Below are 230,686 nucleotides of genomic sequence, written 5' to 3'. Positions count from 1 at the left end.
CTTTCAGATTGAAAAAAAAGAACATTTTGTGAATTTCCGCAACAGAAAAAATCAAAAAGGGCTGTTTCATTTTAAGTAATGTGTAATTTAGTTCTATCTAACTAGCTTTTCTTTTGAGGCAAGGAACTTCTGAAATGGAATGGAAGTTATTACTAGATTTCTGGTGATGAATGGCTGAGTAACGGGAGTTTGCGGAAGAGAACGCCGGGCAGGCCGGATGGGACATTCTGCTTACGCCTGTTCCGAAAGCCCTGAGTCCGCCTTTCGACAGGGAAAAATAGGCATTATTCAGGAGTTCACATAGGATAAATTAACTTGACATGGTATTTTTGTGAAGTTACTATCAACTTGAACATGCTTCTTATCTGAATCCGAGAAAGGATGGCTGAGAAAATGATCACATACTTATTCCCCGGACAAGGTTCTCAAAAGCAGGGAATGGGGAGCTCATTGTTTGATGAATTTAAAGACTTAACGGAGCAGGCTGATGAAACACTCGGATATTCCATGAAACGGCTTTGTCTTGAGAATCCGTATTCCAACCTTCACAAGACGCAGTTCACCCAGCCTGCTTTATATGTTGTAAACGCGTTAAGCTATTTGAAAAAAATCCAAGACAATGACATAAAGCCGGATTATGTGGCCGGCCACAGTTTGGGAGAATATAATGCGCTGTTTGCAGCAGGTGCTTTTGATTTTATTACCGGCCTGCAGCTTGTCCGTAAAAGAGGCGAATTAATGAGTATGGCCACTGACGGAAAAATGGCCGCTGTTATGGGGTTAACTGCAGCTCAAGTGTCAGACGCCCTTCAAACGCACGGATTACATACGATTGATATTGCTAATATGAATTCTCCTCACCAAGTTGTCATATCCGGACGCAAAGAAGACATTGAAAGAGCCAAAACCGTATTCGAAGGATTAAAAGACGTTACGATGTTTCATCCGTTAAACGTAAGCGGCGCTTTTCACTCGAGGTATATGAGTGAAGCAAAACAAGAGTTCGAAAAATTTTTACAGTCATTTCATTTTTCTGCTATATCAATTCCCGTCATTTCTAATGTGCATGCCAGACCTTATGAGCAAGACGGAATCCACTCCGTTCTGGCCGATCAGATCGACCATTCAGTGCGATGGAACGACAGCATCCGCTATCTGCTGGACAAAGGGCGGATGGAATTTGAAGAAGTCGGACCGGGCCATGTGCTGACAGGACTTATTCACCGCATCAAAAAAGAAACTGAAGCTTCACCCGCCATGTAGCGGAACGCAAGTCAAAATTCTTATCTCACACAATAGTGCCAGCCATACAACATCACGACCACTTCACCTGCACACGACATCACGAAAAACTCACAAATCAATATTTTGAAAAAATAAAGAGCAAAAAGGAGAACAAATGAACCAGCCAATTGTTTTCATGTTTTCTGGACAGGGTTCCCAATACTATCAAATGGGGAAAGAGCTGTTTGCACATAACGCCGCTTTTCGGCAGAAAATGCTTGACTTGGACGATTTTGCAGTCAGCCGTTTCGGTTACTCTGTCCTTAAAGAGATGTATCATACAGGCAATCGTCTGTCTGATCCATTTGACCGCCTTCTTTTCAGCCATCCTGCCATTTTTATGGCTGAGTACGCACTTGCATATGCTTTGGAGCAAAGAGGCATACGTCCCGATTATGTGATCGGAGCAAGCCTCGGAGAGTATGCAGCGGCCGCTGTGTCGGGCGTGCTGAGCGCCGAGGATGCTTTAGATTGCGTGCTGGAACAGGCCCGAATCGTTACGGAAACTTGCCGTAACGGCAGCATGCTTGCGATACTGGGTGATCCGGCTTTATATCAAGATGATCCGCTGCTCGGCGAACATAGTGAATTGGCATCTGTAAACTATCATTCTCACTTTGTCATCTCGGGAGAGCGGGAACATATCAAAAAGATCATGGACGATCTGAGAGAAAAGCAGATTCCTCATCAGCTATTGCCGGTATCTTACGGGTTTCACTCAGCGCTGGTTGATCAGGCGGAACAGCCGTACAAGCGCTTTTTAGCTCAGAAATCAATCCGGACTCCGTTTATACCGTACATCTCCAGTGCGACCGGAGAGGCTGAGACCGATATACAAGCGGACTTTTTCTGGGATATCGTAAGAAAGCCGATTCGATTCCGCGAAGCGCTTCAATTCGCAGACAGCCGCCAAAAAGGATTCTATATTGATGCCGGGCCTTCCGGAACATTGGCCGCATTTGCCAAACAGATTCTTCCTGCAGGATCGGCTGAACGCATCCGTGCCATTATGACGCCGTTTCATAAAGAACAAACACATTTGCAGCAAATAGAAGACAGCATTTTATCACCGCCCGGAAGGAGACTGTAAGATGATCAGCTTTGTTTTTCCAGGCCAAGGCTCGCAAAGAATAGGGATGGGGGAGGACCTGTTCGGCCGCTATCCTGAATTAACCGCAAAGGCCGATCACATTCTCGGATATTCCATTCAGGAGCTGTGCCGGGACGGAGAACGTCTCAATCAGACTCAATTCACTCAGCCGGCGCTCTATGTCGTCAATGCCCTCAGTTATTTGAAAAAAACAGAAGAAACCGGCTTGAAACCGGATTTTACCGCCGGACACAGTTTGGGCGAATATAACGCGTTATACGCTTCGGGCGCCTTTGATTTTGAAGAAGGCTTACAGTTGGTCAAAAAAAGGGGCGAACTGATGAGCCGCGCAAAAGGAGGCGGCATGGCAGCGGTGATCGGCCTGACTCATGAGCAGGTGACGGATGTTTTAAGAGAAAATCACTTGGATATGATTGATATCGCCAACATGAACACACCGCAGCAAATTGTCATTTCCGGATATAAAGAAGATATTGAAAAAGCAGCATCCGTTTTTGAAGCCGTAAACGGCGTAAAAATGGTTCACCGCTTAAATGTCAGCGGCGCCTTTCACTCCAGATACATGCTGGAAGCGAAGGAAGAGTTTTCACGGTTTATTGAATCTTTCCATTTTAAGCCGCTGTCCATCCCGGTCATTTCAAATGTGACGGCAAGACCCTATGAGCAAAGAGAGCTGAAAGAGACACTCACCGGACAAATAACGGGATCGGTGAACTGGACAGACAGCATCCGTTTCTTAATGGGAAGAAAGAACATGAGCTTTGAGGAAATCGGTCCCGGAAAAGTGCTGACGGGGCTGATACAAAGAATTACGGCTGAAGCGGAGCCGATAACAGATGAAATCAAAGTCCCGGCTGAGGCTGGAAAAAGCTCAATTACGGCGGCGTCTTTAGGAAATGAAGAGTTTAAGCGCGATTATCAATTGAAATACGCCTACTTGGCCGGCGGCATGTACCGCGGAATTTCTTCGAAAGAAATGGTTGTCAAACTGGCTGAAAAAGGAATGATGGGCTTTTTCGGAACGGGCGGTTTGAACATCGCGCACGTTGAGGACGTCATTTTGTCAATTCAGCATGAGCTTCGTGACGGCGGTTCCTTCGGCATAAATGTTGTACATAACATGAAGCATACAGATTCAGAAGAAAAAATGATTGATCTTTTACTGAAGCATGGGGTTCAGAACTTGGAAGCATCAGCGTTTTTAACGGTTACTCCCGCTTTAGTAAGGTTTCGCGCTAAGGGGTTAAAACGCGGTGCCGGCGGACAAATAATAGCGCGTCAGCGGATTATCGCCAAGCTGTCCCGTCCGGAAGTAGCGGAAGCGTTTCTCAGCCCGGCGCCTGATCACATTCTGCAGAAACTTGCAGCCGAAAACAAAATTACCGCTGAAGAAGCAAGTCTGATGAGAGAAATACCCGTTGCGCATGACATCTGCGTAGAGGCTGATTCAGGCGGCCACACTGACGGCGGAGTTGCTTACAGTCTCATGCCGGCGATCATCCGTTTACGAGATGACATGATGAAAAAATACCGATACGGCAAAACTGTCCGCATCGGAGCCGCAGGGGGAATCGGAACGCCCGAGGCTGCCATGGCCGCATTTATGCTCGGCGCTGATTTTATTGTGACCGGATCTATTAACCAATGCACCGTTGAGGCAGCGACGAGCGGCCTCGTAAAGGACCTCCTGCAGCAGATGAATGTACAGGACACGGCCTACGCGCCGGCCGGCGATATGTTTGAATCAGGCAGCAAGGTGCAGGTATTAAAGAAAGGGCTGTTCTTTCCGACCCGCGCCTCTAAGCTGCATGAACTGTATCAGCGTCACCGCTCAATTGAAGAAATTGATGAAAAGACACTCAGACAAATAGAAGAGAAGTATTTTAAGGCAAGTGTAAGCAGTATTTATGACAAAGTGAAGGCTCATTATTCGAATGAAGACATTTCAAAAGCCGAACGGAATCCGAAACAGAAAATGGCGCTCATATTCAAATGGTATTTCAGGCAAAGTTCTGCTTCGGCGATTAAAGGAGACCCGGATGCCAAGGTAGACTTCCAGATTCATTGCGGCCCGGCATTAGGCGCCTTTAATCAATGGGTGAAAGGTACGGAGCTGGAGTCCTGGGAAAACCGCCATGCCGATGGTATCGGCCTGCGGCTTATGGAAGAGACGGCCACGCTTTTGAATCAGAAGTTAGGTTCATTTTTGCAAACGTGTTGACAAGACGAAATGATAGATTGAAAACATGGAATATTCATAAAAGATGAAACAGGGAGGAACTGACAATGAGTAAAGAAAGAATCTTTGAATTGCTGCAGAACACAATCTACGAGGTTTTGCCTGATTTAGAAGGCGAACAGCTTTCACAGGAAGACCGGTTAGTTGATCTGGGGGCGGATTCAGTGGACCGCGCCGAAATTATCACGATGATGCTTGAAGAATTATCACTGCAGATCCCGCGTGTTGAGCTGACGGGAGTGTCAAACATCGGCGAATTGGCGGAAAAGCTTTATGAAAAGGTACAGGCTGTCTGATAAAACGGTGGAAAAATCGGAAACTCAAAATTCATATTGGAGGCGAAGTTCATGGCGGCTGCCGGAATAGAAGCGATAAATGTGTTTGGCGGGACAGCATACCTTGATGTCATGCAGCTGGCGGAGTACAGAAACTTAGACCCTGCCAGATTTGAGAATTTACTGATGAAAGAAAAAGCGGTGGCGCTTCCGTACGAAGACCCCGTTACATTCGGCGTTAACGCGGCAAAGCCGATTATCGACCGATTGACAGAGGCTGAAAAAGACAGAATCGAGCTGCTGATTACCTGCTCGGAGTCCGGCATCGACTTCGGAAAATCACTCAGTACATATATTCATGATCACTTAGGCCTCAACCGGAACTGCCGTTTATTTGAACTGAAACAAGCCTGTTATTCAGGAACGGCGGGCTTGCAGATGGCGCTTAACTTTATTTTGTCGCAGACATCCCCCGGAGCGAAGGCGCTTGTCGTCGCGACGGATATTTCCCGGTTTTTAATTGCCGAAGGCGGCGATGCGTTAAGCGAGGATTGGTCTTACGCAGAACCGAGCGCCGGAGCGGGTGCCGTCGCCTTATTGATTGGTGAAAATCCCATCGTATTTCAGGCGGATGCGGGCGCCAACGGCTATTACGGCTATGAGGTGATGGATACATGCCGTCCGATCCCGGACAGTGAAGCCGGTGACGCCGATTTGTCATTGATGTCTTACCTCGATTGCTGTGAACAGACATTTCGCGAGTACAAAAACCGTGTGCCGGGCGCTGACTACAAAGAGACGTTTCACTATCTTGCCTTCCATACACCGTTTGGCGGCATGGTCAAAGGGGCCCACCGGACGATGATGCGCAAGCTTGCAAAAGCGAAAAACGCTGAGATCGAACAAGATTTTCAAACCAGAGTAGAGCCGGGGCTCCGCTACTGCCAAAGAGTCGGAAACATTATGGGGGCAGCCTCTTTACTGGCTCTTGCAAGCACGATTGACCAAGGGGCATTCGGCACTTCTAAGCGGATCGGCTGTTTCTCCTACGGCTCCGGATGCTGTTCGGAATTTTACAGCGGCGTTGTGACGCCTGAAGGGCAAGCGCGGCAGCATTCTTTCAAAATAGAAGAGCATCTGAACAACAGGTACAGGCTGTCCATGGAAGAATATGAAGAACTGTTTAAAGGCAGCGGTCTGGTGAAGTTCGGTACCCGGAATGTCAAATTGGATATGAATATGATTCCGAACATTTTAGACCATCATGCCGGGAGCCCTCGTTTATATTTGGAAGAAATCACGGAATTTCATCGGAAATACAGGTGGATATCGTGACCTATGAAACGATAAACGTCCGTTTTCAGCAAAATGTCTGCTTCATCACCTTTGATCGGCCTGAAGCCAACAATACGATTAATGAGCGTTTAGTGGAGGAATGCCTGCACGTTCTTTCTGAATGTGAAGACTCCGTGACCTCCGTAGTGCTTGAAGGGCAGCCGGAGGTATTTTGTTTCGGGGCGGATTTTGATGAGATGTACCGGAGAATGAGGCAGGGAATGCAGCATGCGGAATCGCAGGAGCCGCTTTACCGTTTGTGGCTGGCATTAAAATCCGGGCCGTACATCACAATCGCCCGCGTCCGCGGACAAGTAAATGCGGGAGGTGTCGGTTTTGCCGCCGCGTGCGATATCGTCATAGCAGAGGAGAATGCTTCGTTCAGTTTATCTGAACTGTTATTCGGACTTTATCCGGCCTGCGTTCTGCCGTTTTTAATTCAAAGAATCGGATGTCAAAAGGCGCATTATATGACGATCATGACAAAGCCCGTGCCGGCACGCCAGGCGCTTGAATGGGGACTTTGTGACGTATGCGTCCCGGACTCAGCAACAGAGCTGAGAAAGCATTTGCTGCGCCTCCGCCCGCTGTCGAAAAAAGCAGTCATCCGCTATAAAAAATACATGGATTCCTTAAACGACCTTGTTCATCGTTCGAAATCCATTGCTCTAGCCGAAAATCAAGCGATGTTTTCAGATCCGGATAACCAATCAGCCATCTTCCGTTATGCAGAAACGGGGCGGCTTCCTTGGGAAACGGAGAACAGTTAGGAGGATATCATGCCGAACGCCGCAGTTGAACTGCTCGAAATTGAACCGGATATTATCCAAGTGACAATGCAGGATAAAGCCCATAAAAACGCCTTCTCCAAAGAACTGACGGATGGATTGATGGAAGCATTCACCCGTATAAAAAAATCGTCAGTCTATAAAGCTGTGATTTTAACAGGATACGGCCATTACTTTGCTTCCGGAGGCACACAGGAAGGCCTGCTCAGGATTCAGCAGGGCATCACGAAGTTTACGGAAGACCGCATGTACTCTTTGGCGCTGGAATGTGATATTCCCGTCATTTCCGCCATGCAGGGCCACGGAATCGGAGGCGGGTTTGTCATGGGGCTTTTCAGTGATTTTGTCATTTTAAGCAAAGAAAGCGTGTATACCGCAAACTTTATGAAATACGGTTTCACCCCCGGAATGGGTGCTACCTTTATCGTTCCGGAGAAGCTTGGGGCAAGCCTCGGCCATGAAATGCTGTTAAACGGCGGCCACTACCGCGGCGGTGACCTGGAGAAAAGAGGGGTGCCTTTTCCGGTGCTTCCTCGGCAGGAAGTACTAGACTATGCGCAGGAATTGGCCCGTGAGCTTGCAGAAAAACCGAGAAACTCTTTAATTACATTGAAAAGGCACTTGGTGACGCCGTTTCGCGAGCAGCTTCCGGCTGTCATTGAGAAGGAGTTAATCATGCACGATGAGACGTTTCATGATGATGAAGTGAAAAAACGAATCACGACGATGTACGGAGTATAAGACATACATCTTACATACAGATGAAATGGAGGCAGCTCTATGAAAAGTGATATGAAGGCAAGCGGGTTACTCAAGCCATCTGTCAGCTATGGAAAATCATTGCGGCTTTCAGCGGATCAGCCGATGACGATTCCTGAAGTCCTGCACAAAACCGCCGCGGCAGCGGGAGATCAAAAGGGTATCACATATATACAGCCTGACGGCACCAAAGTGTACCAGACTTACAGCGGCCTGAAAAAGATCGCTCTTTCGATTGTGAAAGGGCTCCGCCAATCAGGAGTGAAGGCTCAGGATGAAGTCATATTACAGCTCAGTGACAATTCCCAGCTCATTCCTGCTTTTTGGGGCTGTGTTTTTTTAGGAGCGATCCCGGTTCCGCTTGCGGCCGCTCCGGCTTATACAGAAATGAACAGCGGGACGCAAAAACTGAAAGACGCTTGGACGCTTTTGAATCAGCCGTATGTCATCACAAGCCGTGACGTGCTGCCGGAGATGACTGAATGGGCGGAGGAGCAGGAGCTTTCCGGGTTTTGCGCTTTGGCGGCAGAAGATCTCAGTGCGCACGAAATGGATACGGACTGTCATCATCCCCGTCCGGAAGATTTGGCGATGCTGCTTTTGACCTCGGGAAGCACGGGCACGCCGAAAGCCGTGATGCTCAGCCATGAAAACATCGTCTGCATGGTCAAAGGAAATATTCAGATGCAGGGCTATACAAGTGAGGATGTCACGTTTAACTGGATGCCTTTTGACCATGTCGGCGGCATCGGAATGCTTCATCTGCGTGATGTTTATCTCGGATGTGAGGAAATCAACATACCGAGCGAATCCATTTTGATGGACCCTTTAAAATGGCTCGACCTGATTGATCATTACCGCGCTTCGGTCACGTGGGCCCCAAATTTTGCCTTTGGGCTGCTTGCTGATTTTGCAGAAGAGATTCAAACGCGGAAATGGGACTTATCTTCCATGCGTTACATGCTGAACGGCGGGGAGGCCGCGGTTGCGAAAGTCGGACGCAGAATTATGGAGCTTTTAGAGCCGCACGGTCTGCCGGCTAATGCCATCCGTCCCGCATGGGGAATGTCCGAAACGTCTTCGGGCGTTATTTTCTCAGATGAGTTTACACTGGAAAACACGAATGACGACGATCGTTTCGTCGAGATCGGTCTGCCGATCCCGGGATTTAATATGAGAATTACGGATGACCGCAATCAAGTGGTGGAAGAAGGAGAAATCGGCCGCTTCCAAGTGTCGGGTCTGACTGTAACGAGCGGATATTATGAGCGCCCGGACTTAAATGAGAGTGTCTTTACAGAAGACGGCTGGTTTGAAACGGGAGATCTCGGATTTCTGCGTGAAGGCCGCCTGACGATAACGGGGCGCACGAAAGATGCCATCATTATCAACGGTGTGAATTATTACAGCCATGCCATTGAATCAGCCGTTGAGGAATTGCCGGAAATTGAAACGTCATATACAGCGGCATGCGCCGTCCGGCCGAATCAAAGCACGACAGATGAGCTGGCGATTTTCTTTGTGACATCTGTTCCGTTGGATGAGAACCGCATGACGAAGCTTCTTCATCACATTCACCAGCACGTGACACAGAGAATCGGCGTTACCCCTGATTATCTGCTTCCGGTCGCAAAAGAAGACATTCCTAAGACGGCGATCGGGAAAATCCAGCGCACTCAGCTGAAACATTCATTTGAACAAGGGCAATTTGATTCATTACATAATAACAGACAAGAAGGCAGCAATTCAGACACGGCTTCTGCAGAGAAAGAAATTGAACGGGATTTTATCCGTTTTCTGAAAGAGGAACTTTCCATCGCGGATGAGCTCGTTGATCCAAATACGCCGTTTCAAAGTCTTGGCGTCAATTCCATCAAGATGATGAAACTCGCCAGATCAATTGAAAAAACGTATCACATCCGGCTGACGGCAAGAGAGCTGCACAAAAACCCGACGATTGGCGCTTTAGCGGCTTATACTGCTGAAAAAGCGGCAAACATGTCAGCGGACCATCATCCCCAAAAAGCCGAACCGCCGGCAGAACGGGAGAGACGGCAAACGGCGCCAGCGCTTTCAGAAGTCCAAAAAGGGCTGTGGACATTGCAGAAAATGTCGCCTGAAACGACTGCATACCATGTCCCGCTCTGTTTCCGATTCACATCCGGAATCGACAAAGAGAAACTGAAACAGGCGTTTCAGCTCGTATTAAAGCAGCATCCGATGCTCAAAAGCGCCGTGAATGAAACAGACGGCGGGTTTTATTTCATAGAAGCGGCAGATCCTTTTGTATTCTCGGAAGAAGATATTTCTGACGTCAATGAATCACAAATATCCGCTCTGATACGGAAAAAAGTGAAAGAGCCGTTTGTCAAAGAAAGCGGACCTTTACTGCGCGTGCAGCTGCTTTCAAAATCCGCCGAGGAACATTATCTTTTGACGGTCATTCACCACATCGTGTTTGACGGCATTTCATCCATTACATTTATTCACAGTCTGCTGGATCATTATCAGGCGCTGCTGGAGGGAAAAGAAGAGTTTACGGCTGCCGCTCCCGGTATTCATCCCGATTTCGCGGCTTGGGAAAAGCGGTATTTAGCGGGTGAAGAAAGCAAAGCTGCCCGCGCTTACTGGATGAAACAGCTCGAGGGCGATCTGCCTGACCTTCAGCTTCCGCCGATGCGCACGGACAGCAGTGTTCGGGAGTTTACAGAAGATACACTGACACGCCGTCTTCCCGAACGGCTGCTGAATAATATAACGGCGTTTGCCGCATCCCGTTCGATTCATTTGTCTACCGTCATGCTGAGCTGTTACATGGTGCTTTTAAGCAAATATACGGATAAGGAAGATATTGTGACAGGCATGCCTGCAATGGTCAGACCCGAAGAACGTTTTGACCGAGTGGTCGGCCATTTCCTCAACATGCTTCCCATACGGAGCAGAGCCGGACGAAAAGAAACATTTGCTGACTTTGTTCAAAAGGTGCAGGATGCCGTTCTGGACGGACTGGATCACTCCTTTTATCCGTTTCCGAAAATGGTGCGTGATGTGCATGCGAAACCCCGGCAGAACGGTTCGCCTGTTTTCAGCAATGCCTTTTTCTATCAGAACTTTCTGCAGCATTCCAGCTATCAATCGATGCTTGATGAATACAAGGAATTCTCCTGTGAGTTTGTAAAAGACATTCATCAAGAGGGGGAATATGATCTTGTATTTGAAATGTGGGAAGAAGCATCAGGCATGGATCTTACGATTAAATACAGCACCGAATTATTCGACGAAGCAGGGGCGGCCAGACTTTTCAGCCAATTTGTACAGGCTGCTGAAGCTTTGACGGCGAATCCGGATGCGCCGCTTGAGAACGTTTCTCTCATGACAAAAAGAGAGGAGCACATGATTCTTAAGTCTTGGAATGAGACAAGCCGTGAATATCCGGATGCCTGCTTCCATGAATTATTCGAACGTCAGGCGGCAGAAACGCCGGACGCTTGTGCGGTCGTGTATGAACAGCAAAAGCTGACGTACCGTGAGCTTGATGAAAAAAGCACGAAGCTGGCGCTCTATTTGCAGGCGCACGGTGCAGGCCCTGATGATCTCATCGGCATTTATACAAACCGTTCATTGCATATGGCTGTCGGCCTTCTCGGCATTTTAAAAGCCGGGGGAGCGTATGTGCCGCTTGATCCTTCTTATCCCGCTGACAGATTGGAATATATGATCGCCGACAGCAGGATTTCAATGTGCCTGACGACAGCTGATTTAGAGCACTCTTTGAACTGGGGAGGCGTGCAGACCACTGCCATTGACCGCGATTGGTCTCATATTGAAAGTACAGCCGCGGAAAGAACGTCGCTGAAGCGGTTAGTGACACCTGACGATCTGGCGTATGTCATTTACACGTCGGGCAGCACGGGCAAACCGAAAGGCGTGATGATTCCGCACCGGGCGCTGACCAATTTCTTACTCTCGATGGCGAATGAACCGGGGCTTTCGTCCGAAGACAAACTGCTTGCCGTCACGACATATTGCTTTGACATCGCGGCACTAGAGCTTTACCTTCCTTTAATCAAAGGAGCGGAGTGCAACATCTGTAAGACAGAAGTCACAAAAGACGCACGGAAGCTGAAAGAGCTGATTCAAGAGTACAAACCGACGATCATGCAGGCGACCCCGTTTACATGGAAAATGCTCTTTCATTCCGGATGGTCAAATGAAGAAAATGTGAAAATCCTTTGCGGCGGTGAGGCCCTTAGCGAACAATTGAAGCAGCAGTTTCTCGATACGAAAAGTGAGGCTTGGAATATGTTCGGGCCGACAGAGACGACAATCTGGTCCGCGGTGCAGCGGATAACGGAGAATGAGAGCGCGCTTACGATCGGACGCCCGATCGCCAATACCCGCGTGTATATTATGGATTCCGGTCTCAACCCTGTTTTAGAAGGGGTGCCGGGAGAACTTTGTATTGCGGGAGACGGATTGGCAAGAGGGTATTTCAACAAGCCTGAGCTGACAGATAAAGCTTTCGTCAGCCACCGGCTCGAACTGGGATCAAAGCTTTATAAAACAGGCGATATGGGGCGCTTTCTTCCCGGCGGCCGCATTGAATACATGGGACGGATGGACACCCAAGTCAAAATCCGCGGCTACCGTATTGAACCCGGAGATATTGAGAGTCGGCTGAATGCCCATCCGGCCGTACAGGAAAGCGTAGTGGTTGTGAACAATCACTCAGGAAATGAGAAGCTTTGCGCGTTTTATATCCTGAAAAACGGAGAGCCGCTTCCATCTGCAAAGGAATTGCGCAATCATTTGAAACAAACGCTGCCGGCCTATATGGCGCCAGCTTCGTTTATCCGTCTTGAAGAGCTGCCGCTCACACCGAACGGAAAAGTGGACCGCAAGCTTCTTGCTGCCCGCGATCTGACGGAAAAGCAGCCGGACACAAAAACATTTTCATCATCTCATATCCAGCAGGCGGTGCTGGCGATTTGGCAGGATGTATTGAAAAGCAAAGATATAGAGCTTGATGACCGCTTTTTTGATGCGGGGGGAGATTCGCTTCTTGCCGTGACTGTCACTGACCGGATGACGCAGGAATTGGATTGTGAATTCAGTGTAACGGAGCTGTTTGAATACGCGACGGTAAAAGACATCAGCCGGTATATCGCTGAACAAAAACCGAAAGAAGCCGTTTTGGCTCCTGTACCGCAAAAGAAAGTGAATACAGAAGATCGGGAACACCCGGCGGGAGAATTTCCCGATTATTACGAGGACAGCCTTGCGGTTATCGGTATATCCTGTGAGTTTCCGGGAGCGAAAGATCATTATGAATTTTGGAATAACATCAAAGAAGGCAAAGAAAGCATCACCTTCTTTTCAAAAGAAGAGCTCCGCCGATTCGGTATTTCTGAAGAACTGGCTGATCATCCCGGCTTCGTTCCGGCTAAATCAGTTTTAGAGGGGAAAGAAATGTTTGATCCCGGTTTCTTCGGCTTTTCACCGAAAGATGCGGAATATATGGACCCTCAGCTGAGAATGCTTTTGCTCCATTCATGGAAGGCAATCGAGGATGCGGGGTATATCTCCAAAGAAATTCCGGAAACAAGCGTGTATATGTCTGCCAGCACGAACTCGTACCGCAGCCTGCTGCCGGGGGAGACGACAGCACAGCTGGAAACGCCGGATGGCTACGTGTCATGGGTGCTTGCCCAAAGCGGTACGATTCCGACGATGATTTCTCATAAACTCGGGTTGAAAGGGCCGAGCTATTTTGTTCATGCCAACTGCTCATCTTCGTTAATCGGCCTGCATTCGGCTTTTCAAAGCCTGCAGTCCGGCGAAGCCAAGTACGCCCTTGTCGGCGGTGCGACCCTTCATACGGAATCAAGCGCCGGGTATGTTCATCAGCCGGGGCTGAATTTTTCGAGCGACGGGCATATTAAAGCGTTTGACGCGGATGCTGACGGAATGATCGGCGGTGAAGGGGCCGGCGCCGTGCTCTTGAAAAAAGCGTCTGATGCGGTTAAGGACGGCGACCATATTTATGCGCTGCTGCGCGGAATCGGCGTCAATAACGACGGAGCGGATAAGGTCGGATTTTATGCGCCGAGCGTCAAAGGACAAGCTGAGGTCATTCAGAAGGTCATTGATCAGACGGGCATCCATCCCGAAACGATCGCGTACGTCGAAGCTCACGGCACAGGAACAAAACTCGGCGATCCGATCGAACTGTCCGCACTTCAATCGGTGTACGGCCGATATACAGATAAAAAACAATACTGCGGCATCGGTTCAGTCAAAACAAATCTCGGGCATTTGGATACAGCGGCCGGAATGGCGGGCTGCATCAAGGTTGTCATGAGCTTATATCATCAGGAAATCGCGCCGAGCATCAATTACAAAGAGCCGAATCCGAATCTTCATTTAGAAGACTCTCCGTTTTACGTAGCGGAAGAAAAGAAAGAGTTAACCCGTGAGAACAGAGCGCACCGCATGGCTTTAAGCTCTTTCGGTCTTGGCGGGACAAACACACACGCGATTTTTGAACAATATCCGGATGCATCTGAAGCAGCAGACGCTGCCGGTCCGTTCATCATTCCGTTGTCTGCCAGAAAAAAAGATCGTCTGAAGGAGTACGCAAAACAGCTGCTGGCTTTTCTGGAAAGAAAAACGGACACAGACCTCGCTGATCTTGCCTACACGTTCCAAGTCGGAAGGGAAGCGATGGAAGAGCGCGCGGCCTTTATCACAAGCGGCACTGCGGAGCTGAAGCGGCAGCTTGCCGATTTTATCAATGATAAGCCGGCAGTAACAGGCTGCTTCAGAGGAGAAAAACAGCAGGCGAAAGATATTGCCTGGCTTTCTGATGATGATGACAGCGCTGAACTCATTGAGAAATGGCTTGCGAAAGGAAAAGGACCGAAGCTCTGTGAAATGTGGAGTAAAGGCGTCGCCATCAATTGGCACAAGCTTTACAAAGACAAGCATCCGAAACGAATCAGCGTGCCGGTCTACCCGTTTGCAAAGGAGCCGTACTGGCCGAAAAAAGCAGAAAAGAACACATCTGCCGCACACACCGGAGTCTCAGTTTTACACCCGCTCGTGCAGCAAAACACGTCAGATTTGGCCGTTCAGCGGTTCAGCTCACGGTTTACAGGCTCAGAATTTTTCCTGAAGGATCATGTGGTCAGGGAAAAAGCGGTGCTGCCGGGAGCGGCATATTTGGAAATGTCTTATGAAGCGGTAAAACGTGCGCTTGGCGGCTTATTAAAAGACCAAGACAGAATAACGCTCCATCATACGGTCTGGATGAAACCGATCGTCGTTCACGAACAAGAGCGCCAAGTCCATATTGCGCTGTTCCCTGAAGAGGACGGCATCATCTCATATGACATTTACAGCGTAAACGCTGACGGCGAAGAAGTGCTGCACAGCCAAGGACGGGCCGAAATCATTAAGGCTGAACAAGAGCCTGAGGCCGACCTTTCTGCCATACAAAACAGATGCAACGCGGATATTCTTGATCCGGCGGCCTTTTATCGGGAAGGCAGGAGCAGGGGGATGTTCCATGGAAGAGATTTCCAAGGCATTAAGTCCGCCTTTATCGGTGATAAAGAAGTGCTCTCGGACATACAGCTTCCGGATTCTGTTTCTCACACGAATGGACAATTTACACTTCATCCGAGCATCATTGATTCGGCTATTCAGACGGCGACGATCTGCATTATGCAGGAGTTTTCCGGACAAAAGCTGATTCTGCCGTTTGCGTTGGAATATCTTGAAGTCATCAAAGCATGCACGCCGGCTATACGGGCGCATGCACGTTTCAGCGATGGATATCAAACCGGTGATTCCGTGCAGAAAGCCGACATTGACCTGTTCGACGAAACAGGAGCGCTTTGCGTGAAGGTGAGAGGATTCTCTACGAGAGTGCTTGAAGGCGATGCAGAATCGGCTCAGCGGCTATCAGGCTCGGAAAAGGTCTTGTTTGCACCGGTCTGGAAAGAAGCCGCCGCATCCGAGAAAGCTTCTGTCCATGCTGATGAGCATTTGATCATACTTTGTGAAGATGCCTGCCGTATAAAAGATGAAGCGGCATCCGGCCTGAAAGACGCCGAACTGTTGATTGCAGAAGGTGAGGGTGAAACAGCCGCTGAACGCTTCCAAAGCTTTGCGCAGACAATCGCCGAACACATCCGGCGGATCATCAGCGAAAAAAGGCAGGGCCGCATTCTGATTCAGACCGTTATCTCAGCAGACGGCAGCCAGCAATTGTTTGCGGGGTTAACAGGTTTGTTAAAAACAGCCGAGCTGGAATACGGAAAACTTGACTGTCAGCTCATCGAAATGGAATCAATCGGCGAAATGCCGGCTGTCGCTCAAAAACTGAAAAACGACAGTCATCGGCCGCATGATAAACATATCCGTTATAAAGGAGAAAAACGGTATGTGAAGGCTTGGGAAGAAATGCATCCCGCAGGGGGCGGCATCGTCTGGAAGGACGAAGGTGTATATCTGATTACCGGAGGCGCGGGAAGCCTGGGCTTGATGTTCGCAAAAGAAATCGCAGGTCGCGTAAAACACCCGAAAATCATTCTGACCGGCCGCTCAAATCTGGCAGAAGCCAAACAGCGTGAGCTTGCTATGCTTCAGCACTCCGGCGCAAATGTCGTCTACAAAAAGCTGAATGCGGCAGACCGGCGGGAAAATGAAGCGCTGATCAAAGAGATTACGTCGGAATTCGGAAAGCTTAACGGAATTATTCACGCTGCGGGAGTGATACAAGACCGCTTCCTGCTGCAAAAAACGAAGGAAGAGTTCAGAGAAGTACTTGACCCGAAAGTCATCGGAACCGCTTATTTAGATGAAGCCAGCAAAGACTGCAATCTTGACTTTTTCGTATTGTTCTCCAGTGTTTCCGGCGTTCTCGGCAATGTCGGGCAGGCTGATTATGCCGCCGGCAACGCGTTTATGGATGCATACGCCGCTTACAGGCAATCCCTTACGGAGAATGGCCTTCGGCACGGAAAAACGGTCGCCTTTAACTGGACGCTGTGGAAAGATGGCGGTATGCAGGCGGGAGACGAGACGGAGAAAATGATGAAAAAAGCTTTCGGCATGGTTCCGCTTCAAAAGGCGTCAGGCCTGGCTGCATTTTATGAAGGAATGGCTCAGGAAAAGCCGCAACTTTTAGCAGCCGAAGGACACGCAGCAAAATTAAAACAGTCGTTCCTATCTGTTTCTGAAACTGAAAAGCCGCAGGTGCAGAGTATAGAGCCTGTATCCGCCGTTTCGGGAGACAAATGGCACGGTGCGCTTATCCGATTGGTCAGTTCAATTTTAAAAGTCGGCCAAGACGAGATTGATATTGATACGGAACTGAGTGAATACGGTTTTGATTCCGTATCGTTTACCGTCTTTACGAATCAATTAAATGAAGCGTATCAGCTGGAGCTGGCGCCGACGATCTTCTTCGAACACGGGACGATCCGCAGTTTAGCAGAGTATTTGACGGATGAGGCAGAAGCCGGCCTTCCTTCTCAGCCGGAAGAAAAACACGATGCAGAAGAATCTCTTCAAACGCTTCACACCGCTTTGACAGCCATGGTAAGCGGCATTTTAAAAGTTGACCGTGAGGACATTGAGACAGATACGGAATTGAGTGAATACGGTTTTGATTCCGTATCCTTTACCGTCTTTACGAATCAATTAAATGAAGCGTATCAGCTGGAGCTGGCGCCGACGATTTTCTTTGAGTACGGAACGATCAGCGGTCTCGCCGGATATTTGGCAAAAGAGCATCCGGGCCGTTTCGGCGAAAAGAAGAAAGAGTCTCCGAAAAAAGAGCAGCCAAAAGCCCAAAAACCGAAAATGCAGCGGAAAAAGCGCTTCGCAACGGTAATGAACGCTGCGGCAGCGACACAAGAGCCGCGACGCTTGGACCCGGTTGCCATTGTCGGAATCAGCGGCCGATTCCCGGGTGCAAAGGATATAGAGGAATTTTGGCGCAATTTGAAAGAAGGAAAGGATTCGATCACAACCATTCCGAAAGAACGCTGGGATTGGCAAGCGTTTGATGGCGACCCGAATCTTGAAGGGAACAAAACGAATATCAAGTGGGGCGGCTTTATCGACGGAATAGCTGAATTTGATCCGCTGTTCTTTGGGATTTCACCGCGGGAAGCCCAATATTTAGATCCGCAGCAGCGGCTGTTATTGACTTATGCATGGCGGGCGATAGAAGATGCGGGCTGTAAGCCGGAAAGCCTTTCCGGCACAAATACGGGCGTCTTTATCGGCACCGGAAATACTGGTTATAAAGATTTGTTCACAAGGGCAGGTCTTGCGCCGGAAGGACATGCGGCGACAGGCAGCATGATTCCTTCCATCGGTCCGAACCGTTTGAGCTATTTGTTAAATCTTCACGGGCCGAGCGAGCCGATTGAAACGGCATGCTCAAGCTCGCTTGTGGCGATTCACCGGGCGGTATCCGCTATAGAAAACGGAGAATGCGACATGGCGATTGCCGGGGGAATCAACACGATTCTGACGGAAGAAGCGCATATCAGCTACAGCAAAGCAGGCATGCTCAGCAAAGACGGAAAATGCAAAACCTTCTCCAAAGATGCCAACGGGTATGTCAGAGGAGAAGGCGCGGGAATTCTGATGCTCAAGAAGCTGACAGATGCAGAACGTGACGGCAATCCGATTTACGGCGTGATCCGCGGTACGGCTGAAAACCACGGCGGCCGGGCGAATACGTTAACCTCGCCGAATCCGAAACTGCAGGCTGATTTATTGGTGAAAGCATATCGGAAAGCGGGAGTGGACCCGAGCACCGTCACGTATATTGAAGCGCACGGTACAGGAACGGAATTGGGCGATCCGATTGAAATAAATGGTCTGAAAGCGGCGTTTCACGAGCTGGCGAAAACAAATCAAGAGCCTGAAGTCTCCGGTCACCGCTGCGGCATCGGTTCGGTCAAAAGCAATATCGGCCATTTAGAGCTTGCCGCGGGAGTATCAGGCGTCATGAAAGTGCTTTTGCAAATGAAGCACAAAACGCTGGTGAAAAGCCTGCATTGCGAGACGATCAATCCGTACATTCAGCTTGATGACAGTCCTTTCTACATCGTGCGGGAAAATCAGGAATGGACGGCAGCAAAAGATAGAAACGGAAACGCCATTCCGCGCCGGGCCGGGGTCAGCTCATTTGGCATCGGCGGGGTCAACGCCCATATCATCATTGAAGAGTATGTCCCGAAAGCAGCCGCTCAGCCTGAGCACAGCCCGGAAAATCCGGCAATCATCCTTTTGTCCGCCAAATCAAAAGAAAAACTGTTTGAACAGGCGCAGCAGCTGCAAAAAGCAATCCGTCAAACGCCGTATACAGATCAAGACTTGGCGGGCGTCGCTTATACGCTGCAAACCGGAAGGGACGAAATGGAAGAGCGCTTGGCCATTCTTGCAGCGACGATGGCGGAATTGGAAACAAAGCTGGAAGCATTTACGAAAAATGAGAAAAACATCGCCGGGCTGTATACCGGCCAGTCTCACCGCAATAAAGATACGTTTGCCTTGTTCACGGCAGATGAAGATATGGACATCGTCATTGACGCCTGGATTAAAAAAGGCAAATTCGCCAAGCTGGCAGAGGTATGGGTGAAAGGCGGCGTATTGAATTGGAACCGGCTGTATGAAAAGGGTACGCCGCGTTTACTCAGTCTTCCGTCTTATCCGTTCGCAAAAGACACGTATTGGGTGCCTGAGAATCCTGACAAAAAGAAGGTCCATACAGAGGAACGGATGAAACGTATTTTGACGAAACAATGGGAACTGAGCCCGCTCGAACTGGGTGAACCGTGCGCACGTTCCGTTGCGATTTTGACAGGCGGGGACACGATCATTCTCGCAGAAGAGATTGCAGCGCATATGCCGAATCACCGTATTATCACAACATCAGACCTTACCGGTGTATATGACTGGCAGGCGTTTGGCGGAGTCATCGACCTTCTCGGCGCAGCGAAAGAAGAAGCTTCTGGAGATATGACCGGTATCAAATGGCTTCAGCAATTGATTGAGCATGGGCATAAAGAAGGGATAACACTGCTTTGTGTCACGAAAGACCTTGAGTCATTAAATAAAGAGGCCAATCAAACAACAGGAGCAAAACGGGCCGGTCTGTACAGAATGCTGGCATACGAGTACGGTCACCTGTCTTCAAGGCATCTCGACCTTGAAGGAGCGCTTTCGGATGACAAACTGGCGAAGCAGATTGCCGATGAGTTTCATGCCCGTACTGATGACGCGGAAGTTTGCCGGAGGGACGGCTTGCGCTACCGCGCCGTATTAAGCGGCTCAGAAAATATGAATATGCAAGGCGAGAGAATTGATTTTCCGGACAACCATGTGCTTCTGATCACCGGAGGGACGAGGGGGATCGGTCTTTTATGCGCACGCCATTTTGCCGAACATTACGGAGTGAAAAACCTGGTGCTTACAGGCCGCGAGACCCTTCCGCCGCGAAGTGAGTGGACGGGCGGACTGAATGGGGTGACGGCTTCTGTAAAAGCGAAAATTGAAGCTGTTCTCGACTTGGAATCCAAAGGTGTACAAGTGAAGGTTTTGTCAGTCCCGTTAGCTGATGAAGCCGGGCTGAGACAGGAACTGAGTCAGATAAAACAGACGCTCGGACCTATCGGCGGCGTGATTCACTGCGCGGGTGTGACCGATAAAGAGACGCTCGCATTCATCAGAAAAACCGATGAAGACATACAGCGCGTGCTCGAGCCGAAAGTAGACGGGCTTCAGGCGTTATACAGTGTGCTCAGCGAAGAGCCGCTGAAGTTTTTCGTCTTGTTCTCTTCCGTGTCAGCTGCGATACCGGCGCTTTCGGCAGGACAGGCCGACTATGCCATGGCCAATGCGTATATGGACTATTTTGCAAACTCATACAAAGAGCAGCTGCCGATCGTAAGCATTCAGTGGCCGAACTGGAAAGAAACCGGAATGGGCGAAGTAACGAACAAAGCTTATAAAGAGAGCGGGCTATACAGCATCACGAATGCAGAGGGATTACAGCTCCTTGACGGCATACTTCTTGAATCAGCAAGGGGCCCGGTGCTGCCGGCCGTTCTGAATCCTAAGCTGTGGAAGCCGGAGCGATTCCTGCGGCGGAGCAGGCAGGATCAGCCAATGAGTCCGGCTATGGTAAAACCGGCGGAAAAAACCGCTTATACTGCCGCAGACAACGCTCAATTAACAAGGAAAACAGAAGAATGGCTGAAAGAATTATTTTCTGAAGAGCTGCGGATTGACCAGGATCAGCTTGAGACAGACGTATTATTCCAAGATTACGGAGTGGATTCCATTATTCTTGCTCAGCTTCTGCAGCGGATCAATCGGAATCTCTCGGCATCGCTTGACCCGTCCATTCTGTATGAATATCCGACGATTCAATCTTTCGCAAATTGGCTTCTCGAAGGGTATACAGAAGTTTTGTCAGAACGATTTGATTTGGCGGCGGCGGAGCCTGTTCTGAAGAAGCCGGCTGAGCCGGTGATTGAAACACAAGCCGTTAAGATGCAAGAAGAGCCGGACGGAAAACAGATTCACCGGGAAGATATCGCGGTCATCGGCATGTCCTGCCGGTTTCCGGGGGCGGCTTCCTTAGAGGCGTACTGGTCGCTTTTGGCTGAAGGCCGTTCGGCTATCCGTCCTGTTCCGGCTGAACGATGGGGGTGGAAGACGCCTTATTACGCGGGAATGCTTGACGGAATTCATCAATTTGATCCGGACTTCTTTTTACTGGCAGAAGAAGATGTAAAGGCAATGGACCCTCAAGCTTTGGCCGCTCTGGAAGAATGCCTTAACCTGTGGTATCACGCGGGCTATACGCCGGATGAGATAAAGGGAGAAGCAATAGGTGTGTATCTCGGCGGACGCAGCCGTCACAGACCGGGTGAAGAGAAACTGCTGGACGCGAAAAACCCGATCGTCGCGCTTGGCCAGAATTATTTGGCCGCCAATCTCTCTCAATACTTTGATATGCGCGGCCCGAGCGTTGTCCTCGATACGGCTTGTTCTTCTGCTTTAGTCGGAATGAATATGGCCGTGCAGGCTCTTGTAACAGGAGAAATAAAAGCGGCCGTCGTCGGCGGCGTGAGCCTGTTTGAATCAGAAGAAACCCATAAATTATTTGAACAGCGCGGCATATTAAGTAAAGCGCAGTCGTTCCATGTATTTGACGAACGCGCCGATGGAGTCGTGCTGGGCGAGGGTGTCGGAATGGTTCTATTAAAAACCGTGTCTCAGGCGATTGAAGACGGAGATTCTATTTATGCCGTAGTGAAGGCGGCATCCGTCAATAATGACGGAAGAACGGCAGGCCCGGCTACGCCGAGTCTGGAAGCGCAAAAATCCGTCATGAAGACGGCTCTTGAAAAAAGCGGAAAACAGCCGGAAGACATTACTCATATTGAAGCGAACGGTTCAGGCACGGTCGTGACGGATCTGTTAGAACTGAAGGCCATTCAATCCGTCTACCGTTCAAAAGACGCCGGCCCGCTCGGAATCGGATCTGTGAAACCGAACATCGGGCACCCGCTTTGCGCGGAAGGAATTGCAAGTTTCATAAAAGTTGTTCTCATGCTGAAAGAAAAGAGCTTTATCCCGTTTTTATCAGGCGAGCATGAAAATACACATTTTGATAGAGAAAAGGCCAATATTCAGTTCAGCCGCACTCTGGCAGACTGGCCGTCACCAATACCGGCGGCAGGAATTAACTGCTTTGCCGACGGCGGAACAAACGCCCACGTCATTGTGGAAGCGTGGCAGGAAGACGAAGGGCGCCGAATCAAGCGCCATCCTTTAACACCGCCTGCATTAAATAAGCGGCTGATTTCGCCCGACAGCAAAGAAGAAACGAACGAAAAAGCTGCGGCAAACATCTGGGATACCTATGAAGTGGAGGTTTAACGTGAAGAACTTCAATAAGCAAATCACTTTATCGCTGAAAAATCCGTTTATTTTACATCATGACGTTTACGGACAAAAAGTCCTTCCGGGATTGGCTTATATTGATATGTTTTATCAGATTTTCAAAGAGCGCGGCTATTCATACGACGGGCTTCAGCTGCGCCATTTATCCATATATCAGCCGCTTATTGCGAAAGAAGACAGCGCCGTCAAGCTTACGGTTGAATGTACAAAGGTAAAAGAAGGGCGCTGGAAACTTACCGCAAAAGGGGCTGAGGTCAGCGGCGGACGAGTACAGCCGGAAGAACGTATTTACGTCAAAGCGGAAATGCACGAGACGGCACCCGCAATTTTCAGTGACACGCTTGATCTTGACTCTGTCAAACGCGAGGCGGAACGCACCATCGATTTAAATGAGCTGTATGCACAATGCAGAAGCCAGGAATTGGTTCACAGCGGATATATGAAAGCAGAAGGAGAAGTGTTTGAGGAGCGGGACGGCGTCATCTTTGATGTATCGCTCGGAAAAGACGCGATGGGACAGGCCGGGGGGTTTTTGTTCCATCCGACTCTCCTTGACGGAAGCGGCGTCGGCGCAAACCTATTGATCTCATCGCTGTTAAATGGGGAAAAGAGGCTGTTTCTGCCTCTTTTCTACGAATCTTTTACAGCTTCCGAACCTTTGCAGAGCGGCTGCATCACGAGAATCAAACGTTCGTCGCTTCGGCAGGAAAAGGAGCTCATTTACATTACACTGGAGTTTTTTAACACATCCGGCCGAAAAGTAGCCGAGCTGAAAGATTTCACAAGCAAGCTCGTGCGGGATGCCGAGCTGATCAATACAGAACGAAAGCCAGCTGAGAAGTCTCCTGAAAAAGCCGGTTTACCGGAAGTTGCGGCATCGCTTGAAGGCGGACACCCGCATGAGGAAGCAGAGCGGTATGTCATGAATCTGATGGCGGAAAAAATCGGCAAGCCGCTTGAACAGATTGATTCTCAAGTCGGCTACTATGAAATGGGGCTGACATCGTCCGGACTGCTTGACGTCGTCGAAACGATCAGCGAAAAAATCGGCGAAACCCTTTCTCCGACTTTGCTGTTTGAATATACGACGGCAGCAGAGCTGGCAGCTTTCCTGACTGAGCAGTACGGGAGCCATTTCAGCGCGTCTCCGGCAAAAATGGAGAAGCCGGTTGAGCCGCAAACAGAGAGAAGACGGAAAAGCAGTGTTCCGCAAGATGAAGATATCGCGATTATCGGCATGGCCGGCCGCTACCCGCAGGCCGAAAATATTCATGAATTCTGGGAAAACCTGAAAGAAGGAAAAAACTGTGTCACCGAAATTCCGGAGTCTCGCTGGGACTGGCGCCGGTTTGAAAATGTAAAGTCGCCTTCCGGAAAGAGCATTTCAAAATGGGGCGGATTTATTGATGATCCGGATTGCTTTGATCCCCAATTTTTCCGGATTACGCCGCGGGAAGCTGAAACAATGGACCCTCAGGAACGGCTGTTTTTACAAACATGCTGGGAAACGATTGAGGATGCCGGATATACGCCGAAGTCGCTCGCAGAGGCGCGCGGACGGAATAAGAGACAGCGCGTCGGCGTCTTCGCAGGGGTGATGCATAAGGATTATACGTTGGTCGGGGCTGAAGCTTCTTCTGAAGATCATGTATTCCCGCTTTCTCTTAATTATGCGCAAATCGCAAACAGAGTTTCATATTTTTGCAATTTTCACGGGCCGAGCATGGCGGTCGATACGGTCTGTTCATCTTCGCTGACTGCGGTTCACCTTGCTGCGGAAAGCATTCGGCGCGGGGAATGTGAATCGGCGGTTGCCGGAGGGGTCAATTTGTCGCTGCATCCGAATAAATATCTGACATACGGTTTATGGGACATGTTTTCAACAGACGGGGTTTGTCATACATTCGGGAAAGACGGAGACGGCTATGTACCGGCTGAAGGAATCGGTGCCGTTTTATTAAAACCGCTGCGAGAGGCGGTAAAAGACGGCGACCGGATTTATGCGGTGATAAAGGGCAGTGCCGTCAATCACGTGGGGACAGTGAGCGGAATTTCCGTGCCGAGTCCTGTCGCGCAGGCTGATTTGATTGAAGAATGCCTGGACAAAGCGGGCATCGATCCGCGCACGGTCAGTTATATTGAGGCGCACGGGACGGGAACTTCTCTCGGCGATCCGATCGAGGTTCAAGGCCTTGTCAAGGCGTTCCGCCAGTACACACAGGACAAACAGTTCTGTTCGATCGGATCAGTGAAGTCCAATATCGGCCATGCGGAATCGGCTGCGGGCATCAGCGGCTTAAGCAAGGTTGCCCTGCAGCTTCACCATAAAACTTTGGTGCCGTCTCTTCATTCGGAGGAGCTGAATCCGTATTTAGATTTTGAACAATCACCGTTTTACGTCCAGCATCATACCGAAGCATGGCAGCAGCCATCAGTGACGGAAAACGGAAACGAAACCGTATATCCTCGGCGTGCGGGCATCAGCTCTTTCGGGGCGACAGGTTCAAACGTGCATCTCATTCTGGAGGAATTTATCCCTGAAGAATCACACGGAACAAATGCTGAACCGGCAGAAGAACAGACATTCATTTTCCCGGTTTCAGCCCGGAATGAAGAACGGCTAAAAGAGTATGTTGCGAAGCTGTCTGCATTTATTCATCCCGGCCTGCCGCTTGAGGATGCGGCGTATACACTTCAGATCGGCCGTGAACAGATGGAGGAGCGGGTTGCGTTCACCGCTCAGAATATGACACAGCTCAAAGAGCGGCTGGAAGGCTTTCTGGCAGGTAAAACGGTCAGCGGGTGCTGGCGGAACCGAGCTGATAAAAGCAAACAGGCAGAGCTTGCTCCGGACTTGATACATAAATGGCGTTCTTCCGGAAGTCTGGAGATGATTGCCGAAAAGTGGGCCGGCGGAGGAACGATGGATTGGAATCTCTTGTACGGTGAAAACAAACCGAATCGGATCAGCCTGCCGACATATCCGTTTGAAAAAATCCGGTATTGGGTGCCGAAGGCGGAGAAAAGAGAATCGCTGCCGCAAAAAAATGCAGGCATGCTGCATCCGCTCCTGCATGAAAATGTATCAAACATGTCAGGCGTCCGTTTTCGGTCCTCGTTTAGCGGCGGAGAGTTTTTCCTGAAAGATCACGTCGTCAAAAACGAGCGGACGTTACCGGGCGCGGCTTATCTGGAAATGGTCCGGGCGGCCGTTGAACATGCGGCAGAAACGAAGGAAGAAGGAACAGTCCGTCTGAAACATGTCGTATGGATACGTCCGTTTACAGCGGCGGATGAGTCCGCAGATCTGTATCTCCGTCTTTATGACGAAGAAAATGGGGAGATGGGATTTACGGTTTACAGTGAATCGGCTTCCTCGGAACAAGAGCCCGTTCTCTATGCGCAAGGAAGCGCAGCGTTTGTCCGAGCGGGCGAACCGGCCAAAATCGAGATTGACAAATTGAGAGAGTCACGCCGTCTGATCACACCTGACGCTTGCTATCAGGCATACAAACAAATGGGGATTGAATACGGGGATGCTCACAAAGCGGTCACGGAAATCTATGCAAAAGACAGCAAAGTGCTCGCGAAGCTCTCACTCCCGTCATCTATTTCTCATACAAAAGATCAGTTTGTCCTCCATCCGAGCCTTTTGGATGCGGCCTTCCACGCGACAATCGGGTTAATGCTGGACAGAGACGGGACTGACATACGGCCGATGCTGCCGTTTGCTCTCGAACAGATTGATGTGTTGAAAAGCTGTAAAAGCGATATGTGGGTTTCCATTGCGTACAGCGGCGAAAGCAAGCCTGAAGATGCCGTGCAGAAGCTGGATATTGATGTATGTGACGAACAAGGCAATGTATGTGTGAAAATGACTGGCTATTCCGCACGGGAAATTGAAACGGATAAAACAGATACACTATTTTTTGAACACGTATGGGAAGAGAAGGCCGCTGTACATGAAAAAGCGCCGATCCATTTCAAAGCCCGTCACGTGATGATATCTGACCGGTTTACGGATCAAATGAACAGCATACAGACGGACTTCAGCTGTCATGTGCTCCGTGATCAGCATAAGAGTGAAGACGAACGGTTTGAAGCTTGTGCGCTTCAGGCGTTCGAAGAAGTGAAGAAAATCCTTTCTTCAAATTCCGGCGGGCGCGAGCTCATACAGATTGTCGTGCCTCAAGAAGCGGATACGCAGCTCCTTTGCGGCTTAACGGGGCTTTTGAAAACAGCGGCGCTTGAAAACCCGAACCTGACCGGCCAGCTGATTGAATTGGAGCCGGACGTCAAGGCAGAAATTCTGTCCCGATATGTAAAAGAATGCAGCGCTCATCCTGATGACAAGCATATTCGCTATGAAAACGGCAGGCGCTATACGGCACAATGGCAGGAAACAGGGCTTGAACAGTTCGGCGCCGAAAAGCCGTGGAAGGATAAAGGTGTTTATCTGATCACAGGCGGTGCGGGCGGACTCGGATTTTTATTCGCCAAAGAAATCGCCCGGCATGCAAAAGACGCCGTTCTTATTTTAACGGGGCGTTCTCTGTTGGATAACCGTAAAAAAGCCCAGCTTCAAGAACTGTCCGATCTCGGCGCGCAAGCTGTGTACAAACAAACGGACATGACGGAAAAACAAGAAGTTCAATCGCTCATAGCGGACATCTGTCGGCAGTACGGCGGATTAAACGGTATCATACACAGCGCCGGAACGATAAAAGACAACTATATTCTCAAAAAACACAAAGATGAAATCCGTGATGTACTGGCGCCAAAAGTCTCCGGGCTGGTTCATCTTGATGAAGCGGCAAAGGACATTGAGCTTGATTTTCTGATTCTTTTCTCTTCCGGAGCCGGAAGCGCCGGAAGCGCGGGCCAGGCTGATTATGCGATGGCCAATGCGTTTATGAACGCCTTCAGTGAAAAAAGAAACCGTAAAAAAGCCCGAAATGAACGCTATGGACATACCCTTTCAATCTGCTGGCCGCTTTGGAAAGACGGCGGCATGACGGTTGATGCTGAAACGGAAGCCATGCTGACAAAAGAAAGCGGCATGGTCCCTATGCAAACAGAAAACGGCATTCAGGCTTTATACCGCGGGTGGGCGGCAAACACATCCCAAGTCATGGTGACGGAAGGCTACGCCGCAAAAATCCGGACGTTTCTGAAAAAATCAGCGGATGATCAGCCGGATAAGGGCAGCGAAACGGAAGAAACGGCAGGTCTTACAGCAGGCGGAGAGAACATGCTTGCAGAAAAAACGGAGCATTTCTTGAAACAAGTGCTTTCGGAAGTGACCAAACTTCCTGTCGGCAAAATTGACGCCAAGGCGCCTATGGAAGATTACGGTATTGATTCGATTATGATTATGCATTTGACGGGCCGGCTGGAAAAGAGCTTCGGCTCATTGTCAAAAACATTGTTTTTCGAGTACCAGAATATCGAATCGCTGGCGCAGTATCTTATGAAAGCACACCGGGACACGCTGCTGGAAGTGACCGGGATGAAAATAGAAGAAACCCCTGCAGCCAAACCTGCGCTGTCTGAGAAAGCGAAAGTAAAGCCCGTTTTCAAACGGAATGAAGGCAAAAAAGGCTTTGCGCAAGTCCGTCCAGACACGCTGGAAAATCAGCAGCTGACGGAGCGTGAAGATATCGCAATTATCGGTATATCAGGACGATATCCGCAGGCCGAAAATCTTCAGGAATTTTGGAAGAATTTGAGTGAAGGCACTGACTGCATAACCGAAATTCCAAACGATCGCTGGGATCACAGTCTTTATTACGACGCTGATAAAGATAAAGAAGGCAAGACGTACGGAAAATGGGGAGGATTTTTGAAAGACGTGGACAAATTTGATCCGCAATTCTTCTCTATTTCGCCCCGGGATGCAAAATTGATGGACCCACAGGAGCGGTTATTCCTGCAATGTGTCTACGAAACGATGGAAGATGCCGGTTACACGCGCAAAAAGCTCACGGAAAAATCGGGTGATTTGCTTGGCGCCAATGTCGGTGTTTACGTCGGCGTCATGTACGAGGAATATCAGCTTTACGGAGCCGAAGAACAGGCGCGCGGAAAATCGCTTGCGCTGACCGGAAATCCGTCATCAATTGCGAACAGGGCTTCCTATGTATTCGGTTTTAACGGCCCGAGCATGGCTCTGGATACGATGTGCTCTTCTTCTTTAACAGCCATTCATCTGGCATGCCAGAGCTTGCGGAACGGGGAATGCGAGGCAGCATTTGCCGGTGGTGTCAATGTATCCGTTCATCCGAATAAATATTTGATGCTCGGCCAGAACAGATTTTTATCAAGCAAAGGCAGATGTGAAAGTTTCGGAGAAGGCGGAGACGGTTATGTGCCCGGTGAAGGAGTGGGCGCCGTACTCCTTAAGCCGCTTTCTAAAGCGAAAGCGGACGGTGATCATATTTACGGCCTGATCAAAGGAACGGCCGTGAACCATGATGGAAAAACAAACGGGTATTCCGTACCGAATCCGAACGCCCAAGCCGCGGTGATCAAACAGGCGTTAAAAGACGCGGGAACCGATCCGAGGGCGGTCAGCTACATCGAAGCCCACGGCACCGGGACTTCACTCGGCGATCCGATTGAAATCACGGGTCTGACAAAAGCCTTTTCAGAACAAACACAAGATAAACAGTTTTGTGCCATCGGCTCAGCGAAATCCAATATCGGCCACTGTGAAAGCGCGGCGGGCATCGCCGGGCTGACGAAGGTGCTCCTGCAAATGAAGCATAAGCAGCTCGCACCGTCATTGCATTCCCGGACGCTTAACCCGAATATTGATTTTCCGAGTACGCCGTTCAAAGTGCAGCAGACGCTTGAAGAGTGGAAAAGACCGGTCATAAATGAAAACGGAGTAAATAAAGAATTGCCGAGAACCGCGGGGCTTTCCTCATTCGGAGCCGGCGGCGTCAACGCTCATATTGTCATCGAAGAATATTCCGCTGATGAGGATAAGGAGACGGCTTATGCTGCGCCTCATCCGTCGATGATCGTCCTTTCTGCGAAAAATGAGCAACGGCTTCAAAAACAGGCGAAACGTCTTCTTGATGCACTGCGGAGCGGGCGTTACCGGGAAGCAGATCTGAGCCGGATCGCATATACGCTTCAAATCGGCCGTGAACCGATGGAAGAGCGTCTCGGAATGATTGTCAGCAATTTGCGCGAGCTTGAAGAGAAGCTTGACGAATTTACGGGCGGCAAGGAGTCAATTGACCAGCTCTACCGCGGACAAGTCAAACAGAATAAAGACACGATGGCGCTGTTTGCGGCTGATGAGGACATGGAAAAAACCATTGAGACGTGGCTTGAAAAAGGCAAAGCCGCAAAGGTATTAGAGCTTTGGGTGAAGGGCCTTCCGCTGAATTGGGATAAGCTGTATCAAATGGGCAGACCGCAAAAAATCAGTCTTCCGGCCTACCCGTTTGCAAAAGACAGTTATTGGATCGACATATCAGCAGATGCAGCTGTCAAAAGACCGGCCGAAACACAGTCTGCGCCGCTCGCACCGGCGGCCGCCCCGGAACCGGTCATTGAAGTAACAACTCTTCACGACGAGACTGCCAAAGAAAAACCGTCAAATATTACACTGCAGTCTTTGAGCGGCGCGAAACCGAAAAGAACCGTACAGCCCGCTTCCCGTCCGGCGGTTTCCGCTGAAAAAGTAAGTGCCGTATTGACCGAAAGTTTGGCAGACGTTTTATATATGGATGCCGACGATATCGACGCAGACGACACATTTATTGATATCGGCATGGATTCAATTACCGGTCTTGAATGGATAAAGTCTGTTAATAAAGCATACGGCACGTCCCTTACGGTGACGAAAGTATATGATTATCCGACAATCCGCCAGTTTGCGGCTTTCTTGCAAAAAGAGCTCGGGACAGAACCGATCCTTGAGGAAGCAACCGAACCGCAGAAAACAGAGGCCGTGAAAAAACCGTCAAACATCATGCTGCAGCCTTTAAACGCTCATAAGCAGCATGTGATACAAGCAGAAGCGGATATTCTGGAGGCGATGTCAGAAACGGCAGCTTCCGCCGAACCGGAAGAACCGATTGAAGCGGTGCATGATGAGTTATCAAAAGCACTGGCTGATGTATTGTACATGGAGCGGCATGAAGTAGATATTGATGAGGCCTTTATTGACTTGGGTATGGATTCGATTACCGGTCTTGAATGGATAAAGGCCGTCAATAAACGGTACGGCACGGACTGTAACGTAACGAAAGTGTATGATTATCCGACAATCCGTCAATTTGCCGATTTTCTGCGTACGCAGCCGTCTGTCCGCGGAAGAAAAAAACAGGCGGTTCCCGTACGTCCAAAGCCGCTTACGCAGCAACATGCCCCGCAGGAGAAAACACCTGCCGAGCCGGAGAGATTAACGATTCAAAAGGAACCTGAACCGGTGCAGGCCAAACGGGAGCCTAAAGACGAGATAGCGGACGCGATAGCCATCGTCGGCATGTCGGGCAAGTACCCGGATGCGCCGGACCTAAAGACGTATTGGGACAACTTAGCCCGTGCGAAAAACGCCATTCGCGACATCCCGCTTTCCCGCTGGGATGTAAACAAATACTATGATCCGGCCTTAAACAAGAAGGGCAAAGTATACTGCAGATCAATCGGTATGCTTGACGGCATTGAAGAGTTTGATCCGCTGTTCTTTAATATATCTCCGTCTGAAGCGGAACTTATGGACCCGCAGCACCGGATATTTTTACAGGAAGGTTTTAAAGCCTTTGAAGATGCGGGTTACAGCTCAAAAGAATTAAACGGGAAAAATTGCGGCGTTTATTTGGGGATTATGAACAATGAATACGGCATGATGTTAAACAAACATCAGACAGGAGGAAGCGCGACGGGCAACAGTTTCAGCATCGCGGCGGCCCGCCTGCCTTATTATCTCAATTTGAAAGGGCCGGCCATTCCGATCGATACGGCATGCTCTTCATCTCTCGTCGGGGCTCATTTGGCGCGTCAGGCGCTGTTGAATCATGAAATTGACATGGCGCTTGTCGGCGGTGTGACCTTGTATTTAACGCCTGAATCATACATCAGCATGTGTGAAGCAGGAATGCTGTCTCCTGACGGCCAATGTAAAGCATTTGATAACAGTGCGAACGGATTTGTGCCTGGCGAAGGCGCGGGGGCGCTCGTTTTGAAGAGGCTGAAAGATGCGGAAGCCGATCAAGACCATATTTACGGAGTCATTATCGGATCTGGAATTAACCAGGACGGAAAAACCAACGGCATTACCGCACCAAGCGCGAAAAGCCAAATGGATTTAGAGCGCCAAGTGTATGAAGCGCACAACATCCACCCTGAGAGCATCACCTATGCGGAAATGCACGGCACCGGCACAAAGCAGGGGGATCCGATTGAATTAGAAGCCCTGTCTTCTGTATTTAAGGAAAAAACGGACCGCAAACAATTTTGCGCCATCGGTTCGGTTAAATCGAATATTGGGCATACGTCGGCGGCGGCAGGCGTAGCAAGCGTCCAGAAGGTTCTGCTGTCGATGAAGCATCAGCAGCTTGTGCCGACCCTTCATTTCAGCACGCCGAATGAACATTTTGATTTCGATGACTCGCCTTTATTTGTCAATACCGAACTCAAACCTTGGGAAACAGGCGGAGCACTGCGGCGGGCCTGTGTCAGCTCATTCGGCTACAGCGGCACAAACGCTCATCTCGTTATCGAAGAGTATCAGCCGAAAGACCGGGGAAGCCGTAAGCCTGATGAGACAAACATTTTTGTGCTGTCGGCGAAAAAAGCGCCTCAGGTAAAAACCTATGCCGAGTCTGTGATCGAATTTGCAAAAGCCAATCAGAATATCAATCTTTCAGATATGGCGTACACGCTTCAAACCGGGCGTGATGCGATGGATTACCGTCTTGCGGTTACAGCCGGTTCGAGAGAAGAACTGGTCAGCCGTTTAACCGATTTTGTAAACGGAAATACGGGTGAAGGGATATATCAAGCCCATATCAAAACGGCTAAAAAAGAAATCAAAGCATTTGAAACGGACGATGACCTGAAGCAGCTTGTGAGGTCATGGTTCGATAAGAAAAAATACGCCAAAATAGCAGAATTGTGGGCCAAAGGGCTCCAGATGGACTGGGACAGACTCTATCAAGGCGAAAAACCCCGCAGAATCAGTCTGCCGGCTTATCCGTTTGCGAAGGAGCCGTACTGGCTGCCTGAGCCGAAAGTCATACCGCAGGAAACAGAAGACCGGCGCGAGGCTGTGCTTTTAGAAAAGCAATGGGTTCCGTGTGAGATCGATTCGGCCGGTGAGAAAAGCGGCAGGACGGTCATGATTCTGGCTGATGGAAGAACAGCGGAGCTAGCCGAAGAGACTGCAAAGCATTTCGCTGACTCATTCATTCTCCCGGTCGATTCGGCTGACACTGCAGCTAGCGATTGGAATCACATAGATGGCGCAATCGATCTGACGGGATGCGGAGACGAAGACCCTTCACTGGAAGGGATCAGCCGGCTCCAGACTCTGATTGATACAAGCCGCCGGCAGGCGCGGCCGCTGACGCTGCTATATGTAACAAAAGGCTTGGAGCCATTTCAGCAGAAAACGATTCATCTTGCAGGAGCGGCAAAAAGCGGCCTGTACAGAATGCTTCAAAATGAGTATCAAAACGTGACGTCCAGACACATGGATGCCGATACAGATACGGATCAGCAGACGCTTGCCAAACAGATTGCAGATGAATTTGCGGCGGACAGCACAGAACCGGAAATCTGCCGCCGAAACGGACAGAGATACCGTGCTTTATTCAGGGAGATTCCAAGCGGGAAGCGAGCAGAACATAAGCCCGCACCGTTTCCTGAAGACCATGTGCTTTTCATTACCGGAGGCACGAGGGGACTGGGTCTCTTATGCGCCCGCCATTTCACAGAAAAACACGGCGTGAAAAAAGTAGTGCTGACAGGCAGGGAGCCGATTCCTCCCCGCGATGAACGGTCAGCCGTTAATACGAGGCTGAAAGAGAAGATACGGGCGATTGAAGAGCTTGAAGCAAAAGGAGTGCAGGTGGCGGTGATCAGTCTGAAATTGTCTGATCATGATGCGGCGGCAGCGGAAATTGAAACGATCCGGCGCACGATGGGACCGATAGGCGGCGTCATTCACTGTGCGGGATCGGTTAATTCAGTAAATCCGGCGTTTATCAGAAAGACTGCCGACGATATACAAGAAGTGCTGGAACCGAAAGTCGCCGGGCTTCAAACATTAAGCAGCCTTTTCACAAATGATCCTTTGAAATTTTTTGTCTTATTTTCTTCAGTATCTGCAGTCGTTCCGGCGCTCGCGGCGGGACAGTCGGATTATGCGATGGCAAATGCGTACATGGATTATTTCGCGGCGGCTCATCAGCATCAATATCCGTTAGTCAGCATTCAATGGCCGAACTGGAAGGAAACCGGATTGGGTGAAGTCCGCACAGAAAGCCTGAAGCAGACCGGGCTGCTGGGACTGTCCAACGCGGAAGGACTTGACTTGCTGGACCGCATTTTATCTGAAAACATCCGCCCGTCCGTTCTGCCGGCTATCATTGATCGGAGCGAATGGCATCCTGACAGGCTGCTCTGTCAAGAGAAAAAACAAAAAGAGACTGAAGCCGTAATAAACGGCAAAGCCGCTGAAAAACATTCAGACAGAGAACTGCTTATTGATACGAAGGCGTGGCTTGTGAAACTGTTTTCCGATGAGCTGAAAATCGCTCCGGAAGAACTGGAAACAGACGAACCGTTTCAGGATTACGGGGTTGATTCGATCATTTTAGCGCAGCTTTTACAGCAAATGAATCAAGCGCTCAAAGAGGACTTAGATCCGTCTGTTTTATATGAACATCCGACGATTGACGCGTTTGCCGAATGGCTTGTATCCAATGGGCAGCCGCTGCTTGCAGAAAGGGAGGAACCTGATACAGCATTGTTGGTTCCGGCTGCCGTACAAACGGTTCACACTGACCAAAAGCTTGATACCGTAACTGAAGACATTGCCGTCGTCGGAATGAGCTGCCGTTTTCCGGGAGCGGAATCGTTAGAACAATATTGGGACTTGCTGAGAAGCGGCAGGTCCGCAATCGGCTCCGTCCCGGCGGAACGTTTCGGATATCCAAATCAATACGTTGCGGGATTGATTGACAATATGGATCACTTTGATTCCGAATTCTTTTTCATTCCGGAAAACGACGCGAAAGCGATGGACCCTCAGGCATTGGCGGTGTTGGAAGAGAGCTTGAAACTTTGGTGCCATGCCGGCTATTCCCGTGAAGAAATCAAGGGTATAGAGGCCGGTGTGTATATCGGAGGCCGCAGCCAGCATCAGCCTGATCCTGAAATTCTTGCGAATACCCGCAACCCGATCGTTGCGGGCGGGCAGAATTATTTAGCGGCAAACGTTTCGCAATTTTTTGATCTGCGCGGGCCGAGCATCGTGCTTGATACGGCTTGTTCATCGGCTTTGACAGGAATGAACATGGCCGTTCAGGCACTGAGGAGCGGCGATATCAAAGCGGCGGTAGTTGGCGGTGTCAGCCTGCTGAACACGGATGCGGCGCACCGGATGTTCCAAGAGCGCGGGCTGTTAAACGAAAAGCCGGCATTTCACGTATTTGACAAGCGTTCAGGCGGAGTTGTCCTCGGTGAAGGCGTCGGCATGGTGCTGTTAAAAACAGTAAGCCAGGCGCAAAAAGACGGCGACACGATACACGCGGTCATTAAGGCCGCCGCCATGAACAATGACGGCAGAACGGCAGGCCCGTCAGCTCCTAATATGCAGGCGCAAAAAGATGTCATGCAAAGCGCGCTTTTCAAAAGCGGCAAAAAGCCGGAAGACATCAGTTATATCGAAGCAAACGGATCGGGTTCCGCTGTAACTGATTTGCTTGAGCTGAAGGCGATTCAATCCGTATACCGCTCTGGCCAGCATGTTCCGCTCGGCATCGGGTCAATTAAGCCGAACATCGGGCATCCGCTTTGCGCAGAAGGCATCGCAAGCTTCATTAAAGTCGTATTAATGCTGAAGCATAAACAAACGGTTCCGTTTCTCTCAGGAGATGAACCGATGCCGCATTTTGATATAACAAAGACAGATTTTCATTTTCATAAAACAGCCGGCGAATGGGATGCAGCCAGACCGTCAGCAGCCATCAACTGCTTTGCCGACGGCGGAACGAACGCCCACGTCATTCTGGAAGCTTGGGAAGAAAAAGACACCCGAATGAAAAGAAAGCCGCTGCCGGTACCGTCATTAAGACGTAAGGCTCTGGTAAAAGAGCCTGACGCACCGGCGGAGAAACAAGAGCTTCCTGCGAAAAAAATGTTTTGGAAAGCATTTAAATGAGAGAGGAGTGGGAAGGAATGATATCGGAAAAAATCAATATCTCACTGGATCATCCCATCATGAAGGGCCATAAGGTCTTTGGTGAAGCGGTATTGCCCGGTCTTGCTTATATCGATTTGATTTATCAGGTTTTTCAGGAACACGGTTATGTATACAATGAGCTCGAATTGAAGCACGTTACGATTTATCAGCCTTTAACCGTCAGTGAAACGGCTGCAATCATTCTGACCATTCAATGTTCTGATAGCGGAGATGGAAAGTGGCTCATCTCCCTTTCAGGGCAGAAACAGCAAGGTGACGAGCTGTCAGACAATATACAATATGCGACGGCTGAAATGGTGAAAAGAGACGCTGTGACATTTGACGAAACCATTGATTTCGGCGATGTGAAGCAGTCAGGCAGATCTCTGAATCTTGATGACATGTATAACCGCTGCCTGGATCATGACTTGGTTCATTCCGGCATGATGAAATCGAACGGACGATTGTACGAAACAGAAGACGGCATGCTGGCTGAGCTTTCTTGCGAAGAAGGAAAAGATTTCTTTTTATTCCATCCGGCCCTTTTGGATGCGAGCGGAATCGGGGGGAGCGGTTTGCTTTCTGAAACAAACCGGCTTCACCTGCCTTTATATTATGAATCGTTCACGGCCGCCGACAGACTGCAATCTGAGTGCACGGCGCGTATCGCCGCTTCCGGCGTCCGTCAGGAAAAAGAACTCACAACGATGACGATCGAGTACTTCAGCCGATCCGGACAGAAGGTGGCGGAGCTTAAAAACATTACGGGAAAAGCGGTTCGGCTTGAAGAAGACGAGAATACAGCCGAACAGAATCAACAGGCTGTAACTGAGCCGGAAAGCACAGATGAAAAAGACATCATTCTGTTTTTAAAGAAGCTTTTGGCTGATAAGCTTAGGCAGCCTTGGGAGACGCTGGACGTTCTTGCAGGCTACTACGAGCTTGGGCTGGATTCATCTTCTTTGCTTGAGATTGTACAGGATATCAATAAAAAGACGGGTGCGGACCTCGCGCCCACTCTTCTCTTTGAATATACAAATATAAAAGAACTCGCAGCCTATCTGAAAAAGACCGTTTCATTTGAATGTGCGGAACGTGCAGCCGAACCACAACGGTCTGAAGCTGAAGCGCCGGACGCGCCAGAACATCATAAAAACACCGGAGACATCGCGATTATCGGAATGGCCGGCCGCTATCCGAAAGCGAAAAGTGTGGCGGAGTTTTGGGAAAACCTGAAGGCAGGCACGGATTGCATTACTGAAGTTCCGAAGTCCCGCTGGGATTGGAAAACATATAAAAACGTAACGTCCCCGTCAGGAAAAACAGTATCAAAATGGGGCGGTTTCATTGACGATGCCGACTGCTTCGATCCGCAGTTTTTCAGAATCTCACCGCGTGAGGCGGAAACGATGGACCCGCAGGAGCGCCTGTTTTTAGAAACATGCTGGGAAACGATTGAAGATGCGGGGTATACGCCTGAAACGCTGGGGAATAAAGGGGAGAAACAGCATCCGATCGGCGTATTTGCAGGGGTGATGCATAAAGATTATTCCTTAATCGGCGCAGAACAATTATCTGAAACTGATCCTTTTCCGGTTTCACTGAATTATGCGCAGATCGCCAACAGAGTGTCCTATTATTGTGACTTCCACGGGCCGAGCATCGCGGTGGATACCGTTTGTTCCTCATCATTGACCGCCGTTCATCTGGCCATTGAAAGCATCCGCCGCGGCGAATGTGAGGCCGCGCTTGCGGGAGGGGTGAACTTGTCGCTGCACCCGGCGAAATATCTCAGCTACGGAAGCGTGGGCATGCACTCAAGTGACGGCCGCTGCCGTACATTCGGCGAGGGCGGGGACGGCTACGTTTCCGGAGAAGGAGTCGGTGCGGTATTGCTGAAGCCGCTGGAAAAAGCCGAACAAGACGGCGACCGCATTTACGCGGTCATTAAAGGAAGCGCCGTTAACCACGTCGGGAAAGTAAGCGGAATTACCGTCCCGAATCCTGCTGCACAGGCAGAAGTCATTAAGGCCTGTCTGAAAAAAGCAGGTATCAGCCCGCGGACCGTCAGTTATGTGGAAGCCCATGGCACAGGTACTTCGTTAGGAGACCCGATTGAAATTGAAGGTCTGTCAAAAGCGTTCAGCCAAGGGACGCAGGATCAGCAATTTTGTTCCATCGGTTCGGTCAAATCAAATATCGGTCACGCAGAATCAGCGGCGGGGATCAGCGGGTTAACAAAAGCGGCGCTGCAGCTTCATCACAAAACGCTTGTCAAATCACTGCATTCTGCGGAATTAAATCCTTACCTGAAATTTGAGGAATCTCCTTTTTACGTACAGCAGCAGACTGCTCCGTGGAAGCAGCCGTCAGCTGAAGAAAACGGTAAAGTCACACATTATCCGCGCAGGGCCGGGCTCAGTTCCTTCGGTGCATCAGGTTCGAATGCCCATATCATTTTAGAAGAATACATTCAGCCTGAACAAAAAGCGCCTGCACCTGAGAACGATGCAGCAAAACTCATCCCGCTGTCAGCAAGAAATAAAGACAGGCTTCTGGCCTATGCGGAAAAACTAGCCCGATCGCTTTCAGAAAAGACGGTGCTGTCTGAACTGGCTTATACAATTCAGACAGGACGTCAAGCAATGGAGGAGAGAGCTGTCTTCCTTGTAAATGACATCCGCGACTTGAAGCAAAAGCTGAATGATTTCGTAAAAGGAAACGAAAACATCCCCGGTTTATGGCGCGGACAAGCTGAGCTGCCGGAGATGAGCGAAGCCGCTCCTGAGACGGATGATCCGATACGGCTTGCCGAGGTATGGGCAGAAGGGAAAACAGTAGATTGGAATAAGCTGTACGGTTCGGATAAACCGCGTAAAACAAGCGTTCCGACTTATCCGTTTGCAAAAGAACGCTATTGGATTCCGCAGCAGAAAAAACAGGAGAAAAGCCCGTCAGGCACAGTACTGCATCCGCTTTTACAAGAAAATACGTCAGATTTTTCGCAGCAGCGCTTCACGTCTCTTTTTACGGGAGATGAATTTTTCCTATCTGACCATGTCGTCAACGGACAAAAAATACTGCCGGGCGTCGCCTATTTGGAAATGGCCGCAGAGGCGGTCAAAAAGGCCGCTGCCGTGACGGAAAAAGGCCATAGCGTCACACTCAGACAGGTTGTTTGGGTCCGGCCGGTCATGATTGAAGACAAACCGAAAGAAATACATATTGCCCTTTACCCAGAAGATAATGGTGAGATTACCTATGAAATATACAGTGAGGCAGAAAACGGCGAAGATCCGGTTATTCACAGCCAGGGTGAAGCGGTCATTACCGAACCGGGAAGCGCCCAGATTGATATCGAGTCTGTCAAAACTTCCTGCAATTTAGGAATTGTGACTGCGGAAGAATGTTACGGTGCTTTTGAGAAGATCGGTCTGGATTACGGAGAGGCATACAGGGGCGTACAGCAATTGCTGATCGGAGAAGACCGATTATTGGCCCGTATTTCACTCCCAGCAGCCGTACATGACAAAAAAGAACAGTATACGCTTCACCCGAGTATGATGGACGCCGCTTTTCACGCTTCCGTCGGTCTGCTTGTCCGCTCAATACATGATGATGCAGACAGCCACGAGCTTTCTTTGCCGTTTGCGATGCAGGAAGTGGAAGTGTTCGGGCCGTGCCCTGAACATATCTGGTCATATATCCGGTACACAGAAGGCAGCAAAGCAGATGACAACGTAAGAAAATTTGACATTGATATGTGCGATGATGCCGGTACGGTTTATGTCCGGATGAAAGGCGCGTCCGTCCGGGCGCTTGACACAAGCCAAACAGCGGGCGGAGAAACCTCGGAGGCGCCTGTCGGCCATACGATGCTGATTCCGGCTTGGGAGCCTGTTGCGCTTGAAAAAGCCGGGGAAGCAGCGGCGGATAAGCAGACGGCAGTATTCGGCGGAACGGATTCGAGACATACGCGCATAAAAGAACATCTGCCGAACGCTTCCTATTATCCGATCAGAGGTACGGATGATATCACATCTCTTACGCACATGCTTGAAGGACAAAAAGAACTGGAGCAAATCATTTGGCTTGCTCCGCAGGCTGAGAGTGCGGACAGCCTCAAGGAACAGGAAAGAAACGTTCTTCATGTGTTCAAGCTGATGAAAGCATTACTTGCCTTAGGGTACGGAGAAAAACGTTTGGACTGGTGCATCGTCACAGCAAATGCCCAGCCGTTTTCGGATCAAGACAGCGCCGACCCGTCACAAGCCGCAGTCAGCGGACTTGCCGGAACAATGGCGAAAGAATATCCGCACTGGCATATCCGCATGATTGACACAGAAACGGACGGCAGCTGGCCGATCGAAGAGGCGCTCAGTCTTTCTGCCGGGAAAAACGGTCAAATTTGGGCGTACCGCAATCAGCAGCTGTTTGAGCGGCAGCTGATACCGCTTGACAATATGCCGAAAAACGGCACGCTGTACCAAACAGGCGGGGTTTATGCCGTGATCGGAGGCGCGGGGTATCTTGGCGAGGCATGGAGTGAATACATGATCCGCCGCTACAAAGCACGCATCATTTGGATCGGAAGAAGCACACTGAATGATTCCATACAGGCGAAACTCGACCGGCTCAGCGCATTCGGCCCGGCGCCTGAATATGTTTCCGCCGATGCCGCCGACAGTGCTTCCTTAGAGCGGGCTTATCAGTTCATAAAAGAGCGCCACACAAAAATGAACGGAATCATCCACTCGGCAATGGATCTGTCTGAGCAAAGCTTAAATAATATGAAGACAGAAGAGTTCAAATCGGTGCTGCGGGCAAAAGCCGATGTAAGTGTGTCCATGGCGGAGGTATTTGGACGGGAGCCGCTTGACTTTGCGCTCTTCTTCTCCTCGCTTGTGGCATTTATCCATAACGTGAAACAAAGCCATTATGCCGCGGGATGCGCTTTCAGTGACGCATTTGCGAAAGAACTTGATCAGACATGGAATTGTCCGGTCAAAGTGATGAATTGGGGCTATTGGGGCAACAGCGAAGCGGCTGAAGACGGCGACTTTATTCAGCTGATGGATCAGATCGGATTGGGATTAATCGAACCGGACGCTGCAATGGAGGCGCTTGAAACCCTTATGACGCTGCCGGTTGATCAGGCGGCTTTCATTCATACGACAAAACCGGTCGCAGTCGAAGGGATGAATGAAAGAGAAAAGATTTCTGTTTATCCGCCTCAGCCGCTTGTCTTTTCACAACAGCCGAAGGTCGCTCCGCCCGGCGCACGTCTTGTTAGAGAGGCTGAACATCAGGAGCTTGATGATTTTCTGTATCAGCTGTTGATCGCCCAGCTTAAAGAAGCAGACTTGCTGACGCCGCAAAGCCTTAAAGCGTATGAGCCCGAACATGAATACTTTAAAAAATGGCTCAATCAAACGATCGCTTTCCTTCTGGAACATGGCTATCTGGAAGGGAATGCGGATTCATATAAACTGTCGGCGCGAGCCGAAAACACAACCGCCTCCCTATGGAAAAAATGGGAGCAGGAAAAAGAGGAATGGCTCAATAACGCCGATACAAAAGCGATGACTGTTTTAGCCGAGACGATGCTTAAAGCACTGCCGGACATTCTGCGCGAAGACGTGCCGGCGACAGACATCATGTTCCCGCACTCTTCAATGGAACTTGTTGAAGGAATTTATAAGCACAATCAAGTCGCGGATTACTTTAACAGCGCCCTGTCAGATACATTAATGGCTTATGTGAAAGAAAACATCAGCAAACATTCAAAAGCCGAGATCCGCATACTGGAAATCGGAGCGGGCACAGGCGGCACAAGCGCAGGCATATTTGAAAAGCTTAGGCCGTATCAAAACCATATAAAAGAATACTGTTACACCGATGTATCGAAAGCTTTTCTCGTGCATGCGGAGACGGAATACGGCAAACGGAATCCTTATCTGACGTATAAGCTTTTTAACGCAGAAGCGCCGCTTGCCGGCCAGGACATAGAGCCGGGCGCATACGACATCGTCGTTGCGGCCAATGTGCTCCACGCGACGAAAGACATCCGCCAGACGCTGAGAAACGCCAAAGCCGTTTTAAAAGACAACGGTTTGCTGCTCTTAAATGAAATGGCGGGAAACAGCCTGTTCCCGCATATTACTTTCGGACTGCTTGAAGGCTGGTGGCTGCATGAAGATTCTGCCCTTCGTATTCCGGGGTGCCCGGGCTTGTATCCGGAAAGCTGGAAGCGCGTGTTAGAAAGTGAAGGCTGGCATTCTGTCTTCTTCCCGGCAGAAGCGGCACATGAATTAAGCCATCAGATTATAGCGGCAAAAAGCAACGGCATTGTTCGCCAAAAAACGCTTAAATCAGGGGCCGGAAAACGGACCGCTCCGCCAAAAGCAGTACATGCGCCGGAACTTCAGGCGCAAACAACGGTGCAAAAAGGCGACACGTCTTTAACAGAAAAAAGCACCGAGTACTTGAAAACGTTAATCGGAGAAACATTAAAAATTCCGCCGGCTCAAATTGATCCGAAAGCGCCGCTTGAAAAATACGGAATTGATTCTATCGTCGTCGTACAGCTGACAAACGCGTTACGAAATGTATTGGACCAAGTCAGCAGCACTTTATTTTTTGAATATCAGACGATTGAGGCGCTCGTCGCTCACTTAATCAAAACGAAAAAAGACGCGATGATCAAACTGACGGGACAAACGCCTGTTCAGGAAGAACGGAAGGCATCACCAGAACCGCAGGCTGTACAGCCGGCTAAGCCGCTTCGCACTGACTGGCGGCGGAGGGAAAAACGGGCAGCCAAAGAGACCGTCCGGCAAAGTTCGGTTCGCGACGTGGCCATCATCGGTGTTTCAGGACGCTACCCGCAGGCAAAAACAGCGGCTGAGCTTTGGGCTAATATTAAAAAAGGAAAAAACTGCATAGAAGAAATCCCGCGGGAACGCTGGAACTGGCAGGATTACTACGATGAAGAGAAAGGTAAAGAAGGCTCTATTTATACGAAATGGGGCGGCTTCATTGAGGATATGGACAAGTTTGATCCGCTGTTCTTTCAGATTTCTCCTTTGGAAGCGGAGCGAATGGACCCGCAGGAGCGATTATTTTTAGAAACGGCGTATGCGAGTATCGAGGATGCCGGCTATACGCCTGACAACCTGTGCCAAAGCAGAAAAATCGGTGTTTTTGCCGGCGCGATGAACAAAAACTACCCGACAGGCTACGGCTATTGGTCCATTGCCAACAGGGTATCTTACCTTTTTGATTTCCAAGGGCCGAGCATTGCCGTTGATACAGCCTGCTCTTCTTCTTTGACGGCCATTCATCTGGCGCTTGAGAGCATATACAGCGGTTCAAGCGAATGTGCGATTGCCGGGGGCGTAAACATAGTGACCGACCCGATCCATTATATGAATCTGTCAGTCATGAACATGCTTTCCGCAGGCGACACGTGCAAATCGTTCGGAGACCGCGCGGATGGTTTTGTCGACGGAGAAGGGGTAGGAGCGGTCGTATTAAAGCCGTTGGACCGAGCGATTGCCGACAACGATCACATTTACGGTGTGATTAAAGGAAGCACCATTAACAGCGGAGGCAAAACGAACGGATACACCGTTCCGAATCCGAATGCGCAGGCCGCCTTAATAAAAGAAGCTTTCGAAAGGGCAAACGTCCCGGCGCGCACCGTCAGTTATATTGAAGCCCACGGTACGGGGACCGCATTAGGAGATCCGATTGAAATCGCCGGATTAACGAAAGCATTTGAAGAGGATACAACAGACAAACAGTTTTGCGCCATCGGCTCCGCAAAATCAAATATCGGTCATTGTGAAAGCGCCGCGGGCATTGCGGGTCTGACAAAAATACTATTCCAGCTCAAAGACCGCCAAATTGCGCCGTCCCTGCACGCGGAACAGCTGAATCCGAATATTGATTTCGCGTATACGCCGTTTGCCGTTCAGCAGGAGCTCGGTGAGTGGAAACGTCCCGTCATCGGCGGCAAAGAGCTTCCGAGAAGGGCGGGGTTAAGCAGCTTCGGCGCGGGAGGAGCAAACGCCCACCTCGTCATAGAAGAATATACGGCAGACAAAGAGCCTGATGAGATGCCGGCAGATCAGCCCGCCATCATCGTCCTGTCCGCGAAAAACAGCGAACGGCTCACTGAAAAAGCAAAACAGCTCAGAGACGCCATCCGTGAAAAAAGATACAGCGGCAGCGACCTTATGAGCATAGCCTTTACTCTTCAGACGGGCCGGGTGCCGATGGAAGAGCGTCTCGGTTTTATCGTCCATTCACTTCATGAACTTGAAGAAAAACTGAATGGATTTACCTCCGGACAAAACAGCGCCGGACTGCACCGTGACGGCACGGAAGAAAACAAACGGATGCTTGCCGTATTTTCGGCGGATGATGATATGGAAACAATCATAGACGCTTGGATCAGCAAACGGAAATATTCTAAGCTGCTTGAGCTTTGGGTAAAAGGATTGGACATCGATTGGGCGAAATTATACGGAGACCGTCCTCCGGCCCGCATCAGCCTGCCTGCTTATCCGTTTGCGAAAGAACGCTTCTGGCATCAGCAGCCTGTACAAAGCAAGGCCGCGCCCGTTAACGCGCCGGCTGATGAAAGTGATCCGGCGGAACAATTTGAAGTAATGGCTTTTAGAGAAGTTCTTAAAGAACAGGCTCTGCCGGCAGCCGGAGAAAAGCAAGTCAAAACGGTGATTTCTTTCTTATCTGATCAGAAGAAGCAGCAGGAAGCCGTCTCTGTGATCAAATCGTATGACAGTGGCATTGACGTTATTTTTATCGCTCAGGGAGACCGGTATGAGGCTCTGTCCGCCGGCCGCTGCCAAGTGGTGCGGGAAGATCCGCAATCATATGTGAACGCTTTTGCGGATATTCAAAAAGAGTACGGTGAAGCTTCTGCCATTTTGTATTTATGGGCGCTTGAAGATAAAAGCTGCATCGAAGATTATTCATGTATCGTCCATATTCTCAAAGCAATGGCTGAGACCGGTCTGCAGCCGGAAAGGCTGTTATTGGCGGGGGAATATGCATCCGGTCTGGAAAGGTGCTACTTGGAATCATGGATCGGCTTTGAGCGTTCGCTCGGCATTGTTCTCCCGAAAACAAGTGTTACCGGCCACTTCAGAAAAGCCGGAGCGGCCATAACGGACTGGATGAGAACCATTTGGGACGAGCTGAAAGCTGAAACAGACCATACCGTTTTCTTGGAAGAGGGAAAACGATATGTCTATCACACCGAACCAACCGGACTAACGAAAGAAAACGGCAGGATCAGAACCGGCGGAACATATCTCATTACAGGCGGATTAGGAGGGCTCGGCTACTTATTTGCCCGCCATCTCGCCCGGAACTACCAGGCAAATGTCATTCTCACGGGGCGGTCGCCGATCAATGAAGAAAAGAAAGAAAAAATGAAAGACCTGGAAAATCTCGGCGCAGGTGTTCTTTACGCCGAAGCCGATGTTTGTGATCCGATCGGAATGGGCGACTGCATCAAGCGCGCGAAAGAACGATTCGGAGCCATTCACGGCGTCATTCATGCGGCCGGCATCGAAAGCAGAACATCCGTCTTTGAAAATGAAATCGGGAATTTCCGCAGTACGCTTGAACCGAAAATAAACGGAAGCCTGCTTCTTGACGAGTGGCTGAAAAACGAAACGCCTGATTTCATCTGCTACTTTTCATCCACATCGGCTGTTTTAGGAGATTTCGGCTGCTGTGATTATGCGGTCGCGAACAGGTTCCAAATGGCGTATGCCAACTATAAAAACGAACAATCAGAAAGCGGAAACGCTTTTGTCATCAACTGGCCGGTCTGGAAAAACGGCGGAATGGCCGTCGGCGGTGAAGAGACGACGGGCATGTACCTGAAATCAAGCGGCCAGCGCCTGTTAGAAACAGATGAAGGCATTGAGCTATTTGAGCGCGTCATTTCTCAAGACAACACCCAGTGCCTTGTCATTGCCGGCAAAAGAAGCCGTGCCGAACGATTTTTAGGCATACGGCGGGACGATTCATCAAAACCGGATGCGCTTTTGGAAACCGTGAGCCGCCGCATCCCGGAAGAAAGCGCAGAAAAACGGCTCGAAGCGGATTTGAAAGAGCTGATACACAGTCTGCTGAAAATATCCAAAGATAAACTCGTCCTGCATAAAAACTGGGCGGAATTCGGATTTGATTCCATCTATTTAGCCAAATTTGCCGCTCTTTTGACGAGTCATTACGGCATTGAAGTCACTCCGGCGTTATTTTACAGCTATGCCACGCTCGGAGACGTCACCAGCTATTACCTGACAGAACATAAAGAAACGATCGAAACGTTTTACCGAACGGAAGAAACCGAAACAGAAGCCGCCCCTCCGGATAACAAGGAGTATACGGATCAGGAGATCATCGCCATGATGAAACAGGTCTCTGAGGGGACATTAGATTTTAAAAGAGTGCAAGACATCATAGAAGGGAGTAAGACCTATGAATCATAAAGAACTTCTCGATGCCTACAGATCAGGAACGCTCACCATCGCTGAAGTAGAACAAAAGCTTCAGGCTTTCAAGCGGACAACTGCAAAACGTCCGCTTTCTGAAGGCCAGAAAGGTTTGTGGATGCTTCAGAAAATGTTTCCGGAGATGAGCGCATATAACATTCCGTTATGCTTTCGTTTTCAAAAGCTGGATATCGAGACATTCAAAAACGCCCTTTTGTCCGTGCAGCGCCAGCACCCTATTTTGACCAGTGTGATAAAAGAGGAAAACGGCCTTCCGTATCAGATAGAAGATACGGATCGGCATTTTCCGATTGAAGAAATGGATCTTTCTGAATTAAGCGGGCGTGACGCTCTTTCGTTTATTAAAGAAAAAGCAAAAGAACCGTTCGCGCTTGAAACCGGGCCGCTCCTGCGTGTTCAAGTATTCCGGCGGGCGAAGCGGGAGCCGATTGTGTTAATCACCATTCACCATATCATTTTTGACGGCGTCTCTCTTATGACGTTTATGTCGGCGCTGCTGGACGCTTATGTAAAAGCAAGTGAAGGCAAAGAACCTGTCATGCTTCAGCAGGCCGCAGATTATCATGACTTTGTGAAATGGGAAAAAGAGCTGCTGGAAAGCGAAGCGGGAAAAACGCATCTCTCTTATTGGAAAAAGCAGCTGGAAGGACCGCTGCCGGTGCTTGAGCTTCCGTCGGATTATCCGAGATCATCGGTTCAAACGTGCAAAGGGCAGGCGTATCAGCGCTTGCTTCCTGATGAACTGAACCGGCAGATTAAAGTGTGCGCCCAAAAACATAATGTCAATGAATCCGTTGTGTATCTCGCTATTTTCAAAGGGCTGCTTTATCAATATACGAATCAGGAAGATGTCATCGTCGGCATGCCGACGATGGGGCGTTCTGAGGCTCAATTTGAGTCTGTCATCGGATACTTTATTAATATGATCGCGGTCAGGAGCAGGGAGACGGGCGCCAAATCTTTTACGGCATTTTTGAAGGAGCTGCAGCTGACACTGGCAGAAGGGCTGGACCATGCCGCGTATCCGTTTCCCGCGCTTGTCAAAGAATTGAAGACGGAACGCTCGCCTGCGGTGTCGCCTGTTTTTCAAACCGCGTTTTTCTATCAAAACTTCTTCCGGACAGAAGGAGCGGAAAAGCTGGCGGAACTATATCAATCACTCGGCATTGAAATGATAGAAGACATTCATCAGGAAGGCGAATTTGAGCTTGCGCTTGAAGTCTATAAAAAAGAAACGGGAACCGTCCTGCAATTTCTGTACAACCCGGATGTCTACAGCCCTTCTTTCATCGAACGAATGGCGGAGCATTATATGAAACTGGCAGAAAAGGTGCTTTCTGATCCGGAGATCGCTTTTGAAGCCTGTTCCGGTCTGCTCAATCAAAAACGGGATGAAAGCCGTTCATCCCATCAGCCGAATGAGCGCTGCATTCATGAAGTGTTTGCGGAAAAAGCCGGACGCCACCCTGACAGAGAAGCCGTCACATTCGGTGAAAACAGTCTTACATATCGCGAATTAGATGAACGAAGCACGGCGCTCGCTGTGTACCTGCAAGAAAAGGGCGTCACACCGGAATGCCCGGTCGGCATTTGTACGGAGCGTTCTTTTGAGATGGTCATCGGCATCCTCGCCATTTTAAAAGCGGGAGGCGCGTATGTACCGCTGGACCCGGCTTTTCCAAACGAACGGATGGCGCACGTGTTGACTGACAGCGGCGTGTCAATCGTATTAACGCAGGAAAAGACGCGCGGCATGATTGAACAGTTGGCCATCGGCGGTGTAAGCACGGTGGAAATTGAAAACAGCGGACGTTCTGTCAGCGGGGCAAAACTGACGCCGCGTTCAAAACCGCATCATCTCGCTTATATTCTATATACGTCCGGAAGCACGGGAAAACCGAAAGGCGTCATGGTTGAGCACAGAGCCATCATGAATACGCTGCAGTTTTTGGAAGCTGAGTATCCGGTCGCACAAGAGGATGCCTATCTGTTAAAAACGAATTACGTATTTGACGTTTCGATTTCTGAATTATTCGGCTGGTTTATCGGAAACGGACGGCTTGTCATTTTGCCGCCTGGTGCAGAAAAAAATCCGCAGCTTTGCATGGAATATATCCAAACCCACCAGGTCACGCATCTGAATTTTGCGCCCGCCGTGTTTAATGTATTTCTGGAAACGGTAAAGCGGCATACGGCATTTACAGAAGACGGCCCTGTGAAATATGTGATGGTGGCCGGAGAGGCGTTTCCGAAAGATTTAGTTAAAAAGTCAGTTTCCATCTTCAAACATGCCAGAATTGAAAATATATACGGCCCGACGGAAACATCCATTTATGCCGCTTACTACAGCTGCGGCCAAAAGGAAATCACAAGCAGGAATACGCCGATCGGGAAACCGATTCACAATACGCGGCTTTATATCGTCGATGAAAAGCTCAGCCCCGTCCCTGCCGGTGTGGCCGGGGAGCTTTGCGTGGCCGGCGCCGGTCTGGCCAGAGGCTATTACAATCAGCCTGAGCTGACGGCGGCATCATTTATTGATAATCCGTTTAGTGAAGGAGAAAAACTTTACAAGACAGGTGATTTGGCCAGATGGCTGCCTGACGGAAATATAGAATATGCCGGCCGGATTGACAGTCAGGTGAAAATCCGCGGCTTCCGCATCGAATTGGGAGCGATTGAAACGAAATTGAGCGAACATCCGGATATCCTTGACCAGGCGGTTGTGGTTCAGGAAAAGAACGGACATAAAAAGCTGATTGCTTATTATACGGCCCGCTCCGGTCATACGGCAGACGAAAAAGCGCTCCGCAACCATCTTTTATCGAGTCTGCCGGATTATATGGCGCCTGCCCATTTTATCCGTCTGGATGCGCTGCCGTTAACACCGAGCGGAAAAGTGAACCGCAAAGACCTAAAACAGCGCAAGGTAATCGTTCACCGGTCTGAAAAGACGGGCAGACTGCCGTTATCAGAAGCGGAAGCGAAAGTGACCGCAATATGGGAAGACCTGCTGAATACGGCGGGCATCAAAATCGAAGACGGCTTTTTCGATGTGGGAGGCGACTCGCTTCTGGCTGTTGCGGCGGCAGAACGCATTAAACAGGAGCTTGAATGCGATTTTACCGTCACGGATTTATTCGAACACTCTACCATTCAGGCGATCAGCCGATTTATTGTTGAAACAAAACAGGCGGCTGAATCAGAGGCGTCCTGCCAAGATGAGAGAGAAAGAGAACAAACACCGCAAAACGGGGTGCCGTCTTACTTTGATGACAGTGTGGCGATAGTGGGGATCTCCTGCCAGTTCCCCGGCGCGAAAAATCATCATGAGTTTTGGAAGCAGTTAAGAGAAGGAAAGGAAAGCGTCCGGTTCTACTCGGAAGAAGAACTTCGGGAAGCCGGCGTGCCTGAAGATTTGATCGAAAATCCCGACTATGTGCCGGCATTATCGACGATAGAAGGAAAAGATCTCTTTGACCCTGAGTTCTTTCACATTTCTCCGAAAGACGCAGAATTTATGGATCCTCAGCTTCGGCTTCTGCTGCTTCATTCTTGGAAAGCCGTCGAGGACGCGGGATATGTATCGAAAGAGATTCCGAAGACAAGCGTTTATATGTCGGCAAGCAATAATTCGTATCGGTCGCTTTTGCCGGAAAAAACGACAGAAGGCCATGAATCTCCCGACGGCTATGTGTCATGGGTGTTAGCGCAGAGCGGCACGATTCCGACGATGGTTTCCCATAAGCTCGGATTAAAAGGGCCAAGCTATTTCGTTCATTCCAATTGCTCATCATCATTAGTCGGTCTTTATTCAGCCTACAAAAGCATAACGAGCGGAGAATCGGAATACGCGCTCGTCGGCGGAGCAACTCTGCATGCAGCGAGCAGCATCGGCTATGTGCACCAAAACGGATTGAATTTTTCAAGCGACGGGCATGTCAAAGCATTTGACGCTTCAGCCGACGGTATGGCGGGCGGAGAAGGAGCGGCCGTCATTCTGCTGAAAAAGGCGTCACAAGCCGTTCAGGACGGAGATCACATATACGCCATGCTCAGAGGCATCGGTCTGAACAATGACGGAGCGGATAAAGTCGGTTTTTACGCACCAAGTGTAAAAGGTCAGACTGACGTCATCCAGCATGTTTTAGACAGCACGAATATTCACCCGGAGACGATTTCCTATATCGAAGCGCACGGCACAGGAACGACATTGGGTGATCCGATTGAAATGTCCGCGCTGCAGCAAGTGTATAAACGTTACACGGACCGGGAGCAGTATTGCGGGATCGGCTCCGTAAAAACGAATATCGGACATTTGGATACAGCAGCAGGTCTGGCCGGGTGCGTCAAAGTCGCCATGAGTTTATATCATCGGGAGCTGGCGCCTACCATTAATTACACGTCACCGAATCCGAATATCAAATTCAGCGGTTCGCCGTTTTATGTGGCGGATAAGAGAAAACCGCTGCCGGAGAGAGAGACGCCGCACCGCGCAGCGTTAAGCTCATTCGGACTCGGAGGAACAAACGCACACGCCATTTTTGAACAGTATGAAAACAAAACGATCAGCGGATCAAATGACGGACAGCCGCCTTATATCGTTCCGCTGTCAGCGAGAAATAAGCAGCGTCTTACTGCCTATGCATCTTGTTTATCCGGCTTTCTGGATGAAGCCGAAAACGATGTTTCCTTGCATGATCTGGCATTTACGTATCAGACCGGACGTGAAGCGATGGAAGAGAGAGCCGTTTTTATCAGTCATGATCGTCACGATTTGAATCGTCAGCTGCAGGATTTCATCAACGGCAATGACCAAAACATCTTACGGGGCGAAAAAGTGAGAAGCAGAGAAGTGTCAGCTCAGGAGATGGAAGAGCTTGCGGCATGTCAGACACGGGATGAAAAGCTGAAAGCACTCGCGGCGCTCTGGGTTGAAGGAGCGCGTGTCGATTGGGGCTTATTGTATCCGGATTCCGCGCCGCAAAGAATCAGTGCGCCGACCTACCCGTTCGCAGAGGAGCGCTTCTGGCCGGAGGAAACGGTGAAGCAAACGGATACCAAACTTTTGCATCCGCTGGTACATCAGAATACATCCGTCTTGCAGGAGCAGCGGTTCAGTTCGGAATTCACGGGAAAAGAGTATTTTATTGCTGAGCATATCATTAAAGGAATGGCGATCGTGCCGGCTGCCGTTACCCTTGAGATGGCACGGGCCGCGGCGGAGAAAAGCATCGGCGGGGCAACAGAGGAATCTCTGGGCCTGCGCTTAAAGAATATTGTATGGGTCCGTCCGGTGATAGCCGATCAGGAGGCTGTCCGTGTCCATATCGGACTTTATGAAGAAGAGGACGGACAGATTCATTACAGAATGTACGGGGGTAACGATTCTATCGGTGAAGAAGCTCCTCTTTATAATCAGGGCATCGCTGAAATCATCCGGAAGGAACCGGAGGAAGCGGCGGATATTGAGCAGCTGAAGCGCCGGTGCACGCAGGGAACAATCGAATCTCAAGCGTTTTACAAAGGAATGATCGGCGCTGATTACGGGCCCGGATACAAAGGGGTGCAGCTTGTATACAAAGGCGAAGGCCGGCTGCTTGCTAAATTGAAGCTTCCTGAATCCGTCTCTCATACAAAAGCTGATTATATCCTTCATCCGAGTATGATGGACGGTGCGCTTCAGGCCGCCGAATATTTGCAAAACGTGACGAGAGCGCTGCTTGCAGAAAGCGGGGAACCATTCAAAGCCGCATTGCCGTTTGCTTTAGAGGAGCTGGACGTTCTGAATCCGTGCGCTGATGATATGTGGGTGCACGTCACATTCAGTGCGAACAATAAAGCCGGCGATCCTATCCAAAAAGCCGATATTGATTTATATGACAATAACGGCGGGCTTTGTGTGCGGATGAGAGGTTTCTCAACGCGGATCATGGAAGAAAACGCGGGTGCCGGCGTTTCGGTCAGCCGTACGGACACATTGCTCGCTGAACCGATCTGGAAAGAGCAGACGGAACCGGCGGACCACGAGCCAACGTATGAAGAGCATATTATTTTCCTTTGTGAGTACGATGAAGCCGTAAAACAAGCTGTCGAAGCAAAGCTTGAACATGCAAGCGTCATTATCTTGGACGAGCGTCCCGCATCTATTGCAGAGCGGTATCATTCTTATGCGGGCCAGCTGTTTGACCATATCAAAACCATAATGAAAAGCAAGCCGAAGGGCCGCGTTCTTTTTCAGGCTGTTACGCGGTCAGCAGGCTTACAGCGGGTGTTCTCAGGCATTACCGGCCTCTTCAAAACCGCATGCCTTGAACATTCCAAGCTGATCTGTCAAATGATCGAAGCCGAGGAGAAAGAAAGTGCTGAAGGCATAGCGGAAAAAGCGTCCGAAAACCGTATGCATGCCGAAAGCGTCCATGTGAAATATGAAAACGGCAAGCGCTTTGCCGCTGATTGGGAAGAGATGGATATTTCTCAAGCGGAGCCGGACATTCCGTGGAAAGACGAAGGCGTTTATCTCATTACAGGAGGTGCGGGAGGTTTAGGTCTGATCTTTGCAAAAGAGATCGCAAACCGTACAAAAGACGCCGTCATCATACTAACCGGCCGATCCGTTCTCAGAGAAAAGCAGAAAGACATGCTGGAAACAGTACGTGCTGCCGGCGCTTCTGTTTTCTATGAGCAGACCGATGTCACGGACGAAGCAGAAGTATACCGATTGATCCGCAATATCCGCAAACGGCATGGCAAGCTGGACGGGATTGTTCACAGTGCCGGCATTATAAAAGACAACTACATGGTGAAGAAGACGGCAGAGGAATACCAACACGTTCTCGCTCCGAAAGTGAAGGGCCTTGTGTATCTTGATGAAGCGTCACAACATGAGAAATTAGATGTCTTTATTGTCTTTTCATCCTTATCAGGTGTGCTTGGAAGCGTCGGCCAGGCTGATTATGCGTCTGCAAATGTCTTTATGGAGATGTATGCCGAGTACCGCCGTTCTTTACAAGCCGCAGGACAAAGATACGGAAAGACGCTTTCTGTCAGCTGGCCGTTATGGAAAGAAGGCGGAATGCAGGCAGGAAAGCAGACGGAAGATATGCTGATGCAGGAGGCGGGAATCGCACCGCTCGGCACAGATGCCGGCATCAAGGCTTTATATCAAGGCTTGATGAGCGGGACAGCCCGGATGACGGTTGTTGAAGGAGATGTGAAACACATGAAAGCAAAACTGTTCCGCAAAGAGAATGATCATCCGGAAGCAGAGACCGGCGTACGTCATGACATTGATGCTGACAGCCTGCTTGAAAAAGTGAAGCATCTGTTAAAACAGCAGACGGCCTCACTGTTAAAAGTAAACATTGACAAAATTGATCCTCATGAAGAAATGACAAAATACGGGCTGGATTCTATCTCGATGACTGAGTTTACGAACCAGTTAAACAAAACGTACCGGCTTACGTTAACGCCGACGATTTTCTTTGATCATCCGACAATCCATGAATTTGCCGTTCATTTAATCAGTGAATACGAAGAGGAATTTGCCGGACGGTTTGCGGTAAATACAAAAACGGTTCAATCGGCAAGACCGGTAAAAGAGACTCAAATCACGCGCCCTGCCGTTAAGCGACGCCGCACTCTGCCTGAGACACTTCCGCAGACAGTGCAGCGGGGCCAAGGGCCGGAACCGATCGCAATCGTAGGCATCAGCGGGATTTTCCCGATGGCAGAAGACATTGAAGCTTTCTGGCAGAACCTGAAAGAAGGCAAAGACTGCATGACCGAGATTCCGAAAGACCGCTGGGACTGGCGGGACTATTACGGGGATCCCGCAAAAGAAGCCAATAAAACAAACGTCAACCAAGGCGGGTTTATTGACGGGATTGCTGAATTTGATCCATTATTTTTCGGGATTTCACCCCGGGAAGCGGAGCAAATGGACCCTCAGCAGCGCCTCTTGCTGACGTATGCGTGGAAAGCGATCGAAGATGCCGGGTATGCGTCAAAGAGTCTCTCAGGCACAAAGACAGGTGTGTTTATCGGGACCGGAAATACCGGCTACGGTTCGCTTTTAGCCAAGACCGATGCGGCGATTGAAGGGTCATCCGCGGCGAATACAAGTCCGTCTGTCGGACCGAACCGTGTCAGCTATACGCTCAATCTGCACGGGCCGAGCGAACCGATTGATACCGCCTGCTCAAGCTCGCTCGTTGCCATACACCATGCCGTTTCTTCAATTGAAGAAGGAACGTGCGACATGGCTTTGGCGGGAGGAATCAATACGATTGTTCTTCCGGATGTGTATATCAGTTTTGACAAAGCGGGCGCGCTGAGTAAAGAAGGAAGATGCAAAACGTTCTCTGATCAGGCTGACGGTTTTGCCCATGGTGAAGGAGCCGGTCTCTTTTTCCTCAAAAAGCTGAAAGCCGCTGAGGCGGATGGGGACCATATTTACGGCGTCATTAAAGGAAGCGCGGTGAATCACGGCGGCCGCGCGGCATCTTTAACAACGCCTAACCCGAAACAACAGGCGGAAGTCATTAAAGCCGCATACAAAAAAGCGGGCATTGATCCGAAAACAGTCTCTTATATCGAAGCGCACGGCACCGGAACAGAACTGGGAGATCCCGTTGAAATTAACGGCCTGAAACAAGCGTTCAGCTCGTTTGCAGACGGAAAAGAGAAAGCGGCCGGCTATTGCGGCTTAGGGTCGGTCAAAACGAATATCGGCCATTTATCCCTTGCCGCGGGAGCAGCGGGCATTATTAAAATTTTGCTGCAGATGAAGCATCGGACACTAGTAAAAAGTCTCCACTGTGAGACGGTAAATCCGTACATTCAGCTTGAAGACAGCCCGTTTTATCTGGTGCGGGAGACAATGGAATGGAAGACGCAGACGGACGAACGCGGAAACGAACAGCCTCGCCGCGCGGGCATCAGCTCATTCGGCATCGGAGGCGTAAATGCCCACGTCGTCATCGAAGAATACATTCCAGAAGACAGAGAGGAAGCAGATGATTTTCATATCGACCCATGTCTTTTCGTTCTGTCCGCCAAAAATGAAAAACGCCTGAAAGAGCAGGCAAAACAGCTGAAACGTGCGCTTACTGAAAAACGGTACGATCAATCCTCCCTCGTTTCTATGGCATATACCCTCCAAATCGGAAGGGACGCCATGGAAGAACGTCTGGCGATTATTGCCGGATCTGCAGAAGAACTGCAGGGAAAACTGTCACAGTTTATCACTGGAGATAAGCACGCGGACTTGTACAGAGGAAGAATAGACAAAGGCACGCTGCAAATGCTGACGGAAGATGAAGAAATTCAAGAAGCCGTTGAAAAATGGATGGCACGCGGCAAATACGCGAAGCTGCTTGAATTATGGGTCAAAGGGCTGAACGTCGATTGGGCGAAGCTGTATGGAGACCGTCCGCCTAAACGCATGAGCCTGCCGTCGTATCCTTTTGCAAAAGACCGCTATTGGGCGGCAAAAAGCACCGGAAAACACGAAAAAACAAGCACTGTATCTGCGGGAAAACAAGACACGCTTCATCCGCTTCTGCACAGAAATACTTCAAACCTTGCAGAACAGCGGTTCAGTTCAATCTATACAGGAAAAGAATTTTACCTTGCGGACCATGTTGTAAAAGGCGTACCGATTTTACCGGGAGTGGCACATCTTGAAATGGCGCGCGCAGCAATGGAACAGGCATCTGAAGTTCCGGCCGGACAAGGAAGCGTCAAGCTTAAGAATACGGTTTGGGTGCGGCCGATCACCATTGAAGACGAGCCGGTTCATGTCAACATCCGTCTCATTCCTGAAACGGCAAATGACGTTCAATTCGACATTTACTGCGGCCGGAAAACAGATCAGCCGTCCGTTTACAGCCAAGGGGCAGTATCAGTCCGCCCTGACGCCGAGGCACCGGTCATTGATCTCCAAAAGCTGAGATCACAATCCGCCGAGACACCGTTTTCTGCAGATGAAGTGTACGATATGTACCGCAAAATCGGTTTTGATTACGGCCTGGCTTTCCGGGGTGTCAAAGCGATTTATACAGGTGATGATTTCGTATTGGGCAGACTGTCACTTGATGCGGCTTGTGCGGACACGGTACAGGAGTATGTCATGCATCCGGGCTTAATGGACTCTGCATTGCAGGCATCAAGCATATTAACCGGAACAAATGATGAAAAACTGATGCTTCCGTTTGCGGTTCAGGAGCTTGAAGTATTCAGCGCATGCGCTGCCGAGATGTGGGTTTACGCCAGACTTTCTGAAGACCACAAAGCCGGCCAGGTTGAAAAACGCGATCTTGATATTTGTGATGAAAACGGCAAGGTTTGCGTAAGGCTGAAAGGTTTGTCATTCAGAATGGCTGAAAAAGAACCTGAGAAAAAAGAAAAAGCTCCGGGAACGCTCATGCTTGAGCCGGTATGGACCCGAAGCGATGAAACTGCTACTCAAACGGAACCGGTTTTTGCCCGGCATATCGTGTTGCTTTGTGACACAGACGCCGGATTGAAACAAGCCGTTGAAGCCGCGGGAGCTGAATGTATTGAAATGACCTCCCAGCACGGGAAAGCGGCGGCGCGCTTCCGTGATTATACAGGACGGATATTGGAGACGCTGCAAAAACTGCTGAAGGAAGAGACGGATGGAGATGTCCTCATCCAGACGGTTCTCTCTAAAACAGATAAGCATCAGCTGCTCTCAGGCATTTCAGCTCTGTTAAAAACAGCCGGCCTGGAACATAAAAAACTGAAAACCCAGCTGATTGAAATAGAACCGGCGGAAAACGGCAGAATCACAGACATCATCAGAGAAAATAAAACACGGGCTGATGACAGCCATATCAAATATGAAAACGGCATCCGATACAGCGCAGATGTCAAAGAAACGGCCGTGTCCGGCGGCAAAATACGCATTCCGTGGAACGACGGAGGCATTTATCTCATTACCGGAGGAGCCGGGGGCTTAGGCTTTATTTTCGCGAAAGAAATCGCCCGCAAAGTCAAAGAGCCGACACTGGTTTTGACAGGCCGTTCCGCATTAAGCGAGAATCAGCGGATGCAGCTGCAATCGCTTGAATCACTCGGAGCAAAAGCGGAATACAAGCAGGCTGACGTAACAAACGCTCAAACTGCGGCAGACCTGGTCAAAACAATTGAGACGGAATATGGCGGCCTTCACGGCATCATTCATAGCGCGGGTGTGATGAAAGATCAGTATATCGCAAAGAAAACAACCGAAGAGTTTTACAGTGTATTGGCTCCTAAAACGGACGGATTTGTCAACCTTGATGAAGCAACCGAGCATTTAGCGCTGGACTTTTTCATCGTTTTCTCATCCATTTCCGGCGTCACCGGGAATGCGGGACAGGCGGATTATGCGGCGGCAAACGCATTTATGGACAGCTATGCGGCATACCGCAACGCACTGGTTACCGCAATGTACCGGCATGGTCACACATTGTCAATCAATTGGCCGCTTTGGAAAAACGGCGGAATGCAAGTCAATGAAGAAATGGCGAAGCTCACCGAAAAAAGAACCGGCGTAACGCCGATGCGCACTGAGACCGGAATAGAAGCTCTTTACAAAGCATGGAGCACGGGGAAAACAAGCGTGCTCGTCATGGAAGGAAACCGCGCCGTAATGCGGGAAAAGCTGCTTCAAAAGACTCCTGCAGCCGCTTTTGCACCGGTTAAGAAAACGGAGGAAACGCCTGTGCCGAAAGACCTGACGCCAAAACTTCAGGAATTGCTGGCAAAAGAGGTTTCCGGGCTTCTGAAAATAAACATTGAAGAAATCGATATCGAATTGGAGTTTAATCAATACGGATTTGATTCCATTACGCTGACGGAATTCGCCAACAAGCTGAATGACACTTATCAGCTTGATCTGACACCGACCGTATTTTTTGAATATGCGACGATTCAAGCCTTGGCGCATCATTTAGCAGAAGACTATCAAACACAATTTGCCGGCAGCACACAGCCGAAAGAAGAAAAACAAAGCAGCGTAACTGATGATGGCGGCATCAGACTGGCGGGGAACAAACGATTTGCAAAAACTGCCGTACAGCCTGTTCAGACGGCGGCTGAACATAAACCGGAACCGATCGCCATTGTCGGCATGAGCGGAGTGTTTCCGAAGGCCGCAAATATTGATGAGTATTGGCGCAACTTAGAAGAAGGAAAAGACTGTATAACAGAGGTGCCGGCGGATCGCTGGGACTGGCGTGAGTATTACGGTGACCCGCTTAATGAAGCCAACAAAACAAATGTAAAGTGGGGTGGATTTATTGACGGAGTTGCGGATTTTGATCCGCTGTTCTTCGGAATTTCACCGCTGGAAGCCGAACAGATGGATCCCCAGCAGCGCTTGTTAATGATGTATGCGTGGAAGGCGATAGAAGATGCGGGATATTCCGCTAAAAGCCTTTCCGGCACGAAAACAGGCCTGTATATCGGCACGGGGAATACCGGATACGGCTCACTGTTTTCCGACCTGGATATCGGCGGTGCGTCAGCCGCGAATATGAGTCCGTCAGCGGGGCCGAACCGCGTCAGCTATATGCTTAATCTGCACGGGCCGAGTGAACCGATCGACACGGCTTGTTCCAGCTCGCTGGTCGCGATTCATCACGCCGTATGCGCCATTGAAAACGGGAACTGCGATATGGCGATCGCCGGCGGCGTGAATACCGTCGTCACTCCGCAAGGCCACATCGCTTATGACAAAGCCGGCGCTCTGAGCAAAGAAGGGAAATGTAAAACATTCTCCGACAGGGCGGACGGATTTGCCGTCAGTGAAGGTGCCGGAATTCTGTTTTTGAAAAAGCTGTCAGAAGCGGAAAAAGCGGGCGATCATATCTACGGCGTCATTAAAGGCAGCGCGGTCAACCACGGCGGACGCGCGAACTCCTTGACGACACCGAACCCGAAAGCCCAGTCGGAAGTCGTCCGAACGGCTTATGACAAAGCAGGCATTGATCCGAGAACAGTCACTTATATTGAAGCACACGGAACCGGAACGGAGCTTGGCGATCCGGTCGAAATCAACGGCCTGAAATCCGCCTTTCAAAAGCTGTACGAAAAAACAGGCGATTCCGCCGTTTACGCGAGTCACTGCGGTCTGGGTTCGACCAAAACCAATATCGGCCACCTGTCACTGGCAGCCGGTGTCGCGGGTGTGATCAAAGTGCTGATGCAGATGAAGCATAAAACACTTGCAAAAAGCCTCCACAGCGAGGTCATCAACCCGTATATCAAGCTGAAAGACAGTCCGTTTTACATCGTACAGGAAAAAAGAGAATGGACGGCATTGAAAGACGAAAACGGCAATCATCTGCCGCGCCGTGCGGGAATCAGTTCTTTCGGCATCGGCGGCGTAAACGCCCATGTCGTCATTGAAGAATATATCCCGAAGGAAGAAAGAAAAACAGCTGTTTTCACACACCCTCAAATCTTTGTGCTGTCGGCCAAAGAAGAAGAGCGTCTGCAGGAACAGGCGCAGCAGCTGGCGCAAGCTTCTTTTACGGATGCGGATCTTGCCGATGTTGCTTACACGCTTCAGCAGGGGCGTGATGCCATGGAAGAAAGAGCGGCCATTATCGCTTCCTCGGCTGAAGAACTGCGGGACAAGCTAAAGAGCTGTGCGAAAGGACGTTATGATATAGCGGGTATTTATAAAGGAAAAGCGGGTAAAACCTCCCTGAAATCCATTCTGGCAGGCGCAAACGGCGAAGCGGATATCGAAGAGCTGATAAGCCGCCGAGAGAATGACAAGCTTGCGGAATTATGGGTGCAGGGCGCGGATATCAAATGGGACGGCCTATATTCTGATATCAAGCCTCAACGGATGAGTCTTCCTGCTTACCCGTTTGCGAAAGAGCGGTACTGGATCACGGACAATCGGCCGAAAGCAGAGAAACCGCAAGCTGTGCCGACGTCGCGGGTGCTGCACCCGCTGCTTCACGAAAATGTATCAGATTTAACAGAGCAGCGGTACCGATCCGAATTTACGGGACAAGAGACGATTTTCACCGATCATCTTATTAAGGGCAAGCCGGTTATGCCGGGCGTTGCCTACTTGGAAATGGCTAGGGCGGCGGTTGCTCAGGCAGTCAAAGGGCAAAAGGAACGTCCATCTGTCACCCGCCTGAAAAACATCGTTTGGGTTCGGCCGATCGAAGCGGGAAACCGCCCGATTGAAGCGCAGATCAGCCTGAACCCGAGGGAAAACGGTGAAATCGTGTATGACATTTACACGGATTCACAAACAGAAGCAAGCGGCAGGCAGATACACTGTCAGGGCGCTGCCGGCATTCTCAGCGCCGGGGAGGCTCCGCACCGTGATATAGGCGCACTGAAAGCTCAATGCGGCCTCAGTATACTGACTTCTGAACAGTGTTACGGCTTATTCAGCAAAATCGGCATTGACTACGGTCCCGGACAACAAGGAATTCAGCAGATTCATATCGGAAGCAATCAAGCGTTGGCTGAGCTCCGGCTGCCTTCCTTCCTCGAAGAAACGGCAGATCAATACGTTCTTCACCCGTGTATGCTTGATTCAGCTTTGCAAGCGACAATCGGTCTGAAGCTGCACGCCGATGATAACCAGCTGTCACTGCCGTTCGCCCTTGAAGAACTGGACATTTTCAGCCCGTGCACGACAAGCATGTGGGCGTATGTCAGCTCCCGGGGAACGGATGAAAAAATACAGCGTATGGACATTGACTTATGTGATGAGACAGGCCGGGTCTGTGTCAGAATTAAAGGGATTTCTTCCAGAATGATGGAAGGCCCCGCGCCGGAAACATCATTAAATGGAGCAAACCTTCTGGCTCCGGTGTGGGATCTCGCGGAATTCCGTGATCAAAGCCCGGCATATAAGACGGAAGAGGTTGTCTTTATCGCGGGGGATGAGGAAAGCGCGGCTTTTCAATTGCATCATCCTTCTGCGAAACGGCTTCATATCAACCCGGAGGATGAAATAGAGGCTGTTGCGGCTGAACTGAAAGCAACAGGGTCTTTCGGGCATATCGTATGGATCGCTCCTTTTCACAGCGCTGATGACATGGTAAAAGCTCAGGATGCGGGCGTCATCCAGATGTACAGAGTGATTAAGGCCATGCTTGCTTTAGGATATGGAGGCAAGCGAATCAGCTTGACTACAGTCACAATAAAAACACAGTCCGTACAGCCGGCGGACATTATTGATCCGGCTCATGCAGGCATTCACGGTTTGGTCGGCTCGCTCGCAAAAGAGTATCCGAACTGGCAAACAAGGCTGATTGATGCCGGATGTCCGGAAGATGTTTCAAAGGCGGAGCTGTTCTCAGCGCCGTTTGATGAGCAAGGCAATACATGGGCGTACCGGAACAATCACTGGTACAAACAGCGCCTTATTCCTGTACAGCAGCCGGTGTCAAGCCGGCCCGCCTACCAAAAAGGCGGCGTTTATGTCGTCATCGGCGGCGCGGGGGGCATCGGCGAGGCATGGAGCGAATATGCCGTGAAAACATATCAGGCGCGAGTCGTTTGGATCGGCAGACGAAAACATAACAGCGCCATTCAGGAAAAAATCGACAGACTCAGCCAATTCGGCCCGGCGCCGATTTATATTGAAGCTGACGCGGCAAATCCGAATGAGCTCACACGGGCGTATGAAACGATCAAACGCACGCACCCGCAAATTAACGGAATCATCCATTCCGCAATTGTTTTAGAGGATCAGAGCCTGGCAAATATGCCGGAAAGCCGTTTGAAAAGCGTGCTCGCTGCGAAAGTCAATGTCAGCGTGAATATGGCCCGCGTGTTCCAAAATGAGCCGCTGGACTTTGCTTTGTTCTTCTCATCTGTTCAATCATTTGCACGAGCGGCCGGACAAAGCAATTATGCTGCCGGATGCAGTTTCAAAGATGCCTTTGCCGCTCATTTGGCTCAAGTTCGGCCGTATTCGGCGGCAGTGATGAATTGGAGCTACTGGGGCAGTGTCGGAATCGTATCATCTGCCGACTATCAAGAACGGATGAAACAGGCGGGAGTCGGATCAATTGAAGCACCGGAAGCAATGGCGGCGCTTGAACGATTGCTCGGCGGCCCGTTGAATCAGTTCGTCATGATGAAACAGGCGGAAGAGCCGGAGGAAAAACCGGAAGAAATGATAGAAGTATACCCTGAACATCACGGCTCGGCGATGCAAAAACTGCGAAGCTATCAGCCTAAAGTAACAAGACATGTACAACAATTGAGTTAAGGAGGAGACGGCTTTGCAAAACACTGAAGATCTTCTTTACAAACTATTGGCAGGCCAGCTGAAATCTGTCGGATTTTTTACGGAAAACGAAACGCAGCCTGTCATGCAGGGGTTTTACGGCAGGTGGCTGGAAGAAAGCATCTCCATCTTGGTGCAAAAAGGCTTTTTGAAACAGTCAGGCAGTACGTATGTGTTAACGGGTCCGATAGAGCGTGCGGACGTTCTGTGGCAAGAATGGGATGAAAAGAAAGCTCCTTTACTCAAGGACAGCAGCAAACAGGCGATGATCACCTTAGTGGAGACCGCTCTCAGAGCTTTGCCGGATATTTTATCCGGCAGAGTTTCTGCCACTGATGTTCTGTTTCCTGATTCCTCAATGGAATTGGTGGAAGGAATCTATAAAAACAATGAAACGGCAGACTACTTTAATGAGGTGCTCGCTGACACATTGACGGCTTTCATTGAAGAACGCCTGAAAGAAGACCCGAACGCGGAAATCCGGATATTAGAGATCGGAGCGGGGACGGGCGGGACGAGCGCGGCCGTTTTCAAAAGATTAAAAGAGTACAAACATCATGTGAAAGAATATTGCTACACCGATCTGTCAAAGGCCTTTTTCATGCATGCTGAAAAAGAATACGGTCCCGACAATCCGTATTTGACTTATAAGCGGTTTAATGTGGAAGAGCCCCCGGCTTTGCAGGGTATAGAGGCGGGCGCATATGACGCGGTAATTGCGGCAAATGTGCTTCACGCGACAAAAAATATTCGGCGGACACTTCGCAATGCCAAAGCGGTGCTGAAAAAGAATGGGATTTTGCTATTAAATGAGATTAGCAGCCATTCGGTTTATTCTCATCTGACATTCGGTCTTTTGGAAGGCTGGTGGCTGTATGAAGACGCCAAACTGCGCATTCCCGGATGCCCGGGGCTGTATCCTGAAGCGTGGCAGTCTGCGCTGGAAAGCGAGGGATATCGGTACGTTACATTTATGGCGGAATCGTCACATCACCTCGGCCAGCAGATCGTGGCGGCAGAAAGCGACGGCGTCATCAGGCAAAAGCAGCCGGACGCGCAGGCGGTTGAAGAAACTGCGGCTTCCAAAGAGCAGGCTGATTTCACAGAACCGTCTTTCTCAGTCACAGACCGGACTGTGCAATTCATAAAAGAAACGTTAGCCAAGTCCATAAAGCTTGCTCCCGAGCGCATTCAGCCTGAGACGAGCTTTGAAAAATACGGCATCGACTCCATTTTGCAGGTGAATTTTATCCGTGAACTGGAAACATTGACGGGCGAGCTGCCGAAAACGGTCTTATTTGAACACACGAATACGAAAGAACTTGCCGAGTATTTGCTGGAAACTTACCCGGATAAGCTGCAACAGGCATTCGGAGCCGAACAAGCGCCTCCTGAAACAAAGCATCCGGAACCTGCAATGAATGAACCGGTGCCGCTTGTCACGGAAACGCGGCGGTTTATCACTGAACCAAAAGAGCCAAAAGCGCCAAAGCCGGAAACAGAAACCGTCACCGTTAATCGTTCTGATCGTGACGACATTGCCATTATCGGCATCAGCGGCCGCTATCCCGAGTCTGAAACCCTCGATGAGCTGTGGGAGCATTTAAAAGCCGGAGACAGCTGTATTACGGAAGCTCCGGAAAACAGATGGAAATCCGGTCTTCTGAAAACAATGGCAAAAGAAACACGAAAAGAAGAACGCAAAACACGGTACGGCGGATTTCTGCAGCATATTGACGTTTTTGACCATCACTTGTTTGACATCCGGGAAGATCATGTGATGGAGATGACGCCTGAGCTCCGTCTAAGCTTAGAAACCGTATGGGAAACATTTGAAAATGGCGGTTACTCGTTAGAAAGAGTAAACGAATGGCAGGAATCAGACAGCGGCATCGGTGTATTTATGGGCAGTATGTACAATCAATATTTCTGGAATATCCCGTCATTGGAAAAAGCTGCGCTCAGCTCTAACGGAGGGGATTGGCATATCGCCAACCGCATTTCCCACTTTTTCAATTTAACGGGCCCGAGCATGGGCGTTACGACCGCATGCTCCAGCTCACTGAGCGCCATTCATCTCGCCTGTGAAAGCCTGAAGCTTAACAGCTGTTCCATGGCGATTGCCGGAGGGGTCAATCTCACGCTTGAACCGTCTAAATATGATGCGCTCGAACGGGCGAATTTGCTTGAACAGGGAAGTGAAAGCAAAAGCTTCGGAACCGGCACGGGCCTGATGCCGGGAGAAGGGGTCGGGGCGGTGCTCTTGAAGCCGCTCTCCAAAGCGCTTGCCGACAAAGACCATATTTACGGGGTCATTAAAAGCAGCGCGTTGTGCCATAGCGGCGGAAGGCAGATGTACACGGCTCCGGATCCGAAACAGCAGGCGAAGCTCATGGCGGCTTCCATCGACAAGGCCGGAATCAATCCGGAAACAATCAGTTATGTTGAATCAGCGGCAAACGGCTCTGTATTGGGAGATCCGATTGAGGTCATTGCCCTGACAAATGCGTTCGCGCAATATACTGATAAAAAACGTTTTTGCGCGCTTGGATCCGTCAAGTCAAATCTCGGCCATTTAGAGGCGGCTTCCGGCATGTCCCAGCTCGCGAAAGTGCTGCTGCAAATGGAGCGGGAAACATTAGTCCCGACGATTAACGCAATACCGCAAAATCCGAATATCAACCTTGAACAAACGGCTTTTTACCTGCAGGAAAAAACCGACTATTGGGAGCGTATGAGGGATGCCGAAACGGGGGACATCATCCCGCGGAGAAGCATGATTAATTCCTTCGGGGCGGGCGGGGCATATGCAAATCTCATCGTAGAAGAATATATCAGCCCGAATTCCGATCAGGCCCGTCACGGCGATGAGGAATATATTTTCCCTGTGTCAGCGAAAACAAAATGGAGTTTTGAAGCCTATCTTGACAGACTGGCGGCCTTTTTAGAAAAGACGCCATCTCTTCATCCGGCCGCCATCGCATCCGCGCTGCAAAAAAGAACGCATCATTCGGAGTATCGGGCGGCATTTACGGCTGCTTCCGTTCAGGAACTGCTGGAAAAGCTGGCCGCTTACCGCATGGATCAGCGGAATCTCAATTTCTCTGAATCTGATATTGGCCGGCGTGCGCGGCAATGGGAAAAAGGAGAGAATATCGCGTTTGATCAGTTGCAGCAAGAGCACGCCGTTCATCTGCCGGCCTACGCTTTTGACCACGGGACTTCTTTTCAATTCGGTGAATCAGAAAACGCTGCCGGCGTTCAGGCGGTATACAGTGATGACGATCCATACGTGAAAGGGCATCAATTCAGCGGAGAACCGGTACTCGTCGGCGCTACATATAACAGTCTGGCAGTCGATCATTTTTGTGATCTTTTTCCTGAAGCGGAAGGAGGACAAATTAAAAAAATGAATTACGTCAGCCCCATTACCGTAAAAAAAGGCGATCGCATCGAGCTGAAAACAGAATCGAAACAAAACGGGGATGGATTTGAACTGAGCATAATGCACCGCAGCCTCACGTCTCCTGATTGGAGCATAGCGGCGTATGCCGAGTGCAGCCCCTATCCGTTTCAAAAGCAGCACGCGGATCTGGCGGCCATTCAGCGCTCTTACCGGGAAGTGGGCCGGATAGATGAGTTATACGGAGACGGAACGGGAACCGTCGTGTGGGGAGAAGAATTTAAAACGATCACCCGCCTGTACAAAGGCTCTGATGCCGTTTTAGCGAAAGTGAACCTGAACAATAGCGACTCACAACAAGCGCATCATTATGCCGTAAATCCGTTCATCGCCAACAGTGCTTACTTGGCCTCACTTTCTTTATTGGATCAAACGGAGGCGGAAAGCTATCTGCCGTTCGGCATTAATTCCGTCACCTTCAGCAGCCCTGAAGATCTTACCGATTGCTGGCTGCACATCAAGCTGACCAAACAAACGGGGGAAATGATTCTGATTAACGCAGATGTCATCAGCAGCCGATCGGAAGTGGTGATGCGTTTTGAAGGCTATGCCCTGAAACGGTTCCGCCCGAAAACCGAACAGATGAATCAGCCGGCCCGAACGGCTGTTAAGAATGCGGGAGCACCGATTTCTGCCGGCAGTCTGACAGATGATATCCGCAGCTACGTCCTTGGCAAGCTCGCCAAGATGATGGATGAACCCGGGCCATCTCTTCGTTCTGACGCGAATATCATGGAATTGGGACTTGATTCAGCAAGCCTGATCGGGCTGACAAAAGAGATCGGCCAAGAGGCGGACATCGATGTGAATCCAACATTGTTTTTCGAGTATCCGACCGCGGAGGAGCTGACCCTGCACTTCGCGTCAGCATATGAGAGCAAGTTTTCTCAATTGCTTGCCGATCATAAGCATTCAGAAGAGGCCAGGGTCACGGAAACAGAAGAGCGCACTTTACCGAGGAAACAGCATCCGCCTTGTGATAACGCCGATGTCAAGCAAGGAATCGCGATTATCGGTATGTCAGCTCAGTTTCCGCAATCCCCGAATATCCAGTCTTTTTGGGAGCACATCGTAAACGGGGATCACTGTATTACCGAAATTCCGGCGGACCGCTGGGACTGGCGCCGTTACGCCGGTGATGAGAATGACACGAGTCTCAGATGGGGCGGTTTTATTGACGGTGTCGGCGAATTTGACCCGCTCTTTTTCGGAATTTCCCCTAAAGAGGCATCACAAATGGGGCCGGAACAGTTTCTGCTTTTGATGCATACATGGAAAGCAATGGAGGATGCGGGCCTGACAAATAAGGCGTTATCAAGCAGACCGACAGGCGTTTTCGTTGCCGCGGGCAACAGCGATCCGAACAATGGAACAGCCATCCCGTCCATCATTCCGAACAGAATATCATATGCCTTGAATTTACAAGGACCGAGTGAATATTACGAGGCTGCCTGCACGTCAACCCTGGTGGCATTGCACAGGGCGGTTCAATCAATCCGTCATAACGAATGTGAGCAGGCTGTCGTGGGCGCCGCCAATATTCTGCAGTCGCCGAAGGGCTTTATCGGTTTTGACTCAATGGGATATTTAAGCAAAAACGGCCGGGCGAAATCGTTCCAAAAAGATGCCGATGGCTTTGTCAGAAGCGAAGGGGCGGGCGTTATCATCATCAAACCGCTTGAGGCGGCAATTGAAGACGGCGATCATATTCACATGGTCATTAAAGGAACAGGAGTGTCTCACGGCGGTAAAGGCATGTCGCTTCACGCACCGAATCCGGCGGGAATGAAGGCCGCGATGAAAAAAGCGTACGAAGACACCGATGTTGATCCGCAAACTGTCACTTATATTGAAGCGCACGGCATTGCCTCCGAAATGGCAGATGCGCTGGAGTTTAATGCAATCAAAGCGGGTTACGGCGAGTCTGCAAATCAAGAGGAAAGCGCGCCTTGTTATATCAGTACCGTGAAACCTTGCATCGGGCACGGCGAACTCGCTTCCGGACTGGCCGCCCTTATAAAAGTGGCGATGGCCATGAAGCATCATACCATCCCGGGTATTCCCGGATTTACAGCTGCAAATGAGCAAATGGCCATTCAGAAAAGCCGCTTCCGTTTCACCGAAGACAATCAGGAATGGACACAGCTCACCGACCATACGGGCAGACCGATCCCGCGCCGGGCCGCAATTAACAGCTATGGCTTCGGCGGCATGAATGCGCATGTCGTCTTGGAACAGTACAGCCCGAGCCATAAAGACAAAGAATCTGTGCATGAACCGCAGCTTATCGTGCTTTCTGCTAAGAGCGAAGGGCGTCTTAAGGCGGCCGCAAGTCAGCTGGCTGATTTTGTGCAAACTGGAGATACTCTGTCATTGCGGGATATTGCTTATACGCTTCAGACCGGCCGTGAGGCGATGAACTGCCGCCTGGCACTCGTTGCCCGCAATCAAGATGAATTGCTGGAAAAACTGAAAGAGTACAGAGCATTTTCCGAAGAAAGCAATGGAATGAAAAGCTTCTTTACAGGCAGTCAGCAGACTGGATCAGGAGATATCGGCGTTTTACTGGAAGGGACTCTCGGTACAGTCGTCACGGAGACGCTGTTGGCTGAAAACAATCTCGAAAAACTTGCATTTTGCTGGGGGAAAGGTGCGGATATACCGTGGGACAGACTCCACCAAGGCAAATCTGTTCAAAGAGTGCCGCTTCCGACATATCCTTTTGAAAACCATAAGTATTGGAACGGCGGTCAGCCAGAAGCCATCAGCCTTGCACCGGTTTCACAGAATCCTCAGATCCGCTGCGAGAGCGCGGCTGACATTGTGGCAGACATTTTGGGGATGAAGGCAGCGGAAATTGATCAAAATAAGCCGCTGACTGAATACGGCTTCGATTCAATCTCCTCTATTCAGCTGTTGAAGAAACTTGAGGACGGAGACAGCCGCATCAGTCTGGAGGCTCTTCAGAAATGCAGCACTCTTCAGGAGATCTGCATGCTGTTAAAAACGAACCAACCGCAGGAGACGGGCCGGAATTTTCCCGAACTCGTCAAGCTGAATGAAAGAGAAAAAGGCCGTCCTGTTTTTTGGTTTCACGGCGGAACGGGAGGCGTGGAAGCATACCAGCCATTCGCCAAAAAGAGTCAGCGACCTTTTTACGGCATCCAGGCAAGAGGTTTGACAGGGAAAGAGCCGCTGCAAGGAATCGAAGAGACGGCCGCTTCTTATATGAGAATCATCCAAGCGGTACAGCCGAAAGGCCCTTATGACCTCGGCGGATATTCCTTGGGCGGCATGCTTGCATATGAAACCGCGCGCCTCTTGCAGGAGGAAGGTCATACGGTAAAAAGCGCCGTCATGATCGACACCCCGTACAGTGAAAAATGGAAAGAAAGAAAACCATCTGTTAAGTCAGTCATGCTGCAAACGATCAATACGATGCTTACAGCATATCTTAAGCCTGAAAACCTTGAAGAGGCATTAATCAGCAGAGAAGACATTACCGTCCAGGCTGAGGAAGAAGAAGTATTGAAAGAATTGATCGGCCTTGCCAAAAAGCGCGGTCTGCCAAAATCCGAAGAAGCGATCCGGATGCAGCTGGAGCAAATGATGAAGACGCAGCTCGCTTACGGAATGGAAGAGTATGACATGAAGCCGCTGCCTCATCCGGAAGCGCTGCAATGCTACTACTTCCGTAATAAAAGCGGTTTGTTCCTCGGACATCTTGAACGTTATCTGACAGCAGAGGAAGAACAAATTCCGTTAGACCATGATGCGTATTGGAAAGAATGGGAACGCCAGATGAAACAGTTTCACCTGCTGGACGTTCACTCTTCCAATCATGTCACAATGCTGTCGGAACCAAAGCCGCAAAACGCCATTAAAGCATTCTGCGAAAAACTGTACGCAAACAAAGGAACGATAAGCGCAAATTTCCTTAAATCTTTCAGAAAAAAGCTGGACGAAACAAATGAGTTGGTAAAACGGTAATAGAGAACGGCCGGAGCAATCCGGCCGCTTTTTTTATCCATATAGAACTAAATTTACTATGTACTAAATTTTCATTGTCGTATTGATTTCTGTTTATAAGACATTAAAAAAACCCCCGATAAACAGGGGGGGCGATGTTAAAATCTGACAGGAAATGTTTCAAGCCCTCTCAAAAACACATTTTTTCTCCATGTTACATCCTCGGGCGCGCCTTTCAGCTCTATATTCGGAAACCGTTTTAAAAGCGCAGTAAAGGCAATGGATGCTTCCATCCGGGCGAGCGGAGCCCCGAGACAAAAATGAATGCCGAATCCAAAAGAGATATGACGGTTCGGTGTTCTCGCTATATTTAATGTATCAGGATCATCGAAATATTCCGGGTCCCGATTGGCTGAACCGATGCCGATAAATATCATATCGCCTTTTTTAATGGAAACATCTTTATAGGTGAAATCTTCAATCGCCCATCGATTTGCCATCATGATGACGGGAGAGGTATAACGCAAAAGCTCTTCGACCGCCGTCTGGATATTTTCCGGCTGCCGCTTTATCTTCTCCATCTGGTCTTTGTGCAGAAGAAGCGCCAGGGTGCCGGAGCCGAGAAGGTTAACCGTTGTTTCAAGCCCGGCAACGACTAACAAAAACAGCATGGAATACAGCTCTGATTCACTCAGCTTTTGGCCGTCCTCTTCAGCGTAAATAAGCTTGCTTGTCAGGTCTTCACCCGGATGTTTTCTTTTTTCTTCGATCAGTGTTTTCATATATTGTTTAAATTCTTTGAGAGCCTGGTTGGTCGCATCTTGTCCGCTTTCTGACGTGTCGACCATTGCGTTTGTCCACACTTGAAATTTGGCGCGGTCCTCTTTCGGAATCCCGAGCAGTTCGGAAATGACGATAAACGGAAGCGGTGCGGCGAAATCTCTCATGATATCAGGGTCTGCTTTTGTTTCCATTTCATCCAGCAGCTCTTCTGTGATCTGCTCTATCCCGGTGCGAAGCTGCTCAATCATCCGGGGAGTGAACCCCTGATGCACCAAAGATCGAAGTCGTGAATGATCCGGAGGGTCTTTTGCCAGCATATGCTCTGAGACAAAATCGATATCTTCACTGACATTCAGCTTCGCGATCAGCTCCTTCGGCATGACTCGTTTTACATCTCTCGTAATTCTGCCGTCTTTCAAAAACGCCATACAATCATCATAACGCGTGATGAGCCAAGCCGGAAAGGTGCCTCCGAAACGCTGCAGTTCGAATTTATGTATGGGGTCCTGCTCTCTGAATCTGCTTAAAACCGCAAAAGGGTTTTCGTGAAACTCGGGTGAGTGTGGGTGAAACATTGTTTTTTCCATCTGGATTTCCCCGCCTTCATGTTTTTGAAAAGACATAACAAACAGCCGGTGCCTGCCGACCGGACGGCATTCCTCCTTTTATCTGCCGAAGACACTGATCACAACGGCTCATAAGTATGTCTAAAATATATAAGGAAACAGAAGCCGGTTCAATAGACAAATCGTAAAGCCGCCATTTTCGTTGATTATCAACAAAACAGCAAACTTTTTTTGCCATTTCATCATGTGTGTTAAATCCGGCTAATATACATATTTACGCTTCATATCAACTTCTTAAGGAGGATGTGAATGAATGCGTTTATGAAATGGGCGGCAAGTCTGCTTTTGGTGATCTCTCTTCAGTTCGGCCTTACGGGCGCCGGCATCCATTCGGACAGTGCTGCTCGTGCCGCATCCCGATACGATCAGGTGCTGTATTTCCCGCTGTCAAAATATCCGGAGACGGGAAATCATATAAAAGACGCCATTTCGGCAGGTCATTCTGAGATTTGTACAATTGATCGGGGCGGAGCGGAGAATAGAAGGAAAGAATCATTGAAAGGAATTCCGACAAAGCCCGGGTTTGACCGTGATGAATGGCCCATGGCAGTCTGCACAGAAGGCGGGGCGGGGGCTGATATCAGATATGTAACCCCGTCGGATAACCGCGGAGCCGGTTCATGGGTTGGAAATCAAATGAGCGGATATTCCGACGGCACGAGAGTATTATTTATCGTTCAGTAGCTTCTCCGGTTCGCCGGAGTTTTTTTATGCTCTGAAAAAGCGGCACGCCGGCTGGACATATGAAATGGCAAAGAGTAAACTTATATGTTGGAATCAGCATGAGAAAGGATTGGATCACATTGACAGTGACTACATACCGAAATATTGCACTTTTACTTCTTTGTTTAACAGCGGGAATTGTGGATGTGATCGGTTATTTAAGCCTGGGACATATCTTTACCGCCAATATGACGGGGAACATCGTTCTGTTCGGCCTGGCGATCGGCAACTCGTGGCACCTTGCCGTACTCAAATCGTTAACCTCGTTAATCGGATTTATTGCCGGCGTTATTGCCGCGGCCCTGCTTGTGGGCAATAAAAAGAAATCATTCTGGCCCCCTGCGGTAACTGCCGCTTTAGCTATTGAAGGAGCTGTTTTGCTGCTGTTTGCTTTGTTCTCCTGCTTTTTTGCAGATGCCATTTCTGTTTATGTGCTGATTATGCTGCTCAGCTTCGCAATGGGAATGCAGACGACAGCCGCGAGAAAACTTGGTGTAGCGGGGATTTCCACGACCGTATTAACGGGAACGCTCGCTAATTTTTTTGAAGATCTCACCGCAAGGTTTTACAAAGCGGACAAGCGGAAGCAGTTTACGAGAGATGCTGTATTGCGCGCGCTTGCCTTGGTGCTGTATTGCTTTGGAGCGGTCATCGGCGCTTTTGCCGAACCGGATTATAAGTTTGCCGTGATCTGGCTTCCGATTATCATTATTTTAGGCATTATGCTTTGCGCATTCACGATGTTCCACGGATATTCAGAAGAAAAAAACCAATAAAAAAACGCCGCTGATTCAGGGCGTTTTTTCTTTTTATTGCTCTTTCCGGGTCCCGATTGTATAAACGGCCCGATCTGTATGTACCTTTAATCCGTCTTGCTCCTTTTGGATGGTGATGTCGCCGAGCAGAGGGATTTCATACGCATCTTGGGGAAGCGGGACATTTCCTTCCTCCGTATAGGTTGTGCCGTGCCCTTTTAAGACGAGTTCTTCGTCCGCTACATAGTCATCGGGATGGTTTGTCCGGCGGACGAGAACATCATCAAGGTGAAGCATGATCTGATCCATATCAGAAATCTCGTTTCGGCTGTCTGTCAGCTCTCCTTTCCTGATATCAAGCGTTTGTCCGATCTGTTTTTGCAGCCATTCAGACAATTCGGTGTTTGTAAGTGCCATTGTGATTCCTCCTTTTATCTACACCATACTTATTCCCTATTTTTTTAGAAATACACTGCCTTGCATTGATCTTTTTTTCTGACAGCCGGTTCTGGAGCATTCCGAGTTCCTTCATTATAAATGTTTCATCTGTTCACCTGGAAAACGGGGTCATCTGCAGGTTTAGACGACCCCGTTCTCATGATAAAAAGGTTACTCTTTCGGCACGGCGTTTTCAGCGTTTACTGCGCCCGCTCCGTAAATGTTCGGATCTTCATTTGTCCACTTATCCGGACTTTGTTTGATCAGTGTTTTCACTTCGTCAGGCGAAAGCTGCGGGTTCTGCTGAAGGATTAAGGCGGCAATGCCCGCACAGATCGGAGTGGCCATGGACGTGCCCGACAGACTGAAATACAAGGAGCCTACACGGTTTGATTTCTGTAATTTGTCAAGGTATGAACGCGGAGAACGGAGAGATACGATATCGACCCCGGGCGCAAGAATGTCAGGCTTCTCTTTTCCGTACACCGTCGGGCCGCGGCTTGAGAAAGAAGCGACCGTATCGTCCTCATTGCCGGCCGTATCATTGTCATCATAGGCGCCTACCGTGATGACCTTCTCGCTGACACCGGGGCTTGAAATCGTTTGAGCTTCCGGACCGGAGTTGCCCGCGGCGACGCAGACGACGATTCCTTCATTCCATGCCTCTTCAACGGCCTTGACGAGCGGGTCGTCCGTTTCTTTATCATATCTGAGCGCATCTCCGCCCAGTGACATGCTGATGATTCTGATCGGATTCTTTGTGTGTTCTTTATTATATTGTATGCACCATTCCACACCTTCAATGATATCAGCCAAGGTTCCTGATCCTGATTTGTTTAATACCTTGACTCCGATCAGATCGGCTTCCGGCGCCGGCCCCTGATATTTACCGGAAGATGAAGCGCCGCTGCTTGCGATATCACCGGCGCAATGGGTGCCGTGTCCGTTGTCATCATACGGTTCTGTCTTTTGGTTGACAAAGTCCGCAAATCCGATAACTCTGCCTTCTAAATCGGGATGCTGATAGATTCCGGTATCAATAACGGCGACGGTTACGCCTTTTCCTGTTAATACGGTGCCGTTACGGGTCACTTCTTTTGCATGAGACGATTCAGCTGCCGTATCAAGGAGCGCTTTTACTTCACGGTTTAAATAGATTTTACGGATATCCCGGCATTGCGAAAGAAGCATGTGAAGGGCGGACGGAGTGACTTCGGCGCTGCAGCAATTGATTGTTTGAAACTGCTTTTTTATGGTGCAGCGTTTTTCTTTTGATAAGACCTGTCCTGTGCTGTGAAAACCGGATTCATGGCAGCCCTCTTCAAATTCAATGATGACTGACATTTTCTTTCTGTTTTTCACCTTTTTTTCGAAAAACTTGTGCAAAAAGCAAGGTGTCCATTTGAAAGGTTTATATAACTGTAATACGTTTTCTCTGAGCGGCCAGTCCAGCTTATGAGCATTTGACCGCACCATTTGTACCATTGAGTAACCAAACATATATACTTTTCCTCCCATTCTGGCGATTCTCTCTATACCATATGAACAGGCCTTATGTTCGGTCAGTTCGTTTGTCCTTCAGGAGCGCTGGTTACTTGCGGCTTTTTCAGGAGAAGAACTCGAGTTGAAACGGAACGTTTGTTCGTTTATAATGAAGCCGGCGGAAGGAGGTATATACATGAACATAATATTGAGACATTCCTTGGAAAAACAGCTTCCGATTGATATTATATATATGAAAAAAGACAGCTCCATTTCAAAACGGACCATTATGATAAAAAAAGGGGATGAGCGGGCTGTAACGGCATTTTGCTGTACAAAAAGGCAGATGAGAACTTTTTTGACGGGCTCCATTCTGTCCTGTGCATTTGCTTCGGGAGGCGGATATTCATTTTTAAAAGCGTATTCTTGATGCCGTCCGTTTCCGGCCGTGAATCTCCCGCCCCTGAAAATTCGGGCGTTCCTCCCTTTTTTTTTGCCCTCTCTCAACCTTTTTTCACTGATGCCCGGCATTTGAGCGCTTGAACCGTGACAATCCATTGATTTTTCGAAACCGGGAAGTTTTTCACTGATGATAATGTTAATAGAATGTTAAGATAAGACCTATTGACAAAAATCCATATAATGAACATGTCATTTTTCAGAAAGGAGCAAAGAAGGAGAGCTGATGAAAAGAATTTTACTTAATGTCATCATTATCGTAGCAATGGTCTTACTAATAAGATGTGCTCATTATGCGTCAGACCCTGATCCCTCGAATTCTTCTGATACATACACAGATTTTAAAGATTTGGCTGAACATGAAGACCCCGATGATTATCATATATCGTACAATAAGCGAAAGGGGAGCCCCGTATTGATCATGTCGCCGCACGGAGGGAGAATTGAGGGCGGGGTGAGCGAGATCGTCCGCTCTTTCAGAGATGATTATTCAACCTATCTGTTTGAGGGATTAAAAACGCATGATAACCAGACTCTTCATATTACGAGCACCAGGTTCGATGAGCCTTCAGCAGTCGAAAGCATTAAGCAGCACCATTATGTTATCGCAGTTCACGGTTATAAAGGCGACGAGAAAAATACTCTTGTCGGAGGAAGCGACCGGAAGCGGGCGAAAAAATTGGTGAGAGCTCTCGAACGAAACGGATTTTCTGCAGAATTGGCAACCTCAAAAACCGGTCTGGCCGGGGTTGACACCGAAAATATCAATAACCAGGCGCAAACCGGGCTGAGCATACAGCTTGAGATCAGCAGAGAACAGCGGGAAGCGTTTTTTGATAATTTTGATTACCGCGAAAGGGAATTCACAAAAACGGAGGAATTTTACCGGTTTGTCCGTACGATAAAAAGAGTGATCAATCAAGAGTATTCGTAAGCTTAAAAAAAGACAAACGAGTGAAAGATGAGTAAACTGAAAAAAGGAGGTTTGTCCCTTGGCAAAACATCACTTTTATTTAAAAGCAAATTGGCCCGGAAATCGCAATGACGTCGGCGATATTAAAAGCGGCCGGCTGGAAACGGCTGTGTCCATTCCTAAGGAAATGGACGGACCCGGAGAAGGCACAAATCCTGATGAAATGCTGCTTGGAGCGGCCGCGACCTGTTATATTATAACGCTTGCGGCGATGATGGAAAGAAGCGGCTTGGATAAAGAAGATCTACATATGGAATCTGAAGGAATTGTAGACGTCACAAACGGTGTGTTCACGTACCAGAAAATCATTCACCGCCCGTTTATATTATTAAAGCCGGATGCAGCCGAAACGGACTTTATGCTCGCCAGGAAGTTAGCGCAAAAAGCAGAGTCCTCATGTATGATTTCACGAGCGGTCCAAGGAAACGTGGAGATGGAGCTTGAGGTTGAAGTAAAAGCTGCCCGCGCTTGACGAGTTCAAACGGTCAGCTCCGGGCCGTTTGATTTTTTTTAGCTTTTTGAGACTTGGAACGGTTCAGCAGGATGACGCCCGTGATGACCAAAACAAGCCCGATCATCATTTTGACTGTCATGGCCTCCTTAAAAACAAAAAAGCCGACAATTGCCGTTAAAGCGGTGCCGACACCTGACCATGTCGCGTATGCGGCGGATAAATCAAGGCTTTTCAAAGAGAAGCTCAAAAACATAAAAGAGGCTCCGATTCCGGCGATGACGCCGAGAGCGGGCCACAGGTGCGTAAAACCGTCCGACAGCTTCAGCATCGTGCTCCCGAACACTTCTGATACAATGGCTAATGCCAAGCAAAGTAATCCTTTCATCAGCATGCCTCTCCTTTCTACCAATTCATCAAAATGACACCGGCCAATAAGAAAAAGAGTCCGATGACGGCCTGCTTGTCCAGTTTTTCATGAAACCATTTCGCTCCGATAATGGATGCGAGCACCGTTCCGGCTCCGCTCCATGTTGCATAGGATAAGCTGAGCGGAATGAGATTCAGTGTCAGTGAAAGCATATAAAAGGCCAATGAATAGCCTGCCACTACAAGCGCGCTCGGCAAAAACCGCGTAAATCCGCGGGAGACCTTCAGCATGGCCGCGCCGATTGACTCTGATAAAATAGCAATTGTGAGGAAGATATAACCCAGAATCATATCAAATCCCCCTCTCATCATAATCCTTATGCCTTTTGTTTAAGGCAGTAAAATAAAATAATATCCGAACTTTGCCCGCCAAGTCAAGACATTAGGCCTATACAAAAAGGCCCCTGAAAGGAGCCCTTTTTGATTGTCTTAGTAGTAATACGGATAGTAAGGGTAGCCGTAACCTCCGTACAAATACGGATTGAACAAAGCGCTTCCGACAAGCCCCCCGACAAGCCCTCCGACAAACGGTCCGCCGTAAAAACCAAACGGCCGTCCGAACCCGCCAAACCAAGGCCGGCCAAACCAAGGCCGGCCAAAACCAAAACCCGGCCGTCCGAAGCCGAATCCGAATCCGGGACGCCCGAACCCGAATCCCGGCCGTCCGAACCCAAATCCGGGCCGTCCAAACTGTCTCATATCACTATCTGCTTCGTATGTGTATTCTTCATTCATAATTTAGGTACCTCCAAGAATAAATTTGAGATGATAACAGAGTATTCAGCCCACCAATTTTTGATTGGGCGTTTATCAAAAAAATGAAGGAGTGAGCTTTTGTGGGCCTGTATCAGTCCGATTGGTCAAAAAAACCTCCGCACACACACGCATACCGGGCGGTTACGGATGTAGTGCAGGGACATTACCATGTGATCGAAGGCTTTTCGCAACCGGAGAACGGCAGCAATACAGATGAGCATACACATTTCTATACGGGCATCACCTCGTTTGAAAACGGCCATTTTCATAGGTATTACGGCATTTCCGGCCCTGCCATCCCGAGGGTTGACGGAACACATTACCATGAGCTTTCAGAGACCACCTTTGCCGCCTACAATGAGCCGATTCAGATCCAGCACGGCGGCGTCGTTTACGATCCGCGGGAGGAAGGACGGAAAACGCACCGCCATACACTCAAAGGAAAAACGAGAGAGGTTGTCGGAAACGAGCCGTTCGGGTGGTAGCGGACGTTTAGCGCTCAGGAAAAAGGGCAAAATGGATAGGTGCCTGAAGAAATGAATGCTATAATTAGGGGGAGATTTATAAAAGAGAGTGATACATATTGAAAAATAAAAAACAGCCTGTCGTCATACTTGTCGGACCGACGGCAGTCGGAAAAACAAAACTAAGCATCGGACTCGCGAAAATGCTGAATGCGGAAATCATCAGCGGAGATTCCATGCAGGTATATAAAGGGATGGACATCGGAACGGCCAAAGTCACCGAAGAAGAGACAGAAGGCGTGCCGCATCACCTGATTGATATTTTGGAGCCGTCCGACACTTTTTCAACGGCGGATTATCAGAAAATGGTAAGGGGAAAAATCACCGAGATTGCCGATAGAGGAAAGCTGCCGATGATTGTCGGGGGGACGGGTCTGTACATTCAGTCCGTGCTGTATGACTATACGTTCACGGAAAACTCCGGCGACCCTGTATTCCGGGAGCGCATGGAGAAACTGGCGGCTGAAGAAGGGGCGGAAGCGCTTCATGCCAAGCTTGCGGCAGCCGACCCGGAAGCGGCGGCAGCCATTCATCAAAACAACACGCGAAGAGTCATCCGCGCGCTCGAAATTCTGCATGTATCGGGAAAAACAATGTCAGAGCATCTCAAAAACCAAAAACGGGATCTGCTTTACAATGCGGTTCTTATCGGTCTTACAATGGACAGAGAAGTGCTGTACGGCCGGATTAACGAGCGCGTTGACCTGATGCTGGAAACCGGCCTTCTTGACGAAGTAAAGCGGCTGTATGATATGAATATCCGGGACAGCCAATCGATTCAGGCGATCGGCTATAAAGAGCTGTATGAATATCTTGATGGAAAAGTGCCGCTCCCTCAGGCTGTGGAGCAATTAAAACAAAATTCAAGGCGATATGCGAAACGCCAGCTGACCTGGTTTCGCAATAAAATGCCCGTTTCATGGACAGATATGACGCCGCCTGTTGATATTGAGCAGAAAAAAAAGGAAATTTTCGAGTGCATAGCAGGAAAACTGGAAATTTAATCGAAACAGTATTGTATTGAGAACCAAGGAGGACGAAACATGAAACCGATTAATATTCAAGATCAGTTTTTGAATCAAATCCGAAAAGACAATACGTTCGTCACGGTGTTTTTACTCAACGGCTTCCAGCTTCGCGGCCAGGTAAAAGGCTTTGACAACTTTACCGTTTTGCTCGAAACGGAGGGGAAGCAGCAACTTATTTATAAACATGCCATCTCCACGTTCGCCCCGCAAAAAAACGTCCAGCTTGAGCTTGAATAGACTTTTTGAAAAAGACCATGAACAATGGTCTTTTTCTATGCGCATCTGTATATTGCAGGCTGTATATCGGAAACATAAAAGGGGGTTCGGAAAATCGTGTTCGAAAGTGAAAATGAACTGAGAAGAATCAGGATTACGCTCGTTTGGATCGCTGTTTTTTTGCTGTTTGGAGCTTGCAGCAATCATGAGACGGTGGTGACGGATGATGACGGCGGCTCATCGGATGCCGAACCGCAGACAGAAGGCATGGTGCAGCTGGAACATAATCGTTTCGGCATCGTTGAGGACGGTTACTTAAAAATATACCGCTATGATGAAAAAACGAATAAAATCGAACTGAAAAAAGAAACGGCGCTGGATGAGCTTGAATAAATTTCACAAGCGTTCGAATTTACAAAGCAGGCCGCACAAGCTACACTAAGTACTGACATTGATCATGCAGAGGGTGAGACGATTGAAACACAAGGTGATAATCAACCATTGGGAAGAAACTTGTGAAGATGATTCCTGCTATGAATATGGAACCAGCATCATCGTTGACGGTAAAGAACTGATCAGAGAGGCTTCCATCAAAAGCGCTCTGAAAGCCGTACTGAAAGAAATCGGTGCTGATGTGGAGATTGAAGAAACCGTTGAAAGCGAAAAAAAATGTGATTCTTACAAAAAATAAGAATAAAAGTCTAGACTACTAAGCAGTTTTTTTTCATGTTATGATAGACATCGGCTTACACATGACACCTTGAGTAGGATGAGAGATGATTCTCGTTCTGCTCTCTTTTTTGGGCGTTAATCGGGCCAGAGCCAAAGTCGGCTCTTTCAAAAATATGAATTTTTTATAAATTGATCTCAATATGTTGTGTTTTTCTGAGAGGTTAGTATACTATATATAGTGTTAAGAGATTCATTATTTTTGATAGGTCGTGATATGGATGGTTCAAATCATATTTGATTCAAAGACAGGGAATGTTCAGCGTTTTGTGAATAAAACAGACTTTCAGCTGATCCGCAAGGTGGACGAAACGGACCACGTGGACACTCCGTTTGTTTTGGTCACCTACACGACAAACTTCGGCCAGGTACCGGCGTCAACACAATCATTTCTCGAAAAATACGCCCATCTCTTATTAGGAGTCGCTGCGAGCGGCAACAAAGTATGGGGCGATAACTTTGCAAAAAGCGCCGATACCATTTCAAGACAATATCAGGTGCCGATCTTGCACAAATTTGAACTCAGCGGCACATCTAAAGACGTTGAATTGTTTACTCAGGAGGTAGAAAGAGTTGTCACAAAATCAAGTGCCAAAATGGATCCAGTTAAATAACGAAATCATGATCCAACAAGATGGAAAATTTCAGTTTGATAAAGATAAAGAGGCTGTACATAGCTATTTTGTTGACTATATCAATCAAAACACAGTTTACTTTCACGATTTAAAAGAGAAGCTGGATTATTTGATTGAAAACCAATACTACGAAGAGGAATTCTTAAGCCTTTACTCTTTTGAAGACATTAAAGAAGTGTTTAAGACAGCTTACGCAAAGAAGTTTCGTTTTCCTTCCTTCATGAGTGCGTTTAAATTTTATAATGACTATGCTTTGAAAACGAATGACAAGAAAAGAATCCTCGAGCGCTATGAGGACCGAATCTCAATCGTCGCGCTGTTCTTCGCAAACGGCGACACTGAGAAAGCAAAAGAATATGTAAACCTGATGATCAACCAGGAATATCAGCCGAGTACACCGACATTTTTGAATGCCGGCAGAAAACGCCGCGGAGAACTGGTGAGCTGCTTCTTGCTCGAAGTCAATGATTCCTTAAACGATATTTCACGGGCGATCGATATTTCCATGCAGCTGTCTAAATTGGGCGGCGGGGTTTCTCTTAATCTGTCCAAGCTTCGCGCGAAAGGTGAAGCGATTAAAGATGTTGAAAACGCCACAAAAGGTGTTGTAGGCGTCATGAAGCTTCTTGATAATGCGTTCCGTTACGCTGACCAAATGGGCCAAAGACAAGGCTCAGGCGCGGCGTATTTAAATATTTTCCACCGCGATATCAATGATTTTCTTGATACGAAAAAGATTTCTGCGGATGAAGATGTGCGCGTCAAAACGCTTTCTATCGGTGTCGTCATTCCGGATAAGTTCGTTGAGCTTGCGCGTGAGGATAAAGCGGCTTATGTATTCTATCCGCATACGATTTATAAAGAATACGGCCAGCATATGGACGAAATGGACATGACGGCGATGTATGAGGAGCTTGTCGACAACCCGCGTGTCAAAAAAGAAAAAGTGAATGCGCGCAAATTGCTTGAAAAGCTTGCCGTTCTCCGTTCTGAGTCAGGTTATCCGTACATTATGTTCCAGGACAACGTAAACAAAGAGCACGCGAATAACCACGTATCAAAAGTGAAATTCTCGAACCTTTGCTCTGAGGTGCTTCAAGCGTCACAAGTTTCGGCTTACACAGATTATGATGAAGAAGACGAAATCGGCTTGGACATTTCCTGCAACCTTGGTTCATTAAATATTTTGAATGTCATGAAACATAAATCGATTGAGCGCACGGTGAAACTCGCGACGGATTCCCTGACTCATGTATCTGAGACGACGGATATCCGCAACGCGCCGGCAGTCAGACGCGCGAACAAAGCGATGAAGTCGATCGGTTTAGGCGCCATGAACCTCCACGGCTACCTTGCCCAAAACGGCATCGCTTATGAAAGCCCGGAAGCAAGAGATTTCGCGAATACGTTCTTTATGATGGTGAACTTTTATTCCATCCAGCGTTCAGCTGAGCTTGCGAAAGAAAAAGGCGAAACGTTTGAGCATTATGAAGGCTCCACTTATGCAACGGGAGAATATTTCAATAAATACATCGAAAAAGAGTTCTCACCGGCATACGAAAAAATCGCTGCGCTCTTTGAAGGCATGCACATTCCGACAATCGAAGACTGGAAAGAGCTGAAGGCGTTTGTCGCTGAACACGGCATGTATCACAGCTACAGACTGTGCATCGCGCCGACAGGCTCCATTTCCTACGTCCAATCCAGCACGGCGTCCGTTATGCCGATCATGGAACGGATCGAAGAAAGAACATACGGAAATTCAAAAACGTATTACCCGATGCCGGGATTAGCGTCTAATAACTGGTTCTTCTACAAAGAAGCTTATGATATGGACATGTTCAAAGTGGTGGATATGATCGCGACAATCCAGCAGCATATCGATCAGGGAATCAGCTTTACCCTGTTTTTGAAAGATACGATGACAACTCGTGATCTGAACCGTATTGATCTGTATGCCCACCATAGAGGCATCAAAACCATTTACTATGCAAGAACGAAAGATACCGGGCAAGACAGCTGCCTTTCTTGTGTTGTTTGATTAAAGGAGAGTTTATAGTGACGAAAATTTATGACGCAGCAAACTGGTCAAAGCATGAAGACGACTTTACCCAAATGTTCTATAACCAAAATGTGAAACAGTTCTGGCTTCCGGAAGAGATTGCTTTAAACGGCGATATCCTCACATGGAAGTACCTCGGGAAAAACGAGCAAGACACGTATATGAAGGTACTGGCCGGATTGACTCTTCTTGATACAGAGCAGGGGAATACAGGAATGCCGATCGTGGCTGAACACGTAGACGGCCACCAGCGGAAAGCCGTGCTGAATTTTATGGCGATGATGGAGAACGCCGTTCACGCAAAATCGTACTCTAATATTTTCATGACACTGGCACCGACTGAAACGATTAATGAAGTATTCGAATGGGTCAAACAAAACAAATTTTTGCAGAAAAAAGCGCAAATCATCGTCGGACTCTACAAAGCGATTAAAAAAGATGACGAGATTTCACTGTTCAAAGCCATGGTTGCATCTGTGTATTTAGAAAGCTTCCTATTCTACAGCGGTTTCTATTATCCGTTATATTTCTACGGACAAGGAAAACTGATGCATAGCGGTGAAATTATCAACCTGATCCTTCGTGATGAAGCGATCCACGGTGTATATGTCGGACTGCTTGCCCAAGAAATATACAATAAACAAACAGAAGCGAAAAAAGCGGAACTTCGCGAATTTGCGGTTGAGCTTTTAGAAGAGCTTTATCACAATGAGCTTGAATATACAGAGGACTTGTACGATCAAGTCGGACTCTCACACGATGTAAAGAAATTCATCCGCTATAACGCCAATAAAGCTTTGATGAACTTAGGGTTCGATCCTTACTTTGAAGAAGAGGATATTAATCCGATCGTATTAAACGGATTAAACACCAAAACAAAATCACATGATTTCTTCTCCATGAAAGGGAACGGCTACAAAAAGGCGACGGTAGAACCGATTAAGGACGAAGATTTTTATTTTGGCCAAGATGAAGAGCAGATATAATATCTGCTCTTTTGGCTTGAATGGAGAGGTAAGACAGGAGGAACGGGCATGAATAAAATGGATGAAATCATTTTGGCTGCACCGCGGAGTGACGTTTTTCAAAACGAAATGCTGACATTTCAGGGAGTCAACAGCGAGGATGAACGTATCGTAAACATTATGGCTCAAATTGAGGCGCATTTTTTTGAAATCAGAAGAGGCGACGCGGAAGAGGATCCGCGATTTAAACAGCCGATTCCGTATGTCGTCATCCGCCGTGACGATGAGATATTTGTGTATGAACGGCTCGCCGGCGGAGGGGAATCGCGCCTCCATAATAAGCTTTCTCTCGGCTTCGGCGGACACATGAACCCTATGGAAGGGGCGGCTTCATTTTCGGAAGTGCTGAAACAGAATACCGACCGGGAGCTGGCGGAAGAACTGTACATTCGCGAGGAGGACAAACAAAACATTGTCACACTCGGCCTGATCAATGATGATGAAAACGATGTAGGGAAGGTGCATATCGGCATCCTTTCTGCGCTCCAGTTAGCGTCTGCGGCACAAGTCGAAGTGAAAGAAAAAGATCAAATCGCCGGGCGCTGGATGAAGCTGAGCGAACTGAAAGAGGAAAATGTGTATCAGCGTCTTGAAGCTTGGTCTCAGTTTGTCGCCGATATACTTCAATAACAAAAAACCCCGTTCGTCCCAAAAAAGGGAGAGCGGGGTTTTTTCATTTAGTCTTGCACAATGAAGGCATCAAATCCGGCTTTTTCGGCCCGCGCGGCCAACGCTTCAGCGTAATCTTTGGAAGAGAATGCGCCGATCTGCACTTTAAATAAGCCGCCTTTTGGAAGCACAATCGCGTCAAAACCTTTAGACACCGCATCGGCGGCAAGCGCATCAGCATTTGCTTTCACTTTGAATGCACCGATTTGCACTTTATATAAGTCAGCCTTTTTTTTTAGACCGAAAGCTTGCTCCAAGCCCTTGGCATGTCCTCTTGCAAGGCTTTCAATAAAACTGGCTGTTTTCAGTTTGTTTGCATCAGCTGACGTATCAACAAAACCATTCTCCGTCAAAATCGCCGGCATACTTGTCTCCCGCAGCACATGGAAGTTGGCTGTTTTTTTTCCTCGGTCATTAAAACCCGATGCTTGAATCACTTGCGTGTGGACGGCTGATTGGTAAGTCGAGGTCGGCGCTCCGACACCGGGGTAAATATAGCTTTCGAATCCGGTTCCGCCTCCTGAGTTAATATGAATGGATAAAAAATAATCTGCGCCCCAGCTGTTGGCGGCATCCGTTCTTTCCGTCAGGCTGACCGTCTTATCGCTTGTCCTGCTCATCGTGACAGAAACTCCTTCATACTCATTCGTCAGAATCGTGCGCAAAGCCAGCGCGATCTCCAGCGTGACCGCTTTTTCCTGAAGTCCGTTTCCGGTTGCACCTGAATCAGTTCCGCCATGACCGGGGTCTATAAAAATTTTAACCATTCTCCATCACCTCATTACAGCATATGATGATATTCAAATGGTGCTTGTACGGCTGTCATTCATGAAAAAAATGAGAAATATACCCAACATTTCCCGGAAAATAAAAATAAATGGTTTGTCCTCCCGTTTCTGCTGAATACAATAAGAAATGAAAAATATTTCTCGGGAAAGCGCAGGATTCAACATCATTCCCGAAGAGAACGGAAAAAGTGACAGATAAAGAGGAAAACGGGTCTCATGATGATAGGCGGATGTCACGGAACCGCTTCATCATGAGTAAGATAAAGAGAGAACAGAGAGGTGAGCATGTTGGAGCGCGCTGTAACCTATAAAAATAACGGACAAATTAACATCATTCTTAATGGCCAAAAGCAAGTGCTGACAAATGCGGAAGCTGAGGCGGAATATCAGGCCGCCCTGCAAAAAAATGAAGCCAAGCACAGCATTCTGAAAGAAATTGAAAAAGAAATGAACACATTAGTGGGTATGGAAGAAATGAAACGCAACATTAAAGAAATTTACGCGTGGATATTCGTCAACCAAAAACGGGCCGAACAAGGGCTGAAAGTCGGAAAACAAGCTCTTCATATGATGTTCAAAGGGAACCCCGGCACCGGGAAAACCACCGTCGCGAGACTGATCGGCAAGCTTTTCTTCGAAATGAACGTGCTTTCCAAAGGACATCTGATCGAAGCGGAACGTGCCGATCTGGTCGGTGAATACATCGGACACACGGCGCAAAAAACGAGAGATCTGATTAAAAAATCGCTCGGGGGCATTTTATTCATTGATGAAGCATACTCACTTGCAAGGGGCGGAGAAAAGGATTTCGGTAAAGAGGCGATTGACACGCTTGTCAAGCATATGGAAGACAAACAGCATGAATTTATTCTGATCCTGGCAGGGTACTCGAGAGAAATGACACATTTCCTGTCATTAAATCCCGGCCTGCAATCGCGTTTCCCTATCAGCATCGATTTTCCGGATTACTCTGTCACTCAGCTGATGGACATCGCAAAGCGCATGATAGCAGAGCGGGAGTATCAATTAAGCCAGGAAGCCGAGTGGAAGTTAAAAGATTACTTAATGACAGTGAAAAGCACGACAAGCCCCATTAAATTCAGCAACGGGCGCTTTGTCAGAAACGTGATTGAAAAATCAATCCGCGCTCAGGCCATGAGACTTTTAATGGGAGACCAATACTTAAAAAACGATTTAATGACGATCAAGAGCCAGGATTTACTTATAAAAGATGAGGCGGCAGCTCACGAATAGACCTCTCAGCCGGTCTGAGGGGTCTCTTTTTTATTTCTCTCTTTAAAACCCGCCGGATGTGTGGTATACGCCCTGCGGGTTTGGTATGATAGTACTACTGCCCAATACGACACAGAAAGGAACATCCATTTGAACGAACAGGAAGGAAAAAAAGAAACGGTCATTTTGGTCGGCTGCCAGCTTCCGCACATGACAGATGAGCACTTTGAACATTCCATGGAAGAGCTTGCTTCATTGACAAAAACGGCTGACGGAACGGTGCTGACCCGGATTACGCAAAAACGGAACAGAGCGGATGCTGCTACATATATAGGCAAGGGGAAAGTAGACGAGCTGAAGGCGCTGTGTGAAGAGCTTGAAGCGGATCTGGTCATTTTTAATGATGAACTGTCACCGAGCCAGCTTAAATCACTCGCCACTGCAATTGAAGCGAAGATCATCGACCGCACGCAGCTTATTTTGGATATTTTCGCAAAAAGGGCGAAGACGAGAGAAGGAAAGCTTCAGATCGAATTGGCCCAGCTTCAATACGCGCTGCCGCGTCTGAGCGGACAAGGAATCAATCTCTCAAGACAAGGCGGCGGAATCGGGACGAGAGGGCCCGGTGAGACAAAGCTTGAAACAGACCGGCGCCACATTAGAAACCGCATACACGAAATTAACGTGCAGCTTTCAACGGTTATCCGCCACAGAAGCCGTTATCGGGAGAGACGTAAAAAGAACGGCGTGCTTCAGGCTGCACTCGTCGGTTATACCAACGCCGGAAAATCAACATGGTTCAATCAATTAACAAGCTCAGACAGCTATGAAGAAGATCTGCTGTTTGCAACACTTGATCCGATGACGAGAAAGATGGCGCTCCCAAGCGGCTACAGCGTCCTTTTGTCTGATACGGTCGGCTTCATTCAGGACCTGCCGACGACGCTGATTGCGGCTTTCCGCTCAACGCTTGAGGAAGTGAAGGAAGCAGACTTGATCATTCATGTCATTGATTCATCCAATGAAGATTATGCCGGACATGAACAGACTGTCCTCGGTCTGTTAAAAGAGCTTGAGGCAGATGATATTCCGGTGCTGACCGCTTATAACAAACGTGATGATACACTTCCTGACTTCATCCCGACAGCGGGAGAAGGCCACATCATGATCAGCGCCAGAATCGCCGGGGATGAAGCAAAACTAAAAGCGGAAATCGAAGCTTATTTGCGCCGGGAGCTGATGACGCCGTATGAAGTTCATGTGCCTGCCGCCGAAGGCAAATTGATGTCACGCATCAAATCAGAGACCATGATCGACAGCCTTTATTTTAATGAAGAAAATGAACGCTACGAAGTCTCAGGTTATGTACAGGAAGAACAAAGCATACTCGGAGAACTGAAGAAATTCATGTAAGGAAGGTATACACAACATGTTTGACACACTGACCCATGGCGCTCTTTTACAAAAAACCGCCGAAGAAACAGAAGCGGAAATCTCCGCCGTTCATAAAAGAATAGAAGAAATCAGTGAACGGAATGAATGGAGAGTCCTGCAAAGCTACAGAAAACATAAAGTAAGCGATACGCATTTTACGCCTTCAACCGGATACGGTTATGATGATATCGGACGAGATACACTGGAGAAGATCTATGCTGATGTGTTCGGAGGAGAGGCGGGACTCGTGCGGCCGCAAATCATTTCCGGAACGCATGCGATTTCAATCGCGCTCTTCGGTGTGCTGAGACCCGGGGACGAATTGCTTTATATAACAGGCAAGCCTTACGATACACTCGAGGAAATCGTCGGAGTAAGAGGCGGGGAGTATTCAGGCTCGCTTAAGGAATTTCAAATCGGATACAATGCAGTCGATTTAACATCAGAAGGCAGAGTGGACTTTGAAGCGGTCCGGGCTGCAATCCGGCCGAATACAAAAGTGATCGGCATCCAGCGTTCAAAAGGATATGCGAATCGTCCGTCTTTCAGAATAAATGAAATTAAAGAGATGATTCGTTTCGTAAAGGAAATCAAAGAAGATGTCATTGTTTTTGTGGACAATTGCTACGGAGAATTTGCAGAAGAGCGGGAACCCTGCCACGTCGGAGCGGATCTTATGGCCGGCTCCCTGATCAAAAACCCGGGCGGCGGCCTTGCTAAAACGGGCGGCTATCTTGTAGGGAAAGCCAAGTGGATTGAGGCCTGCTCTTACCGGATGACCTCCCCGGGAATCGGAAGTGAAGCCGGCGCTTCGCTTTATTCACTGCAGGAAATGTATCAAGGTTTCTTTCTCGCTCCGCATGTAGTGGCGCAAAGCTTGAAGGGAGCGGTATTTACCGCCCGTTTTCTTGAAAAGCTCGGCTTTACGTCAAACCCTGCATGGAATGCGCCGAGAACGGATCTGATTCAATCAGTTGAGTTTCAGGACCCTGATAAGATGATCGCTTTTTGCCAGGCGATACAATATGCTTCACCGATTAATGCGCATGTGACGCCTTATCCGAGCTATATGCCGGGATATGAAGACGATGTCATTATGGCAGCGGGCACATTCGTACAGGGAGCAAGCATTGAATTATCAGCAGATGGACCCATCAGACCGCCTTATGTCGCGTATGTCCAAGGAGGATTAACCTACGCGCACGTGAAAAATGCGATTTGCAGCGCCGTAAATGCTTTAATGGAAAAAGAGCTGATTTAGGCCGTTTGCAATTTTCAAAGAATTTGATGTTAAGATTCCTTACATTGTGTTGACACAAAATATAACATCACCTATAATGAGACTAAGATAAGAAAAGGAGGAAATTGAGATGAGTGATAACATTCGCCGCTCAATGCCTTTATTTCCAATTGGGATTGTCATGCAGTTAACAGAACTTTCTGCCCGGCAAATTCGATATTATGAGGAAAATGGATTGATATTTCCAGCGAGAAGCGAAGGAAATAGACGATTATTTTCATTCCATGATGTAGATAAACTGTTAGAAATCAAAAATCTGATTGAACAAGGCGTCAATATGGCGGGAATCAAACAAATTCTGGATAAGGCATCTGCCGAACCGGAAGAAAAATCCGAAAAAACCGCCAAACCGATGAAGCACAATCTGTCTGATGACGAACTCAGAAAGCTTCTGAAAAACGAACTGATGCAGGCAGGCCGTTTCCAGCGGGGAAATACTTTCCGCCAAGGTGACATGTCCCGATTCTTTCATTAATCCGTTAGCAACTGTTTTGCTATATACATTTACCTTTTAGAGGAGGAGTTTTACGAAATGGCAAAGTACACAAGAGAAGACATCGTAAAATTAGTAAATGAGGAAAACGTAAAGTATATCCGCCTTCAATTCACAGACATTCTCGGAACGATTAAAAACGTGGAAATTCCTGTGAGCCAGCTTGAAAAAGCACTTGATAATAAATGCATGTTCGACGGTTCTTCCATCGAAGGTTTCGTCCGTATCGAAGAGTCTGATATGTACTTATATCCTGATCTGAACACATTTGTAATCTTCCCATGGACGGCTGAAAAAGGTAAAGTAGCACGCTTCATCTGTGACATTTACAATCCGGACGGCACGCCGTTCGAAGGTGACCCGCGTAACAACCTCAAACGGATTCTGAAAGAAATGAAAGAACTCGGTTTCAGCGATTTCAATCTTGGACCCGAGCCTGAATTCTTCCTGTTTAAATTAGATGAAAAAGGCGAACCGACGCTTGAATTGAACGATAAAGGCGGATACTTCGACCTGGCTCCGACTGACTTGGGAGAAAACTGCCGCCGCGATATCGTGCTTGAGCTTGAAGAAATGGGCTTTGAAATCGAAGCATCCCACCATGAAGTTGCTCCGGGTCAGCACGAAATCGATTTTAAATATGCCGGTGCCATCCGTTCTTGTGACGACATCCAAACTTTCAAACTGGTTGTCAAAACGATCGCCCGCAAACACGGTCTGCATGCGACATTCATGCCAAAACCGCTGTTCGGCGTAAACGGTTCCGGTATGCACTGCAACCTATCACTCTTTAAAGATAGCGTTAACGCGTTCTTTGATAAAGACGCTGATCTTCAGCTGAGTGAAACAGCAAAACATTTCATTGCCGGTATCGTAAAACACGCGACAAGCTTTACGGCTGTCACAAACCCGACAGTGAACTCTTACAAACGCCTTGTTCCGGGCTATGAAGCACCTTGCTACGTGGCATGGAGCGCGCAAAACAGAAGCCCGCTGATCCGTATCCCGGCTTCCCGCGGCATCAGCACGCGTGTTGAAGTCCGCAGCGTAGACCCGGCGGCAAACCCGTACCTGGCGTTAAGCGTATTGCTTGCAGCAGGCCTTGATGGAATCAAAAACAAACTTGAAGCACCGGCTCCGATTGACCGCAACATCTACGTCATGAGCAAAGAAGAGCGCATGGAAAACGGCATCGTAGATCTTCCGGCGACACTGGCGGAAGCTCTCGACGAATTCAAATCAAACGAAGTCATGGTTGCGGCGCTCGGCGAGCACCTGTTCGAACACTTCATCGAAGCAAAAGAAATCGAATGGGATATGTTCCGCACACAGGTTCATCCGTGGGAGCGCGAACAATACATGTCTCAGTATTAATCTCTCAATCCCTTGGCACTATTGGTGCCAGGGGATTTTTTGGTTTTGGTCATAAGATTAAAAGAACAACATTTTTGGTCCTTGACCAGAATATGACCAAAAAAAATTGAAGTTATAATTGAGGACACGTATTTATTGTAATCCCTTATTCGGTTTAGGATGAAGGCTAAATGAAGCTAATTATGTTCTAAAATTGAACCGGCCATTTTTATTTTCAAAAAGCAGGAGCAGGAAATTCATCAATTTTGATACGAAGTAAACTATAAGGTTTCTGTCGTAAGTCTTTTCCATAATGAAATCTAGCCTGCCGATGTAATTGGTTCACGATGACATATAAGTATTCATCCGGACCAATCGAAAAAGTATCCGGCCATAAAATTCTCGGATCATGTGCGATGGTTTCCATTGTGCCATTCGGCAGCATCTTTCGAATACTATTGTTCTCATAATCTCCGGCATAAATGGCTCCTTTCGCATCTGTAATCATTCCATCAGACGCGCCTTTTTCTCCCCAATACGCCACATGATAAAGTAAATCCATGTCCGGTATATTTCTATCTCTCAGGGCTTCTGTTGAGATCGAGAACAGATGACGGCTGGTCAGTGGACAAAAAAATAATACCTTTCCGTCAGGAGAAATCGCAATACCGTCGGATGCCAGCCTAAATGGGGAAGTTGAACCATCCCTGTTACGATTCATCAAAATTTTGCCTTCTACTTTCGGTATAAAATAGGAATCCGGTGAAGTTGGATTTGCTCCGTTTAACCGTCTAAATGCGTTTCCGGTTTCTAAATCCACGACGATAATAGCTCCTGGTCCTTTGGAAGAAGAATCCGTTATATAGGCATAACCTGCAGTTCCAACACGAAAATCAAATCGGACATCATTCAGGTAAGTTGTTGGAAGGACAACATCTTCTGTAAAGGTATAAACTCTTCTGATTGTATTGGTTTTTAAATCAACAGCGACTAATTTTGCCCCGCCTTTAATTGGTTCAGAAAAATTGGGTGCCGCCGTATCTAGTACCCAAAGCGTTCCTCTTCCATCAGTAACTACACTTTGGACACTGATGAAAGTCATTTTGATATTCTCAGGGTTAACCAAATTGGTTTGTAAATCAGGATAAGGCTGCAATTTATCCCCAATTATTTCCGCCACCGTAAATTTAACATTGTCTCCCCATTTCGGAAAACAAATGAAAATACGACCAGTTTCTGAAACAGTAACACCGGTAGGCATAGCTCCATAAAATGCATAAACCAGTTCTAAATCCCCAAAATATTTTTCAAAAGGCAGCATAGGTTTCATAATATCCTCCTCAACCAATTAAACGGGATATCACTTATATATGATTCGCATTTTTTCTAGTGCATGTTTCTTAATAAGTTTTTCTAAACAAAAGATGATGGAAGTTCTTATCATTTAATAAGTCAGTCAGGTGACACAGGGGGGTTTACTTAACGTCTGTCGAAGCAGTCGGCAATTACAACATGGTATGTCCTTTGGTCGGTTTTAAATTCTCTGAAAAAAGAGTTGAAAAAGCAGAAAAGATTTTATAATATGAAATCAAGTTAGTTTGTTCGATCAACAAACTAATAAAACCACTTTAATTGTCCATCATGTAAAGGTCTTAAATGGGAGGGGGATAAGAGGCTCGATTTAATTGGAGGTATATAAAAAGCGAAAGCCAAGCTTTTATCCTGTTCACTGCTATCTGATCACCATTTGGATGTTGAAAATGCTCTGTGAAAGTAAACCGCTATCATTTTTTTGAAAGCGCTTTTATATGCCGCTCACTGGCTGATAATTTTAAAGAAATGTTATACCATTTCATCATGTTCCTTATGTAAAGGATCGAAAAGGGGAGGAAATCATGCTCAGTGAAAATGTAAAGAAGATCAGCATGGTTGAAAAAGTTGGATATGCGTCTGGAGATTTTGCATGTAATTTAATTTATGCAACAGTGTCTACGTATCTTTTGTTCTTCTATACAGATGTTTTTGGTTTATCGGCAGCAACAGCCGGTACGATGTTTTTAGTGGTTAGAATCATCGACGCTCTCGCTGATCCTTTTATTGGAACAATAGTTGACAGAACAAATAGCAGGTTTGGCCGCTTCAGACCGTATCTTTTATTCGGAGCTTTTCCCTTTGTCATATTGGCAATACTCTGTTTTACAACCCCGGATTTTTCGGATATGGGGAAATTAATATATGCCTATATCACCTATGTCGGCTTATCGCTTACATACACCATGATAAACGTGCCATATGGCGCGTTAACATCTGCAATGACCAGAAATAATCAAGAAGTTGTTAGTATAACGTCTGTCCGTATGTTATTTGCAAATCTTGGAGGACTTGTCGTTGCATTTTTTGTTCCCTTACTGGCTGCTTATTTAAGCGATAATTCCGGCAGCGAATCTCTTGGCTGGCAGCTAACCATGGGTATTATGGGAGTTATAGGCGGGTGCCTTTTAATCTTTTGTTTTAAAAGCACAAAAGAGCGTGTCACGCTTCAAAAATCGGAAGAAAAAATTAAATTTTCGGATATATTTGAGCAATTTCGTGTTAATCGGCCTCTAGTTGTATTAAGTATTTTCTTTATTATTATTTTTGGAGTGAATTCAATCAGTAATTCGGTTGGCATCTATTACGTAACGTATAATTTAGAAAGAGCGGATTTAGTGAAGTGGTACGGTTTGTTGGGAAGTTTGCCTGCTTTGGTCATTTTACCGTTTATTCCAAAGCTTCATCAATTATTAGGGAAGAAGAAATTACTAAACTATGCATTATTACTGAATATGATCGGCCTCTTAGCTTTACTTTTCGTTCCGTCAAGTAATGTATTCCTGATACTTTCCTTTCGATTGCTGGCTGCTGCAGGAAGTCTCACTGCCGGGGGATATATGTGGGCGCTTATTCCTGAAACAATAGAATATGGAGAGTATAAGACCGGGAAAAGAATGGGCGGTCTTATATACGCTATTATCGGATTTTTCTTTAAATTCGGCATGGCCTTGGGAGGGGTTGTACCGGGTTTGGTTCTAGATCAGTTTGGATATGTGGCAAATCAGGTGCAAACGCCGGAGGCATTGACGGGAATTTTAATTACAACAACCATTATTCCCGTGTTCTTACTGGTTCTGGCCATGATTGATATTAATTTCTATAACTTAGATGAGAAAAAATATAAAAGCATGGTTCGAGAATTAGAGAATAGAGACAAAGTTTATTTGGATCATATTGACGATTTCAAAGCTTAAAACATGATGAGTCAACAGAAAATAGCTGAGGAGGAGTTCAAAATGAAGATTACCAATCCAGTACTTAAAGGATTCAACCCCGATCCGAGTATTTGCAGGGTTGGAGAGGATTATTATATCGCTGTATCTACATTTGAGTGGTTTCCGGGAGTCCAGATACACCACTCAAAAGATTTAGTCAATTGGCGCTTAGTTGCACATCCATTAAAGAGAGTTTCGCAATTAGACATGAAAGGAAATCCTAATTCAGGCGGGGTCTGGGCGCCATGTTTAAGTTACAGCGACGGAAAGTTTTGGCTGATCTATACGGATGTTAAGGTAGTAGATGGCGCCTGGAAAGATTGCCACAATTATTTAGTGACTTGTGACACGATTGATGGTGATTGGGGGGAGCCGATCACATTAAACAGCTCGGGATTTGATGCTTCTTTGTTCCATGATACGGATGGGAAAAAATATTTATTAAATATGTTATGGGATCAGCGTATTGATCGGCACTCCTTTGGAGGCATTGTCATGCAGGAATATTCTGATAAGGAGCAAAAACTAATCGGTAAACCGAAAGTGATTTTTAAAGGAACTGAAAGAAAGCTGACAGAAGCGCCGCACCTTTACCGTATCGGGAACTATTATTATTTATTAACCGCAGAAGGAGGAACACGGTTCGAACATGCTGCTACAATTGCCCGTTCTGCAAATATTGAGGGTCCATATGAAGTACATCCTGATAATCCTATCTTAACGTCATGGCATGCGCCGGAAAATCCGCTGCAAAAATGCGGACATGCATCCATTGTACAAACACATACAGGCGAGTGGTATTTAGCTCATTTAACGGGACGTCCCATTCACCCGGACGATGATTCAATTTTTCAGCAGAGAGGATATTGTCCTCTGGGCAGAGAAACAGCTATTCAAAAGCTCTATTGGAAAGATGGCTGGCCTTATGTAGAAGGCGGAAAAGAAGGGAGCTTGGAAGTGGAAGCGCCTTCTATACCTGAAACAATGTTTGAAGAAACCTATCCGGAAGTTGATGAATTTGAGGATGCAATATTAAATATTAATTTTCAAACGTTAAGAATCCCGTTTACGGAGAAATTAGGTTCATTAACTCAAGCGCCAAATCATTTACGATTATACGGCCATGAATCCTTAACTTCGACATTTACTCAGGCATTTGTAGCCAGACGCTGGCAAAGCCTCCATTTTGAAGCGGAAACGGCTGTTGCGTTTTATCCGGAAAATTTTCAGCAAGCCGCTGGTTTGGTGAACTATTACAATACAGAGAATTGGACGGCTCTTCAAGTCACGTATGATGAAGAACTTGGCCGTATTCTTGAATTAACGATATGTGATAACTTTTCTTTTTCACAACCGTTAAAAAATAAAATTGTGATTCCTCGTGAAGTCAAGTATGTCTATTTAAAAGTGAATATTGAAAACGAAAAATATTATTATTTGTATTCATTTAACAAAGAAGATTGGCACAAAATCGACATTGCATTAGAATCGAAAAAATTATCAGATGATTACATCCGCGGCGGGGGATTCTTTACAGGAGCTTTTGTAGGGATGCAATGCCAAGATACGAGCGGTCATCATATTCCGGCCGACTTCAGATATTTCCGTTATAAAGAAAAATAATTAGCACATGAAAAAGGAGATTTCTATTTTAGAACTCCTTTTTCATATTAGAAGGTGCCTTTGTCAGTATTGATTCAGAAATACTCCTAGAATAAAAAAACCCATCTTTAAAGATGAGCGTAAAACATAGAAGTATGTACATTTCAGTTATGAACCATGTCGAGAAAATGATCAATAACAATAGAGGACATTCCTAGAGCAGGGGCATTTTTTCCTAAGATAGATGGTAATAATTCATAGCTATTGTCTAGTTGGGAATAAACCCTCGATGACACTTCGCTTTTAATTGAATGTAAAACCATAGGATGCGATTCAATGATGCTGTTTCTTAAAATGATGGCTTGCGGATTAAATGTATTTAAAATATTGGTCAGGCCTATTCCTAAATAGAAACCAAAATTCTGTAATGCCTGTAAAGTTCCAACATCATTCAGATGGGCGAGGTCTATGATATCTTGGCTGGACACTTTTTTCTCTTTCGTCTGAAGAGATGTTAATAAAGCCTTCTCTGAAGCATACAATTCCCAGCAGCCTCGGTTTCCGCAGCTGCATTTAGGACCCTTAAAGTCTATTGTCATATGTCCCATTTCTCCAGAGAATCCGCCAACCCCTCTATATAAATGATTGTTGATCATAACGCCGATCCCTATTCCTGTACCGATACTTGCATAAATAATGTTATCGTGATTTTTTGCAGCACCAAATACTTTTTCTCCATATGCGCCGGCATTTGCCTCATTTTCAATAAAAACGGGCACATTGAACTTCTTTTGGATGAAAGATTTTAAGTCAATATCTCTCCAGTTGGCGTTCGGAGCGAAAACGATTTTTTGATTTTTGTCAATCAGCCCGGGCGCGCATATCCCTATACCAATAAGGCCGTATGGAGATTGCGGCATATTTGCAATAAAGTGATGAATCATCTCAATTAAAATATCTTTAGTGATTTCTGGAGAATTGCATTCCAAATGGTGGTGTTGATCAAGGACGATCGTCCCTTCAAGATCTGTTAAAATGCCATTAACATAATCCACGCCAACATCTATTCCTACGGAGTATCCTGCTTTTTTATTAAAAACAAGCATAACAGGTCTTCTGCCGCCGCTTGATTGTCCCTGACCGATTTCAAATACGAGGTTTTCTTTCATTAATGTGTTTACCTGTGACGAAACAGTTGATTTATTTAATCCGGTCATTTCAGATAATTTTGCTCTTGAAATAGGTGAATTTTTAAGTATTTCGTTTAGCAATAACTTTTGGTTAACTTTTTTGACAAAGGCTTGATCAGCGATATCCACTTCATCCACTCCATTTGTATAATCTTTAAATTAAGTTGAACGTTCTGTGTTATCGTGCGAAACGCAGTACATAGCGAATCCAACCTTTATTATATCTAATGTGTTCGTAAAAAACTAAAAAAAATATTGAAAATACTGATGAGGTTATATAAGATGAAAATAAGTTAGTTTGTTTGGGCAACAAACTAATGTGCAACATGACATAAAAGCATCTGTATTTGAATGATCATGTTTAGAATTTATTTTTAAGGGGGAAATCACACATGGCTCACTCTCATTCCGGTTCGGTCAACTATTTTGAAAGCGCAAACAAAGTGATTTACGAAGGGAAAGAATCCACGAATCCTTTAGCATTTAAATACTATAATTCTCAAGAAGTAATTGGCGGAAAAACGATGAAAGAGCATTTGCGATTTTCTATTGCCTATTGGCATACATTTACCGCTGACGGCACAGACATTTTTGGCGCAGCTACGATGCAAAGACCGTGGGATCACTATAAAGGCATGGATCTGGCGAGAGCGAGGGTAGATGCAGCGTTTGAGCTGTTTGAAAAACTGGATGCGCCATTTTTTGCTTTTCATGACCGGGATATCGCACCGGAAGGAAGTACGTTAAAAGAGACAAATCAAAATCTGGATTTAATCGTGGATATGATAAAAGACTACATGAGAACCAGCGGCGTTAAGTTATTATGGAATACTGCAAACATGTTTACGAATCCCCGTTTCGTCCATGGTGCGGCGACTTCTTGTAATGCAGATGTATTTGCGTATGCCGCAGCCCAAGTAAAAAAAGGATTAGAAACAGCAAAAGAGCTTGGCGCCGAGAACTATGTATTTTGGGGCGGACGTGAAGGGTACGAAACTTTGTTAAATACCGATTTGAAATTTGAGCTTGATAATATGGCCAGATTTATGCATATGGCAGTGGATTATGCGAAGGAAATCGGGTATACAGGGCAGTTTTTGATTGAACCAAAACCAAAAGAGCCGACCACCCATCAATATGATACGGACGCAGCAACAACCATTGCCTTTTTAAAGCAATATGGCTTAGACAATCATTTTAAATTAAATCTCGAAGCCAATCATGCCACATTAGCCGGGCATACATTCGAACATGAATTACGCATGGCGAGAGTGCATGGCCTTCTTGGCTCTGTTGACGCGAATCAGGGTGATCCGCTTTTAGGCTGGGACACAGATGAATTTCCGACAGATTTATATTCTGCGACATTAGCAATGTACGAAATTCTGCAAAATGGCGGTCTTGGAAGCGGAGGATTAAACTTTGACGCAAAGGTCAGGAGATCTTCTTTTGAGCCTGATGATTTACTATATGCCCATGTTGCAGGGATGGATACATTTGCAAGAGGGTTGAAAGCCGCCCACAAATTAATCGAAGATCGTGTGTTTGAAGATGTGATTCAACACCGTTACCGCAGCTTTACTGAAGGGATTGGTCTTGAAATTGCAGAAGGAAGAGCTGATTTTAAAACACTTGAGCAATATGCGCTGAACAATCAGCCAATTAAAAACGAATCAGGGAGACAGGAGCGGTTAAAAGCGATATTAAATCAATACATTTTACAGGTATAACAAATGAAAAAAGAAGCTCCAGATCCCGCTGTAAAAAGATGCAGGCAGCCAAGTTCCCGGAATTGCCCGTCATGAAGTTACTGTTATGGCGGGTCAATTCAATGGGGATCTATTTAGAGAGGAAGGAGTGAAAAAATGAAGTATGTCATTGGAATAGATCTTGGTACGAGTGCCGTTAAAACCATTTTAGTCAATCAAAACGGCAAGGTTTGTGCAGAAACGTCCAAAAGTTACCCGCTCATCCAAGAGAAGGCGGGATATAGTGAGCAAAATCCTGAAGACTGGGTGCAGCAAACAATTGCAGCATTGGCTGAATTGATTTCGATATCCAACGTTCAACCCGGGGATATTGACGGGATTAGCTATTCAGGACAAATGCATGGGTTAGTACTGCTTGACCAAGATCGGCAGGTGTTGCGTCATGCGATTCTTTGGAATGATACCAGAACGACGCCTCAATGTAGCAGGATGACCGAGACATTTGGCGATCATCTGCTTGATATCACAAAAAACCGTGTCCTTGAAGGGTTTACATTACCTAAAATGTTATGGGTGAAGGAACATGAGCCTGAACTTTTTAACAAAACCGCTGTTTTTTTGCTTCCGAAAGACTATGTGAGATTCCGCATGACTGGCGCCATTCACACTGAATACTCCGATGCGGCGGGAACGTTACTTTTACATATGACCCGCAAAGAGTGGAGCGATGAGATTTGCAATCAATATGGTATTTCAGCGGAAATTTGTCCTCCGCTTGTTGAATCCCATGACTGTGTAGGATCGCTGCTTCCGAGCGTTGCGGCGGAGACTGGGCTGTTGGAAAAAACAAAAGTGTACGCCGGGGGAGCAGACAATGCTTGCGGTGCTGTCGGAGCCGGTATTCTTTCTTCCGGAAAAACATTATGCAGTATCGGGACGTCAGGAGTCATACTTTCCTGTGAAGAAGACAAAGAAAGGGACTTTAAAGGGAAAGTGCACTTTTTTAATCATGGAAAGAAGGATTCTTTTTATACGATGGGAGTCACGCTCGCTGCTGGATACAGCTTAGACTGGTTCAAAAGAACGTTTGCGCCGAACGAATCGTTTGAACAATTATTGGATGGGGTGGAAGCTATTCCGATAGGAGCAAATGGACTGCTGTACACTCCTTACTTAGTCGGTGAAAGAACGCCGCATGCTGATTCATCTATTCGGGGAAGCTTGATCGGAATGGACGGAGCCCATAAAAGAGAGCACTTTTTGAGGGCGATAATGGAAGGCATCACATTCTCTTTATATGAATCAATTGAGCTATTCCGCGAAGCGGGAAAATCAGTTGATACGGTTGTCTCTATTGGCGGGGGAGCTAAAAATGAAACGTGGCTTCAAATGCAGGCTGATATTTTCAATACGAGGGTGGTTAAGTTAGAGAATGAACAAGGTCCCGCCATGGGGGCTGCGATGTTAGCTGCCTTCGGAAGCGGGTGGTTTGACTCTCTTGAAGAATGTGCAGAGCAGTTCATTCATGAAGCAGCTGCATTTTATCCAAAAGAACAAAATGTTCAAAAATATAAAACACTATTCGAGTTGTATAAGAACATTTACGTTCACACAAAAGATCTCAATACAGCTTTAAAGAGCTTTAGACAAAAATGAAGAAAGAACCTCGCCAAATTGGCCAGGTTCTTTTTATATTGCACAAAAACAGACACGGTGATATAATCAGAACACGCGCGCTTTCTTTATGAAAAGTCATAGATATCCATCTTATATTATGATTATATCATGCTGAAAAGCTCTTGTCAAATTTTTTTGAAGGGGAGATATAGAATGAGTTCTTTGGTTCTCGGCATTCACGAAATTGAAAAAACACAGCCTTTGCTCGTTGGAGGAAAAGGGTTACATTTAGGGGAATTATCAAAAATTCAAGGAATACAAGTACCGGAAGGATTTTGTGTCACAACCGCAGGATATCAAAAAGCCATTGAACAAAACGAAACGTTACAAGCGCTGTTGGTTCAACTGACCATGCTGAAAGCGGAGAATCGGGATCAAATTGGCGAAGTCAGCAAAAAAATCCGGCAAACCATTATGGAAGCCGAAATTCCTTCAGATGTAGTCAAAGCAGTTGCTTGCCATCTCTCCCGGTTTGGCGAAGAACATGCCTATGCCGTACGTTCCAGTGCGACAGCTGAGGATTTACCACATGCCTCTTTTGCCGGTCAACAAGACACCTATTTAAATATTACCGGCCTCGATACGATCTTGCAGCATATCAGTAAATGTTGGGCGTCCCTATTTACGGATCGCGCGGTCATTTACCGTATGCAAAATGGATTTGATCACAGACAAGTTTATTTATCCGTTATCATCCAAAGGATGGTGTTCCCTCAGGCTTCGGGAATTTTATTTACCGCTGATCCGATGACCGGAAACCGAAAGCTGCTGTCCATCGATGCCGGTTTTGGACTTGGTGAAGCACTGGTCTCCGGCTTAGTCTCTGCCGATTGTTATAAAGTACAGGACGGGCAAATCGTCGATAAGAGAACAGAAACTAAAAAATTGGCTATCTATGGACGAAAAGAAGGCGGAACAGAAACACAGGAAATCGCTCTTGATCAGCAAAAGATTCAAACACTGACTGATGAACAAATTTTACAGCTGGCACGTATCGGGAGACAGATCGAAGCTCATTTCGGCCAGCCGCAAGATATCGAATGGTGTTTGGACCGCGATACTTTTTATATTGTTCAAAGTCGTCCGATCACAACGTTATACCCCGTTCCTGAAGCGAACGATCAAGAAAATCACGTCTATATCTCTGTTGGTCATCAGCAAATGATGACGGATCCCATAAAACCCCTTGGATTGTCTTTTTTTCTGTTGACGACTGCTGCACCCATGCGTAAAGCCGGCGGAAGGCTATTCGTTGATGTCACACATCAACTGGCATCTCCTAATGTCAGAGAAGTTTTCTTAAAAGGCATGGGGCAGCACGATCCGCTCTTAAAAGACGCACTTATGACCATAATAGAGCGAGATGATTTCATTAAGCCGATACCGGATAAAACGGCGCCGATTCCCGGCAAAGGCAATGCAGATATGCCGGATCAAGCTGAAAACGATCCGGCAATTGTTTCTGATTTGATTAAGAGCAGTCAGGCATCGATAGAAGAGTTAAAACAAAACATCCAGACGAAATCAGGATATGATTTATTTCGTTTTATTTTGGAAGATATCCAGGAATTAAAGAAGATTCTATTTAACCCAAAAAGTTCAGTGTTGATTCGAACTGCAATGGATGCTTCATTATGGATTAACGAAAAAATGAACGAGTGGTTAGGTGAAAAAAACGCAGCAAATACGCTTTCTCAATCTGTACCCCATAATATTACTTCAGAAATGGGGCTTGCGCTATTGGACGTCGCCGATGTGATCCGCCCTTACCCAGAAGTCATTGCCTATTTAGAGAATGTAAAAGATGATCACTTTTTGGATGGGCTGGTGACGTTTGAAGGCGGGCAGGAAACCCATGACGCTATCTATGCTTATCTCAACAAGTACGGAATGCGATGTGCCGGAGAAATTGATATCACAAGAACTCGATGGAGCGAAAAACCAATTGCACTTGTCCCTATGATTCTTAATAATCTCAAAAACTTTGAGCCAAATGCCAGCCAGCGGAAATTTGAGCAAGGGCGGCAGGAGGCGTTGAAGAAAGAACAAGAGTTATTAGACCGATTGAAGCAATTACCGGATGGTGAACAAAAAGCCAAAGAAACCAAACGAATGATCCGCATCATCCGGAACTTCAGCGGGTTCAGGGAATATCCAAAATACGGCATGATCAGCCGCTACTTCGTTTATAAGCAGGCTTTACTGAAAGAAGCCGAACAACTCGCAAAAGCGGGCGTTATTCATGAAAAAGAGGACATATACTATCTCACTTTTGAAGAACTTCAGGAAGTCGTACGCACACATAAATTGGATTACCAAATCATCAGCACACGAAAAGGCGAGTACCAAGTATATGAAAAACTATCTCCGCCGCGTGTTATCACATCTGACGGTGAAATCGTTACAGGCGAGTACAAACGAGAAAATCTCCCGGCCGGAGCGATTGCAGGGCTGCCCGTTTCCTCGGGAGTCATAGAGGGGCGGGCACGGGTTATTTTAAACATGGAAGATGCCGATTTGGAAGATGGGGATATATTAGTTACCTCCTATACTGATCCCAGCTGGACACCATTGTTTGTATCCATAAAAGGCCTGGTCACTGAAGTTGGCGGACTGATGACCCACGGAGCAGTTATCGCGCGTGAATACGGCTTACCTGCAGTTGTCGGAGTTGAAAATGCAACCCAATTGATAAAAGATGGGCAGCGAATACGCGTTCATGGAACAGAAGGCTCTATTGAAATATTATAATAGCGGGGGTGTGCAGCACGTCACCAGATATTTCCCGCATTTTACTAAGAAAAGCCGGAACCTCTTAGAGGAGGAATCCGGTTTTTTTTATGTGAAAATGACTTAATGTGTGAACACCGCATTTTGTGGGCGGACTCTTTTTAAATGAGTGTGGAAGGCCGCTAAGATACCAAACAAAAAAGATTCAGTGACTAAATCTAACAAATGACAATTTTATAAAGGTGAGTAATATCCTTTTTAAGTTCACAACATCTGTAATCCTGATGAATTAAAAACGCCTTAGTAACAACTATTTAGGGGCTATGTTCATGAACAAGTCTTTATTCAAAACAAAATGACATTTTGGGTTAATGGCGTTATGAAGATAAGTCTGGTGTCTTTGAAAGAGAAAAGTCTGCAGAAGATACAACGGGCCCATCATCAAACATGATGAGTGGTTGGACTGGATATGTATCAGGTTGTTTAGGCGATAAGAATATAAGCCAATGGGCAATCACAGGTTTAGCTATTTTATATGGAACTGCTTGCGAATTGTTGATTTTCGGAATCGTTTTTAAAGAATGGATCACAACACCTTTTGGATTGTTCGCCTCATTCTTCATAGCGGCAATATTGGCGCAGGCAGGGGAGGAAACTCTCCCGCTTACCAGAGTAAAAATAAAAAATGTTTATCTCAGATTGGTTTTTTTAAAAAGTAAAAACGCCATAAAACTTCTTATGGCGTCTGTCCGAACTAAGGGATGCAATGTTTGGGAGACGAATATAAATCGTCAATGTGCTAGAAAAGGAATGCAGCACCTACAATGATTAACAAAATGAACAGCACAACGATCAATACGAAAGAGTTTCCGCCATAATTTCCACCGTAGTTCCCCATATTATTGCCACCTCCTGTTGTTAGGATAGTACATAATATGCCGGACGATAAAATTCGACATAGATTTAAGTCTAAATAAGAAAAAATGGATGTTATGTCTAAAATGAAGAGCTTCTAAAACAATAAAATAATGGGAGGTTAACTGAAAGAGAGAAATGGATGGGACGGTTTGCTGTTTAAAGAGGAGGGATATGGCTAAACATGCAATAAAACTGTGTATGAAAGTGGTGAGCCATGAAGTTACTTCATCATGCAGAACCACATACGAAGAGGTACAGGGAAATTATAGTTAACGAAAATATTCATCATTTCCCGGGCAAGCGCAGTATACGACAAATCAAAACAAATCACAAAGGGACGGAAGGTACGATACAAGGAGGCTGCTTGCGGGTTTGTGGTGCAGAATAAAGTTTCCGTTTCAAAAAGGTCGTATGTTTATTCGAAACTTTACGTTTATTCCTGCAGAATGCTTGTAAAAGAAAGTCGGCAAAACTGCCGACTTTCCTAACGGAATTTAGATCTCAACAGATCTAAAGAAACCATTGACACTATCACCGGTGCCGCTATCATATTTCAGGATGTATTCTCCTTTTTGGTTAACGCTGAATTCCTGAATGAACGTTTTCCCCGCATTTAATGTCGTAGAGGATATAAGGAAGAAGTTTCCTGATTGAGTGAGGTATAACGATGACCGGGACGGCTGCGGATCAACTGAAACGAAGTATATTCCCGGGCAAGGAATATTTCTTTAACCTGAAACTTTTATAAAGCATTAACGTATTACTTTATAAAGGTAAGTAAGGAGGCTTCTGAATGGGATTAAAAAATTTCTTTAATACTGAGTTAAAATGCTCTATCTGCGGAAAAACATTAAAATCAGGGGATGAGATAACAGCTTATCTTACACTTCCGAGTGAGAAGAAGATGCCTGTGGGGAGAATGGATAAAGTGTTAAGCAAACACTCTGATAAGGTCTGCTGTAAAAAGTGCAGTGAGTAGGTTTTTAGTGTTATGAGGAACCTCTGGCGGGTTTCCTCATAACAAATATCAACCAATTAAATTAGAAAAAAGCGAAATTGTGATGATTAAAGTAGATAAAGAACTGAGGGATACCAAAGGGATCATTTTTCGTTTACTTTGCTTTTTTGAAGGTTTGTTTAGCTCGTGGATCACTGCACCCCATAAAAGCATGGATGCTAAAATGATAAGACTCATATGTAACAACACTCCTTTGTTTCTATAAATTTTACCATATATATCACAAGGATGTCGATTGAACGAACATCTCTATAAAAAGAAGATGTTTATCTAAAATTGTTGAGAGATTCAGTGAACTATTATGTAGATTAAATTGGGCCTGTGAAGATGAAGCTGTAGACATAAGCAAAGGTTCAACAGCCGTTTTATTGAATATCAGATGAAGCAATAGAAGGGTTTATCGGGGTCGCAAAGTATAAAGCATATGGTAATTCGACGGTTAGGTGGACGTGGTATCTTGAAGTGACAGGAGGTGAGCGGCATAAATGTGTCAGAGCAAAAAGAGCTTCCAACCCTAATAAGGAAAGGAATTGAGAATTGAAATTAGAACGTTTGTTATCAATCATATTCAAGCTCTTACATAATGAAATTTTATCTGCTTCCAGTTTAGCTGATGAATTTCAAGTATCAACGCGGACAATTTATAGAGAAATCGAAGCGATTTGTGCAGCTGGAATACCAGTCGTTTCATACCAAGGGGCTAACGGCGGTTTTGGGATAATGAGAGGATACAAATTTGATAAAAGTTTAATCGGTTCTCATGAAGTATTGAATTTAATTACAGTATTAAGCAGTTTGTCGAGTGTTTTGAAGATAAGGAAGTTGAACACACGATAGATAGATTAAAATCTCTGGATACAAGCGAAAACAGCAGGACTTTGTATGTTAACTTGGAAAGCCTTAGAACAGAACCGAATTCATTAATCCGGCTGCGAAAAGCTATACAGGAAAAAAAGGCAGTACGCTTTGATTATGTCAGTAATAAAAATGAATTTACATCACGTGAAGCAGAACCTATCCACCTTCATTATAAGTTTCGTAATTGGTATGTATATGGCTTCTGCAGAGAACGTCAAGATGATAGAGAATTTAGAGTATCACGTATGATGAATATAACGCTTACTCAAGAAGAGTTTTTGCGCAGTCACAAAGTGAAAGATGAACCATCTTATTCAGAATCCGACCTGGGAGGATTTGCGGATGTAGTCATTTGGGTTAATCCTAATTCCATAGCTAAAGTATTAGATCAATTTCAGAACGCTTCAAAAGTCATGAACAGAGATGGAAGTATGACGTTTACAATCTCTGTGTATCGGCCTCAGCATGCCGGATGGCTTAAATCAATTCTTTTGAGCTTTGGCAGTGGCGCTAAAATTATAAAACCGGTGGAACTGCAATCAATTTTAATGGATGAAGCCGAAAAAATAATGAAAATTTATAAAGATGTATGACAATGTGCTGTCATATATCTTTTTTTATAATCACAAGTATCAACTTTAAAGGAGAGATGTTAAATGAACCATGCGAAAAACATGTATCAGTACCATGTTTGGGCGAATAAAGCGTTAGTAGAAAGAATAAAGGAATTACCAAGTAATGTCCTTTATGAAGAGGTTCACAGTTTTATCCTACAATTGCTCAAACGTTCAGTCACATCTGCGCGGTGGATGTTATGTGGCTGCAAATACTTAAAGGAATAGACATGCAGGAAGCATTGGAAGGTTCTATGGCTTATGCGGAAAGGGCTCATTTATATTCTGCAGATGAATTTGCGGCGTCTTATGAAGAACTGGCTTCACAGTTTGAAGAATGGATGAATAGCCAAACAGATGTAGAACAAAAAATGAACTTAAATAACCCTTGGTTAGGTTACAGAGAAACTGCTTACTCAGAAATTTTATTCCATGTTGCCAATCACGGAACTTATCATCAGGGCAGCATAACAACTATGTTAAGACAGCAGGGCTACGCTTCGGCAATGAATGACCTTGCATTATATTGGTATCAGGATTAGTTCAGAGAGTACTTGCAAAATGCATAACCGCCGAATGATCTGTAGAGCTTCTTTTCTGAACTAAATGACAAAGTCTCATTCAGTCTGGGTGGGGCGCCGAGCAAGAATCGAGATCAAAGGCTGCCGTATCATTCCCGGCAGCCTTAATGATTAGGAAGTAAAATCGATAACCATGCGGCCGGTCACTTTACCTTGCTCCATTTCTTCAAAAATATCATTCACATCTTCAATCGGGCGTTTTGTCACTTTAGGTACAACTTTACCGTCTGCAGCAAATTGAAAAGCTTCCTTCAGGTCTTCTCTGGTACCTACTAATGAACCTACAACCTGAATTCCATCTAACACGAGACGGGGAATATCTAAATCCATTTTGTCCACCGGTAAACCGACAGCGACTACGCGGGCTCCTGCTTTTACAACATCAATCGCTTGATTGAAAGGGGTTTTAGAGACAGCCGTGATGACCACAGCATCAAGCCCTAAATCGTTAGTCACTTCTTTTGCTTTAGCGACGGGGTCTTCGTTTAAACTGTTTACAACCGCGTCAGCGCCTAAGCTCTTAGCAAAATTCAATTTTTCGTCGCTAATGTCGAACGCAATCACTTTAGCGTTAAAGACATTTTTTGCATATTGAACAGCCAAGTTGCCTAAACCGCCGACTCCAAATACACCGATCCATTGACCTGGCTTAATTTCACTGACTTTAACGGCTTTATAAGTTGTTACACCTGCACAAGTAATGCTGCTTGCTGCTGCAGGATCTAAATTTTCCGGCACCTTTATTGCATAATCAACCGCTACGATTGCTTCTTCAGCCATTGCGCCGTCAACTGTATAGCCGGCATTTTTTACATCGCGGCACAAGGTTTCACGGCCAGTTAGGCAATATTCACAGCAGCCGCAGCTTTCAAACATCCAGGCAATAGAGACGCGGTCGCCCTTTTTCAAACTTGTTACACCTTCACCGATCTCAGTTACAATGCCTATTCCCTCATGACCTAGAGTGACGCCAGTAACATCCCCGAAATCAGCATTTTTAACATGCAAGTCAGTATGACATACACCACAGTATTCCATCTTAACTTTGGCTTCACCATGTCGTAAAGGACGTAATTCTTTTTGTACGATCGCTATACTTTTGTCTTTTGTTGCTACTACTGCTTTCAAATCATGCACCCCTTTCGAACATTAGCAGAAAATTTTTACTTATCTTACAATTTAGCACACTGCTCTCCTTTTGAAAACCCTTACATTTTTTTGCGGACAAGTGTCTCTACAAAAGTTGAGGGAGCTATGCAGGGGGATTCTATGGATCATGTGTCATCTCCAAATGCACAGAATTTATATATATACATAAATAGATACGTTTTCAAAGGAGGCTTTTTTTGAGCGATAAAAAGCTGACGGAAGATAAATTTGACAATCACCGGCTCACTAAGTTTTTGCCCTTTATCAGCCCTAACCCTGTTACATCATGTAATCCGGTTCAAAGATACCTTAAAATCGATAAAACCTCGTTCATAAGTCCGTTTTCCAGCGTGAAAGGAGACGTGAGAATAAAGGACAATGTTAAGTAGCGCCACATGCTGCTATTCGTGCAGATGAAGGAACACACATACAAATCTTCAAGACGGAGTCATTTTACATGGTTTGTTAAAACAATTTGTTTCAGTCAAAGATAAGGCATATTCCATTTATATCGGAAACAATGTAAGTGTCGGGCATGACGCTCTCATTCATGGCCCTTGTTATCTTGGAAATCACACGTTCATCGGTTTTAAGGCAATCGTGTACAATGCAATTATAGGAAAAGGATCATTTGTTTCATACAATGCTGTTATCACAAATGGTGTACGGATTGCACCGAATCGGTTCGTTCCTCCCGGTGCCGACATAGATACACAAGAAAAAGCTGACAGACTCAGAAGAGTGACAGAAGAGGAACGTGAATTTGCACGGGAAGTGCAGCGCGTAAATCAAGAATTTCCCGCTTCTTATAAAGCGTTATTAAGCTAACGAAAAGCAAAATGCGAATATCCTGAATTAAATTGATGCATGAGAATTGGCGCTCCACGATGCAAGGTCAGATAAGTTTTGAGAGTCAGATTTCGGTCAGGGATTCGCAAAGGGAAGAGTTAAAAGCTGTTCATCGGATATTTGTGGGGAAGCTGCAAGAAGGGTCGAAGGTGAGCAGGGCGGCGGATTAAAACTGACCTTCCCTCAAATTTTATCCTAATAGGTTTGATAGGAGGATACAATCATAAAAATAAAATGATGCTTCGCGAATGAGCCTAAAAGCGGCTCTTTTATAATCCGTCTTTAACGCTTTAACGTAGAAGTTCAGCACTCATGGTTCTGCTGGATAAGACAACTTTTCTTATACAATTAGCATAGTGAAGTTACTTATTTTTACATAACTGTTGGAAATGGTCTTTCCATCTGAGATAATAAAATTCATCTTGATTGATACATGGGGGAGTAAGGATGGGCTGTTTTTATCAAGCGGCACGCAAACCATTTTACAAACAAATTCCTCAAGCGGTTTTTATAACCGAAGAAATTAGTGCTTTGGATAAACGCTGTAAGAAGGACTCTCTGTTTAAATAAACGAGGTGAAAATCAATGGATGGAATAGAATTTTTAGAATCTGTGTCACGACTCGGACAACTCATTTTGGTGTTTTCCAGCTACGCCGTTTATTGGAAATTAGGGAAAACAAAAAGGGAACGAAGACTTACAAAATTCGAAGCTTTGCTTAGGTTCTTTGTAATGTTTGGTCTATGTGCATGGGGGCTGTCGTTTCTTGCTTTGAATTTGTGGTCGTAATCTTTCTGCCGATATTTGAGCTTAAACTGCAGAGAATTACACTGGCAGGAGATGATTTTACCCTTAGTGAAAAGAATTTCACGGGTAATCATTTGAACTTGAGCGCGGCTGATAAGGTGAATGGTGATGCAAACAGAAATCATTACTTATTGATCACAAAAGGAGCCGGCTGCGGAGACGTGTGGATTAAAGGCTTTTACGGATTCGAACACGATGAGCCGGATGCAGATTGGTGAGCGATACACAGTCAAGGTATTTCCTTGACCTTTTTTATGGGTATACTGATAATTAAAAGTAATCATAGTAAACTAAAGTTACAATAAAAGTAACGAAATACAAATTTTAAGGAGTTGCATAAAATCATTCTTTTAAAGAGAAGGGGATTAGGTTGGATCAGTTAATAAATCCTACGAAACATTCTTTTTATTTTAGGCTAAGTAAATATGACTGTTATAAAGTTAGAACAGGAAAGTGCTCCTTAGATTTAACTGATAAGGAATTTAATGCTTTAGAAGGCGAAGATCATGAATATGCACTAAAATGCAGAGATTGGCTGCGCACTACATAAAACCAGACTGCATAAAAAACATTCAGGAATATATGCAAGCGTAAATGCTTGCGGTCATATTTCGTTTAGTAATGGTCAGCACAGGATGTGTATTTGTAAAAGGTCAGGTGTCGATAAATTACTTATTCATTTATCAAACAACGGAGATTATATATGTCATATATGTCAGGACAAAAACAAAAAATTAACAGTTAAAGAAAAACTGAAGCAAAGGTTTTTTAAAAAGGATTCGAATAAACTTGCAAGAGAAAATGATTTTATTGATGATGAGTTTTTTGATTAAACCAATCTTTTATTTCAAATGGAGGGGTACATTTGGGTATACTCAACTTTTTCAAGAACAAAGTTAAAAATGAACAAAATGAGAATAAAAATAATAATATTAACACTGTTGGCGTTAATAACGAAACAGAGATGGTATCGAAAAAAGAAAATTTCCCAATCTTGATTCAAGAGACAGGCTTCTCAAGGAAATATGAAGAAAAGTCTGCATTTTTCGAGTATATAGACTTTAAGGTTGCAGGAACATCACACTATCAAAAAGATATTAAGAAAGCCATCAAGACTGAGGATGAAGATAGCTTTTTCTTCGATGAAAAATATGATGGTATGACAAATAAAGAGATTCTAGAATCAACTTTTGATGAGCCGATATTTATTTATCATAATTCCCTTTTCTCAAATTGTGAATTGCGGTTAGAAGAGAACAACAAGTACGATCCGGAAGCTATAGCTGTCTATGTAAATGATTGCAAAGTAGGACATGTTCCTCGAAAGAATTTTCAAGAAGGCAAGAAATACATTTACGATCACTTAAAGAGTGGTATAAGGCACCCGATATCAGCAAGTTTGTATGGAGGGAAATATAAAGTTAACCGCGATGATACAAAGATTGAAACAGGAGAAACAGATTATAAAATTGAATGTCAAATAGTGATTAAAACAGACAAATAGACAATAAAACTACGATATTGTAAGTGCGAAGTAAATGAACGGGGCGGTGACTTGAAGCTGAATTCAACAAGATTAAAGAGCTATACCTACACATTGGTTTTTTCAAGTTTGTCGTATGGTTTGATCTTCGGGCTATATATGTTTGTATACTCGGGTTTTGTGCCATTTGCATTGGTTACTGTGGTTATCATTGCTTTTTACGCATTTATTACTTACTTTTTGTTTGCTGTTCCTGTGCAACTATGGCTAAGAAAGAAGCCTAAAAAGTTTAGCTTGGTTCATCTTTTCATTTATACAGCAGTCGCTTTTTTAGCTGTGTTCTTGTTCTGGCACATAGATAATCCGTCAATTGATTTCACAGTTTTCAGAATGCCCATTTATTACATAATGAGCATTGTTGCTGCGTTCATATATTGGTTCTGGGACTCTATATTTCTGAGAAATTACAATACTCCCCAGAAGTAAAGCTGATGTTCTAAAAAAGACCGACTAGCGCCATGCCCAGTCTGCATTGTTCAAATTGAAATTCATGTGATGAATCCAGAAAGCGGGTGAGGAAAAATGGAATACATTGAGTTGACTAGGGACAATATTGATGACAATCATATTTGCTGAGCGTGTTTTATAATGGGACATTTCTCACTCATGAGATGATGAGCGTGAATAAGTTTGAAAAAATACTCAATAAGCTTTTAATGGCTTAACTTTGTTTTAATTACTATTCCTCGTTTCTATATTCGATACTGAGGGTTTTTCACGAAAATTGTTCAGTACTTTACATCGCGGGCGGCAAATGAATGATTATTGTTTTTGACAAAGATGATAACGTCCATCATTATAGTAAAAATAGATTGAGATAAGTTCTTCAACAAACGAATAAGATCTGTTGAAGAAGTTCTTTTCAAAGATCGATAACAATGAAACAGGAGACTGCAAATGCAAAAAATTGAAACCCTTCGCTTAATTTTAAGAAATTTTACCGAGAGAGATGCGCAAGGTCTGTTGGAATATTCTGCACATCCGAGAGTGAATTGCTTTCTTGATGACAGAATGTCTACGTTAGAAGAAGCTGCCGTAAACGTTCAAAAAAGAAGCCGAGATGACTCTTATATTGCAGTTTGTTTAAAAGACAGTAATGATCTAGTCGGAGAACTATTTTATTTAAAAGAAGAGCCAGATACCTATTCTGTTTGTTGGAATTTCAATGCCCGTTTTGAAGGGAAGGGATACGCAAGTGAAAGTGCGAAGGCTTTCTTTGAGTATCTCTTTATGCATATGTTGAAGATGATAACTGCAGGTCACAAAAATTATGTGAAAGATTAGGAATGCGTAAAGAAGGTTATTTTCTTGAATTTATTTCATTTACTGCACACGAGGATGGAACACCTAAATATGAAAACACTTACCAATACGCATTGCTAAAGAAAGAATGGTTAAAACAAAAACATAGTTAATAGAATTTGTGGGGAAATAATCTCCCCTTTGTCGAAAAAACCTTGCTGAAAGCAGGTTTTTTTGTATTTAAGTTAAATACTTCATTAGGTTACCGATCATACCAATGGATTATGGAATTGAAAAAAGTACTTAGATTAGTAACGATCAAAAAGATTAAGCTTGAAGGTTGGGAAAATCATGAAATTCATTATAGCAACGTTGTAAAATTGGAGAGAGGATGAATGTGATGGACATTTTGCAGTTTAGCGACAGAAGGAGCGGGAAGTAATCGAATCAGCAATGTTCAATTCATTTTGATGAATTTAAAGATGCGCTCGAGAATGGAAAAATGGTTGCGAAAGATAATATGCTTTTGAGAAATCAAGCAATTAACGCTTATAAAACATCTATTTAATTTTAAATCGGCGTTTCAGGTGAACTTTATATGATTTCTGTTTTCGTAAACATATTTAAAAACGAAATAAGAATTAAAATATGCAGACAAAGCAGCGAAGCATAACGCATAAAAGGTGTTATCAGATGTATGACCGTGCCTAAAAATAAAACTTATGAAGAAAGGAACTCTAACGTGAAATCAAATTTAGTTTCGTTTCTATTAGCATTGTCAGGATTTATATTCAGTATTTATATGCAGTCAATGGCTTACTGGAGCAATGACTCTATGCTGTGGTATTGGGTCGGTGCGGTTTTGTCGTATCTATTTGCTGCAGGATCAATGGGTACTCTGATTCTTAACAAAAACAAAGACTCAATTCTAACAATAAGTTGTCTCATTTTAATGATTGTAACCGTTATGCTTATTTTCGTCACAACTTTTTGGACGACTTTTATCATTATTGCATGGCAGTCTGGGATGTGAAGCTAAGGGGAATATGATCTTCTTAGTATTTTTTTTATTCCTGGGATTAGAATCCCTTTTTATTATTCTTTCAAATTAAATGTAACAATTCTAATATTCATACGTTCTAAATGATAAAGGCGGGATGTCATGAAAAAACGTAAAGTCATTAAAACATTGCTGGTTATTATCACTGTTCTCATAATAGCAGCCGGATTTGCACTGTTTTCTTTAATTTCAGGAGAAAAAGTTAAATATATCGGCTATAGCCAAAGCAAGACGTGGGAAGCGTCAATCGAAAAATCAGGCAAGACCTCTATCGGCCCTAACTATTTCTTGAATTTGTATTACAGAGGTAATAAAGTGAATGAAAAGAACACGGTGATTAAGAGATTAACATTATTTGTTGACGGCCGGAAATATGGTGAAGATAAAGACTATCATCTTTCAGAATACACCGGAGAGAAATTAGAAGGCGGCGGAACGGGAGAAGACCATATTCAGACGTTTGAATATATGCCGGAACATGAAGTAATCGGTCATGAAATCACTGTTGAAGCAGCATGGAAAACCGATCATGAGTCCTATTCAGAAAAATTCAATCTGAAAAGAACGCATTGGTATGACTGAAAGAATAAAAAGAGGGCGGTATAACCCTCTTTTTGACGCAGAGCCTTTATTTTTGTCTGTTTTTTCCTCGATGTGCTGAAGTCGATAAAAGAGGGATTGGAGCCGATAAAATTACTTACTAAGACATACATAAAGAAACCATTAACAGCTCCCTGCCGGCATCCGTAAAAAAGAATGGATAATGAGATAAGCAATACAGCCGTAAGCAAGTCTGCAGCCAGACCTATTTTACGGTGAGACTGAAAATATGCTCTTAATCTTCTGATGTTGTTCAAAGCTGACACCTCTTGATGCTTATGATAAGAAAATAAACCCATTGAAATATATGTAACATCAATGAATAAGGTTGGAAACGGAGGGGTTCAAAGTTGGGGCGATCTTATGTAAAAGAAAGGATCAGGATGAATGTGACCAGCATCCACCCTGATCAATGGGGTTCACAGTGTTCTATTTCATTGTATTCCAATCGGAATAATATTACAAGGGTGAAAAAGAAATAAGCGGAATGTTTTCGGCTTCTTCTGCTTCTGGAGCGGGAAAAGGAAAGTGAGATGTTTGAATGAAAATAAATGATTATCTGAAGGAAAGGTTTCCGACTTTAAAATTAGTGCCCGGCATTTATCATCAATGGGACGTGGGAATTCATTTTTCTCTCGGCGGCAATATGTATCAATTTAATGAAAGCGGTGCTTTGAATCTTGAGTATTTTCAGCTGGTTCATCATCAAACCGCCGCACTTTTCAATGAGCTGTTTGAACATAGCGATGACTTGTTTCTTGTTGCCAACGTGTATAAGCACAAATCTCAAGGTAATCATGCGAGAAAATTAAAGGTTTATCAGCCGTTTCTGAAGTGTAAGGATGACTTATATCGGATTCAAGTGAAGACCTGTCCATGCCCGGTCGAAGAAGAATATGAAATGCAGCAGTTTTCTTTATTATGTAAACGGAAAGATCTGCGTATCCCCCAATTACTTAAGGCAGCCGTCCACGAAGATTTTCCGCTGAAGCCAAGGTTCGGGGGCTGTTCCGTTGGGTATCCCGATGTTTTCTTTGTGAATATGACAAAAGATATTATTTTCTTTCTGTATGATGACAGAGGGTGTGAAGTCATTGCTCTTGATGCCGGAAGAATACGAAAGCTTTATGATCAATATCACGATTGGATTGAATTGGACTGAAAATGAACACATGAATTCGAATCCGCTTGTGCCGGCTTTGTTCTTGCCTAGTCCGGCTGCATGAGTATAATGGGCAGAATTGAAGGACGCCTGAAACTTTTTTTTCTCTCATACCGACCTTCTGCATGTTAAGCTTCTGTATTTATTTTGAACGAATTCCTATTTGTAAAACGGCTGAATAGAATAACATAAAAGCTTTTTTACACAGTGCAGGAGGAGAGAAATGTGAGGGCTGAACACCGTGATTGTATGGAAATTGGAATTTATTCATTTGCAGAATTATATCCCGATCCTCTGACAGGGAAAACAGTCAGCGCAAAGCAGCGGATAGATGAATTGATGAAGCTGGCGAAACTGGCTGACGACGCAGGGCTTGATGTATTCGGTGTAGGCGAGCATCATCGTCTTGATTATGCGGTATCTTCGCCGCCGGCCATCTTATCAGCGATTTCACAGATCACTGAAAATATTAAGCTGACCAGTGCCACGACTGTATTATCCACCGCAGATCCCGTCCGTTTATTTGAGGATTTTGCAACGCTTGATCTGATTTCAGACGGCCGGGCGGAAATCATTGCGGGACGGGGCGCATTTTTAGACTCGTTTCCTCTTTTCGGTTATGACGTAGGCCATTATAAAGAACTGTTTGAAGAACACATTGACCTTTTTTTAAAATTAAATTCAGGGGAAGAATCGGTTACCTGGAAAGGACGTTACCGGCCGCCGCTGCGCGAGGCAGAAATTTCTCCTCGGCCTTTTCGCGGAAGCATTCCGCTATGGTTAGGTGTTTCGGGGACTCCGGAAAGCGCAGAACGGGCCGGGCGTGCAGGTGCGGGGTTGGCATTAGCTGTACTGAGCGGTGATCCGATGTCATCTAAGCCGCTTGTTGACAAATACCGGAAAGCGGCTTCTAAAGCCGGTCATCCTCCGGAAAATGTGAAGGTTGCCGTAACCGGACATATGTTCATTTCAAAAACGAATGAACAGGCAATACAAGAATTTTATCCGTATCATTCAAATTACTGGTCTCACGTTCATTCATATCACGGGATCGATGAGCCTTTAACGAAGGAAGATTTTGAGCGGGCGTCCGGAAAAGAAACAGCTTTATTTGTGGGAAGCTCACAGCAGATCATTGAAAAAATCATGCATCAATACGAGTTATTCGGACATCAGCGATTTCTCGCGCAAATCGATATAGGAGGTATGCCGTTTAAAAAAGCCGCGGAAAACATCGAACGATTAGCAGCGGAAGTAGCACCGGTTATCCGAAAAGAAACCGGCAAATCCAGCGAATGAAGTTCTGAGCAAAAGGGGCGGCCGGTCAATCGCGGATTCGACAACAGAATCGGCCCGGCTTTTTCTTTATGATTATAAAAAACAAAGGGAAAAGCGCCAACCTCATTGCTTTTTCCTATCAAGAAAAGGAAGGTCATTTCATCCTCCATCGTGAAGTGTATATACCGAAAGGTTTTTATTAACAAAAGAGGGAGGATGATGCAGTAATGAAGGGTTTAGTCAAAGCTGCAGTTTTAACTGTTACTCTTGGTATTGGAGGCGCTTTTTATTCAAGTGATGCATCTGCGCACGGGTATATAAAAGAGCCCGTCAGCAGAGCGTACATGGGAGCATTAGAGAAACAAACATTGGGCTGGACGGCCGCTGCGCAGAAATATGGCTCCGTCATTGATAATCCTCAGTCTGTAGAAGGGCCGAAAGGATTTCCGGCTGCAGGTCCGCCGGATGGAAGAATCGCGTCTGCAAATGGGGGATCGGGACAAATTGACTTCGGTTTAGACAAGCAGACTGCAGATTATTGGGTAAAACAAAACATCCGCGGCGGTTTTAACACCTTTACTTGGTACTACACGGCCCCTCATGCGACATCAAAGTGGCACTATTATATCACCAAGAAAAACTGGAATCCGAATAAACCTTTGTCAAGAGATGAATTCGAATTAATCGGAACGGTAAACCACGACGGTTCCAAGGCAGATACGAATCTGACTCATAAGATTTTTGTGCCGACTGATCGAAGCGGGTATCATGTCATTTTAGGGGTATGGGACGTTGCGGATACTTCCAATGCCTTCTATAACGTCATCGATGTAAATCTTACACAATAATCTATGAATTATTGATCGGCTGCATGTTGATACATCGGCCGATCTTTTTAGTTTTAATGTGTGAATGAAAAGGGGAAAAACAGCAGAGCGCCATAAACATTTCATTTATGGCGCCGTACGATCATGGAGGTGCTGCTGACATGGATGCGGAGGTAAGAGGATTCTTAATAACCGCCGAGGAAAGAAGCCCCAACGATGATTAATAAAATGAATAGCACCACGATTAACGCAAAGGAGCTACCATAACCACCTGAGAATCCCATATAATCTCACCTCCTAAAGAGGATTAATACATATTATGCCGAAATGATAAGTTTGATAGGGATGCTAGTTTACTTTTTGAAAAAAAGTTTTTTTAGTCTGCATATATTTTCTTCTCACATTTCTTTTAAAGGGGGACCGTAAATGCTTCCTGTAATAGAAACGGACAGACTTATTCTTAGAGAAGTTGAAAAGAAAGATGCAAAGCAAATATTTGCTTGTTTTTCAAATGCAAATGTAACACGCTATTATGGTTTGGAACCTTTTGATTCAATGGAACAGGCTGAAAAAATGATTGGCTGGTTTAAAGATCAATATCATGATAAAAAGGGAATGCGATGGGGAATCGAGAGAAAAGATGCGAAGGGAATAATCGGAACTATTGGTTTTAACTCTTGGGTGCCCAAGCATAAGCGGGCGGAGGTCGGTTATGAGATTCATCCGAATTATTGGAGGAATGGCTATGCTTTTGAAGCGTTGGAGAATGTTCTTTCTTTTGGGTTTGAAAAGCTTGGGCTGCATCGTATAGGCGCTGTTGTTTTCATTGAGAATGCAGCGTCTCATCAATTACTGATAAAGGCGGGGTTTCAATCTGAAGGAATTTTGAGAAGATATATGTATCAAAACGGACTGCCCCATGATACACGTGTATATTCTATACTGAATGAGATCGTTAACGAATAAATTGAAAATTCGTCGTTTTGTCAGGTGTTCTGTGGTATAAAAAGCCGGTGAAGACTTATTGCAGAACCTTAAAATTGATTCGAAGCCATAAAGCATTTTTTTGCTGTGCTTTCTGCAGACGGAGTTTGATTGTAAGAAACGATTCCGATAATCACTAACAAGATGATGAACACCAATATGCTCCACAACACTATTTTTAAAGACTTTGACATAGTATACCCTCACTTTGAAAGACTTTACCGGGGCTGCGATCGGAGCCCGCGCTTCAAGTATAGTCGTTATAACGGTGAAAAATGTGCAGTCCAGTTAAAAAAACTTGCGGGCGCTGCCGCAAGTTTTCTCCGTATTAAGGTCTGTGGAATTCAATATGCTGATTATCACGATCGAACCACCCTCTGAATGCCCAATTGATCCAGCCCCCGTCTCCTTTGTTATCGAAGGACCCGTCTTCGAAGACCCAGATTCCGTAAGTAATACCGTCATAAACGGCTGATCCGTAAAACTGAACGCCGTTAAAGCGGTCTTCATATTCTTGATTTAAATTGAACACCATGACGTTGTACTTCTGTCCTGATGCGTAAAATGTTGTTTCCATGACATTTTTTACCCAGCCGGTTCGGTTTTGATCTGACTTAACCGCTTCAGCAATGCGATCTGAAATTCCGAGAACATCTACGTTTACGTTTAGCCCGGTATCAACACCTGCTGCTTTTACGTTTTGGTCTGCTGTTTTGGATAATTTACTTTCTAACGGATTTGCAACGGGTGAAACGTGAGGCGCGTTTGCGTGTTCAGATTGACTGGCTGCTGAGGCACTGGCTGTGAAAGGAATTGTTAGAGATAAAGCTAAGCATGATCCGACTATCGTTCTGGCGATTTTCATGGCTATGACCTCCTGAGGAAATTTTTAAAAATTGTTGCAAATTCATGGTATCGCAGAAAAATTGACCAAGCAAAGAGTAGATTTTCTCAAAAGTCATGTCATTCTATTTGTGTTGTTTTCTGTAAATGAAATACTTTTAATTAGGCGAAAAGGGAAGAAAATAATAGAGTCTTTTTATGTATTGTGATAGGATGACCGGATTTTGGGTGAAAATAGCCCGGAGAAACGCCATAATAAGAAAAACACCCGGAGTTTACCGGGTGTAAAAAGTGTTGATATGTCAAGTTAGCAGCATTTTTTACATTTTTTGCATTTTCTTTTATAAACAACGATGTAATCATAATCAAGATGCTTTTTATCTTGTTTCTTCTTTTTTTGTTTAGGCTGCTTTGGGTGGTGATCATAATGTCCGTTCATATCCATGTCCATATCCATGTCCATATCCATGTCCATATCCATGTCCATATCCATACCCATATCCATACTCATATTCCTCCTTTTTTCATCTGACGGTAGTATTCTATGACAGAAAGCATGGATGGCTTGGACAAATGAAACGGTATGCTGAAAAAGAGGCATCTCATTCGGTATAAAAAACAGGATCATACCCGCCCGATAGAAAAGAGAGGAGATGATCCTGATATTGAGACCCTATTTGATAACCGCAATTGCAATGCCGTACCCTTTTTCAGAACTGTATAAGGCCGTCAGTTTCAATACCTTCCAGCCTTCCGCGGCTTTAGTCCCGATTCCGTTATGGGCCGTGATATAATCTCCCGGGCTGACCGTACCGTCGACCCGTACGTAATGCCGGCCGTTGAGTCCGACAATGTGCCATTCGTCTCTGGCCGCTCGTGCTTCATAGTCAGCTTCAAGAGCCGGACTGCAGTCTGGGTTTTGTTTCGGCACGCGTACCGTTTCTCCTGTTTCCTCGTCAGTCACATTTTCGTATATGAAACCGCCGAACTCGTTTGTCAAAAAGCGGCTTTGCCATCCGAAGCTTGCGGCTCCTGAGATAAAAGCGGCTGTTTCTGAAATGACGCCGAGCATGTAATCTCCGACGTGAGCCGATTCAATTTTTTCGCCTTTCACTGTGACGATTGTCCCGGCGGGAATTGTCTGGCCGGTTACACTTTCAAAGTATTCTCCGTACCCTGACAGGGAAGAGGTGACAGCTCCGGCGAACGTACCGTGGCCGCCCGCTGAATCCAATTTCCATTTGATGGACTGATGCCCTCCGGCAACCGTGTATGGTTCTTCCAATGTAATGCTTTCTGATGACAGAATCGTTCTGGAGACTTTGCTGCCCGTAATATGGGCATTGTTTGAAGCGGCGATAAATGCCCTTGAACCTTCAGAACTTGAACCTCCGGAAGAGCTGATGATCGCATTTCTGTCACCTCTGGCCGTAATATCGCCTGTTCCCGCAATAACGGCGCTTGTCGGGTTGAATGCAAAACCGGAGCTGGTCGCGAGCTGTGCGCCTCCCTTTAAATTGACGGGGATCTGCTCATAAGTCTGTCCTTTTATAGATGCGGCCGCGCTGTAACCTTCCGCTTGCACCCCGAGAATGACGGCCTGACTGTTAGGGGACGTAATTCCGACGGAACCGCCGTCTCCGATCATCGTACCGTTCATAATATTTACGTTATATTGGCCTCCGCCGATTGAGATGCCTTTAGGAGATGACTTGTATATATCAAAATTTAAAATTTTAACATAATCGGTTTTATTTGATCCGCCGGATATATTGATGTCAACACCTGCTTGTGTAAAGCCGCGTATTTTAATGCCGTTGATCGTGATATTTTGACTGCGGTATTGAAGAGCCACTACTGGATTCCCGCCATAGTCGTATGAGGGATCACCAATAGCTGTGAATCCGTTTACATTAACGTTTTTATAGGCAGAGATGACCAGCGCCCTCGGGGTCACACCGTCATAGAGAGCATTGAATACCGGTTCAATCGCGGTGCAATCGGTTAAAGTAACATCATAAGCCGTCGTGCTTTCGGGGTCTGAGGCCTGATGATGGCCGATATGACGAATATCAAATGAACGTACATCACGATACGAAACATGACCGATAATATGAACATTTTGAGAAGCCGGCCACAGGCTGTGCGCCTTTACCTCAATCCCGCGGATATTTCCGCTCGTATAGTTATTTAAAAGCCATACATGTTTAGAGCCGTCGTCAATTTCAATGCCGTTCGAGTTTGCGCTGCCCTCAGCATGCTCTGTGCCGCGGGGGTTTCCGGAATGGCAGTTGGAAATGAAAATATACTCGCTGTAATGGGTGGTAATGCCGTCGTCTCCGGCGCCGTATGCCACACAGTTATCAATCCATATATATCGGCAGCCGTCTTTCGTCCATTCTGTTTCAGGCAAATGATCGTAAGTCGGAGATGTAATATCAATACCATGGAGACCCGCGTTAACCGTTTCAACATTCTTAATCCAGCCGTATTGCACATTAGCAAACGTTAAACAGCTGGAAAACTGTCCTCCGGGGTTCCTGACGCCGCATTGACGATCAGGATTCCAGTCTAAAGTCATGTTCTGGACAAAAATATTACGGTTTCCATTTTCGTAATCATCGTTAGTAATGACCCATTCGTATGCGGGAGTGTCCTCATGAAGCTTAAGCACGGTAATCCCTTGTCCCTCACCGGAAATGGTAGTCCATGAGGGGAGTTTTATCCCTTGAACCAAAAATTCTCCTGCGGGAACATTTACTTTGACCCGGCCGTTCCCGATCGCTCTCCGAAAAGCTTCTGTATTGTCCCGGCCGTCAGGGACCGCTCCGTAGTCCTCCACATTCACTTCCCGGGTGATTTTATTCATAAGCATTTCGTATTCGGTATCAAGCCGTTCTTTTAAAAGTGAGGTGACCATTCCTTCCGCCGTCACCCGGGCATCTGCGATCTCAAGATTATCATCCGTTGCGGAATGCTTAATAAAATTCTGCATCCTTGCTTTGAGATGCTCCAATTCAGAGGGCTGTGCAGGGCGAGACTGCAATGGGGCGTTTAAAGACGGATCAGGAAAGTTTTTAAATTGAACCATTCTAAAGACACCTCTTTCTTTTGATATAAGCGCCTGAGGCAGGGGACAGAAAAGAGTCGTGCGCCCTTTAAGCGCTTATTCTTCAAATTCTTTATTCAGAACGAAATTCCTTTTGAAACCAAGGTGAAATTTTAAAAAAGCTCTGTTGAAAGAACGGATATAAAGCTTTGTATTATTGTAATTGAAGCTGTCATGTGAAAATGGAGGAAAAACTGATAGGAGGGGCCCTCATTTTAGGTTTATTCTCATTGGCTTCGCAGTGCTTCCTCTTCGGCTGCATATACACCAAAATCAACATTTTTATCAGTTAAATGGTATAATGGGGCACGGATTGGTCATCAATACGACTGAAATAGGGAAGCAAAAGGAGCAGCGAAAATGACTTTACAAATCAAAATTAAATATTCAGATGATACGCAAACGAGAATCAGTAAAATTGAACAGGGCGATTGGATTGATTTGCGGGCAGCTGAAGATATAACAATCAAAAAAGGTGAATTCAAACTTATCCCGCTTGGAGTTGCGATGGAACTGCCGGAAGGATATGAGGCCCATGTCGTTCCGCGTTCAAGTACATATAAGCATTTCGGTATCATTCAGACAAATTCAATGGGAGTCATTGATGAATCTTATAAAGGCGACAATGACTTCTGGTTTTTTCCTGCATTCGCGCTTCGGGATACCGACATTTCCAAGGGGGAGCGGATCTGCCAATTCAGAATCATGAAGAAAATGCCTGAAGTGGAGCTGATCGAAGTAGACAAGCTCGGGAACAATGACCGCGGCGGACTGGGATCAACAGGTACGAAATAAAACGAAAAAAGACTGCTTAACAGCAGTCTTTTTTTTATGGAAACAGCAGTTACATTCAATTTGTTTCGGGGATTCTTGAATTGGGAAATCATACGTCACGTTCGAATTTGACTTCGAAATAACCGGCCGCTCCGTAACCGTCTATGCCGGAGCAAATATTTGAGCCGGACGCCAGCCCAGCTCAGCATATTGATAAAATGATTTCCCTGCAGTCCTCACTCTCCTCCAAAACTGGAGAAGGGTTTCATTTTTATCATTTAAGCCTTCCGTCTCTTTGAACAGAAAGACTTTTTTAGGTTAAAGGATAGAAGTTGTTTTGATGTTTTTATTCTTCAAGATGAACGGAGGTTTTGTCCAACGTATATAATATTGTGACAAAAGTGTAAACAAAAGAAAGGATGATGTTATGGCAAAAAGGGTTAGAAGAATAGACCGTAAAGCAGCTGGCAAAGAGGCAGAGCAGAAGAAACCGTCCAAAGTCACCCTGTTCTGCCGTTCGCTTCAAAGGCTGAAGCATTTGTATTGTAACATAAACATACAAATGCCATCAATAACCAAAAAAGGAATTTTAGTTTTAATTTTACCGTTTTTGCTTCTGCCGTTCTTTCGGGCTGATGCCGCTTCAGATATTTACGGCAGTTTCGAGGAATTAAAGCTGAATGAAGATCCTTCCGATTTTTCCATTTCAACGCGAGAGCATGACCCTTCTGTCCTCATATTAGCTATACACGGCGGAGGCATAGAGCCGGGGACCAGTGAGTTAGCCAGAGAAATTGCCGAAAACCGGAGTTTATATTTATTTGAAGGGTTAAAATCAGCCGGTAATGCGGCTCTGCATTTGACAAGTTCGCATTTCGATGAACCTAAGGCCGTGCAAATGGTGAAAGAGCACTCTCATGTCATTTCATTGCACGGTTACGGCAGTGACGATAAAAAGATAAAAATCGGCGGTACAGACAGAGAACGGGCCGAACTTTTGACCGATGTGCTGAAACGGCACGGGTATCCTGCCGTTCTTCTTGGCATAAATGATAAATATGCAGGCGTCAGTCCGAACAACCTTGCCAATCAATCTTCATCCGGATTGAGTATTCAAATCGAAATGAGCACCGGCTTCAGAAAATCACTATTTGACACTTTTACGCTGAAAAGCAGAGCATCCACACAAAACGGGACCTTTTACCAATTCACAAAAACGATTTCTGATTTTATCAGTGACAAATATTAATAAGCACGCCTATTTTGTCGGCGGGGCTTTTTCTTTTGAAATTTATGAAACTTTAAGTTCTTAAGATCGTATACATAATTGACAGGATGAAAGAAAAGAGGTGGGCAAATGAAAGTGATGATCGGGTCTATCATTCTTCTTGTCATCATCGGATTCGGTTTATGGCTGATGCTTAGTCCAATCTTTAAACAAGTGGGAAGCGGAGCCAAAAAATTCAAAAAGTCATGGGAGGAAGAAGATCAGCATGAGCGAAAATAAGCGCGGAAACACAAAAAAAATTATCGGCGGTGTGATTATAGGTGCAGCCCTTTTAATTGCGGGCGTTACAGCGTCACTATTCATTGAAAAAATACCGAACGGTTATGTCGGGGTTGTATACTCACCGAATGGCGGGGTAAAATCCGACACATTGGACCAAGGCTGGCACTTAGTCGGATTATTTAATAAAGTAACGGAATATCCGGTGCGTATGCAGACAGTGAATAATGAAAATATAAAAGTGGCAACCTCAGACGGTAAAAATATAGAAATGGATATCGCTTACAACTATGTCGTGCAGCCTGATAAAGTAGTCGATCTGTTTAACAAATTCGGAGCGGTAGACGTTGAAACGATTGAAAATACATATTTAAAAACAAGGCTGTGGGATGCGGCGCGAAAATCAATCAGCAAATACTCGGTTATTGACACATACGGGCAAAAATCTGCAGAGGCCGCTGCCGATGTTCAAAAGAGATTTGCTGATGATATGAAGAGTCTTGGATTTTTAATTGATGATCTGACGCTTGGCGTACCGAAGCCGGATAAAGCCACACAGGAAGCTATCGATGCAAGGGTGAAGTCTTCACAGGAACTTGAACGGACACAAACTGAAATTAAAATAGCCGAAGCCGAAGCGAAAAAGAAAAAAATTGAAGCGGAAGGGATCGCTGATTATAACGAAATCATAAAGAAATCAATGTCCGATGAGATGATCAAATATAAATGGATTGAAAAATGGGACGGAAAAACGCCGAAAGCGACAGGCACAGACTCACTGCTGCAGCTGCCGCTGGACGATCAGAAGCAAAAATAAAATGAGAAGGAGGCGATTGCCTCCTTTTTATGTTTTTTCCTGAGGGTCTTTTTCCGGCACTAATTCTTCAGACGCCTCGGTTTGATAGCTCCATAGCGTGCTATCCGTCTCTGTTGTGTCCTGATAATCTTCGGGAAGTACATATTGCTGCAAATACCGGTGAAAAAATGCCTCAAAAACAGAAATGCAAAGTGCAGAGATAACCGATGCCGCGGCAGGAGAGACATTAAATCCGCCAATGTTCATAAGGAATATCCATAATATAATGAATGAAATCCCGAAATCAGCTGCAACGGCTGTGAAATTGCTTGTTCTCGGCAGAATCATGCAATCACCCGCAAAATAAGTGATTAAACTTAAGATCACTGTAATAAACAGAACGTTTAAAAAGGTTACTTGGTACATAAGATCCAGAACAATGTACAGTAAAGCAAGTGTGAGCGCCGTTTTAGAAGCGAAAGCAATTACGTGTTTCATTTGAACCACCTTCGTTATTTCGTTTAGTCTTCATTGTAAGCAATCCGCAAATTTTTAAACTGGTATATAGTGGTTATAAAGCATACGTTTTAATAAAATGTGAATAGACATCACAGGATTCACAAGTTAAAATATGTAAAAAGGGGGATGCAAATGAAAAAATACTGGATATGTATTGCTGTTTTTTTATTATGTTTTAGCGGCATACACTCAGCTAAAGCGGCTACCACTGAATTCGGATCAAAAACAAGCTTCACTTTGGAGGGAAATGCAAAAGAGTTTCATATTGAAAATCCGGGGGCTGTAGCTGCCGACGATTACTTTTTAGGATATAAGTTCACCATAATGAACAACTCTTCATGCGGTTTAAGCATGAAACTCCAGCGGATGGCGCTGAACGGGAATTTTTATACATTAAGTTCTAAAAACTACAGCGGCAGCTGGTTAAACCTCAGTGCCCAGGATAAAAAATCAATTGATCCGTATCACAAATACAGAATTCTGGTTGAAAGTTCTTCAAACGTCTGTGGCCCCGTCTATATTAAAGGGTTTTACGGTGTAGAGTATTATCATTTTGATTGAAAATAGATACTCGCTAAAGGCAGCGGGTTTTTTTATATTTAAATATAACTTATTGTACTATGTACTAAATATTCATATATAAATTTTAATGCACCCGCCCAAAGAAAACATAAACAAAAGTAAATTCATCACGCACAAATATACAAAGTTGAAAAATGAATGAAAAGTTTCTCGAGGGAAACATTATTAGTTGACTTCAAAAGTGTGATGTCGGATAATAAGAATGTAAGTTTTTCCTCCTTAGCAGATTCGTTTCTTAAGCCAGGGCGAATCTGCTTTTTTTTATGCAAAAAAACCCCTTACAGAGGGGTTTTTACAATAAATGAAGTTTAATAGAATTAATGTACGGCCCTGAATACGCCGATAACTTTCCCCAAAATGCTTACGTTTTGCAGGATAATCGGCTCCATCGTCGGATTTTCCGGCTGCAGCCGCACATAATTGTCTTCTTTATAGAAGCGCTTGACCGTCGCTTCATCATCTTCGGTCATAGCTACGACGATTTCTCCGTTATTGGCCGTGTTCTGCTGTTTGACAATGACGTAATCTTTGTCAAAAATGCCGGCGTCGATCATACTTTCTCCCATGATTTCTAACATAAAGACATGTTCGCCCGGAGGAACCATCCGGTCAGGAAGCGGAAAATACTCGTCAATATTTTCAACAGCCGTAATCGGAATACCCGCCGTCACTTTCCCGATGACCGGAACGTTTACGACCTGGCTTTTCGGAATGTGGACTTCTTCTTCATCCAATACCTCAATCGCCCTCGGTTTAGTAGGGTCCCGTCTGATCAGGCCTTTTGTCTCCAGCCGCGCCAAATGGCCGTGCACGGTTGAACTGGAAGCCAGTCCTACTGCTTCTCCTATCTCTCTTACAGAAGGCGGATATCCTTTCGTTTTTACCTCTTCTTTAATAAAACGCAGGATATCAAGCTGCCTTTTTGATAGCTTCGTCATATTTCGCACCTCAAAACGTCGATTTTAAGTAGATTATAGCATGATTTTCCTGACAGTACAAACATAGGTTCGAAAAAAACGATTGACAGAAACGTTTGTTCGTATATACTGAAAGGTATAAAAAGCGAACAAACATTCTTATCGGAGGTTGTTTACATGGCGAAAGAATCTATTATATTTGTCGGACTGTTTACTGCGATTTTAAGTGCCGCTATTTTACTTGTCTCATGTGCGGGAAATGATCAGTCCCTCAGCCAATATGTTAAAATAAAGGTTCAGGACGGCGATACACTCTGGTCACTTGCGGATCATGTAGCAGAAAAGAAACACATTAATAAAGAAGATTTCATTGAGTGGGTGACGGAGAATAATCATCTCCAAACTGCTGATATAAAGCCCGGAGACGAACTTATTCTTCCGGTTAAGAAAAAGCATCCGGCCGTATATCAGCTGGCCATTGTCAATTAGAGAGGAAAGAGAGAAATGAAGGCACTCATTTATGCCCGCGTAAGCACAAACAAAGAACAGCAGCAAACGTCATTAAAAAGACAGGAAGAGGAGCTCAGTGAGATCGCTGCTGCAAACGGCATGGAAGTCGTGAAAGTCATTTCTGAGAAAGCCAGCGGTTACGAAATGGACCGCGACGGAGTATTTGAAATGCTTGATGAAATTAAAAAATCACATATTGACGCGATATTGGTGCAGGACGAAACGAGATTAGGAAGAGGAAACGCCAAGATTGCGCTTTTGCATTGCATTTACAGGGAGAACGTAAAAATATATACGACGGCTCATAAAGGTGAACTGGCGCTTTCCGAAGCTGATTCGATGGTACTCGAAATCGTCAGTATTGTTGAGGAATATCAAAGGAAAATTCACAATATGAAAATCCGGCGGGGAATGAAAAGAGCCGTGAAAAACGGCTACAAACCTGAACGGAATCTGAAAAACAGACATGAAAACAGCGGAAAAGAAAAAAAAGAGGTTCCGGTTTCGGAAATTATCAGGCTGAGAGCCAACAAGCTTACCTTTGCAGAAATCGCAGCGACCTTAAGGGGATTCGGCTACGATGTGTCCAAAGCCACGGTTCACCGGCGGTTTCAGGAATATACCGCAGACACAGAAGGCAGCTGACGCGCATCAGTTGTAAAAAAGACTGCGTTTTAGTAGTATATAATCAACACGCACCAAAGGAGCTTATTATGATTTCTAAAGAAAAAATCGCAAGAATTAACGAATTGGCTCAAAAAGCTAAATCAAACACGATAACGGATGAGGAAAAAGCTGAACAGCAAAAGCTTCGCCAGGAGTATTTGAAAGGATTCCGCTCCTCAATGAAAAATACGTTAAAGAGCGTAAAAGTGATTGATCCGGAAGGCAACGATGTCACCCCTGAAAAATTAAAAAGAGAACAACAGAAAAATAATCTTCATTAAACAGAAAGAATACGGCAATACGTATTCTTTTTTCGTATATACTAATATCAGGATGTGATTTACGACAATTTTCAACAAGTTTATCTCAAATTTAAGCTGAAAGAGTTGAGAAAAAGTCAGCATCGCTTTATGATGAAAAGGTACAACAATAAGGAAGGGGATTATAATGGATACAATTGAAAAGAAATCAGTTGCCACCATTCGTACACTATCTATAGACGCAATTGAAAAAGCGAATTCCGGACATCCGGGCATGCCGATGGGAGCCGCTCCGATGGCATATACGCTGTGGACGAAATTTATGAATGTAAACCCGCAGAATCCGGGCTGGTTTAACCGCGACCGCTTTGTTTTATCAGCAGGCCACGGTTCAATGCTTTTATACAGCATGCTGCATTTAAGCGGATATGACCTCAGCATTGAAGACTTGAAACAGTTCCGTCAATGGGGAAGCAAAACACCGGGACATCCGGAGTTCGGGCACACAGCCGGAGTAGACGCTACGACCGGGCCGCTTGGACAGGGTATTGCAATGGCAGTGGGAATGGCAATTGCAGAACGCCATCTGGCTGAGACATATAACCGTGATTCTTTCAACGTAGTTGATCATTATACATACAGTATTTGCGGAGACGGTGATTTAATGGAAGGCATTTCTTCCGAAGCCGCTTCTCTTGCAGGCCATCTTGAATTAGGCCGCCTGATCGTATTATACGATTCTAATGACATTTCCTTAGACGGCGATTTAGACCGTTCTTTCTCTGAAAATGTAAAGCAGCGTTTTGAAGCAATGAACTGGGAAGTTCTTTATGTTGAGGACGGAAACAACATCGCTGAATTGACGGCTGCAATTGAAAAAGCGCGCCAGAATGATAAAAAACCGACTTTGATTGAAGTGAAAACCACGATCGGTTTCGGCTCTCCAAACCGTGCGGGCACATCCGGCGTTCACGGCGCTCCGTTAGGACTAGAAGAGAGCAAGCTGACAAAAGAAGCGTATGCTTGGACGTTTGAAGAAGATTTTTATGTTCCGGAAGAAGTATACGGGCATTTCAATAAAGCGGTAAAAGAAGCCGGCTCGAAAAAAGAACAGGAATGGAATGAACTGTTCGCGGCTTATAAAGAAAAATATCCTGAGCTTGCTGAACAGCTGTCACTCGGCATGAAAGGCGAGCTTCCTAAAGACTGGGATCAGGAAGTTCCCGTTTATGAAAAAGGCAGCAGCCTTGCTTCCCGCGCATCTTCAGGTGAGGTGCTGAACGGGATCGCCAAGAAAATTCCTTTCTTTGTCGGGGGATCTGCTGACCTTGCGGGTTCAAATAAAACGACAATCAAAAATGGAGGAGACTTCACGGCCAAAGACTACGCCGGGAAAAACTTCTGGTTCGGTGTCCGTGAATTTGCGATGGGCGCTGCATTAAACGGAATGGCGCTTCACGGCGGCCTCCGCGTATTCGGCGGCACATTCTTTGTGTTCTCTGATTATTTAAGACCTGCCATTCGTCTGGCGTCATTGATGGGTCTTCCCGTCACTTATGTATTCACGCATGACAGTATTGCCGTAGGAGAGGACGGGCCGACCCACGAACCGATTGAGCAGCTTGCTTCTTTACGCGCACTTCCTAACCTTTCTGTGATCAGACCTGCTGACGGAAATGAAACCGCAGCTGCATGGAAGGTTGCCGTTCAAAGCCAAGATCATCCGACAGCTCTTGTATTGACACGCCAAAACCTGCCGACGATTGATCAGCAGGCTGAAGAAGCGTATGCGGGCGTGGAAAAAGGGGCTTATATCGTTTCCAAAGCCCAAACGGAATCACCGGCCGCTCTTCTTTTAGCGACAGGTTCTGAAGTCGGACTTGCGATCGAAGCTCAAGCGAAACTGGCTGAAGAAAACATTCACGTATCTGTAGTCAGCATGCCGAGCTGGGACCGCTTTGAAAAACAATCGGCCGAGTACAAAAACAGCGTGCTTCCTCCGAATGTGACGAAACGTCTTGCGATCGAAATGGGTTCAAGCTTCGGATGGGGCAAATTTACCGGTCTTGAAGGAGACGTTCTCGCAATTGACCGTTTCGGTGCTTCAGCTCCGGGAGAAACAATTATGAAAGAATACGGGTTTACTGCAGAAAACGTGGTTGACCGCGTGAAAAAACTTTTAAACAAATAACGAGACAAAAGAGGATGAGTCAAATCATCCTCTTTTTCCTGTTTATGCGACAAAAATAGAAGGGGCGGCGTAACAGTAATAGACAATTCTTTCTTTTCTCCTTTTGTATAATAGAAAGCAATAACGAAGCGCTGTAAAAGGGGATGAGGAAATGGAACGTCATTACTATACACACCTGATAAAGGATGAGTTTGCGAACCACTACTTCGGGCGGGAAACGGCTATGTTTGAGTTGTTTCGAGACTATCATTGGACAGATCTGACACCCCAGGAATATCAAATGACAGAAAAGCAAGTTCAATATATAACGGAACCGATTCCGGTGATACATATGCATCAGCGTCTCCAGCTGCATTTAAACCGAATGAGTTACAGCCGTTTGGATTCCATTTACCGGCTTACACTGCCCGGAGAAAAGGGCCGCGCCACCTTCATGATGAAAGACAGTTTAATTGAGATTGCGGCTTCGGGAGATTATGAGGCGGAAACGATTTTCTTTGAGATTCTGCGTAAAATCAGCCCCTGTTTTCTTGCAATGGATTTCAAGACACGGCGCTACGGGTGGTTAAATCCGGTCAGAGAAAGAAATTTTGTCTAAAAACGAGGAAAAAGAGATGTAAATGTTGTATAATAGCCTTTGGTTTAGTACACTTTAAACTAGACAACATGAAGGAGGAAATAAAATGACTTTATGGGTTGGCATCCTAGTGGGCGTTGTCGCATTGCTCATAGGTGTTGCACTCGGGTTTTTTATTGCTCGTAAATATATGATGAGCTATTTGAAAAAGAATCCGCCTATTAATGAACAAATGTTACGCATGATGATGATGCAAATGGGAATGAAACCTTCTCAAAAGAAAATTAATCAAATGATGAAAGCCATGAATAATCAAGCGAAATAATACGTACAGATTATGATATAGATATACATGGTTATAAAAATAAAAAACCCGGAGAGGGTTTTTTATTTTGGCGTCATGTTTCACCCCAACTGCCGGTGTGCAGTTCTTTTTGATATTGTATGAGAAGGTGGTCAAGCTCCTGGCTGAGTTCTATCGTAATGTTTGATGTCATTCCGTTTGTCATGACGATTTTAAGCAGCTCTGCCCGTTTTTTTTCAATTTCATTTAATAGATGCTCTCTAATCACAGGGATATATCCTTTCATACATAAATCTTTCACCTGAGTCGCTATTATTATATCCACATTTATACTGTTTTTCAAATAAGAAGGAGTATAATATCTCGATGTCAAATTAAATTATATAAGCTTTTTCTATAAAAAGTAATCCTTCTCGGGAAAGTGTTAAAAAAATGAAATGATTTTGTCATAACTCGAAGGGAGTGTGTCATCGTGAGTTTTAATTACTTTCTGACGTTTGGGGCCGGATTTCTGTCTTTCATTTCTCCATGCTGTCTGCCGTTGTACCCCGCCTTTTTATCTTACATAACTGGTGTCAGTATGGACGAGGTGAAAACAGAAAAGGTGATGCTGCAAAAGCGCGGCCTCGTGCATACACTTTGTTTTTTGCTTGGTTTCTCCGTGATTTTTATCGCATTGGGATATGGAACTTCGTTTATCGGCAGTTTTTTTACCCAATATCATGAAGCGATCCGCCAGTTTGGCGCTATCATGCTGATCCTTTTCGGGCTGATTACTGCCGGTGTGTTTCAGCCGAAATTCATGATGAAAGAGCGGCGCATTCACTTTAAGCGCCGTCCGGAGGGGTTTATCGGTTCGGTTCTGATCGGTCTTGCGTTTGCAGCCGGCTGGTCGCCGTGCAGCGGGCCTATTTTAGGAGCCGTGTTTTCGCTGGCCAATACAAATCCTTCTTCAGCAGTGCCGTATATGTTTTTATATGTTCTCGGATTTGCGATTCCTTTTCTTGTTCTTTCATTTTTTATTACCAGAATGAATTGGATTCGCAAGCATCAGCTGCTTATCATGAAAATCGGCGGCATTCTTATGATTCTGATCGGAGTTATGCTGTTTTTTAACTGGATGAGCTACATTCTGATCGTTCTGTCAAATCTTTTCGGAGGATTTACGGGTCTGTAACGGATTAATAACTTTTGAACTATTATATACCCTTTTGTTTTTGGTACAATAAGACTAGTTAATGTTAAATATGTGGAGGGGAATATGACACGAGTTTTAGTTGTAGATGACGCCAAGTTCATGAGGGTGAAAATCAGAGAGATTCTGGAATCGGCGAATTACACAGTTGCCGGGGAAGCGGCTGACGGTGAGGAAGCCCTGGCAGTATATCAAAAAATCCGTCCCGACCTGGTGACAATGGATATTACCATGCCGGTCAAAAACGGTATACAGGCGCTGCAGGATATTTTAGCTTTTGACCCGAAAGCCCGGATCATCATGTGCACCGCCATGCGGCAGCAGCGGATCGTTCTGGAAGCGATTGAATTAGGCGCTAAAGACTTTATCGTTAAACCGTTTGAAGCATCTAAAGTGCTGGAGGCCGTAGGCCGGGTAACGGGAACGTAAACGTGTTCTCTTTTCAAATTGGTTTTTTTTATGTTTTTGGAGTATAGTATATAGTATCAAACTCCGTGCAAGCAAAGGAATGATAAAGATGATGATTATAATTTCATCCGTTATTGCAGCGGCCATGGCAATTTCCGTGATGATCGTCAGGATTAAATCCTCCGACAAGCCCGCTTCACCTAAAAAAATAATTCTCCCGCCGATTTTCATGAGTACGGGAGCGCTTATGTTCCTTTTTCCGATTTTCAGAGTGACGGGCGAAGAATTTTTGGAGGCCATTACGCTGGGCGTGATCTTCTCTATTTTTCTGATTAAAACATCTAAATTTGAGATTAAAAATAATGAAATCTATTTAAAACGGTCAAAAGCGTTTGTGTTTATCCTGATTGGTCTCTTGGTTATCAGAATCGCTATGAAATCCATTTTGAGCACGACGATTGATTACGGAGCTTTAAGCGGAATGTTTTGGATTCTGGCTTTCGGAATGATTGTCCCGTGGCGCATCGCGATGTTTTTGTCTTACCGCAAACTTTCGAATGAACTGAAGACCGCTGATATTCAGATGAATTAAAACCTTTCCGTCCGCCGGAAAGGTTTTTTATTTGAGCAGAGCTTGATAAGGAGTAAGATCAATCTGTTTTTCACGGAGATGCTTTTTTAAAAATTGATGATCACGCTTAGGAGTGGCCAGTATGTAACCCCTGATGATTAAATCACGGTTTATTTGTTCAGCTTCCTCCGCTAAGGAAAGTTCACCGATTTTTCCGGCGATTTTCGCTTTGGCTACATCCCGAAAGAGCTCCGGCACGGGGGCGACCAATTCATCCAAAAACGCCTTGTCACCCTCATTCCATAAGTGCCTGCTTTTTTCAATATAATAGTCCTGCCAATCCAGTTCTGACCGGCCGTCTTCTTTCGGTAAGCGTTTTAAAAATTTTCGAAACATAAAAAACCCGCCGATAGACAGCAATCCGATCATCACGATGACCCAAAATAAAATAAACCACATAAACCAGCCTTCCAGCATTGTTCTATCTCCTCCTTACTTTAACCATATTGTAAACGAAGACAGAATAGAAGAACACATGAAAAAAAGAATAGAAAAAATGATAGATGTCCAGTCATTCCGGTTGGTAGAACATATTCTATCGTATAGTGATTCTGCTATTTGGCCATGGGAGTTTCACTTTGAGGGTATATGACTGATATGACCGGACAAAAAAGCCGCTTCCATTGAGGGATGAAAGCGGCTTTTTTATGTTATAGAGGAAATTGAAAGGAAAAAGAGGCAGGAGTCTCATTTGGCTCCTTGTTCATGGAGACGGTCAGAATATGGTTGGTGAAATCAGTGAAAATATGTTTGTCATTCAGATAAAAAGGAAGCATCATTTGTTTGTTTAACGTCCGTTCAAGCGTTTTAACAGAGAGCATAAACTCATTCCCCGAAAGAGTGACGGTTATCGCTTGCACCTGCTTCAGCGCCGTCAGGTCGGCTTCAATGATATATTGACGGCTTGTTTCATATAGATCGATCGGCAGCGTCTCGTCATACCAAGCATACGGGTCCTCGTAAAACTGCCGCAGCCATTCTTCCGTATCATCAAATTCTTCAGCGTTTTTTGAGTGATTCATGGAAGCATTCCTCCATATTAAAAAGCCTTGCTATAACGTATGCAGAAGCTTTGAATGGGTGAATGGCACAAAAAAACAGACACGGGGTCTGTTTTACATATCGTGGCTTGTATTATGTTTTTGTCTTGTATGGTTGCGGTTTTTCACTTTTTTGCTTCCGCTCAGCGGTTCCGGCTGGCCGGGGTTATGGCCCTTCGGAGCATTTTTATGCATATCTTTACTCGTATTTTTATTTGTCATGTTAAAGCCTCCTTTTTAAGGTGTTCCGGCTATTGGTTTGTTTTTCTTTTTTTATTGTTCTGCCGTTCTTCTTCCGTCAGGACGAGCTGGTCATTTTCTATATAACCCGCGCCTTTGCCTTGGCTTTTCGCATCATTCATGCCGTTAATGACATGATTGGCTTTCCGTTTTACCATGATCATCACCTCAACATTAATATGGCTCTTTACAGCCCGTTGTATGAGGCGGAAAATCGGACAAAATTTACCGAAAATCATGCTGATAAGACGATCTTATTGTATTTAATAAAAACATTGATATTTACTTATGTATGATTTTATACTAAGATGAAATTGTGAGAAAATTGTGATGGAATGTGAACATTCATCTAAAGAACGATCTTGATCATTGAAGGGGGATTTTGGGAAATGACAAATCAGCAAAAAGTCGCAACACAAGACGTTTTCCAAGCAAGAAAAACATTTTCTTCAAATGGGAAAACATACAACTACTATTCATTAAAAGCATTGGAAGACGCAGGGGTCGGCAATGTTTCAAAACTTCCTTATTCTATTAAGGTTCTTTTGGAATCCGTTTTGCGTCAGGTAGACGGACGCGTCATTACAAAAGAACATGTTGAAAATTTAGCAAGATGGGGTACTGCTGAATTAAAAGATATCGATGTGCCGTTTAAACCTTCACGGGTTATTCTACAGGACTTTACCGGCGTTCCGGCCGTAGTTGACCTGGCATCTTTAAGAAAAGCCATGGCTTCTGTCGGCGGAGACCCTGATAAAATCAATCCTGAAATTCCGGTTGACCTGGTCATTGACCACTCCGTACAAGTCGACAAAGCCGGTACGGAAGACGCGTTAGCCATTAATATGGACTTAGAATTCGAAAGAAATGCAGAACGTTATAAATTTTTAAGCTGGGCAAAGAAAGCGTTTAACAATTATCAGGCCGTTCCGCCTGCAACAGGTATCGTTCACCAGGTAAACCTTGAGTTTTTGGCAAGTGTCGTTCATACGAAAGAGGAAGACGGAGAACTTGTGACATATCCTGATACATTGGTGGGAACAGATTCCCATACAACAATGATTAACGGAATCGGCGTCCTCGGCTGGGGTGTCGGCGGTATTGAGGCGGAAGCGGGAATGCTCGGCCAGCCTTCATATTTCCCTGTTCCTGAGGTCATCGGCGCGAAACTTGTCGGAAAATTGCCTAACGGAACGACGGCGACTGACTTGGCGCTGAAAGTCACTCAAGTGCTGCGCGAAAAAGGCGTAGTCAATAAATTTGTTGAATTCTTCGGTCCTGGTGTTGCTGAGCTTCCGCTTGCGGATCGGGCGACTATTGCCAATATGGCGCCGGAATACGGAGCGACTTGCGGATTCTTCCCGGTTGACGAGGAAGCACTTTCTTACCTGCGTCTGACCGGCCGTGAAGAAGAGCAGATCGATATTGTGGAAGCATACTGCCGCAACAACGGTTTATTCTATACGCCTGACGCGGAAGAGCCGATTTTTACAGACGTTGTGGAAATTGATCTGTCAAAAATTGAAGCGAACCTATCAGGACCGAAACGTCCGCAGGATTTAATCCCGCTTTCCGTTATGCAGGAAACGTTTAAAAAACATCTTGTCAGCCCGGCCGGCAACCAAGGATTCGGAGCGGATGCTGCTGAAGAGAACAAAGAAATTTCATTTAAACTTAACAGCGGCGAAGATGCGGTTATGAAAACAGGGGCGATTGCAATCGCCGCTATTACAAGCTGTACGAATACATCAAACCCTTATGTATTAATCGGTGCCGGATTGGTAGCCAAAAAAGCGGTAGAATTAGGCTTGAAAGTGCCGAATTATGTTAAAACATCACTTGCACCGGGGTCTAAGGTTGTTACTGGATACTTAGTCAACTCAGGCCTGCTTCCTTACATGAAGGAGCTCGGCTTTAACCTCGTAGGGTATGGCTGTACGACATGTATCGGGAACTCCGGCCCGCTTTCTCCAGAGATTGAAGAAGCGGTTGCTAAAAATGATCTCTTGATCACTTCTGTCTTGTCAGGTAACAGAAACTTTGAAGGCCGGATCCATCCGCTTGTCAAAGGAAACTACCTTGCGTCACCTCCGCTTGTTGTCGCATACGCATTAGCAGGCACTGTGAATATCAACCTGAAAACGGATCCGATCGGTGTCGGAAATGACGGACAAAATGTTTATTTCGATGACATCTGGCCGTCCATGGATGAAATCAATTCTCTCGTCAAACAGACTGTTACGCCGGAATTATTCCGCAAAGAGTATGAAACGGTATTTGACGACAACCAGCGCTGGAACGAAATCGAAACGACGGATGAAGCGCTGTACAAGTGGGATCAGGATTCCACTTACATTCAAAACCCGCCGTTCTTTGAGGAAATGTCTGTAGAGCCGGGAAAAGTTGAGCCTTTAAGAGGACTTCGCGTTGTCGGCAAATTCGGCGATTCTGTGACGACTGACCACATTTCTCCGGCCGGAGCGATCGGAAAAGACACACCGGCGGGCAAATACCTGCAGGAAAAAGGCGTTTCTCCTCGTGACTTTAACTCTTACGGCTCACGCCGCGGAAACCATGAAGTCATGATGAGAGGAACATTCGCCAATATCCGCATTAAAAACCAAATCGCACCGGGTACAGAAGGCGGATACACAACACATTGGCCTACCGGGAAAGTGACATCTATTTATGATGCCTGCATGCGGTATAAAGAAGATAAAACGGGTCTTGTCGTCCTGGCCGGAAAAGATTACGGAATGGGCTCTTCACGTGACTGGGCTGCAAAAGGAACAAACCTGCTCGGCATCAGAACAGTCATTGCCGAAAGCTTTGAAAGAATTCACAGAAGCAACCTCGTCTTCATGGGTGTGCTGCCGCTTCAGTTCAAACAGGGTGAAAACGCGGATACACTCGGCTTAACCGGTAAGGAAGTCATCGAGGTGGATGTTGATGAATCTGTACGTCCGCGCGACTTGCTGACTGTCAGAGCAATCAGTGAAGACGGTACGGTAAAAACATTTGAAGTTGTTGTCCGTTTTGACAGTGAAGTGGAAATTGATTACTATCGCCACGGCGGCATTTTACAAATGGTGCTTCGCGATAAAATGAAACAGTAGCAGAATGAACAAAGGAGAGAAAGCAGTCTGCTTTCTCTCTTTTTATGCGGGAGGCCTTGAGATGCTTGCGAAATGGCTGGGCGGAATGTTACTTATCGGGTTGTTAGTGTATGCGGGCTGGAACATTTATTCTGTACAAAAAAGTCCGAAAGAAGGGACAGAAGAAGGGATGAAAGCCCCTGACTTTACACTTGATACATTGTCAGGAAAAAGCATCTCCCTTTCTGATTATAAAGGAAAAAAAGTGCTCCTCAATTTCTGGGCGACGTGGTGCAAGCCGTGCCGAATGGAAATGCCCGATATGCAGGAGCTGCAGAAAGAATATCCTGATATTGCGGTAGCAGCCGTTAATTTTACGTCCTCTGAAAAAAATATACAGGCTGTGAAATCATTTGCTGATCATTATCAGCTGACCTTTCCTATTCTGATTGACAAAAGCGGAATTAACGGAGATTTCAACGTGCTTTCTTATCCGACAACATACATATTAGACGAAGAAGGAACCATTCAGCATATTCGCGTAGGCACGATGACAAAAAAAGAAATGAAAGAAAAACTGGATCTCAAATAGAGGTTCAGTTTTTTTATTTGTGGAGGGCTTAGGTTTTGAAAAATTGGAAAAAATGAATGAAAACACGGAGGTGAGAAGATTGAAAAAAATGCGAAAACGTTCTTTTCATGAATTGGTTATGGAAAATAAACGTGAGCTGATGACCAATACGGAATATTTGAATCAGCTTGAAGAAAAGCTGGAGCAGCGGTTCAAACAAAAATAACCTTTAATTTGCAGTCATGTTTGCACCTCCTTTTGCAAAATATACTCTTAAGGAGGGATGAACATGGGCATAAACAAGAAAGACGGCCAGCCGCAATACGCTCCGAGCCACTTAGGGACAAAACCCGTTAAATATAAACGCAACAAAGGGGAAAAGTTTCATGACAAGTCAAACGGACATCCGATTGTCATGCAGACGAAAGGCGAATAACATCATCAAAGGAGAGCAGACATTATGACAAACAATTATCAAAAACCGAATCCGGATGACCGTTCCGATAACGTTGAAAAGCTGCAGGATATGGTGCAGAATACAATTGAAAATATAGAAGAAGCCAAAGAATCAATGGAATTTGCGACAGATGAGGAAAAACAGCGCATTCAAGAGAAGAATGCCAGACGCAATGAAAGCATTGAATCGTTCCGCAGTGAAATCCAGGATGAATCGGCTGCAAGAGAAAACGGCTATCAATCATAATAAAAACCAGGGAAACCTGGTTTTTTTCTCTTTCCGGCTCGTTGTGATAAAATGGGGCTAATCTGATAATAAGGGAGCAGAGAACGTTGCATGTGTCAAAAAAAGAAATAGAAGTGCGTTATGCGGAAACAGATCAAATGGGCATCGTCTATCATGCCAATTACTTAGTCTGGATGGAGGTCGGCAGAACGGCGCTGATTAAGGAACTCGGATTCCTTTACAAGGATATGGAAGACAGAGGAGTGCTGTCCCCTGTATTGGATATCAGCATTTCTTATAAAAAGCCGCTCCGCTACGGAGAAACGGCTGTCGTACATACTTGGATTGAAGAATATAACGGATTTAAAACCGTTTACGGCTACCACATCTATAATCCGGATCAAGAACTTGCCATCAAAGCGACATCCTCTCATATATGCGTTGATAAAGAGAGTTTCAAACCGATTCAGTTTCGCAAGGCTTTTCCTGATTGGCATGCCGCTTACGAAAAGGCAAAAAAATAAGGAGCGGCTGCAGTTATGGCATTTGGAATTACGCGTAAGGAACTGGAAAGATGGAAGCGGGATGTATCGGAAGGGAAAATCGCTTTTTTAACGCATTACTGGCTGGACGACCGCTTTCCGGAGGCTAAGACCGTGACGAAGGCCGGTTCAAGCGATCTCAATAAACTGATCAGATGGGGAGCTGAGTATGGGCTGAAGCCGGAGTGGATTCACCATAAAAATGAATTTCCCCACTTTGACCTGCTCGGTGATACGCAAAGAAGCATATTAGAAAAAGAACATCTGACTGATCATCTCAAAAGGTTCAGGCTGTAAAAAAAGAACGCATCCGCTGCGTTCTTTTTTTCTTACACGTAATCAAATACCGGCTCTTCTGCCTGATCTGAATATGTGACTGACAAATCGTGATTATCAAAGTACCATAAGTCGCTTTCTTCAATAAAAAAGGTAATGCCTTCAACTTCCGTGCTGGTGCCGATGTTCATCGGCCGGTCTTTTAAAATGCCGAGAGAAAAGCCTTTCTGAACGTTGCTGCATCCCCCGTAACGGACAAAGAAACGGACATGGTCGCCTGTTTCCAGATCGAGCTCTTCTTTGTACCAATCCAGCGCGCCTTTCGTTACTTTCATGTTCATCCGGAACACTCCCTTTTTGTTTCTCATATAAAGAAATTATCTCTATTATAAACGCATATGGCATTTTGATGTCAAAATTGAAGTTTCATCAAAACCATTTGATCTTCGGTTCTGTTTTGTTTATAATCCGTTTGATGTTTGCCCTGTGTCTGTAGATAACAAACGCGGTCAAGAGCGTCACTACGACTAATAAATAAGGGTCTTTTACAAACAGACAGTAAATAATCGTATAAATCCCTGTTAACATTGAAGACAGAGAAACAAATTTCGTAAGGAATAAAAATACGAAAAATACTGCAACCATCGTAACGAATAACAGCGGAGCATAAAACAGCAGGACGCCCCCTGATGTGGCTACGGCTTTGCCTCCCTTAAACTTTGCGAACACGGGGAATACATGGCCGATTACTGCTGCCACCCCTGCGAGAAGAGGATGAATGGGGACGTGCAGTAAATATGGGAGCGCCGCGGCCAAGGTGCCTTTTAAAATATCGGCTGCGATGACAACAGATCCCGCTTTAACGCCAAGCGTGCGAAAAGCATTTGTAGCGCCCAAATTGCCGCTTCCGTGTTCTCTAATATCGATCCCTTTCGCAAGTTTGCCTACGATTAAACCTGACGGGATGCTGCCTATTACATAGGCCAAAATAATCAATAAAGCAATCAACATCTACATTTCTCCTTTTCAATGTCCCTTCACTCTATTTTAACACGAGTTGTTACCGTCTGATGACAAGTTTTTTGAGAATTAAGCTGACAAAGCGCTTTTTTTGATTCCGGCGAAGCGGTCATGTACAATATATCAAAAGGAGATGGTAAAGATGCAAAATCCTTCAAAATCAGAGATTAAAGAAATTCTGGATCGGAGCAAACGGATCGCAGTCGTCGGGCTGTCAGACCGTCCCGACCGGACTTCTTACATGGTTTCCAAAGCGATGCAGGATGAAGGGTATGAAATTATTCCCGTCAATCCAACGATTGATGAGGCGCTTGGCGTTAAAGCCGTCGCTTCATTAAAAGACGTGGAGGGACCGATTGATATCGTGAATGTGTTCAGACGCTCTGAGCAGCTTCCCGGCGTCGCTGAAGAATTTTTACAGACGGACGCTCCCGTTTTTTGGGCGCAGCAGGGCCTTGCAAATGAAGAAGCGTATCGCATGATTACAGACAAAGGACGGACGGCTGTTATGGATTTATGTATAAAAGTCGCCCGCGCTGTTATAAAATAGGAACAAAAAAAGCAAAAATCCTTGGCAAATCAGGGGTTTTTGCTTTTTTATTGAAAGAATACTCTTTGCGTATGATGATGAAACAGATACAATAAAGCATGAACAGCTTTTTTAGAAACCCCTTTATACAGGGGTTTACAGTCTGTTTGCGATGGCCGGCATAAAGCTATATAATAGAAAGCGAACTCATGTTCTTATTCGCTGAAAAGGGCACCAGAAAGATGAAAAGCCGTTCGAATGTATGTCTTGCGGCCTAAAAAACGAGCCATTCGCTTAAATATGTTGCGAAATCAAGCATATTGGTTATAATTGTGAGTCCGAGGAGAATTGGACCGAAGCTTGCGCATACTGAAAAACAAAGACATGAAAACATTTAAAAAAGAAAATGATTAAGAGCAGGTTTTTTGAAAGGGGTTTGTACGTTTGGCTAGAAAACAGCAATTTGATTACAACGAAGATGCCATACAGGTGCTTGAAGGCCTGGAAGCCGTCAGAAAACGACCGGGAATGTACATCGGTTCGACGGACACACGCGGCCTGCACCATCTGGTATATGAGATCGTCGACAATTCCGTCGATGAAGTTCTTGCCGGCTACGGAGATCATATTATCGTAACGATACATAAGGACAACAGCATCTCCGTACAGGACAGAGGACGCGGAATGCCGACCGGGATGCATAAGCTCGGAAAGCCGACGCCGGAAGTTATTTTCACCGTGCTGCATGCCGGGGGGAAATTCGGACAGGGCGGCTATAAAACAAGCGGCGGTCTGCATGGTGTCGGCGCATCTGTCGTAAACGCATTATCGGAGTGGCTGACGGTTACTATTGAGCGTGATGGATATGTGTATAAACAGCGGTTTGAAAACGGCGGCAAGCCCGTGACTTCACTTGAAAAAATCGGAACGACCAAAAAAACGGGAACGCTTACCCATTTTAAACCTGATCCGTCAATGTTCAGCGCAACGGTTTATAATTTTGACACACTGTCAGAACGTCTGCGCGAATCGGCTTTCTTGTTAAAAGGTTTGAAAATAGAATTAATTGATGAACGGAACGGAGTAAAAGAAGTATTTTATTATGAGAACGGAATTGAAGCATTTGTCGCTTATCTAAACGAGGAAAAAGACGCTTTATGCGAAGTGGTTTCCTTTGAAGGCGAGCATCATGACATTGAAGTCGATTTCGCGTTTCAGTTTAATGACGGGTATTCAGAAAATATGCTGTCATTCGTTAATAACGTCAGAACAAAGGACGGCGGCACCCACGAATCAGGAGCCAAAACGGCAATGACAAGAGCGTTTAACGAGTACGCGCGAAAGGTCGCCCTTTTAAAAGAGAAAGACAAGAACCTTGAAGGCGCCGATATCAGGGAAGGTTTGTCCGCAATCATTTCCGTGCGTATCCCGGAGGAACTGCTGCAATTTGAAGGCCAGACGAAAGGGAAGCTTGGCACAAGTGAGGCGAGATCCGCCGCGGATGCCGTCATTTCCGAGAATCTTGCTTATTTCCTGGAAGAAAACCGCGATACAGCAACCCTGCTTGTCAAAAAAGCGATTAAAGCAAGCCAGGCCCGTGAAGCGGCCCGTAAAGCGAGAGAAGAAGCGAGAAGCGGCAAAAAGCGCAAAAAATCAGAAGCGACGCTGAGCGGAAAACTCACACCGGCCGGTTCCAGAAATCCGGCGAAGAATGAATTGTATCTGGTGGAGGGAGACTCTGCGGGAGGTTCTGCAAAACAGGGAAGAGACCGGAAATTCCAAGCCGTGCTGCCCCTTCGCGGAAAGGTCATCAACACAGAGAAAGCAAAGCTTGCAGACATCTTCAAAAATGAAGAAATCAATACGATTATTCATGCGATCGGAGGCGGTGTCGGCGCAGATTTTGAGATAGACGACATCAATTATGACAAGATCATCATCATGACGGACGCGGATACCGACGGCGCGCACATTCAAGTCTTGCTGTTAACGTTTTTCTACCGCTATATGAAACCTTTAATCGAGCACGGAAAAGTCTTCATCGCCCTTCCGCCTCTTTACAAAGTGAGCAAAGGAAGCGGTAAGAAAGAGATTATTGAATATGCTTGGTCCGACGAAGAAATGGACGGCGTTTTAAAGAAAGTCGGCAAAGGGTATACCATCCAGCGCTATAAAGGGTTGGGAGAAATGAACGCAGACCAGCTCTGGGAAACGACGATGAATCCCGAATCGCGAACGCTCGTCAGAGTCAAGATCGACGATGCGGCACGGGTAGAACGCCGTGTAACGACATTAATGGGAGACAAAGTAGAACCGAGAAGAAAATGGATTGAAAAAAATGTTGCCTTCGGATTAGATGAGGAAAGCAATATTTTAGAAAATGAAAACTTGTCGGTCGCTGAGGAGGTTTAATAGTGGCACAGCCAGAATTATTTCATGATTTACCGTTAGAAGAAGTAATCGGCGACCGTTTCGGACGCTACAGTAAATACATTATTCAAGACAGGGCGCTGCCCGACGCTCGTGACGGTTTAAAGCCGGTGCAGCGGAGAATTTTATACGCCATGCACGCGGACGGAAATACATTCGATAAAAATTTCCGTAAAGCGGCGAAAACGGTCGGAAACGTTATCGGTAATTATCATCCGCACGGTGACAGCTCTGTTTATGAAGCGATGGTGCGGATGAGCCAGGATTGGAAAGTGCGGAATGTGCTGATTGAGATGCACGGCAACAATGGAAGCATTGACGGTGATCCGCCGGCTGCCATGCGTTATACGGAAGCGAGATTGTCTTCTATCGCGTCAGAGCTTTTGCGTGACATCGATAAAAATACGGTTGAATTCGTTCCGAACTTTGATGACACTAGTAAAGAACCGGTTGTTTTGCCCGCCATGTTCCCTAACTTGCTTGTCAACGGATCAACCGGAATTTCAGCGGGCTATGCGACTGATATTCCCCCTCATCATCTGGGTGAGGTCATTGATGCCGTCATTAAACGGATTGAATCTCCGGATTGCACCGTCGATGACTTGATGCAGGTGATTAAAGGGCCTGACTTTCCGACAGGAGGCATTATTCAAGGAGTCGACGGCATTCGGAAGGCTTATGAAACCGGGAAAGGCAAAATTATTATCCGCGGCAAGGCTGAAGTGGAATCCGTAAGAGGCGGACGGGAGCAGATCGTCATTACAGAAATTCCGTTTGAAGTAAACAAAGCCAATCTCGTAAAGAAAATGGACGAATACCGCATAGACAAAAAAGTCGAAGGCATTTCTGAAGTCCGGGATGAAACTGACCGCACGGGGCTTCGGGTGGTCGTTGAGTTAAAGAAAGAAGCCGATGCAAAAGGCATTTTGAATTTCTTATATAAAAACACTGATCTGCAGACAACATATAACTTTAATATGGTCGCCATACATAACCGCCGGCCGATGCTGATGAGTCTTACGGCCATCCTGGATGCGTATATTTCCCACCAGAAGGAAGTGGTGACAAACCGCTCCGTCTTTGAATTGCAAAAAGCAAAAGAGCGGCACCACATCGTTGAAGGACTGATGAAGGCACTGTCTGTGTTAGATGAGGTCATAGCCGTCATCCGGGCAAGCAGCGACAAGAAAGATGCGAAACAAAACGTAATGTCTAAATTCACATTTACGGAGCCGCAGGCCGAAGCGATCGTATCCTTGCAGCTGTATCGTCTGACAAACACGGATATTACGGCGCTAAAAGAGGAAGCGGAAGAGCTCAGCAAGAAAATTCAGGAGCTCGAAGCCATTTTAAGTCATGATAAAAAGCTGTTAAAAGTCATTACAAGCAACCTGAAAAAATTGAAAAAGACCTATGCTGACAGCAGACGGTCTGTCATTGAAGAAAAGATTGAGGAAATTAAAATCAATCTTGAAGTCATGGTAGCCTCTGAGGACGTATATGTGACAGTCACAAAAGACGGCTATGTAAAACGAACAAGTCAGCGGTCATTTGCCGCTTCTAACGGCCAGGATTTCGGTATGAAGGATACTGACAGGCTGATTCACCAATTTGAAATGAATACAACGGATGTTCTCCTGCTCTTTACCAATAAGGGAAGCTATGTTTATTGTCCGGTTCACCAGCTTCCCGATATCAGGTGGAAAGACATGGGGCAGCACGTAACGAACATCATCACGATTGACCGTGATGAAACCATCGTGAAAGCTATACCGGTAAAAGAATTTGATCCATCTTCATATTTATTGTTTATGACGAAAAACGGCATGGTGAAGAGAACTGAAATGACGCATTACAAAGCGCAGCGTTACTCGAAAGCGCTTGTTGCCCTTAACCTTAAAGGGGACGACGAGCTGATTGATGTTCATGTCACAGACGGCGGCAGCCAGCTGTTTATCGCCACCCGCCTCGGGTACGGTTTATGGTTCGGTGAAGATGAAGTAAATGTAGTCGGTGCCCGTGCGGCCGGCGTAAAGGGCATAAATGTAAAAGACGGTGATACCGTCGTATCAGGACAAATCCTGCATGAGACAGATTCGCTTGTCCTTGTCACACAGCGGGGAGCAATCAAGCGGATGAACCTATCTGAATTCGAAAAAACATCCAGGGCGAAGCGCGGTGTCATCATGCTGCGTGAGCTTAAAAAGAACCCGCATCGTGCAGTCGGCGTATTCGCGTGCGCTTTAGCCGACATGATCGCTGCGGAAACAGAAAAAGGCGAGAGAATCGAAATCGCCGTGAAGTCCTTGCGGGCGAATGACCGATACAGCAACGGTTCCTTCTTTACCGATGAAGATGAGACAGGGCCGGTAACAGATGTATGGCGTATCCCCGCGTCTGATGTTTAAGAGTAAAAATAAAATAAAAAAACCTCCGCTCATTGAGCGGAGGTTTTACTATTTAGCTTTCATGGCTGCCGAATAAGTCAGTGATAGCGTGAATGACTTCGATTCCCTGCCATACAAATAAATTCAATGCAGTGAATGAAAATAACCCTAAAATCACCATTCGTAAGATAAACAACATGTTTAACAACCTCCTCATTTTATGTTACATAGATAGGCGATGTTGAACATGAAGCTCATCGAAATACGAGGACTGATAAAATTTAGCGATTAAAAAGCTTTTCTTTCGCTGTCTTCTCCGTGAAGCGGGGCGTCTCCTGTCTGATATCACGATCAGTGAGACAGAAGCGGCAAAAAGCGCCGTCAAGATATATGAGCCCGTCAGCGATTTTTTCTCATCATCAGCATTTTGGCCGGCCTTCATTTCGTGCATTTCCTGCTGGTCGGCTACCGCTTTAAAATGATGAGCAGTATCAAACGCATGGGGAATGGAGAGCAAATGAAAGCTTGCAATCGCTAAAAATAAAATAGAAGCTTTTAAAAACAAGATTTTTTTCAAATGTTCTCCCCCCTTCATAAGTCTGAATATTTTTATTATAATACCCTAATTTAAATGTAAAGTAAACATATTTATTAAATTTAAAAAATTATTATCCTGGTTAAGTATATACCATTCCATCCATCTTTTCATCTCTTTTTTCTTAAAGACCTATTTGTTATGATATGCACGCATTCCTTATGACGTGACAACATCTTTCGGGCTGTAAGATAAAAAACGGGGCATGACAGCAAAAGACGTGATGTAGAAACCGAAACATTTTCTTAAAAAAACTTCTCAACCACTGTTGTTGTGATATAATAATACTCGTTGTGTTAAAAGATCTAACATATGCAGCAAAAATGACAGTAAAAGATATGTAAAAGGGAGGTTAAACATGGAGGCTTTCATCAGTGAAATCATAAATGTTCCAAATGATTTTATTTGGAAGTATCTTGTTTATATTTTAGTCGGGATCGGATTGTACTTTACGTTCCGTTTTCGCTTTATTCAATTCCAATACTTTATTGAAATGTTCAGAATCGTCGGGGAGAAGCCGCAAGGGAATAAAGGAGTGTCTTCAATGCAGGCATTCTTTATCTCAGCCGCTTCTCGTGTCGGAACCGGAAACTTGACCGGCGTCGCGCTGGCGATTGCAACAGGCGGTCCCGGCGCAGTATTTTGGATGTGGATCGTAGCGATTGTCGGTATGGCTTCCAGCTTTGTGGAAAGCACCTTGGCGCAGCTGTATAAAGTGCGTTCCGGTGACGAATTCCGCGGCGGTCCGGCATATTACATGGCAAAGGGACTGGGCGCCCGCTGGCTCGGTATTTTATTCGCGGTATTGATTACCGTTTCTTTCGGACTTATCTTTAACGCCGTGCAGTCAAATACGATTTCTGTGGCGTTTGACGAAGCATTCCATGTGAATAAAACAGTTATCGCAATCATTTTAGCTGTATTAACGGCTTTCATTATATTCGGCGGTCTGAAACGTGTTGTTTCCGTTTCGCAATTAATCGTTCCGGTCATGGCGGGTATGTATATTCTGATCGCGCTGTATGTCGTGATTGTAAATATTACAGCGGTACCTGAGCTGTTTGTTACGATTGTGAAAAATGCGTTCGGTCTTGAACAGATCGTCGGCGGAAGCTTAGGAAGCATCATTATTATCGGTGCGCAGCGCGGCCTGTTTTCAAACGAAGCGGGTATGGGAAGCGCGCCGAATGCCGCAGCGGCTGCACATGTGTCGCATCCGGCTAAGCAGGGATTAATTCAGACGCTCGGCGTGTTTTTTGATACATTTATTGTTTGTACATCGACTGCCTTTATCATTTTATTGTACAGCTTTACGCCTAAAGGCGACGGCATCCAAGTGACACAAGCCGCACTGCAGCACCACCTCGGCGGCTGGGCCCCGACATTTATTGCGATTGCGATGTTTTTATTCGCATTCAGCTCTGTGGTCGGCAACTATTACTATGGTGAAACGAATATTGAATTTATTAAAACAAGCAAAACATGGCTTAATATTTACCGCGTATTCGTTGTAGTGATGGTGGTATACGGATGTTTGGCTGACTTCCAGATCGTCTGGGACATGGCAAACTTGTTTATGGGACTCTTGGCTCTCATTAACTTAGTGGCAATTTTACTGCTGAGTAATGTAGCCTACAAGATCTATAAGGATTATGCCGCTCAGCGCAAAAAAGGTCTTGATCCCGTATTCAAAGCCGAGAATACCCCGGAGCTCAAGCATATTGAAACATGGGCGGAAGAAGAAGGTACAAGCCCCGAACGTAAGACTGCTAACTGAGGAAACATGCATACAATTTTCAAAAAACCTCTTACATTTTGTTGTGAGGGGTTTTTTTATTTTATGTGAAAAACCGGGTTATTTTTACTGAAAACAGATTTTTTTGAATTTATTGTATTTTTATCTTGCGTGTGTAAGGGTTTTCATATAAAGTTTTACTAAACCGGTTTACCAAACCGATTTAGTCTTCAAAGAAAGGAGTATTGATGTGGCTTCTGATTATGGCATTTTTACGATCGGTGATGCGATGATCACCTTAAATCCCGCAAGCACAGGACCTTTGCGTTTTGTTACCCATTTTGAACGAAAAGCAGGAGGAGCTGAACTGAATTTTGCGATTGCATGCGCCAGATTGAATCTGCACTCAAAGTGGGTCAGCAGACTGGGGAAGGATGAGTTCGGCAGAGTGATTTATCAGTTTGCCAAAGGAGAAGGAATTGATGTGACTGACGTCTCCTATGTTGAAGGCTTTCCTACATCTTTAAATGTCAAAGAGATCAGAAATGACGGTTCAGGCAAGACGTTTTATTATCGTTTCAATTCACCAATTCTGACTCTTGCACCGGAAGATATAACAGAGAATATGTTTGCCGGCATTCACATCGTTCATCTTACCGGTGTGTTCCTCGCACTTGATAAGAAAAATCTTGAAATTGCTGAAAGGGTGCTTTCCATCGCCAAAGCAAGAGGGATTCCCGTATCTTTTGATCCGAATATCAGGCTGAAGCTGTGGACGATTGAGGAGGCGCGTGCGGCATTTCATCAAATCTTTCCGCATACTGATATTCTTCTGGCGGGCCGGGACGAAATGAAACAGCTGACAGGTATAGGGGAAAATGAAGCATTAGCCCGGTTTGCAGAAACCTATTCAATCAGCCAGCTCGTCATAAAAGACGGTGAAGCAGGTTCTATGCTGTATCATGATCATAAGTGGGTTCATAAAGAGGCTTTCCCGGTTGCGCCTGTTGACACGGTAGGAGCGGGTGACGGCTTTAATGCCGGCTACCTGTACAGTTATCTGCATGGTTTTGAACCGGAAAAACGTCTGGAGTTTGCCAATGCGGTCGGTGCGCTCGTCACCACAGTTTCCGGTGACAATGAAGGGCTTCCCTATCTAGAAGAGGTTCTGTCATTTGTAAACAAAGAGACTGTGATTGAACGGTAGCAAGCACAACTTAAAAAGCGGGTGAGAAAATGAAAGCGGTTCTAGTACGGAAAGCATTTGATCTGGTGGTGACGGAATGTGAGAAACCGTCTGTTGTCCACGCGGATGATGTTCTTGTCAAGGTGAAGCGGGTCGGAATTTGCGGATCAGATTTGCATATTTATCATGGGACAAATCCGTTAGCGTCCCTGCCGAGAGTAATCGGACATGAAGTTACAGGGGAAGTCGCAAATACCGGTTCTCATGTCCGGCGTTTCAAGCCGGGTGACCGCGTAGTGGTTGAACCGATATCTTATTGCGGAACATGCTATGCCTGCCGGAAAGGACGTCCGAACGTCTGCAAAGCGCTTTCGGTGTTCGGCGTTCATGAAGATGGCGGGATGCGGGAATATATCGTGGTTCCGGAAAAGCAGCTGCATGCCGTTTCCCCCGATCTGCCCTGGGAGGAAGCGGTCATGGCAGAACCATATACGATCGGCGCCCAGGCCGTTTGGAGAGGCCGTGTCGAGAAGGAAGATACCGTTTTGATTCAGGGAGCGGGACCGATCGGAATCTGCATATTAAAAATGGCAAAGTTCAAAGGCGCTTCCGTCATGATAACCGACTTGAATGATGAACGCTTGGCATTCGCTGAAAAAAACGGTGCGGACGTTACCGTCAACGCGCAAAAAGAAGATCCCGTTTTGCGGGTGAACGAATGGACAGAAAATGAAGGCGCCAATGTCGTCATTGATGCCGTCTGTCTCCCCTCAACGTTTGAAACGTCCATTGACGCGGTGTCTCCGGCCGGTCATGTGGTTGTGCTTGGTTTTGATGAGAGGACTGCCGGCATTTCTCAGCTTCCGATCACAAAAAAGGAAGTCACGATAACCGGTTCAAGATTGCAGACGAATCAGTTTCCGTACATTACAGACTTACTGAATAAAGGCCTGTTAACGCACGGCGGTCTTATTACACATACATTTTCAGCAGATGACGTCCATCAAGCATTTCAGTTGATCGAACAGCACCCGGACAAGGTGGGAAAAGCAATCATTACGTTTGATTAAAGGAGGAGCGAGAATGCTGCCTAAGTACGCCATTTACGAAAAACTTCTGCATGCACAAGTGGTGGCTGTCATAAGGGGACAAAACAGCCAAGAGGCGCTTGAAGTTTCAAAAGCGGCCATTTCAGGAGGTATCAGCGCCATTGAGCTTACATACACAACTCCTGAAGTGGAAGATGTCTTTAAGGAACTCCGGCATCAAGATATTCTTCTTGGAGCCGGTTCTGTAATGGATACAGAAACGGCGAGACACGCCATTTTATCAGGCGCCTCATTTATCGTCAGCTCTCATTTTGTAAAAGAGATAGCATCTCTATGCAACCAGTACAGCGTACCGTATCTTCCGGGATGCATGAGTGTGTCTGATATGGCTTTGGCCCTTGAAGCCGGATGTGATGTGGTAAAGCTGTTCCCCGCTAATTCGTTTGACCCTTCATTTATCAAGTCGGTCAACGGTCCTCTGCCGAATGTCCGCATTATGCCGACCGGGGGTATCTCATTAAACAGCATGAATGACTGGCTCTCTGCCGGAGCGGTCGCGGTCGGTGTGGGAGGCGACTTGACAAAAGCATATCAAAAGGGCGGCTATGAAGCTGCCGTATCCCTCAGCAAAGAATACGTCTGCCGAAAAAACGAATATACGGGGGTATAACATGAATATCACGTTTCGCTGGTACGGCCAAGGTAATGATACGGTGACTCTTGAACATGTCAGACAAATTCCCGGGGTCAAAGGCATCGTCTGGGCTCTTCACCAGAAGCCCGCGGGCGATGTATGGGAAAAGGAGGACATTGAAGCGGAAGTCAGATACATTCAATCCTATGGGTTTCATGCAGAGGTCGTGGAAAGCGTGAATGTTCATGAAGCCATTAAACTCGGTCATGAAGAACGCGGACAATATATTGAGCACTATAAACAGACCATTCGCAATCTGTCCGAATTCGGCGTGAAAGTCATCTGTTACAATTTCATGCCGATATTTGACTGGACGCGTACCGATATGTTCCGCGCGCTGGAGGATGGGTCAACCGCTTTGTTTTTTGAAAAAGCGAAAGTGGAAAGTCTCCCTCCGGAGGAACTGATCCGCACGGTTGAAGAATCTTCTGATTTGACGCTTCCCGGGTGGGAGCCGGAGAAAATGGCCCGGATCAAGGAACTGTTTGAGGCCTATCAAACGGTTGATGAAAAACAGCTTTGGGCCAATCTTGAGTTCTTTTTACATGGAATCCTTCCTGTAGCGGAGGAACACGGCATTCAAATGGCCATTCATCCGGATGATCCGCCCTGGTCAATTTTTGGCCTGCCCCGTATTATCACCGGTGAGAAAAGTTATGAAAAGCTGCGAGAGATTTCAGATTCACCCGCCAATTGTATTACGTTATGCACGGGTTCGATGGGAGCGGATCCCGCCAATGATATGGTGAACATCGCCAAACACTATGCGGGAGCTGCGCCGTTTGCCCATATACGAAATGTGAAAATCAGCGATAACGGTGATTTTACGGAAACTTCGCATCTTACCAGTGATGGGTCCATTGATATTACCGGTGTGGTAAAAGAATTGCACGGCCAAGGCTATAAAGGATATGTACGGCCTGATCACGGCCGTCATATCTGGGGCGAACAATGCCGGCCGGGTTATGGTTTATATGATCGTGCCTTAGGAATTATGTACTTGAACGGACTGTGGGATGCGTTCTCGTCTCATGAGAAAGAGGTGAAGGGATGAGACCGATTCATGAACGTTTATCAGGAAGAACCGCTGTCATAACAGGCGGGAGCGGTGTTCTCTGTTCAGCAATGGCAAAGGAGCTTTCACGGCAGGGGATGAAAATTGCGATCGTCAGCCGGAATGCTGATAAAGCAGAGCGTGCGGCGGACGAGATTGCTGATGCTGGAGGAACCGCGGTTTCTGTACCGGCTGATGTTTCAGCCCGTGATTCGCTCGAAAAGGCAAAAGACGAGATTATCAGCCGGTTCGGTTCTGTCAATCTTTTAATTAACGGAGCCGGGGGAAACCACCCTGATGCGATCACTGCCAGTGAGACGTATGAAGAGGATGAGCAGGGCACATCATTTTTTGATATGGACGAAACGGGGTTTTCCAGCGTATTTTCAACCAACTTTACCGGTGCATTTCTGGCATCGCAAGTGTTTGGAAAAGACCTTTTGAAGGCGGAATGTCCCGCGATTATTAATATTTCTTCTATGAGTGCGTATACACCGATGACAAAGGTGCCCGCCTACAGCGCGGCCAAGGCGGCGATTCAGAATTTTACGATGTGGATGGCTGTTCATTTCGCAAAAAAAGGGCTGCGGGTGAATGCCATCGCTCCGGGTTTCTTTTTGACAGCGCAAAACCGTGGGTTGTTATTACAGGAAGATGGAAGTCTGACAGACCGATCCAATAAGATTATGGCACATACACCGATGAAACGTTTCGGGAAACCGGAAGACCTTCTGGGAACGCTCCTGTGGTTTTCGGATGATTCATGCTCAGGCTTCGTCACCGGGGTCACCGTTCCCGTCGACGGAGGTTTTATGGCTTATTCCGGAGTGTGACAGAATCCATGTCCCTGTCAGATTGTAAACCATTTACTTCTGACTTATACTAGTGAAAAATGAAGACAGACGGGGATGAGTCTATGAAAACCATTACAATTTCTGATGTGGCGAAATATGCAAACGTATCTAAAAGCACCGTATCTCAATTTTTAAATCAGCGCTATGACTATATGAGCGAGAAAACGAAACAAAAAATAGAAGCGGCCATTCAAGAGCTGAACTATCAGCCGAATTTCGTCGCCCGCAGCTTAAAACAGAAATCAACATTTACGGTAGGTGTGGTGGTGGCTAATATTCTTCACACTTTTTCCACTCAGGTCATCAGGGCGGTTGAAGACTATTTTCATGAACAAGGATTTCATATTATTGTCTGCAATGCGGATGATGAACCGGAAAAAGAAAAGAAATATATTGAAATGCTGCGGGCTAAGCAGGTGGACGGAATTATTATTTTTCCGACGGGCGAAAATCTCTCTTTATATGAAAAGATGAAACGCGATACGTTTCCGGTCGTGTTTATGGACAGAACCATTGAAGAACTCGGGATTCCGACAGTGATGCTTGATAACCATCATGCAGCCGGTCTTGCCGTTGACCGGTTTATTGAGAGCGGCATTAAGAGAATTGCGATTATTACGACGTCCATTATTCGGGAAATCAGTCCGAGGGTAGAAAGGATTGAAGGGTATAAGAAGGCGCTTGACCGCCACGGAATGATGGTGCGGGACGAATATATCAAAACAGCCGATGCGGCTGATATTTCCAATGTTTTGTCAGAGTTGTTCTCACTTGAGGAGCCTCCGAAAGCGATATTGGCGGCAAACGATATCGTTCTTGTTGAGGTGCTGAAGTATATGAAGGAGCATGATATGACAATTCCGGATAAGGCAGCCGTCATCGGAATTGATGAAGTTCCTTTTGCGGGTTTTTTTACTCCTCCGATTACGACGATCGTCCAGCCTGCGGCAGAAATGGCGCGAAAAGCGGGAAGCCTTCTTCTTCGCCAGATACAAGAAAAAGATGGCGGTGAAAAACGGATTTACCGCTATAAACCGGCGTTGCTCGCAAGGCAATCCGGATAACCGGTTTCATTGCATAAACCGGTTTACTCCGGCAATTTAAATGTCTGAATATTGCGAAATGTCTGAATATCGCGAAATGAGAGGGGGATTTTTTTATGTTCTCAAAAGATAGATTCCCTATTCTTCTTCTTTTATTTTCAGCCGGGGTGATTAACTATTTAGACCGCTCAGCGCTGTCTATTGCAGCGCCGTTCATACAGCAGGATCTCACATTGTCGGCAACCCAAATGGGGCTGATTTTCAGCAGTTTTTCTGTCGGATACGCTGTGTTTAACTTTCTCGGCGGTGTTGCATCTGACCGGTACGGGGCTAAATTGACATTGTGTACGGCGATGATCGTTTGGTCTCTTTTCAGCGGAGCGGTTGCGCTTGCTTTCGGATTTGTAAGTCTTTTGATTATCCGTGTTTTATTCGGTATGGGAGAGGGGCCGCTGTCGGCTGCCATAAGCAAAATGGTCAACAATTGGTTTCCTCCGTCTCAGCGCGCCACGGTCATCGGCCTGACAAACAGCGGAACGCCGCTCGGCGGGGCGATTTCCGGCCCGATTGTCGGGATGATTGCTGTGGCGTTCAGCTGGAAAGTTTCCTTTGTCCTGATCATGATCATCGGTTTAGTCTGGGCGGTCATCTGGTTTAAATTTGTCAAAGAACGGCCGGCGCCGACGGAAGACGCCCCGGCAATGAAAGCGGAGATTCAACCGCATGAGCAGCATATCCCGATGACCTTTTATTTGAAACAAAAAACGGTTCTCTTCACAGCTTTTGCCTTTTTCGCCTACAATTACATCTTATTTTTCTTCTTAACATGGTTTCCGAGCTATCTGGTGAAAGAACGCGGTTTAAGTGTTGAATTTATGAGCGTGGTGACTGTTATTCCCTGGATTCTTGGATTTATCGGTTTGGCGGCAGGCGGAATGATTTCTGATTATGTATTCAAAAAAACCGCCGGAAAAGGGGTTTTGTTCTCACGGAAAGTCATTCTTGTCACTTGTTTGTTCGCTTCCGCTGTACTGATCGGATTTGCCGGACTTGTTACCACTACCGTAAGTGCCGTTATTCTCGTTGCTTTATCAGTCTTCTTTTTATATATAACGGGCTCTATCTATTGGGCGGTGATTCATGATGTGGTTGATCAAAGGAATGTCGGATCAGTCGGCGGCTTTATGCATTTTCTTGCAAACACGGCCGGTATTATCGGGCCTGCTTTAACCGGCTTTATCGCGGACAAAAGCGGATCATTCTCCGGGGCGTTTTTGCTTGCAGGCGGATTAGCCGTTTTGGCCTCGGCTGCGGTAATCCGTTTTGTGCGCCCGATTATCATTCAAACCGCTTCTGAAGATAAAAAAGACACGATACCTTATTCATAAGTCATCAAAGCCACTGAGGCTGTCCTGCCGATAACGGGATGGCCTTTTCGTTCTGCCGCTTGATCTGTTCCTATGATAATATAGGAATTGTTTACAAAAGAAGGGAAGAGGAGGGGGCATGAAACAGAAGCCGATATATGTCGAAATCAATATTGCATCTGATATAGAAACGCTTTGGGAATATACGCAAAACCCGCATCTTCATAAAGAATGGGATCTGCGTTTTTCTGACATTACATATCTTCATAGGCTGCCAGATGAACCGCAGAGATTTCTATATGAAACACGAATCGGTTTTGGGCTGAAGGTATCCGGCACGGGCGAATCAATAGGTGACATAAGGTCTCGCTCGTCAGAAAGAGTGTCTTCGCTCGCTTTTGCCTCTGATCATCCGCTGTCACTTATAAAAGAAGGCAGGGGCTACTGGAAGTATATAGAGCGGGATAACGGACAAACCGCATTTTTGACTCAATATCAATATGAAACGGCCCGCGGTCTGCCGGGAAGTTGGATAGACCGGTTTTTATTTCGTCCTCTGCTAAGCTGGGCTACCGCATGGAGCTTTGATGCGTTGCGGCTTTGGATAGAACAAAACAGACATCCGAAGATATCAGTCCGTTTCGGGTTTGTCTATGTCTTTATGTGTCTCGTATTCAGTCTGTATTGGTTTTTTCAAGGCTTTCATGATGGCTGTGCCGATGCAGAGATCGTGAGGGGAGCGCTGGAGACAGGGTTAGGGGTATTATGGCTGCTTCCCATGCGGAGAAAGTGGCTGATTCACACCGGGCAGTCAGTCTTCTTTTGTGTAACGGCACTGCTATATTCGGGCGGCGGATTCGTGATCTCATTAGGAGTGCTTACGATAGCCGCAATGATTCTTAAGCTCAAGCTGCCGAGCGCCTGGCATACAAAACGAAAGAGAGAAGTGAAATGACGGATTCAATGTATGAAAAAGCGATTACTCATTATCAATCACTGCACCCGATGCTGCAGAAACGGTACAGATTTGACGGATCACGCACGTTTTGCGGAGAAGGCGTTATGTCAGAAATAAAGGGAGGTTCTTTTCTTGTCAGAATGCTTTTAAAGACAGGTGTTTTTTTCAGATGTTTTTTCTCAGAGAGGGGAAACGATATCCCTTTCACTATCGAAAACAAAAACAGGCAAAATGGCGTGGAATGGAATCGTACCTTTTTCTTTAAAAGCAAACCGCGTTTTTTTGATGCGGTCATGGAGTATGATGAGCGGGAAAACAGAATTCTTGATTACTTCGGCAAACCCCGCATCCTACTGTCTGAACTGCATTTAGAAGCGTCTTCAGACGGAGGGCTTGTTATTACATCCGGAAGGCAGTGGCTCCTGATAGTCGGAAAGAAAATCCCGCTTCCGGCATGGCTGTGCGGCAGTTCAACCGTTTATGAGGCTTATGATGAGGAAATGAATTGCTTCAGCATAAAGGTTCATGTGAAAAACCGGATACTCGGCACGCTTTTCTCTTACCGGGGGACTTTCCGGGAAACAGAGGGAGAAACATGCTGAAGCGTCATCTCATGGTAAGCGTGATTTGCTTTTTGGGATTTGCGGCGGCTGAAGCTCCGTATATATCAGCTGCTGAGATGTTTGTTTTATTTTCCGTACTTTTTTTCGTTCCCGCTGTATTCGATTTTGCTTTTCGACCGTCAAAGACCTTAGAGAATGTGTTATTACGGAGTTATCCTGTTGCCGCTTTATGTGCGGTGCTTGCGCTTGTCACAGACTTCAGTTTTTTTGCCGTTGTGTGGCTCATTTATACGGTTGGGCTGGCACTGTATGCTGTCCGGCGGCTGATGAAAACAAATATTCACAGAACAGAAGAGATGTCTGTTATGGCGGGTTTCATTTATTTGGCCGGGGGCGGATTCTGGTTCTTCGCATATGTCCTTGAGATTCCCGTCATGAATTTCGGCCCGCTTATCGTTCTGCTGACGGCGGTGCACTTTCACTATTCCGCTTTCCTCATTCCGATCTTTAACGGATTGCTCGGCAGGATCATACGGGAGAAACAGGTTCTTTACAGATGGAGCACGGTCATTATTTTGATTTCGCCGATCCTTATTGCCCTGGGGATTACATTTTCAAAGACACTTGATGTGATTGCTGTCGCTCTGTATCTGGCGGGTCTGTATGCAAATGCTTATCTCGTCTTTACGGCGCCGTTTGTTACGAAAACAGGCAGGATCTTGATCAGGAGTTCTTCGGCTGTGTTAATGATCACAATTGCTTTTTCTTTGATATATTCGTATGGTGTCTACCGCGAGGAGGCAACGCTCACGATCAGCCAGATGATTTGGATTCACGGGGCCGTCAATGCATTCGGCGTTATCCTGCCGGCTTTGACGGGGTGGAGGTTGGAAAATCCGAGACCGTTTGATGAGGGCAGTGAAAGAACGTTCAGCCGTATTTACGGGAAGAGAACGATAGGCAAAGAATTTTTGACTGATATTCATGCAGCAAATGACATCCATTATACCGGCCTTCTGGATCAGCTGAGAGAACTGCATTCTGAAGACTTTTCAACTGAAAAACTGGCGCCGGCCGTTATTTCCTTTTATGAAGAGACAATTGATTATGACATCATGGCAAAAGTGACGTGGAGCAGATGGTTTCGTCCGTTCGCGCGCGTGTACGAGCCGTTCAGCAGAAGAGCGGGGCAGATTCACCTGTCCATGAATCCGGATTGGTATATCATGCACAGTGATATTATAGGAGTTGACTCTGATAAAGACGGCAGAAAAAATGTCCGTGCGTGGATCAGAACAAATGAAAAGCAGGAAACCGTTTTTACTGCGCTGTATTCAGCGTACAGGGCAAAAGGGGAAGGATACATGAATATCTCTCTTCCGCTGCCGTACGGCCAAATGACGGGCATTTTAAAGCCTTATGCGCGTAAGCAGAATCTTGTTTTGACAAGCAGACGGCGAAAAAGCGGAGCGGGTGATGAAGGGATTTATCTGCAGACGAAATGGGGGACGTGTCATCTTCCGCTGGCAGAGACATTTCTTATTTCAGCCCAGAGCGAAACAAGCCTGAAGGCCGTTCATCATATGTGGCTGTTCGGACTGAAATTTTTAACTGTGCATTATCGGATCACTCATGCTTCCGCAGGTAACCGAAGCAAATAACTAGCTGCAGCGCTGCCTGTTCATCAGGCGGCTTTTTCTCATCTACATGGGTTATATTCACCATTTTATTTGCGACCTATTTTGCGGCGGATGATACGAAAGGAGTCATGCACTGGATCTCATTTATTCACGTGTTAGCTCAGCTGTCAGGGATGAGCATGAGCGGTTATGTTGTCAGTGAATGGGGTGGCACGCGGCACTTTGGATTGGGAGCGGCCTCGGTCTTTGCCTGTCTTTCATGATTCGCGAAATGAAAACGACCGCTATGATTCCGCACGCACTGGCTCCGCTGGTGATGGAAACGTTTTTTAATAGGTTTTCACTCGGCATTATCTTTCCTGTGCTGCTTGGAATGTCGATTGAGTCTGTTCCGGCGGGCATGAGAGCAACATCGATGGGGCATATCAGGCGCTTTATGCACTCGGTATTTTCGGAGGACCTTGGTTGCGGGATTTTTTAATGATTGGCTGGGCTCAGAGCCGGATTTTATTTCGCGGCAGTGCTCTGGCTGGCGGCTGTCATACTTGCTCATATGTGGGGAGCCGATGCAAAAACTCGTCGGAAAAAAGCAGGGAAGATGCGGCAAAGTATTACCAGACATGGTTTTTTTATTTCTGTCCCTAAAAATGATCTCATTCCGGGTAAAGGCCAAAGCTGAATCAAACCTAACGCTGCAAACATTTTTATACGTGTAACGAAATGACTGCAATAACACAATGTACGGTTAGTTCGTTATAAATTTCTCTTCCGTCTCAATAACTAAAGTATACTTAATTTATGAGACGGATAATTCATTTCTTCGTTTAACTTCCTAGAATATATATTATGTAAACTAGAAATTATGTAGAGAATATAAAAGTGGATCCATATTCTAAGAACATCCCCTTTTTGTAAGGTAATATTAAAAAACCTCTACGTCCTTAATAAATTAAATTGGTCATAAAGGTTTTTCAGTTTGAGTATTTTAATCGGTTATGTCACTTGTTGCTGGTCTTCTTGATCAAGTCCACGCCATCGTATGCCAGACTTTCCACACTTGTAGCCTTCTGCAGTATGTAATGATCAAAAAAGTTCTTCGTATAGTCTGTAACAAGATTTCGCATCTCCATGGCATCCCGTTCGCCTCTAAGTTCCTCATTCACACTGGTAAACACGATGTCGCAGTAATCTAAATGCGCAGCACGATCAACAGAGAAATAATAGGTATCCATGCTATTGTTAGCGCCAATGATCGCATTCATGTTATAGTTCGGTTCAGAAAACAGCAGCAAAAAGGGTTTCTTAAGGTCGCTGCCCTGAAGGCCGAACGCTCCGCTATCCAAGCCAATCCCGCAGATGAACCGTTCGTCGTCCCGGCAAACAATCGCCGTCGTAGGCCCTCCATAAGAATGTCCGACTATGCCCATGCCGATATCAAGCAACAATCTGCCCTTAAAGATGGAATTCAGCTCTCCAGAATCCAATTTGACAAGATAATCGGCTACATACCTTACATCTTCTGCCTGTAATTCACTATACTCTGTTAACTTGTCAAGTATCGGCAGTGTAAGCACGTTTTGGCACATCTCAATGGCAGTTTCATCGTCGGGCCGTATCTCCATCTTACCAGCCAAAGCCAGCATCTCCGGATCTTCAGAAAACGCCATAATGACATCCGAAAAATCCTTTGATACATTAAACAGGCGCCCATCTTTACGCTTATACATCGTGCTATTCTGATGGCCGATGCTTACTACAACATATCCCATGCTTGCCAAGTCTGTACAGATCACTGTACCCCATTCTGGAGAACCGCCCCCGCCGCAAACATAGAATAACACCGGATAGCGTTTTTCCTTCCCGGAGAGAGCAAGGTCGTCGTAACATTGGGTCTTGATATCTATAGAGTAAGCATCCTTCAACGCAGTGAGAAGCGGCTGCTCATCAAGCATTTCGCAGACTTCAGGAAACATGTACGCTGATGTAGTCTTCCCTTCGCTGCTGTCGGACGGATAGTACACAAACGCCGTCAGTTCTCTTTTTGTATGATCTGATGCCGTGTACTCAAAATCCATCTGGGTTCGGCCGACAGTATAGCCGCCAATTGGCTCTGGAAATGCGTCATACTTTTTCATTCTCTTGTTCCCCCTTACGTAATAAAAGTGGCGGATGTGAAATACACACATTGCGCTATAAACGCTTTTCAAAACTGTGAAACAATTACATCATATGTTCAGTGAATCATATCTACTCCTTGGCTTTCTTGAGATTGCTAACAACATTTGTACAGGCCCATATACTGTTTCAGAGTTTCATCCGCCACGTAAACCTCCTTGTATTGCTGTTTAAGATGATAAAAGCGGACATCGTTGCTGATGTCCGCCTAAAGCTTAACTAATTGGGTTCTGTTCCCCAAATCAGTTTTCCTTGATGATATAATGTGATTTTTTTCGTTGTTTTAAACGTATTTGATTGGAAAAAGGAATAATCGCCGCTTTGTGCATAATTGCTCCAGTCATCATTGTGAAGACGAAGCTGAATATTCCCTGTGCTTGCTCCCGGTGACAGCGTTCCTGTTTTAAACCCCAGTTCCAGATAGGTATCTGCACCTTGCTTAGGTTTATGCAGCGTCACAAACTTGTGGGTCAGATTGCCGCATCCCATCTGCGCGTAGTCACAGTCAAAGTTTTGGCCTTTGTTTTTCACGTTATACCAGTAACGGGCAGTGACATCTTTTAAATCAACCGTCGCATTGCCGTTATTTTTTATGTGAAGCTGCGGGCGGATTTGATTGCTGTTCACACGCCCATCCCCTGCTTTGTATTGTACAGAAACGCCTTTTTCCTGTGTGGGGTTATCTTGTGCTGGCGTTTCAGGGACGTCCTTCGTCGAATCTTTAGTGCCGCGAATGTTTTCTCTTACGAATGTTCCTGAAGCAGTTAAATCTGTAAGCGGCCAGCCGCCTGTTTTAGATGCTCCCGGCTTTAAAGCCGAAGATGATTCCTGCTTATCAGAAAGATTCCAGTTCACCCAGCTGATGTTCTTACTGTCGAGATAATTCAGCCATTCCCGCGACTGGTCAAGGAATACACCGCCATTTCCAGACGCGTCGCTTGTTCCCCATTCCGTCACGAAAATAGGCGCTCCTTTACTGAGTGCATAGTTTGCTTTATCCCGTAAAGATTGGCCATGTGTGCCGGCATAAAAATGAAGCGCGTACATGACGTTTGCATCTTTTAGCTGATCATCGGCTGCATCATTCACATCTTGGCTCCATGTACCGGTGCCGACAATGATGATGTTGTCTGGATCATTTTTGCGGATAACGGAAATCACTTCTTCCGCATACGGTTTAATATCACGCTTCCAGTTCACGTCACCGTTTGGTTCGTTTGCAATTTCATAAATGACGTTTGGCGTGTTTCCGTAAAGACTTGACATCTCCTTGAAAAATTCTTTTGCCTTCTCTTTATTTTGGTTTGGGTTGCCGTCATTTAAAATATGCCAGTCAATGATGACATATATCCCAAGTTCTTTTGCCGCTTCAACCGCTTCTTTTACTTTATTTTTCACGGACGGGTTGTCAATATAACCGCCATCTGCCGTATACATCGCCGCGCGGAAAACGGTTATGCCCCAATCGTCTCTCAGCCATTTTAAGCTGTCTTTATTGACGAAATCGCCATACCATTGCAATCCATGTGAACTGATCCCTTTCAGTTGTACCGCTTTGCCGTCTCGGTTTACGAGCTGTGTACCTTTTATGCTAAGCTGACCATTCTTGGCTACTGGCGTTTTTGTCCCTGCTGCTGATGCCGGCGAAGGCAGCAAGCCGCCCATTGTCAATACCGCAATCAATAAACACGTAATAAAAATAGAAATTGACCGTTTCATATCTGATCTTTTCCTCCTTCGCATCATTTTGGCTCTTTCTTATGAGCTCGAACTCATTGTAAAAATCTTTCTCATGATTGTCTATCAACCTAATTTCTTGTTTTTGGGAGGTGTAAAAGCCTGTCAATTTGCTCTATCTCTATTGAATAAGACACACCTGACACATATAGAACAAAGAAAACCGGGCTGAATCGGGACTTTACACGTCATTTTTCAATCGAATCGAAAAATTAAATGTATTTCCAACGTAGACACGCTGAATGTGATGAGTCTCAATATGGCATTGAATCTTATGATTGCTGTAAGAAGACGAGTCCTTGTTAATTTAAGGTTGATGTAAGGTTCGGATTAATACGGGTTAAGGTTGGAGTTGTACAATAAGATTGTACTTCAGTGAGGGATTCAGCCAGAAGAATTCCCCCTTCAATAAATCATAGAGGTGAAAAGGTTTGAGAGAAAATAAAATGTTGTCTTCATTATGTTACTTCAGTATATTTTTTGCGCCGTTTCTGTTTCCGATTATCGTCTATTTCTTAGGCCAGGACGATGTGAAATATCATGCGAAAAAATCTTTGTGGACGCATCTGATTCCTTATTTGATTTTTGGAATTGGCATCATCGCTTCAGGTTTACTTGGTATGAATGACATCAGACACGCCGGGCCTTTCCTGCTTGCGACGTATGCTGTTACATTCCTTGTGGCGATCTATTTTTTCATTTGGAACATTGTCAAAGGAATCAAAGTGTTTTCGGAACAATAGGAAAAAACGGTTCTGTTATTAATCAACAGAACCGTTTTTTTGTATAGCCATTATCATAATTGTATATCTATCGTTGTCCCTTCTTCCACGGTGCTGTGAATGGTGATGTCCCCTCCGTGCTTTTGGATAATATCCTTTGCTATGGCCATTCCAAGACCAGAGCCTGCATGCGTCGTTCCTGTATTTGTGCCCCTGTAATAGCGATCAAACACTTTTTCCAGCTCCTCTTCTTCTATCCCTTTGCCGTTGTCCTTAATTGTCACATGAGTTCGTTCTTTTTGTTCAAGCTGTACAACGATCTTCACATCAGGATCATTGTGAACGAGGGCATTTAAAATGAGATTCGTGACCGCTCTCCGAATCAATATCGCATCAAGGTTCAGCATCAGCTTTTCCACGTTCGTTTGAAGCTCAATGGACTTATCCGCATATCTAGAATCGTTTAACATATCAATTAACGTTTCCCGCAGCAGCGATACAAGGTTTACCCGCTCTGTATGTAACATCACATCGTTGTTTTTCAGCCTTGTCGTTAAATTTAAATCTTCCATCACATCTTTCATATAGAGGGATTTACTCTCAATGATCTGGGCGTACTCTCTGATCTGTTCGGCTGTGAGATGGTAATTTGGATCTTGGATGATTTCTGCATAGCCTTGAATAGATGCTAATGGTGTTTTAATGTCATGAGAAATATGACTGATCCACTCTTCACGCATTTGCTCTAATTTATCTTTTTCTTTTTTGCTTGAAGATAGTTGTTCCGATAAATGATTGACATTATAGAAGACATCTTTATAAATGCCTTTGGATTTCATGTTGATCGTATAATCTCCATTAGCTAACCGCTGAATTCCTTGAATGACACGGCCGAGCGGTTTTGTGAGCTGCCGGCTGAATAGATAGCCAATGAGTAACGCGATCAATGCATCTATTGATAATAATATGATGGTTCCTGCATTGAACTTCGTCACAAATTCCTTGGTATCATATGAGAGGACATATTTTCCGAGAGAGGGATTTTTAAACCCTATAAAGTAACTGTACTCCTTGCCGTTTACTTTTTTCCCGCCGGCGTAAATGGTTGATAATAATCGTTCATCCTTATATTTATGTAAATTTACAATTTCAATAGGCGTATATTTTTTCTTCAGTCCTTTAGGTTCTCTATCATGATAAACATCCTGTCCGTTTTCATCTAATATTTGAATCCATGCATTCTGTTCTTTTAAAGCTTTTTGGCCCTCTTTGTTTACTGTGATACCATTGTTCGATAACGTGACATATTGTCGGAATGATCTTGTGAAAGTTTCCGGTGTATTTTCTTCGTCATGTTGGCTGTTCGCCTGGAAAACGAGCCAAAACATAAAAATAAATAAATTAATGAAGACTGTAATGATGGTCACGATAATGACAGAGACCATATATCTGCCTGTTAATCGCCAATTCATCCTTACGCATCCTTTACAACAAATTTGTAGCCTAACCCTTTCACAGTGACGAGAAAGTCTGGTTTTGATGGGGTGTTTTCTATTTTCTCACGGAGCCTGCGTATATGAACCATCACTGTGTTGTCAGAACCGAAGAAATCTTCTCCCCATACAGCTTGATAGAGTGTTTCTTTACTGATCACCCGATTGGGATGCTGCAGAAAATAGGTCATAAGCATAAGTTCTTTAGGTGTTAACTCAATAGCCGCTCCATTTTTGGTGAGCTCGGCTTGTTGTTGGTTTAATTCAAATGGCCCTTTTTTTATTACGGTTCCGGTTTGAGAAGGCTGTAAGTAAGAGACCCGTCTCAGCTGTGCTTTGACCCGGTATGCAACTTCCTTAGGGCTGAAGGGTTTTGTAATGTAGTCGTCCCCGCCGATGGCAAGTCCTACAATTTTATCCGTTTCCTCCCCCTTTGCAGACAAAAAGATAATAGGAACGTGTGAAATGTCTCTTATTTGCTTGCAGATATCATAGCCTTCACCGTCTGGCAGCATGATATCCAATATCACCAGATCGGGATTTTCTTGATGAAATTGAGCCAATCCGTCACGGGCAGTCGAAGCGGTGATCACGCGATCAATGCCTTCTCTTATTAATACGGTTTTAATCAGTTCCAAAATTTCTTTTTCGTCGTCTATGATTAATACTTTGCTGTGAAGCCGTGACATATAATGATCACTCCTTGAAGTCATTGTCATTATTATACCCAATGTCCATGTATCGTTAAAAATCAACACTTCTCTCCCACAGAAAATAAGCCAATTTTCTTTTTTGAGTAAGAAAATTGGCTTATTGCGATGCTGACGCCTTTAACGCTTTACAACAAATGTTGTCACGCTTTGAGCCGGAAGATGGGCCCAAAAATGATTGTCCGTTACTTTGAGATCCGTTCCAGGTTGAAGATTGCTGTTGCTGCTCGTGATCCATCTGGATACTTGCGAAGCAGTTCCATTCTGCAACACGAAGTTTTGGTTGACCCCTGTGTTATTTTTATTAATGGCAACAATCACGACTTTATTGTCTCCTTTATAGGCTGACACGTAAACATTCGGTTCAGGATTTTTCGTTGCATCAATCCTTACATAGCCTGGGCGCACAAATTTTGAGAAATGAGCCATATTGTATCCGCGTTTGCTGATCATCCCATCTTCTTTCATAGGGCCGTATGATCTGCGGATGTACCACCACACATAAGCTTGAAAATCTCCCTCTACCATTGAATGATGAATATGCTCTGAAACACCTAAAGCCTCAGGCCAGCGATCCGCTGAATTGTTGTCACTATTCGGATAGTATACCTCCGTCATCCATAGCTCTTTCCCTCCTCCTTTTTGTTTGAAAAGAGGATAAGGAAACTGACTGACCTGAGTGCCGTACAGGTGGGTTCCGAGGATATCCATATTCCTAAGCGCCTGCGGATCGTTTAAAATGGGGTCCGATATATTTTTCAGGTATTGAAATGATTCCGGCGCAATCACGCGGGCATTAATGGAACCGGCATTCTCTCTCATGAAACGCAGGATTTCTTGGGGCGTCCACCATGTCCATTCGTGAGCGTAATCAGGCTCGTTTTGCATAGAAATCGCATACAGATCCACACCATTACTCTTCATGAAATTAACGAAATCGTTAAGATGCTGCGCGTATGCGGCGTACTTATCGTATCTCAGCCGCTTAGCTGCTGTGTCACCATTATGATTGAAAGTCTCAACCATATCGTTTGGCGGATTCCAAGGGGAAGCAAAAACGATTGCTCCATGTTTGATCGCACTCTTTGCAGTCTCCACTTCCTTGTACCAATTATTTCTATTTTCATCTACATGAATTCTTAAGACCGAAAAACCTAACTGATTCTGTCCATTGCCAAAAGCGGTCTCCCGTTGAGCCGCAGTCAAGTCTCCAATCCAAGCCGGGTGGTTCATTCCTCCAAAACCGCGAATCACTTGTCTTTCTGCAGATATATTAACTGTTGCATCACTTGCTGCTGAAACTTCAGTAACTCCCGGTCCTAAGAGCATGACGGACAGCATTGTGAAACATACCAATAATACACAAATTGTTTTTTTTACGCTCGATATCATTTTTTCCTCTCCTTCATATGTCGTTTATGGACTTAGAAAACGTACCTTTGTCTCCCTTTGCTTATCTTTGTGTAAACTGCCAGTAATCGAAATTAAACAAGTTTCCTGTACCAGTTCCGGTAAATACAAAGAATACGTTGTGAACACCGGATGCGCCGCTTACCGCAGTTTCTATTTCTCTCCAAGATTGCGTTCCGCCTGTGGAAGGGACATTCAAGGTTCCGACAAGCTTACCGTTTGCAGTATCTAGCCGCACTTCTATTTTCCCGCCAAGAGCGGACGCTACATTTGCTTTAAACGTCCTGGCACCGCCTGACCCGAAATCTGCATTTCCAACAGCAATCCAGTCTCCGTTATGAATGTTTGTGACATGTTGATTATTGACCGGGCCGCCGGGTGCTGAGGATGCCTCTGTCAAAATCCGTCCGTTCCAGGCAAACGTTTCCGCTTCTACCCGGTGATATGGATTCAAATTGGATAGCTGTTTGACACCTGCAAAATTTGCCGCTACCTCTTGCAGGGAGCCATCTGGATTGTGCACAAGCTTATTAATATGGGGAGAACGGTATCCTTTGCCGGCCCCGTAAAGAGCGGAGCTGACAGTTTGAGTATGATACACCACATACCACTCGTTTTTAAAATTGAAAACAGCATGGTGATTGTTCCCGCCGCCTCCGAAAAATGCTCCCGGATTTTTCAGAAAGTGCCCTCTATACGAAAAAGAATCCATAGGACTTGAGCTGGTCATATAACCGATCTCACCTGGAGGTTTATCGGCCGGGTGCGCGCCCCCGAAATTGATACAATAGGAATAGTAATATTTTCCGTTATACTTATGCATTCCCGAATCTTCAAACATAAAAGGCGCATCAATCGTAGACGCACTTCCGGCAACACTGGTCATATCAGGACCTAATTTCATGACTCTTGCTGTTTTAGGATTGGCCCATTGCCCCTGTGCGGGATTTGAACCGCCCGGAACGCCTCCGCCGGCATATAGGTAACCGGTACCGTCATCATCTACGAATACTGCAGGATCAAAAAGCCATACAACACCGGACATTCCTGGCGTATTTGGCGTTACCAGCGCTTTTCCGATCGGATCTGTCCATGGGCCGGTCGGGCTGTCTGCGGTGAGAACCCCGATACCTCCGCCGCCGTTTGCGAAATAAAGGAAAAATTTATCCTTACCATTGATCTTTTTCACCGCGGCTGACGGGGCCCATGATGCTCCTGCCCATTTGGCAATCCCCCGGCCGCCATTCGCCCCATTGGCACCCGCTGCGGGAATCGTTCCGTGATCTGTCCAGTTCACCATATCCGCTGAAGATATGACGGATATTTTATTCAAATTGGCAAATGAATTATCCTTAATCGTGCCGTCGCTATTATATTCATAGTCATCGCTTGACATATAGATGTAGACTCTTCCGTTATAGGTCAGCGCAAACGGATCTGCGCCCAGATGATGGTCGATAAGCGGATTTGAATTCCCAACATGTTTTGCAATTGGAGTGCTTACCGCATTCGCATATTCCCCAGGTAAACAGCTCAATAATAAAGCAAGAATCAATAAACATACGCTGCACTTTTTCATCTGCTTAACATCCTCCTGTTTCCGCATATTAGGTTTTTAAAAAATATGATAACAACAGGTCATGAAGAATGCGTAAAATGAATGATTTTTAGAGTGAAAACGTTGCAAATATCTGACCCTCTTTTATGAAAAATGCCGCCGGTTGCAGTCAGCGGCATTTTGCCCTGAATCACTTACATTTTGTCAAACTTCGTGTCCCCCGCAAACGATCCCATTGACAGTTGTTCTTCAAGAACAAGTCCGTGATGATGCCGTTCTTCAATCCTTTTGATAATAGATCGAATTGTATCCGTATTTTCTTCAATATTGTGAGGGTCAAAGATCGTCACATGGTCTCCTTTTAATTTGTACTCAAGGTAATGCTGTGCGGTTGATTGCTTCCATCCTCTATCGGTCAACTCGCCGCATAGAAAATGATGAATGTTGGCGTTCACCGCGCCGGAATTGATCAGTTTATTGTGATATGTGAGATAGCTTCTGATTTTATCCTTAATCGAAGGAATGGTTAATAATTCTCTATAATAATCCGGAATGATATCCAGATTCCGATGAATGATCTCTTCGGTTTCCTCTTCCGAAAAATAATTCACCGAAACGGCTCTTTTAGAATCAAGCATCATAATGTCCGATACGATGCGTCCGCGCTTCTCTAAGGCTTTGGTAACCTCAAAAGCCAAATTCGACCCCGAGGAGTAACCAAGTAAAACAAAGGGCCCTTGTTCCTGAATGCCTATCATGCTTTCTGCATATCGGTCAACGATCTCTTGCTCGTAAGACGGCTCTTCTAGGAAATCAGCGGCATAGACGGTGCAGCGGCCGTCAAGTCTTTTCGCCATTTCATTATAGACCAGCCCGTATCCGATTAAAGGCGGGAAACAGAACACAGGGATTAAACCGTTCTGATTCATCTTGACGAATACGTTATCCGTCTTGGACTCGAAAACTGCCGCTTGAATGGCGCGTGCCATTGTTTCGATGGTAGGAAAATCGTATACGGCTTGATAATGCATTTTGATTCCCATACGGTCGTTGATTTGATGAATTACTTGCAATACTTTGAGCGAATGGCCGCCAACGTCAAAGAAGTTATCTTTAATTCCCGGGTCGCTGAGAGCTAAAATGTTCTTCCATATCTCGGCCAGCTGCTTTTCAATTAACGTTCCGGGCGCTTCGTATTCGGTTCCGGTGAGCCTATTTCCCTCAGGAGCCGGCAAAGCTTTTCGATCGATTTTTCCATTTGCGGTTATCGGCATCTTCTCCATTTGGACAAAGTAAGCCGGTATCATATAAGCGGGCAGTTTATTCAGCAAATGGCTCTTCAGCTGCGCCGTATTTAATGAATCGTCTCCTGACAAGTAGGCGCACAGCTGCTTTGAGCCCTCTTCTTCAATTGCGATGACGACCGCTTCTTTGACAGATTCCGATTGCAATAAAGCCGCTTCGACCTCGCCAATTTCAATCCGGTAGCCTCGGATTTTCACCTGATGATCAATTCTTCCCAAATACTCGATATTGCCGTCAGGCAGCCACCGGGCGACATCTCCCGTTTTGTACATTTTTTCGCCTGCGGCAAACGGGTGTTCAACAAATTTCTCAGCCGTTAATTCCGGGCGGTTCAAATATCCTCTGGCCAGTCCCTCTCCTGCCACATAGAGTTCGCCCGGTATGCCCATTACCTGAATGCGCTGATATTCGTCCAAAATATACGCTTGCAGAGTAGGAATAGGTTGTCCGATGTTGCTTCTGCCCTCGTCGATTTCCCGTTCCGTGATTTCTTTATATGTGACATGAACGGTAGTTTCGGTGATGCCGTACATATTGATTAATTGTGTTAAAGGATATTTAAGCTTCCAGTCTTTCAAGAAGGATGGATTTAACGCCTCTCCGCCAAATATGATTTTTCGGATGTTTAAATTGGATTCGGGATCTGCTCTCTCTTCCTGCATCAGTTGATAGAAATAACTTGGCGTTTGATTTAAAATGGTCACAGCTTCCGATTTTAACAATTGCAAATACCTTTCCGGGTTTTTTGCTATTTGTTTCGGAACAATCACTAATTTGCCCCCATACAGCAGCGCTCCGTACATTTCCCATACTGAAAAGTCAAAGCAGAAGGAATGAAACAAAGTCCATGTGTCCGATGCATTAAAATCAAAAACATTTTTATTATTAAATAACAGACGAACCACGTTTTTATGTTCAATGAGCGTGCCTTTCGGATTCCCCGTTGTTCCTGATGTATAAATAATGTAGGCTAATTGATTTGGCATCACGTTCAGATTGAGATTAGATGCTTCGGCGCCGTATGATGACGGATCGTCAAGGAAGATAGTATGACTTTGATAATCGGTACCTTCCAGAAGATGATGTTGCAATAATAAGATAGAGACGTTAGAATCCTCAAGCATATAATGGATGCGTTCTTTCGGATAATCCGGATCGATCGGTACGTAAACGCCCCCGGCTTTCAAAATAGCAAGGATGCCTATCACCATCTCCGGTGAACGTTCTGCCATAATGCCGACAAGCTCCTCGGCCTGAAGTCCTTTGGCAACCAAGGTTCGGGCCAGCTGATTGGCGCGTTCATTTAATAACCGATACGTCAGCTTCTTATCTTCAAAAACAATCGCCGCTTGCTCCGGCGTTCGCTCCGCTTGTTCTTCAAACAATTGATGAATCGTCTTTCCCTTTGGATACTCCGCCGCCGTATCGTTGAACTTATCTATCAGGAGCGATCGCTCATCCGCTGTTACGATATCAAGGTCTTGAACGCGAATTTCCTGATCGTCCGCCATTTGCTTCATGATTTGTATGAAATGCGTCTGCATCCGTTCGACACTTGCTTGGTCATAAACATCGCGATTGTATACAAAACGAATGTCAATTTCTCCATCCGGCATCACTATAAAAGTAAAATCGTAATGAGTATGTTCTTCCATATGAAAATCGAGAATGTCTAATGCGTTGTCATCCTGCTTCATATGTTCTATTTGTTTTTCAACCGGGTAATTTTCAAATACCATAATATGATTGATCAACTGCTGCTTTTGCTCAGTTTGAGCCTGAATGTCATACAACGGGAATGTATCATATTTTTGAGAAGCCAGTGCCCGCTCCTGGTTCATTTTCAATACTTGTGCAGCTGTCATTTCAGGCTGCGTATGAATACGTACGGGAATGGTATTGATAAATAAACCGACCATGGTTTCAATTCCCGGAATTTCTGCTGGTCTGCCGGATACGACCGTGCCGAAGACGACATCCTGACTCCCGTTGTATCTTTGCAGCAATAAGCCCCATGCGGTTTGTATCCATGTATTGACGGTGACTTGCTGACGGCTTGCGGCCCGTTTGATTTCATCTGTGAGCCGCTTTCCTAAACGAAACTCATGCTCACCTTTTTCGTATCCTTTCGCCTGGCCGGAAGATTGTTCTTGTAACAAAACAGTCTGCCCTTCATAACCTTCTAAATAGTTACGCCAATAGGCTGACGCCTGCTTGTGATCTTGTTGATCCAGCCATTCGATATATCGGCTGTATGGAGTGACGGCTCCCCGCTTCGGCTGCCTTTGCTCGAGTATCGCATAATAGGTTTCAAACACTTCTTTCGTAACAAGAGGCAAACACCAGCCATCCATTAAAATATGATGAAAGCTCCATATCAATCGCGCTTGGTCTTCCTCTGTCCGCAGGATTGATATGCGCATTAAAGCATCCCGGGTGAGATTGAATCCCCGCGCCTTATCTCTTCTTGCAAAATCGGCAATAAACTCGCTGCGCTGATGACTGTTCATGCTGCGAATATCTTCAACGGCCATTTCAATCGGCTTTTGCCGGAATACAATCTGCAAAGGCTGATCTTTCCATTCTGTATAAAAAAGAGTCCGAAGAATGTCATATTTTTCGGCCAGATGCGCCAAACTCATCCTGAATGCATCGATATCCAAGAAACCTTTCAGATCAAAAGCGGCTTGTTCAAAGTAAGCTTCGGAAGCCGAATCGATCAAGCTGTGGAACAACATTCCTTTCTGCATCGGGGTTAATGGGTATATATTTTCAATGTCACCGAGATGACTCGTTTGCTGTACAAATTGATCCAGTTCACCGATCGTTATACCTTTTAACGAAATATCGCTTGGCGTCAGGTGAATTTGATCTTGAGCATCACAATGTGCGATGACTTGCTGCAGGCTGCTTTTTAAGAGATCGGCACAGGCTTCCATTGTTTCTCTTTGATATTGTTTACCGCAATAGCTGATGGCCAGCGACAATCGGCCGTCTGAAATCATGCCGTTGATATCAAGTGTATAGGTCAAGGGACGATTGTCACTGGCTGTTTTCCCGCTTGAGTAAGGGGATACCTCCATCTTGCCGTTCCGGACATCTTGATCAAATTGACCCAAATAATTGAAACGTATTTCCGGATGTCCGGTCCATTCATGTGCCTTCGGGTGATCGGACAAATATTTGATCAGGCCGTAACCTATTCCTTTTTGGGGGATCTGACGCAAATTTTCCTTCACTGTTTTAATCCGCTGCGGGATATCCTGATCAGCCTTGATTTGAAGCGAAACCGGATATAGGCTTGTGAACCATCCCACCGTACGCGAAATATCGAGATCCGGAATGATAGACTCTCTGCCGTGTCCTTCAAGATCAATGAGAATGTCTTCATATCCGGTCCAACGGTGAATTGCAGTTCCCAGACCGGTCAGTAATAAATCGTTCATATCGGTCGAATAAGCCCGATGAGCGTTTTTTAATAAACGTTCGGTTTCCTCAACGGTCCATTGAACGATGACCGTTTCCTTGTCTTTGGCCAGACCGGTCTCCTGTTCATTGTCCTTTGGCAATGTATGCTGCGGATTCTGTTTCTGTCTGAACCAGTATTGATTTTCCGCTTCGAATTCCTGACTTTCTGCATAACGATTCAACTGTTCAGCCCATAACAGGTAAGAGTCCGTTTTCTTCGGAAGCCGGATCGCTTCGCCGTTTTGAAGCTGCTCATAAGCTGCCGCTATATCCTCAAGTAAAATCCTCCACGATACGCCGTCGATGACCAGATGATGAACCGTAATCAGCAAATGATCTCCCTCTTGACACCGGAACAATCCCAGTTTCATGAGCGGTCCTTCAGCTAAATGAATGGATTGCTGCATCTCATTGGAAATGGTTTCTATCGTCTGGGACACATTTTTTTCTTCGCGTAATGAGATCACTTCAAGGCTGAACAGATCACCTTCATCGATCCCGCGATTTCGGGCTTCATATCCATCTTCTGTCGGAACATAGACCATGCGCAAAGCATCGTGATGCTCTGTGATCTTCTTCATGACGTCCCGAAGCTTTGATTCATCCAGTCCCTCTTTCCAATAAAGCATAACCGCTTGATTGTAATGGTGTAATTCCGGGTATTTCTGGTCAAAAAACCAATGCTGAATCGGTGTCAGCAGCGCCCGGCCTTTAATTTCCCCTTGTTCTGCGATTCGGGTTACCGGCTCTACGTATGGAACAAGCTCGGAGATCGTTGGGTATTTAAACAAGTGTTTGATTTCAAACTTATACCCGGCTTGGTATAATCTTGAGGTCACTTGAATCGACTTAATGGAATCGCCCCCCAATTCGAAAAAATGATCTGAGATTCCGACCCGTTCTAAGCCTAAGACCGACTCCCACACCGCGGCCAGTATTTTTTCCAGTTCTGTTCGAGGAGCTTCATAGTTCATGCCTGTAAGATTCTCTCTTGGAGAAGGAAGGGATTTACGGTCTATTTTCCCGTTGAAAGTAAGCGGCATCTCTTCCAGCTGAACGAAATACGCAGGTATCATATAGGATGGAAGCTGGCGGGACAGCTCTTCACGGAGCTCGCCTGCAGTTAAAGCATGTTGTGCGGTATAATAGGCGCACAAGGATGTTTCCCCCTCGATTTCCCGGGCGATAACGATGGCTTCTTTGATCGCCGGCAGCTGAAAAAAAGCGCCTTCGACTTCGCCGATTTCAATGCGGTAACCGCGGATTTTCACCTGGTGATCAATCCGGCCCAAATACTCGATATTGCCGTCAGGCAGCCATCTTGCCAAGTCTCCCGTCCGGTATATCCGTTCTCCTGATGCAATCGGATGGTTTACAAACTTCTCGGCCGTCAGTTCGGGACGATTCAAGTAGCCCCTTGCAAGCCCATCGCCCGCTATGCACAGTTCTCCCGCCACACCGATCGGCTGCATATGTTCCAAATCAGCATGTAATATATACAATTGAATGTTGGAAATCGGTTTGCCTATCGGAATCGATGCATACATTTCTTCCGTCTGGCAATCAAAGTATGATACATCAATTGTTGCCTCAGTCGGTCCGTACAAGTTGATGATTTGAGCCTGGCTCACCGACGTTATGATGCGTTTGAAGCCTGAGACATGTACAGGCTTCAAAGCCTCACCGCTTGCAAACACATGTCTTAATGACGCTAATTTTTGTTTCAACATCCCGCTTGGCTTCTGATCCATGGATTCCAGGAAGGCATGCAGCATCGCCGGTACAAAATGCATTGTGCTGACACCTTTTTGTGCAATTGTATCTAAAATCAGCTCGGGATTCTTTTCTCCTCCGTTTGGCAACAGAACCAATCTGGAACCTGATATCGTCCACCAGAACAGTTCCCACACTGATACATCAAAGGTGATCGCAGTTTTTTGCAGAATCGCATCCCGCTCATCGAGAGGGTATTTTTCCTGCATCCACACCAGCCGATTGATGACCGACCGGTGCTCAACCATAACCCCTTTCGGCTTACCCGTTGAACCCGATGTATAAATAACATAGGCCAGATGATCCGGACCAGCAGCCGGCTCTACATTCGACCCGTCTTCACAAAAGTTTTGCGGATCTTTCATATCCAGCACTTTTCCCGTAAAAGATACTCTCTCTCGCGATTGATTCTGCACGAGTAACAACTTCGTATCCGAATCCTCCAATATGTATCGAACCCGTTCCTCCGGATAGCCCGGGTCAATCGGTACATACGCTCCGCCGGCTTTCAAGATCCCGAAGATCCCTACAATCATATCCAGGGAGCGTTCGGCCATAATCCCGACCGGCTGATCCGGCTGCACGCCCTCAGATTGCAGTGTCCGAGCGAGTTGATTCGCCCTTTCATTCAATTCCCGGTACGTCAGACGGCTATCCTCGTAGACAACAGCCGTTTGATCAGGGGTACGTTCCGCTTGTTCCTCCAAAAATTGATGAATCATTTTTTCTCTTGGATACTCTGCAGCTGTTTGATTATAGGCGATGAGTTGATTTGTCTCTGAGTCTGACAGAATATTAAGCTGGCGGATCATAAGGTCGGGTTGGAATAACAAAATCGAAAAAATCCGGTTTACATGTTCGATCACTTGCATCATATACTGGCGATCATAAGCTTGTTCATTATAAGTTAACTTTAAATGAATCGAATCATGTTCTATGGAAAACTGAAATAACGTATCAGAAGCAGCCGTTTCTATAAAACGAATGGGGTGAAGCTGATCTAGTGATACAATCGTGTGGATCATTGGCAAATGATTTGAATCGTAGTTCAGATTTAATGGACCGGCCATTTTATCGAAAGGAACGTGCTGATGTAAGATGGCTCCGTTCAGCGTATGCTTGAATTCATTAAAAATGGATTTAAATGTGCCGTCCGCATTTATGTTTTGTTTGATTAACATGACTTGATCTAAACGAAGGTCTTCATCGGTTTCGTCTTCAAAGGTCGGTACACCTACAATAACGCCCTCTTCCCCCGTATATTTGTACAAAAGACACTCGATTCCGACCAGGAGAACCATATAAACGGCCATTGGCGATTTATTCGTCATCTTCATGATGCGCAGGGTTACATCGGAGCTCAATGAACTGTGAATACGGTTGGGTGCACTCGGCGCCTCGTGCTCTATTGCTGAGTCCGACATTTGAAACGAAGGGATTGCACTGGGACGATCTTCCGCATCGAACATGCTGCTCCAGAACAACTCCTGTTGCTTAAATTCTGACATTAATATCCCTCCAGTAAGTTTTAGCCGGCTGACCGCTGTCCCCGTAAAAACATCATGCCGGGGACAGCCGGTACCGGCCGTTTTTAGAAATTCAATTCGATTTCGCTTGCAAAGTGTTCACTTTTGTTTACTTTCTCACTTAATTGAATTTCTTTTAAAGGAATCGATGGGTCTTTTATGATCGCCGACAGAATCATGGCGTAATCCTTGCTCAGCGTAGCGATGGTTTTCTGTTTAAACAGCTTCGTGCAATACTCAAAGCTTCCTTGAATCTCGTGCGGATTCATCACGAAGGTCAGCTGCAAATCAAATTTGGCCGCCGTATTTGTTTGTTCATATGGTCTGACCGCGAGAGAGTCCAATTCGATATCCGTTTGTTCCGTATTTTGCAGAACAAACATCGTATCGAATAACGGATTACGGCTTAAGTCCCGTTTCACTCCCAGTTTCTCAACTAATTCTTCAAAAGGATACTCTTGATTTTCATAAGCTTTCAGCATCGTTTCTTTTGTTTCCGTTACATAGTCCATAAAAGTCTTTTCTCGAGCCGGGGCCGTACGGATGGCCAGCGTATTCACAAACATCCCGATAATATGCTGTAAATCTCCATGCATTCTTCCCGCAATAGGCGTACCGACGACGATATCTTCCTGACCGCTGTATTTGGCCAGCAGTATGTTATAGGCTGACAGCAAGATCATGTAAGCGGTCGATCCGGTCAATTCTTCCATCTGTTTTATACCCTGGACCACGGTCTCATCGAGAGCGAAATTGTATCGCTTTCCTTCAAAGCTTCGAATTCGCGGTCTGGCAAAATCTTTCGGCAGCTCAAATGGCGGGAGTTCCTCATGAAATACGTTCAGCCAATAGTTCTCCTGCCTCTTGATGCGTTCCCTCTGCTCCGCCTGCTGCTGCCATACAGTGTAATCTTTGTATTGAATCCGGAGCGGGGTTAATTCTTTGCCGTCATACAATTGAATCAGTTCTTCAACAAAAATATTCATAGAAGCGCCGTCTGAAACGATATGATGCATGTCAAACATGAAAACATGTCTGTCCTGTTCTAATTCGATGAGTCCGGCCCGAAGCAATGGAGCCTGACTGAGATTGAAAGGCCGCACGAAATTGCGGAACAGCTCCTCGACCTCTTCATCAGCTGCTTTGTACCTTTCTATAGAGAAATCCGCCTGCGGCTTGATCACCTGCACCAGCTCTCCGCGGATCATTTCAAATCCGGTTTGTAGCGATTCATGGCGCTGGATCAGACTTTGGAACGCAGATTGTAAACGATTCATGTCGATCCTGCCTTCCAATGTCAAAATCCCCGGCATGTTGTAACTTAGTTCTCCGCCTTCAATTTGTGTAGACAGGTAAACCATCTTTTGCACAGAAGAAACAGGATAAACATCTTTGGCTTCTGCAATAGGGATTTCATCCGGTCCGCTGGTTTCCGCGCCTGCAATGACCCTCGCCATTTCTTCAATCGTCGGGTATTGAAACACTTCTCTCAATGAAATGCTTTTGTCGAATTGCTTATGGATCTTGGTAACGAGCGTCATCCCCCGTAACGAATGCCCGCCTAGATCGAAAAAGTTATCTTTGACGCCGACTTGTTCTACCTTCAATACTTCTTTCCAGATGTGAACCAGCTGCTCTTCCGGTCTTGTCCTTGGAGCAACATAGTCAATCCCGGTCTGCAAGCCTGCTTCAGGCAGCGGTAACGCGCTGCGATTCACTTTTCCATTGGAGGTTAACGGCATTTGCTCCAGTTGCATCAAGTATGAAGGAACCATGTAGCCTGGTATTTGATCGGAGAGTTTTTCTTTAAGCTGATTGATCGGCAGTGACTTCTCCCCTGTAAAATAGGCATTCAAATCGCTTTGCCCCTCTGCATTTTCTCTGGCCACGATCACCGCTTCTTGTACATGCTCGATGTTGAGAAGAGCGGCTTCCACCTCGCCAAGTTCGATCCGGTAACCGCGAATTTTGACCTGGTGATCCTTTCTTCCGGCATATTCAATGTTTCCATCCGGCAGGTAACGGGCAAGGTCGCCTGTTTTATACATCCGCTCTCCGATTACAAACGGATCGGCCACAAACTTTTCGCCCGTTAATTCAGGCAAGTTCAGATACCCACGTCCTACTCCGTCTCCGGCGATGCACAGCTCACCTTTTACACCTATAGGCAGCATCCGATCATGGGAATCAACAATATACACACGGTTGTTGCCCAGCGGCTTGCCGATCGGCACGTAACCGCCGTCGTCAGCGGATGCCAATGTCTCCGGTACGATGTGAAAGACTGATGCATCCACGCAGGTTTCCGTCGGACCGTATACATTGGTTATGAGCGGCATTGATGACCCGTTCGAAGCGAACAATTCAAGCAATTGCGCCACCGTCGCCTGCGGGAGCGCCTCTCCTCCAATAAGCATGTGCCGGATCGTTACCCCATGAAGGCTGTCTGCAGCGATAAGCAATTGCAAATGTGACGGTGTTCCGTCTGTTACGTCAATACGGTGGGTGCGATAATAGTTTGACAAGGCATAACCGTCTGATACTGATGCTTTAGGGACGATATACAGTGCATGTCCCCCTAACAGTGCCGCGAAAATTTGCTTGACCGATGCATCGAAATAGTACGGTGCCAACAAAGACACACGCAATCCCGAATCATAAGCACCGTACACTTGTCCGCGGAGCCCCTCCATCAAATGAAGGACCTGGCGATGCTCAATCAGCGTGCCTTTTGGCTTGCCGGTTGTGCCTGATGTGTAAATCACATACGCCAAGTGATCCGGTCCGGCTGCCGTCACCAGATTCGAGCCATCCCCGCTGTTCATTCGTTCGTCATTCAGCAGTAAAATCTCTCCGGCAAAGGATACACGATCTTGTAAATGGGGCTGTGCCAGCAGAACCTTTGCTCCTGAATCCTCCAGAATATAGCAGAGGCGTTCCTGCGGGCTGTCCGGATCCATCGGCACATACGCGCCCCCGGCTTTCAGGATCGCCATAATCCCCACGATCATTTCCAGAGAACGTTCTGCCAGAATACCCACAGGCTGGTCAGGCTGCACGCCTTCGCTTCTTAAAATCCGCGCCAGGCGGTTGGCCCGCTCATTCAGCTCACGGTATGTGAATCGGCTTTTCTCGTAAACTGCGGCCGTATGTTCCGGCGTGCGCTCCGCCTGCTCCTCGAACAATTGGTGAATTGTTTTGTCCCTTGGGCAGTCTATCGCCGGTTGGCCCCATCTCTCCACAATCTGCTCTTTCTCCTTCGCGGTGATCATCTCCAGCGATGAAAGCGGCGCCTGCGGATTATTCGCAATCGCCTCGATCAATTGGATAAAGTGCTTTGCCATGCGTTCCGCAGTTTCCTGCTTGTACAGCGCTGCCGCGTAACTGATCATACCTGTAATTCCGTCTTCATTCTCTGCGGCTTGGAACGTCAGGTCGAACTTCGCCATCGCATGGTTGTCCGGATAAGGGGTAAAACGCACATCATCGAGGCTCAATTCTCCCTGTTCTGTGTTTTGCCATATGAACATCGTGTCAAACAGCGGATGGCGGCTGAAATCCCGGGACACATTCAGCTTGTCCACCAGTTCGTCGAATGGATACTCTTGGTTTTCATACGCTTTTAATGTATGCTCTTTGACTTCCTGCACGTATTCCCGGAATGTTTTTTCCCCGACCGGATTCGTTCGTATCGCCAGTGTGCCCACGAACATGCCGATTAAGCTTTCCAAATCCGAATGGGTTCTTCCGGCAATCGGGCTGCCTACTACGATGTCTTCTTGCCCGCTGTATTTGGCAAGCATGGTCGTATAAGCAGCCAGCAGGACCATGTACAGCGTGCTTTCGCTCTTCAGTGCCAAGCCTTTCAGCTGTTCCGTCAACTCCGGTCCGATGACAAACTCGATTTGTCCTCCTTCAAAGCTCCGCGCAGCCGGTCTTCCGTAGTCGGTTGGCATATCCAGCACCGGAACCTCTCCGCTGAACACATCCAGCCAGTACGCTTCCTGTTTCTTCACCCGTTCGCTTTGCATATCCGACAGCTGCCACGCCGCATAATCTTTATACTGAACCCGCAATGGCGGCAATTCTTTTCCTTCATATAATGAAACGAACTCTTCAATCAAATTCTTGATAGATACGCCATCGGAAATGATATGATGCATGTCAAACAGCAGCAAATGGCGGTCTTTTGCAAGCTCGATCAGTCCTACCCGCAGCAGCGGCGCTTTCTCCAAGTCAAATGCCCGCACAAACCCATGAACGAGGGCTTCCGCCTGTTCTTCTTTCGCTTGAGTGAATTCCACTGCAAATTGGACGTCGTCATAGATCCGCTGCACCGGTTCTCCATCTATCAGTTCAAAGCCGGTACGCAGCGTTTCATGGCGCTGAATCAGCTTGCGGATCGCTTTCTCGACAAGTTCCCGATCCAGAGCTCCATCGGCTCTCATGACACTCGGCATGTTGTAGCTCAGCTCTCCGCCTTTCAGCTGATTCAAAATGTACAGCCGTTTCTGCGCCGAGGAGACGGCATAGTATTCTTTTGCTTCAACGGTCGGGATAGATGTATATGCTGTGTGTTTCATTCCGGTAATCGTTTCTGCCATTTCTTCAATTGTTGGCGATCGGAACACTTCCCGCAGCGGCAGGCTGACCCCCATCTCTTTGTGCAGCTTCGCCGTCAGCGTCGTTGCCCGCAGCGAGTGACCGCCGATGTCGAAGAAATTGTCTTTCACGCCGATACGCGGAAGTCCAAGCACCTCTTGCCAGATATGCGCCAGCTGCGCTTCCGCCGCTGTACGGGGAGCAACGTATTCGATCCCTGTTTGCACGCCTCCTTCTGGTGCTGGCAATGCTTTGCGGTCGATTTTTCCGTTTGCCGTTAACGGCAAACGCTCCAGTTGGATAAAGTACGACGGGATCATATACCCCGGCAGTTCCTGCGACAGCGCTATTCGCAGCTCGCTCACCATCAGCTCGGTGTTCGCTGAAAAGTATGCGCATAGCTGCTTTTCTCCGTCTCCGTCTTCAAGAGCGGTGACTACTGCTTCCTGTACCGCCTCTATCTTTAAGAGCTGAGCTTCCACCTCGCCGAGTTCGATCCTGTATCCTCGAATTTTCACTTGATGATCGATCCGGCCCAAATATTCGATGTTACCGTCCGGCAGCCATCTCGCCAGATCGCCCGTCCGGTACATCCGTTTGCCGGGTTCGAACGGATGATCCGCGAACTTCTCCGCAGTCAGCTCAGGACGGTTCAGGTACCCCCTCGCCAGTCCGTCGCCTGCGATACAAAGCTCTCCCGGTACTCCGACTGGCTGTAGACGCATTGATCCCGGTGCCATCATATACAGCTGTATATTCGAGATCGGCTTGCCGATCGGTACCGATGCATACGCTTGGTTCGCTTCGCAGTTGAAGTACGACACATCGACTGTTGCTTCCGTCGGGCCGTACAGGTTGATCAGTTGGGCGCCGTTCACAGGCGTAATAAGGCGATGAAATCTTGCCGTATGTGCCGGCATTAATGCCTCGCCGCTTGCAAACACTTGCCGCAACGTACGCAGCTTGCTTGTCTGTCCGCTCGCCGTCTGTGTTTCCGCAAACTTCAGGAAGGCGTGCAGCATCGCCGGGACGAAATGCATTGTCGTGATACTTTGCTCTTCTATTGTGTTCCAAATCACTTCAGGGTCTTTCTCTCCGCCGAGCGGAAGCAGGCACACCTTCGCACCGGTCAAAGCCCACCAGAACAGCTCCCATACCGAGACGTCGAAGGTGATCGCTGTCTTTTGTAAAATCGTATCGCCGCTGCCGATCGGATAAGCCTTTTGCATCCACATCAGCCGGTTTATAACCGGACGATGTTCAACCATAACCCCCTTGGGCTTGCCGGTCGATCCGGACGTGTAGATTACATATGCCCTATCGCCCGCACCGGACAGCGGATCCAAGTTAGAAACGTCATCATCGTAAACGGAAGTATCATCGAGATCGATGACCGTTCCTGCAAAAGCAACCCGTTCTTTCACGTGACGCTGTGACAGCAGCAGGGTCGCTCCTGAATCTTCAAGGATGTAGCGGATGCGTTCCTCCGGGTAATCCGGGTCGATTGGCACATAAGCGCCTCCCGCTTTCAGGATTGCATAAATCCCGACCATCATTTCTAGAGAACGCTCAGCCATGATCGCAACAAGCTGGTCGGCCTGTAGGCCTTCAGCTCGTAAAGTGCGTGCTAGTTGATTGGCCCGTTCATTTAACTCAAGGTATGTCATACGCTGCTCCTCGAATATAACCGCCTCATGGTCCGGCGTCCGGAGTGCTTGTTCCTCGAACAGCTGATGAATCGTTTGTTCACGTGGGTAATGCATTTCGTTAGACTGAAAACGGCTGTGCAGCTGTTCTTTTTCTTGCTGCGTCAGAAGTTCCATTTCTTCTACTTTGACAGACGGCAGCTGCAATACTTGCTGCATAAGCTGTTCAAAATGTCCGCGAATCCGCTCTGCCTCTGATTGTTCATATTCATTTCGGTTAAAACTAAAATGAACAGTGAGTTGTTCGCCAGGGATGACAACTACATTAAAATCGTAATGGGTGTGTTCTTCTATATGGAAATTCACGATATTTAAATCCGCAGCATCATGGCCCTCTTCAACTTGCTGCCCTATCGGATAATTTTCAAAGATCATGATATGATCAATTAAGTTTTGCTTTTGTTCCGTTTGGGCCTGAATTTCGTATAAAGGATAGGTATCGTACGATTGGGAAGCCAGCGCGTTTTGTTGAACCATTTGCATCGTATCAGCAAAAGTGCTGTCCTCATCGCAGCGGATGCGAACCGGAATCGTATTGATGAACAGACCGATCATCTGTTCCACATCAGGAATTTCCGCCGGCCTTCCCGACACGACACTGCCGAAGACAACGTCTGCGGACCCGCTGTATTTCTGTAACAAAATCCCCCATAACGTTTGGATCAACGTATTTAACGTAACCTGATGCTGATTTGCGATCTGCTGTAATTGTTTTGTCTGTTCGTGATCAAATCGGCAGATCACATTGGCATAAGCGTATTCTTTTTGTTCATGCTGCGCTATTTTATGAAGAAGCGTGGTTTCACCTTTATATCCTTCAAGATACCCGCTCCAGTACCGCTTTGCCGCTCCCTGATCTTGGCGGTCAAGCCACTCGATATAGTCGCTGTAAGGAGCTGCCGATGGCGGTTCTGGTTCCCTGCCTTCCTGTAAGGCGCTATAATGATCAAACACTTCCTTCGTGATAAGAGACAGGCACCAGCCATCCATCACAATATGATGGAAGCTCCAAATCAAATGATATTTGCGGTCTTCCATACGGAAAATCGCTATGCGCATCAGCGGATCCCGAGCCAAGTCAAATCCTTTTGCCTTGTCTTCTCTTTGATAGGCTGCGATTGCATCCTCTCTCAGGTGCTCCTCTATATCACGCAAATCTGCAAAATGAATTTGCGGTGTTTGCGTTTTATAGACAATTTGTAAAGGAGTATCGTTCCAGCCGCTGTAAAAACGGGTTCTGAGCACGGCGTATGTTTCAAATAATCGTTCAAGGCTTGCTTTAAACCAATCAATCTTTAACTCTCCCTGCAAATCGAACGATGCTTGTTCAAAATAAGAACTTGAGGCCTCGTCCAGCAGGCTGTGGAAGAGCATTCCTTTCTGCATCGGAGTGAGCGGATACACGTTTTCAACCTCACCTGCATGCGGCAGTTGAATGAGGAGCTGATCCAATTCGTCAATGGATATGCCTTTTAACAAAATATCGCTTGGCGTCAGTTCCGATTGTTCTTTATGAACGCAATGCGTAATGATTGTCCGCAGGCGGCTTTGAATCGTTTCCGATAACCGCATGATCGTTTCTTTTGCGTACTGTTTGCTGCTGTAGCTGATCGTAAGCTTCAGCCGGCCCTCGGTGATCATTCCGTTTATATTCAATACATACGGTCTTTCTTGATTTCCGCTTGAGTCTGAACCGCAAGAATAAGAAGATAACTGAACCCCATGCTGCTGTAAATCTTGGTCAAACTGTCCCAGGTAGTTAAAGCTGATCTCAGGATTGAGTTTCGATGGCATTCCGCCGCTTAAGTACCTTGCTATTCCATATCCGATCCCTTTATACGGAATTTGGCGCAATCCTTCTTTGGTCGTCTTGATATAATCAGAGATTTCTTTGCCCGGCTGCGCGTGCAGCACAACCGGATACAGACTTGTAAACCACCCGACCGTGCGGGAGATATCTATATCTTGTATAATCTGTTCTCGGCCGTGTCCCTCTAAATGAATCGGAATTTGTTCCAGTCCTGACCAATGCGATATGGAAAGACCCAGAGAAGTTAAAAGCAAATCGTTTATTTCCGTGTGATAAGCGCGATTCGCTTGTTTTAATAAGAGCTCCGTTTCCTCTTTCGTCCATTCCACAGTTGCTGTTTCGCTGTCTTTTGCAGTTGTATGGGTTTCATGAAAATCTTTAGGCAGCGGTTTGACTTCGGTTTGTTCGATTTTTGTCCAATATTCCTGTTCTTGTTTTATGGTTTCACTTTGCGCATATTCTGACAGTCTCTTAGCCCATAATTGGAAAGAGTCTGTTTTTTGCGGCAGTTGAATCACTCGCCCGTTCTCGGCTTGCTTGTAGCCGCTAACGATATCTTCCAGTAGTATGCGCCATGAAATCCCGTCTATAATCAAATGATGGATGGCAATGAGCAAATGATCTCCATCTGCGCATTGAAACAACCCGGCTTTCATTAACGGCCCATCACTTAAATGCATACTGCTTTGTATCTCATCAGCTTTGGCTTCAATTGTACGTCCCGGATCGGGATCTTCTTTCAGATTCATGACTTCTAAGCGGTACAGTCCGCTTTGGGCGATTTCTTCATTCTGTGCCTCACAGCCATTTTCCGTAGTCCGGAACGTCATGCGGAGCGCATCGTGATGTTCAGCAAGCTTTTGCAGGGTTTGACGAAGCTGCGTTTCCTGAAAACCTTCCGGCGCATGCAGCATGACGGCTTGATTGTAATAATGCTGATCTGTTGTTGTTTGTTCGAAAAACCAATGCTGAATAGGAGTCAGGCTGACTTTTCCTTTGACCTCACCTTGATCGGCTATACGCAGATTCTGCTTGATATGCGGACTCAATTCTGCAATTGTTGCATATTGAAACAAGTCTTTGATTTCCATTTTGTATCCTTGCTGATTTAATCTGGAGGATACTTGAATGGATTTAATGGAATCTCCGCCAAGATCGAAGAAATTATCAAGAATACTGACGTTTTCAGCGCCTAATACCGATTCCCAGGCAGAAACTAATATTTCTTCAGCTTTTGTTCGGGGAGCTTTATACTCTGCTCTGTCCTGCAGTTCGAAATCCGGAGCCGGCAGCCCTTTTTTGTTTATTTTTCCGTTAGAAGTTAAAGGCATTTCATCAAGCTCGATAAAATAAGCCGGAACCATATAACTTGCAAGGGTTTGAGACAATTGTTTCCGGAGCCGGGCTGCCGTTGTTTGCCCGCCGCTCACGTAATATGCACACAATTGTTTAAACCCGTGGACGTCCTCTCTGGCTGTAACGACAGCTTCCTTAATCACTTCTTCTTGAAGCAGTGCCGCCTCGATCTCGCCTAATTCGATACGATAGCCTCTGATTTTCACTTGTTCATCTATTCTGCCCGCATATTCAATGTTTCCGTCCGCCAGCCACTTCGCCAAATCTCCGGTCTTATACATCTTCGCTCCGGGTTCAAACGGGTCATCGACAAATTTCTCTGCCGTTAATTCGGGACGGTTCAAATATCCTCTTGCCACACCGGCGCCGCTGATATAGATCTCTCCCGGGACACCGATCGGCGCGGGTTTCATATTCTCATCAAGAACGTAAATGCTCGTATTTGCCGCAGCGGTTCCGATCGGTACTGATTCCCGCCTGTCCTTTGCGGCATCATAACGGTAAATCATGCAGCCGACAACGGTTTCCGTCGGTCCGTACTCATTGCATATTTCAATCCGGCCTTCGAACTGTTCATGAATGCTGCGGGCTAACCGGGTGCTTAAGTTTTCCCCGCCCACAATCATTCTTCGGACAGCCGTTTGATCGGCAATGTTCATTTCTTTCAAGACCTGCAAATGGGCCGGGGTCAATTTAATGATATCCACCCTCGGGTCCCGCACAATTGATTCAAGCAGAGCTGTTTTATCCTCTCCGTCATAGACGATGATTGCATTGCCTGTGACAAGCGGCGTGAAAATAGAAGTCACCGTCAGATCAAAAGAAATTGACGAATACAATGGGAAGTTGGCTTTCTCGCCTTTTACATAAACTTCTTTCGCCCACCAAATATAATTGGTCAAGCCTCCGTGCTCGATTAGTACGCCTTTTGGCCGGCCTGTGGAACCTGACGTATAAATGACATATGCCAAATGGCTCACATCACTTATCGGAGCAAGGTCAGAGCCATCTTGGTGATAAGAACTTTCATCATCAAGTAAAACCGTGGCGCCTTCATAGGCAAGCTGTTTCCTGACGTCCCGCTGCATTAAAACGATTCCGGCTTGGGAGTCATCCAGCATATACCGGATGCGGTCTTGCGGATATTCCGGATCTATAGGTACATAGGCTCCGCCTGATTTTAAAACGGCAAGGATTCCGACCACCGATTCGATGCTGTTTCTTGTGATGATGGCTACAGGCTGATCCGTCTGCACTCCTTTCGCTCTTAACGTTCGCGCCAGGCGGTTGGCCCGCTTATTGAGCTCTCCGTACGTGAGCTGCCTGTCCTTATCAATGACGGCTGCTTGATCGGGCGTACGCTGCGATTGCTCTTCAAATAATTGATGAACCGGCGTCTGCGGGAACGGCGCAGCCGTGTCGTTCAGCGTCTGCAGAAGGGTTCTTCTTTCGCCTTCCGTTAACAATTCCGCTTGATCCACCCGGATATCCGCATCTGTCACGACTTGATGCAGGATTTGCATGAAATGTTCCCGAACCCGCTCTATGCTTGCCCGCTCATACACATTTGCATTGTATTCAAAAGAGATGTTCATCTCGTCGCCCGGTATAACGGTCAAATTAAAATCGTAGTTGGTCTGTTCTTCCATTTGTACGTTGGAAATCGTGATGGATGTTCCGTTTTGGCGGCCTATACTTTCCATATACTGATCAACCGGATAATTTTCGAATATCATTAAATGTGTAATTAAATCTTGCTTTTGCGTTGTACGCGCTTGAATATCGTACAGTGGGTGCGTCTCAAATTTTTGGGACGCTACAGCCCTTTCCTGCGCCTCTTTCATAAGCTCAGCAAACGTTGTCCCGGCTTCACACCGAAACCGGACGGGAATGGTGTTAATGAATAAGCCGATCATGGTTTCCACGTTTGGAATTCCAGCGGGTCTTCCGGATACAACACTTCCAAACACAACGTCCCGGCTACGGTTATATTTCTGCAGCAAAACCGCCCATGCCGTCTGCAGCAGCGTGTTCAGCGTGACATGATGCTTGCCTGCCGTCCGCTTCATTTTCGAAGTGAGATCGGAGCTTATGTCACACGTCACTTTTTCAGGAACGTATCGTCCGTCCTCCGCTGCATGGTGATCCTTAGGAAGGCCGGTTTGCTCCTCATATCCCTCCAAGTACTGATCCCAATAAGCCGCGGCCTCTTTCGCATCTTGTCGGCCGAGCCATTCAATATATTGACTGTACGGAGTAATTGACGATTGTTCAGGCTGCTTTTGCTGAAGCAAAGCAAAGTAATTCTCGAAAATTTCTTTTGTAATCAGCGGCAGACACCAGCCGTCCATCAAAATATGGTGGAAACTCCAGATAAAACGGTATGTCTTTTCATCCGTACGAAGGATGAATAACCGCATTAACGCGCCTTTTTCTAAGTCGAACCCCCGCATCTTATCTTCTCTGGCATATTTCTGAATCATCGCTTCTTTTTGTGATTCCTTCATCTCTCGTAAGTCATTGAATTGAAAACCGATTTTTTTCGTTTTGAATATGATTTGGAGCGGCTGATCTTTCCAGCCTCTGTAAAAATTCGTGCGGAAAATATCATATTTTTGCGATAAGCCGTCCAAGCTTTTTGAAAATGAATCAATTTCCAGATCTCCATGCAGATCAAACATCGTTTGCTGAAAATAAGCACCTGAATTCGGATCAAATAAGCTGTGAAACAGCATGCCCTTCTGCATCGGCGTTAATGGATAAATATTTTCCGCTTCGCCTAATTCACGCGTCTGCTCCAAAAGCTGTTCCAGTTCGTCGATTGAGATGTCTTTTAACAGGATGTCACTTGGTGTGAGAGAAGTCTGCTGCCGGCTTACGCAATGTGCAATGACTTCTTGCAGACTTTCTTTCAACCCCCGGGCAAATTGAGCCATAGTAGATCTTTCGTATTGTTTGCTGCTGTAGCTCAGTGTCAGTGATAATGTCCCTTCGGCAATCATGCCGTTCAAATCAAGCACGGCCGTTCTCTCTTGGTTTTCGTTCATTGATAACCCTGTGGAAAAAGGCGAGATGCGCAAAGCCTGATGCTTCAGGTCTTGGTCAAATTGTCCCAAATAGTTAAACGATATCTCCGGTTTCAGCTGCAGGCTGTCGGCTTCCGGATGCCCGGATATATATTTGATGATGCTGTAATTCATTCCTTTGTCAGGGATACGGCGCAGCCCTTCTTTAACGATCTTGATCCGCTGCGACAGGTTTTTTCCGGCTTCCATCCTCAGGACGACAGGGTACTGGCTTGTGAACCATCCTATCGTGCGGGAAATGTCAGCATCCGGAATAATCGGTTCTCTCCCGTGGCCTTCCAAATTCACGACAATGTCTTCCGTGCCTGTCCACTTGTGAACAGCCAGCCCTAACGAAGTCAGCAGCAGATCGTTGATATCCGTGTTGTAGGCGCGGTTCGCTTGTTTTAATAATTGCTCCGTTTCCTCTTTTGTCCATTGAATCGTCACTTCTTCGCTGTCTCTTAATAACGCTCCTTCGCTGATAGTGTCCTTAGGCAATGGCTGAGGCTTTATACTTGAAAGCTCGGTCCAATACGCAATCTCCTCTTCCATATCGGTTTCCGCCGCATATTTGGACAATTGATCGGCCCAGAATGGAAACGAGTCTGTTTTTTGCGGGAGCTGGATCGTTTGTCTGCGTTCTGCCTGCTCATAACCGCTTGCAAAATCTTCGAGCAAAATACGCCAGGATACACCGTCAATCAGCAAATGATGAATTGCAATCAGCAAATGATCTCCGTCCGGACATTGGAACAAACCGAGCTTCATCAATGGCCCTTTGTCTAATACCATGCTGCTTTGAATCTCATTCGCTTTATCGGCAATCGCTTGAGCCGGATCGGTTTCCCCTTTATAATTCATCACTTCCAGATGGAATAGTTCACTTTCATCTGTTCCTGTAATTCGCGGAGCGTATCCGTCCGGCGTTTTTTCAAAAATCATCCTCAAGGCATCGTGATGCGACGCGATCCGTTCCATCGTCCGGCGAAGCGGGCCCTCTTTAAAGCCTTCCGCCGAATATAACATGACGGCCTGATTGTAATGGTGTGCATGCGGCATTTTTTGCTCAAAAAACCAATGCTGTATCGGGGTCAGCTTGGTTCCGCCATTCACTTCTCCTTGATCAGCCATCCTGCTGACCGGTGCTACAAACTGACTAAGTTCAGCAATCGAGGGGTGTTTAAACAAATGCTTCATATCAACCTTGTATCCGGCTTGATACAATCTGGATGACACCTGAATTGATTTAATCGAATCTCCGCCAAAATCAAAGAAATTATCCAGAATTCCTATACGTTCTGCCCCTAATACTTCTTGCCAGATGGACGCCAGCAGTTCTTCTATTGTGTTCCGCGGGGCTATGTATTCGTATTCCGCCCGCGTATTTTCGTCAGCAGCAGGCAAAGCTTTCATATCAATCTTCCCATTGGAAGTGAGCGGAATGCGTTCCAAAGGGATAAAGCGGGAGGGAATCATATAATTCGGCAGTTCCCGGGATAATTCTTCTCTGAACTGCGCAGCGGTCAAAGAAGGCTCGCCGACATAATAGGCATACAATTGTTTGGCCCCGTCTGCGTCTTCCCGCGCGACGACTGCGGCTTCACGAACGTTTTCCAGATTGAACATGGCTGCCTCTACCTCGCCGATCTCAATCCGGTAGCCGCGAATTTTCACTTGATGATCAATCCGCCCTAAATATTCGATTCTTCCATCCGGCAGCCATCTGGCGAGATCCCCCGTTTTATACATCTTTTGACCAGGGACATGCAGATGCTCCACAAATTTTTCCTCCGTCAATTCAGGCCGATTGAGGTAGCCGCGGGCCACTCCCGCTCCTCCGACATACAGCTCTCCCGGTACGCCGATCGGCTGGATTTGATGGTGCGCTCCTAAAATATAAGCTTGATGGTTGGCCACCGGGCTGCCGATTGTGATCTGTTCATCAGCGGACTGAACAGGGTGAAATGTAGATACCACGCTGTTTTCTGTCGGTCCGTATTCATTATTGATCCGAATGCGAGGCTGCAGAGAATGCAGCTTCTCAACTGTATCTGTTTCCAGCTGCTCACCGCCTACAACAACATGCTGAACATGGATGAAATCCTCTCTGTTCATCTGTTCAATCATCGTTTTCAGAAGACGGGGGGAAGTTGAAAAATGGGTAATTCTTTCTTGTTTTATGGCATTTTGAATGGCGAAAGTTTCTTTATTCTCTTCATTAGGCAAAAGGTGCAAAGTTGCTCCTGAGATGAGCGGGCCGAAGAAATTTAAAATGAACGCATCAAAAACATACGGGTACAAGACAAGTACGCGATCCGCCGGAGAATGCCTGAAAAACGCCTTCTTCCACTGAAGCGAGTTCACAATGCCGCCGTGTTCAACCATGACCCCTTTCGGCTTTCCTGTTGTACCCGACGTATAAATGACATAGGCTAAATGGCTGTGTCCCGCTACTGGTGATAACAATGAGCAATCGGCATGGTATGATGTTTCATCATTCAAATCAATCACCGGGCCGTCAAAGGCGAGACTGTTTTTTAAATGATGCTGAACAAGGAGAACGTCTGCATCCGCATCATGAAGCAAATATTGAAGCCGCTCTTTTGGATATTCAGGATCCAGGGGCACATAAGCGCCCCCTGCCTTCCAAACAGCTATAATGGATACGATCATCTCTAATGAACGATCAGCGAGAATGGCGACTAACGTATCGGGTTGAACCCCGCAATTACGCAATGTTCTTGCCAAACGGCTCGCCTTCTCATTCAGTTCCCTGTACGTCAAATGGTCGTTTTTAAATTTGACGGCCGCATTCTCAGGCGTTCTTTCTGCCTGCTCTTCAAATAATTGATAGACTGTTCTGCTCCCGGAGAAATCTCTGACGGTGTCGTTAAAATCAAACAATAGCTTCTGTTTTTCCGCTTCCGGTAAGATCTCTGCCGTATGGATCGCGGCTTGAGGCTGAAACAGGATCACAGACAGCAGCTGATCCAAATGGGATACAATTTGATTGATATAGTGCTCATCGTACAGATTGCCGTTATAAAAAAGCTTCAAATGAATCCCGTTGTTCTCCAAATCAAAGTGAAACAGCGTATCGGTTGCAGTATCTTCTTTACATTGCAAGGAATGAATTTCGTTAAGCGAAACGACGGTATGAATCAAAGGCATATGCTCGTCATTGTATTGCACGCTTAGATGCCGGGCCATTTTTCTAAACGGCAGGTTTTGATTTTTCAGAGAATCATTAACGGCTTCTTTCAGCTGCCCGAATACGGTTTTAAATGTGCTCTCGTTTGAAAGCGTATTTTTTAAGAGGACAATGTTGTTAACGGCTGACTGGCCGGCTTTTTGCTTCGATACCGTTGGAATGCCAAGAATCAGGCTCGTTCGATCCGTATATTTATATAACAAGCATTCAATACCCGCCAATAAAATCAGATAGGCCGCCATATCGGAATGATTCGCCATTGTCATGATTCTTTGAGATACTTCCGGAGATAAGGAACGGCAGATGCATTTTTCCTGGTAGCCGGTACGGACCAACGACGCTTTATCCGCTGCTTTAAAGTAAGGGAATGCGCTTAGACCGTCTTCTTCATCAAACAGGTTTTCCCAGTACGTTTCTTGAGTTTTAAATACCGACATTGGAGCACCTCATTTTATATATTTTAAAGAAATAATGCTTTTCCCTAAAAGTTCAATTGAATAGAATCAAGCGCGTTCTCTTCTTCCTCATTGCTGCCGCTCAATCCGATATGTTCGATTAGAATGCTTGGCTGTTCCAAAATCGCCGATAGGATGTGTAAGTAGTCGTTTGATAAAACCTCGATTCTGCTTTTCTTAAACAGTTTTTTCGAATATTCAAACAGTCCGTGATAGTTGTCGCGGTCCGCCTGAATCGACAAGGTCAAATCGAATTTGGCAACCGGATGATGAAATGGATACGGCTTGAGTTGAAGGGAATCGAAAGTCAATTCAGCATGATCAAGATTTTGCAGCACAAACATCGTATCGAATAAAGGATTGCGGCTTGAATATTTTGGAAGATGCAGATGCTGAATTAATTCTTCCAACGGATAGTCTTGATTTTTATAGGCGTTCAGCATGTTTTCTTTTACTTCATTTAAGTAGGCATCAAATGTTTTACGGCCCGCCGGGTGATTGCGAATGACTAACGTATTGACGAACATTCCCACGACCGGCTCTACATCCAGATGAGTCCGCCCGGCAGATGGCGTTCCTACGATAATATCTTCTTGTCCGCTGTATTTGGATAAAAGAATCGTATAGGCTGCCAATAAAATCATATACAGTGTTGCTCCTGTGTCTTCTTCCATTTGGCTTAAACGCTGTTTCAAGTGTTCGGGTATAAGAAATTCAAATGATTCGCCTTCGTAATCGCGTATGGCAGGTCGCTCATAATCCGCAGGAATATCCAGTACAGGAATATCACCGTGAAACTGATCCAGCCAATACGCTTCCTGGCTCTTGATGTTCCGTTTCTGAATGTCCGATTGCTGCCAAACTGCAAAGTCTTTATATTGAATAGAGAGCGGGTCCGGTTCGTTCCCCTCGTAGATTCGGCTTAAATCTTTCATCAGAATATTGACGGACACGCCGTCAGAAATGATATGATGCATATCCACCACAAGCAAGTGCCGCGCAGGTTCAATTTCAATCAGTCCGGCCCGCATCAGCGGCGGCTTGGCTAAGTCAAACGCTTTGATGAAATCAAGCACACGGTCTTCCGCTTCTTCTTCGCTTGCTTGAATCCGTTCTATCGTAAAGTCGACGTTCTGATGAATACGCTGTGCCGGCTCGCCTTCATATAAATCAAAGCTGGTACGCAACGCTTCATGACGCGCGATTAATTTTCGGAAAGCGGCGTTTAACCGTTCGGGATCGATCGTCCCTTCCACATTCATGGCACCCGTCATATTGTAAGTCAGCTCGCCGCCTTCTGTGTGACTTAATAAATACATCCGCCTCTGAGCTGAAGAAACCGGATAATATGGCATTTCCTTTGCAGCCGGAATCGGTACATATCGATTTTTGTCCATGTGTAACGCCTTGTCAGCCAATTGTTCAATGGTAGGAAACTTGAATATGTCTTTGAGAGACAGATTCACATCCAGCTCTTTGTGAATTCTGGCGGCTAAGGCTGCCGCTCGGATGGAGTTGCCCCCGAGATCAAAGAAATTATGTTTGATCCCCGCATGGCTTATTCCGAGCACTTCCTTCCATAAATCTGTCAGTTTGGACTCCGTCTCATTACCCGGCGGAACATATTCAGCTGTCTGCTGCAGACTCGCTTCCGGTGCAGGCAGCGCCTTACGGTTTATTTTCCCGTTGGATGTTAACGGCATATGCTCCAGACGGACAAAATAGGACGGAACCATGTAGTCCGGAAGCTGGGATGACAAATGTTCCCTAAGCTGCGCAGCCGCTATAGGCTTGTCGCTTACGTAATACGCGCATAATTGTTTTAAGCCGTCTTCTTCTTCTTTCACTGTTACCGCGGCTTTTTGCACCGCTTCCGCGTTATGCATCGCTGCTTCAATTTCACCAAGCTCGATTCGGTGTCCCCTGATTTTGACTTGTTCATCAACGCGCCCAATATATACAAGATTTCCGTCCTTCAATCGCTTAGCCAAATCCCCTGATTTGTACATTTTCGCTCCCGGGACATACGGGTTTTCAACAAATTTCTCTTCCGTTAAATCCGGGCGGTTCCAATACCCTCTGGCAACACCCGGTCCGCTGATATATATTTCGCCGATTACCCCGATCGGAACCAGGTTTCTGCTTGCATCGGCCACATAAATATCCGTGTTGGCAGCCGGAGTGCCGATCGGTACAAATTCCCGCTTGTCCCGTTCTGCGTCGAAGTGATAAATCATACATCCGACGACAGCTTCCGTCGGTCCGTATTCATTGAAAATGTCCAGCCGGCCTTTAAACTGCTCGCTGACACTTTTGGCCAGACGGGTGCTTAAATTTTCTCCGCCGACAATCATTTTCCGTATTGCGGTGCCGCCAGCGATATTCATCTCCTTGATGACGTGCAGATGTGCCGGGGTCAATTTGATCATGTCTATTCTTGAGTCCCGCATAATCTCAGAAAGCACAGCGCTTTTGTCTTCGCCGTCAAAGACAATGATGGTATTTCCCGTAACCAGCGGTGTAAATATCGAGGTCACAGTCAGATCGAAAGAGATGGAAGAGTATAATGGAAAGTTGGTTTTCTCACCTCTTACATAAACCTCTTTCGCCCACCAAATATAATCAGCCAGCCCCTGATGCTCAATGAGTACACCTTTTGGATTTCCCGTCGAACCTGACGTATAGATCATGTAGGCCAAATCATGCGCATCGCTGTCCGATTCAAGATTCGAGTGCTCCTCATGGTATGAGTTTTCCTCATCCAAAAGCACAATGTCACCATCATACGGTAATTGATCCAGCAGGCTGCGCTGTGTCAACACAACCTCCGCTCTTGAATCTCTCAGCATATATTGGATCCGATCTTCCGGATATTCAGGATCAATGGGCACGTATGCGCCGCCGGCTTTCAGAACAGCCAAAATTCCGACAATCAGCTCGATCCGATGCGGGCTGATGATGGCAACGAATTGATCCGCTTGTACGCCTTTTGTCCGTAACGTCCGCGCCAATCGGTTCGCCCGTTCATTGAGCTGTCTGTACGTATACCGCTCATTGCCAAAAATAACGGCTTCATGATCGGGACTCTGTTCCGCCTGCATTTCAAACCACCGATATACCGTTTCCTTATGCGGATACGGCGTCTTTGTGCCATTACACTCCGTCAGCAGTTGATGCCGTTCGGTTTCAGACAGCATAGGAACAGAAGACAATGTCATCTCCGGCTGCTCAGCAAGGCTGTTTAAAATGGCGGTATAGTGTCTGGTGATCTGTTCAATGGTGTCTTTTGTGAATCGTCCTGGTTTATAATCAAAATGCATCTCTATCTGTTGACCGGCATCTTCGATCGTGAGCATCAAATCATATAAAGAGACCCCTGGATTTCGTTCTTTCACTTTAAATGTACATTCATTGTGCCGGATTTCATGAAATTCAATGTTTTGAAACACAAACATCGTATTAAACAGAGACTTTCCGGTTGTTTCCCGCTGTACATTTAATTTCTCCACAAGCCGGTCGAATGGATAGTCTTGGTTTTCGAAAGCGTCAAGCGTCTGCCGCTTTACTTCTTCCAGATAATCCGTAAACGTTCTATTGGCGTGCGGCTTCGTCCGGATTCCAATGGTTTGTATGAAAATACCGATGATCTTTTCGATATCCGGATGATTTCTTCCTGAAGCAGGCGTGCCTACGACAATGTCTTCTTGTCCCGTATATTTATGAAGCAGCACATTATAGGCGGCCAGAAGCACCGTATAGAGAGTCGTTTCCGCCTTTTGCGCCAAATCTTGAAGCGAACGGATGACATCCGGCTGTAAGGAGCATGTCACACGCTGTCCCTCAAAAGACCGTTCTGCCGCTATTGAACCGTCTGTCGGCAGGTCGAGAATGGGAATTTCGTCTTGAAATTGTTCCAGCCAATATGTCTCCTGCCGCTTCATGGCATCCTCATTCAGCCGTTGGTTTTGCCATTCTGCGAAATCTTTATATTCAAATTCAATGTCCGGTAATGGTTTCTGATGATATAAAGCCAGCAATTCATTTGTAAGGATGTTGACGGAATAACCGTCCGAAATGATATGATGCATATCGATGAGCAGTTCGGCCTGCTCGTTTTCAATCTTGATCAGCTCCGCACGAACTAACGGAGCTTGATCCAGGCGGAACGGTTTTACAAACCGGTCTGAATAGGCATCAAATTCGTCCCGGCTCATTGCCCGGACATGAACGTTAAAATCAACTTCGTTTTCAAGTTTCTGAACGATATCGCCATCTATAATGTCGAAATACGTGCGAAACGCTTCGTGCCGCTGCATCACTTGTTGAAGAGATGAGATCAGGGCTTGCTCATCGTACTTCCCTGTTATTGATATGTGGCCGAACATATTTTGCGCCAGCTGATCCGGTTCCAGTTGGTGCAGGAAATATACTCTTTGCTGTGCCGGCGATGTCGGGTAATACGCTTTTTTCTCGGCAGCCTTCATTGGGAGGTGCACGACTTTCGTTTCGTTCTGAATGAAACGTGCTAATTCCTTAACAGTCTGGTGATTGAAAAATTGTCCGATGGAAACCTTTTGATGAAATGTCTTCTGAACTTTGGAAAGCATAAGCGTCGCCTGGAGTGAGTTTCCTCCCAGAGCCAGGAAGCGATCTGATCTGCCAACCCGTTCAAGGCCGAAAAGTTCCTCCCAAATCCGCGCCAGCTGCCGTTCCGTTTCATTTACCGGCGCCTCATAGGCTTCAGTAAAATTTGCCGTATTGCTTCCTATTGAAGAGATCCGCTTCTGGTGTTCGGCGTAAAGTGCTTGTAAATCATGCTGTTCTTCATCGGAAAACATCATCATGGCGTTAAGAGGGATTGAATCTCCCTCAACCATTTTTTGCAGCAATTTTGTAAAACCCGCTCCCCACTTTTTCATGATTTCCGGACTGACGACGTTCGTATTAAAGTCGAAATCAAGAACATATTCTTGATGCGCGTCTGTTATGTTCAGAAATAAATCGTATAGGGTGCATTTTACCGGGTATGCAACGGGCTCCGCCTCCGCCTTTCCGAAATGCAGCTTTCGAAAAGGCCTGTCTAAATTAAAGATAATACGCATATCCGGCACTTGATCGTGCGGAAGCTCTCTGGCCACCAGTGTCATCGGGACGGCTTGGTGCCGCATTGCAAGATTCACGCTTTCTTTCATACTGCCAAGATAACCGGATAAAGTGCTTTCTGAAGAAGACGTGTTCTTCACCGGAATCATATTGACGCAATTTCCAATCAGATCATGCTGTTTCATATGCGATTGACCTGCTGCGGGGACCCCGATCACAAGGCCTGACTGTTTGGTAAGCCGGTGCAGAAAAAGATGAAATGCACCCAGCATCGTCACAAATACGCTATTTTTCATCTGAATGCTTAATGACCTTAAAGCCTCGCTCAATGGCCGTCCAAGCCTGACGGTACACCGGTCTCCCTCATACCCGTTCGGATAACGGACAGAATCTGTGCTTGGCAGAATTGGCTGCTGTATCGGTTCAGAGAAATGACGCCGCCAATAACGGGCCCCTTCTTCATAATGGCCGCTGTCAATCTGTGCCTGCTGCCAGTCTAAGTATTGGCGAAACGAAACATCTGCCTCTTTCGGCGAAATCGGTTTTCCTTGTACGATTGCCGCGTAGTTGCTCTCCAGTTCTTGAACAAAAACGGCGATTGACCATCCATCGGCAATGATATGATGGAACGTGAGCACAATCAGATGTTCATTGTGAGCCGATGTAAGCACATGGATTCTAAACAAAGGTTTTTGTTCATGGAAATGAAACGGCCGCTTGGCATCTTCTGTCAGCCATTTTTGGATTTCCGGCTCCCGATGTTCATGCGGGTGACCGGTAAAATCAATGACAGGTATTTCTATATTCATCCGTTCCTGCACTTGCTGTACCTCGTCATCGGGATGAATCACCGTACGTAAAGCTTCATGACGGTCAACGATATGCCGGACGGCTTGTTTTAATGATGTATACTGCAGTTCGCCCTTCACTTTCAGCATAATGGACTGGTTTAAAGCGGCGGAAGCTTCATTCCCGTAATGGGATGCCATAACCAACTGCTTTTGTTCAGGTGAAAGCTCGCGCGTCCCGGACTTTTTACGGCCTCCGCCATCAGGGGAATCCGGGCCTTCCGGAATAAATCCGCCTCGGCGAAGATCCTCCACCGTGTCTTTCACCGCTTGAATAATATTTTCGATATCATCCGCGGTATGCGCCGCAGACAAGAAGCAGTTGCGTCCCTCCCATACATAGACCCCTTTATAGTTGAGATGGTAAAAGAACAAGTCATTATCAAGCGATGAGACAAACCGGAATAAAGAACCGAATCGAACCATGCGGATAGGCACTTGCGCTTGTTCGAAGCAGCGATTCAGCTCATCGACCAGGTAGGCTGTTTTTTGATTAAGCTGCTCATACAGATGTTCTCCTTCGGTTTGTAAATGGCGAAGGACGGCTAATGACATCCTCATGGTAAGCGGGTGAGTATTGAAGGTGCCGGCCACAAACGTGCGTTTCGCCTCGTCTTGCGGGTAGGAATCGTCCCCATACTGCCAGGTACCCCCGTCGATCGCATTCATGAATTCAGCTTTTCCGGCAACTACCCCTAATGGCTGTCCGCCGCCGATGATTTTTCCGTAGGTCACTAAATCAGCCTGAATGCCGAACCATTCCTGTGCGCCGCCGAGACCGATCCGAAATCCGGTAATAATTTCATCCATAATCAGAGCTGTTCCGGATTGCTGCGTGATCGCCCGCAATTCTTTCAAAAATGCCTGCGGCTGCAAATCCGGTCTGCGGCTTTGTACCGGTTCCACCAGTACGGCTGCCAATTCATCACCGAGACTGCGGATCACGTCCAGCGAATCGGGATTGTTGTAATGTAAAATAATCAAATCATCCATAAAGCTCTGCAGTATGCCCGGAGCCAGCGGATTCGCAGACGCAGCCCCGCCTTTTGTGCCGGCAACCCCTAATACGCCGTCAAACGTCCCGTGATAAGATCCTGAGAACGCCACGACTTTCTTTCTTCCTGTTGCCGCCCGCGCCAAACGCAGGGCAACCATGACGGCCTCTGTTCCGGAATTATAGAAAGCGACCCTTTCCACTCCGGTACATGTGCGGATCCGGTCGGCAACTTCACCGGCGACATCTGACATCGGGCCGAGCGGAGGCAATGATGAACGGGTTGAATCATCGATAACCTGTGTAATAAAGGAAGGATGATGCCCGAACAGGTTAACCCCGAATCCCATGGTGATATCGATATATTCATTTCCGTCAATATCCCACATTTTAGAACCGTCAGAACGTTCGGCGATAATTGGGTATACGATTTCCTTCCAATACGAACGGAAGCTGGACAAATTGCGGTTGTTTGCATGAGCAAATCGGGTGTTGTCCGTATATTGTTTGGAACCTTTCGTTTTATCGGCGTATTTCTTGATGAAGTCTTCTAAGTATTGTTTTTGCCGTGCGGTATAGTGTCCCTGATCATGCAGGTTCTGAGGCTGGAAAGGAACATAGGGTTTCGCTTCTTGAGCCGCTTTCTTTTCTGCAGTGACAGCCGGAGGCCCCTGCTTGACAGAAGGAATTGATTTCTCTTGCGCTTTAGCGTGTTCTTTCTCATCGGAATGATGTCCGCTGTTTCTCAGCAAATTAAAGCTATTTAATTGAGCTTGCAAGGTATCCTGAATTAATTGATTCTGAGAAGCGATTATTTTTTCGAGCATATGCTCTTGATGACCTTCTCTGCGATCCGATTCAGACTGTGCTTCTGAAATGACCTGTATTTCCTGCGCCGGAACATTCTCTTGAGGGGGAGCGGGTGCAAAGGACGATGGAACGGTCTCAGCCAAGTAATCTATGACACTTTGAAGGTTGTTCATCGTATCAAAAAAACGATCCATCGGGATGTCTACCCCAAATTCGTCCGCAATGGCTTTTTTGACCTGTGACAGCATGATAGAATCCATTCCGAGCCCGATAAAATGAGCATTCAGATCGAGTTCCTCCGCTCTGATCCCTGAAGCGTTGCTGATTACAGTTTTCAGGAAGGATTCAATGTGCGCCTTCGATTGGTTGATATTCAATGCCGCTTCTCCTCTCTTTTCGTCCTCGTTTAAGCGCAATTGGTCAGCTTCAGCCCAGCATCGGCTCCGTTCAAACGGATACAGTGGCAATGGCGTCTTTTGTACAGTTTCACCGGAATAAAGCGCGCGCCAATCGATAACGGCTCCTTGCACAAATAATTCGGCTGCGCGATTCAGCCATGTGATCCGTTCATCTTGCGTACGTAAACGCTGCTTAATCAGAGCGGCTGCTTGTTGATTCAGCTCTTCTTTATGAGCAGGCAGCATTTCCTTCATATTCTTGTAACCGATGTATACACCGGGAAGGTTTCTGTCTCCCTGAATCAGGCGGGTCAGCTTATCCGATAGTTCTTGTTTACCGGATACAATCATGGCAATGCCATGATCCAAATGAGCCCTGCCCGTACTTGCTGTATAGCAAATGGACTTTAATGAAGCTTGGCTGTCATCCGATACATATTGCCGGTACTGCTGTGCGAGTTCATAGAGTGATTTTTCAGTATGAGCGGATAAAACAAATAGGTGCGGCCCATGTTCATCCTCGGGTGCATACTCACTTTGAGAAATATATTCTTCCAATACCACATGAGCGTTCGTTCCGCTAAAACCGAACGAGCTGATTCCGCCTCGCAGCGGCTCATCACCGGATGTGAACGCTGCAGCTTCCTGATTCACATAAAATGGTGATGAGTGAAAATGAATGAGCGGATTAGGTTCATTAAAGTGCGCTAACGGCGGATTTTTCTTGTGATTCAGCATGAGGACAGATTTGATCAGCCCGACGATGCCTGCCGCTTCAAACAAATGACCGATGTTCGATTTAACAGAACCAATCGCACAAAATTGTTTTTTTGCCGTATACTTTTCAAACGCTTTACAAAGCCCGTTAAATTCAACCGGATCGCCGAGCTTCGTTCCGGTGCCATGCGCTTCGATGAAAGACAGTGTTTCAGGAGCAATGCCCGCGTCTTTCCAGGCCGTCTCAATGACCTCAGTCTGAGCTGCCGGATTCGGTGCTGTAATCCCGGCGGTTGTTCCGTCTTGATTCATCGCGCTTCCCTTGATTACGCCGTAAATATGGTCTCCGTCGCGAACAGCATCCTGCAAAGGTTTTAGCAGGACTGCGGCCGCGCCTTCACCTGTGCCAGTACCGTCTGAATCTTTGCTGAACGTTTTCGTGTACCCGTCCGAAGATTCCATATCAAGCCCGATACAGATCGGCAAGAGCGATGTCCGGATACCGCCTGCAAGAGCCATTTCACAATCGCCGGACGTTAAAGATTTACATGCCATATGAACGGCGGCAAGCGATGAGGAGCATGCCGTATCCACTGTGACCGCCGGCCCTTTTAAATTTAAGAAATAAGCGATTCGGCTGGCTAGCACGGAAGGGAGATTGCCCACGATATATTGATGAAGTTCCTCCGGATAATTCGCAGAAAGGAGACGTTCATAATCGTAGCCCACCTTCGAGTACCCCGCATATACCCCGACACGGCTCCCGTTCATGCTGCCGCCGGCATAGCCCGCATCTTCAATCGCATGCCATGCAGACTGCAAAAACAGTCTTTGGTTAGGGTCCATAAACTGAGCCGTTTTAGGAGCTAAACCGAAGAACGAATAATCAAAGCGGTCGATTTCATCTAAATAGCCGCCCTTCACAAACTGACTCTCATTGAACTCGCTTTGGATGGACTTTAAATAATCCGCCGCATCTTTCAGCCGGGATTCGGGGTATTCTCGAATGCTGTGCTCACCTTTTTCAAGCAGATTCCAAAAATCACTTTTCGTTGACGCTCCCGGGACATTGAGCGACATCCCGATAATGGCGATATCTTTCGGTGTCACATGGCTTGGTTTCGCTGCCGCGTCCTGTTTGATTTCAGCCCGGCTTTCAGACAGATATGCCGCTAAATCAGTGATAGAAGGATACGTAAAGAGATCTGAAACGGCAAGCTCGCGTCCGAATTTCTGTTCTATGCGCTCGGCAATCTGCGATAACTGTAATGAATTTGCTCCCATATCAAAATAACTGTCAGCGAGGTGAACCTTTTTCCCGTTGAGCACTTCGGAAAAGATAGACAGCAATTCCGTTTCTATCTCATGAATGGGTGTCTGTCCGGATGTTTCCGGGCTGCTCTCCAAACATTCATTGATGGCGGCAGACTCTGTTGAAAAATTCCCTGCCTCATACTGTCTGGCAAGTTCGTAGCGTTTAACCTTTCCGCTGGTTGTTTTAGGGAGTTTTCGGATCGGAAGGACTTCTTTTATGCTCCAGCCGCCCCGCTTGTACAAATGCTTTTTTATCTCTTTGACAAGCGGTGCGAATTTTTCAGGTGATTTTTTGTAAACAACAAAGAGCACGATTTCTCCGCTTTGTGTCTTTTGATCATATACACCGCAGGCGGCAACCCTTCCTAAGTCAACCTCTTCCATTTCAATCGCGACCCGTTCAATATCGTGCGGGTAGATATTTTTTCCGTTCACGAAAATAATGTCCTTTTCTCTTCCGGTTACGACTAAGTTACCACTTTCACTAATGAATCCGAGGTCTCCCGTTTTTACCCAGCCGTCAGAAGTCAGCGCTTTTTCCGTACTCTCTGGGTTGTTATAATACCCTTGCGTCACATTGTCTCCTTTGATCTGGATATGGCCGATGATTCCGTCTTCTACTCTTTCATTTGTTTCATCGGAGATCCGAAGCTGACAATAGTCAATAGGTTGTCCCACCTCGACGAATGAAGCGCAATTTTGGTCCTCTTTGCTGACGTTTACAGCTCTTTCACCAAGATTTAAATAGTCACGATGCAAATAAACGGGAACGAATTCTTTACCTATTTTAGAGAACGCTGCGCCAACCGAAGCTTCCGCTAAACCGTAAACATTCAAAATGGCGGATCTTTTCAGATTGAATGCTGCGCATCTTTTCAAAAATTCGTCACACAGCTCCGGCAATATCGGTTCTGCACCGTTTGCGATGACCTTGATGTGGGATAAATCCCAGTCTGGTTCGTTTTTCAGAAATTTAAGGAAGTAGTTGTACCCGAAATTAGGAGATGATAGAATACTAGCTTTATGTTCATGAGCTTTTTTCATCCAAAGAATAGGTCTGCGAATAAATAACTCTGTAGGCATTAGATTTTGATTGATTCCGGTTATGAAGGGAACAAGGTGGCAGGCGATGAGCCCCATATCATGCGTTAAAGGCATCCATGATAAGAAAGAGTCTTTCGAATGAACGTGTAGGGCAGTCCCAATGGCGCACGTGTTATGTATTAAGTTGTGATGCGTTAACATGACTCCTTTTGGATCTCCTGTTGATCCGGAAGAAAATTGGATAAAGGCGAGTTCATCCGCATCAGGTTCATAAAATGAAGCGGGGTAATCGTAGATTTGATCTTGAATGACGTCAGATTTTTCGTTTAATTGATGATGGAAATCCTGTAAATCGTGTTCTGCAGCGTATTTCTTTATTTTGTCCAATACTTTTTCAGAGGCAATCAGAAAGGGATGATTTAATATATTCCAAATGCGCCAGACCTTCAGTTTATGGTCATCATCTTCTCCGATACTGACCGGAACCGGGATCATTCCTCCTAATATACAAGCCCAAAAAGCAACGACAAATGATTTGTTTTCTTGGATTTGAAATACAATTTCCTGCTTCGGCTTAATGCCGAGATGCTGTAAATAGCCAAGATACCCTTGCGCCTCTTCAAACAATTGGCGGTAAGAGACAACCGTCTCGTTTTTATCGGATTCGATAAAACGGATCCCGCGATCAGAGATACTGCTTCTTTCCCGAATGACATCTACTAAGGTTTGGAATTGACTGGTATACATAGGTCCCCTCCTGGGCGCTTTATTTTAAAATCCGCAATTCTTCCCAAGCCGGAAGCTGTTTAGCTTCACAAATTAATTTGCATAAATGGATCGAATGTTCGAGTTCTTGTTCTGAAAGCACGTCTTCATGCCTTTTCATTCTCTCTTTCAGCTCTTGGATTTGCGTAAATAATGGCGTCGTCATAGTGGAATAAGCCGCTGAATCCTTGTTGTAATTTCGCGCAATGACGGATTGAATCATCAATTTATTCAGTTGTTTTTTGCGTAAATGGACAATATGTTTCTTTCTTTCCGTTGAATTGGAAAGCGGGGGAACATCAGATGTCTGTCCTAAGGGATAAGGTACAATGTGATTCGTTGTTTTTCTCAGCAGACCGGCTAAGACATTGTTCGGACCCATTTCGATGACTTCTGTGACTCCATGTAAAAGCAAGTAATGCATCGATTCTGTCCATCTAACCGGCATCGTCATGTGCTGCTTGAGATGTTCGCTGATCGAATTTCCGCTGCTGTAAGGGCGCGCGGTGACATTTGAAATGATCGGCCATGCGGCATCCCGGAAGGAATACCGGTGTAATACAGTCTGGAATTGTTCGGAGGCTGATCGTATCATCGAACTGTGAAAAGGCGCACTGACATTCAAATAAGTGTATGCCGCACCCTTTTCCTCCGCCATCTTGATGACACGTTCCACAGCTTGCCGGTGTCCGGAAATCACATGCTGCTGTTCTGAATTCATGCAGGCTACACCTGCCGGAAAGTCTTCCGTCGATACTTTCGAACATATTTCCTGCAAGGTTTGGAGAGAGAGCTGTGTCACGGCGGCCATCGTCCCCTGCTGATGGGGATCCGCATTTTGCATAAGAATTCCCCGCTCCCTTACAAGTGTAACGGCATCCTGAAAAGAAAGGGCGCCGGCACAGACAAGCGCTGAATATTCGCCTAAGCTATGGCCTGCCAGGAAGCGGGGCTTCACCCCTATTTCCTGCATATACACTTGAAAAGCAATCACACTGACCGTTAAAATAGCGGGCTGCGCGTTCATTGTCTTTGTCAATTCATTCATATCTCCGTTAAAACACAGTTTTTTTACATCCAAGGAGATCGCATCGCTCGCTTCTTCAAACAATCTCTTTGCGAGCACAAAATCATTCCAAAATTGTTTGCCCATTCCTACAAATTGAGACCCTTGTCCAGGAAATAAAAAGGCAAGATTGTTCATGAGATTCCTCCGATCATATTGAACAGGGGATACAATATCCTACAAAATATCCCTTTATCTAACATCCTAGCATGATTATAACAAATGTGTATAGAATACTTTCGGAGGAGTTATTGTTCGTTTTCACAAACGAATTAGATATATTTATTCATAAAATAAAACATGGGGGTTTCACCGAAAATCAGTCTTAAAGAGAGATGATGAAAGCCGGGGTGGAGCCTGTTACCGGCTCTTCTTCACTTAGGACGCGCTCTTCATGTTTCATATGTTTTAGGGCTATTGGCATTATTGTGTCAGAAATTACATATTTTCTGTTTATTGTAAAAAATCATTTGTATATCTGTGAAGGATTGTAAATTGATTGCGCTTGTTTATAAATGTGGCGCAAGAGATGGATCTGGATGGGGAAAATCCGCAAGGACGAAATACGCCGCAGAACATGCGAATGACCCTGCCCGGATACCGATTGACGCAGTAAATCGGCCTATTGAGTGAACAAGGTTTTCAGGCATAAAAAAACAGCCGTTCAGAGCGGCTGTTTTTTTAAAAAGTATAAGAACTATTGAGCGGTATACCCGCCATCCATGACTACGGCCTGACCTGTGACCCCTTTTGCTTTGTCGCTGGCCAAAAATACGGCGTAATCAGCGATTTCCTTCACTGACAGCAGCCGTTTTTGGGGAACGAGCGGAAAGATGACGTCCTCAAGCACCCGCTCGTACGGTACATTTCTTGTTGCGGAAATGTCCTTTAACTGATTGCGGACAAGCTGAGTGTCCACATATCCCGGACAAAGCGCATTGACGGTAATACCGTCAGCCGCGCCTTCAAGTGCGCCGACTTTCGTTAAACCAATGACGCCGTGCTTGGCGCTGTTATATGCCGCTTTCCCGTGAAAACCGATCAGTCCGTTGACAGACGCCATATTAATGATTCGACCGAATTGCTGTTTTTTCATAATGGGAAATGCATGCTTCATTGCGATAAATGGCGCAGTCAGCATGAGACGAATGAGCCGTTCAAACTGTTCGGTGGGAAATTCCTCGATGGGCGCGACATGCTGAATGCCCGCATTATTCACAAGGATATCGAGACGTCCGAATTGTTTCTCGACCGTCTGCAGCATATCGGCCACTTGCTTTTCATTTGTTACATCGCATGTGATGCTGACTGCTTCACAGCCTTCATCTTTCAGTCTTGCCGCCGCTTCTTTCCCCGCTTGTTCGTTTACATCAGAGATGATGACGGCTGCTCCTTCACGGGCGAATTCTTTTGCGATTTCAAGCCCGATTCCTCCGGCTGCTCCTGTTACAACGGCTGTTTTTTCAATAAGCAATGAATGCATGACGGCACCTCCTCATTTTGGTCTGACCCCGTTTTTTAACGACTGGCTGACAGTAAAATGACCTTCTGTTTTCTCAAAGACCTCCTCCATTGTTACACCTTCCTGCAGTTCGGTGAGCGTCATACGGCCATCATGAAAATCGAATACAGCCAAATCTGTGATCAGCCGATCGACCACCTGCCTGCCGGTTAAAGGCAGCGTACATTCCGTTCTCACTTTAGATTCCCCATATTTATTAACGTGCTCCATAATGACAATAATCCGTTTTGCTCCGTGGACCAAGTCCATGGCGCCGCCCATTCCTTTGATCATTTTTCCTGGGATCATCCAGTTCGCCAAATCTCCCCGTTCGGACACTTCCATCCCGCCGAGGATCGCTACATCAATGTGGCCGCCGCGAATCATGGCAAAGGATTCGGCACTGTCAAAATACGAGGCTCCCTTTACTTCGGTGATGGTTTCTTTTCCCGCGTTGATCAGATCGGGGTCCTCCGTTCCTTCCGCCGGATAAGGCCCGATCCCGAGCAAGCCGTTTTCAGACTGAAGCAGGACGTTATAATCATTCGGTATCTCATTGGCTACAAGCGTCGGCATCCCTATCCCCAAGTTCACATTCATTCCGTCCTTAATTTCCTTTACAGCCCGTTTGATCATTCGTTTTCTGCTATCTCTCATTCTGTCAGCCTCCTTTATCATGCTTGCCGGACGGTGCGGCGTTCAATCCGTTTTTCATGAATCCCGCCGAGCAGCACGTGCTGCACAAAAATACCCGGCGTATGAATTTGATCCGGATCAAGCTCTCCGGCATCGACGATTTCTTCAGCCTCTGCAATCGTCACTTTGCCTGCCATTGCAGCGAGCGGATTGAAATTTCTCGCCGTCTTTCTGAACATCAGGTTGCCCAGAGGATCGGCTTTCCAGGCCTTTACGATGGCGGCGTTCCCTGTAATCCCTTTCTCCAGAAGATAGGTGCGTCCGTCAAATGTCTTATGTTCTTTTCCCTCGGCTACTGATGTTCCGACGCCCGCAGGTGTGTAAAACGCCGGAATGCCCGCCCCTCCCGCGCGAATTCTTTCTGCGAGCGTTCCTTGGGGCACCAATTCGACTTCCAGCTCTCCGCTTAAAAACTGCCGTTCAAAGGTTTTGTTTTCTCCCACATAGGATGCGACCATTTTTTTGATCTGCCGGTTTGCAAGCAAGAGGCCTAACCCCCAATCATCAACGCCGCAGTTATTACTGACAACGGTCAAGTTTTTTACGCCGCTGTCCCTGATCGCGAGAATTAATTGTTCCGGAATGCCGCACAGGCCGAAGCCTCCTGCGATGAGGGTGTCTCCGTCCTTGATCAGTGCAGCAGCATCTTGATAAGAGTCCATCACTTTTCCTTTTCCCATATTCGTTTCCCCTTTCTGTTTTGGCTACACAAGGCCCGTCAGACTGTAAATGGCGATGATGACAAACACAGCGGCTGTTTTAATGACGGTAATGGCAAAGATATCCCTGTAGGATTGGCGGTGGGTCAACCCGGTGACCGCGAGCAGCGTAATGACGGCGCCATTATGCGGAAGAGTGTCCATCCCGCCGGAGGCCATCGAGATCACCCGGTGCATGACCTCCGGCGGGATGTGGAATGTATTGATTGCTTCTGTATACGCTGCTGACATCGTGCTTAAAGCGATGCCCATTCCTCCTGATGCCGATCCTGTAATCCCGGCAAGCGCAGTGGTCGTCACCGCTCCGTTGACGAGCGGATCTGTAAACGTCTGCGATATGCCGCTGCTGACCATTTTAAAGCCGGGAAGCGCCGCAATGATGCCGCCAAATCCGTATTCGGCTCCTGTATTCATCGACGCCAGCAAGGCACCCCCGATGCCCTCATTCAGTCCTTCTTTCAAATTGAAGAGGACTTTTTTCCAATCGAACAAAATCGTGGTCATGATTCCGATGAACAGTGCGAGTTCTACTGACCAGATCGCAGTGACGGAGGAAAGGTCAATCTTCCCGAACGCTTCTAAGCCGAGCGGCGCAAAATCAAATCCGTCAGGGTACCAATGCGGGAGCCACATCGTGAAGCATTTGTTCATGACTCCCACAAGGATAAGCGGAACAAAGGCGAGCACTTGCCGCGCGGGGCTGGGTTGCGGTAAAACAGGCGTATGTGTTTCATTAGCCAGACTTGAGGATTCCTCTGCAGCGGTAACTTCAGATTGAAATCCAGCATAGCCTTCTCCGGCATTGGCCGCTTTTTTGCGCCGGGATTCTAAATAAATCATTCCGGCCGTAAGCACAAATGCTGCACCAATCAGTCCGAGCCAGGGAGCGGCATAAATGTTTGTTTTAAAAAAAGCGGTCGGAATGACATTTTGAATTTGCGGTGTGCCGGGAAGCGCATCCATTGTAAATGTAAAGGCGCCCAATGCAATCGTACCGGGTATCAGACGCTTGGGAATATCAGCTTTAATAAATAGGTTTTTAGCAAACGGATAAATGGCAAACACCGCTACGAAGAGACTGACGCCGCTGTACGTTAAAATCGCACCCATTAAGACGATGGCTAGAATGGCTCTTTTTGCTCCCACAAGCTTGACGATTGTTTTTGCAATCGACTCAGCGAGCCCGGATATTTCAACAACCTTGCCAAAAACGGCCCCTAAAAGAAATACGGGAAAATATAGCTTAATAAATCCTACCATCTTCTCCATAAATATATTCGAGAAGAAAGGAAGTACGAAGCTTGGATCTGTCAGGAGCACGGCAAACAGCGCACAAATCGGGGCGAATAAAATGACTGAAAAGCCCCGGTAAGCCGCAAACATCAGCATGCCTAATGCCAATAAAATAATAACAATGTCCACAAATCCCCCTCTTTTCTGCTTAATATTAGTAAGCGCTTACAAAAAATCGAGAAAATAAAGCAAAAAACATGCCGGTTTTGCACAGTTTCTGAGGCTGAAAAATGTGCATCATGGTGAATGTTCCGTTTTGGCGAAAGAAAGGGAGACTCTTGCTGTATTAGATTGATTGGCTGAGCAGTGAGTTTTTTTAGGGATAGTGAGATGGATCAGAGAGGATTTTTGCTTTATAAATATGTATTCTTTTTTCTTTCATTTATTTCCTGCAAGAGGAACCGATAAAATCCGGCCCTCCTGCATGGTCATTCAGCCAATGACAACCGGGAGCTCTTTGAGCGACCTAAAACCAATGAGCTTGCGGTATTCAAGGCGGTGTGCAGCCAGCCGAAGCTTAGGCATCCGCTCAAACAGTGTAAGAATTGCAATTTGTGCTTCGATGCGCGCTAATGAGGAGCCTATGCAAAAATGGGCGTTCTTTCCGAATGCAAGATGCGGGTTCGGCTTTCTTTGGATATCCATTTTGTGAGGTTGATCGAATATGCTTGGATCGCGATTGGCTGCCCCTAAAAGGATATATACCTGCTCTCCTTTTTTTATGGTCTTCCCATTTATTTCGCAGTCTTCTGAGGCGGTGCGTGCCGTCAGCTGCGCGGGGCTGTCGTAGCGCAGACATTCCTCAACTGCAGTTTCAATAAGCGAGGGGTTTTCTCTCAGTGCGCTAAGCTGTTCAGGGTGTTTCAATAAAGTAAACACACCGTTGCTTATGAGGTTTACCGTCGTCTCGTGTCCGGCTATGACAAGTAAGATACATGTCGCGAGCACTTCCTCTTTTGAAAGCTGTTCCTCCATAATAAACCTGCTGATCAAGTCTTGCTGAGGGTGCGCTTTCCGCTTGTGAATCAAATCTTTGAAATATGACGTCAGCCTGCCTGCGGTGTCGCTTGCTCTGACTAACGTCTTTCTTGATCGGGTAAGATCAATGGCCTGGATGACGTCTGCCGTCCATTGTCTGAATTGATATCTCTCCTCTTTCGGCACTCCGAGTATCTCCGCAATGATAAGGCTTGCCAATGGAAAGGCAAACTCTGAAACAAGGTCCGCGGTTTTTTTGATTTGGACTTGATCCAACAAGTCATGAACCGTTTCTTTTATACAAGGGCGAAGTGATTCCGCCGTCTTTGCGGTAAATTCTTTACCGATAAGCATCCGCATCCGCTTATGGTCTGATTGATTTTTAAATAACAGCATATCGTGCTGGATATGCGATAGATTTTGATATTTCGTTGAAGCTTCCGGAAGAGGAATGCGGTTTTTAAACCGAATGTCTTTCAGAATCGCTGCCGCTTCTTTGTACCCGGTGACATACCAGCCCGGATATTTTAATACGGTTCCTTTATAAACAGGATCAATGGATCGCAGTTTGTCATAAAACGGGTAAGGGTCATTCCAAAAATCCGAATCCGCATGGAGAGACGGATGTGCAATCGATAGGTCCGCCGTCATCTTATACCTCCGTATTGCAGGCGGATTGCAGGCCGGCTTTCATTTCTTCAACGGATTCGACTTCAAAACCTAAATCATGGAGCATTTGATGATCCTCTGTTTCTTGCTGCCCTGCTGTCGTTAAGTAATCTCCGACGAAAATCGAATTTGCGGCGTAAAGTCCCAGCGGCTGTAGCGAACGAAGGTTGACTTCCCGGCCTCCTGAGATACGGATTTCTTTTGACGGATTGATAAAACGGAACAAGGCGAGCACTTTCAGGCAATACACCGGATGTAATTCGCTTACCCCTTCTAACGGAGTTCCGTCAATCGCATGCAGAAAATTAACCGGGATGCTGTCGGCGTCAAGCGCTTTTAAGCTGTTCGCCATATCAATGACGTCCTGTTTCGTCTCTTTCATGCCGACGATGACACCAGAACAAGGTGACATCCCCGATTGTTTCGCCGTTTCCACTGTATTGACCCTGTCGTCATACGTGTGGGAGGTCGTAATGTTTGAGTGATTCCTCTGTGATGTATTGATGTTATGATTGTACCGGTCTACTCCTGCCTGTTTCAGTCGCTCTGCCTGTTCCGGCTTCAGCAGACCGAGACATGCGCAGATTTTTAAACCGTACGTTTCTTTAATTTCTTTGACAGCATCAACAACTTGATCTACTTCTCTGTTTGACGGTCCCCGCCCGCTGGCGACGATACAGTATGTCCCTATATTCAGGTCGTGGGCGCGTTTTGCCCCCTTTAGCAATATATGCTTATCCACCATCCGGTAAGACTCAATCGGCGCTTTTGATATTGAAGATTGTGAACAGTACCCGCAATTTTCCGGACACAGGCCTGATTTGGCATTCATAATCATATTCAGCTTTACTTTTTTTCCGTAAAATCGTTTTCTGATATGAAAAGCGGCATGCATCAGCAATAAAAGATCCTCATCAGGACAATTTAAAATGGCCAGCGCTTCTTGATTCGTTACTTCCGCCCCGTCCAGCACTCTCTCTGCAAGATCCATCCATTGATTCATGTTTATCTCCCCATTTGTGTCAGATTCATGAAAGAGGAAACATCTATATGTTTCTCAATCATGTGTTGAATGTTTTCCGGTGAAACGTGATCCAGCTTCGGTGTGATTCCCAAAATCGGAACTTTGCATAATGTTTCAATCATGCTCGGGTTCGTCTTTTCGTCCAGCCCCGGGTTGCTCTTTACGCCGTTGATAATAATGCCGAGAACCTCTATCCCCATGTTTTTCGCATATTCAACGGTTAAATATGTGTGGTTGATGGTTCCGAGATCAGGCCTGGTGACAATCACCGCCGGCAATTCCATGGCTTTTATCAGATCACTGACTAAGTAATTTTCACCAAGCGGGACGGAAATGCCGCCTGCCCCCTCAACGATGAAACACTCATGACGATTTTTGATCTTACTCCAGTGGGCCATGACATCCGCCATGCTCACGGATTTCCCCTCAAGCATGGCGGCCGTGTACGGCGCAAGCGGCTCTTTCCATTCAAATGGCGTAATTTCTTCATGAGACAGTGCGGTTTGTGACATGTCTTTCAAGAGCGAGGTGTCACTTTCCGGATGAGTTCGCGGCACACCGCTTAAAAACGGCTTAAACACTCCGATATCCGCCTGTTTCTGCCGGAATGCCGCGGCAAGTCCGCAAGAAACGATGGTTTTTCCGACGCCGGTATCTGTTCCTGTGACAAAAAAACTTCTCATTTGTTTATATTCAGCTCTTTTCTAATGGAATCAAATGCTTCTGTCAGTTCGTCTATGTCCTGTAAGCTGCGATCCGCCGTAACGGTCAGCCTGATTCTGCTTTCGCCTTCCGGAACGGCGGGCGGGCGGATGGCCGGGGCGCAGATACCCTTTTTCTCCAGCAGCGCAGCGGCTGAAACCGCTGTTTTTGCATCACCGATGATAACGGGGATAATCGGTGTATCTCCGCCTCTTACGGTAAAGCCCATATCGGCCAGACGCGTTTTTATCGTTTTGACAGACGACTGCAGCTCACGGCGCGTATCGTGCATATCTGATATGATGTCAAATGCCGTATGCGAAGCCGCACAAATTGACGGCGGGAGGGCCGTCTGAAAAATAAACGTCCGCGCCTGATTCAGCAAAAAATCAATGAAAATGTTTGATCCCGCGGCAAAACCGCCTTCCGTTCCTACAGCTTTGCTTAATGTGCCGATGACAACATCAGGACAAACACCGAAATAGTCACTGGTTCCCCCGCCGTTTTCCCCGAGTACACCGGTTGCATGCGCGTCATCTGCTATCACAAATGCCTGGTACTGCTTTGCAAGCGCCATTATGCGGTCAAGAGGCGCGATGGTGCCGTCCATGCTGAAGACGCCGTCTGTGACGATGAAGCGGCGGTTCCGAGCCTGGACGGAAGCAAGTTTTTTCTCAAGATCAGCCATATCAATATGGCGGTACACGATGGTTTCCGCTTTTGATAAACGGCAGCCGTCAACAATGCTCGCATGGTTCAGTTGATCGCTTAAAATGACATCGCCTTTTTGAGGCAGTGAGGCAAGCACGCCGATATTCGCCAAGTAACCGCTTGAAAACAATAAAGCCGCTTCCGTCTGTTTAAAGTCCGCGATTGTTTGTTCAAGTTTTTCGTGCCACACAGTATTTCCTGTCGTTAACCGTGAGCCGCCGCTTCCCGCTCCGAACCGGCTCAGCGCCGTTTGCGCGGCTGTGATCAGCCGCTCATCTTTTGACAGGCCTAAATAGTCATTGGACGCCCAGGTCTGCCGCTTTTGCCCCTTGGTTTTGAGAGCGGTTTCCTGTGTTCGCAGCGTCCGATACAGCCCGTCTCTTTTCACCGCATCGAGCCTTCCGAGGAGCCATCCGTCAAAATCCACGGCCGGTCACCTCGGCTATCGCTTCTTTCATAATGGAGATCATGGCTTGTAACTGATCGGTTGTGCTGGCAAGCGGCGGCAGAAAGGCGATGACGTCTCCGAGCGGCCGTGTCAGCATACCAAGCTCTCTCATTTTCAAGGACACCTTGTATCCCATCCGCTTTTCAGGCGGATAAGGCTGTTTTGTCCCCTTATCCTGCACAAGCTCTATGCCGCACATGAAACCGAGCTGGCGGACATCGCCGACATGAGGAAGCTGCTTCAGATCATGAAGAAATTTCGCTGCCGTTTTTGATTTTTCGGCGACTTGATCAACGATGCGCTCTGATTCGAATAAACGCAGATTTTCAATTGCCGCGGCACAGCCAAGCTGATTTCCTGTATAGGAATGGCCGTGGAAAAATGTTTTCATTTTGTCGTAGTCATCGTAGAAGGCTTCATAAATGGCTTCTGTGGCAAACGTCACAGCGATCGGCAAATAGCCTCCCGTAATGCCTTTCCCTGCCGCCATCAAGTCCGGCTGGACATTTTCATGCTCACAGGCAAACATTTTTCCGGTGCGGCCGAACCCCGTCGCCACTTCGTCAACGATCATTAACACATCATATGTCGTACACAGCTTTCGTACGCCTGCCAGAAAGCCTTCAGGCATGACGATCATCCCTGATGCGCCTTGCACCATCGATTCAATCGTAAGTGCGGCAATCTCTTCGTGATGCTTTGCAAGCAGCTGTTCGAGCGCGTGAAGGCATTCATCCCGGCACTGTACGGGGTCGCCGCTTTCAGATCTGTATACATACGGAATCGGGGCTTTGTAGCTTTCAAACATCAGCGGGCCGTACACATGGTGGAAGAGTTCAATGGAGCCGACGCTGACGGCTCCGATCGTATCGCCGTGATAGCCGTTCTGCATAGAAATAAACGTCTGTTTCTCGGGTCTCCCTATGTTTTTCCAGTATTGAAAGGCCATTTTCAGAGCGATTTCCATTGCTTCCGCTCCGCTGTCGGAATAAAAAACGCGTGTCAGCTTTTCCGGTGTGATGCCTGTCAGCATCTCGGCAAGTTCTGTTGCGGGAACGTTCGTCATACCCAGCAAGGTTGAATGAGCGATTTTTTCAAGCTGTTTTTGAATCGCTTCATCCATTTCTTTTTTGCGGTGGCCGTGTACATTGAGCCATACTGAAGAAAAGCCGTCATAATATTCTTTGCCGCTGATATCTTTCAGCATGATCCCGTTTCCGCTTTCAATGATTAACGGATCTTCATCGTAATCTTTCATTTGTGTGAAGGGCAGCCAAAGATGCTGTTTGCTTTTTTCAATCATTGATTGTTTCATATGTTCTCCTCCCGCTGAATGAATACAGGCTGCTTCTCTAAAAAATGGATACAGCTCTCTGTATCTATTGAGCCTTCTGTAAAGAAAATCCGGCAGCCGCTTTCATCTCCGGCATTCTTCATCTTGGCAATCCGCTGATATCCCAGCTTCTTTGCGGCAACGTAGCCTGTTATGTAATCAGGGTCATCTGACCAGCACAATTCGGCAATAATCCCCGGATGTGCGCAAACTTTTGCCGCGATGGCATGTGCTTCTTTTATTCGTGAATTTTCCGGCATGTTGTGCGTAAAAGCCCATTTTTGAAAATCATGTGACGGCCAATCCACTCGTGATACCCGCACACCTCTATTTCCTCTGCCGTCAATGCGTTTTCCTGCCCGGATATCAAACAGGACCGCTCCTCTTGCTTCTGCATATTCCGCAATGTTTTCGTACGCTTTCTCTATCATGTGCGGGGGAATCCCCGCCTTTTGCAGAAGCTTGCGGGCGATTGCTTGTCCTTTTTCCGGCGTGTCTGTTTGATGGAAAGCAACCGGCAAAGGGCGGATCGTTTCGATCGGTTCATTAATACTTTCAAGCTGAATCTGCATAAAATCAGGTATCCCTCTTGAGTGCGAGAAGCCTTTATGTAATAAGCCATCTACCGCTTCCTGTAAACCGCTGTAAGTGATGAGCCGTTCTCCGCCGGAAATGTGTTTTCCGCCCTGCTCATGGGGGGCGTTTCGGGAAGCTCTCATTCTGACGCTGTAATAGGTTTCTTCCCGCATATATTCCCCTCCTTTCTCTTACTTTGAAAATTAATGTCAACCAAAATAAATTTAAGGTTAACACTTATACAGAATATTAGTGTCTTGTACGTAATATGTCAACCTAAACTATCAAACTGTTAACTTAATAAGTTTTGCAAAGTCTCATTACGTTTTCATGTTTTGTTCATATTTTAGTAATTGTTTATTCAACACTGTCCGCTAAAGTAATCCATATCAACAAATAGGACAGCGAACCGCATCTTATTATGAGGGGAGGTCACCGTTATGCTGAAAGAAAAAGTAAAGACAGCAGGCCGTTTTTGCACTGTAGGCGTCGGCAATACGCTGATCGATTTTGGTGTCTTCTTTCTTCTCGCCGCTTGTCATGTCCCCTATCTTCCGGCGCAGATCTGCTCCTATTCGGCAGGGATCATCAACAGCTATGTATGGAACCGGAAGTGGACGTTTCGTGTAAAACGCAAGGCTGACGGGAAAGAGATCATGCGATTTCTCATGATTAATCTTGCCGCGTCGGGAATCACCTTTTTGCTGCTTTACGCGTTTCAAAAAGGCGGCTGTTCGCTATTGGTGAGTAAGTTCGCCGCCACTATCGGCGGGATGATGATGAATTTTATCGGAAACCGAATCTGGGTATTTGGAGATTCGCTGAAAAACATACAGGATCAGGAGTGAAGATGAATGAGAAAAAAAGTGAGAAAAGCGGTCATTCCCGCAGCAGGTTTAGGAACGAGATTTCTGCCGGCGACAAAGGCGCAGCCGAAAGAAATGCTTCCGATTGTCGACAAACCGGCCATCCAATATATTGTCGAAGAGGCCGCAGCGTCAGGAATTGAAGATATATTGATTATTACAGGGAGAAACAAACGCTCGATTGAAGATCATTTTGACCGGTCGGCGGAATTGGAATTCAATCTGCAGGAAAAAGGCAAGACGGAGACGCTGAAGGAAATGCAGCGGATTGCCGATTTGGCCAATATTCATTACATCCGTCAGAAAGAACCGCTCGGATTAGGACATGCGGTGCTGTGTGCGGAGCATTTTATCGGAGATGAGCCTTTTGCCGTTCTATTAGGTGATGATATTATGGTATCTGATACTCCCGCTCTTTCACAGCTCATCGACGTCTATAACCAACACGGCACAGAAACGGTCGGCGTACAGCCCGTCGATCCTGCTGATGTCAGCAAATATGGTATTATACAGACGGGGCGGCAGAGCGGTCATGTGTACCAGGTTGAGGATCTGATTGAGAAGCCGGCTGTTGAAAAGGCGCCCTCTCATATTGCCGTGATGGGCCGCTACATATTAACCCCTGCTATTTTTAAAACGCTGAAGACGATCGGAAGAGGCGCGGGCAATGAAATCCATTTGACAGACGCGCTGCGCGAAGTGTGCCGCACCCGAAGCATTTACGCGCGGGAGCTTGAAGGAAGCCGGTTTGATATAGGAGATAAGTTCGGCTGTTTTAAGGCCGGCACGGAGATCGGGCTTCTGCGGGAAGAAATGAGACCGAAACTTTTAGCTTATTTAGAAGAGGTGTTAAAAAGAGAATCTGAAAAATCGTGCGTTAAAAAATAATTTGTAACCATTTTGCTTGTCAATCAGTCATATAATTGGGTAAAAAGATAAAGAGGTTGTGAACAGTGTGGGCAATTTTATTAGTGAAATATTATCCTGGCTGACAAGTATGGGCTATTTAGGGATTGCGCTCGGATTAATGATCGAAATCATTCCGAGTGAAATCGTTCTGGCTTACGGAGGCTATATGGTGTCAGAAGGCACGATCAGCTTTATCGGCGCCATTGTCGCCGGTGTGATCGGGGGAACGATCGCGCAGTGCTTTATTTACTGGATCGCCCGTTATGGGGGACGGCCGTTTTTGGACAAGTACGGCAAGTACTTACTTCTGAAAAAGCATCATGTTGATGTTGCGGAAAACTGGTTTCGCCGTTACGGCGCCGGCGTTGTGTTCTCGGCGCGGTTTATCCCGGTCGTCAGACATGCGATCTCCATCCCGGCCGGCCTTGCGAAAATGCCTCTTTCCAAGTTTGTCATATTGACGACGCTTGCCATTATTCCGTGGTCTGTCATTTTCGTTTATCTCGGGTATCAGCTCGGGGGACAGTGGAAAGACGTAGACAGCTATGCCGGAATGTATACAACTCCGATCATTATATTGGCTCTCGTATTTATTGTTGTTTATTTTGTTGTGAAGAAAATGAGATCAAGACTATGAAAAAAGACTGCATAAGAACGGCTGCGAGCCGGATCTATGCAGTCTTTTTTTTATTTATACCGGGTATACGGGGTGTTTCCGGTGTGTGAATGTCAGTTGTTTGGACATGTAAGCAGTGAGGCGTTTATTGAGTTCTTCCCGCAAGGAATCAGCAGGAACAATGCCGTCAATCACCATTTCAGAGGCAAGCCGGTAAAGGTTAATGTCTTCCTTATATTCATCACGCTTTTCTTGAATAAAAGCCGGCCTTTCTTCAGGGGCTAGCTCGCTGATTTTGTTTGCGTAGACCGCATTCACCGCTGCTTCAGGACCCATTACGGCAATTTGCGCAGTCGGAAGCGCTAAACAGCAGTCCGGTTCAAAAGCAGGCCCCGCCATCGCGTATAATCCGGCACCGTAGGCTTTTCTGACGATAACGGAAAGCTTCGGAACAGTCGCTTCCGCCATTGCGGAGATCATTTTTGCGCCATGCCTGATGATGCCCGCCTGCTCAACCTTCGTTCCGATCATGAATCCGGGAATGTCTGCTAAAAACAGAAGCGGAATATGGAATGCGTCGCACAAAGCGATAAATTTTGCGGCTTTATCCGCCGAATCGAGAAATAAAACCCCGCCTTTGACACGCGGCTGATTGGCGATAATGCCGACCGGCTGTCCGTGAATCCGCGCAAGCCCCGTTATTAATTCCTGCGCAAATAACGGTTTAATCTCAAAAAATGAGTCTTCATCAATGACACGTTCAATTAAATCCATCATGTTGAACGGTGCGTTTTGATGTGCCGGGATGACATCTGAGAGCGGTTTTTCAAAAGCTTTCGGGTTCTTAGATTTGTTGACGGGCGCTTTTTCAGTATAATTTGCCGGAAAGTAGCTGAGATATGTCTGCGCCATCATGATTGCTTCCTGTTCCGTCAGGGCGAGGAGATCACCGCAGCCTGAAACGGAACAATGCATACGGGCGCCGCCCATTTCTTCAAGCGATACTTTCTCGCCAATCACCATTTCTGCCATACGCGGGGAACCTAAGTACATGGATGCATTGCCCTCAACCATAATGACAATGTCGCAAAAGGCCGGAATGTAAGCGCCGCCCGCAGCGGAAGGGCCGAACAATAAACAGATTTGCGGAATGCGGCCCGACAGCTTTACTTGATTATAAAAGATGCGGCCGGCTCCCCTTCTGCCCGGGAACATGTCGACCTGATCCGTAATTCTCGCACCTGCGGAATCGACTAAGTACAAGAGCGGACACTGAAGCTTTTCCGCCGTCTCCTGAATGCGGATGATTTTTTCCACCGTTTTCGCGCCCCACGAGCCCGCCTTTACGGTTGAGTCGTTTGCCATCACACAAACGGTTCTGCCGCCGATGGTTCCGATCCCGGTAACGACCCCGTCAGCCGGCAGTCCGTCTGACATGCACTCGGCGAAAAAAGCGTCTTCAACGGATATGCCGTCATCGAATAAAAGCTTCAGCCTGTCTCTTACAAAAAGTTTTCCCTTCTTTTCGTTGCTTGCGTGATATTTCGCGGCTCCTCCCTTTTCAATCGTTTTGCTGCGTGTCTGCCGTTCTTTTTCGTAATCCATCCGAGTCCCTCCATGTTTTATTTTCCTTTGTATTCAGGGGGTCTTTTTTCTTTAAAAGCGCGCAGGCCCTCTTCTCTGTCAAGTGTGGGGATGACTTGTTCATATGCTTTTCGTTCGATTTCGAGCCCTGTATTGAGATCTGTCTCCAGACCCTTGTTTATCGCGGATTTTGCTTGTCTGACGGCGATCGGCCCATTAGCGGCGATGCGGCCGGCCAGTGCTTTTGCTTTTTCCATAAGTTCACCGGCTTCACAAACATGCTCGATCAGCTTCATGTCTTTTCCCTCTTCGGCAGAAAGCCTTCGGCCGGTATAGATCAATTCTTTTGCCGCGCCGGGGCCGATAAGCCGGGGCAGTCTCTGCGTTCCGCCCGCTCCGGGAATGATCGCAAGCCCTGTTTCAGGAAGGCCGAGGCCCGCCCGGCTGACGGCGATTCTGATATCACAGGCGAGGGCGAGTTCAAGGCCTCCTCCGACAGCGGTTCCGTTCAGCGCTGCAATGACCGGCTGCGGGAGAGCTTCAATGGATGCGGCCGTTTCACCGATACGCCTGACGCTTTGCTTAACTTGTTCATGATTCATCCCCGCTCTTTCTTTTAAATCAGCACCGGCGCAAAATGTGTTCCCGGTGCCGGTGAGAATGACACAACGAATGGATGGCGAGTTTTTGATGTCTTCAATCACACGCTGTAAATGATCAATCATGTCTGAAGACAGCGAGTTGGCCGCATGCGGGCGGTTCAGCGTGATCAGACCGATCGTTTCTTGACAGACGGAATACAAGACGCAATCTCCCATGGCTTCTCCTTTCTCATTTCGTTCTGAATGCCTGCAGGTTTCTGCTTGGCAGGTCTTTGCCTATTTTATCCGCGATCCAGCCGGCGGCATAAAGAAGTTTATTCATGTCCGTCCCGGTATCAATCCCCATTTGTTCGAGCATATAAATGACGTCTTCTGTGGCAGCGTTTCCTGCTGATCCAGGGGCGTACGGGCAGCCGCCAAGCCCGCCTGAGGAAGTATCAAAGGATGTGATGCCCATATCAAGAGCGGGAATGATATTCGCTAGAGCCGTTCCTCTTGTATCATGGAAATGGAGTGCAATTTTTGAGGCGGGAATTCTCGGCAAAAGGGCTTCAAGCACGGCTATGACCTGCAAGGGGTTTGCCGCGCCGATCGTGTCGCCGAGCGATATTTCATCAACACCCATTTCGAGCAGGGTGTCTGACAGGCGGATGACTTGTTCTACCGGCACGTTCTGTTCGTACGGACAGCCGAACACAGTGGACAGATAAGCTCTCGTCGCCATTTTTTCAGCTTTTGCTTCAGTAATAACCCGCCTGAGCTCTTGAACGGTCCGGTCAATCGGTTTGTTTACGTTTTTTTGGTTATGGGTTTCGCTTGCAGATAAAAATACACATGCCTGATCGATTCCGCCTTCTGCCGCATGCTCCAGTCCGATGAGGTTCGGAACGAGAGCCGCGTAGACCGTATGTTCAGATCTGGCAATGCCTTTTGCGACGTCCAGGCTGTCACGAAGAGCCGGAATCCATCTCGGATGCACGAATGATGTCACTTCGATATAGGGAAGACCTGTTTTTGACAGCATATTGATCCACTCAATCTTATCTTCTGTATCCACCCACGCCGATTCATTCTGCAAGCCGTCACGCGGTCCTACTTCATTGATGCGGACATGTTTCGGACAGTTCATGCTGCACCTCCCGTTTTATTGAAGTTCAATCAGGACCTCTCCTTCATCAGTGAAATCACCTTCTGATTTTTTCACTTCTTTCACCGTACCCGCTGCATCAGCGATAATCGGAATTTCCATTTTCATAGATTCCAAGATGGCCACTTCCTGTCCTTCTTCAATGACATCACCCGGCTTCACATGAATTTTCCACAGGTTTCCCGCCATTTGAATTTTTATGACGCTCATTTTGACGCCCCCTCGTTCATTGTTTGTAAAAAACCGGTTGTTGCCTCGCCCTTTTCAAACCCTTCTGAATGGGCAATTTTTGTCAGCAGCGGAATGTTGGTTTTAATCCCTTCTACATGATATTCGCCAAGGGCGGTTTTCAGTTGTTCAATGGCTTGTTTTCTCGTATTCGCCGTGACGACCATTTTGGCAATCATCGGATCGTAAAACGGAGAAATGACGCTTCCCTTTTCGACGGCGCATTCGTGTCGCACTGACGGGTGTCTTAAAACGGAAAAAGACGAGATGGTACCGGGAGACGGGTAAAAGGTGACCGGATCTTCCGCATAAATCCGCACTTCTATCGCATGACCGCGGTGGTTGATATCTTTCTGCGAGAAAGGCAGCGCCTGCCCAGCGGCAATTTTCAGCTGTTCTTCCACAAGATCCAGTCCTGTAATTTCTTCTGTCACCGGATGCTCCACCTGCAGTCTTGTGTTCATCTCTAAAAAATAGATTTGTTTCTTTTGGTCGACGAGAAATTCTATTGTGCCTGCATTTTGGTAGCCGATCGATTTTGCGGCTTTAACGGCGGTTTCACCGAGTCTTTGTCTTAATTCATCGTCAACAAACGGCGACGGCGCTTCTTCTATCACTTTTTGGTGGCGCCTTTGGACTGAACAGTCACGTTCAAACAGATGAACGGTGTTGCCGAAAGAATCTGCGAGTATCTGAATTTCAATATGACGGGCATTTTCAATGACCTTTTCCATATACATTGCGCCGTCTCCAAAAAAGGAGGCGGCCCGCTTTTGATTGCCTTCAAACGCTTTGGCCAGCTCTTCTTCTGAATGTACGATCTGCATGCCGATTCCGCCTCCTCCTGCGGATGCTTTCAGCATGACCGGAAAACCGATGGCACGGGCTTCGGCTAAGGCGGAGTGAACATCGGGCAATGGCTCTGAAACACCGGGAACGATCGGGACCTTTGCTTTTTGCATCGTTTTTCGGGCTTCAATCTTGCTTCCCATCTTGGCGATGATATCACCGGGCGGACCGATAAATGTGATTTGTTCCTTCCGGCAGCGTTTGGCGAACAGGCTGTTTTCTGACAGAAGCCCGTAGCCCGGATGAATGGCGTTCGCTCCGGCGGATTTGGCGGCTTCTATGATTCTGTCGATATGTAAATAGCTTTCATTTACTCTCGATTTACCGATCGGATAGGCCTCATCAGCCGCTTTTACATGCAGCGCGTCCCGGTCGGCTTCTGAATACACAGCTGCCGAGGGGATGCCGAGACGTTTGCAGGTGCGGATAATTCGTAAGGCGATTTCTCCTCTGTTGGCAATCAGGACTTTTTTAAACAAATGTGAAGCACTCCTTTTTCATTAAGTTAACTTGAGCTCTTCAATCGTTTTTTCCCGCAGCTTGAATTTCTGAATTTTTCCTGAGGCTGTCATTGGATATTCATCTGTAAACAAAACGTACCTGGGGACTTTATAGCGGGCGATATGTTCTTTGCAAAAGGTTCTGATGTCATCTGCGGAAGCGGTTTGTCCGTCTTTGAGCCTGATCCACGCCGCGGCCTCTTCTCCGTATTTCGGATCAGGAACGCCGACGACCTGAACGTCCGCCACTGCGGGATGCCGATATAACATTTCCTCAATCTCGCGCGGATAGATATTTTCGCCGCCCCTGATCAGCATGTCTTTCAGACGGCCCGTGATTTTGCAGTATCCGTCCTCGTCCATGACCGCCAAATCACCGGTATGCAGCCAGCCGTCTTTGTCTATCGCTTCTTCGGTCGCTTCTTGATTTTTATAATAGCCTTTCATGACATGATATCCGCGGGTGCAGAGCTCTCCTTGTTCGCCCCTGGCGGCTTCTTGGGATGTTCCGGGCCGAACGATTCTGACTTCGATATGGGGAAGCGCGCGCCCCGCTGTTTCCACTCTTCTTTCAAACGGATCATCTGTTCTTGTCTGCGTAATGACAGGTGATGCTTCGGTCTGTCCGTAGGCAATTGTAATGTCAGTCATCCCCATTTTGCCGATCACTTCTCTCATGACTTCCGCCGGGCATGGCGAGCCTGCCATAATCCCGGTTCGGACGTGGGAAAGATCATATTCAGAAAAACGGCTGTCATTTAGGAGGGCGATAAACATCGTCGGTACACCGTGCAGAGCCGTGCAGGCTTCTTGCTCCACCGTTTTCAGAACGGCCGGCGGAGAAAACTGTTCGATCGGAATCATCGCCGCACCCGCGGAAACACATGCCAGCACGCCGAGCACGCACCCAAAGCAGTGGAAAAACGGCACGGGAATACATAAACGGTCACATGAAGTAAGCTTCATGCATTCTGCGATATTGGCCGCGTTATTTACGATATTAAAATGTGAGAGCATGACGCCTTTCGGAAATCCGGTCGTACCTGATGTATATTGCATATGAATGCAATCATCCTTTTTCAGGCTGTCCATCCTTCCGTCAAGCGCTGCATCCGTTACAGACTCGGCATTATCCAGCAATGAATCCCAACGGTGCATCCCGGGCAGGCTTTTATCACCGATATATAACACCGTCCTTAAAAAGGGATAACGTTTCGAACGCAGCCTGCCGCGCTCACAAGTTTTCAGCTCCGGAATTAGCTTATTCACCATCTCAACATAAGATGTCTGCCGGTAGGAATCCATGATTATCAAGGCCGAGACGTCTGAATGCGCCAGCAGATAATCGAGCTCTGCGATTTGAAAATTGGTATTAATGGTGACCAGAACGGCGCCGATTTTCGCCGTTGCAAATTGCGCCGCGAGCCATTCCGGAATGTTGGATGCCCATATGGCAACATGATCTCCTTTTTCAACTCCCAGCTTCATCAGCCCTTTTGCGGTTTGCCGGCATAACCGGTCAAACTCGGCATACGTATAACGAAGGCCGCGCTCAGGGTAAACAACCGCTTCACGATCCGGAAAAAGCTTCGCGGTCCGCTCAAGCAGCTTTCCGGCTGTTAAATGGATAAGTTCAGCCATATGACCTGCCCCCTTCCATCCCTGTCTTAGTAAACGTTTTCATTTCACTTCAAAAGCTGTCTTGCGATGACCATTCTTTGAATTTCTGACGTTCCTTCGCCAATCTCCATCAGCTTTGCGTCACGAAGCATGCGCTCAACACCGCATTCCTTCATATAACCGGAACCGCCATGAATTTGGATGGCCTGAAGACATGTTCTGACGGCCATTTCTGAAGCATAAAGCTTGGCGAATGCAGCTTCTTTCGTAAATGGCAGGTTTTGATCCTTCAGCCATGCCGCTTTAAGCACCATCTGTCTGGCAAGGTCAATTTCCATCGCCATATCGGCCAGCTTAAATTGAATGGCTTGAAATGACGATATCGGACTGCCGAACTGCTTGCGTTCCTTCGCATATGACAGCGATGCCTCCAGTGCGCCTTGAGCGATACCGACAGCCAGTGCCGCAATCGAGATCCGCCCGCCGTCTAATGTATATAAAAATTGTTTAAAACCTTTTTCAGGATCACCGAGCAGGTTATCGGCAGGCACCCTGACATCCTCCAGCACAAGTTCGGCCGTATCCGACCCTCTCACACCCATCTTGTCGTACGGATTTGTGATCGTAAATCCCGGTGTGTCTGTCGGGACGATGAGAGCTGAAATGATCGGTTTTCCGGCGGAGTTCTTTCCCGTAACGGCGGTGACAATGACCGTGCGGGCGTAATTTGCGTTTGTGATCCAGCATTTCTCTCCGTTTATCACATAGTCATCGCCCTTTTTCTCGGCTTTTGTCTGGGTTCCGCCGGCATCGGAACCGGCATTCGGCTCTGTCAGCCCGAATGATCCGAGCGCTTTTCCCGAAGCAAGCGGAATAAGATGTTCTTGCTTTTGTTGGTCAGTACCGAAATAGTATAATGGGCTTGCGCCGAGTGACACGGCCGCCGCGTAGCTCAGCCCCGTGCTGCCGCAGGCTTTTCCGATTTCTTCGACCGCTGCTGCATATGAAATGGTATCACCGCCCGCCCCGCCGTATTCTTCCGGAAACGGAATTCCGAGCAGCCCGAGTTCGCCTATTTTTTTAAATGTGTCTATCGGGAAGACGGCCGATTGATCAACCTCATGGGCTTTCGGGGCAATTTCATTTTTGGCGAAATCTCTGACCATTTCGCGCACCATCTGCTGTTCTTTTGTCAGTTGAAAATTCATTAACCTTCCTCCTTCTGCTGCTTTCTACATTTTATTAATGGGGGTCTTTATTCATTCCATCCAAATAAAGTCTGAACATTCGGACTCATCCGCTGCAAAAAAACTGACAGCGCCGCAACTGTCAGTTTTATTAATAATGGCTATTTAATTGTCCGTTTTGCGGAGGGACGGCTCTCATGGTGAAGCCTGTCAACGGAAGTAACGAAATAGGTGCAGGCTTCTTTCGCCCGAATATCAGTATCTGAAAATGTCTGCGTCCGTGACGATGTTTTTCTGACTGTATCCACTAAATAAGGCTGCTTTCCCTTTTCTGCGCGGTAAATGGCGTAATAAGCCGTTTTTTTACCGTTGGATTTCGCATCTTCGATATAGAGTGTATGGCCGGAAGCATTCTTCTCCGCCCGTTTGACAGCCGGTTTTTTTAAAGCGGAATGTCCGAGCCAAGGCATCTCAGGAATTAATGCGGGCCGGCTGTACATGTCTTTGATCAAACGGTTTTTTACATCGAGCGGATTACGGTTTAAATCCTTTAAACTGAAATGCATGCTGCCTTTTATCCATGCTGATCCCCTGTTTAGAGTAATCTGCCTTCCGTATTCCCCCGGGTCGGCCCAGGCCGGATCAGCGTTGTTGTTGATTTTATAAGCTGCCTGCCCGATATATAAATGCACCGGCCGATTGTTCACTTCTTTTCCCCACCAATCCGCTAAGACGTCATATGCCGCCGCTTTAAATCCGATGCTCCAGTAAATTTGCGGTGCGATGTAATCAATGTATCCTTTTTGGATCCATTCTCTCGTATCAGCATATAAATCATCATAGTTCCGCACCCCTGCGGCCGTTTCGGAGCCTGTCGGGTCATCTGCGGCATTTCTCCATACGCCGAACGGGCTGATTCCAAATTTGACATAAGGTTTTTCTCGTTTGATGGTTTGGTTGATTTCTTTTACAAGCCGGTTGACGTTATCCCTTCGCCAGTCATCAACTGATGCAAAGTGAGCTTTTCCGTACCGTTCGTATTCCGCCTGATCGGGGAATTCCTGTCCGGCAATTTTATAAGGATAAAAATAATCATCCATATGAACCGCATCAATGTCATAACGGCTGACCACCTCTTTGATTCCATCCGTTATAAATTGTCTTACTTCCGGAATGCCCGGATTATAGTACAGCTGTTTTCCGTATGCAGCGACCCAGTCCGGATGCGAACGCGCGGGATGATCATCTGAAAGCGCATTCAAATTTGTGTGATTCATCGTGATCCGGTAAGGATTGAACCAAGCGTGAAATTCAAGATTCCGTTTATGTGTCTCTTCAACTAAAAAAGCAAGCGGATCGTAGCCGGGATTTTTGCCTTGTGTTCCTGTCAGATACTCTGACCAAGGCCCGTAATCTGATGGATAAAAAGCATCAGCCGCAGGCTTAATTTGGACGATAACGGCGTTCATTCCCATCTCCTGAACGTCATCCAGCAGCTTGCTGTATTCTCTTTTTTGCTCTTCCGGTGACAGCCCTTTTTTAGAGGGCCAGTCGATATTGGTGACAGACGCGATCCATACGGCTCTCATTTCTCTCTCCGGCTGAGTGCCGCTTGCTTGTGCGGATGCTGAGAATGTAAAGATGCCGGCTGTCAGTACAACGGCCAAAAACCATATCATGCTAAAACGGCAGCTTTTCATGTTTTTCCCCCTCTCTGCTTTACGGTATTCCGAAGCATTCCGGGCGGTGAATCAGAAAGCCTGCTTTGCTCCTCTCAGCCTAAAAGGGAAAGAAAAAAGTCCTAAAGCGAGGGACTGCCCCCCGTTTTTGAGACAGGGGTCAAAACACCTTTTAAACAGCCAATTGCCGATAGTTTATCGGTGAT

At 46.4% G+C, this 230,686-nt stretch carries 142 protein-coding genes and 7 pseudogenes (1 of these 149 cut by a window edge); 94 read left to right on the top strand and 55 right to left on the bottom strand.

All coding sequences use genetic code 11. The features are described from left to right. The 13 genes from AC3WTF_RS00745 to AC3WTF_RS00685 form a co-directional block, all read left to right on the top strand. A protein-coding gene (locus tag AC3WTF_RS00745) for an MBL fold metallo-hydrolase (RefSeq protein WP_032866035.1) crosses the window boundary here: on the top strand, positions 1–79 show its 3' end. The gene continues 599 nt to the left of window position 1, outside the view; 79 of the gene's 678 nt are visible here — the last part of the coding sequence; its start codon lies beyond the left edge, outside the window; it ends in the stop codon at positions 77–79. Positions 80–393: 314 nt separating this feature from the next. Beyond that, positions 394–1,263, top strand: a complete 870-nt coding sequence (gene fabD, locus AC3WTF_RS00740) for an ACP S-malonyltransferase (RefSeq protein ID WP_020955843.1) — start codon at positions 394–396, stop codon at positions 1,261–1,263. Positions 1,264–1,399: 136 nt separating this feature from the next. Further along, a complete protein-coding gene (locus AC3WTF_RS00735) occupies positions 1,400–2,374 on the top strand; it encodes an acyltransferase domain-containing protein (RefSeq protein ID WP_020955844.1) in 975 nt (324 codons plus the stop codon). 1 nt (position 2,375) lies between these two features. Continuing rightward, positions 2,376–4,616 carry an ACP S-malonyltransferase gene (gene fabD / locus AC3WTF_RS00730; protein WP_032866034.1) on the top strand — a complete coding sequence of 747 codons (2,241 nt, stop codon included), beginning with the start codon at positions 2,376–2,378 and terminating at the stop codon, positions 4,614–4,616. Positions 4,617–4,681: 65 nt separating this feature from the next. Further along, positions 4,682–4,930, top strand: a complete 249-nt coding sequence (locus AC3WTF_RS00725; protein WP_012117592.1) for an acyl carrier protein — start codon at positions 4,682–4,684, stop codon at positions 4,928–4,930. 51 nt (positions 4,931–4,981) lie between these two features. Next, a complete protein-coding gene (locus tag AC3WTF_RS00720) occupies positions 4,982–6,244 on the top strand; it encodes a hydroxymethylglutaryl-CoA synthase family protein (RefSeq protein ID WP_047935726.1) in 1,263 nt (420 codons plus the stop codon). Beyond that, positions 6,241–7,014: an enoyl-CoA hydratase/isomerase gene (locus AC3WTF_RS00715; RefSeq protein ID WP_047935727.1), complete on the top strand. Its 774-nt coding sequence runs from the start codon at positions 6,241–6,243 to the stop codon at positions 7,012–7,014. The genes AC3WTF_RS00720 and AC3WTF_RS00715 overlap by 4 nt, the downstream gene beginning before the upstream one ends. A gap of 9 nt (positions 7,015–7,023) precedes the next feature. After that, a complete protein-coding gene (locus tag AC3WTF_RS00710) occupies positions 7,024–7,773 on the top strand; it encodes a polyketide synthase (RefSeq protein ID WP_003154094.1) in 750 nt (249 codons plus the stop codon). A gap of 39 nt (positions 7,774–7,812) precedes the next feature. Continuing rightward, the gene (locus AC3WTF_RS00705; protein WP_047935728.1) at positions 7,813–22,767 is read left to right on the top strand and encodes a non-ribosomal peptide synthetase; all 14,955 of its coding nucleotides are present in this window, start codon (positions 7,813–7,815) and stop codon (positions 22,765–22,767) included. A 1-nt stretch (position 22,768) separates the two neighbouring features. Then, entirely contained in the window at positions 22,769–36,196 is a 13,428-nt protein-coding gene (locus AC3WTF_RS00700; RefSeq protein WP_492314154.1) for an SDR family NAD(P)-dependent oxidoreductase, read from the top strand. Between the two features lie 17 nt (positions 36,197–36,213). Beyond that, positions 36,214–46,749: a type I polyketide synthase gene (locus AC3WTF_RS00695; protein ID WP_129003094.1), complete on the top strand. Its 10,536-nt coding sequence runs from the start codon at positions 36,214–36,216 to the stop codon at positions 46,747–46,749. Further along, positions 46,739–63,040 carry a non-ribosomal peptide synthetase gene (locus AC3WTF_RS00690; RefSeq protein WP_492314153.1) on the top strand — a complete coding sequence of 5,434 codons (16,302 nt, stop codon included), beginning with the start codon at positions 46,739–46,741 and terminating at the stop codon, positions 63,038–63,040. The genes AC3WTF_RS00695 and AC3WTF_RS00690 overlap by 11 nt, the downstream gene beginning before the upstream one ends. Positions 63,041–63,053: 13 nt before the next feature. Further along, positions 63,054–70,511, top strand: coding sequence for a beta-ketoacyl synthase N-terminal-like domain-containing protein (locus AC3WTF_RS00685; RefSeq protein WP_047935735.1), 7,458 nt, complete (start codon positions 63,054–63,056; stop codon positions 70,509–70,511). A gap of 137 nt (positions 70,512–70,648) precedes the next feature. On the opposite strand, the gene AC3WTF_RS00680 is transcribed toward AC3WTF_RS00685, so the two are convergent. Beyond that, a complete protein-coding gene (locus AC3WTF_RS00680; protein ID WP_007409852.1) occupies positions 70,649–71,860 on the bottom strand; it encodes a cytochrome P450 family protein in 1,212 nt (403 codons plus the stop codon). Between the two features lie 288 nt (positions 71,861–72,148). Between AC3WTF_RS00680 and nucB the strand changes: the two genes are divergently transcribed. Then, entirely contained in the window at positions 72,149–72,583 is a 435-nt protein-coding gene (gene nucB, locus AC3WTF_RS00675) for a sporulation-specific Dnase NucB (RefSeq protein ID WP_007611576.1), read from the top strand. 59 nt (positions 72,584–72,642) lie between these two features. After that, a complete protein-coding gene (locus AC3WTF_RS00670; RefSeq protein WP_003154084.1) occupies positions 72,643–73,398 on the top strand; it encodes a YoaK family protein in 756 nt (251 codons plus the stop codon). A gap of 33 nt (positions 73,399–73,431) precedes the next feature. On the opposite strand, the gene ymzB is transcribed toward AC3WTF_RS00670, so the two are convergent. Next, positions 73,432–73,794 (bottom strand): protein YmzB, encoded by a 363-nt coding sequence (gene ymzB, locus AC3WTF_RS00665; RefSeq protein WP_007410383.1) that lies wholly within the window; start codon positions 73,792–73,794, stop codon positions 73,432–73,434. 192 nt (positions 73,795–73,986) lie between these two features. Continuing rightward, positions 73,987–75,315 (bottom strand): serine protease AprX, encoded by a 1,329-nt coding sequence (aprX, locus tag AC3WTF_RS00660; protein WP_047935736.1) that lies wholly within the window; start codon positions 75,313–75,315, stop codon positions 73,987–73,989. A gap of 178 nt (positions 75,316–75,493) precedes the next feature. Between aprX and AC3WTF_RS00655 the strand changes: the two genes are divergently transcribed. From AC3WTF_RS00655 to AC3WTF_RS00645, 3 genes are all read left to right on the top strand, one after another. Then, a complete protein-coding gene (locus tag AC3WTF_RS00655; RefSeq protein ID WP_032865298.1) occupies positions 75,494–75,727 on the top strand; it encodes a hypothetical protein in 234 nt (77 codons plus the stop codon). Between the two features lie 255 nt (positions 75,728–75,982). Continuing rightward, a complete protein-coding gene (locus AC3WTF_RS00650; protein WP_007410381.1) occupies positions 75,983–76,690 on the top strand; it encodes a poly-gamma-glutamate hydrolase family protein in 708 nt (235 codons plus the stop codon). 58 nt (positions 76,691–76,748) lie between these two features. Continuing rightward, positions 76,749–77,201, top strand: coding sequence for an OsmC family protein (locus AC3WTF_RS00645; RefSeq protein WP_007410380.1), 453 nt, complete (start codon positions 76,749–76,751; stop codon positions 77,199–77,201). A 13-nt stretch (positions 77,202–77,214) separates the two neighbouring features. Here the strand turns inward: AC3WTF_RS00645 and erbB are convergent, their stop codons facing one another. The 3 genes from erbB to ymaG form a co-directional block, all read right to left on the bottom strand. Then, on the bottom strand, positions 77,215–77,568 hold the full coding sequence (gene erbB, locus AC3WTF_RS00640) for an SMR family multidrug efflux transporter EbrB (protein WP_007410379.1): 354 nt from the start codon (positions 77,566–77,568) through the stop codon (positions 77,215–77,217). Positions 77,569–77,585: 17 nt separating this feature from the next. Further along, on the bottom strand, positions 77,586–77,900 hold the full coding sequence (gene erbA / locus AC3WTF_RS00635) for an SMR family multidrug efflux transporter EbrA (protein WP_007410378.1): 315 nt from the start codon (positions 77,898–77,900) through the stop codon (positions 77,586–77,588). A 138-nt stretch (positions 77,901–78,038) separates the two neighbouring features. Next, the gene (gene ymaG / locus AC3WTF_RS00630; protein WP_015239898.1) at positions 78,039–78,344 is read right to left on the bottom strand and encodes an inner spore coat protein YmaG; all 306 of its coding nucleotides are present in this window, start codon (positions 78,342–78,344) and stop codon (positions 78,039–78,041) included. Positions 78,345–78,445: 101 nt separating this feature from the next. On the opposite strand from ymaG, the gene AC3WTF_RS00625 reads away from it, so the two are divergent. The 9 genes from AC3WTF_RS00625 to AC3WTF_RS00585 all read left to right on the top strand — a co-directional run bounded on the left by AC3WTF_RS00625 (position 78,446) and on the right by AC3WTF_RS00585 (position 85,214). Further along, positions 78,446–78,850: a YmaF family protein gene (locus tag AC3WTF_RS00625; RefSeq protein ID WP_047935738.1), complete on the top strand. Its 405-nt coding sequence runs from the start codon at positions 78,446–78,448 to the stop codon at positions 78,848–78,850. A 98-nt stretch (positions 78,851–78,948) separates the two neighbouring features. Beyond that, complete coding sequence (gene miaA / locus AC3WTF_RS00620) at positions 78,949–79,893, top strand: tRNA (adenosine(37)-N6)-dimethylallyltransferase MiaA (protein ID WP_047935739.1); 945 nt, start codon at positions 78,949–78,951, stop codon at positions 79,891–79,893. 39 nt (positions 79,894–79,932) lie between these two features. Beyond that, positions 79,933–80,154, top strand: a complete 222-nt coding sequence (hfq, locus tag AC3WTF_RS00615) for an RNA chaperone Hfq (RefSeq protein WP_003154064.1) — start codon at positions 79,933–79,935, stop codon at positions 80,152–80,154. Positions 80,155–80,250: 96 nt separating this feature from the next. Next, entirely contained in the window at positions 80,251–80,526 is a 276-nt protein-coding gene (locus AC3WTF_RS00610) for a YmzC family protein (RefSeq protein ID WP_007410374.1), read from the top strand. Positions 80,527–80,608: 82 nt separating this feature from the next. Beyond that, a complete protein-coding gene (locus AC3WTF_RS00605; RefSeq protein WP_047935740.1) occupies positions 80,609–80,824 on the top strand; it encodes a hypothetical protein in 216 nt (71 codons plus the stop codon). Between the two features lie 259 nt (positions 80,825–81,083). Beyond that, positions 81,084–81,476, top strand: a complete 393-nt coding sequence (gene nrdI / locus AC3WTF_RS00600) for a class Ib ribonucleoside-diphosphate reductase assembly flavoprotein NrdI (protein WP_003154061.1) — start codon at positions 81,084–81,086, stop codon at positions 81,474–81,476. Then, positions 81,436–83,538: a class 1b ribonucleoside-diphosphate reductase subunit alpha gene (gene nrdE, locus AC3WTF_RS00595; RefSeq protein WP_007410373.1), complete on the top strand. Its 2,103-nt coding sequence runs from the start codon at positions 81,436–81,438 to the stop codon at positions 83,536–83,538. Before nrdI ends, nrdE begins: the two co-directional genes overlap by 41 nt. A gap of 17 nt (positions 83,539–83,555) precedes the next feature. Further along, a complete protein-coding gene (gene nrdF, locus AC3WTF_RS00590; protein WP_007410372.1) occupies positions 83,556–84,545 on the top strand; it encodes a class 1b ribonucleoside-diphosphate reductase subunit beta in 990 nt (329 codons plus the stop codon). A 48-nt stretch (positions 84,546–84,593) separates the two neighbouring features. Next, positions 84,594–85,214: a hypothetical protein gene (locus AC3WTF_RS00585; RefSeq protein ID WP_007410371.1), complete on the top strand. Its 621-nt coding sequence runs from the start codon at positions 84,594–84,596 to the stop codon at positions 85,212–85,214. 47 nt (positions 85,215–85,261) lie between these two features. Here the strand turns inward: AC3WTF_RS00585 and AC3WTF_RS00580 are convergent, their stop codons facing one another. Further along, the gene (locus tag AC3WTF_RS00580) at positions 85,262–86,020 is read right to left on the bottom strand and encodes an N-acetylmuramoyl-L-alanine amidase (protein WP_007410370.1); all 759 of its coding nucleotides are present in this window, start codon (positions 86,018–86,020) and stop codon (positions 85,262–85,264) included. 306 nt (positions 86,021–86,326) lie between these two features. Between AC3WTF_RS00580 and spoVK the strand changes: the two genes are divergently transcribed. From spoVK to glnA, 5 genes are all read left to right on the top strand, one after another. After that, positions 86,327–87,295, top strand: a complete 969-nt coding sequence (gene spoVK, locus AC3WTF_RS00575) for a stage V sporulation protein K (RefSeq protein ID WP_015417523.1) — start codon at positions 86,327–86,329, stop codon at positions 87,293–87,295. 129 nt (positions 87,296–87,424) lie between these two features. Next, on the top strand, positions 87,425–88,687 hold the full coding sequence (hflX, locus tag AC3WTF_RS00570; RefSeq protein WP_007410368.1) for a GTPase HflX: 1,263 nt from the start codon (positions 87,425–87,427) through the stop codon (positions 88,685–88,687). A gap of 16 nt (positions 88,688–88,703) precedes the next feature. Next, on the top strand, positions 88,704–89,969 hold the full coding sequence (locus AC3WTF_RS00565) for a methionine gamma-lyase family protein (protein ID WP_047935741.1): 1,266 nt from the start codon (positions 88,704–88,706) through the stop codon (positions 89,967–89,969). 109 nt (positions 89,970–90,078) lie between these two features. Then, on the top strand, positions 90,079–90,483 hold the full coding sequence (locus tag AC3WTF_RS00560) for a MerR family transcriptional regulator (RefSeq protein ID WP_007410366.1): 405 nt from the start codon (positions 90,079–90,081) through the stop codon (positions 90,481–90,483). 57 nt (positions 90,484–90,540) lie between these two features. Further along, positions 90,541–91,875, top strand: coding sequence for a type I glutamate--ammonia ligase (gene glnA, locus AC3WTF_RS00555; RefSeq protein WP_007410365.1), 1,335 nt, complete (start codon positions 90,541–90,543; stop codon positions 91,873–91,875). A 214-nt stretch (positions 91,876–92,089) separates the two neighbouring features. On the opposite strand, the gene AC3WTF_RS00550 is transcribed toward glnA, so the two are convergent. Then, positions 92,090–93,184, bottom strand: coding sequence for an L-dopachrome tautomerase-related protein (locus tag AC3WTF_RS00550; protein WP_046702328.1), 1,095 nt, complete (start codon positions 93,182–93,184; stop codon positions 92,090–92,092). A gap of 565 nt (positions 93,185–93,749) precedes the next feature. Here AC3WTF_RS00550 and AC3WTF_RS00545 point away from each other — a divergent pair. Together AC3WTF_RS00545 and xynB are read left to right on the top strand one after the other, a co-directional pair. Continuing rightward, positions 93,750–95,141, top strand: a complete 1,392-nt coding sequence (locus tag AC3WTF_RS00545; RefSeq protein WP_007410362.1) for an MFS transporter — start codon at positions 93,750–93,752, stop codon at positions 95,139–95,141. Positions 95,142–95,183: 42 nt separating this feature from the next. Further along, on the top strand, positions 95,184–96,785 hold the full coding sequence (xynB, locus tag AC3WTF_RS00540) for a xylan 1,4-beta-xylosidase (RefSeq protein WP_032866012.1): 1,602 nt from the start codon (positions 95,184–95,186) through the stop codon (positions 96,783–96,785). A 143-nt stretch (positions 96,786–96,928) separates the two neighbouring features. Here xynB and xylR read toward each other — a convergent pair whose 3' ends face one another. Further along, positions 96,929–98,083 (bottom strand): transcriptional repressor XylR, encoded by a 1,155-nt coding sequence (gene xylR / locus AC3WTF_RS00535; protein ID WP_025284775.1) that lies wholly within the window; start codon positions 98,081–98,083, stop codon positions 96,929–96,931. Positions 98,084–98,346: 263 nt separating this feature from the next. Between xylR and xylA the strand changes: the two genes are divergently transcribed. The 3 genes from xylA to ppsA all read left to right on the top strand — a co-directional run bounded on the left by xylA (position 98,347) and on the right by ppsA (position 104,091). Next, positions 98,347–99,684, top strand: coding sequence for a xylose isomerase (xylA, locus tag AC3WTF_RS00530; protein ID WP_015239909.1), 1,338 nt, complete (start codon positions 98,347–98,349; stop codon positions 99,682–99,684). A 135-nt stretch (positions 99,685–99,819) separates the two neighbouring features. Then, entirely contained in the window at positions 99,820–101,319 is a 1,500-nt protein-coding gene (gene xylB / locus AC3WTF_RS00525; protein ID WP_047935744.1) for a xylulokinase, read from the top strand. 174 nt (positions 101,320–101,493) lie between these two features. Further along, positions 101,494–104,091, top strand: a complete 2,598-nt coding sequence (ppsA, locus tag AC3WTF_RS00520; protein WP_047935746.1) for a phosphoenolpyruvate synthase — start codon at positions 101,494–101,496, stop codon at positions 104,089–104,091. 778 nt (positions 104,092–104,869) lie between these two features. Here the strand turns inward: ppsA and AC3WTF_RS00515 are convergent. Further along, the gene (locus tag AC3WTF_RS00515) at positions 104,870–104,968 is read right to left on the bottom strand and encodes a YjcZ family sporulation protein (protein WP_072589120.1); all 99 of its coding nucleotides are present in this window, start codon (positions 104,966–104,968) and stop codon (positions 104,870–104,872) included. An 813-nt stretch (positions 104,969–105,781) separates the two neighbouring features. On the opposite strand from AC3WTF_RS00515, the gene AC3WTF_RS00510 reads away from it, so the two are divergent. The 3 genes and pseudogenes from AC3WTF_RS00510 to AC3WTF_RS00500 all read left to right on the top strand — a co-directional run bounded on the left by AC3WTF_RS00510 (position 105,782) and on the right by AC3WTF_RS00500 (position 108,020). Continuing rightward, the gene (locus AC3WTF_RS00510; protein WP_003154035.1) at positions 105,782–105,967 is read left to right on the top strand and encodes a hypothetical protein; all 186 of its coding nucleotides are present in this window, start codon (positions 105,782–105,784) and stop codon (positions 105,965–105,967) included. 576 nt (positions 105,968–106,543) lie between these two features. Further along, positions 106,544–107,457, top strand: a pseudogene (locus AC3WTF_RS00505) (helix-turn-helix transcriptional regulator). A 63-nt stretch (positions 107,458–107,520) separates the two neighbouring features. After that, a pseudogene (locus AC3WTF_RS00500) lies at positions 107,521–108,020 on the top strand (DinB family protein). A 150-nt stretch (positions 108,021–108,170) separates the two neighbouring features. On the opposite strand, the gene adhP reads toward AC3WTF_RS00500, so the two are convergent. After that, a complete protein-coding gene (gene adhP / locus AC3WTF_RS00495) occupies positions 108,171–109,187 on the bottom strand; it encodes an alcohol dehydrogenase AdhP (RefSeq protein ID WP_020955863.1) in 1,017 nt (338 codons plus the stop codon). A gap of 483 nt (positions 109,188–109,670) precedes the next feature. On the opposite strand from adhP, the gene AC3WTF_RS00490 reads away from it, so the two are divergent. The 13 genes and pseudogenes from AC3WTF_RS00490 to AC3WTF_RS00430 all read left to right on the top strand — a co-directional run bounded on the left by AC3WTF_RS00490 (position 109,671) and on the right by AC3WTF_RS00430 (position 118,597). Further along, positions 109,671–110,036 (top strand): LbetaH domain-containing protein, encoded by a 366-nt coding sequence (locus AC3WTF_RS00490; RefSeq protein ID WP_232424290.1) that lies wholly within the window; start codon positions 109,671–109,673, stop codon positions 110,034–110,036. Between the two features lie 606 nt (positions 110,037–110,642). Further along, positions 110,643–110,846: a hypothetical protein gene (locus tag AC3WTF_RS00485; protein WP_041482442.1), complete on the top strand. Its 204-nt coding sequence runs from the start codon at positions 110,643–110,645 to the stop codon at positions 110,844–110,846. Between the two features lie 92 nt (positions 110,847–110,938). Continuing rightward, on the top strand, positions 110,939–111,082 hold the full coding sequence (locus tag AC3WTF_RS00480; RefSeq protein ID WP_007611678.1) for a hypothetical protein: 144 nt from the start codon (positions 110,939–110,941) through the stop codon (positions 111,080–111,082). Positions 111,083–111,729: 647 nt separating this feature from the next. Then, positions 111,730–112,368: an HIRAN domain-containing protein gene (locus tag AC3WTF_RS00475; protein ID WP_020955867.1), complete on the top strand. Its 639-nt coding sequence runs from the start codon at positions 111,730–111,732 to the stop codon at positions 112,366–112,368. Between the two features lie 51 nt (positions 112,369–112,419). After that, positions 112,420–112,833, top strand: a complete 414-nt coding sequence (locus tag AC3WTF_RS00470; protein ID WP_041482444.1) for a UPF0715 family protein — start codon at positions 112,420–112,422, stop codon at positions 112,831–112,833. Positions 112,834–112,982: 149 nt separating this feature from the next. Then, positions 112,983–113,072: pseudogene (locus tag AC3WTF_RS00465) on the top strand (YoaP domain-containing protein); the annotation flags it as partial. Positions 113,073–113,304: 232 nt separating this feature from the next. Continuing rightward, positions 113,305–113,822, top strand: a pseudogene (locus AC3WTF_RS00460) (GNAT family N-acetyltransferase). A gap of 234 nt (positions 113,823–114,056) precedes the next feature. Continuing rightward, positions 114,057–114,217: pseudogene (locus tag AC3WTF_RS00455) on the top strand (hypothetical protein); the annotation flags it as partial. A gap of 129 nt (positions 114,218–114,346) precedes the next feature. Continuing rightward, positions 114,347–114,682: a DUF3902 family protein gene (locus AC3WTF_RS00450; RefSeq protein WP_047935749.1), complete on the top strand. Its 336-nt coding sequence runs from the start codon at positions 114,347–114,349 to the stop codon at positions 114,680–114,682. 129 nt (positions 114,683–114,811) lie between these two features. Continuing rightward, positions 114,812–115,291 carry a DUF4944 domain-containing protein gene (locus tag AC3WTF_RS00445; protein ID WP_007410343.1) on the top strand — a complete coding sequence of 160 codons (480 nt, stop codon included), beginning with the start codon at positions 114,812–114,814 and terminating at the stop codon, positions 115,289–115,291. Between the two features lie 559 nt (positions 115,292–115,850). Next, positions 115,851–116,471, top strand: coding sequence for a DUF3885 domain-containing protein (locus AC3WTF_RS00440; protein WP_020955870.1), 621 nt, complete (start codon positions 115,851–115,853; stop codon positions 116,469–116,471). Positions 116,472–116,696: 225 nt separating this feature from the next. Further along, a complete protein-coding gene (locus tag AC3WTF_RS00435; RefSeq protein ID WP_047935750.1) occupies positions 116,697–117,770 on the top strand; it encodes an LLM class flavin-dependent oxidoreductase in 1,074 nt (357 codons plus the stop codon). Positions 117,771–117,976: 206 nt separating this feature from the next. Further along, the gene (locus tag AC3WTF_RS00430) at positions 117,977–118,597 is read left to right on the top strand and encodes a lytic polysaccharide monooxygenase auxiliary activity family 9 protein (protein WP_003154023.1); all 621 of its coding nucleotides are present in this window, start codon (positions 117,977–117,979) and stop codon (positions 118,595–118,597) included. Positions 118,598–118,761: 164 nt separating this feature from the next. On the opposite strand, the gene AC3WTF_RS00425 is transcribed toward AC3WTF_RS00430, so the two are convergent. After that, positions 118,762–118,860 carry a YjcZ family sporulation protein gene (locus AC3WTF_RS00425; RefSeq protein WP_003154022.1) on the bottom strand — a complete coding sequence of 33 codons (99 nt, stop codon included), beginning with the start codon at positions 118,858–118,860 and terminating at the stop codon, positions 118,762–118,764. A 142-nt stretch (positions 118,861–119,002) separates the two neighbouring features. On the opposite strand from AC3WTF_RS00425, the gene AC3WTF_RS00420 reads away from it, so the two are divergent. After that, on the top strand, positions 119,003–119,542 hold the full coding sequence (locus AC3WTF_RS00420; RefSeq protein WP_033574803.1) for a GNAT family N-acetyltransferase: 540 nt from the start codon (positions 119,003–119,005) through the stop codon (positions 119,540–119,542). Between the two features lie 346 nt (positions 119,543–119,888). On the opposite strand, the gene AC3WTF_RS00415 is transcribed toward AC3WTF_RS00420, so the two are convergent. The 3 genes from AC3WTF_RS00415 to AC3WTF_RS00405 form a co-directional block, all read right to left on the bottom strand. Continuing rightward, positions 119,889–120,425, bottom strand: a complete 537-nt coding sequence (locus tag AC3WTF_RS00415; RefSeq protein WP_047935751.1) for a hypothetical protein — start codon at positions 120,423–120,425, stop codon at positions 119,889–119,891. A 285-nt stretch (positions 120,426–120,710) separates the two neighbouring features. Next, positions 120,711–120,908, bottom strand: coding sequence for a hypothetical protein (locus AC3WTF_RS00410; RefSeq protein WP_047935752.1), 198 nt, complete (start codon positions 120,906–120,908; stop codon positions 120,711–120,713). Positions 120,909–121,076: 168 nt separating this feature from the next. Next, positions 121,077–123,494, bottom strand: a complete 2,418-nt coding sequence (locus AC3WTF_RS00405) for a peptidase G2 autoproteolytic cleavage domain-containing protein (protein WP_047935753.1) — start codon at positions 123,492–123,494, stop codon at positions 121,077–121,079. A 378-nt stretch (positions 123,495–123,872) separates the two neighbouring features. Here AC3WTF_RS00405 and AC3WTF_RS00400 point away from each other — a divergent pair, with 378 nt between their 5' ends. Next, the gene (locus AC3WTF_RS00400; RefSeq protein WP_003154017.1) at positions 123,873–124,307 is read left to right on the top strand and encodes a dUTP diphosphatase; all 435 of its coding nucleotides are present in this window, start codon (positions 123,873–123,875) and stop codon (positions 124,305–124,307) included. 88 nt (positions 124,308–124,395) lie between these two features. Here AC3WTF_RS00400 and AC3WTF_RS00395 read toward each other — a convergent pair. Beyond that, a pseudogene (locus tag AC3WTF_RS00395) lies at positions 124,396–124,502 on the bottom strand (DUF4177 domain-containing protein); the annotation flags it as partial. 211 nt (positions 124,503–124,713) lie between these two features. On the opposite strand from AC3WTF_RS00395, the gene AC3WTF_RS00390 reads away from it, so the two are divergent. The 3 genes from AC3WTF_RS00390 (at position 124,714) to AC3WTF_RS00380 (ending at position 126,610) form a co-directional block, all read left to right on the top strand. After that, complete coding sequence (locus AC3WTF_RS00390; protein WP_007410335.1) at positions 124,714–125,535, top strand: poly-gamma-glutamate hydrolase family protein; 822 nt, start codon at positions 124,714–124,716, stop codon at positions 125,533–125,535. 108 nt (positions 125,536–125,643) lie between these two features. Beyond that, a complete protein-coding gene (locus AC3WTF_RS00385; protein ID WP_007410334.1) occupies positions 125,644–125,793 on the top strand; it encodes a DUF8570 family protein in 150 nt (49 codons plus the stop codon). Beyond that, positions 125,780–126,610: a prohibitin family protein gene (locus tag AC3WTF_RS00380; protein ID WP_007410333.1), complete on the top strand. Its 831-nt coding sequence runs from the start codon at positions 125,780–125,782 to the stop codon at positions 126,608–126,610. The genes AC3WTF_RS00385 and AC3WTF_RS00380 overlap by 14 nt, the downstream gene beginning before the upstream one ends. A 27-nt stretch (positions 126,611–126,637) precedes the next feature. Here AC3WTF_RS00380 and AC3WTF_RS00375 read toward each other — a convergent pair whose 3' ends face one another. Next, positions 126,638–127,087, bottom strand: a complete 450-nt coding sequence (locus AC3WTF_RS00375) for a YndM family protein (RefSeq protein ID WP_003154009.1) — start codon at positions 127,085–127,087, stop codon at positions 126,638–126,640. A gap of 153 nt (positions 127,088–127,240) precedes the next feature. On the opposite strand from AC3WTF_RS00375, the gene AC3WTF_RS00370 reads away from it, so the two are divergent. Next, the gene (locus AC3WTF_RS00370; RefSeq protein ID WP_003154006.1) at positions 127,241–127,669 is read left to right on the top strand and encodes a hypothetical protein; all 429 of its coding nucleotides are present in this window, start codon (positions 127,241–127,243) and stop codon (positions 127,667–127,669) included. Between the two features lie 338 nt (positions 127,670–128,007). On the opposite strand, the gene lexA is transcribed toward AC3WTF_RS00370, so the two are convergent. After that, positions 128,008–128,628 carry a transcriptional repressor LexA gene (lexA, locus tag AC3WTF_RS00365; RefSeq protein ID WP_003154004.1) on the bottom strand — a complete coding sequence of 207 codons (621 nt, stop codon included), beginning with the start codon at positions 128,626–128,628 and terminating at the stop codon, positions 128,008–128,010. Positions 128,629–128,784: 156 nt separating this feature from the next. Here lexA and yneA point away from each other — a divergent pair, with 156 nt between their 5' ends. From yneA to AC3WTF_RS00335, 6 genes are all read left to right on the top strand, one after another. Continuing rightward, a complete protein-coding gene (gene yneA, locus AC3WTF_RS00360; protein WP_003154001.1) occupies positions 128,785–129,096 on the top strand; it encodes a cell division suppressor protein YneA in 312 nt (103 codons plus the stop codon). Positions 129,097–129,111: 15 nt separating this feature from the next. Continuing rightward, positions 129,112–129,762, top strand: a complete 651-nt coding sequence (locus AC3WTF_RS00355; protein WP_015417547.1) for a YneB family resolvase-like protein — start codon at positions 129,112–129,114, stop codon at positions 129,760–129,762. Positions 129,763–129,830: 68 nt separating this feature from the next. Further along, positions 129,831–130,064 (top strand): DUF896 domain-containing protein, encoded by a 234-nt coding sequence (locus AC3WTF_RS00350; RefSeq protein WP_003153997.1) that lies wholly within the window; start codon positions 129,831–129,833, stop codon positions 130,062–130,064. Between the two features lie 166 nt (positions 130,065–130,230). After that, entirely contained in the window at positions 130,231–132,234 is a 2,004-nt protein-coding gene (gene tkt / locus AC3WTF_RS00345) for a transketolase (RefSeq protein ID WP_032875043.1), read from the top strand. A 151-nt stretch (positions 132,235–132,385) separates the two neighbouring features. Continuing rightward, positions 132,386–132,832, top strand: a complete 447-nt coding sequence (sirA, locus tag AC3WTF_RS00340) for a sporulation inhibitor of replication protein SirA (protein ID WP_003153995.1) — start codon at positions 132,386–132,388, stop codon at positions 132,830–132,832. An 85-nt stretch (positions 132,833–132,917) separates the two neighbouring features. Further along, complete coding sequence (locus AC3WTF_RS00335) at positions 132,918–133,136, top strand: YneF family protein (RefSeq protein ID WP_003153994.1); 219 nt, start codon at positions 132,918–132,920, stop codon at positions 133,134–133,136. A 73-nt stretch (positions 133,137–133,209) separates the two neighbouring features. On the opposite strand, the gene AC3WTF_RS00330 is transcribed toward AC3WTF_RS00335, so the two are convergent. Next, on the bottom strand, positions 133,210–133,383 hold the full coding sequence (locus tag AC3WTF_RS00330; protein WP_012117647.1) for an aspartyl-phosphate phosphatase Spo0E family protein: 174 nt from the start codon (positions 133,381–133,383) through the stop codon (positions 133,210–133,212). Positions 133,384–133,584: 201 nt separating this feature from the next. Here AC3WTF_RS00330 and AC3WTF_RS00325 point away from each other — a divergent pair, with 201 nt between their 5' ends. The 3 genes from AC3WTF_RS00325 to AC3WTF_RS00315 all read left to right on the top strand — a co-directional run bounded on the left by AC3WTF_RS00325 (position 133,585) and on the right by AC3WTF_RS00315 (position 135,310). Next, on the top strand, positions 133,585–134,292 hold the full coding sequence (locus AC3WTF_RS00325) for a cytochrome c biogenesis protein CcdA (protein ID WP_088056486.1): 708 nt from the start codon (positions 133,585–133,587) through the stop codon (positions 134,290–134,292). A gap of 84 nt (positions 134,293–134,376) precedes the next feature. Further along, on the top strand, positions 134,377–134,739 hold the full coding sequence (locus tag AC3WTF_RS00320; RefSeq protein WP_007410327.1) for a response regulator: 363 nt from the start codon (positions 134,377–134,379) through the stop codon (positions 134,737–134,739). A 79-nt stretch (positions 134,740–134,818) separates the two neighbouring features. Then, a complete protein-coding gene (locus AC3WTF_RS00315) occupies positions 134,819–135,310 on the top strand; it encodes a CcdC family protein (protein WP_007611735.1) in 492 nt (163 codons plus the stop codon). Between the two features lie 27 nt (positions 135,311–135,337). Here AC3WTF_RS00315 and AC3WTF_RS00310 read toward each other — a convergent pair whose 3' ends face one another. The 4 genes from AC3WTF_RS00310 to sspO form a co-directional block, all read right to left on the bottom strand. Then, entirely contained in the window at positions 135,338–135,766 is a 429-nt protein-coding gene (locus tag AC3WTF_RS00310; RefSeq protein WP_007410325.1) for a DUF2621 domain-containing protein, read from the bottom strand. A 233-nt stretch (positions 135,767–135,999) separates the two neighbouring features. Then, the gene (locus AC3WTF_RS00305; RefSeq protein ID WP_007410324.1) at positions 136,000–136,371 is read right to left on the bottom strand and encodes an Hsp20/alpha crystallin family protein; all 372 of its coding nucleotides are present in this window, start codon (positions 136,369–136,371) and stop codon (positions 136,000–136,002) included. 93 nt (positions 136,372–136,464) lie between these two features. Next, positions 136,465–136,611 carry a small acid-soluble spore protein P gene (locus tag AC3WTF_RS00300; protein ID WP_003153984.1) on the bottom strand — a complete coding sequence of 49 codons (147 nt, stop codon included), beginning with the start codon at positions 136,609–136,611 and terminating at the stop codon, positions 136,465–136,467. Between the two features lie 29 nt (positions 136,612–136,640). Continuing rightward, entirely contained in the window at positions 136,641–136,787 is a 147-nt protein-coding gene (gene sspO / locus AC3WTF_RS00295) for a small acid-soluble spore protein SspO (protein ID WP_003153982.1), read from the bottom strand. A 231-nt stretch (positions 136,788–137,018) separates the two neighbouring features. Here sspO and acnA point away from each other — a divergent pair, with 231 nt between their 5' ends. From acnA to AC3WTF_RS00260, 7 genes are all read left to right on the top strand, one after another. Beyond that, a complete protein-coding gene (gene acnA, locus AC3WTF_RS00290) occupies positions 137,019–139,745 on the top strand; it encodes an aconitate hydratase AcnA (RefSeq protein ID WP_017417878.1) in 2,727 nt (908 codons plus the stop codon). Between the two features lie 61 nt (positions 139,746–139,806). Next, a complete protein-coding gene (locus AC3WTF_RS00285) occupies positions 139,807–140,316 on the top strand; it encodes a TlpA family protein disulfide reductase (protein WP_007410322.1) in 510 nt (169 codons plus the stop codon). Between the two features lie 79 nt (positions 140,317–140,395). After that, positions 140,396–140,521: an FbpB family small basic protein gene (locus tag AC3WTF_RS00280; RefSeq protein ID WP_012117651.1), complete on the top strand. Its 126-nt coding sequence runs from the start codon at positions 140,396–140,398 to the stop codon at positions 140,519–140,521. Between the two features lie 63 nt (positions 140,522–140,584). Beyond that, positions 140,585–140,731 (top strand): acid-soluble spore protein N, encoded by a 147-nt coding sequence (locus tag AC3WTF_RS00275; protein WP_003153977.1) that lies wholly within the window; start codon positions 140,585–140,587, stop codon positions 140,729–140,731. Between the two features lie 24 nt (positions 140,732–140,755). Then, a complete protein-coding gene (gene tlp, locus AC3WTF_RS00270) occupies positions 140,756–140,998 on the top strand; it encodes a small acid-soluble spore protein Tlp (protein WP_007410320.1) in 243 nt (80 codons plus the stop codon). 86 nt (positions 140,999–141,084) lie between these two features. Continuing rightward, complete coding sequence (locus tag AC3WTF_RS00265) at positions 141,085–141,501, top strand: YbgC/FadM family acyl-CoA thioesterase (protein ID WP_003153973.1); 417 nt, start codon at positions 141,085–141,087, stop codon at positions 141,499–141,501. 15 nt (positions 141,502–141,516) lie between these two features. Further along, on the top strand, positions 141,517–141,816 hold the full coding sequence (locus AC3WTF_RS00260) for a hypothetical protein (RefSeq protein ID WP_007410319.1): 300 nt from the start codon (positions 141,517–141,519) through the stop codon (positions 141,814–141,816). Positions 141,817–141,848: 32 nt separating this feature from the next. Here the strand turns inward: AC3WTF_RS00260 and AC3WTF_RS00255 are convergent, their stop codons facing one another. Further along, positions 141,849–142,136, bottom strand: a complete 288-nt coding sequence (locus AC3WTF_RS00255) for a HesB/YadR/YfhF family protein (protein ID WP_007410318.1) — start codon at positions 142,134–142,136, stop codon at positions 141,849–141,851. A gap of 88 nt (positions 142,137–142,224) precedes the next feature. Beyond that, entirely contained in the window at positions 142,225–142,806 is a 582-nt protein-coding gene (gene plsY, locus AC3WTF_RS00250; RefSeq protein WP_007410317.1) for a glycerol-3-phosphate 1-O-acyltransferase PlsY, read from the bottom strand. A gap of 151 nt (positions 142,807–142,957) precedes the next feature. Between plsY and AC3WTF_RS00245 the strand changes: the two genes are divergently transcribed. The 3 genes from AC3WTF_RS00245 (at position 142,958) to parC (ending at position 148,182) form a co-directional block, all read left to right on the top strand. Further along, positions 142,958–143,365: a CoA-binding protein gene (locus AC3WTF_RS00245; RefSeq protein ID WP_007410316.1), complete on the top strand. Its 408-nt coding sequence runs from the start codon at positions 142,958–142,960 to the stop codon at positions 143,363–143,365. A 423-nt stretch (positions 143,366–143,788) separates the two neighbouring features. Next, positions 143,789–145,756, top strand: coding sequence for a DNA topoisomerase IV subunit B (gene parE / locus AC3WTF_RS00240; RefSeq protein WP_007410315.1), 1,968 nt, complete (start codon positions 143,789–143,791; stop codon positions 145,754–145,756). 2 nt (positions 145,757–145,758) lie between these two features. Beyond that, entirely contained in the window at positions 145,759–148,182 is a 2,424-nt protein-coding gene (parC, locus tag AC3WTF_RS00235; RefSeq protein ID WP_414843579.1) for a DNA topoisomerase IV subunit A, read from the top strand. A gap of 52 nt (positions 148,183–148,234) precedes the next feature. Here parC and AC3WTF_RS00230 read toward each other — a convergent pair whose 3' ends face one another. Next, positions 148,235–148,360: a hypothetical protein gene (locus AC3WTF_RS00230; protein ID WP_003153957.1), complete on the bottom strand. Its 126-nt coding sequence runs from the start codon at positions 148,358–148,360 to the stop codon at positions 148,235–148,237. A 24-nt stretch (positions 148,361–148,384) separates the two neighbouring features. Beyond that, positions 148,385–148,738: a hypothetical protein gene (locus AC3WTF_RS00225; RefSeq protein ID WP_003153956.1), complete on the bottom strand. Its 354-nt coding sequence runs from the start codon at positions 148,736–148,738 to the stop codon at positions 148,385–148,387. Positions 148,739–149,114: 376 nt separating this feature from the next. Here AC3WTF_RS00225 and AC3WTF_RS00220 point away from each other — a divergent pair, with 376 nt between their 5' ends. The 12 genes from AC3WTF_RS00220 to AC3WTF_RS00165 all read left to right on the top strand — a co-directional run bounded on the left by AC3WTF_RS00220 (position 149,115) and on the right by AC3WTF_RS00165 (position 161,380). Then, complete coding sequence (locus AC3WTF_RS00220; protein ID WP_007410311.1) at positions 149,115–150,533, top strand: alanine/glycine:cation symporter family protein; 1,419 nt, start codon at positions 149,115–149,117, stop codon at positions 150,531–150,533. Positions 150,534–150,741: 208 nt separating this feature from the next. After that, positions 150,742–151,698: a sugar kinase gene (locus AC3WTF_RS00215; protein ID WP_020955881.1), complete on the top strand. Its 957-nt coding sequence runs from the start codon at positions 150,742–150,744 to the stop codon at positions 151,696–151,698. Between the two features lie 29 nt (positions 151,699–151,727). Beyond that, entirely contained in the window at positions 151,728–152,747 is a 1,020-nt protein-coding gene (locus tag AC3WTF_RS00210; protein WP_492314152.1) for a zinc-binding alcohol dehydrogenase family protein, read from the top strand. Between the two features lie 13 nt (positions 152,748–152,760). Further along, a complete protein-coding gene (locus AC3WTF_RS00205; RefSeq protein ID WP_032865994.1) occupies positions 152,761–153,396 on the top strand; it encodes a bifunctional 2-keto-4-hydroxyglutarate aldolase/2-keto-3-deoxy-6-phosphogluconate aldolase in 636 nt (211 codons plus the stop codon). Between the two features lies 1 nt (position 153,397). Next, positions 153,398–154,474 carry a mannonate dehydratase gene (gene uxuA / locus AC3WTF_RS00200; RefSeq protein WP_492314151.1) on the top strand — a complete coding sequence of 359 codons (1,077 nt, stop codon included), beginning with the start codon at positions 153,398–153,400 and terminating at the stop codon, positions 154,472–154,474. After that, positions 154,471–155,307 (top strand): SDR family oxidoreductase, encoded by an 837-nt coding sequence (locus AC3WTF_RS00195; protein ID WP_032865992.1) that lies wholly within the window; start codon positions 154,471–154,473, stop codon positions 155,305–155,307. The genes uxuA and AC3WTF_RS00195 overlap by 4 nt, the downstream gene beginning before the upstream one ends. 83 nt (positions 155,308–155,390) lie before the next feature. Further along, positions 155,391–156,392 (top strand): substrate-binding domain-containing protein, encoded by a 1,002-nt coding sequence (locus AC3WTF_RS00190; RefSeq protein WP_007410157.1) that lies wholly within the window; start codon positions 155,391–155,393, stop codon positions 156,390–156,392. A gap of 95 nt (positions 156,393–156,487) precedes the next feature. Next, the gene (locus tag AC3WTF_RS00185) at positions 156,488–157,759 is read left to right on the top strand and encodes an MFS transporter (protein WP_047935757.1); all 1,272 of its coding nucleotides are present in this window, start codon (positions 156,488–156,490) and stop codon (positions 157,757–157,759) included. Positions 157,760–157,877: 118 nt separating this feature from the next. Beyond that, entirely contained in the window at positions 157,878–158,693 is an 816-nt protein-coding gene (locus AC3WTF_RS00180; protein ID WP_007410155.1) for a hypothetical protein, read from the top strand. Continuing rightward, positions 158,690–159,298, top strand: a complete 609-nt coding sequence (locus tag AC3WTF_RS00175; RefSeq protein ID WP_007410154.1) for a DUF4166 domain-containing protein — start codon at positions 158,690–158,692, stop codon at positions 159,296–159,298. Before AC3WTF_RS00180 ends, AC3WTF_RS00175 begins: the two co-directional genes overlap by 4 nt. Continuing rightward, positions 159,292–160,920 (top strand): YndJ family protein, encoded by a 1,629-nt coding sequence (locus AC3WTF_RS00170; RefSeq protein WP_492314150.1) that lies wholly within the window; start codon positions 159,292–159,294, stop codon positions 160,918–160,920. The genes AC3WTF_RS00175 and AC3WTF_RS00170 overlap by 7 nt, the downstream gene beginning before the upstream one ends. A 181-nt stretch (positions 160,921–161,101) precedes the next feature. Next, positions 161,102–161,380, top strand: a complete 279-nt coding sequence (locus AC3WTF_RS00165) for a hypothetical protein (protein WP_007410151.1) — start codon at positions 161,102–161,104, stop codon at positions 161,378–161,380. Positions 161,381–161,897: 517 nt separating this feature from the next. On the opposite strand, the gene AC3WTF_RS00160 is transcribed toward AC3WTF_RS00165, so the two are convergent. Beyond that, positions 161,898–163,034, bottom strand: a complete 1,137-nt coding sequence (locus AC3WTF_RS00160; protein WP_032865988.1) for an alpha/beta hydrolase — start codon at positions 163,032–163,034, stop codon at positions 161,898–161,900. Between the two features lie 259 nt (positions 163,035–163,293). Next, complete coding sequence (locus AC3WTF_RS00155; protein ID WP_032865987.1) at positions 163,294–164,793, bottom strand: cellulase family glycosylhydrolase; 1,500 nt, start codon at positions 164,791–164,793, stop codon at positions 163,294–163,296. A gap of 449 nt (positions 164,794–165,242) precedes the next feature. Here AC3WTF_RS00155 and AC3WTF_RS00150 point away from each other — a divergent pair, with 449 nt between their 5' ends. After that, positions 165,243–165,554: a magnetosome magnetite crystal formation protein family gene (locus tag AC3WTF_RS00150; RefSeq protein ID WP_007410147.1), complete on the top strand. Its 312-nt coding sequence runs from the start codon at positions 165,243–165,245 to the stop codon at positions 165,552–165,554. A 53-nt stretch (positions 165,555–165,607) separates the two neighbouring features. On the opposite strand, the gene AC3WTF_RS00145 is transcribed toward AC3WTF_RS00150, so the two are convergent. The 18 genes from AC3WTF_RS00145 to AC3WTF_RS00060 form a co-directional block, all read right to left on the bottom strand. After that, the gene (locus AC3WTF_RS00145) at positions 165,608–167,005 is read right to left on the bottom strand and encodes a sensor histidine kinase (protein WP_129003436.1); all 1,398 of its coding nucleotides are present in this window, start codon (positions 167,003–167,005) and stop codon (positions 165,608–165,610) included. 2 nt (positions 167,006–167,007) lie between these two features. Next, positions 167,008–167,715 carry a response regulator transcription factor gene (locus tag AC3WTF_RS00140; RefSeq protein ID WP_025284801.1) on the bottom strand — a complete coding sequence of 236 codons (708 nt, stop codon included), beginning with the start codon at positions 167,713–167,715 and terminating at the stop codon, positions 167,008–167,010. A 141-nt stretch (positions 167,716–167,856) separates the two neighbouring features. Next, complete coding sequence (gene xynC / locus AC3WTF_RS00135) at positions 167,857–169,128, bottom strand: glucuronoarabinoxylan endo-1,4-beta-xylanase XynC (protein WP_106080054.1); 1,272 nt, start codon at positions 169,126–169,128, stop codon at positions 167,857–167,859. Between the two features lie 61 nt (positions 169,129–169,189). Then, positions 169,190–170,725, bottom strand: a complete 1,536-nt coding sequence (locus tag AC3WTF_RS00130; RefSeq protein WP_032871592.1) for a glycoside hydrolase family 43 protein — start codon at positions 170,723–170,725, stop codon at positions 169,190–169,192. Between the two features lie 173 nt (positions 170,726–170,898). Continuing rightward, positions 170,899–178,758: a bacillomycin D non-ribosomal peptide synthetase BamC gene (gene bamC, locus AC3WTF_RS00125; RefSeq protein ID WP_020955897.1), complete on the bottom strand. Its 7,860-nt coding sequence runs from the start codon at positions 178,756–178,758 to the stop codon at positions 170,899–170,901. 83 nt (positions 178,759–178,841) lie between these two features. Next, on the bottom strand, positions 178,842–194,966 hold the full coding sequence (locus AC3WTF_RS00120; protein WP_492314149.1) for a non-ribosomal peptide synthase/polyketide synthase: 16,125 nt from the start codon (positions 194,964–194,966) through the stop codon (positions 178,842–178,844). A 44-nt stretch (positions 194,967–195,010) separates the two neighbouring features. Continuing rightward, complete coding sequence (gene bamA, locus AC3WTF_RS00115) at positions 195,011–206,959, bottom strand: bacillomycin D hybrid PKS/NRPS BamA (protein ID WP_492314148.1); 11,949 nt, start codon at positions 206,957–206,959, stop codon at positions 195,011–195,013. A gap of 19 nt (positions 206,960–206,978) precedes the next feature. Next, positions 206,979–208,181 (bottom strand): bacillomycin D biosynthesis malonyl-CoA transacylase BamD, encoded by a 1,203-nt coding sequence (bamD, locus tag AC3WTF_RS00110; protein WP_038458191.1) that lies wholly within the window; start codon positions 208,179–208,181, stop codon positions 206,979–206,981. 559 nt (positions 208,182–208,740) lie between these two features. Continuing rightward, a complete protein-coding gene (locus tag AC3WTF_RS00105; RefSeq protein WP_014418050.1) occupies positions 208,741–209,526 on the bottom strand; it encodes a 3-hydroxybutyrate dehydrogenase in 786 nt (261 codons plus the stop codon). 12 nt (positions 209,527–209,538) lie between these two features. Further along, positions 209,539–210,201, bottom strand: a complete 663-nt coding sequence (locus tag AC3WTF_RS00100; protein WP_007410136.1) for a CoA transferase subunit B — start codon at positions 210,199–210,201, stop codon at positions 209,539–209,541. A gap of 17 nt (positions 210,202–210,218) precedes the next feature. After that, entirely contained in the window at positions 210,219–210,920 is a 702-nt protein-coding gene (locus AC3WTF_RS00095; protein ID WP_007410135.1) for a CoA transferase subunit A, read from the bottom strand. Positions 210,921–210,944: 24 nt separating this feature from the next. After that, positions 210,945–212,381 (bottom strand): GntP family permease, encoded by a 1,437-nt coding sequence (locus AC3WTF_RS00090; protein ID WP_020955901.1) that lies wholly within the window; start codon positions 212,379–212,381, stop codon positions 210,945–210,947. A 303-nt stretch (positions 212,382–212,684) separates the two neighbouring features. Next, the gene (locus tag AC3WTF_RS00085; RefSeq protein ID WP_015239958.1) at positions 212,685–213,881 is read right to left on the bottom strand and encodes a cytochrome P450; all 1,197 of its coding nucleotides are present in this window, start codon (positions 213,879–213,881) and stop codon (positions 212,685–212,687) included. 1 nt (position 213,882) lies between these two features. Next, complete coding sequence (bioB, locus tag AC3WTF_RS00080) at positions 213,883–214,902, bottom strand: biotin synthase BioB (RefSeq protein ID WP_007410132.1); 1,020 nt, start codon at positions 214,900–214,902, stop codon at positions 213,883–213,885. A 2-nt stretch (positions 214,903–214,904) separates the two neighbouring features. After that, positions 214,905–215,606: a dethiobiotin synthase gene (gene bioD, locus AC3WTF_RS00075; protein ID WP_007410131.1), complete on the bottom strand. Its 702-nt coding sequence runs from the start codon at positions 215,604–215,606 to the stop codon at positions 214,905–214,907. Further along, positions 215,603–216,763: an 8-amino-7-oxononanoate synthase gene (gene bioF, locus AC3WTF_RS00070; RefSeq protein ID WP_007410130.1), complete on the bottom strand. Its 1,161-nt coding sequence runs from the start codon at positions 216,761–216,763 to the stop codon at positions 215,603–215,605. Before bioF ends, bioD begins: the two co-directional genes overlap by 4 nt. Continuing rightward, positions 216,753–218,099 (bottom strand): adenosylmethionine--8-amino-7-oxononanoate transaminase, encoded by a 1,347-nt coding sequence (bioA, locus tag AC3WTF_RS00065; protein WP_492314147.1) that lies wholly within the window; start codon positions 218,097–218,099, stop codon positions 216,753–216,755. The genes bioF and bioA overlap by 11 nt, the downstream gene beginning before the upstream one ends. Further along, positions 218,096–218,866 carry a 6-carboxyhexanoate--CoA ligase gene (locus AC3WTF_RS00060; RefSeq protein WP_047935774.1) on the bottom strand — a complete coding sequence of 257 codons (771 nt, stop codon included), beginning with the start codon at positions 218,864–218,866 and terminating at the stop codon, positions 218,096–218,098. Before AC3WTF_RS00060 ends, bioA begins: the two co-directional genes overlap by 4 nt. 223 nt (positions 218,867–219,089) lie before the next feature. On the opposite strand from AC3WTF_RS00060, the pseudogene AC3WTF_RS00055 reads away from it, so the two are divergent. From AC3WTF_RS00055 to uptA, 3 genes and pseudogenes are all read left to right on the top strand, one after another. Further along, a pseudogene (locus tag AC3WTF_RS00055) lies at positions 219,090–219,541 on the top strand (GtrA family protein). 6 nt (positions 219,542–219,547) lie between these two features. Next, entirely contained in the window at positions 219,548–220,447 is a 900-nt protein-coding gene (gene galU, locus AC3WTF_RS00050) for a UTP--glucose-1-phosphate uridylyltransferase GalU (RefSeq protein WP_053104466.1), read from the top strand. 67 nt (positions 220,448–220,514) lie between these two features. Further along, positions 220,515–221,105, top strand: coding sequence for an undecaprenyl phosphate transporter UptA (gene uptA, locus AC3WTF_RS00045; RefSeq protein ID WP_007410125.1), 591 nt, complete (start codon positions 220,515–220,517; stop codon positions 221,103–221,105). A 54-nt stretch (positions 221,106–221,159) separates the two neighbouring features. Here uptA and AC3WTF_RS00040 read toward each other — a convergent pair whose 3' ends face one another. From AC3WTF_RS00040 to AC3WTF_RS00005, 8 genes are all read right to left on the bottom strand, one after another. After that, positions 221,160–222,689: an acyl-CoA carboxylase subunit beta gene (locus tag AC3WTF_RS00040; RefSeq protein ID WP_047935775.1), complete on the bottom strand. Its 1,530-nt coding sequence runs from the start codon at positions 222,687–222,689 to the stop codon at positions 221,160–221,162. Positions 222,690–222,706: 17 nt separating this feature from the next. Further along, positions 222,707–223,486, bottom strand: coding sequence for an enoyl-CoA hydratase (locus AC3WTF_RS00035; RefSeq protein WP_042635250.1), 780 nt, complete (start codon positions 223,484–223,486; stop codon positions 222,707–222,709). A 13-nt stretch (positions 223,487–223,499) separates the two neighbouring features. After that, complete coding sequence (locus AC3WTF_RS00030) at positions 223,500–224,399, bottom strand: hydroxymethylglutaryl-CoA lyase (protein WP_007410122.1); 900 nt, start codon at positions 224,397–224,399, stop codon at positions 223,500–223,502. A gap of 15 nt (positions 224,400–224,414) precedes the next feature. Then, on the bottom strand, positions 224,415–224,627 hold the full coding sequence (locus AC3WTF_RS00025) for an acetyl-CoA carboxylase biotin carboxyl carrier protein subunit (RefSeq protein ID WP_007410121.1): 213 nt from the start codon (positions 224,625–224,627) through the stop codon (positions 224,415–224,417). Beyond that, positions 224,624–225,973, bottom strand: coding sequence for an acetyl-CoA carboxylase biotin carboxylase subunit (locus AC3WTF_RS00020; protein WP_492314146.1), 1,350 nt, complete (start codon positions 225,971–225,973; stop codon positions 224,624–224,626). The genes AC3WTF_RS00025 and AC3WTF_RS00020 overlap by 4 nt, the downstream gene beginning before the upstream one ends. A 21-nt stretch (positions 225,974–225,994) precedes the next feature. Then, positions 225,995–227,635 (bottom strand): AMP-binding protein, encoded by a 1,641-nt coding sequence (locus AC3WTF_RS00015; protein ID WP_032865958.1) that lies wholly within the window; start codon positions 227,633–227,635, stop codon positions 225,995–225,997. A 44-nt stretch (positions 227,636–227,679) separates the two neighbouring features. Continuing rightward, a complete protein-coding gene (locus AC3WTF_RS00010; RefSeq protein ID WP_007410118.1) occupies positions 227,680–228,822 on the bottom strand; it encodes an acyl-CoA dehydrogenase family protein in 1,143 nt (380 codons plus the stop codon). Between the two features lie 140 nt (positions 228,823–228,962). Then, complete coding sequence (locus AC3WTF_RS00005; RefSeq protein WP_007410117.1) at positions 228,963–230,501, bottom strand: glycoside hydrolase family 10-like protein; 1,539 nt, start codon at positions 230,499–230,501, stop codon at positions 228,963–228,965. Between the last annotated feature and the right edge of the window lie 185 nt (positions 230,502–230,686).

This window comes from Bacillus sp. EB106-06-01-XG163 (assembly GCF_058791615.1).
Note: the sequence above shows the minus strand (reverse complement) of the source record. Positions and strands in the feature narration are given on the sequence as shown.

Coding starts and splice junctions, on each gene's coding strand:
- AC3WTF_RS00385 (WP_007410334.1), top strand. CDS start 125,644: ATGAAAGTGATGATCGGGTCTATCATTCTTCTTGTCATCATCGGATTC.
- AC3WTF_RS00440 (WP_020955870.1), top strand. CDS start 115,851: ATGAAAATAAATGATTATCTGAAGGAAAGGTTTCCGACTTTAAAATTA.
- AC3WTF_RS00085 (WP_015239958.1), bottom strand. CDS start 213,881: ATGACGGCGGACCTATCGATTGCACATCCGTCTCTCCATGCGGATTCG.
- lexA (WP_003154004.1), bottom strand. CDS start 128,628: ATGACGAAGCTATCAAAAAGGCAGCTTGATATCCTGCGTTTTATTAAA.
- AC3WTF_RS00410 (WP_047935752.1), bottom strand. CDS start 120,908: ATGGATATGGGTATGGATATGGACATGGATATGGACATGGATATGGAC.
- AC3WTF_RS00550 (WP_046702328.1), bottom strand. CDS start 93,184: ATGAAACCTATGCTGCCTTTTGAAAAATATTTTGGGGATTTAGAACTG.
- AC3WTF_RS00015 (WP_032865958.1), bottom strand. CDS start 227,635: ATGGCTGAACTTATCCATTTAACAGCCGGAAAGCTGCTTGAGCGGACC.
- AC3WTF_RS00510 (WP_003154035.1), top strand. CDS start 105,782: ATGGGATTAAAAAATTTCTTTAATACTGAGTTAAAATGCTCTATCTGC.
- AC3WTF_RS00260 (WP_007410319.1), top strand. CDS start 141,517: ATGGCATTTGGAATTACGCGTAAGGAACTGGAAAGATGGAAGCGGGAT.
- ymaG (WP_015239898.1), bottom strand. CDS start 78,344: ATGAATGAAGAATACACATACGAAGCAGATAGTGATATGAGACAGTTT.
- galU (WP_053104466.1), top strand. CDS start 219,548: ATGAGAAAAAAAGTGAGAAAAGCGGTCATTCCCGCAGCAGGTTTAGGA.
- ymzB (WP_007410383.1), bottom strand. CDS start 73,794: ATGGCACTTACAAACACCGAATTGTCTGAATGGCTGCAAAAACAGATC.
- AC3WTF_RS00375 (WP_003154009.1), bottom strand. CDS start 127,087: ATGAAACACGTAATTGCTTTCGCTTCTAAAACGGCGCTCACACTTGCT.
- AC3WTF_RS00650 (WP_007410381.1), top strand. CDS start 75,983: ATGAAAAGAATTTTACTTAATGTCATCATTATCGTAGCAATGGTCTTA.
- erbA (WP_007410378.1), bottom strand. CDS start 77,900: ATGATTCTGGGTTATATCTTCCTCACAATTGCTATTTTATCAGAGTCA.
- AC3WTF_RS00560 (WP_007410366.1), top strand. CDS start 90,079: ATGAGTGATAACATTCGCCGCTCAATGCCTTTATTTCCAATTGGGATT.
- xynC (WP_106080054.1), bottom strand. CDS start 169,128: ATGATATCGAGCGTAAAAAAAACAATTTGTGTATTATTGGTATGTTTC.
- spoVK (WP_015417523.1), top strand. CDS start 86,327: ATGTTGGAGCGCGCTGTAACCTATAAAAATAACGGACAAATTAACATC.
- AC3WTF_RS00140 (WP_025284801.1), bottom strand. CDS start 167,715: ATGTCACGGCTTCACAGCAAAGTATTAATCATAGACGACGAAAAAGAA.
- AC3WTF_RS00210 (WP_492314152.1), top strand. CDS start 151,728: ATGAAAGCGGTTCTAGTACGGAAAGCATTTGATCTGGTGGTGACGGAA.
- aprX (WP_047935736.1), bottom strand. CDS start 75,315: ATGTTTGGTTACTCAATGGTACAAATGGTGCGGTCAAATGCTCATAAG.
- tlp (WP_007410320.1), top strand. CDS start 140,756: ATGACAAACAATTATCAAAAACCGAATCCGGATGACCGTTCCGATAAC.
- glnA (WP_007410365.1), top strand. CDS start 90,541: ATGGCAAAGTACACAAGAGAAGACATCGTAAAATTAGTAAATGAGGAA.
- AC3WTF_RS00060 (WP_047935774.1), bottom strand. CDS start 218,866: ATGCGGGAAGAAACCTATTACAGCGTCAGAATGAGAGCTTCCCGAAAC.
- AC3WTF_RS00720 (WP_047935726.1), top strand. CDS start 4,982: ATGGCGGCTGCCGGAATAGAAGCGATAAATGTGTTTGGCGGGACAGCA.
- AC3WTF_RS00025 (WP_007410121.1), bottom strand. CDS start 224,627: ATGAGCGTCATAAAAATTCAAATGGCGGGAAACCTGTGGAAAATTCAT.
- xynB (WP_032866012.1), top strand. CDS start 95,184: ATGAAGATTACCAATCCAGTACTTAAAGGATTCAACCCCGATCCGAGT.
- AC3WTF_RS00040 (WP_047935775.1), bottom strand. CDS start 222,689: ATGGATTACGAAAAAGAACGGCAGACACGCAGCAAAACGATTGAAAAG.
- fabD (WP_020955843.1), top strand. CDS start 394: ATGATCACATACTTATTCCCCGGACAAGGTTCTCAAAAGCAGGGAATG.
- AC3WTF_RS00310 (WP_007410325.1), bottom strand. CDS start 135,766: ATGCTGGAAGGCTGGTTTATGTGGTTTATTTTATTTTGGGTCATCGTG.
- AC3WTF_RS00380 (WP_007410333.1), top strand. CDS start 125,780: ATGAGCGAAAATAAGCGCGGAAACACAAAAAAAATTATCGGCGGTGTG.
- AC3WTF_RS00185 (WP_047935757.1), top strand. CDS start 156,488: ATGTTCTCAAAAGATAGATTCCCTATTCTTCTTCTTTTATTTTCAGCC.
- AC3WTF_RS00320 (WP_007410327.1), top strand. CDS start 134,377: ATGACACGAGTTTTAGTTGTAGATGACGCCAAGTTCATGAGGGTGAAA.
- bioB (WP_007410132.1), bottom strand. CDS start 214,902: ATGAATCAATGGATGGATCTTGCAGAGAGAGTGCTGGACGGGGCGGAA.
- bamC (WP_020955897.1), bottom strand. CDS start 178,758: ATGTCAGAATTTAAGCAACAGGAGTTGTTCTGGAGCAGCATGTTCGAT.
- AC3WTF_RS00680 (WP_007409852.1), bottom strand. CDS start 71,860: ATGGAAAAAACAATGTTTCACCCACACTCACCCGAGTTTCACGAAAAC.
- AC3WTF_RS00515 (WP_072589120.1), bottom strand. CDS start 104,968: ATGGGGAACTACGGTGGAAATTATGGCGGAAACTCTTTCGTATTGATC.
- AC3WTF_RS00130 (WP_032871592.1), bottom strand. CDS start 170,725: ATGAAAAAGTGCAGCGTATGTTTATTGATTCTTGCTTTATTATTGAGC.
- AC3WTF_RS00195 (WP_032865992.1), top strand. CDS start 154,471: ATGAGACCGATTCATGAACGTTTATCAGGAAGAACCGCTGTCATAACA.
- AC3WTF_RS00695 (WP_129003094.1), top strand. CDS start 36,214: ATGATATCGGAAAAAATCAATATCTCACTGGATCATCCCATCATGAAG.
- AC3WTF_RS00285 (WP_007410322.1), top strand. CDS start 139,807: ATGCTTGCGAAATGGCTGGGCGGAATGTTACTTATCGGGTTGTTAGTG.
- AC3WTF_RS00565 (WP_047935741.1), top strand. CDS start 88,704: ATGTTTGACACACTGACCCATGGCGCTCTTTTACAAAAAACCGCCGAA.
- AC3WTF_RS00155 (WP_032865987.1), bottom strand. CDS start 164,793: ATGAAACGGTCAATTTCTATTTTTATTACGTGTTTATTGATTGCGGTA.
- AC3WTF_RS00095 (WP_007410135.1), bottom strand. CDS start 210,920: ATGGGAAAAGGAAAAGTGATGGACTCTTATCAAGATGCTGCTGCACTG.
- AC3WTF_RS00705 (WP_047935728.1), top strand. CDS start 7,813: ATGAAAAGTGATATGAAGGCAAGCGGGTTACTCAAGCCATCTGTCAGC.
- AC3WTF_RS00105 (WP_014418050.1), bottom strand. CDS start 209,526: ATGCATTCATTGCTTATTGAAAAAACAGCCGTTGTAACAGGAGCAGCC.
- AC3WTF_RS00710 (WP_003154094.1), top strand. CDS start 7,024: ATGCCGAACGCCGCAGTTGAACTGCTCGAAATTGAACCGGATATTATC.
- ppsA (WP_047935746.1), top strand. CDS start 101,494: ATGAGTTCTTTGGTTCTCGGCATTCACGAAATTGAAAAAACACAGCCT.
- AC3WTF_RS00220 (WP_007410311.1), top strand. CDS start 149,115: ATGGAGGCTTTCATCAGTGAAATCATAAATGTTCCAAATGATTTTATT.
- AC3WTF_RS00580 (WP_007410370.1), bottom strand. CDS start 86,020: ATGGTTAAAATTTTTATAGACCCCGGTCATGGCGGAACTGATTCAGGT.
- AC3WTF_RS00255 (WP_007410318.1), bottom strand. CDS start 142,136: ATGAACATGAAAGTAACGAAAGGCGCGCTGGATTGGTACAAAGAAGAG.
- AC3WTF_RS00725 (WP_012117592.1), top strand. CDS start 4,682: ATGAGTAAAGAAAGAATCTTTGAATTGCTGCAGAACACAATCTACGAG.
- acnA (WP_017417878.1), top strand. CDS start 137,019: ATGACAAATCAGCAAAAAGTCGCAACACAAGACGTTTTCCAAGCAAGA.
- AC3WTF_RS00160 (WP_032865988.1), bottom strand. CDS start 163,034: ATGAAAAAGTATGACGCATTTCCAGAGCCAATTGGCGGCTATACTGTC.
- AC3WTF_RS00655 (WP_032865298.1), top strand. CDS start 75,494: ATGAACATAATATTGAGACATTCCTTGGAAAAACAGCTTCCGATTGAT.
- AC3WTF_RS00335 (WP_003153994.1), top strand. CDS start 132,918: ATGACTTTATGGGTTGGCATCCTAGTGGGCGTTGTCGCATTGCTCATA.
- AC3WTF_RS00175 (WP_007410154.1), top strand. CDS start 158,690: ATGACGGATTCAATGTATGAAAAAGCGATTACTCATTATCAATCACTG.
- AC3WTF_RS00670 (WP_003154084.1), top strand. CDS start 72,643: ATGAAATGGCAAAGAGTAAACTTATATGTTGGAATCAGCATGAGAAAG.
- bamD (WP_038458191.1), bottom strand. CDS start 208,181: ATGAACAATCTTGCCTTTTTATTTCCTGGACAAGGGTCTCAATTTGTA.
- yneA (WP_003154001.1), top strand. CDS start 128,785: ATGGCGAAAGAATCTATTATATTTGTCGGACTGTTTACTGCGATTTTA.
- AC3WTF_RS00030 (WP_007410122.1), bottom strand. CDS start 224,399: ATGAACTGTCCGAAACATGTCCGCATCAATGAAGTAGGACCGCGTGAC.
- hfq (WP_003154064.1), top strand. CDS start 79,933: ATGAAACCGATTAATATTCAAGATCAGTTTTTGAATCAAATCCGAAAA.
- AC3WTF_RS00445 (WP_007410343.1), top strand. CDS start 114,812: ATGAAAAAACGTAAAGTCATTAAAACATTGCTGGTTATTATCACTGTT.
- AC3WTF_RS00165 (WP_007410151.1), top strand. CDS start 161,102: ATGGGGTGGCACGCGGCACTTTGGATTGGGAGCGGCCTCGGTCTTTGC.
- nucB (WP_007611576.1), top strand. CDS start 72,149: ATGAATGCGTTTATGAAATGGGCGGCAAGTCTGCTTTTGGTGATCTCT.
- bamA (WP_492314148.1), bottom strand. CDS start 206,959: ATGTATACCAGTCAATTCCAAACCTTAGTAGATGTCATTCGGGAAAGA.
- AC3WTF_RS00305 (WP_007410324.1), bottom strand. CDS start 136,371: ATGAATCACTCAAAAAACGCTGAAGAATTTGATGATACGGAAGAATGG.
- AC3WTF_RS00425 (WP_003154022.1), bottom strand. CDS start 118,860: ATGGGATTCTCAGGTGGTTATGGTAGCTCCTTTGCGTTAATCGTGGTG.
- bioA (WP_492314147.1), bottom strand. CDS start 218,099: ATGAAACAATCAATGATTGAAAAAAGCAAACAGCATCTTTGGCTGCCC.
- AC3WTF_RS00400 (WP_003154017.1), top strand. CDS start 123,873: ATGACTTTACAAATCAAAATTAAATATTCAGATGATACGCAAACGAGA.
- AC3WTF_RS00585 (WP_007410371.1), top strand. CDS start 84,594: ATGAATAAAATGGATGAAATCATTTTGGCTGCACCGCGGAGTGACGTT.
- AC3WTF_RS00230 (WP_003153957.1), bottom strand. CDS start 148,360: ATGTTGTTTATCTTACGAATGGTGATTTTAGGGTTATTTTCATTCACT.
- AC3WTF_RS00205 (WP_032865994.1), top strand. CDS start 152,761: ATGCTGCCTAAGTACGCCATTTACGAAAAACTTCTGCATGCACAAGTG.
- AC3WTF_RS00350 (WP_003153997.1), top strand. CDS start 129,831: ATGATTTCTAAAGAAAAAATCGCAAGAATTAACGAATTGGCTCAAAAA.
- AC3WTF_RS00450 (WP_047935749.1), top strand. CDS start 114,347: ATGACCGTGCCTAAAAATAAAACTTATGAAGAAAGGAACTCTAACGTG.
- AC3WTF_RS00370 (WP_003154006.1), top strand. CDS start 127,241: ATGAAAAAATACTGGATATGTATTGCTGTTTTTTTATTATGTTTTAGC.
- AC3WTF_RS00315 (WP_007611735.1), top strand. CDS start 134,819: ATGATAAAGATGATGATTATAATTTCATCCGTTATTGCAGCGGCCATG.
- AC3WTF_RS00010 (WP_007410118.1), bottom strand. CDS start 228,822: ATGAATTTTCAACTGACAAAAGAACAGCAGATGGTGCGCGAAATGGTC.
- AC3WTF_RS00390 (WP_007410335.1), top strand. CDS start 124,714: ATGGCAAAAAGGGTTAGAAGAATAGACCGTAAAGCAGCTGGCAAAGAG.
- uxuA (WP_492314151.1), top strand. CDS start 153,398: ATGAATATCACGTTTCGCTGGTACGGCCAAGGTAATGATACGGTGACT.
- AC3WTF_RS00420 (WP_033574803.1), top strand. CDS start 119,003: ATGCTTCCTGTAATAGAAACGGACAGACTTATTCTTAGAGAAGTTGAA.
- AC3WTF_RS00300 (WP_003153984.1), bottom strand. CDS start 136,611: ATGACAAATAAAAATACGAGTAAAGATATGCATAAAAATGCTCCGAAG.
- AC3WTF_RS00005 (WP_007410117.1), bottom strand. CDS start 230,501: ATGAAAAGCTGCCGTTTTAGCATGATATGGTTTTTGGCCGTTGTACTG.
- AC3WTF_RS00170 (WP_492314150.1), top strand. CDS start 159,292: ATGCTGAAGCGTCATCTCATGGTAAGCGTGATTTGCTTTTTGGGATTT.
- tkt (WP_032875043.1), top strand. CDS start 130,231: ATGGATACAATTGAAAAGAAATCAGTTGCCACCATTCGTACACTATCT.
- AC3WTF_RS00430 (WP_003154023.1), top strand. CDS start 117,977: ATGAAGGGTTTAGTCAAAGCTGCAGTTTTAACTGTTACTCTTGGTATT.
- bioD (WP_007410131.1), bottom strand. CDS start 215,606: ATGAGAAGTTTTTTTGTCACAGGAACAGATACCGGCGTCGGAAAAACC.
- nrdI (WP_003154061.1), top strand. CDS start 81,084: ATGGTTCAAATCATATTTGATTCAAAGACAGGGAATGTTCAGCGTTTT.
- sirA (WP_003153995.1), top strand. CDS start 132,386: ATGGAACGTCATTACTATACACACCTGATAAAGGATGAGTTTGCGAAC.
- AC3WTF_RS00120 (WP_492314149.1), bottom strand. CDS start 194,966: ATGTCGGTATTTAAAACTCAAGAAACGTACTGGGAAAACCTGTTTGAT.
- AC3WTF_RS00100 (WP_007410136.1), bottom strand. CDS start 210,201: ATGAGAGATAGCAGAAAACGAATGATCAAACGGGCTGTAAAGGAAATT.
- AC3WTF_RS00355 (WP_015417547.1), top strand. CDS start 129,112: ATGAAGGCACTCATTTATGCCCGCGTAAGCACAAACAAAGAACAGCAG.
- AC3WTF_RS00245 (WP_007410316.1), top strand. CDS start 142,958: ATGCAAAATCCTTCAAAATCAGAGATTAAAGAAATTCTGGATCGGAGC.
- AC3WTF_RS00035 (WP_042635250.1), bottom strand. CDS start 223,486: ATGGGAGATTGCGTCTTGTATTCCGTCTGTCAAGAAACGATCGGTCTG.
- AC3WTF_RS00690 (WP_492314153.1), top strand. CDS start 46,739: ATGAATCATAAAGAACTTCTCGATGCCTACAGATCAGGAACGCTCACC.
- AC3WTF_RS00190 (WP_007410157.1), top strand. CDS start 155,391: ATGAAAACCATTACAATTTCTGATGTGGCGAAATATGCAAACGTATCT.
- AC3WTF_RS00180 (WP_007410155.1), top strand. CDS start 157,878: ATGAAACAGAAGCCGATATATGTCGAAATCAATATTGCATCTGATATA.
- AC3WTF_RS00485 (WP_041482442.1), top strand. CDS start 110,643: ATGGATGGAATAGAATTTTTAGAATCTGTGTCACGACTCGGACAACTC.
- plsY (WP_007410317.1), bottom strand. CDS start 142,806: ATGTTGATTGCTTTATTGATTATTTTGGCCTATGTAATAGGCAGCATC.
- AC3WTF_RS00145 (WP_129003436.1), bottom strand. CDS start 167,005: ATGAATTGGCGATTAACAGGCAGATATATGGTCTCTGTCATTATCGTG.
- sspO (WP_003153982.1), bottom strand. CDS start 136,787: ATGGTAAAACGGAAAGCCAATCATGTCATTAACGGCATGAATGATGCG.
- AC3WTF_RS00415 (WP_047935751.1), bottom strand. CDS start 120,425: ATGAAAATCGCCAGAACGATAGTCGGATCATGCTTAGCTTTATCTCTA.
- erbB (WP_007410379.1), bottom strand. CDS start 77,568: ATGAAAGGATTACTTTGCTTGGCATTAGCCATTGTATCAGAAGTGTTC.
- AC3WTF_RS00275 (WP_003153977.1), top strand. CDS start 140,585: ATGGGCATAAACAAGAAAGACGGCCAGCCGCAATACGCTCCGAGCCAC.
- xylB (WP_047935744.1), top strand. CDS start 99,820: ATGAAGTATGTCATTGGAATAGATCTTGGTACGAGTGCCGTTAAAACC.
- xylA (WP_015239909.1), top strand. CDS start 98,347: ATGGCTCACTCTCATTCCGGTTCGGTCAACTATTTTGAAAGCGCAAAC.
- fabD (WP_032866034.1), top strand. CDS start 2,376: ATGATCAGCTTTGTTTTTCCAGGCCAAGGCTCGCAAAGAATAGGGATG.
- AC3WTF_RS00405 (WP_047935753.1), bottom strand. CDS start 123,494: ATGGTTCAATTTAAAAACTTTCCTGATCCGTCTTTAAACGCCCCATTG.
- AC3WTF_RS00735 (WP_020955844.1), top strand. CDS start 1,400: ATGAACCAGCCAATTGTTTTCATGTTTTCTGGACAGGGTTCCCAATAC.
- AC3WTF_RS00545 (WP_007410362.1), top strand. CDS start 93,750: ATGCTCAGTGAAAATGTAAAGAAGATCAGCATGGTTGAAAAAGTTGGA.